Raw genomic sequence first — 225676 nt, forward strand, 5'->3', positions numbered from 1 at the left:
CCGATCATGTCGCACAGCTTGCCATATGCGATCCGGCCGACGATTGCGGCAAGGAGCATGGCGAGCATGACGCCGCCGGCGTCGGTCGCGGGAATGCAGAGGCCTTGAATCAGGGGCATCAAATGCATGAGGGGGACCGCCATACAGGCGCAGCAAAAGAAGACCGCCACGCTGAGAATGGGAACCGCGACGGTCGATCGGATCTGAGGTGTCTGCGCTGCGCCGCCGGCGGAAGCTGGCGCCGGCGCGTCGCGCATGAAGGCGGCCAACGGCAGAAGCGTCACGAGTATGGCCGTTCCCAACGCCATCATCGCGCCCCGCCAGCCGAAGCGCTCGATTAGATAGGCCGAGAGGAAGGGCACGCCGCCCTGGCCAACGGCTTGACCCGCGGCGGCGACCCCGATTGCGAGGCCGGCTGACGTCGGGAACCAGTTTCCAACTGTCGCAAAGATCGGGGCGAAGAGCGCGCCGCCGCTCAGCGCTCCGGCAAGAAAGAAGATCACGTAGAGCTGCCAAGGCGCATGCGCATAGGCGGTCAAAAGCAGGCAGGCGCCCATGACGGTCACTGCGATCAGACAAATCGGCCTGATGCCGAGACGATCGGAGACGAATCCCATGATCACGCTTCCGGCCGCTATGCCGAGAAGTCCGAAGCTGTTGATCGCGGCTATTTCCGAGCGGCCCCAACCTTCGGCAGCCTCCATTGCGACGAAGAAAGCCGTCAGGCCATTGACCAAGGTCCCCATGATGAGCGCGAGCATGAGGGCCGCTGATCCCGTCGTGTACCAGGCGCGATATTGCAACATCTGACGAGCTTTCTGCCTCGATGCGTCCGATTGCGCGCGATCATGACGCGCGCGCGAAGGAAAGCTTTGAGAAACCCTTGATTTGTGGCTGAGGCGGCCCTGAGAATTGCGTTTGCCGGGCCAGGGGCGGAGGCAACCGCCCGCCCCCGCCGTGCGTTCGCGAAAGCGTGTGCCGGCCTGGAGCAGGATCAGGCAAAGCCGGGCCGATTCAGGCAAGACGGCCGGCCGCTGCAGCGCATAGAACGCACCCCGACCCGTACAAATACGGCTGACTGATCTGAGATCAGGGAGAGCCACGCCATGATCGGGAGCACCGCATTGATGCGCGATCCATCGCACAAGGGCTTGCCACCCGCACCCAGCGCACAGCCCGACGATCGCATGACGGCCGAGCGGCCCGCCGCGGACGCGGAGATGGCGCGGGTGCTCAAGACAAAACCGCTTCGCATGGCCTCGGATTCCGACAGCGGCGCCATCGCCTATTGGAGGCACGAGGCACTGCACGACGTGGTCGAGCCCATGGCCGATCACGTCGTCATGGCATATCCCGCAGGCTCCCAGGCGCTGGAGCGGCGGACCGGAAAGACGGCCGCGATATCGACGGCGCGTCCCGGCGTCGTGACGATCATTCCGGCCGGCTCGACGTCGCGATGGGACATTCACCGGCCCATCCATGTCGTTCAGCTCTATCTGCCGCAAAGGACGCTGCTGCGCATCGCCAACGAGGCCAACACGGCAAGCCCCGTGCAGTTGCTGGAGCGAACCGGGCATCCCGACGCCATCACGTCGCGCCTGCTGCTGAGCGCGGCCGACTCGCTCGACGGCAGCGCCACGCTGGACACGCTGTTCCGGCAGCAATTGACGGATCTTCTCGCCACGCGCCTGCTGGCCGCGCATGTCGGCGTCGCGGCCGCATCGCAGCCGACGATCGGCGGGCTGTCACCATCGATTCTGCGCCGCGCGATCGAACGTCTGCGTTCGGACAGCGATGCGGACGTTTCGCTCTCGGCGCTGGCGTCCGATGCCGGTCTGTCGCGCTTTCATTTCTGCCGGTCTTTCAAGGAGAGCACCGGGCTCTCGCCGCATGCCTGGCTGCGCCAGCACCGACTCGAGCAGGCCATGAACATGCTGCGCGACGCCGACGAATCGGTGGTCTCGATCGCAGCAGCGCTCGGCTATTCCACGCAGACCGCCTTCGCGGCGGCGTTCAAGAAACTGACGGGCGAGACGCCGAGCGATTGGCGCAAGCGCGTGCGTTAGCCGCAATCCCGCGACAACCACGGCAATCGCTCTGGGGCAACGGTCAATCCGGTTCGCTACACATCACAACGTCAGATCATGCGACGGAGGCGAACGATGAACTGGAAACTGCTTGCAATTGCGCCGCGGCGGAAAGCCATCTCGACGGCGCTTATCTATGGGCTCTCACTCACGGTGCGCTTCACCTCGCCGACGGCCGAGGAGGCCGGGCATCAGGTCGCGCAAAGCGCCAACCCGGTGACGTCGATCCTGATCGATCGGAGCTGGCCCATCAAACCAACGCTGCCGGTCGCCCTGCGCGGCTGGCCGCTGGGCCCGCGAAGCTGCCGCGCAGGATGTGACGGCCCTGCGCTGATGTCCTCGCTGCCGAACTGCATCGCGCCGTAACGGCGCTCTCCGTCCCACCTCTTCGCGTCATCATCGATCGCACCAGGCTCCGCGCCGCATCGCGCGGCGGCGATGGCGCACGCATTCCAAACCAACCCACCCAGGAGACAATGACATGAGACTGCTCATCATCGGCGCCGGCTTTGCCGGCATGTATGCCGCCCTTTCCGCCGCGCGCCTGCGCGACATCCAGGGCGCCGCGCCCGAACAGCTGGAGATCGCGCTGGTCGCACCGGAGCCGACGCTGGTGGTCCGTCCGCGGCTCTACGAGCCGAAGCCGGAAACCCTGACGGCGCCGCTGCTCGACGTGCTCAAAGCGATCGACGTCGACTACATCAGGGGCAGCGCCGAGACCGTCAACACCGAAGCGCGAACGGTGCAGATCGCGACGGCAAATGGCACGAAGAAGACCCTCTCCTACGACCGTCTCGTGGTCGCCACCGGCAGCCGCCTGTTTCGTCCCAACATTCCCGGCCTCGCCGAGCACGGCTTCAGCGTCGATTCGCTTCAGGATGCCATCGCACTCGACAAGCACCTGCATGGGCTCGCCGACCGGCCGGCCGCCAACGGGCGCGATACGGTCGTCGTCGCCGGCGGCGGTTTTACCGGCATCGAGGCGGCAACGGAATTGCCTGCGCGCCTGCGGGACATCCTCGGCAAGGATGCCCGGACGCGCGTGATCATCGTCGACCGCAACAGCGCGATCGCGCCCGACATGGGCGAAGGGCCCCGCCCCCTGATCGAGGACGCACTGCGCAAGCTAGGCGTCGAGACCAGGCTCGGGGTCGGTGTCGCCTCGCTCGACAAGGCCGGCGTGACGTTGTCGACCGGCGAGCACATCGAAACCGAAACGGTGGTCTGGGCGGCTGGCATTCGCGCGGCACCCTTGACGGCGCAGATCCCGGCCGAGCGCGACAATTTCGGCCGCCTGCTGGTGGACCGCGATCTCAGGGTATCGGGCATCGCTGGCGTGTTCGCCACCGGCGATGCCGCGCGGGCCGCATGCGACGACGAAGGCAATTACGCGCTGATGTCGTGCCAGCACGCCACGCGCATGGGCGCCTTTGCCGGCAACAATGCCGCCGCCGAACTCTTGGGCGTGCCGACCAGGCCGTATCACCAGAAGGCCTACGTCACCTGCCTCGACCTTGGTGAGGCCGGCGCGCTGTTCACGCGCGGCTGGGAGCGCACGGTCGAGATGGTCGGCGACGTCGCCAAGAAGACCAAGCAGGAGATCAACACGGTCTGGATCTACCCGCCCCGCCCCGAGCGCGCCGCCGCACTCGCGTCGGCCGATCCGGAACGTGTGACCAGCCTCTAGACGCACAACGCCAGAGCTAACCAAGCACCTTCAACACCGAAACAGGAGACCAACATGAACAAGCACAACATCTCAATCCCCGTTGCAACGAAACCCGAAGAGCTCGTCCCGTCGCGCTACGCGCTGAAGATCGGCGAGATCGACGTGCTGGTGGTCAGCGACGGCGTGCTGCCGCTCCCAACCCAGATGCTCGGACACAATGCAGACCCGGCCGCGCGGGCGAACTGGCTGCACGACATGTTCCTGCCGCAGGACGCTTTCGACTGGGCACTGAACGCGGTGATGGTCCGCAGCGGCGACAAGACCATCCTCATCGACGCCGGACTGGGCGACGATCCGGACCTTCATCTGCCGCGCGCCGGACAGTTGATCAAGCGACTGGAGGCCGCCGGCATCGACCTGTCGGCCGTGACCGATCTGGTGCTGACGCACATGCATATGGACCATATCGGCGGACTGCTCGTGGACGGTGTCAAGGAGCGGCTGCGCAAGGATTTGCGGATCCACGTCGCGGCTGCCGAGGTCAAATTCTGGGAGGCGCCCGACTTCTCCCGCGTCTCCATGCCGCCCGGCTTCCCGGACGCGCTTCGGGCCGCCGCGAAGCATTTCGTGAAGGAGTACGGCAGTCAGCTCAAGCTGTTCGATGAGCAGCACGAGATTGCGCCCGGCGTCGTGGTCCGCCGCACCGGCGGCCATACCCCCGGGCACAGCGTGGTTCGCATCGCCTCCGGCGGCGAAGCGCTGACATTCGCGGGCGACGCCGTGTTTGCCGTCGGGTTCGACGAACCCGAGTGGCACAATGGCTTCGAGCACGATCCCGAGGAAGCGGCGCGCGTTCGTATCCATCTGTTGCAACAGCTTGCCGAGAGCGGCGAGATGCTGGTGGCGACGCACCTGCCGTTCCCGTCGATCGGCCGGGTCGCGGTCCACGGCGACGCGTTCCGCTGGGTGCCGGCGTTCTGGGATTACTGACCGCTTGTTGAGCTGAAATCGGACCGGGGCGCGGACACGAGCGAGTTCGCGCCCTGGTTTCTACGCGTCAAGCCGCCAAGGTCTGGTCGACACGTCCGAGAGCCCGGCGGAGAGCCGCAAAGCAGTCCGGGTCGATCTGGGTCCCGATCATCTCCGCCATGATCGCAAGAGCTTTCGTGACCGGCATCGCCGCGCGATATGGCCGGTCCGCGGTCAGCGCGTCGAAGATATCCGCGGTCGTGATGATGCGGGTGTCGAGGCAGATCTGGTCTCCCGCGAGTCCCCTGGGATAACCCTTGCCATCCAGCCGCTCATGATGCGCGCCGGCAATCGGGGCAAGCTCGCTGAACGCGCCGATGCGCGATAGGATCGCTTCCGAATGCGCGGAATGCATGCGCATGATGTCCCATTCGGCCTCGTCCAGCTTGCCCGGCTTGTCGAGGATTGCGTTGCTGACACCGAGCTTGCCGATATCGTGCAGCAGCGCGGCACGTTTGAGCCAGCGCCGCCGCCCGGCGCTGAACTCCATCTGCTCCGCGATCATGTCAGTGAAAAGCGTGACGCGCTCGCTGTGGCCGCTGGTGTAGGGGCTCTTGGAATCGACCACCTGGGCAAAGGCGGCCGCGATGTCATCCAGATAGTCGTCGTCGATCGGCACGCTCGACTGCTGCGGCAATTGAGGGAGAGCCGCCAACCCGTCTCCAGCACCGAGCATGTCCCAGAATGCAGGTTGCGCCCCCAGGCGCTCGAGAGCGGCCACCAGCTCCGGATCGAACCAGGTGCCCGACCGATTCCGGGCTTCACGCAACGCGGCCTCGGGGCCGTTCGCGATGTAGAACACATCGACCACCTGGGCCAGGAGCGCAACGCGCGAATAGATCGGGATCGCCGTGCCGCGAAGGCCGAGGGGCTTGCCGCCGCCGTCCCAGTGTTCATCGAGATTCTTGATGCCCTCCGCGACCGGCTCGGAGAAGCGCATCTTGCGGGCGATGTCGGCGCCACGATGGCATCGCGTCTCGATCAATTCGCGGGCGATCTCGCCGCCGTTCTGGAAGATGTTGACGATGGCGCGAAACCGTTCGGCGAGGCCGGCCTTCAGTCCGGTATGGCTCAGCACGAAGCGCAGCGCCTGCGGGAGGCTGCCGTCGATCAGCTTGAAGTCCTGCTTGAAGGAGAGATCATCGGTCAGATACAGCTCGCAGATGCGCGCAGCGTTGCTGCTGCAACCGAGATCCTTCAGCAGGAGCGCGTAATAGAGTTCGACGATCTCGTCCTCGCCAAGGCCTATTTCCCTGGCGATCATGACCCCGATCCGGCTGCATCGCACGCAATGTCCGGCCGGCTGCCCCTCCGAGAGATCGAGCGCATGGCTGAGTGCAGCCAGCAGTTCAGACAGCGTGATCCGGGCGAGCTGCTCGGGGGCCTGCGGGGTGAGGTCCATTGACGGGGGCTCTGGGGGTCGCTTCGCCCGGTGAACGGGGCGGGTCACATCACCAGTGGATCAACTGACCACGAGGGGATTAACAGGAGGTTGTCGGGGCGACGGGAGTTCGGGTCTCACCCCTCAACGGAACAACCACCCTTCAGAAGTCCGAAGGGTGGTTGCACCGGGGCCAGACTTATGACGTACGGCCGCGATCAGATCCGATCGTTGATCAGGACGCCTGACAGCGACGGGTCGTTCGCATTCGCCGTGTCGTTCGATCTCGCGGCGCTGTAGGTCGAATCCGCGAGCGAGTTCTTCAGCTGCTGTAGAAATTGCTGGAGCAGATCCGCCGCAGAACTGCTGCTGGACGCGCGATCCGTCGACGACGCGCCTGCGGTCGTGGTTTCGTTTGATCCCGTCGCACCGGAGGTCGAATCCGTGAGCGAGCTGGTCAGCGACTGAAGGAACTGCTGAAGGAGATCCAGCAGCGAACTGGCGCTCGATGAGTCCGTGCCATCGGCGGAAGACGACGCGTCGGACGGCGGCGGTCCACCGGGCGGCGGGCCACCCGGAGGCGGTCCGCCCGCGCCTTGCGGTCCGCCTGCTCCAGCCGGTCCATGGGAGAGCGCCGCCTTGAAGATCCCTTGCAGCTCGGTAGCCTGATCGTCCGTCAAATTGCCGGCCGAAACCTGCTGCTGGATGAGACCGTTGATCTTCGATGCGAAAGACTCGGACGACGATGTCCCGCCGCCGGATTGATCGCTCGTGCTGCCCGATTGCAGGGCGGCGTCGATGCTGCCGAGCGCCGACGACAGCGCCGATTGATCGGACGAACTGATCGCGCCGGAGCTGACGTCCGCCTGCAGTTCGTCCTGAAGTCGTTGCAGCGGGGATGCGCGGTGGTGATGGGAGGAGAGCGACGAAATCGAGGTCATGGTGGTTTTCCGTGCTGTTGGTGGACTCGCGCCTGAGTTCGCCTGGCGGTTGGATTTGCCCGGTTGCACGGTGGTAGGAACGGGAGCTGGCGCGGAGCCTTTGGCGTGGCGCAGCTCCGGTTGCGCGATGTTTCCAATTTATCTTCAGAAACATTCAGACATGAAAATCCGACGCACCGACGCGGCGGAGACTACGCCGACCGCTTCACCGCGGCTGGACCAGCCGGCTTGATGTCGAGCCGCCCCAGCATCGCCTTCGCCTGCTCGGCGCAGTGCTCGATCAGCCAGCGCTCGAACGCGACGGGGGGAAGCGCCGGCGCGTAGAGGAAGCCCTGCACAACGTCGCAGCCGAGCTCCGCCAGCATCTTGCGCTGCCCTTCAGTCTCGACGCCTTCGGCGACGACGGTCATGCCGAGGCCCTGCCCGACATGCACCACCGCGGACGCGATCGCGAGCGCGCCCGCGTCACGCTCGATGTCGCGCATGAAGCTGCGGTCGATCTTGAGCTCGCGGATCGGCAGATGCGCGAGCCGGCTGAGGCTGGAATAGCCGGTGCCGAAATCATCCACCGACAAGCCGATGCCGAGCGCGCGGATCGCATGCATCGTCTCCAGCGCGGTGGCGCCGTCCTGCATGAAGGTGCCTTCGGTGATTTCCAGCATGAGGGCGTCCGGCGGCAGCTCGTGTTCGGCGAGGATGTCCTTCAGCCGCGCGGCCAGCGTGACGTTGCGGAAATTGATCGGCGACAGGTTCACCGACACCGAGGGAATGTTGAGCCCGGCGCGGCGCCAGCTCGCCATCTGGCGGCAGGCCTCGCGCACCGACCACACGCCGATCTGCTCGATCAGGCCGCATTCCTCGGCGAGTGGAATGAACTTTGCCGGCGAGACGTCGCCGAGCGCGGCATCGTGCCAGCGCGCCAGCGCCTCGACGCCGTGGATTGCGCCGTCGCAGCTGCGGATCTGCGGCTGGTAGCTCAGGGTCAGCGCGCCCTCGGCGATGGCACGACGCAGCGCCGCGATCAGCGTCAACCGCTGCTCGGCGAGGCCGTTCATCTCAGCGCTGAAGATGCGGTGCGTGGAGCGGCCGGCCTGTTTGGCCATGTACATCGCCGCGTCGGCCTGCTGCATCAACGTGTCGATGTCGGTGGCATGATCCGGATAGAGGCTGACGCCGACGCTCGCGGACATCTGCATCTGCCTGGACCCGAGGCGAAGCGGCGCCGACAGGGCCTCGATGATCCCTGCGGCGGCGCGCTCGGCGCTCTCGGCGTTGCGCTGCGGCAGCAGGATGACGAATTCGTCGCCGCCCAGCCGGCCCAGCATGTCCTCGGGACCGATATGCTCGCGCAGGCGCTGCGCGAGCTGGATCAGCAGTTCGTCACCGGCGGCGTGACCGAGCGTGTCGTTGACGTCCTTGAAATGATCGACATCGAGGAACGCCAGCGCGACATGGCTGCCGGTCGGGCAGGCATCGATCGCGGTGGTGATGAGATGGCGAAGCTGCGCGCGGTTCGGCAGGCCGGTGAGGATGTCGTGATAGGCGAGCCGGGCGATCTCGGCGCGCGCCTCCTTGCGCTCGATCGCGAAGGCGCCGAGGTTGACGCAGGCGTCGACGATGCGCCGGTGCCATTTGCTCGGCCCGCGCGGCTCGCGGAAATAGAAGGCGAAGGTGGCGATGACCCGGCCGTCCTTGGCCTTGATCGGCGTCGACCAGCAGGCGTGCAGGCCCACTTCGAGCGGCATCGTCTTGTAAGGCTGCCAGCGCGGATCGGTGTCGAGACCTTCGGCCAGCACCGGCTCGCCGTAGAAGGCGGCGGTGCCGCAGGAGCCGACATTGGGGCCGATCGCAATGCCGTCCAGCGCGCGGGAATAGGCTTCGGGCAGGCTGGGGCCGCCGAGTGGATGCACCAGTCCGGCAGAATCGACGTGCAGCAGCGAGCAGACCACGTCGGGCGCGATCTCCTCGACGCGGCGGCACAGCCGGTCGGCGATGTCGGAGATAGGAACCTCGTCGGCGAGCGCGCCCATAATGAGCTGCTGGAGCGAGCGCAGCTGCTTGGTCTCGGTGATGTCCTCGAGCAGCGCGAAGATGTGCCTGACGCGGCCCTTCTTGTCACGGAAGGCATCGATCCGGGCACCGACCCAGATTTCCTCGCCGTCCTTGTCGTAGGCAAGCACCTCGGTCTCGCCGCGGCGGCCGCCATGCATCAGGCGTTTGACGAACTTGGCGACGGCGGTGCGATTGGTATGGCAGCCGGCGATGAGCTCACCTGCGCGGCGCCCCTCCGCCTCGTCGCCGGTATAGCCGAACAGCGCCGTGAAGGCCGAATTGACGTAGACGATGTTCTGCTCGGTGTCGGTGATGATCACCGCCCGGTTGGTCTGGTCGGAAACGGCGTGGAGGAGTCCGATCCTGGCGCGGCGTTCGGCATCGGCCGTGACGTCGCGCGCAAACACGATGTGATGGGTCGCGCCGTCGATGGTCGCAGCGGACGCCGAGACCTGCGCCCGGATCCGGCTGCCGTCACACCGCACGAGGCTGATCTCGTCACGGAAGTTCGCGGGCTGATCGGCCTGAAGGAATTTGAGTGTGAGAATGTCGGCGTCCCGACCGAGCACATCAGTGCGCGCCAGCTTCCATATCCGCTCGGCCGCGGCGTTGAAATGCGTGATGCGGCGCGAATCGTCGACGACGACGATCCCATCGTCGGCGCATTCGAGCGCGGCACGCAGCACGTCCGGCATTTCGGTCACTGGAGCGTCGGAGGCAGACATCGTTGGACCCGGCGGCATCGGGAATAAGAAGCAATCGATCCGACGCTAACGCTCCGATGGTGTCCAAGACGTTTTTGCAACTGGGTTGCGTCCGGCCAAGACGGGACATGCTTAACATCTCGCGAAAGATGCAGCGGCAATCCGATGCGCGCGGAACTTATTCGGCGGAACTTATTCGGCGCTGGTTGCCGGCTTGAGCGTGTGCAGCCGGCCGGCCACCGCCCGCACCTTGCGTGGCGCGGCCTGCCAGACCGAGAGCGCCGACAATCCGCTCACGACAATCGCGATGGCGAAGGCGAGCGTGTAGTCGCCGGTGCGATCATGAAGGACGCCGGTGAGCCAGGGTCCGGCCGCGCCGCCGGCCAGCGCTGCCAGCATGATCGTTCCGAAAATGCTGCCCTGGTGCTTGCCCTGGAAAATCTCGAAGACCACGGCGCCCATGATCGAGGTGAGGCCGTAGCCGAGCGCGCCTTGCGTGAACACCATGAGAAAGACGAGCCAGAACGACGGCTGGAATTTCAGCGCGATCAAAGCTGCGAAGCAGATCGCAAAGCCTGCACAACTGATGGCCCACACCCATTCCCGCCCGATCCGGTCGGAGACATGGCCGAGCAGGATCTGACCGGGAATGCCGAGCAGGCTGACGATGCCGAGTGCCCACACCGCGACGTTCGCACTGAAACCGATATCGAGCAGGAATTTGGTCTGGTGCACCTGCACGGCGTACCAGATGTACAGGCCGCTGAAATAGCCGAGCGCGATCCACCAGAAACGCGCGGTCGCGACCGCCCGCTTCAACGTCCAATCGGTGTCGACCCAGACGGGATCGACGATGTTGGAGACGGGTTGCGCCGCGCCCGGGGCGTGCGCGGCGTCGCCATCCGCCTGGAGGCCGATATCCTCGGGACGCTTGTGCAGCAACAGATTGATCGGCGCCAGCACGACGAGGATGAGCAGGCCCATCGCGGTGCAGGCGGTGCGCCAGCCGGTCTGCTCGATCATGTGCTGCACCCACGGCAGCAGCGTCACCGAGCCGATGCCGACGCCGGCAAAGGCAATCCCGATGGCGAAGCCGCGTTTGCGGATGAACCAGTTCGGCAGGAACAGCGACTGGCCGGAATAGCCGAGACACACCGAGCCGGCGCCGACCATGACGCCGATGGTCACGTAGAGATGCCAGGGTTCGCTCGTCAGCGGCGCCAGCAGCAGCCCGCCTGCCATCAGCAGCACGCCGAGCTCCATCACCGCGCGTGGACCGGCGCGGTCCATCAGGCGGCCGATCAGCGGGCTCGCTACAGCGGAGGCCACGAATCCGAAGGAGAAGGCGCCCGCAGTGACGCCGCGCTCCCAGCCGAACTCCGAGATGATCGGCGGATAGAATAGCGAGAAGGCCGTGCGCGCGTTGACGCCGATGGCCATGGTGACGAAGGTCACGGCGACCACGACCCAGCCGTAGAAGAACGGAAGCCGCATGGTTTGCTTATTTCACCCCTAGATGGTGCTACCGACCATCCGGGGCCGTCGGGGTCAAGCGATTTTCGCGATTGCGCACTTTGGCGCGTAACAATCGGAAATGAAAAAACATCCGATTTCGTTGCCCCGCGGAGGGATTCTGGATTGCTTCGCTGCGCTCGCAATGACGGAGTAAGCGGCCGCTCAGGCCGCGTCGCGCTGCGATGGCTGCGCGGCTTCGTCGAATGCGATCTGGTCGACCGGCTGAGGGCGGCCGAACAGATAGCCTTGCGCGAAGTTGACGCCGAGCGCCGTCAGCCGCTCGAACTCTTCGCGCGTCTCGACGCCTTCCGCGGTGACCGACATGTCGAGGCCACGTGCCAGCGTCACGATCGAGGCGATAATCGCGGAGCTGCGCGGCTGCTGCGTGAGGTTGCGGATGAAGGATTTGTCGATCTTGATCTTGTCGAACGGAAACACGGTGAGATAGCTCAGCGACGAATAGCCGGTGCCGAAATCGTCGAGCGCAAGCTCGATGCCGATGTGCTTCAGCCGTTCCATGAAAGCCAGATTCTCGACGCCGCGTTCCAGCAGCACGGACTCCGTGATCTCGATCTCCAGCCGCTCGGGCGCCAGGCCCGAATCCGCCAGTGCCGCGCAGATGGTCTCGAACAGCTCGGCTTCCTTGAACTGGATCGGGGACAAGTTCACGGCGACGGTGAGGTCGGAGGGCCAGTTGGCTGCGTCCGCACAGGCGCGCCGCAGCACGAATTCGCCGAGCGGCACGATCAGCCCGGTCTCCTCGGCGAGCGCAATGAACTGGTCCGGCGGGATCAGGCCGCGGGCCGGATGCCGCCAGCGCACCAGCGCCTCGAATCCGCGGCGACCAACGCCGGCAACGTCCACGAAAGGCTGGTAGTGCACCTCGAGCTGGCACTGCGCGATGGCGTCGCGCAAATCCCCTTCCAGGTTACTGCGCGCCTCGAGTTCGGCCGACATCGCCTCGTCATAGACGGTGAAGCAGTTGCGGCCGGCCGATTTCGAACGATAGAGCGCAAGGTCCGCCTTCTTCAGCAATTGCTCCTGGTCGGCGCCATGGTCCGGCGCGATCGCGATGCCGATGCTGGTGCCGATCTCGACGCGATGGCCGGGCAGCAGGAACGGTTCGGCCACCAGTTTTGCGATCCGCGCCGCGAGTTCGGTCGCAGAGCTGCGCTGATCGTCGCAGGCTTCCTGGATGATGGCGAACTCGTCACCGCCAAGCCGCGCCAGCACGTCGGTTTCCCGCAACGCGGATCTCAAGCGCAACGCCACCTGACGCAGCAGCGCATCGCCGGCACCGTGGCCGAGCGAATCGTTGACGTTCTTGAAGCGGTCGAGGTCGAGCATCAGGATCGAGAACGGCAGGCCGCGCACGCTCAACTGGCTGTTCATCAGGTCGAGCCGGGTGAGGAAGAAGGCGCGGTTCGGCAAGCCGGTCAGGATGTCGGTCTGTGCGAGCTCCAGCACGCGCCGGTTCGCCAGCGACAGCCGCCGCGAATTGCGGCTTGCGAGCATGAGATAGGTCGCAAGCGACAGCGTCAGCAGCATGCCGACGACGATGACCGTAGCCGCGCGGTCGTAAGTCATCTCCAGCGCACCGCCGGCCGTCGGTATCGCGCGCACCTGCCAGACGGTATCCCCGATCTTGAGGCTGCCCGACCAGTGCAGCGCCCGCGCGACGTCCCGCATCGACTGCGGCGAGGTGGCGGCCGACGAAAAATCCGGCAGCGTCTGCTCGAGGCTGACGATCTGCCCCGTGAAGGGCGGGTAGACGTTCACGCTGACCGCGGGGCTTGCGCCCGTGGTCACGCGGATCGACTGGAGCAGCAGCGGCAGGTCGAAGACGCCGACGACGAAGCCCGCCAGATTGCGCCGCCGGTCCGCGGTCGTGTCGCGCGAAGTTCCCTTGGCATAGACGGGAATGGCGACGAGCACGTCGGGCTGCCGGCCGCCCTCCTTCGGCTCGTAGAGGCGCGTGCGAATGGCAGCGACCCGGTCGTTGTCGCGGGCCCGCTCGAGCACCGCGCGGCGCTCCGGAACGGTCGCGTAATCCATGCCGTAGACCGGCGAGGTCTTCGGCTGGGTCGAGTAGAACACCGGGAAATATTCATCGCCTTGCGGCGCGATCGCGAAGGCATCGCCCTGGAGCGACTTGATGCGATAGCCGGACACGCCGTCCGCGATCGCGGCGGCCTCGTATTCGGCGCGCTCCTTGCGGTTGACCCGCGGCAGCCAGCCGATCCGCAGCATGCCGGGATGGCGCTCGAACAGCCGGGCGCTGAAGGTCTCGAACTCGCTGCGGGTGATTTCCTCGTTGGTTGATTCGAACAGAGTGCGCAGCGCGACGAGCCTGGAGATGTACTCGCTCATGCCGTTCTGCATGACGATGACTTCGGTTTCGGCCGCGTTCTCGAACTCGATCTTGTTGACGCGGTCTTCCCACCGCGCCACCGCGGCGGCACCCGCGAGCGAGAACAGAAGACCGACGCCGGCCGCGACGAGCGCAGGGCGATAGAGTCCGAGCAGCGGCGCGGCACGCCACCATCCGGTCTTTCGTCCCCGATCCTGATCGTTCTGATCGTGACCGCCCATCTTGATCCCGCAAGTCCCCTTGTCGCGACAGCCCACTTCTGGTTGAGCCACCGTGACTGCTATCGGACAAGGATCGCGGTTAAGAACCGCACAATTTCGGACCCTGCGCGTTCCACATTGCGTGGCTTAGTTAACGATTGACGCGCAAACATGCTTCATTGTGCAGGCAATCTGCCACTTTTCCCCGGAGTCTTACGGAGCGGCGTTACATTAGGGATTAGCGAGCTGTTCAGGGCGGCCCGACTATCGTTTCCGACAGCTGTTCCCTTATTCGGCAAGCATCCTCATGACACGATTGCGATCAGCGGCCTGCGTCGCTCTGGCCGTCGCCCTTCTCGCCGCGGCCAATCTTGCGGCGAAAGCCGACGAGGTCGGCGTCAGCGACGATACGATCCTGTTCGGCCAGGCCGCCGCGCTCGAAGGCCCCTCCTCCGCACTCGGACAAAAGATGCGGCAAGGCATCGTCGCGGCATTCTCCGAGATCAACGCCAAGGGCGGCGTCTACGGCCGCAAGCTCCAGCTCGTCAGCCGCGACGACGGCTACGACCCCGATCGTTCGGTGGCGCAGACGCTGCGGCTGATCGAGGACGACAAGGTGTTCGCACTGATCGGCGCGGTGGGCACGCCGACCGCGATGGCGACGATCCCGATCACCAGCGCGCGGAACGTTCCGTTCATCGGCCCGTTCAGCGGCGCCGAATTCTTGCGCGACCTCGAGCTTCCCAACGTCGTCAACATCCGCGCCAGCTACGGCGCGGAGGCCGAGGCATGGGTCAAGCACCTCACCGAGGATCGCCACTTCACCCGCATCGGCATCTTCTACCAGGACGATTCCTTCGGCCGCGACGGGCTTGCCGGCGTCAAGCGCGCGCTCGCCAAGCGCGGCCTCGAGCTCGCCGCCGAAGGCACCTTCGAGCGCAACACCCGCGCGGTCGGCGCGGCCTGGCGCACGATCAGGCGCGCCGAGCCCGAAGCGATCGTCATGGTCGGCACCTACGGTCCCTGCGCCGAGTTCATCAAGCTCGCGCATCGCAGCGGCGTCTATCCGACCTTCGTCAACATCTCCTTCGTCGGCGCCAACGCGCTTGCCCGCGAGCTCGGCCCCGACGGCGAAGGCGTCATCGTCTCGCAGGTCGTGCCGTTTCCCTGGGATCGTTCGCAGAAGCTCGTCGCCGACTATCAGGCGGCGCAGAAGGCGTTCGACCCGACGCTGGCACCGGACTTCGTGTCGCTCGAAGGTTACCTTTCCGGCCGCCTCGCAGCCTCGGCGCTGGAAAAGGCCGGGCCGAAACCGACGCGCGCGAGCCTCCTGCGCGCCATCAACGATGTCGGCCGCTTCGACATCAGCGGCAATGTCGTCACCGTCGGCGTTCGCGCGATCGACGCGCCGCCGAAGGTGTTTTTGACGGTGATCCAGAAAGACGGGACGTTCAGGGCAGTCGACCGGCTTTAGGGCCGCCGTGTCCAGCTCTCGGCGTTGACGGCGCCTTGCGGCACCTCGCCTTTGACGATGGCCTCGACCTGCCGCACCGTCTCCAGCGACTGATACTCGATCGCCTGCGGCGTCAGGCCGCCGACATGCGGCGTGGCGACGACGTTGGGAAGCTTTGCCAGCTCGGGGCTCGGCATCTGGTCGGGCGCGCGGCCGACATCCATGGCGGCCCCGGCGATGCGGCCTTCCAGCAGCGCCTTGGCCAGCGCCGCTTCATCGACGAGATTGCCGCGCGAGAGATTGATGAAAACGGCATGCTTCTGCATGCGCGCCAGCGTCGCCTCCCCGATCAGATTCTCGGTCTGCTCGTTGGCAATCGCGAGACAGACGACATAGTCCGACGCAGCGAGCAGCTCGTCGAGACCGACATGCCGGATCGCGCTGTCGCTGACATCAGCGAAGGGATCGGCGACCAGTACCTCCATCCGCATCACCTTGGCGATCTCGGCGAGGTAACGCCCGATGCTGCCATAGCCGATGATGCCGATCTTGCTGCCGGCAAGCTGGCGGCCCATCCGCGCTTCTACCTTGCGGCCCGCCTGGTAGTCCGCGGTCGCCCGCGAGACGCCGCGGGAGAGATCGACCATGTAGCCGATCGCGAGCTCCGCCACCGCCTGCACGAAGCCCGGACCGGCGCGGGTCACGAGCACGCCGGCTTTCGAGGCTGCGTCGACATCGACGTTGCGGATGTCGACGGCGCAGCGGACGAAGGCGCGCAGGCGCGGCAGCTGCGCAAAAATCTCCCCGCGCCCTTCCGTCATGCGATCGGCAACGATGATGTCGGCGTCTTGCGCGGCGCGCACGAGGCTAGCCGCGTCCAGTGTATCATCGCGCTCATGCAGGATCACTTCGGCGGTCGCGCGCAGGCCGTTGAGGCTGCGCTCGCCATAGTAGTTGCGGCGCATCTCCGGCGTATGGGCGAGCAGGACTTTCACGACGCATCTCCTTCAGTAGCCGAATGCCCGCGGCAGCGCCGTCGAGAGCCATGGCACGAAGGCGATCACGAGCAGGCAGAGGAACAACAGGCCGAGATAGCCCATGATCGGCTTCACGGTCTGCTCGATCGGCACATTGCCGATCAGACAGGCGCCATAGAGCCCGAGCCCGAGCGGCGGGGCGAACAGGCCTATCCCCATGGCGATGACGAGCACGACGCCGAAATGCAGGGGATCGATTCCGAGTTGCACAGCCACCGGCAGCAGCAGCGGCCCGAAGATGATCAGCGCGGCCGCGCCTTCCAGCACCGAGCCCATCACGATCAGCACGGCGATCGCAAGCAGGATGAACATCCAGGTGCCCGACGTCTTGGACAATCCGAGCATGAAATCGGCGACCGCATGCGGCACCTGCTGCAAGGTCAGCGTGAACGCCAGCGATTGGGCCGCGGCGACGATGAACAGCACGAGCCCCGCGCGCGTCGCTCCCTGCACAAAACTGTGCGCGGCCGATTTGAAGGTGAGCTCGCGGAACACCACGCTGCCGACGATGAGCGCATAGGCGACGGCGAAGGCCGAGATTTCGGTCGCCGTCGCAAAGCCGCTCTTGAAGCCGAAGAAGATCATGAAGATCAGGCCGAACGAGGCGATCGCGCCGCTCCATAAACCTGACACCGGCATCTGCGGCGCAACGTCCTCGTCATCCGCCGGCCGCTTGCCGAAGATGATCGACACCGCGATCAGGGCCAGCGCCATCAGCGCCGCCGGCAGCAGGCCCGCGACGAACAGTCCGCCGATCGACAGGTTCGCGACAAAACCCAAAATGATCAGGTTGATGCAGGGCGGAATGGTTTCCGCCATCACCGCGGATGCGGCGAGCAACGCCACCGCGCCGCCCGGATTCTGCTTCGAGCGGCGCGCCGCCGGAATCAGCACGGAGCCGACCGCGGCGACATCGGCCATCTTGGAGCCCGAGATGCCGGAGAACAGCACCATCGAGGCGACCATCACGACATTGAGGCCGCCGCGCATGCGGCCGACCCCGCGCTGCAACAGCTCGATCAGACGCACCGACATGCCGTTGGCTTCCATGAGGTAGCCGACGAGGATGAAGAAGGGGATCGCGAGCAGCACGAAATTGTCAATGCCGCGCGCCATCTGCTGGGCGAAGATGACGCCGGGCAGCGCGCCCTCGACCCAAATGAAGATCAGCGCGGCGAGCGCCAGCGCGAAACCGATCGGCAAGCCGCCGAACAGGGTGGCGAAGAAGCCGATCAGCATCAGCGTGCCCGCGGACGGCACCGTGGACGGCGCCAGATAATCCCAGGCGAGATAGAGGACGCTGACGATGACGACCGCGACGAGGCCCCGGACGATGTCAGGGAACGGTCGCGCGCAGAGCTGGTCGATCGCGAACACCGCCATGAACAGTGCGCCGACGCCCATCGGGTAGAAGGTCAGCTCCAGCGGCAGGCCGGAGCCGGTGGTCTGGCCCGCCGTGATCGACCCCAGCTTGATCGCGTTGTAGGCGACATAGCCGGAGATCAGCACCACGAGCAGCGCACTGGCCGCATCGATCAGCGCACGCAACCGCACCGGAGCCATATCGCGGAAGAAGGACACGCCGACATTCTCGCCGCGCGCCAGCGCACTCGCCGCACCGAAGAAGGCCGAGCCGACCATCAGACCGCGCGCGACGTCGTCGGACCACTCGACCGGTGCATTGAAGAAGAAGCGCAGCAGCACGGACGCGCAGACGACAACGAGATCGGCAGCCAGAAGAATGGCCGCGATCCCGTCGCTGACGCGAAGCAGCAGGGTGATGCTCCCGTGGCGCTCGCCCGAGAGAGACACGGCGCCGGTCATCGCAATCTCAGGCCTGCGTGGCGCGGATGATGTCGATGACGGCCTTGGAGTCCGGCCGCGCCTTGATGAAGTTCTCGTGCTGCGGCGCGACGCGCTTCTTGAACGCTTCGCGGTCGCATTCCGCCACGGTCACGCCCTTCTCGGTCAGGGCCGCCAACGCCTCCTTCTCGACCGCGAGGCCATGGGCGCGGGTGTCGACGGCGGCCTTCTTCGCGGCGTCGAGAAAGCCCTCGCGCAGCTTCGGGTCCATGCGGTTGTAGGTCATGTCGCTGAAGTAGATCGCGAGCGGCGAGAAATTGTGCTGCGTCAGCGCGTAGAATTTCGCGGTCTCGAAGAACTTGCTGGCCAGGATCGTCGGCGGATCGTGCTCGAGGCCGTCGAGCACGCCGGCCTGCAACGCCGTATAGATCTCGCCGAACGCCAGCGGCGTCGCGGCGGCGCCCATCAGCCGCAGGCATTCGGTGATGACGGGATTGGGCAGCGTGCGGATCTTGAGGCCGGCGAGATCCTCCGGCGTCTTCACCGGCTTCTTCGCCAGCACGCTCCGCGAGCCGAAATTATAGGCCCAGGCGATGATGCGGATGTTGCCGCCCTTGAGCAGCGCGTCCTCGATCGGCTTGGCGGCGCCGGACTCGAACGCCTTGGTCTGCTGCGGGAAGCTCGAGAACAGGAAGCCGAGGTCGAAGGTGCCGACCAGCGGCACCAGATTGGCCGAGATCGACGAGCCCGACACCATGAGATCGATGACGCCGAGCTTCACCGAATTGATGACGTCGATTTCCTGGCCGAGCTGGTTGTCGGGGAAGAAGGCGACCTCGACCTGCTCGCCGAGCCCGTTACCCTTCAGATTCTTGACGAGGTTGTCGTAATAGACGCGGCCGTTGGCGAATTTGGGATCGTTCGGCAGCGAGGAGGAGCATTTTAGCTTCAGCGTCGCGGCTTGCGCGCGGCCGATGATGGCGGGAGAGAGCACGAGACCGGCGGTGACCGCCGTCGATGACTTGATGAACGTGCGGCGGTTGACGGGCACGATGGTCATGATGCGGTCTCTCCCCAAAAGTATTATTTTTAAGACCCCGATCGTTGTCGCGGCCCGTTGCTTTGGACTGTATGGCCAAAGCTACAGAGCAGGCAAGGGACGCGCCCGGTCAGCTCCCGGCGACGCGCACCGACTGTTCGGCTGCACGGGTGCATAGCGAGACGGCCATGTTTTTCCGGGATTCTCGATGCGCAGCGGCCTGCAGCCTCGATGTGCGAACAGGCGCGCTTGCACGCAGCAGTCTGCATCGATCCAATTGGCGCATGGATCAATGCGCGATTCACATGGATGGCATCCAAACGATGCTCCGCCATCTCCGGCAGATCTCCTGCCCCAATTTGCCGCACATTCTCCGTGAGATAGCGCACAGACAGAACCGTGGCGGCCACCTAGAAAAGGTGACATCCTCGCGCGCATTGCCGATGGAGGAGACACCATGCCCCATCCCGTCCTTCGCAATTTATTCCTTGCCTCCAGTCTTCTTGTGCTCACGCAAACGATGACGCCGACGGAGGCCGCCGCCGAAGCGCGGCTCGCCCTCGTGATCGGGCAATCGGCCTACCGCACGGTGCCGGAACTGCCCAACGCCGCCAACGACGCCAAAGGCATGACGGAACTGCTCGGCAATGCCGGCTTCACCGTCACCACGGCGGCCAATCTCGGACAGAACGACATGCGCACGGCGATCTCGGATTTCGCCGGCAAGGTCAGCGCCAGCGGCGCCGACACCGTCGCGCTGGTGTTCTACGCCGGCCACGGCCTTCAGATCGACGGCGAGAATTACCTCGTGCCGGTCGATCTCGACCCCAAGCGGGAGGCGGACATCCCGCTGCAGGGCGTGCGGCTGAACGATCTGCTCAACACGCTCGGCGCGCTGCCGACGAAGGCGCGCATCTTCATGCTCGACGCCTGCCGCAACAATCCGTTCCCCGCGCTCAGCGGCGCCGGCCACGGGCTCGCGATCGTCGACACCAAGGCCGGCGCCCCCGGCTCGTTCATCTCCTATTCGACCTCGCCCGGCGCGGAAGCCGAGGACGGCTCCGGCATCGACAGCCCCTACACCACGGCTGCGTTGACCGTCGCCAAGCAGCCGAACCTGCCCATCGAGGAAGTGTTCAAGCGTATCCGCGTCGCGGTGGCGCAATCGACCGACGGGCGCCAGATCCCGTGGGAAAGCTCCTCGCTCACGACCGACTTCAGGTTCTTCGGCGAGAGTAGCGGCCAGACGCCTTCCCTTCCCGGTGCAGGCGCGATGGCGCTGGCCAGCGGCACGCGCAGCGTCGCCGACTGGCGCAAGGATTTGCAGGGCAAGCCGGCCATGGTTGCCTATGAGCTCGTGATCACCGACGACACCATCGAAGCCTATCAGGCCTATATCGAGCTCTACATCCAGGACACCCGAACGCCTCGCCTGCGCACGGTGCTGGAACGGCGACGGCAGATGCTGGCGTGGGAGCGCGCGACCGCGATCAACACCCGCGCCTCGTTCGAGGCTTATCTCAACAACTGGGACAACAGCGACCTCGCGGCAACCGCCCGCAAGATGCTGCTCCGCGTGCAGAACCGCAACTATGCCGTGCCGGTTGCGGCCGCAGCGACGCCTGCTCCGGTTGCCGTCGCGATGGCCCCGACCTGCCCGTGTTCGACGCCCACGCCGCCGGCCTCGCCGGTCAATCCGGCCGTCGCGCCCATCATCAAGAAGCGCGTCGACGACACCCCGCCGAAGCGCAAGGTGGTCGAGGCACCGCCGAAGCCGCGCCGTCCGCCGCCTGAAGAGGTGGTTGTGTACGAGCGCGCGCCGCCGCCTCCGCCCGTCGGTGTCGGCATCGGTATCGGAATCGGCATGGGTCGCGGTGGTTACGGCGGTGGCGGTTACGGCGGTGGTGGTTACGGCGGTGGTGGTTACGGCGGTGGTGGTTACGGAGGACCGACACGCGACGACTACAATCGCGGTAGGTATTGAGGCTGCGGCTCGCTCAGCTCTCGTGCCCCGGACGCTGCGCAGCACGAAGTGATGCGCTGCAGAGCCGGGGCCCATGCGGCAGCGCATGGTGCGGCTTTCTGGGTCCCGGCTCTGCGCCGCAACGCTGGCGCGCTGCAGCGCGTCCGGGACACGAGCAGATGTCGGTCTGTCGCCCTTGAAACCGGAAATGCTGTAGTCTGATCGCACCAGCCTTTCCGGGGAATTCTCATCGATGCCGCACGACGCTCACGCCAAGGGCTCCAAAGAGCGCGCATGGCCACTGTTCCGCTCGCTCGCGTCCTGGTCCCTGCCCGCCGACCTTATGGCCGGGCTGACGCTGGCGGCGATCGCGATCCCTGAACAGATGGCCACCGCGCGGCTCGGCGGTTTTGCGCCGCAGATCGGCTTCTTCGCCTTCATGGCGGGCTCGCTCGGCTTCGCGCTGCTCGGCGGCAACCGCTTTTTGTCCTGCGGCGCCGATTCCACGATCACCCCAATTTTCGCCGGCGGGCTTGCCGCGCTCGCCGCGACCGGCTCGCCTGACTATCAGGGGCTTGCGATCGCGCTCGCGCTGATGGTCGGCGTCATGATGATGGCCGGCGGCGCCTTCCGCCTCGGCGGCATCGCCAACCTGTTGTCGGTGCCGGTCATGGTCGGCTTTCTCGCCGGCATCTCGGTCCATATCATCGTGTCGCAACTGCCCGGCGTGCTCGGGCTTCCATCACCGAGCGGGCCGACGCTCGATCGCGTCGGCGTGCTCGCCGCCGAGATCGGCCGCAGCAATCCGTTCACGCTGTGCATCGGCTTTGGCGTGCTGGCCGTGGTCTTCATTTCGGAGAGGATCAGCGCAAAAATCCCGGGCGCGCTGATCGGGCTGGTCGCGGCAACGCTCGCCACGATCGCGCTCGGCCTCGAAAGCAGGGGCGTCAACGTCGTCGGCAGCGTGCCGGGCACGCTGCCGCGGCCGACCTTCCCCGATCTGGCGCCCGAACTATGGGTGCGCCTCGTGCCGCTCGCCTTCGTCATCACGGTCGTGGTGATGGTGCAGACCGCGGCGACGACGCGGTCGTTCCCGTCCGATCCGGACAAGCCCGCCGATGTCGACCGCGATTTCCTCGGCGCGGGCGCCGGCAGCGTCTTGTCCGGCCTGTTCGGCGCGTTTCCGGTCAATGCCAGCCCGCCGCGGACCGGCATCGTCGCCGAGACCGGTGGACAGTCGCAGCTCGCGGGCCTTGCCGCAGCTGCGATCGTGCTGGCGTTGCTCGCTTTCGGTACCGGTCTGTTGCAGCACGTCCCTGATGCGGCGCTCGGCGGCATCCTGCTGTTCGTCGCGATGCGGATCATCCGCGTCAAGCAGATCGCCACGATCTACCGGCAGTCCCCAAGCGAATTCCTGCTGATCGTCGCCACCGCCGCGCTGATCATCGTACTGCCGATCCAGCAAGGCGCGTTCCTCGGCATCGTGCTGTCGCTGCTGCACGGCATCTGGAGCACGACGCGCGCAAAACTCGTCGAGTTCGAGCGCGTGCCGGGCACCACGATCTGGTGGCCGGCACATCCGCACATCGAAGGCGAACGCATCAATGGCGTCGCCGTGATCGGGCTGCAGGCGCCGCTGTCCTTTCTCAACGCGCCCGGCTTTCGCAGCGACGTGACAAAGGTGCTCGGCACGGCGACGCCGCAATTGCTGGTGCTGGAGGCGAGCGGCATGGTCGAGATCGACTTCACCGCCGCGCAGATCCTGCTCGATGTCTTCAAGGCGTGCGGCGAACAGGGCGTCACGGTGGCGCTGGCACGGCTGGAATCGGTGCGCGCGCAGGACGCATTCGAGCGGTTCAGATTGTTCGATGCCCTTCCCCGCGAGAACGTCTTTCACAGCGTGGACGAGGCCGTGCGAAAACTGGCGAAGGACGATCACAAATTCACTCCGTCATCCTGAGGCGCTTCGCTTGAGACGCGAATGCGTCGCAAGCGGAGCCTCGAAGGATGATACGGCCACGATGCAGCCGGGCCGTCGTCCTTCGAGGCTCCCCATGCGGCGCTTTGCGCCCCATGGCTCGCGCCTCAGGATGACGGTGATAGATAAACATGTCGTCGCAATACGACAGCAACGAACGCTCACTGCACCAGCGTCGGATGATCCCGCTGGATCGTCTCGCGGATCCAGCTTGCATGGATCGCGCGAAACAGGATCTGCGCGGTCTTGAGGTCGCTCGCTTTCATGCAGAGATCGACGATGCGATGGACCGCGTCGTCGCGCATCAATCCATCGGAGATATTCATCGCGATTTCCATCGCGACCTTGGCAGCGCGCTCGTAGCGCTCGCTCTCGCGCTTGTCGTTGCGCGCCGAACCGGCAGCACTCGCGGCTGCGGCGTCACAGATCGCGCGAATGCGTTCGGCGGCCTCGATGTCGCCGAGCGGTCCTGCGATCGTCTCGTCCCAGATGTCTTGTCGCGACTTTGGCGCGAACCAGCGCATTGCCCGCTCCGTCTGATGGAGCGAGCATAAACGGCGGTGACCTCGCGCGCTACGCCTCCGGCACGATCTTGCCGGGGTTGAAGATATTTTGCGGATCGAGCGCGTGCTTCAGCGCCCGCATCGCGTCGATCGCCTCGGGGCCGAGTTCCGCCTTCAGGTATTTCTGCTTGCCCTGGCCGATGCCGTGCTCGCCGGTGCAGGTGCCGTCCATCGCCTGCGCGCGCTCGACCAGGCGGTGCATGAATTCCTCGCCGCGCGCCATCTCGGCCGCGTCGCTGGTGTCACACACCAGCGAGCAGTGGAAATTGCCGTCGCCGACATGGCCGACGATCGGCGACAACAGGTTGAGGCGCTTGAGATCTTCCTCGGTCTCGCTGACGCAATCGGCCAGCCGCGAGATCGGCACGCAAACGTCGGTGGCAACCACGCCGATGCTGTCGCCGGGGCGCAGCGCCTTCACCGACCAATAGGCGTCGTGCCGCGCCTGCCACAGTTTTGTGCGATCTTCCGGCTTGGTGGTCCAGGAGAAATCGCCGCCGCCGCACTCCCCGGCGATTTCGCCGAAGGCCTTGGACTGCGCGTCGACCTCGATCTCGCTGCCGTGGAATTCCATCAGCAGCAGCGGCGTCTCCGGCAGCGTCAGCTTCGAATAGGCATTGCAGGCCTTCACCTGCGCGGCGTTGAGCAGCTCGATGCGCGCCACGGGAATGCCGGTCTGGATCGCCAGGATCACGGCCTGACACGCCCCGTGCACGGTCTCGAACGACACTGCGCCGGCCGCGATCGTCTCGGGGATGCCGCGCAGGCGGATGGTCAGCTCCGAGATGATGCCGAGCGTGCCTTCGGCGCCGACGAACAGATGCGTCAGGTCGTAGCCCGCGGAGGATTTCTTGGCGCGCGTGCCCGTCGTGATGATCTCGCCGTCGCCGCGCACGACCTTCAGCGCCAGCACGCTGTCGCGCATGGTGCCGTAGCGCACCGCATTGGTGCCGGAGGCGCGGGTCGAGGCCATGCCGCCGAGCGAAGCGTCCGCGCCAGGATCGATCGGGAAGAACAGGCCCTGGTCGCGCAGATGCTCGTTCAGCGCCTTGCGGGTGACGCCGGGCTGGATCACGCAGTCGAGGTCCTCGGCATGGACCGCGAGCACCTTGTTCATGTCGCGCAGATCGATCGAGATGCCGCCGGCGGGCGCATTGACCTGGCCCTCGAGCGAGGTGCCGGTGCCGAAGGGAATGACGGGCACGCCGTTTTTCGCGCAAATCCGCACCACATCCTGGATGTCGGCGGTCTCCTGCGCCATCACCACGCCATCGGGCGGCTGGTTGACGATCCATGTGGTGGTATGGCCGTGCTGCTCGCGGACGGCCTGCGAGGTGATGAGGCGGTTGCCGAACCGTGCGGCAAGCTGCTCCAGCGCGCTTGCGAGGGCTTTCGGCTCCGGCCGCGGCGGCTTATTGGTGATGGTGGTGCCCACGGATAGTCCTCCCGACGAGAAGAAACCGTGGCAAAGGACATCTCACCGGTCAAGTCAAGCGACCCGATGCATAGCCAGGGAATGAAAATGCCGGAGACCGTTGCAGCATCGCCCACAGCCGAGCCATTCCGCTCCTCGATCATGCAGATCGAGCCGCAATGGATCGACTATAACGGCCATCTCAACATGGCCTATTACAACGTGATGTTCGACCGGGCGATCGACCAGATGTGGCTGACGCTGGGGATTGGACCGGGATACATGAAGGAGCGCAACGGCTCCACCTTCACCGCCGAATGCCATGTGCGCTATTTGCGCGAGATCCATCTCGGCGATCCCGTGCAGGTTTCGGTCTGGCTGCTGGAAGCCGACGACAAGCGGCTGCACACATTCCAGGAGCTGCGGCATGCGACCGAGGGCTGGCTGTCGGCGACCTCGGAGAATATGTCGCTTCACATCGACATGGGCTCACGCAAAGTCGCGGCATTCCCGCCCGATATCCGCGAGCGCATTGCGACCGTCGTCAAGTCTCACAGTGCCGTCGCGCGGCCCGAGGGCATCGGCCGGAACGTGGCGATGCCCTCGAAGCGGTAGCAACTCCTCATCCTGAGGAGCCCGCGAAGCGGGCGTCTCGAAGGATGCAAGGCCACAGTCGGGCCTTCATGGTTCGAGACGCGCGTTCCGCGCTCCTCACCATGAGGATCTGCTAGACCCTGCGGCCGCGGGCCAGGCCGACGACGGCCGAGACCAGGAACAGCACGATCGCGATGAAGAAGATGATCTTGGCGATTTCGATCGATGCGCCGGCGATGCCGCCAAAGCCCAGAATACCGGCGATCAGTGCGATAACCAAAAACGTCACAACCCAGCTCAACATGGCCCGAACCTCTGTTTCGATGACTGTCTGCGATCGGCGCGCCTGACGCGCCTCACTTGTCTAAACAAGCTTCATCAGGGAACTATGGTTCCGGCCCGCAGACGCTGGAAATTCGCCCGGCGACGAGGAACAAATTGCCCCGCCGCGCACGTGGAAAACCCCGTTCCGGCGCCCCATATAGGCATCGATCCCTGTTAAGAAGGCTCCCTTCCACCACCCCGCGGTGCCAACGTGGGGCCAAATGATTCGCATGACCGAACCGAGCAAGATTACTGGCGTACCCGACCACCAGCCCGCAGCCGGCGGCATCGCCGCGCGTGCGCGCGCCTCTGTGGGCCCGAATTTTCTGTCCGGGCTCAATCCGGAGCAGCGCGAGGCCGTGGAGACGCTGGACGGCCCGGTCCTGGTGCTGGCCGGCGCCGGCACCGGCAAGACGCGGGTGCTGACCACGCGGATCGCCCACATCCTGAGCCAGGGCCGCGCCCGCCCCGCCGAGATCCTGTCGGTGACCTTCACCAACAAGGCCGCGCGCGAGATGAAGCACCGGCTCGGCCAGATGCTCGGCCACGCCGTCGAAGGCATGCCGTGGCTCGGCACCTTCCACTCCATCGGCGGCCGCATCCTGCGCACCCATGCCGAACTGGCGCAGCTCAAGTCGAATTTCACCGTGCTCGACACCGACGACCAGGTGCGGCTGCTGAAGCAGCTCCTGCAAGCCGACAACATCGACGACAAGCGCTGGCCGGCACGCATGCTGGCGGGCCTGATCGACGGCTGGAAGAATCGCGGCCTGACGCCGTCGCAGGTGCCGTCGGGCGAAGCCGCGGTCTTCGCCAACGGCAAGGGCGGCAAGCTCTATGCGAGCTACCAGGAGCGGCTGAAGATCCTGAACGCGGCGGACTTCGGCGACCTGCTGCTCGAAGACATCCGCATCTTCCGCGAGCACCCGGACATCCTGCGGCAGTATCAGCAGCGCTTCAAATTCATCCTGGTCGACGAGTATCAGGACACCAACGTCGCGCAATATCTGTGGCTGCGGCTGCTGTCGCAGATGCCGTCGAAGCCAACTGTGCCCGCCGTCATTCCGGAGCGCGTCGAAGAGGCGAACGACGACGTGCAATTGCACGCCGGAGAATCCGGCAGTGAGCCCGCCATGACGGAGCGCGCAGCATTGGCGGCCGCTCCTGCAGGTCCCACCAAAAACATCTGCTGCGTCGGCGACGACGACCAGTCGATCTATGGCTGGCGCGGTGCCGAGGTCGACAACATCCTGCGCTTCGACCACGATTTCCCGGGCGCAAAAGTGATCCGCCTCGAGCGCAATTACCGCTCGACTGGCCACATCCTCGCCGCCGCCTCGCACCTGATCGCACACAACGAAGGCCGGCTCGGCAAGACGCTGCGCACCGAGGACCATGACGGCGAAAAGGTCACGGTGACGGGCTCGTGGGATTCCGAAGAGGAAGCCCGCGGCATCGGCGAGGAGATCGAGCAGATCCAGCGCAAGGGCGACAAGCTCAACGAGGTCGCCATTCTCGTGCGCGCGTCCTACCAGATGCGCGAGTTCGAGGACCGGTTCGTCACGCTCGGCCTGCCCTATCGCGTCATCGGCGGCCCGCGTTTCTACGAGCGCGCCGAAATCCGCGACGCGCTGGCTTACTTGCGCGTCATCAATTCGCCGGCCGACGACCTTGCCTTCGAGCGCATCGTCAACACGCCCAAGCGCGGGCTCGGCGACGCCACCGTGCAGATGCTGCACGACCACGCCCGCAAGCGCCGCATTCCGCTGTTCGAGGCGGCGCGCGCCGTGGTCGAGACCGACGAGCTGAAGCCAAAGGCGCGCGGCAGCTTGCGGGAGGTCGTCGCCCAGTTCGACCGCTGGCGCGCCCAGCGCGAGGTCACCGCGCATACCGATCTCGCCCAGATCGTGCTCGACGAGAGCGGCTACACCGAGATGTGGCAGAAGGACCGTTCGGCGGACGCCGCGGGCCGGCTGGAGAATTTGAAAGAACTCGTGCGCTCGATGGAGGAGTTCGAGAACCTGCAAGGGTTTCTGGAGCACATCTCGCTGGTGATGGACCGCGACAGTGGCGCCGACGAGGATGCGGTGTCGCTGATGACGCTGCATTCGGCCAAGGGGCTCGAATTCGACAACGTGTTCCTGCCCGGCTGGGAGGAAGGCCTGTTCCCGAGCCAGCGCACGCTGGACGAACAGGGCCGTGCCGGCCTGGAAGAAGAGCGCCGGCTCGGCCATGTCGGCATCACCCGCGCCCGCCGCCGCGCCATGATCTATTTCGCGACCAACCGGCGCATCCATGGCACCTGGACGACCACCATCCCGTCGCGCTTCCTCGACGAATTGCCGGCGGCCAATGTCGAGATCACGGAATCCAAAGGCGGCTCGGCCTGGGGCGGCACCGGCGGCTACGGCGCCTCGCGCTTCGACGACATGGAGGCTTTCGGCTCGACCTATTCGACGCCGGGCTGGCAGCGCGCGCAGGCCAACCGCAACCGGGGCGGCGGTCACAATGGCGGTGGAAGCGGCGGCTTCGAGGAACAGGCTTCGACGTTTTCGTCCTCCTCCTCGTCATCCGGCCCCGATTTCGGCAGCTTCTCCTCGCGCCGCCGCGGCCCGATGACGATCGAGGGTGAGCTGGTCGCGAAATCCACCGGCACGACCTCGGAATTCTCGCTCGAAGACCGCGTCTTCCACCAGAAATTCGGCTACGGCCACGTCACCAAGATCGACGGCAACAAGCTCACCATCCATTTCGACAAGGCCGGCGAGAAGAAGGTCGTGGACAGCTTTGTGCAGCGGGCGTGAGGCGTGGCCTTGCACACAAGGCCGCCCGCTCAGCCCTTCAAGATGTTCGCTCCCTGGTCGTAGATCAGCTGGTCGACGTGCCCGGCACCAGGCGCAATTTCGAGCCGCCAGCCCAGTTCAACGCCAAGGCTTTTGGCCAACGCCGCACAGTGCTCGAAATGCCAGAGCCCCCGCGCCAGGCGATGAGGGCCTTGCGCCATCGCCTCGTCCCAGCGGGGCAAATGGGGGTCGTCCGGATCGTTGTCGGCATCGCCCAGCAAGATAACGAGAGAGCGCCCCAGGTACCTCCGCAAATGACTTGGCGCGAGGCCAATCCCTCCCATGCCATCCGGATACTCCTTGGCGAGATCCGGCAGCATGTAGCAGCCGCAATTGGCGGCAACAGCCATATCGACGGAAGCGGCCTCGTTGAGCGCGAGATAACGCAGGACGAATTGGGCGCCTGCGGAGTTGCCGAACAGGCCGAAGGTCTCGCGGCTGGACCCGATCGCTTGCCGAACATGCTGAAAGAGCCGGTCGATCACCGCGAAATTCCAGCGATCGCGCGGCAAGACCGTGTTGTCCGGTGGTGGCAGCCGCACGCCGCCGAAATTGTAGGCGTGGACGCCCGGGAACTGATCCGGATCAAACTCCGGGACCAACACGATTTGCCCGTTGCGCTCGGCTTGAGGCGCGAGGAGATCGCGAAACTCGGCTGCGGCGCGATCAACGCCGTGCATGGCCACAATGATGCGGGTGTCCGGGCTGCTCGATCGAGGGCAATAGGAAAAGACCCGCATCGTTCGTGGCGCGGGGACGGCGCCATCATCACGAAACAGGAATGAGCCAGCGCCTTCGGCCAACGTCAATTTGCTCAATTGCTTACCTCCGCGGATGAGGTACTCATAGTCGAACAAAACCCAGCGGCACAACTTTCGAGGTCACCAGTCCCGCCATGGCTCAGTACGTTGCCATCATCGAGGACGCAGACCCGGACGCCGTCAGCCTGTGGTTTCCGGACCTGCCCGGCTGCATTTCCGGTGGCGACGACGTCGACGAGGCCCTGGAGAGTGCGCCCGAGGCGCTCGCCTTCTATGCGCAGGAGCTGATCGCGGAGGGCCGGCAACTTCCCCCGCCCCGGCCGTTGGACGAGCTCAAGGCCGACCCGGAATTTGCCGACGATTTGGGGAAACACACGGTTGTCCTGATCGAATGGCCGCCCCTCGACGACGACGCCGAGTGAGGACTGTTCGCCGCATTGGCCGGACGTTCGACAGTTCTCGCCCGAACAGCCCTTGACCATCGCGAACTTCCCCGTATCAGATGCACCCATGGTCCGGGGCTCCATCACACTGATCTTGCTGGTATTGGGGATGCCGTCGCTTGCGGCGGCCGAGACCATGAGCTTTGGCGATTCGATCGGGCTTCTGGCCAAGAGCTGCGGTGCGGAAATCGTTGCCAATTGCCGCGGCGTCAACCCGGATTCGACCCGCCTGAAGGAGTGCCTGTCGCGCAACCGCGACGTGCTCTCCCAGCAGTGCCAGAGCGACTATCTCGGCGCCTTCGACGCCATCCAGAAGCGGGTCGCCGCGCGTGTCACGGTGGCGAATGTCTGCCAGCGCGAGATCGTCAAGGTCTGCGGCGGCTCGACCAAGGAGACCAGCAAGTCGATCCCCTGCCTGATCTCGACACCCAAGGGCATCAGCAACAACTGCCTGAAGGCCGTCGACGACGCGGGGTATCGGTGATGCGCGCGAACAAAATCGCCATCGCGCTTGGCCTGACCCTTCTTGCTGGTGCTGCGAGCGCGCAGACGGCGCCGCCGACCCGCGACGACATCGTCGGCAAGCTCAACCATTTCGAAGAGCCCGCCGAGCTCGACCTTCCCGCGCTGAAGGCGCAGGTGATGGAGCGCGCCAAGACCAGGATCAAGAACGATCCGGGCCCAGTGAACCGGCCGCCGATCGTGCCTGATCTGGCCAAGCTGCCGACCTTCAACGCGCAGATCCAGTTCGACGCCGACACGCCGATCATCCAGCCGGGCTCCTATCAGACCGTCGGCCGCATCGCGGACGCGCTGGTCCATGCCTCGCTGCTGCCCTACACTTTCCTGATCGTCGGCCATGTCGAATCCAACGCGAAGACGCGCGAGGCCAATGCGATCCTGAGCCAGCGCCGCGCCGATGCGATCCGCGACGTGCTGGTGAACACGTTCAAGATCTCGACCAAGCGGCTGCACCCGATCGGCCTCGGCGAGGAGCAGTTTCTCGACCGCGCCAAGCCGACCTCGGCCGTCAACGGCCAGCTGCAGATCCAGACCTATGCCAAGCTGCCGGAAGAGGCGCCTGCGCATCCGGCCACGGCGGCTGCGCCTGCGGCGAAAAAGCCCGCCAAGAAACGCTGAGCGAACACGCTTCTGCGTTTAGCGGAACCCTTTGAAGTTCTGACCGTTTTGTGACGTGTCTCACAGCGCGGCAGCCCGGTTTCGCGCGACAATAGCGCCGGTTTGTGCACTGCCCTATCCGGTGCTATAGCCTGTTCTCGCCCTTCCCCGACCCCATGATGCACGAGACCGAGATGGCCAGTTATTTTCAACGCCAACTGGCCGACTACGTCGAATATCATCGCGATCCCTGGAACTGCGCGATGCACGTGGTCGGCATCCTCCTGCTCTTCACCGGCGCTACGCTGCCGCTGACCCTGGTGCATGTTCCCATTTTCGGGATCCAGGTGAGCCTGGCGGTGATTTTGGCGCTGCCGGTGCTGGTCTACTGGCTGATGCTGGATGCCGGGATCGGGCTTGGCATCCTGGCTGCGATGCTCGTGCTGCTTTTGGTCGCGACCGCGATCGGCAATCAGGTCTCGATCGTCATGATGTGGTCTATTTTTGCCGTGTTGATCGGACTCGGCGTCGCATCGCAGATCATCGGCCACAGGGTTTTCGAGGAACGGCAGCCGTCGATGGTCGACCACCCCGCGCATTTCCTGCTTGGACCGATGTTTGTCATGGCAAAATTATTCATTGCATTGGGCTTCCGTCGCGACCTTGCCGCGATTCTGGCGCCTGTTCCGACCAATTCCCTTTCAACCCGATAGCTCTCGACGCGAAACAGCAAACCTTCTGCATGGCTCTCGTACTGGTTACCGGTGGCAGCGGCTTCATCGGACATCATCTCGTAGAATCGCTCCGCGCCCGTGGGCAGCGGGTGCGCGTGCTCGATGTTCGTCCGCCGGCCGCGGCGAACACCGACGTTGAACATGTGCACGGTTCGGTGCTCGACGCCGCTGCGGTCGATGCCGCCGTCGCGGGCGTCGATCAGGTCTATCACCTCGCCGGCCTGCCCGGCATGTGGGTCGCCAACAAGCAGGACTTTCACGAGGTCAATTGCCGCGGCACCGAGGTGGTGCTTGCGGCTGCAATGAAGCGCGGTGTCTCGCGCTTCCTGCACTGCTCGACGGAATCGATCCTGTTCCCCTATTCGAATCTCAACGGCGAGGCCGCCGAAGAGGCGCTGCAGCCGGCCGACGCGATGCCCGGCGCCTACACGCGTTCGAAGTCGCTCGCCGAGCACCATGCCGCGAAGGCTGCGGCCAGCGGCTTCCCGCTCGTGATCGGCACGCCGACCATGCCGATCGGGGCCGCCGACCACAATCTGACGCCGCCGACCGCGATGCTCTGGTACTTCCTCCAGAAGAAGGTGCAGCCGCATCTCAACTTCCTGGTCAATCTCGTCGACGTCCGCGACGTCGCGATGGGCCTCGTGCTGACGATGGAACGCGGTCGCCTCGGCCAGCGCTACATTCTCGGCGGCGACTGCGTTCCGCTCGGCAACATCCTTCGGATGATGTCGGCGATGAGCGGGCGCCGGCAATTTCCGGTGGTCGTGCCCGGCAAGATCGCCGAGCTCTCCGCGATCATGCTCGAATCCATTTCCGATCGCATCACGCGCCGGCCGCCCAACGGCACTGCCGAGGGCGTGCGCATTGCGCTTGCCGCGAGCGACCTTTCGATCGGCAAAGCCCGTAACGAGCTCGGCTATGCGCCGCGCCCGATCGAACCGGTCTTGCGCGAAACCATCACCCATCTTCTCGCCCGCAACGGCCAGCAGCCCTCCGGCGCCATCGAGCGTCACGCGCTCTCCTCGCGCGCGGGCTAAGCCGCCGCCTCAACGCAAAGAACCTTCATGTCCTTCGATTTCAGCAAGCTTCTCTCTGTCGCCTGGGGTGGTTGGACCACGGCGTGGCCGACCGAACTCCTGGCCCTGATCTGGCTCGCCTTTCTCGCCAGTTGGGTCGGCGCCTCGTTCTGGCAGGGGCAGACCAAGAAGCAGGTCATGACGCTGGAGTCGCAGCGCTATCGCCTGCCGATCCTGGTCGGCGGCATCCTGTACACGCCCTGGGTTGCACAGATCCTGGGCTGGAAGCCGCTCTGGGTGCTCGGCAACACCGGCATCGCCATCGCCGCGGTCCTCTCGGTCGCCGGCATCGCCTTCGCCTGGTGGGGCCGGCTGCATCTCGGAAAATTCTGGTCCAACACCATCACCCACAAGGAAGACCACCGCGTTATCGACACCGGCCCCTACGGCATCGTGCGCCACCCGATCTACACCGGTTTGATCTTCGGCATGCTCGTCACGGGCATCGCAATCGGCCTCGTCACGACGATCCTCGGCGCCATCCTGATCTCGGTCGGCATGTGGCAGAAGGGCCGGATGGAAGAGGTGTTCCTGTCCAAGGAGCTCGGCGAGGACGCCTACGGCGCCTATTGCCGCCGCGTGCCGATGATCATTCCGTTCCTGTCGCCGCGGTGATGTTCAAGCACCTGCACTGACCGCCGACACAACGCTCATATCAAACCCGTCATCCTGAGGTGCGAGGTTGGCGATGCGACTGCATCGCCGGCCGGGCCTCGAAGGATGCACGGCCGAGATGTGTCCGGGCCGTCTATCCTTCGAGGCTCGCAAGAGCTCGCACCTCAGGATGACGGGGATAGACCTGCATCCTCCCCGCCATGCAAATTCGGCGTGCCGCCATTGCGCGGGCCATAAACGGCCCGATCCGAGCCTGCACAGGTTGACCTTTTTAGCGCTACCCAGTTGGATGCGCGCGCAACTGGGCATGACGACATCCATCGTGGATCTGGAGAGATCGACGATCAGGCATGGATCAGGTCCCATGGCCCGCGCGGGGCTTTGGGCGATCTGGCGTTGGACTGTGCCTCAGGGTTCAACAGGGGCTTTTCATGAATTTTTCCAGCATCTTTGCGCAGTTCGTCGCACTCGTCGGTGGCGTCGCGCTGCAATGGCGAAAGCTGTCGGGCACCACGCCTGCGCCGGCCTGGGGCCAGGCGCCGGCGATTCCCGAGGCGAAGCCGCAAGGCGCGCTGCCGACGTTGAAGATGCCGACCGCGCGCGGCTGGAGCGAAGGCCAGAAGCCGACGCCCGCACCCGGGCTCAAGGTCAACGCATTCGCAACCAACCTCGACCATCCGCGCTGGATCGATGTGCTGCCGAACGGCGACGTGCTGATCGCGGAATCGACGCAGATCGCCGGCGCCCCCCGCAGCGTGTTTCACTACGCGATGCAGGCAACCATGCGACGTGCCGCGGCGCTCGGCGTCTCCGCCAACCGCATCACGCTGCTGCGCGACAGGGACGGCGACGGCGTGGCCGAAGTGCGCGGCGCCTTCATGGAAAACCTCAGCCAGCCGTTCGGCATGGCCCTGGTCGGCGACACCTTCTATGTCGGCAACACCGACGGCGTGATGGCCTTCCCTTACGTCGCCAATGCCGACAGCATCACCGCGCCGGGCAAGCGGCTCACCACCTTCAAGCCGAACGGCCACTGGACCCGCAGCCTGCTCGCCAGCCCCGATGGCAACAAGCTCTATGCCGGCGTCGGCTCGCTCAGCAACATCGCCGAGATGGGCATGGAGGTCGAGGAAGGCCGCGCCGCGGTCTACGAGCTCGATCTCGCCGCCGGCACGCATCGCATTTTCGGCGCCGGCCTGCGCAATCCCGTGGGTCTAGCCTGGGAGCCGACCACGAATGTGCTCTGGACCGTCGTCAACGAGCGCGACGGGCTCGGCGACGAGACGCCGCCGGACTATCTGACCTCGGTGCGCGATGGCGGCTTCTATGGCTGGCCCTATTGCTACTGGGGCAAGACGGTGGACGACCGCGTGCCGCAGGATGCAGCGCTGGTCGCCAGGGCGCTTCAGCCGGACTATGCGCTCGGTGGTCACACCGCCTCGCTCGGCCTGTGCTGGATGCCCGCAGGGACCTTGCCCGGATTCCCCGACGGCATGGTGATCGGCCAGCACGGCTCGTGGAATCGCAGCACGCTGTCCGGATACAAGCTTGTGTTCATCCCGTTCGAGAACGGCAAGCCGTCCGGCCCCGGTCGCGACATCCTGTCGGGCTTCCTGTCCCCGGACGAGAAAGAATCCTACGGCCGCCCGGTCGGCGTCGTGATCGGCCCCGACAAGAAGTCGCTGCTGATGGCCGACGACGTCGGCAACGTGATCTGGCGCGTGACGGGCGCGTAAGTGGCGCCGCGGCGCGTATGCGTTCCGTCATCCTGAGGCGCGAGTGATGGGGCGCTCAGCGCCCCATCGCGAGCCTCGAAGGATGAACGGCCGAGATGCAGCCGGGCCGTCGTCCTTCGAGGCTCGCCGAAGAGGCGAGCACCTCAGGATGACGGTGATAGAGCGCAGCGCCGTCTGGGGTAACTAGTTCGCCCTGTTACGTCCCCACACACAACGTGGCGCGCTGCTTGCGAAGCAGCGCGATCACGGAGAGCGCGGTAATCATCCCGGTCTTGGGATTTTCGGACGGGATGTTCTCGATGCCCATCGAGAACCGCGCCGAATCCGCCTCCACCTCGATGCGATGAACGTTGCGCGTCACGGTGGGATCGGCCCAGACCTGCATCTGGGTGCGATCCGGTCCGATGCCCGCGAGCGACAGCGCAACAGCGACATTGACGTTTGCCGGAAAGCCCTTCGCCGCTTCGCGCGCAGATCCTTCGAACAGCTTGAGCGGCTCGCGCAGATTGTCGATGTCGATGTTGTTCTCGACGATGAACGGCGCGCCCCTCAGTCCGTCGATCGGCTTGCGCGTCACCATCTTCACCGAATGGATGGTGCCCACGGCGGCAGCGTTGACCGCATCGAGGCCGATCAGCGCGCCCGTCGGCACGATGATGCGGCCGCCATTGGCGCGGGCGAGATCGATCAGATCGAAATTGTCGAGCAGACCGCCGACGCTGACGACGATTGCGGCCTTGCCGCGCTTCACGGCGGGTTCGACGATCGCGCGCAACTGGCTGCTCGGCGCGCATTCGACCACGATGTCGGCGGCGTCGCCGAGCTGGTCGATTGGCAGGATTTGCGGCGGACGGCGAAGGCCGCTGATGAAGGCCTGGTGCTTGGCGGGATCACGCACGGCGACGGCCGAGAGCGTCAGCCCCTCGATGCCCTGATCGAGCGCGGTCGCGATCTTGGTACCGATCGAGCCCAGGCCCGCGATGGCAACCTTCAACTCGCCCGAAGCTTTCTGTCCCGTCATCGCATCCCACCTTCTCGCCAAGCCCATGTCATAACCTCTCACGCCTCCCGCGCATAGCTGCGCAGGCGTGCCTCCAGCACGGCCAGCATGGCATCACGGGCGGGATCGCGCGAGCCACGCAGCCAAACGGCGGCCAGCGGCAGCCGCCCGACCGGGCCGCTCTGCTTCGGCCGCAGCGGCACGAAGCGCACCCCCGTCACCGCCATCCGCGTGGTCCAGCGCGGCACGATCGCGACCCCGAGCTTCGTTGCCACCAGATGGACGATGGTCTGCTTCTCGTCGGCGACCTGCACGATGCGCGGCGTCAACCCGGCCTGCTCGAACAGTTTTATCGTGAGGTCATGGCTGTGCGGCCGCGAGCGGCGGTCCGGCACCAGCATGGCCTCGTCGGCAATCTGCGCCAGCGTGACCGACTTGCGCTGCGCCAGCGCATGCCGCTGCGGGAACGCCACGATGGCGGTCTCCTGGAGCAGGTCGCGGAATTCGAGCCGCTTGTCCGGCTGAACCGGCGGGCGAACGAAGGCGAGATCGAGCGCACCGGTGAGGATCTTCGGCAGCAGCCGCACGGTCTTGTCCTCGAGCAGCTGCACCGCGATGTCGGGATGCTGATCGCGGAAATCCCGCAGCAGCGGCGGCAGCAATCCCGCCGCCGCGCTGTCGATGGCGCCAATTCGCAATCGTCGCGCAGCGCCCACGCGCGAGCGGTTGCGCAAATTGCTTTCGACCGCTTCGACCTTGGCGAGGATGGCGCGGGCATCGCGCAGCAGCGTCGTGCCATCGTCCGTGAGCGACACCGCGCGCGTCGTCCGCGCGAACAGCCGCGTTCCCAGATCCTCTTCCAGCAGCCTGATCTGCCGGCCGAGCGCGGACGGCAGCATCTGGAGCTGCTGCGCCGCATGGCCGAAATGCAACTGCTCGGCCGCCGCCACGAAGCATCGGAGCTGATGCAATTCCATTCGCCGTCCTCTCGTCTTCCGCCCCGGGCCATCGCATTGCATGAGGTCGTCATGGCCGGGCTTGTCCCGGCCATCCACGCCTTTCTCCGCGGAACGAAGAACGTGGATGCCCGGGACAAGCCCGGGCATGACGCTGTGGAAGCTTCAGCGCGCCTAACGCCCGCCGGCAGCCTTCCGGCGAGGATTATATCATTTTTTTGTATAAACCAGCGCGAATTGAGTCTGCCTCCCTCCCCCGCCTAGGCTTGCCGCCACACAACAAACCGGAACCTGAGGGAGGCGAGGATGGCGAGCGAGATTCAGACGCGCGTGCTGCGCAAGATCAGCTGGCGCATCGTTCCCTTCATCATGCTGCTGTACTTCGTGGCCTTCATCGACCGCGTCAATATCGGCTTCGCCTCGCTGACGATGAACAAGGACATCGGCCTGTCGCCGACCGTCTACGGCTTCGGCGCCGGCATCTTCTTCTGGGGCTACTTCCTGTTCGAGGTGCCTTCCAACATCATCCTGCACAAGGTCGGCGCGCGGATCTGGATCGCGCGGGTGATGATCACCTGGGGTATCGTGTCCGCCGCGATGGCCTTCGTCCAGGGGCCGACCAGCTTCTACATCCTGCGCTTCCTGCTCGGTGTCGCGGAGGCCGGCTTCTTTCCCGGCATCATCCTCTATCTCTCCTACTGGTTCCCGGCGCGCCAGCGTGCCGCGGTCACCGCGCTGTTCATGGCGGCAGCCCCACTCTCGACCGTGCTGGGCTCGCCGATATCGGGCGCGCTGCTGGAGATGGACGGCCATCTCGGCTTCAAGGGCTGGCAATGGCTGTTCGTGCTGGAGGCGGTGCCGGCCGTGCTGCTCGGCTTCGTCGTGCTCGGCTTCTTGACCGATCGCCCCGAGAAGGCGAAATGGCTCGCGGATGACGAGCGCCGCTGGTTGATCGAGACCATGAACATGGAGACCACCAGCAAGGCCGCGACCGCGAGCCACAGCATCTGGCGCGGGCTTGCCGATCCGCGCGTGCTGGCGCTGTCGCTGATCTATTTCGGCACCTCGGCCGGTCTCTACACCCTCGGCGTCTGGGCGCCGCAGATCATCAAGCAGTTCGGATTGTCCTCGCTCCAGGTCGGCTTCCTCAATGCTCTGCCGGCAACGGCTGCCGTCGTCGCCATGATTCTTTGGGCGCGGCATTCGGACCGCACCGGCGAGCGCACCTGGCACGTCGTGTGGGCCTGCCTGATCGCCGCCGCGGGCCTCGCCTATGCCGGCCTTGCCACCGGCGTCGTCGCCGTGCTGGTCGCGCTTGCTCTCGTGAACATCGGCATCTCCTCCGCAAAGCCGCCGCTGTGGAGCATGCCGACGCTGTTCCTGTCCGGTCCGGCCGCCGCAGCCGGCATCGCCACCATCAACTCGATCGGCAATCTCGGCGGCTTCGTCGGCCCCGCCATGATCGGCCGGATCAAGGACCAGACCGGCAGCTTTGTCGGCGGCCTCTATTTCGTCAGCGGCCTGCTCGTTCTCTCGGCGGTCCTGACCCTGCTATTGTCGCGCGCACAGACCGCGCCCGTCGAACCCGTCCCGCAATCCCGCTAATCTCTCTCACGGAGCACTTCCATGCGCACCCATTCGATCGCAGCCATTCCCGCCGACGGCATCGGCCCCGAGGTCATCTCCGCCGGTGTCCGCGTGCTGGAGGCGCTGGCAAAACGCAGCGGCGACCTCGCCTTCACCATCAAGACGTTCGACTGGGGTTCGGACTATTACAAGAAGCACGGCGTGATGATGCCGGCGGACGGCCTCGCCGAGCTCAAGAATTTCGACGCGATCTATTTCGGCGCGGTCGGCGCGCCTGATGTGCCTGACCACATCACGCTGTGGGGCCTGCGCCTGCCGATCTGCCAGGGTTTTGACCAATACGCCAATGTTCGGCCGACCAAGATTTTGCCGGGCGTCGCCTCGCCGCTGCGCAATGTCGGGATCGGCGATCTCGACTGGGTGATCGTGCGCGAGAACTCGGAAGGCGAATATGCCGGCATGGGCGGCCGCGCGCACAGGGGCCTGCCGGAAGAGGTCGGCACCGAAGTCGCCGTGTTCACCCGCGTCGGCGTCACCCGCATCATGCGCTATGCGTTCCAGCTCGCGCAGTCGCGTCCGCGCAAATTCCTGACCGTCGTGACCAAGTCGAACGCGCAGCGCCACGGCATGGTGATGTGGGACGAGATCGCGGCCGAGGTCGCGGCTGAATTCCCCGACGTCACCTGGGACAAGATGCTGGTCGACGCCATGACGGTGCGCATGACGCTGCATCCGAAGAGCCTCGACACCATCGTGGCGACCAACCTCCACGCCGACATCCTCTCGGATCTCGCGGGCGCGCTCGCGGGCAGCCTCGGCGTGGCGCCGACCGGCAACATCGATCCGCAGCGTCGTTTCCCCTCGATGTTCGAGCCGATCCACGGCTCGGCCTTCGACATCACCGGCAAGGGCATCGCCAACCCGGTCGCGACGTTCTGGACCGGCGCGCAGATGCTCGAGCATCTCGGCGAGAAGGATGCGGCGGTGCGACTGATGGCAGCGGTCGAGAAAGTGTGTGCGGCCGGCGTGCTGACGCCCGACGTCGGCGGCAAGGCGACGACGAAAGAGGTGACCGACGCCGTGATCGATGCGATCCACGGATCGAACGTTTAGGCGCTGAATGGTTTCTGCACCGCGAACGCGAGCCGTCGGCGATCGTTCGCGGTTTACCAGGAGGCGGGGTTCAAAAAAATTTCGTCCCCCTCTTGAAACCAAAATCGGTTTTTTTTATTTTTCGGTTGCCACCGAGAGGTGGCGTTCCCGGCGCCTGATGGGTCGGGAAAGACTGAGACGGGCACCGGTCGTGACCGGTGCCGCTCGTATCCATTTTGCTCTTTGGAGGATCTGGCTATGCGCACTTACGACTTCTCTCCCCTCTGGCGTTCGACCATCGGCTTCGATCGCCTCTTCGACCTCGTTGAAACGGCACAGCGTGCCGGCGAGGATAATTATCCCCCCTACAACATCGAGCGCGTCAGCGACGATCGCTACCAGATTACGCTGGCGATTGCGGGCTTTTCGCCTGACGAGATCTCGGTGACGGCCGAGCAGAACGCCCTGACCGTCGAAGGCCACAAGGCCGACAAAGCCGAACGCGAATATCTCTACCGGGGCATTTCCGCGCGTCCGTTCAAGCGGCAGTTCAACCTCGCCGACTATGTCCAGGTGAAGAGCGCCGCATTCGAGAACGGTCTGCTGAAGATCGAGCTGGTCCGGGAAATTCCCGATGCCATGAAGCCGCGGCGAATCCCCATCAATGGCGCATCTGCCGGTACCGTGCATCAGCTCGAAAGCAAGGCCGCCTGAATTTCGTTGATCGGAGGCCTGGTACTCCCGCCCGAGCTCCGGGCGGGAGCTACCCTCGCCCTCCGTTGCGTGCCGTACTGCAAACCAGAGGTTTAGCGAAAGGAGAAGGAGAACCTCTCATGATCGATCATGCCGACAACATCATCGACCTGAACGCGATATTGCATCCCGGCTCCGTCTACGATCATCCGCGCGACGTCCTGGCGGATCCGGATCTGTCGATCGGAGAGCAGCGGGCGATCCTGGCGTCCTGGGCCTCGGACGCAGCCAGCGTCGCCTCAAACCCGGCTTTGAGAGAACTCCCTGGTTCGGACAAGGCGGTCACGATCGACGAGATTCTCGAAGCCCTCGCGTCGCTCGATCGCCATCCGAAGGGGCCTCCGGGTGGCAAGCCAGTCCGCACGAGATCCGTCTCGCGAACCGGCCTTGCAGCCTAAGCAATCACTCCACGGGGATCACGACCATGATGGATGACGAAGTCGCCCTATTGCGCGCGCACTGCAATAACATCAGCCGCTACCGGCGTTTGCTCAAGACCGAGCTGACCGATTTCGAACGGCGGTTCATCGAGCGACGGCTGTTGGAAGAGCGCGCCGTGATCGAAAAACTCTCGGCCTCCACCTTTCCGCTCGCCTTCCCAACTCCGAACACGGTGACCGACAACGCAACCGCGCTCCAGATGGCGAGCGCCCAGGGCTGACCGAGATGTCAGATAGTTTCCCGACATTCGAAGTGTTTCTGAAAAGGTGCGGCCGAAGGACCTGGCAGTGGCGTGTTTGCACGACGGAAGGACGCCTCGTCATGCAGGGGTCGGAAAATCGCCGACCCGCGGCCAAATACGCCGCTGAAAGGGCATTGTTTCTGATGCTTCTCGCTGCGCCCTATCAACCGGCGGGCCAAGCTTCTGCGATGGCTCGCCCGACGCCGGTGACATCTGCATCAAGATGGCTGCCGCGGCACTCGTAAGGCGAGGCCAGGGAAGCCGTCTTATCGCCGCCCCTGCGGCGCCGCCATCGCGGCCGCGGCGTCCGGCGGCGTCAAATGGCGCGGGACGATGATGGATTGTCCCGGCGTCAGCGTCGCGTTCTCCGCCAGCGAATTACTTTGCGCGAGCGTCCACAGCGGCACGCGATTGGCTGCGGCAATGCTCTCCATGGTGTCCCCACGGCGCACCGGCACCCGCACGCCCGAGTCCCACAATTCCACCAGCGTATCCGCCGGCACGAGATAGCGCAGCGGCAGGGCGTCGGCCTGGGTCTGGGGCGGGATGCGCGGCAGTTGCGTCACCATCTCGACGATCTGGCGATGGATGTCGTCGGACTTCTCGATGTTGATGTGCGAGACGCGGCTGTTTTCCTTCAAATCGTAGCTCGCGTAATGGCCGCGAAAGCCAGGCACGGCCACGACGTCGCCGCCGCCGAGCACGCTGTCGGACAGGAAGATGTTGATGAAGCGTTCGACGTTGAGCGGTACGTCGCCGGTCGCATGCGCGGGATCGATGGCGATGACGAGGCTGATCGGAATGTTCTCCTTGGCCGCCATCTCGGAGATGACGACGGAGCACAGCCCGCCCATGGAATGGCCGATCAGCACGATCGGCGCCGGGCTTTCCTTGTAGCTGGAAATGGCACGATCGCCGATCCATCGGCAGATGGTGAATTCGTAGACGTTGGCCGAAAAGCCGGCCTTGGTCAGCTTCTCTTCGAGCCGGTCCATGCCGGTCGAAAAGATCGGCCCCATGGCGCCGCGGAACAGGTAGATCTTGGGCGGCGGCAGCGCGACGGGCGCGGGAGGCGGCGGCGCGGTGGCCGTCACTGGCGCACGCTTCGACTTGGGTGGTGAGGCCACGGCCGTGCCGGTGCTCAAGGCGAGCAGCGCAACCGCTGCCAGCACCACAATTCGCCTTGGATCAAGCATCAGTCCAGCAGTCCCACCACGGGAGGCCAATGCCTCCCCCGGGCGCTTAGTGACCATCGATTGGGTGGTTTTTGGGGCACGGAACCGGGGCCGTTGACGGCCATCGCTCGAAGCCCCTCGTTCCGCCCTGCATTCCCGCGTCAATTGAAAGGAATCCATGGCTGGGCTTCGCAAGCCTCGACAATCACCGAACTCTGGACGCCCTTGTAGGCGTCGTCGTCGAAAAAGACCGAATAGGCGGGGCGTCTGTCGGACGGACCACCGCGTTGCCTCAGGCAGACGAAATACGATCCCGGTCCGTGGTCGGTATGGCGGACGGCACTTGTCTCGAGTCCTCCAGTCAGCTTGGCCTCGGTGGCTGCTTTCCTGACGCCCTCCTGCACCGCCTTGGCGGCTGGTGCGCGCGAAGCATGATAGGCGGGCGGCAGATTGGCGCTCGAAGCGCATCCTGCCAGCAGCAGCGTCAGGACGGCCGACAAGGCCGCCATAGAGCGGCGCCTCATCCCTGGGTCAGGATCAGATAGAAGCAGCCCGCGACCGTGGGCAGGACTGCAACCAGGGCCGCCATCCAGAAGCCGGGCTCGAGGATCGAGTCATCCGTCTCGCCGTCCATGCGACGATCGGCCATCGTCCGGCTCCACGCTTCGTCGGCCGTGAACAGAGGAACGCTCCTGGCGCTCGCATCGTCGCGCGCTGCGCTTTCGCGCAAAACACGTTGGGAAGAGCGTGTCGTTCCGGAAGTCAGCATGTCACCTACTCTGATCGGCTACTGATGTGTGTCGGGCTGGATGCGCGGGGGACGCAGCTATCACTGCGTCAGCGCCTGCTCTGAACTCGGCCCTGGCGGCGGGGCCGGGACCGGATTGTTGGCCGGACTCTCCCTGGCACCGGAATCCGTCCATGCCGGCGGCAGGCCGAGGCCCTGCCCTGCAAAGCCGGTCAGGCCCGGAAAACGTCCGAACGCCTCGCACGCGACGTATTTGGGCGCGCCGCCGAGCCGCACGGGAATGCTGTCCATCGGCGGCAGCGCCGGGACTCCGCCGAAGGGCGACTCCCCTGTCACGACCAGCTTGGCGAAGTCCGCGCCGAAATCGGCGGCAAGGTCATAGGCATCGCCTTCGTTGGCGACCCGCGCGGAGTTCGAGATGGAATTGGCGCTGCGCGCCCAAACCATGGCCGCCTTCTGAAATCCTGCAAAATCGCGCGCTTCCGCCTCGACCGACAGGCTGCCGAGTCCGACCGGAAGCCGCGGCACCGGCACGGGCACGGCAGGCAGCGCGACGGTCTTGGCAATCGACAGGGCCTTCGACGCGCCGGAGGCGGTCGCGCTGGTCGGCGTCGCGTGCGTCACCGTCGCCTGCACCGTGAGGTCGGCGTCGTCGTCGGAGGAGACGATGCGAAAACGCTCGCTCAAACGCAGGCACAATTCGCGACTGACGGCGTTCGCAACCAGGCGGCGCTCCTTTTCGGTCAATTCGACGCCCGTGCGCGCCGGAAAGACGGTCGATGCGATCCGGATGGTCTTGGCCGCCAGCAAATCCTTCTTGTTCACCCGGATCTGCGACCGCGTCACCAGCCCGTTCGCGTCCGACATCCGGTCGTAGCTCCTGAGTGAGCCGGCGCGTTCGAGCGGCGCGACCGCGCATCCCCCGAGAGCTAGCGCGGCGCTCATCAGGACCGTCCGTGGAAAGCGCATGGCCCCATTCCCGCATCGGCGGATTATTAGATAGATCACTCTAATAATCATTCTCGCGCACTGTAACATCGGTCAACATAAATAGATGGAACTGTCTAATTTTGATTTTCTCGTGGCGAATCCTCGTGCTAAACGGGGCGAATGTGAATGGAGATGTCCGGTTTGAGGAAAGTCGACCCCGTCAAGCACGAGCAGAAGCGCTCCGAGATCCTCGGCGCGGCGATCCGCTGCTTCATCTGGGACGGCTTCCGCGGCGCCAGCACGACGGACATCTGTACTGAGGCCGGCATCAGCCCGGGGCACCTCTATCACTACTTCCCGAGCAAGATGGCGATCATCGAGGCGATGATCGATTTGGGTCTCGCCCGTACGGCCGAGCGCTTCGAAAAGATTCTCGCCGCGCCCGACGTGATCGAGGCGCTGCTCACCGACATCGAGGAAACCAGCCTGCGGTTTCGACCCGCCCAGATCCTCAATCTGGATGGCCTCGCGGAGGCCGCCCGCAATCCGGAATTCGCCAAGATCATCGAACGCCACACCAAAGCGGTCCGCCGCATGTGGGCCGACTTCCTGCGCCAGGCGCAAAGCAAGGGGCGGGTTGATCCGGGACTGGACCCGGACGCGACGGCGGACATCCTGATCGCGATCATCGATGGATCACGCGCGATGCCGATCCGCAATCCGAAGCTGGATGTCAAGCAAAGCACCGCGCATCTGAAGACGATGCTCGTCCGCTTCCTGAGCCCGCACGAAGCACAGAGCACGGCGGGCAAGCCGCGCCCTCAAAGCACCAGCCGTCCGCTCAAGCTGGTCAGGAAGCGATAGCGCGGCCCCCGGCCCGGTTTACTGCCTGCTCTTGAGCCTGCTGCGATGCGCGGCCTGCTTGGCGCGATTGCCGCAGACCGCCATGATGCACCATCGCCGCGCGCGCCTACGGGTGTGGTCGGCGAACAGCATCGTGCAGTGATGGCCCTCGCACGCCTTCACGTCGGTGAAGTCTTCCTCGCAGACGAATTTCGCCATCGCTTCGCCAACCGGCAGAAGCAGCGCTTCGGGCGATCGCCAGCGCCGCGTCCTGTGCAATGACAGCGCGCGGCCATCGCCGTGTCCGGCTTCGATCCGGCTGAAGGTCTCGTCGCGCTCCAGCAAATCGTTCAACGGACCGAGTTCTTTGAGAGCCGCCGCCGTGAGCGGTTGCCCCGCGTGCTTGCGCACGAAGCCCCTGAACCATTCGCGCAGGTCGCGCGCCTGATCCGCGACCTTGTCGAGTTCGCCCGGCTTCGCGCGTGCCCTCACCGCGTGCAGCTCATCTGGCGGCACCAGCTTCGCCTGCGCCAGCCAGTCGATCAGGCCATCACCATCGTCGAGCCAATCGACGGGCGTCTCGACCGGTGTCGCCACCGAATTGAGGAAATCAAGGCCGAGCGAGTCGGCGATGAACATGGCGGGCGTTCTGTCCATGAGCGGGTCCCTGGCCGGTCCTTGAGATGCTCAAACTAAGTAACCTGTAAAAAGATTATTGACAAGTTACGCACCTCATTAATAACCTAATTAAAGGCATTAAACAGGTTACATTGGAGACAGCGATGACCCAGACCTCCTACCGCACCGCCGACACCGACGGATTCAAGGTGTTCTATCGCGAGGCCGGCCGCGTCGGCGCGCCGAAGCTTCTGCTGCTGCACGGCTTCCCCAGCGCGGGACACATGTTCCGCGACCTGATCCCGCTGCTGGCCGACAGGTTTCATATCGTGGCGCCCGACCTTCCTGGCTTCGGCCAGTCCGACATGCCCTCGCCCGAAAACTTCAGCTATAGCTTCGATAACATCGCACGTGTGATTGAGCGCTTCACCGAACTGATCGGCTTCGATCGCTTCGCGGTCTACGTTTTCGACTATGGCGCGCCGACCGGCTTCCGGCTGGCACTCAGCCATCCCGAACGGATCACGGCGATCATCTCGCAGAACGGCAACGCCTATGAGGACGGCCTGAGCGACGGCTGGACGCCGATCAAGGCCTATTGGCAGGACCCGTCGTCGGCCAATCGCGAGGTGCTGCGCGGCTTCCTCACGCCGGAGGCGACGCGCTGGCAGTACACGCATGGCGTCCCCGATCCGACCCTGGTGTCACCGGACGGCCAGAACCTCGACAATTTCTATCTCGCGCGCCCGGGTTCGGATGACGTGCAGCTCGATCTGATGGGCGACTACAAGAGCAACGTCGCGCTCTATCCGTCATTCCAGAAATATTTCCGCACGCACAAGCCGCCGTTCCTCGCGGTCTGGGGCAAGAACGATCCGTTCTTCATTCCGCCCGGCGCCGAGGCGTTCAAGCGCGACAATCCCAATGCGGTGGTGCAGTTCTTCGACACCGGACATTTCGCGCTGGAGACGCACGCGCGGGAGATTGCGGACAGCATCCGCACGTTCCTGACGTGAAGGAAGCTGCCCTCTGTCGCGTCATGCCGCGAGCTTCTGTTGCTCGCGGAACGCGCTGATCGCCATATGCACGAGGTGCAGCTTGCCCTTCACCGCAGGCGATATGTCGAACGGATAGGCGTCACTCATGCCGAGCGAGCGGTTGAGTTCGTTGATGCCGCGAGCGAGCGGCATCCACAATGCGAGAAGCGCTTCGAAGTCGCTCTCCAGATACGGATCCGTCAGGGTCTGCCGGGCTCGCTCGTTCAGCGCCAGGGGCAGACCTGCCAGCGAGTCGAGCGTCGAGACGATATGCAGGAAATGCGCGAACGTTTCCGCCCAATCCTCCCAAGGATGGGATGTAGCGTACTCGCTGATGAATCCCATCCGGTCATATGAACGATCGCTGCGGCCATAATAGGTGTTGATCGCCGTCTGATAGTCCTGCGTATCGTCGCCGAAGATCAGCTTGAACGGCCCCTGGAATGTCGTGCCGTCGACCAGCAAGTCCCAATAGAAATGACCGATCTCGTGGCGGAAATGGCCGAGCAGCGTGCGGTACGGCTCGCGAAACGCCACGCGACGGGCTTCGCGCTCGACATCGTCGGCCTCCGCGAGATTGAGCGTGATCAGGCCCGAGAGATGGCCGGTCAGGATCGGGCTGACTTCGTCCGAGAGCATATCGAATGCGACCGGTGCGCCGCCACGCGATTCAAGTGGTAGTCCCAGCCGACGGAGATCGTAAAGCAGACGGCGCTTGGCCTCCTCCATGCGCCGCCAGAGCATGACGTGTCTGGTATTGCCGAGATCCGGAGTTGTGCGCGTGAGGTCGCACGAGCTGCAATACCAGTCCTCGCCCTCGACACACCAGTTGCAGCCGATGATCTCGCGGTTACGGCAAGCTTGATGGGATTCGAGTTTCGTCAGGTCGATTCGCGACGCATTGAATACGAGCTGAGTGCCGCAATTCGCGCACGCGACGTGCTCGAACGAGACGGGTTGGCCGCAAGACCGACACTGAAATATCTTCAATTGCTCTGGCCCCAAACAGACGGCACGCCGGTCAACCGGCTCATCACTTCGAGGAGTTCTTGCGACCCTCGCTCTTGCCGGCGAGCAGCGCCCGTTGCGTCTTGAGCGCGTGCTGCCGCAACAAGCCGGCCCGCGTTGCGCTCAACTGATCCGATCGTGGCCGCGACTTTGTCTCAGGCGCGTTTTCGGCAACCGGCCGAGCTGTCCACGCCCGCTCGGGCTGAACTGACATCGGTCCGGCATTTCGCTTCTGAGCCATGATGCAACAACGCCAGATTGAACACCGGGTTCCTTCCGGTTCGCGCAGGGAACCTTCGCCGAATTGTCCCGTTGGAACCTCATCAATTGAGGAGGACCAAGATGAAAAAGCTCGCTCTCACCTGTGCTCTTGTGGTTGCCGCCGTCACGGCCGCGCATGCCGCGACCACCACCGTGAAGTCGGCGCCGTCCGAAAGCTGGACGGTGAGCAACTACTACAAGCAGGCCGTTTACGACCCCAAGGAAAGCAAGATCGGCGACATCGACGATGTGCTCGTCGACAAGTCCGGAAAGATCACCGGGCTCGTCCTCGGTGTCGGTGGCTTTCTCGGCGTCGGTGAAAAGGATGTCATCGTGCCCTTCAGCGCGGTGAAGACCGCCAAGAAGAACGACAAATGGTGGCTGACCATCGACGAGACGAAGGACACGCTCAAGGACGCGCCGGGCTTCAAATACGACAAGGCGAGCACGACCTGGGTGCCCGAGAAGAAGTAAGTCTGTCACCATCGACGCTGCGACAGGGCGCGCTGCTTCCGCGGCGCGCCCTTTTCGTGTGCAGCGACCAAATCGCGTTTTGCGCGATAGACAAAGCGGGTGCCGTCGCCGAGCACGCCTAAGGGGCCCGACCCTAAAGCGGCAGGATCCGGTTCAGCAATTCGAGCAGCGTGCGCTGCTCGGCCTTGCTGAGCGGCGCCAGCATTTTTTCGTTGTAGGGCTCCGTGAGCCTTGCCCCCTCGGCAATGAGCTTTGCTCCCTTGGGCGTCAACATCAGCTCGACGGCCCTGCGATCCGCCTTCGAGCGGTTGCGCTTGATGAAGCCGGACGATTCGAGCTCGTTCAGGATCTTGATCAGATTCGGCAGGCGCAGCCGGAGCAGGCTGGCGAGGCTGCTCGGCGGCACGCCCGGATTGTCGCGAATGACGGCGAAGATCGCATAGGTCGCCGGTGTCAGGCCCAGCGCCGCGAACTCCTCGTAGAAGCCTTCGAAGAACTTCAACTGCGCGAGCCGCAGCATGAAGCCGGGCGTCCCTTGCAACGCGCGTAGATCCATCGATCCTTCCAACGGCTGCGCGGGCTGCGCTCCGGGACGTGCTGTTTTCGGGTTCATGATTGTTGATCCGCGGCGGCTCGAAATCGGCTGAATTGACACTTTCAAAAATAGCTATAAAATATAACTATTATTGAGCGGCACCAAGACCGCCTGTGGGAGGGACATAATGAACAGCAAATTCCTGCACAAATTGTGCATTTTGGCTTCGATGCTGGTTGCCGCGCCGGGCTTTGCCCAGGATGTCGTGAAGATCGGCGTCCTGAACGACCAGTCGGGTCCGTTCGCGAGCTATCAAGGTGTCGGCTCGGTCGTCGCCGCAAGAATGGCCGTCGAGGATTATGGCGGCAAGGCCGCCGGCAGGCCCGTCGAGGTCGTCGCGGCCGACCATCAGAACAAGACCGACATCGGGATCGGCATCGCCAGGCGCTGGTACGAGAACGACGGCGTCGATGCGATCTTCGATATTCCCAACTCGTCGATCGCGCTCGCGGTCGCCGGCATGAGCGCCGAGAAGAACAAGGTCTTCGTCGGATCGGGTGCAGGAACCGTGCTGCTGACCGGTGAAAAATGCACGCCCAACACCGTGCACTGGACCTACGACACCTATGCCTACGGGCGCGGCCTCGGCAAGGCGATCGTGCAGCAGGGCGGCAAGAAGTGGTTCTTCATCACCGCCGACTATGCCTTCGGACATGATCTGGAGAAGCAGGCCGCGGAGGCCGTAAAAGCTTCCGGCGGCGAGGTGCTCGGCAGCGTGCGGCATCCGCTGGGAACGGCGGACTACGCTTCCTTCCTGCTCCAGGCCCAGGCTTCGGGCGCGAACGTGGTCGGCTTCGCCAATGCCGGTGACGACACCATCACGTCGATGAAGCAGGCCGCCGAATTCGGGTTGACCAAGGACCACAAGCTCGTCGGACTGATCCTGGGCATGAACGGCCTTCCCTCGCTCGGGCTGAAGTTCGCGCAAGGTGCGCAGATCATGAACCCGTTCTACTGGGATCTGAACGACGGCACGCGCGCTTTCGCCAAGCGCTTTGCCGAGCGCATTCCGTCGAAGGCCTATCCGAACGACATGCAGGCCGGCGTCTATGCCGCGGTCATTCACTATCTCAAGGCGGTCGACAAGGCCGGTGGTGCCAAGGACGGCAAGGCCGTTGTCGCGGCGATGAAGGAGATGCCCACCGATGATCCGCTGTTCGGCAAGGGCTACATCCGCAAGGACGGGCGCAAGATCCATCCGCTCTACCTGCTTCAGGTCAAGGCGCCGGAGGAATCGAAATCGGCCTGGGATCTGCTGAAGGTCGCGGGCACGGTCAAGGGCGAGGATGCGTTTCGGCCGGAGAGCGAAGGCCAATGCCCGCTGACCAAGCCATAGCGGCCGGGATCTGATCATGAGCGGCATTGCATCCAGTGCGGTCGACCCGTTTGCGCCCGACTTCCTGATCGACCCCTATCCTGCCTACGATGCGCTGCGCGCGCTCGGGCCTGCGTTCGAGCTGGAGCGTTACGGCGTGTGGGCCATGGCCGGCTATGCCGAGGTCGAGCCGGCCCTGAAGGACTGGAAGACGTTCATCAGTGGCGAGGGCGTCGGACTCAACGGGATGAACCCGGCGCTGCCAAAACCGCTGACGCTCCAGATCGATCCGCCCGACCACGACAAGGGCCGCCGCGTCCTCGGCCGCACGCTGTCTCCGGGCATCGCAAGGAAGCTGCGTGAAACGTTTCAGCTTGAGGCGGAGCAGAAGGTCTCGGAGCTGATCGACAAGGGCACGTTCGATGCCGTGGCCGAACTTTCGGAAGCCTATCCGATGAAGGTGTTTCCGGATGCGATCGGCATCCGCCCGGACGGCCGCGAGAAGCTGCTGGCCTGGAGCACCTTCGTGTTCGACAGCTTTGGCCCGGAGAACGAGATGCTGGCCGCCTCACGCAAGGCAGGCCTCGCCGCCCAGAGCTGGATCATGGAATGTTGCGCGCGCGATGCGTTGCAGCCCGACGGACTCGGCATGATGATCTACCAGGCGGCCGACGAGGGCGAAATCACCGAGCACGAAGCAACGCATCTGGTGCGCCCGTTCCTCACCGCCGGGATCGACACCACGGTCAACGGCATCGGCAACACCCTGCTCGCGCTCGCCACGCACCCGGACGAGTACAGCAAGCTCCACGAGAGGCCGGAGCTGGCGCGCAACGCGTTCGAGGAAGGCCTGCGCTACGATTCACCGGTGCAGACGTTCTTTCGCACCACCTCGCGCGACGTCGCGATCGGCGGCGGCGTGATCCCCGCACACCGCAAGGTGCTGCTGTTCATGGCCTCGGCCAACCGCGACCCGGCGCGCTGGGGCAATGCGGACCGCTTCGAGGTGGAACGGGCTGCGACCGGGCATGTCGGCTTCGGCGCCGGCATTCACGCCTGCGTCGGCCAGATGATCGCGCGTCTGGAAGGCGAATTGATCTTCGCCGAGCTTGCAAGGCGCGTGAAGACCATCGAGCTCACGGCAGAGCCGAAACGCAGGCTCAACAACTCCCTGCGGGGGCTGGAGAGCATGCCGGTCCGCGTGACGGCCGCTTAGGCTGCATCACGCGGTGCCGGTGCGACCAGCCGCGGTCAGTTCCTGGCCGGAGCCGATGCCGCCGCCGAGCGCGCCTGCCTGGGTGCGCCGGGTTCGGCGACCGGCACAGCCGGTGCGCGCGAGCGCATGATCGCGGCGTCGATCTCGGCGATGACGCGGCGCTGAATCGCCTCGTTCTTGTCGATCGAGATGTGGCCGACGCCGGTGCCGCGCACGTCGACATTGTCGAGCTTGCCGCGGAAGCCGTCGGCGCGCTTCACCGGTTCGCCGGGGCCGTCGCCGATATAGATGTTGATGTAGCGCTCGGCGCCGGTGGTGAGCTTGGTCTTGAACACGGAGTCGAGACCGATCGCGAGCTTCACGGGCACGCCCTGCTGGTTGAGCTTGGCGATCATGTCCGGCAGCGCGGTCGCGCCGGAGGAATGGCCGACCAGCACGATGGTCTTGAGCCGGCCGGCCTTGTAGTTCGCGGCGGCTTCATTGGCGAGCGAGGACCAGGAGACGAAGTTCGCAACGGTCACCGGGATGCCCTGCGCCTGGAGGCGGGCACCGATCGTGTCGAGGCCGAGCGAAAAGATGTTGAGCACCCCGCGGAGCAGGTAGACATGCGTGGTCGCGACCTGGGCCTGACTTGGGGCCGCCCGGGCCGTGGTCGGGCTGATGGCAACAGCTGACAGCAGGAGCAGGCAGAGCGCCCACACGCGGAGGGCGGGCAATTGGCTGGCGCCGGCGGTGTGACGGCCGTTCGGTCTCATCGATCTTTTTCCCTGGGGACAATACGCTTTGCGAGCCGGAATCGTAGCCACGGCATGCTCGCAGACGCAACAAAGAGGCGCGTGAACGGCAAATCTTAGCCACGGCGCGTGACCATCGCGCAACACCTGCCCGAAACCTGCCACCGAAGCGCCTGTTTTGAGACCAATTTTCTTCGGCCAATTGCGACCGGGCAAAGCCATTCCTATCTCAGGCTCCGCTGACCTCCCCTCCGGGATGGTTCCAGCCTCCCCTCCCCAGTCTTCGCCCCCTCAGCCCTGCGGCCATCATGTCCTCCATCATTTCCGTCGCCAATTTGTCGAAGACCTATGGGTCCGGCTTCAAGGCGCTCAAGAACGTCAATCTCGACATCAAGCGCGGCGAGATCTTTGCGCTGCTCGGCCCCAATGGCGCCGGCAAGACCACGCTGATCTCGATCATCTGCGGCATCGCCAATCCCAGCGAAGGCAAGGTCCTCGTCGGCGGCGAGAACATCCAGACCTCCTACCGCAAGGCGCGCTCGCTGATCGGCCTGGTGCCGCAGGAATTGCACACCGACGCCTTCGAGAGCGTGTGGGCGACCGTGAGCTTCTCGCGCGGCCTGTTCGGCAAGCCGAAGAATTCTGCGCATATCGAGAAGGTGCTGAAAGACCTCTCGCTGTGGGACAAGAAGGACAGCAAGATCATCACGCTCTCCGGCGGCATGAAGCGTCGCGTGATGATCGCCAAGGCGCTGTCGCACGAGCCGCAGATCCTGTTCCTGGATGAGCCGACCGCCGGCGTCGACGTCGAACTGCGCAAGGGCATGTGGGAAGTCGTGCGCACGCTCCAGCAATCCGGCGTCACCATCATCCTGACCACGCATTACATCGAGGAAGCCGAGGAGATGGCCGACCGCATCGGCGTCATCAACAAGGGCGAGATCGTGCTGGTCGAGGACAAGGCGACCTTGATGTCGAAGCTCGGCAAGAAGCGGCTGACACTGCATCTGCAAGGCAAGGTCACGACGCTGCCGGAGAGTCTCAGCCATTACGAGCTCGACCTCTGCGACAACGGCGCGACGCTGGTCTACGACTACGACACCAAGGGCGAGCGCACCGGCATCACCAGCCTGCTCAGCGACCTCCGCACGGCCGGCATCCGCTTCAACGATCTCGACACGACCCAATCGTCGCTCGAGGACATCTTCGTCGACCTCGTGAGGACGTCATGAACCACCGCGCCATCCGCGCCATCTATCTGTTCGAAATGGCACGCACCTGGCGCACGCTGCTGCAAAGCATCGTCTCGCCGGTCGTTTCGACCTCACTCTATTTCGTGGTGTTCGGTGCTGCGATCGGCTCGCGCATCAGCCAGGTCGAGGGCGTCAGCTACGGCACCTTCATCGTGCCGGGCCTGATCATGCTCTCGGTGCTGACGCAGAGCATCGCGAACGCCTCGTTCGGCATCTACTTCCCGAAATTCACCGGCACGATCTACGAGATCCTGTCGGCGCCGATTTCCTATTACGAGATCGTGCTCGGCTATGTCGGCGCCGCCGCGACCAAGTCGATCATTCTGGGCCTGATCATCCTCGCCACCGCGGGGCTCTTCGTTCCATTGCATATCCATCATCCGGTCTGGATGCTGGCCTTCCTGGTGCTGACGGCGGTCACGTTCAGCCTGTTCGGCTTCATCATCGGCATCTGGGCCGACGGCTTCGAGAAGCTGCAGATGATCCCGATGCTGGTGGTGACGCCGCTGACCTTCCTCGGCGGGAGCTTCTATTCCATCGACATGCTGCCGCCCACCTGGCGCACGGTGGCGCTGCTCAATCCGGTCGTCTACCTGATCTCGGGCTTTCGCTGGAGCTTCTACGAGATCGCCGACGTCAGCGTGGCCGTCAGCATCGGCATGACGCTGGCGTTTCTGGTGATCTGCCTTGTCGTGATCTGGTGGATTTTCCGCACCGGCTACCGGCTGAAGAACTAGCCTCAACTGTCATTCCGGGGCTCGCGCTACGCGCGCCCCGGAATGACGGCGGCGACGTCACCGATAGCAATGGAAGTGGTGGTAGCCGTCATAGTAGCCGCGGCAACGACGGTGACCTCGGTGCGGAATCCCGAATACGCCCTCCACCGCGCCGACGGCACCACCGACACCTGCGCCGACGACACCTCCGACCGCGCCGCCCACGGGACCGGCGATCCGGTTACCTTCATAGGAGCCTTCCTGCGCGCCTCTCACGATGCCCTGGGCATGGCCAAGCTGCGGCAGGCAAGACAGGGCGAGAAGGAGGGCAGCGCCGGCGAGAAGCATGCGGGATGATAGACCGGCCGGCAATTGCGCGGCGGCGATACGAGCTTTGTTCATCTTCGATCCTAGGGGATGCGGCGGCGATACGTGCCAGCCAAGGAAGGCAATCCCCCAACGCGGTGGCGGCCAAATGGTTGCGCCTTTGTGACGAATTGTCGGCGTTGTGAACGCATCTCCCGCTCGCGAAAATGTCAGCGCCGCCGCTGCCCGCGCGGCACAAAGCGGCCTTGCTTACGCCCGGCGTCACGTTAACGATGGGCGTGCAGGCCGCTGGAACGGAAGCCGGGTTGCAGGCATATTGCACGCCGGGGGACGGAGAGCCGCGGCGCCTTGCATGAACAGGCCGGAGGCCAGACGTCAGATGCGTTCATTTTTTATCGCTTTCACCTCCCTGATGCTTTTGAGCGCGGGCACCGCGCAAGCCAAGGTCGAGATCACCGTCGACAAGGACAATCAGCAGATGACCGTCGCCGTCGACGGTGTCGCGCGCTATCACTGGCCGGTGTCGACCGGCATCCCCTCGCGCGAGACGCCGAACGGCGCGTTCCGCACCTTCCGCATGGAAGAGGATCACTACTCCAAGGAATTCGACGACGCGCCGATGCCGCACGCGATCTTCTTCACGAAGGTTGGCCACGCCATTCACGGCACGGACTCGGTCGGCCGGCTCGGCTCGCCGGCGTCGCATGGTTGCGTGCGGCTGTCCCGCGCGAACGCCACGACGCTCTATGCACTGGTGCAGCAGCAGGGCGTGCTCAACACCACGGTGACGCTGACCGGCTCGGCGCAGGTCGCGCTCGCCCGCAATCCACGCGGCCGCAACCCAAGTGCCGTGGCCCGCGCCCCGCAGCAGCCGGCTGAAGAGCAGTACGCCACCACTGGCGATCCTGTGAATCTGACGCCGCCGCAGCAGCCCGCCCGCCGCTACATGCCGCAGGACGACAACTACATCTATCCCGCCGACGGCAGCGACACCGGCGCGCGCTATCCGGCGCCGCGCCCGGCCGGCCGGCCGCTCTATGACGCGCAGGTCTATCAGCAGCAGCCGCAGCAACAGCAGTATTACAATCAGGGCTATGGCCAGCAGGGCTATTACTATCAGCCGCAGCCCCGGCAGGTTTATCAGCCGCGCGGCTATTACTATCAGAACTGACCGTCAGCGGGCGCCATCCGCTCTTGCCGATCATCACGCCACGCCCACTCGGCGTGGCGTTGCGAATCGCAGCGGGCCGGCGGCGGCTGATGCGGCGCTCGGCCCGGCTCTGCAACTGCAATGTCCGTCGCGTGGTCGGCGATTACGGCTGCCGGGCGCGCACAGATGCGGCAAACCGTGCACGATTTGAGCACCAAGACGACGCAGGAAGGCAACAGTCCCCAACCTTCAACGCTGCGGCGTTGCGGCCAAATTGACAACCTTGAGGTCGCCCGTATTGTCTTTCCCATTGTTTCTGGGAAATGACATGACAAGCGAGCAGATTTCGGATTTCTGCGTAACCGCCCTGGCCAATATCCTGCGCATCTCCAGGGATCGGGTCGATACCTCCACAAAATTCAACCGCCTCGGCCTCGATTCGGCGATGCTGGTCTATCTCATGATGGAACTGGAGGAGAAGCTCGACCTCGAATTGTCGACCGACGACTTTTACGACCATCCGACCGTCGAGGCCTTGTCCCGATTTCTCGCCGACAAGCGCGCGATCCGCAACGCCGCCTGAGAGCGGCTAGAACCGGCGCCATCCGATGGATCCCCTTCGCTCGCTCGTGGCACATCTCGCCCGGCGCGCGCAGGAGCAGGCCGGTGACCGCGCCTATGTCTTCGTCTCCGATCGCGGGACGGAAGAAGCAGCCCTCACCTTTCGCCAATTGCATGATTCAGCACGCGCGCTTGCCGCGCGTCTGACCGTGGCCGCGCAGCCCGGCGACCGCGCCATCCTGGTATTTCCGCCCGGTCTCGAATTTCTGGTGGCGTTCTTCGGCTGCCTGATGGCCGGCATCATCGCCGTGCCGATGATGATGCCGCGGCGAAACGGCGCGCGCGATGCCAGCACCGCGATCCTCGCCAATTGCACGCCGGCGCTGGCGCTGACCAATTCGGCCCTCGCGCTGCGCGGCGATCTGCAAGCGCGCTTCGCACAGGACAATATTTGCTGGATCGAGGTCGATCTCACCGCCGAGGCCGTGGCGGCTGTCGAATTACCCGAGCCGGCAGCCCATGACATTGCCTTTCTGCAATACACCTCCGGCTCGACCTCCGAACCGAAAGGCGTGATGGTGAGCCATGCCAATCTGCTCGCCAATCTCGAGATGATCCGGACCGCGCTCGGCAACACTGGGCGATCGACCTACGTCAATTGGGTGCCGCTCTATCACGACATGGGCCTGATCCTGAACGCGCTCCAGGCGCTGTATGTCGGGGCGACCTGCGTGCTGATGGCCCCGAACGCGTTCATGCAGCGGCCGCTTGGCTGGCTGCGCGCGATCTCGCACTATCGCGCGGAAGTCGCGTGCGGGCCGAATTTCGGCTTCGACCTCTGCGTCAGCCGCTATCGCACCGACCAGATGGATGGGATCGACCTGTCCTCGCTCAGGATCGCGCTCAACGGCGCCGAGCCGGTGCATGCGGAGACCATCGACCGGTTCGTCGCGACATTCGCGCCGCATGGTTTCGATCCGCGCGCAATGTATCCGGCGTACGGCATGGCGGAAGCGACGCTCCTCATTTCAGGCGGAAGACGCGGCGACGGCCACGTCAGGCGCGATGTCAGCCGTGCCGCACTTCAAACGCATGCGGCAGAGGCGCCTTCGGACGCAGACGATACGCAGATCCTGGTCGGCTGCGGCCGTGCGCTCGACGGCGAGCGCATCGCGATCGTCGAACCGGAGCGCCGCACACGGCTGCCCCCCGACCGCATCGGCGAAATCTGGGTCAGCGGCGCCAACGTCGCCCGGGCCTATTGGCGCAACGACGATGAGAGCCGCGACGGGCTCAACGCCGACATCGCGGGGGAGGACGGGCCGTGGCTGCGCACCGGCGATCTCGGCTTCCTCGATACATCAGGCGAATTGTTCGTCACCGGGCGGATCAAGGACCTCATCATCGTCCGCGGCATCAATCATTATCCGCAGGACATCGAACGCACGGTGCAGTCGCTGGACGGCGGCTTGCGCGAAAATGGCGGCGCGGCCTTCTCGGTGCCGGACGAGAACGGCGAAGAGACGCTGGTCGTCGTGCAGGAGGTCGAGCGCACCGCGCGCCACATCATCGACAGTGACGAGATCAAGGCCCGGATCCGCGAAGCCGTCGCCGACAGCCACGAACTTTCCGCGCGCCACATTGCGCTGATCCGGCCCGGCACCCTGCCGAAGACCACCAGCGGCAAGATCCAGCGCAAGCTGGCGCGCAGGCTCTGGCTTGAGGGCAGCTTCGAGGAGATCGGCTAAGCCGGCTCAGAAATCGATCTTCGCGCTCGATCCATCGCGCAGGCTTGCGGCGATCCCCTGCTCGATCTTGCGCGCAAGGGTCGGACGGTAATGGATGAAATCGGCAAAGTTGGCGCGGTCGCGGGTGAGTTCGTTGTCGACGCGATAGCTGATGAAATTGCTGCGCGGTCGGCCCGCGACCACCTTCTTCAGCGCGACGTCGCAGAGGTTGCGGTCTAGGGCCGTCTCCGTGCCCGGCTTCGGCACGGTGGCTGCGAAGGTCGGCGGCACGACAATCACGACGGGCACATCGGGCGGCAACGTCCTGACGATATCCTCGAGCGCTGCGATCTCGGGAAACGTCCCCCGCATCTCGGCCGGCAGCGCCGGTGCAGGATCCCTCGGCCAGCCGATGTCCTTGAATTGGCCCGGCGGCCAGATGTCCTCATAGCTGACAAAACCGTCCGGGTTCATGCGCTGCCGCCGGCCAAGCCCGATACTGATACGCTGGAAGGCCTGCTCGATCGCCTGCCAGGAGATCAGCCGCACCGCATAGGTGACAACGCTTCGGTCATAGAGCCAGTCGGGAAACGGGACGCCGCCCTCATCTTTCAGTCGCGCATGCTCGCACCAGCCGGGATCGGCCACGATCACCAGCGCGCCGACCGCTCTGTGATTGCGCAGGAAGAAGTCGAGCACCGCCAGCTGTTGGCGCGGGGTCGCGCCCGTCATGTAGAGCTGTACGAAACGTGCGCCCGTTGCGCGCGAGAGTTCGGCCGGCTCGATCATCTGCGCCGTCGAATTGCCGAGGATGGCAGCGTTGAAGTCCGGATTCCTGGCGCGGCTCGCGGCCGTGATTTGCGTCAGGCGATTGTCGACGCCGTCGATACCGAGCAGGCCGAGCTTGCCACTGTCATAGGGATCGACCACCACCATCAGCGCGAGCACCAGCAGCGCTGCGCCGATCAGCGTGCCCGCGCATGCCAGCAGGCTGCGGCCCCAGCCGGGGTCTGTGTCAGAACTTGAAGTAGACGAACTCATGGAGATCCCGACCACCCATGTGGAGCAGCAATGCGAATAACCCAAGACCGAGCAGACCAGCGAGCCACGGATTCGGCCGCCGCGTCAGCATCGCGACAATGTCCTGACTCGCCGGCAGCAGGAAGGCGAACAGCGGCGCCGCGATCAACGGCCACAGATGCTTTCCGCGCTCGAGCGGTAGTGGCGAGACGAGTCCGGAAAAGACATGCCAGGCCGCCTCCACCGATCCCGCGCGAAAAATCACGCCGGTCGCGAGCACGAACAGCACCGTGAGCGCCCAGCCGAGCCATGACGGGAAGGCCGGACCATAGCGGCGCCACAGCGCGCAGGCCACCAGCGCAAGCCCGTGCAACACGCCCCACAAGACAAAAGTCCAGCTCGCACCATGCCACAGGCCGCACAGCGCCATCGTGATCATCATCGCGCCGAAGAACTGGAGCGGCAGGAAGCGCCGCGGCAGCAGACGCATGTTGACCAGCGGATAGAACACATAGTCGCGCAGGAACAGCATCAGGGTGACGTGCCAGCGCTGCCAGAAATCCTGGATATTGGTCGAGCGCAGCGGTGCATTGAAATTATAGGGCAACTGCACGCCGAACAGCAGGCCGAGGCCGATCGCGATGTCCGAATAGCCTGAGAAATCGAACAGGATCTGGAACGAGAAGCAGAAGGCAAGCCAGGCATCGCCTGTCGGAAGCGGTCCGGTTGCGGCCTGCGCATAGATGGGATCGAGCAGATGCGCGATGCTGTCTGCGATCACGACCTTCTCGAACAGGCCGAGCGCGATGAAGCAGGTCGCGATGCAGAACTGACGCTGCCAGCCCGGCACGTAAACCTGCTTGCCAAACTGGTGCATCACCTCCGACCAGCGCGCCAGCGGCCCCGCTATCGCCTGCGGGAAGAAGGCGATGTAGAGCGCGTAGCGATCGAGCGCATAGAGCGGCGCCCGACCGCGCTTCAGATCGACCAGGTACATGATGTGGTGGAAGGTGAAGAAGGAGATGCCGAGCGGCAGGCCGATGTCGAGCGCCGGAAGCGTCGTCCCGAGCATGAGGCCAAGATTGGCGAGCAGGAAGTTGGCGTATTTGAACAGCGCCAGCACGGCGATATCGAGCACGATCACCAGCGTCAGCAGCGTCCGCCATTTCACCCGCCCATAGAGCACGGAGGCCGCCCAGTTGATTGCGATCGAGGCGACCAGGAGCAGGATGAAGGACGGGCTGCCCCAGGCATAGAAGGCCAGCGACAGCGCGACCTGCACGCCAATGCGCAGTTGCGGATGCGGATCGGCCAGGCGGTAGATCAGCAGTGCCGCCGGCAGGAAGACCAGAAGGAATGGATAGTCGTTGAAGAGCATCGGATCAAAGCCGCGCCATCACCGGCCCGCGCGCCGGACGACGACGCTCAACCCGTTTCGAGATCGGGCGTCGCATCGCCCGACTGCCGCAGCATGCGCCGCGCGATCTTCTCCTCGCTCGGCACCTTGACGTCCCAGGCGAGCCCGAGCGCTTCCAGCGCGCGGATGAAGATGAAGCCGGGATCGAACTCGAACCAGCGCAGACCGAAGGCCGCCGAATACGGAAAGGCGTGGTGATTGTTGTGCCAGCCCTCGCCCCAGCCGAGCCACGCCATCACGCCGAGATTGCGGCTGTTGTCGTCGCGGGTCACGAAGGGCTGCGCGCCGAAGGTGTGCATGACGGAGTTGATGGCGGAAAAGGTCTGCTCGACCACGAACATGCGCACGACGCCGCCCCAGAGAAAGCCGCTCAGCGCCCCCCACAGGCTCATGGTGACGAGGCCGCCGATCGCAGCCGGCAGCAGCAGGCCGAGCGCGACCCAGCTGTAATAGTAGCTGTTGACGGCGACCAGCCGGCGGTCCGCCATCAGATCCGGCACGTAATGCGCGACGTTGGGATAGTCGTGCTCGATCATCCAGGTCAAATGTGCGTGCAGAAAGCCGCGCAGGCGGCCAAGTTGGCCCTCGCCGTGCAGCCGCGGCGAATGCAGGTCGCCATCGTGATCGGACAGTTCGTGGTGGCGCCGGTGCATCGCCGCCCAGGACAGCATCGACCCGCGTCCCGCCATCGATCCCATGATGATCAGGATCGCGCTCATCGTCATGGACGTCGCGAAGGCGCGGTGGGTGAACAGGCGGTGATAACCGACTGTGAGGCCGAGGCCGGTGATCAGCCAGAAGCCGAAGAACAGGCAAAACTCCATCGCGCCGATCGGGCGAACAAACAACAGGCCCAGCGCAACCAGCGCGCCGACGAAGGGCAGAATGTCGAAAACGATGAAATGCCGCCGCTGCATCTTGTGAAAATGCCGGCTGCGAATGATGCGGTGATCGCGTTTCTGTTGCACGGTCGGGGATTCCAGGGCGGCTCATATGAGTACATACAGGCCGGGCGAGCGCAACCCAAGTCACCGCCCAAGGTTTCAACAGGCGCGAAAGCCTATAGAATAGGCCCACTGCAAATCGCATCGAAGCGCTGTCCTTTCACTCGCGGGCCGAACTGTGATGACGTCACGTACGACAATTTTGGCCGTGGTCTCACTCTTGATCGCGGGAGAAGCCATGGGGGCCAATTTGGCTTTCGACCTCGAGGCGCATCGCGGCGGGCGGGCGCTGTTGCCGGAAAACACCCTGCCGGCCTTTGCCAATGCGCTCTCGATGGGCGTGGACACGCTGGAGCTCGACGTCGGCGTCACCGCGGATGGCGAGGTCATTGTATCGCATGAGCGCGGGCTCAACCCTGATCTGGCAAGGGATGCGACCGGCGCCTACATCGCGCCGCCCGGGACGCCTTTCGTGAAATTGCGGTTTGCGGACGTCAGGACCTACGACGTCGGCCAGATCAAGCCGGAGAGTTCCTACGCGAAGCAATTCCCCGACCAGCGCGCCATACCGGGGACGCGCATTCCGGCGCTGGGCGAGTTGTTCGCGCTGGTGCGCAAGTCCGGCAACGCGCGCGTGCGCTTCAACATCGAGACCAAGATCGATCCGGGCCGTCCAGACGAGACGCTGGATCCGGAAGGTTTTGTCGCCAGGCTGCTGGGGCTGATCGTGGCCGAGGGATTCTCCGACCGCGTCATGATCCAGTCGTTCGACTGGCGGACCCTGCTGCTCGTCCAGCAACAGGCGCCAAAAATCCCGACGGTCTATTTGACGCTCCAGCGCGGCTCGAGCCCGACGGTGGCACTCGACAAGGCCACCAACTGGACGGCCGGCTTCAGCCCGTCCGATCACGGCGGCTCGCTGCCGCGGACGATCAAGGCCGCCGGCGGCGCGATCTGGTCGCCCTATTTCGGCGATGTGACTGCGGCGCTGGTCACTGAAGCCCATACGCTCGGACTGCGCGTCGTGGTGTGGACGGTCAACAAGCGCGACGACATGGCGCGGATGATCGAGCTCGGCGTCGACGGGATCATCTCGGACAGGCCGGATTTGTTGCGGGAGGTTGCCGGAGAGAAGGGAATTGCGTTACCGGCGGGGACGCCGGTCGAGCCGTAACGCCACTCTCGTGCCCCGGACGCTGCGCAGCACGAAGTGATGCGCTGCAGAGCCGGGGCCCATAGCTTCTGGGTCCCGGCTCTGCGGAGCAGCGTTGCACGCTGCACCGCGTCCGGGACACGAGACCCGTGGTGACGCGCAGCCCTACTCCCCGTCCCTCAAGCGCCGGTACAGCGCGCCCAGGATGTTGGAATAGTCGTCGGTCCAGACCCGGACCCTGTCGTCGGCCTCGGTCTGCTCCCATGACTTTGACGCGGCGAGATTGCCGACGTCGGCATCCTCGCGCGCGGAGATCACGACGTCGGTCGAGAAGATATAGTCACCGTCGCGCCCGGAATCCTGGTTGAAGACCCAGCTCTTGAGATCGTTGGCATCGGCGATGCCGACCACGACACTCTCGAGATCGAGGTGCCGGTTGGAGACGTGCATCACCACCGCGCCGTGCGGAGCCAGCTTGTCCTTGTAGATCTTCATCGCCTCCTCCGTGGCGAGATGGATCGGGATCGCGTCCGACGAATAGGCGTCGACGATGATCAGGTCGTAGGCGCCGTCGGGCTCTTTTGCGAAGGTGAGCCGTGCATCGCCGATCACGGGCTTGAGGCCGGGCATGCAGCTCGAAATATAGCGGAAGTTCTTCGGGTCGCTCGCCGCGTCGACCATGGACTGGTCGATCTCGAAGAATTTCCAGTCCTCGCCGGGCTCGGCGGCGCACGTGAGCGTGCCCGATCCGACGCCGATCGCGGCGACCTTCAGCGGCGCGCCCTTGCGCTCGCGGATCGCGGTGACGGCCTGACCGATGCCACCGTCCTTGTGATAGTAAGTGATCGGCTCGGGCCGGCCGGTCACCGGCGTGCCGTCATTGTTGAGGAAGCGTTCGGCACCATGGATCGTGGTGCCGTGCATCAGCACGTGGAAATAGCCGCCCGGCGTCACCACGATCTTGTGCACGCCGAAGAAGCTGCGCACCGTCGTGACGCGGCCCTCGTCCGCCGGATAGATCCGCGTCAACGCCAGAGCGAGCACGACGGTGGCGAAGATCTTCCAGCGGCCGGCATTGAACGCAAGCGCCAGAAGTGCCGCGACCAAGCCGACGCCGGTGGCGAGCCAGACGCGGTGATCCTCGAACCAGGTCGCAAGATTGCCGGTCGAATAGGACGGCGCGACCAGCGCGATCACGAGCACGATGAGCAGGAGCCAGTAGCTGTTGATGAATCGCGCGAGGCGCTCGTTCTGCGACGGCCGGCACAGCGCGGTCAGCGCGATCAGGATCGGATATTCGGCGATCCAAGAGAAAGTGAAGGGAGCAACGAGCCCGGCGAAGAGGCCGCCGACCATGCCGCCGAACGACAACGCGACATAGAAGCCGGTCAGATATCTTGCGGCCGGCCGGGTCCGCGCCAGTTCGCCATGACAGGCCATGGCGATGACAAAGAAACACAATTGATGGCCGCCCAGCGTCAGCAGCAGATTCTGTTCGCCGCCGAAGGCGAGCAGGAAGACGACGCCCGCGATCGCGACCGGCTGGAGCATCAGCATCCATTTGTGCGGCAGCAGCGGCCGCGACTGGAACACCACCACCCAGGTCAGCAGATACAGCGACAGCGGCAGCACCCAGAGCAGCGGCGCCGCCGCGACATCGGTCGAGATGTGCGCGGTGACGGCGATGAGCAGGCCGGAGGGCACCGCGGCCAGGAAGATCCAGCGCAGCCGCGTCACAATACCGGGCGCGGGCGCATTGACGTCCTCGGTTTGCGCGTCCGCCATGGCAAGCTTCGGCGAACGCAGCAGAAGAACGCCGCAGGCGGCGATCAGAACGATCAGGAGACCATAGCCGCCGGTCCAGAGCCGGTTCTGCGTGTGCAGCGTGAACATCGGCTCCAGCAGGAACGGATAGGACAGCAGCGCGAGGAAACTGCCGATGTTGGAGGAGGCGTAGAGGAAATAGGGATCGTGCCCGGCGGGATGGCCAGTGCGGACGAACCAGGCCTGGAGCAGCGGATTGTTGGCGGCGAGCGCGAAAAACGGCAGGCCGATCGAGACCACGAACAGGCCGAGCAGCCAGAACGCATAGCCCGACGCCGGCGGCTCGCCATAGGCGGTGGCGATGCCAAGCGGCAGCGTGACGAAGGCCACGACAAGCAGCACCAGGTGCACCGCCACCGGAATGATGCGGTTCCTGGCCTGCATCAGCAGATGCGCATAGGCATAGCCCGCCAGCAGCAGCGACTGGAAGAACACCATCGCCACCGACCACACCGCCGGCGAGCCGCCGAGCCGCGGCAGCACCATCTTCGTGAACAGCGGCTGCACCGAGAACAGCAGCAGCGCGCTGACGAAGATCGCGGCGGTATAGACCGTCAGCAGCAGCCGGTTGCGTGACGAGGACGGCTGCTCCGTGGCGCCGGGTTGCACGATCGAATCCATGGAAGCTCCGGCTCAAACCCCCGGCGGGCGCCGGACGCGCGCAATGGAGCACACGGCGCCTGAACGGGCAACAAAGGGGCTCGTGATGTTGCGGCGGGAAATGCCTGATATACAGAAGTCATTCCGGGTCCGGTCGCTCGGACCCATCCTGCAATGACCGTGGAACAGCTTGAATCCTTCATGAGCGAAACTGACGTTGTCATCATCGGCGCTGGCCATAACGGCCTCACCTGCGCGGCCTATCTCGCGATGGCGGGGCTGCGCGTGCGCGTGGTCGAGCGCCGCAAGGTGGTCGGCGGGGCCGCGGTGACGGAGGAGTTTCATCCGGGCTTCCGCAATTCGGTCGCGGCCTACACCGTGAGCCTGCTCAATCCGCAGGTGGTCCGCGATCTCGGCCTCCCCGAGCAGGGCCTGCGCATCGTCGAGCGGCGCGCGCAGAATTTTCTGCCCGCGCCTGACGGCAATTATCTCCTCACCGGCGAGGGACGGACCAAAGCGTCAGTCGCGCGGCTCAGCACGCATGACGCGGAGGCGCTCGACGGTTTTTCGCGCGAGCTGGAAGACATCGCCGACGTGCTCAGGCAATTCGTGCTGCGCGCGCCGCCAAATCTGCTGGCCGGCATCGGCACGGCCGCCATCCGCGAGGCCGTGAACGCGCTCCAGAGCGCCAACATCCTGCGCGGTCTCACGCTGGAGCAGAGCCGCAGCCTGCTCGATCTCTTCACCCGCTCGGCCGGCGAGATGCTGGACGAGCGCTTCGAGCACGATCTGGTCAAGGCGCTGTTCGGCTTCGATGCCATCGTCGGCAATTACGCCAGTCCCTACGCCGCAGGCTCGGCCTATGTGATGCTGCATCACGCCTTCGGCGAGGTGAACGGCAAGAAGGGCGTGTGGGGCCACGCCATCGGCGGCATGGGCGCGATCACGCAGGCGATGGCGCGCGCAGCACGCGACAAGGGCGTCGTGATCGACACCGATGCGGGCGTGCGCGAGGTGATCATCGAGCGTGACCGCGCCGTCGGCGTCGTGCTGGAGAGCGGCGAGACGATCCGTGCGAAATATGTTGCGGCCAATGTGAACCCAAAGCTGCTCTATACGCGGCTGATCGCGGCCGACGCCCTGCCCCAGGATTTTCTCGCGCGCATGCGCAATTGGAAGAACGGCTCCGGCACCTTCCGCATGAACGTGGCGCTGGACCGCCTGCCCTCCTTCACGGCGCTGCCCGGGGACGGCGATCATCTCTCCTCGGGCATCATTTTGGCCCCGAGCCTCGGCTACATGGACCGCGCCTGGCTCGACGCGCGCGCGCAGGGCTGGAGCCGCGAGCCCGTGGTGGAAATGCTGATCCCCTCCACGCTCGACGACACGCTGGCACCCGCAGGCAAACACGTCGCGAGCCTGTTCTGCCAGCATGTCGCGCCGGAGCTTCCGGACGGAAAATCGTGGGACGACCATCGCGACGTGGTCGCCGATCTCATGATCGCGACGGTGGACAAATACGCGCCGGGCTTTGCGGGAAGCGTGCTCGGCCGTCAGATCATGTCCCCGCTCGATCTCGAACGGGAGTTCGGTCTGCTCGGCGGCGACATTTTCCACGGCGCGCTGACGCTGAACCAGCTGTTCTCGTCGCGGCCGATGCTAGGCCATGCCGACTACCGCGGGCCCCTGAAGGGCCTCTATCATTGCGGCTCGGGCGCCCACCCCGGCGGCGGCGTCACCGGCGCCCCCGGCCACAACGCCGCGCAGGCGATCCTGAGGGACCACCGCTCGCTGTTCGGAAGCCGTGGATAGGTCTGTGGATGGGCGGTGGATAAGTCTGTGCGAAGAGGGTGGAAACCTACCGCAACTCGCACGGCCAAGCCGGGTACGAGGCGGTGGAAAAACTGAGGATGAGTGGCGGGATAAGGCCGTGGACAATGCCCGGAAAACAAGCGGACAGCCTGTGGGCATTCGGTAGACACTGAATTTTGAGGCTGAGATTATGGAGATCGGCGAGCGGATTCGAATCGACGGTATGACCGGTCGTGTCGTCGCTCTCATCTCCGAGGGCAAATTTTCCGCGGATTATCCGGCCGAGCGATGGGCCTATCTCAAGGTCGGCACGCTCATCGACACCGATGAGGCGGGCCTGATCCATTATCCGGACCTCGACGGCGTCGAATTCGAGAGAATTTCAAACTGAGCCCCCCAAACGACTTCGCCCGCCAGGGGGCAATTCCCCCGTGCGGGCGAGCGTCTGGAAACAGCCTCTAAGAAAAATCAGCCCCGCTGGGAAATCGAAGGCAGAAATTACTTCAAGGAGCTGCTAATCGAACCGAACTTCTCGTTCAGGCTGGTGCCCAGGCTGTTCACCACGGTGATGATCGCCAGCGCGATGCCGGCTGCGATCAGGCCGTACTCGATCGCGGTCGCGCCAGATTCGTCCGACCAGAACTTCAAAACCATGCTCTTCACGTTTCGCCTCCGTTTCAATTCCAAGGTGCGTTGGCTGGATCCAACATCCGCAAATGTACGGAGCACAACCTGAGGTCCGGTTAACTCGGGAACCGCAAGTTATACGGAAAATCAGGAACAAAAGTTCCCAAAATTGAACTCAACGGAACCCTGAATGCAGCCTTCTCCGACCCATCGCGCCAGCTTTTCGATCGGCAACGAGGCCTCGGCCAAGCGCGTCGTTGACGTCCTCACCGAGGTCTTTTTCGAGGGCGATGCGGCGGTTGCCGCGTTCGAGCGGCCGGACGGACAATGGGACGTCACGCTGCATTTCGCCGATGCGCCAGACCAGGCATTGCTGCGCGAACTCGTTGCAACTTCAGCAGGAAACGAGATCGCCGACACGCTGTTGTTTGACACGATCGAGGCCAAGGACTGGGTCAAGGCGAGCCTGGAAGATCTCATCCCGGTGCCGGCCGGACGCTTCGTCGTGCACGGCAGCCACGACCGCGACCGCGTCGCGCCGAACAAGCTCAAGATCGAGATCGAGGCGGCGCTCGCCTTCGGCACCGGACACCATGGCACGACGCGCGGCTGTTTACTGCTGCTTGACCATGTCCTGAAGAGCTCCCGGCCGAGGAACTTGCTGGACCTCGGCACCGGCACCGGCGTGCTGGGGATCGCGGCGGCGAAAGCGCTGCATCGCGCGGTGCTCGCCTCCGACATCGACCCGCCTTCGGTGCGGGTGGCCGCCGAGAATGCAAGGCTGAACGAAGTTGGCAACCAGGTGCGGGTGATCCGCGCCACCGGCTTCGCCGCGCCCGACTTTGCCAAAAGCGGCCCGTTCGACCTGGTGCTGGCCAACATCCTTGCCAACCCGTTAAGGCAATTGGCCGGGCCGATGGCGCGGCACCTTGCGCCCGGCGCCCGCATCATCCTCTCGGGCCTGTTGACCCACCAGGCGCCCGCCGTGATTGCCGCCTATCGCGCGCGCGGTCTCGTGCCGGTCAAGCACCTCAGGATCGAGGGGTGGAGCAGTTTGTTGCTGAGGAAGCTCTCGTAGGGCGGATTAGCGAAGCGTAACCCGCCAACGCATGTCGCGACAAAAGGTGGGTCACGCCTACGGCTAACCCACCCTACGGCATCATCGTCGCCGCTACTCCGCCGGCGTCTCGTCCGGGCGCGTCGCACGCTCACCCTGCAAGGCACGTCTCGCGCGCCGCTCGGCGAAGCGGTCAATCATCTGGCTGATGAGGCCGCGCGGCTTCTTGGGTGCCGTTGCAGCCGGCGCGCGGCCGGCCGGCGGCGAAATCTTCTCAAACGTGAACGCAGGCATCGTGTGTCCTCTCGCCATTGAGATGAACCACTTGCTCGAATTTCCCTGTTATCCGGACGAAGCGCAACTGCTGCATCCTGTACTCCACTCAATTCGAATGGAACATTTTCAAGCACACTCCATGCCAGTTGCGACTTCAAATGCGTCTACATTGCGGACCGATGCCTATGACCTTAGACTGAGCCCATCATGTTCGAAGCGCACTTCCAGACATTCGAGGAGCCCGAGGCCGGCGTCGCATTGACGGCGCGCCTTTCCGCGCTCCGTGAAGACCTCGCCCGCCGCAAGCTGACCGGCTTTGTCGTTCCGCGCGCCGACCAGCAGCAGAATGAGTATGTCCCGCCATCGGAAGAGCGGCTGGCCTGGCTGACCGGCTTTACCGGCTCGGCGGGATTGGCGGTGGTGCTGACGCACGAGGCCGCAGTGTTTGTCGACGGCCGCTACACGATCCAGGCGGCCAAGCAGGTCGATGCAAAGGCCTGGGCGGTGGAATCGCTGATCGATCCGCCGCCGGAGAGCTGGGTATCTGCGCACCTGAAAGCCGGCGACCGCCTCGGATTTGATCCGTGGCTGCACACTTCTTCAGCAGCCGAGCGCCTCGCCGCCGCCTGCACCAAGGCCGGCGCCGAGCTGGTGGCCGTCGACAGCAATCCGGTCGATGCGATCTGGCAGGATCGGCCGCAGCCGCCGATCGCACCGGTCGCGGTGCATAGCTTGCAAAATGCCGGCGTCACCGAGGCCGACAAGCTCATGCAGATCAAGAGCGAGATCGACAAGCTCGGCGTCGACGCGCTGTTGCTGTCCGACAGCCATGCCGTGGCCTGGACCTTCAACATCCGCGGCGCCGACGTCGCGCATACGCCGCTGCCGCTGTCCTATGCGCTGGTGCCGAAGGATGGCCGGCCCACCGTCTTCATCGACCACCGCAAGCTCTCCAACCTCACCCGCGACCATCTCGAACAGTCCGCCGACGTGCGCGAGCCCGATGCGATGGCGCCGACGCTGATGGCGCTGGCCAAAAGTGGCGCTGCGATCGCACTCGACAATGCCACCGCGGCCGACGCGCTGAGCCGGTTGATTACGGGTGCCGGCGGCAAGCCGGTGCGCGGCAGCGATCCGATTGCGCTGCTGAAAGCGGTCAAGAATGCGACCGAGATCAAGGGCACCAGGACGGCGCATGTGCGCGATGCCGTGGCGCTGGCGCGCTTTCTCGCCTTCATCGACCGCGAGGCCCCCAGCGGCAAGCTCACCGAGATCGACGCGGTCGAGGCGCTGGAAACGTTCCGTCGCGACACCGGTGCGCTGAAGGACGTGTCGTTCCCGACCATCTCGGGCACCGGCCCGAACGGCGCCATCGTGCATTACCGCGTCACCCGCAAGAGCAACCGGCGCATCGTGCCCGGCGATCTCCTGCTGATCGATTCCGGTGCGCAGTATGAAGACGGCACCACCGACGTCACCCGCACCATGGCCGTGGGCGAGCCGACGGCCGAGATGCGCGACCGCTTCACCCGCGTCCTGCGCGGCCATATCGCGATCGCGCGCGCGGTTTTCCCCGACGGCGCGACCGGTGCACAACTCGACACGCTGGCACGGCAATATCTCTGGGCCGCCGGCGTCGATTTCGAGCACGGCACCGGCCACGGCGTCGGCAGTTATCTCAGCGTCCACGAAGGGCCAGCGCGTATTTCAAAACTCGGCACCACGCCGCTGAAGCGCGGCATGATCCTCTCCAACGAGCCCGGCTATTACAAGACCGACGGTTTCGGCATCCGCATCGAGAACCTCGAGCTGGTGATCGCCGCCGACATCGCGGGGGCGGAGAAGCCGATGAACGCGTTCGAGACGCTGACGCTGGCGCCGATCGACCGGCGGCTGATCGATGTCGCGATGCTGAACCGCGACGAGCTCGACTGGCTCAATGCGTATCATGCACGCGTGCGGGCCGAGGTTCGGCCGGCACTGGATGAGGCGACCAAGGCCTGGCTCGATCAGGCCACGGCGGAGCTGAGGGCGTAGCGCGCATAACGCTACGCGATTTGCGCAAGGCTGCTTCTCGCACAACAGCTGTCATGCCCCGCGAAGGCGGGGCATCCAGTATTCCAGAGACGGCAAACGTATACGGAGACGCTGCGGCGTACTGGATTCCCCGCTTTCGCGGGGAATGACACCGGAGATGTGGCTCGAGCGCACAACATCTCGGCACACAAGCGCCCCGTAGAATAACGGCCTCCGCGTGCCCTCATCATAACCGTCCCGAAATCCGTATAGCCGCATTCCGAAACGCCGATATCCGTCTTGCGCGAGCACGCTACAGTCGGATTCGACTTCGAGAGACGGACGAATATGCACGGGATGATCAGCAAGCCGCCGGGAGCGGTGACCGACCTCGCGACCTCGCGCGTGGTGTTGCTGCTGCTCGTCGTCATGACCGGGATTGCGCCGATCTCGCTCTACATGCTGGTTCCGGCGCTGCCGGTGCTGGCGACGAATTTCGGCAGCGACATCTCGATCGCGCAGATGACGGTGTCGCTCTACATGGTCGGTATCGCGCTGTCGCAGCTGATCATGGGGCCGTTGTCGGACAGGTTCGGGCGGCGCCCCGTGCTGCTCGGCGGGCTGACGCTGATGGTCGCGGCCAGCATCGCCTGCATCTTCGCGCAAACCCTGCCGCAACTGATCGCCGCGCGCTTCTTCCAGGCGCTGGGCGGCGCCGCCGGCATGGTGATCAGCCGCGCCATCATCCGCGACATCTACGATCGGGATCGCGTCGCCTCGATGATCAGCCTCGTGGTCGCCGCACTGATGATCGGGCAGATGGTGTCGCCGCTCACCGGCGGCCTGATCGAGACCGCGTTCGGCTGGCGCGCGATCTTCTACGCCATCACCATCGGTGCGATCGTCGTCGCCGTCGGCATCGCGGTCGCGCTGCCGGAGACGCGCCGCACCCGCGCCGCCGGCAGCGGCTTCCGCCGCGATGTCGGCGTTCTCATCCGCAATCGCGCCTTCGTCGGTTACGTGATGTGCCAGGTGCTGGCCTCGCAGATCATCTTCACCTTCGCCGGCGGCGGTCCCTACATCGTGGTGACGCAGATGGGCCGGACCAGCGCCGAATACGGCGCCTGGTTCGCGACAACAGGCTTTGCGTATCTGGTCGGCAACCTGCTCTGCGTGCGCTTTGCGCCCAGGCATTCGCTGGAGAAGATGATCTGGGTCGGGCTCGGCCTGCAACTCTGCGGCAGCCTGCTGAACCTGACGTGGAGCTTCGCCGGCTGGAACGAGGCGCCCGTCTGGCTGTTCGGCACGCAGATGATCGTGATGGCCGGCAATGCCTTCGTGATGGCGAACTCCGCCGCCGGCGCCATCAGCATCCGCCCGGAAGCCGCCGGCACCGCGTCGGGCGCGATGGGCTTCCTCCAGCAAGGCATCGGCGCGCTGATGTCGCAATTCGGCGCCTATCTCGGCGGCCACTCCGCCACCACACTGCCGCTGACGTCCGCGGTTCTCGTGATCTCGTTGCTCTGCGCGGCCACAATGATCTTCGTCGTGCCGCGACGGGAGGTGGTGGTGAGCGAGGCGCTAATCGGGCAGGCGGAAGAGGAAGAGACGGGGATGATGTGAGGGGCGGCACGGCCGTCGCAACCCCCTCGGTGTCATCCCCCGCGAAGGCGGGGGATCCAGTACGCCGCGGCCTCTCGGTTCAATCACGACTGTCTCTGGAATACTGGATCGCCCGCCTGCGCGGGCGATGACAGCGGAGTGAGAGGGCGAGCGCGCTTCCCTCACTCCCCGATCAGCGTCAGCCACTCGTCCTCGGTCAGCACCTTGACGCCGTGCTTGGTGGCATCCTTGAGTTTCGAGCCCGCGCCGGGGCCGGCCACCACGAGATCGGTCTTCTTCGACACCGAGCCGGATACTTTTGCGCCTAAGCGTTCGGCGGTCACCTTAGCCTGATCGCGCGTCATCTTCTCCAGAGAGCCCGTGAACACCACAGTCTTGCCTGATACCGCCGAATTGCTCTTAGGCTTTTCAGCATCTAAGACAGAGACCTGTTGAGTCAATCTCTCAACAACGCGACGATTGTGACTCTCGCTGAAATAATCCGCGATGCTTTTGATGACTGTTTCGCCAATCTGGTCGAGTGCGTCCATCTCAGCGATCGCCTCCTCGTCGCGTTTGGCGACTTTGAAGCAGGCCTCATGAAATGCGGCCCAAGAGCTATAACCGCGCGCCAAAGCCAACGCCGTGGTCTCCCCAACTTGACGAATACCTAACGCGTTGATGAAACGCTCTAGGCCGATTTCTCGCCGCGCTTCGATCGCAGCAAATAGATTACGTACCGAAGTCTCGCCGTAGCCTTCGACTTTTTCTAGCCTGAGCTTGGTGTTGCGCTGATGCAACGTGAATATGTCAGCGGGCTCTTTAACCCATCCCTCCTCAAAGAAGTGTTCGAGTTGCTTTTCGCCCAGACCGTCAATGTCGAATGCCTTACGCGAGACAAACAACTTCAAATGTTCAATTCGTTGGTACGGACAGGCGAACTCCCCGCTACAACGAAGGCGGGACCCCTCTTCACCCGTGGCGGTCTCCTCGCGTATTACGTCGGTATGCAGGGGACACGGACACTTCTTCGGGAAATGATACTCCTTTGCTCCCTTTGGTCGCTTATCGATCAAAACATCGACTACCTGCGGAATGACGTCACCCGCTCTCTGAATTACGACGGTATCGCCGATTCTTATATCGCGTCCTTCACGTAGCGGTTCACCATCACCACCGATGCCGCGAATATAATCCTCGTTATGCAGCGTAACGTTCTGTACGATCACGCCACCAACGCCTACAGGCTCGAGCTTGCCGACCGGGGTAAATGATCCGGTACGGCCGACCTGGATTTCGATGTCGCGCAACACCGTGATCGCTTGCTCGGCCGGAAATTTGTGCGCAATCGCCCAACGCGGCATTCCCGAGGCGAAACCGAGCTGCTCTTGCCAAGCGATGCGGTTAATCTTGTAGACAACACCATCAATGTCGTAATCAAGTTTGGCACGCTGTTCCTCAATCTGATGGTAGAACGCGAGCAACTCGTCGACCGAATGGCATCTCTTAGTCAGCGGGTTTGTCTCAAAGCCAATATCTTCGAACCAATGCAACATCCCAGTCTGTGTGGTTATCGGGGGCGAGTCACTTAGTTCACCCCAACTATAGGCGAAGAAGCCGAGGGGGCGTGAAGCTGTGATTCTCGGATCTTTTTGTCGTACAGAGCCTGCTGCCGAATTACGGGGATTGGCGAAGATGGTGTCTCCTGCTGCCTCCTGCCGCTCATTGAGAGCGAGGAATGCCCGCTTAGTCATGTAGACCTCGCCGCGGACCTCGCAGATGTCGGGGACATTGCGGCCCTTCAACTTCTGCGGCACGTCTTCGAGCGTACGGATATTGGCTGTGACATCTTCCCCGACCGCACCGTCGCCACGCGTCGCCGCAGTGACTAATTCGCCTCCCTCATAGCGCAGCGACATCGAGAGGCCATCGATCTTTGGTTCCGCACAGAAATCCAAAGTGGGCTCATTTGGTCGCAAAAAACGGACAACACGATCTTCAAAATCACGAACATCATCGTCTTTGTAAGCCTTGTCCAACGACAGCATCGGAAGTGAATGCCGAATCTTTCGGAACCGCCGCGATGGGGCTGCGCCAACTTTTTGCGATGGCGATTCCGCATCAACGAATTCTGGAAATCGCTCTTCAAGCGCGTTGAAGCGCTCGCGCAAGGCATCGTATTCAGCATCGGTGACGGTCGGCGCGTCGTCTTGATAATAGCGCTCGTTGTGCCCCTCTATCTCGAGCGAGAGCCGCATGTGCTCGACCTTGGCCTGCGCCTTGGTGAGATCGGCTACGTCACGGAGCGGTTTGGATCTTGGTGCTCTTGCCATGGTGTCTAAATACGACGGAGCGACCGGGAGGGTAAAGGTGGATAGAGGCGCGTTCCCGGGATGCTGCGCTGTGCTTTTTCATCGGTACACTACTGAACCGGGACCCGTATCGCGAGCTTTCTGGGTCCCGGCTCGCGCTGTGCGCGTCCGGGACACAAGCCTAACTCGCTGCCTTGAGCAGCCGGTCCGCGGCCGCCCTTGCCTCGGCGGTGATCTCGGCCCCCGCCAGCATGCGGGCGATTTCCTCGCGGCGGTGGTCGGCGGCGAGCGTGTTGACGCGGGTGGCGACGCGCTTGCCCTTGTCCAGCGCATCCTTGGAAATCAGCAGATGCTGATCGGCACGGGCGGCGACCTGCGGGGCGTGGGTAACGGCCATCACCTGGACCTTGCCGGCAAGACGCGCCAGGCGACCACCGATGGCGTCCGCGACCGCACCGCCCACCCCTGTGTCGATCTCGTCGAACACCAGCGTCGGCGCCGAGCCGCGATCGGATAGCACGACCTTGAGCGCCAGCAGGAAACGCGAGAGCTCGCCGCCGGAGGCGACCTTCATCATCGGCCCCGGCTTGGTGCCCGGATTGGTCTGCACCCAGAATTCAACGCGGTCGAACCCTTGCGGCCCCGGCGCGGCCTCATCAGTCGAGACCTGGGTCATGAATTTTGCGCGTTCGAGCTTGAGCGGCGCGAGCTCGGCATTGACGGCCTTGTTGAGCTTCTCGGCCGACTTCTGCCGCACCAGCGACAGCTTCTTCGCCGCAGTGGCATAGCGCGCATCGGCCTCGATGGCGGCCTGCTCCAGCTTTTTCAGGCGCGACGCACCAGCATCGATCAACACGACGTCGGCGGCATATTGGGCAGCGAGTGCCGCGAGCTGATCGACCGGGGTCGAATATTTGCGCGAGGCGGCGCGGAGCGCGAACAACCGCTCCTCGATGCGTTCGAGTTCGGCCGGGTCGAAATCGGTTGCGGCGAGAGCTGCCTGGAGATGCTGGTCGGCCTCCTCTAGCGCGTTGATCGCGATGTCGATCGCCTTCACAGCGGGCTCGACCAGCGCCGGCGAATTGACGCCGCGCCGCTCCAGCCGGCGCACCGCGGCCGCGAGTGTCGCAACTGGCGAATGGTGACCGCCGACCGCTTCCTGCGCCTCGCGCAGGTCGGAGGCGATCTTCTCGCCCTGCATCATGGTGGTGCGGCGGTTGGCCAGCGAGGTCTCCTCACCATCCTTCGGCGCAAGCTGCTTCAGCTCGTCGGAAGCGTGGCGAAGATAATCGGCCTCGCGCGCGGCGCGCTCCATGCCGGCGCGATGTTCTTCCAGCGCGGTGTTGGCGGTGCGGCGGGCTTCCCAGAGCGCCTCGACCGCAGCGACATCCTTCTCGATGCCGGCAAAGGCGTCGAGCAGCCGGCGGTGGGTGGCAGCATCGACCAGCGCGCGCTCGTCATGCTGGCCGTGGATCTCGACCAGGGCGGCGCCGACCGCCTTCAGCGTCTGCACGCTGATCGACTGGTCGTTGATGAAGGCGCGGGTGCGGCCGTCGGCGAGCTGAACGCGGCGGAGAATCATCTCGCCGGTATCGTCCAGCCCGTTCTCGGCCAGGATCTTCGCCGCAGGGTGATTTTTGGGGATATCGAACACGGCAGTGACCTGCCCCTGCTCCGCACCATGGCGCACGAGGCCGGCGTCGCCGCGGCCGCCGAGCGCCAGTGCAAAGGCATCGAGCAGAATGGATTTGCCCGCACCGGTCTCGCCGGTCAAAACCGCGAGTCCGGTGGCGAATTCGATATCGAGCCGTTCGATCAGGACGATGTCACGGATCGACAGACGCGCCAGCATGGAACCAGATTTCCTAGCCGAGACCCATTTTCTTGAAAGTCCGGCTGATCCAGGACCCCTGATTCTCGCTCGGTTCGAGACCGCCCGATTTTACAAGATTATAGGCGTCTTTGTACCAGCGGCTGTCAGGAAAATTGTGCCCGAGCACGGCCGCTGCGGTCTGCGCCTCGCCGACGATGCCGATCGCCATATAGGCCTCGGTCAGCCGGAACAGCGCTTCCTCGACATGGCGGGTGGTCTGGTACTGGGTGACGACGGCCTTGTAGCGGTTGATCGCGGCCGTGTAGTCGCGCTTCTGCATGTAATAGCGGCCGACATTCATTTCCTTGCCGGCGAGCTGGTCGCGCGCACCCTCGATCTTGGCCTTGGCCGAGGTCGCATATTCCGAGTTCGGATATTTGCGGTTCACCTCTTCCAGCGCGGCGATCGCCTTCTCGGTGCGGGCCTGGTCGCGGCTGATGTCCGGGATCTGGTCGTAATGCGACGCGGCGATCAAATACTGCGCATAGGCCGCGTCCGGGCTACCGGGGTGCAGCGTGACGTAGCGCGTGGCGGCGCCGATGCAGCCGTCGAAGTCACCGCCCTGATAGGACGCGTAAGCCGACATCAGCAGCGATTTGCGGGCCCAGTCGGAATAAGGATGCTGGCGGTCGACCTCTTCGAACTTCTTGTTCGCCGCCTTCATGTCCTTCTTCTCGTTCATGAGGTACAGGCCCTCATTGTAGATCTTGTCGGCGGGCTCCTCGGCGAAGGTGTCGTCCTTGGCGGTGAACTTGTCCCAGAGCGCGCCGGTGCCGCAGCCGGCCAGCGGCAGCGCGAGCACGATGAAGGCGGCGGCGTGAAGCAGCCCACGGACTCGCGACGAGACCTGTCGGGACAAGACCTCTCGGGACAAGACCTGGAGATATCCGCGCGTCATCTGTGCCGACATGAGTTTAAGCCCTGACGCCCTGTGATGCGGTGCCCGCCAGCCCATGAACTCCGTCATGGGCGCGAAATGTGACCGTGATGCCCGCCATGCGACACGCCGGTGTAACCGAAAAACGATCTTGAACCAACCGGATAGGCAGGCATTCCGCCCGGATTAAGGCGAACGCGCCGCAATCCTAGCCGATCATCGTTACCAGGAGTTTCCCGGAGTAAACGCCGCCAGACGGCAAGTCCGTCAATCGCAGGTCAGGACACGTCCGGACCGTAGGCCGCGGCAACACGGCCGCCGACGCTGCTGCGACCGACTTCGCCCACGGGACGCGTGGTGCGGCGGGCCACCTCGCCCTCGACCACCCGCCAGGCGGTACGGTCGGCGAGCAATGCGGTCAGGACGGCGTGGTTGAGCTTGTGGCCGCCACGCACCGAGCGGTAGGCGCCGAGCAGAGGCAGGCCGGCCAGCGCGAGGTCGCCGATCACGTCCAGAACCTTGTGGCGGGCGCATTCGTCGGCGTAGCGCAGGCCCTCGGTGTTGAGCAGCCGCTCTTCGTCGAACACGATGGTGTTGTCGAAGGAGGCGCCGAGCGCGTAACCCGCGCTCCAGAGCCGGGCGACGTCGCACATCAGGCCGAAGGTCCGGGCGCGGCCGACTTCACGGCGGAAGCGTTCCGGGCTCAGGTCGAAGCCGTAGCTCTGCTGGCCGATGACGGGATTGGTGAAGTCGATCTCGACCTCGGCACGGAACCCGTTGGCGTAGGGCCGGATCTCGCCGAAGGAGTCGCCGATCTTGACCGAGATCGGCTTCAAAACCTGAATGAAGCGGCGCTGCGCCGGCTGGCTGACGATACCGGCCTGGTCAATCGCTGCGATGAAGGCGGCGGCGCTGCCGTCCATGATCGGCACTTCCGGACCGTCGATCTCGATGGTGGCGTTATCGACGCCCATGCCCCGCAGCGCAGCAAGCACGTGCTCGGCGGTGGATACCAGCGGGCCGTTGCGATCGCCGAGAACAGTGGCGAAATCGGTCGCGATCACCTGGTCGGCGGTCGCTTGAACTTCGCGGTCACTTCCCTCAAGTCCGGTGCGGACAAAAATAAAACCTGCGTCGACAGGCGCAGGTCCAAGCGTGAGAGTGACGGGAAGACCGGAATGAACGCCCACGCCTGCCACGGTGGCTTGCGCACGAAGCGTTGTTTGCCGGCTAAATTTCATCAGGAACCCGCCCCACTACGACCACTGCGACTTATACGAGACCTGCTTGGCCGGCCAGTGCCGACGCCAGCGAATCTCCGTATCCCCAAGTCACGGCAAACCATAGTCACTGCCTCAAACAGCGCCAACTCACGCTTTTTTACCGATTGTTACCCCAAACCCGCCGTATTCGCGCCAAGGCTTAACCAAATTGCGCCGAGTTTTCGGGCCGCTTCCGGCAGTTTTACTGAACCACCGAATAAGTAATTAATGATTTAAAATCAGTTGCTTGCCGGCGCAATCCGGGCATGCACGGGAGAAAAGGAAAGGCCCCGGCAAGCTTGATGCCGGGGCCTTTTTGCGTCTGCCTTATTGTAACAATCCTCAGGTCGCCTGACGCCGCAGGAAGGCCGGGATATCAAGATGGTCGTCACCCTGTGGCGCCGGCGCAACAGGCGCCGGGCGGCCATGCATGTCCAGTCCCTGAGGCGCGGGACGGCGGGCATACTCCGATACCGGATCGCTGGCCGCGATCTGCTGCGCCACGCTCTTCTGCGGACGGCGGTCGGGCAGCGGCGGCATCGCGGGACCTGCCGTGCGGGCGGCGACCGGCGGCTCGCTCTCTTCGTCACGGCGGCCAAGGCCGACATTGGCGAGACGCTGGAGCAGCGACAGGCGGGTCTTCTGCGGGGTCTCGTCTTCAACCTCGCCACGGGCCTGACGAAGCTCGGCCTGAGCCGGCATCGGCAGTTCGTCGATCCGCGGCATCCGCGGCGTGCGGACCGGGCCACGCTCGGCCTGCGGCGGGATGAAGGTGTCCGGCGTCATCGGCTCCTGCATGGCGACCGGGGCCATGTCGGGCTCCGGAAACAGGGTCGGCTTCTGCGCGATCGGGCGCACCGTGACGTCGCCGTAGGTCTGCGGCGCGTGCGCCTGCGGAACTTCCGAGACGGCAGCTGCGATGGCGGCGAGCGCGGCGCGCTCGACATTGGCCCGCGGCGGGGCGACGGGCGCGGGCGCGGCAGCCGGAATCTGCGCTTCCAGCTTCTGGGCGCGTTCGGCCATGCGCTGGTTATCGGCGCGCAGACGCGCGGTCAGGTCGGCGAGACGGCTCTCGGCAGCAACGGCCGGAGCAGCGGGAGCCTGCTGCACCTGCTGAATCTGCTGCGGCGCGGCGTTCGCAACCGGAGCGCTGGTGCCCTGGCTGTTGCGGGCGATCGCGGCCTGCTCGATGCCGGTGGCAACGACCGAGACGCGGATCAGGCCGTCGAGCGCTTCGTCGAAGGTGGCGCCGACGATGATGTTGGCGTCCTGGTCGACTTCCTCGCGGATGCGGGTCGCGGCTTCGTCGACCTCGAACAGCGTGAGGTCCTTGCCGCCGGTGATGGAGATCAGAAGGCCCTTGGCACCCTTCATCGAGGAATCGTCGATCAGCGGGTTGGCGATCGCGGCTTCAGCGGCGGTCAGCGCGCGCTTGTCGCCGGAGGCTTCGCCGGTGCCCATCATCGCCTTGCCCATCTCGCGCATGACGGCGCGGACGTCGGCGAAGTCGAGGTTGATCAGGCCTTCCTTGACCATCAGATCGGTGATGCAGGCGACGCCCGAATAGAGCACCTGGTCGGCCATCGCGAAGGCGTCGGCGAAGGTGGTCTTCTCGTTGGCGACCCGGAACAGGTTCTGGTTCGGGATGATCAGGAGCGTGTCGACGACCTTGTGCAGCTCGTTGATGCCGGCTTCAGCGGTGCGCATGCGGCGGCCGCCCTCGAAGTGGAACGGCTTGGTCACGACGCCGACGGTGAGGATGCCCATCTCGCGTGCGATCTTGGCGATCACGGGAGCAGCACCGGTGCCGGTGCCGCCGCCCATGCCGGCGGTGACGAACACCATGTTGGCGCCCGAGAGATGGTCGCGAAGCTCGTCCATGACCTCTTCCGCAGCCGCCGCGCCGACGACCGGCTGCGAACCTGCGCCGAGACCTTGCGTCGCGGCCGTGCCCATCTGCACGATGCGCTGCGCCTTCGACATCGTCAGCGCCTGCGCGTCGGTGTTGGCGACCACGAAATCGACGCCCTGGAGGCCCGCCGTGATCATGTTGTTGACGGCGTTGCCACCGGCGCCGCCGACGCCGAACACGGTGATGCGGGGCTTCAACTCGTGAATATCAGGAACGTTGATGCTGATGGTCATGTTTGCCTCTCGATCACGTGCGCGTGGGTTCGCCCCGGCCGACGGCCGCGGGTGTTGGTGAAATTCGAAGATTGCGGAACCGGTTCATCAGAAGCCCTCGCGTAGCCATCGTCCGACCTTTCCAAAATAGCCGCCCGTCCCTGTTCTGACCTGCTGCCGCGTATGCCGCGGTTCGACATGTTCGTGGTGAACATATTGCGGATAGACGAGGAGTCCGGCCGGCACCGCGAACGCGGCGTTCTTCGCCTCGTTGGGCAGCCGGCCGAAGCCGAGCGGACGTCCGACCCGCACGGGCCGGCCGAGAATCTGGGTGCCGAGCTCGACGAGCCCGGTGAGCTGCGAGGCGCCGCCCGAGAGCACGACGCGGCCGTTCGGCTCCGAGGCGAAGGGCGAATCCTTCAGCTTGTCCCGAATCATTTCGAAGACTTCCTCGGCACGGTGCTTGACGATGTTGGCGATGGTGGCGCGGGAGACGATCTGCGGCAGATCCTGCTCGTCACCGGCTGTCGGTACAGACATCAGCTCACGCGAGTCCGATCCGCCGGTGATGACGGTCCCGTATAACGTCTTGATTCGCTCGGCATCGGCAATGGTCGCGGAGAGTCCGCGCGCGAGATCCATCGTGATGTGTTGCCCGCCGACCGCAAAACCGGCCGCATGCACGAAGCGGCCGCCGGCATAGACCGCGATCGTCGTGGTGCCCGCGCCCATCTCGACGACGGCCGCGCCGAGATCGGCCTCGTCGTCGGTCAGCACCGACAGGCCGGCCACATAGGGGCTGGCCGCCATGGCTTCGACATTGATGTGGCAGCGCTCGACCGCGAGCATCAGGTTCCGCGCCACGGTGGCGTCGCAGGTGACGACGTTCATGTCGACGCCGAACTGGTGCGCGACCATGCCGCGGGGATCGCGAATGCCCTTGACGCCGTCGAGCGTGTAGCCGACCGGCAGCGCATGCAGCACGGTGCGGCCTTCGCCGGTGGCGTGGCGCATGCCGGTGGAGGTGACGCGGCTGACATCGGCCGGCGTCACGGCGCCGCCGCGGATGTCGGCGGCAGCTTCGACGAGCTGGCCGGAGAGCCGGCCGCCGGAGACCGACAGCAGCACGGACTCGACCCGCACCTTGGCCATTTTCTCCGCAAGACCGACGGCCTGACGCACGGCCTGCTCGCATTCGCCGAGATCGACGACCGCGCCGGCCTTCATGCCGCGCGACTGGATCTGGCTGTAACCGATCAGCTCCACCGCGTGGCTGCGGCCGCGCAGCGCGTCGCTCGGCGGCGACGGCCGCAGCCGTGCGATCATGCAGGCGATCTTGCTGGTGCCGATGTCGAGACAGGCGACGAGACCGCCGCGCTTGTGCGGCATCTGGCGCGTCTTCGGCGTCTGGGTGCGATCGAGACCGGTCATGCGGCGTCCCCGGCCTTCTTTTTCTTCTTGTCCTTGAACAGGTCCTCGCGCGCCTTGGCGGCGTCATCGGACAGCTGCACTATCAGACGATCCGGCAGGCGCATGTCGACGGCGACGATGTCGCGTGAGAACAGCCTGTCCTCCCTGTCGAGCTTCGACAGCATTGCCAGCGCATTGCCGACGTCCTGCTCGGGCAGACGGATGTCGAGGCCGTCCTTGAGCCTCAGGTTCCAGCGCCGCTCGCCGACATAGATCGCGGCCTTGGTCACCGAATTGATCTGCGGATAGCGCGCCAGCAGCGCCAGGAAATCGCGGGCCTGCGTTTCGGCGCCCTTGCCGACCACGAGCGGCAGCGACAGGAAGCGGCGCGAGACGTAAGGCTCGAGCACGGCGCCGTCGTCGGCGATGACGGAGAGCCGGCCGGCCTCCTGCCACAGCGCGAACGCCTTGCGCTCGGTGAGCTCGATCATGAGCTGGCCCGGATAGAGCTTCAGCACGGTCGCATCGGCGATCCAGGCATTGGCCTTGAGCTTGTCGCGCACGGCGTCGGCATCGAGGAACAGCAGCGAGGAACGGCCGCTGACGCCGCCGATCGCGAGGATCTCGTCCTGGCTGAGCTGCTTGCGGCCGTTGATCACGACCGAGGTGATGCGGAAGCCGGCGGAATTGGCCAGCGCGTTGCGGGTGTCGCTGACCGCGGCGATGAAATCCTGGAGATGGCCGCCCTTGACGATACCGAAGCCGCAGCTCCCGAGCAGCAGCAGCACGGTCATGGTGATCCCGACCCGGCGCGGCGCATAGCGCTCGACCAGCGCGACCACGCGCGGCGGCGGCTCGCGCTCGACGACGAGATTGGCTTTGGCCTTGATCTTGTTCTGGGCGGCAACGCGCGTCTCGGCGCGCCTGTCCTGGACCCACTCGCGCAGAAGCACGACCGCTCCGATAGCGGCCGCCTTCAGGTCAGCTTGGGGCCTCAGCGATCTGAAAAACGACCGGGTGAGGCTTCCTGCACGATCCATTGCACGAGCTCGTCAACAGTTTGCCCGCGACACCGCGCGGGTCCTGGCGAATCTGACGTCTCGGTCTTGCCGGGCCGGGTGCTGGTCTTCAGCAGATGAAGCCTCTCCCCATCAGAGCGTTCGCTGCAGGTTTCCCCCGAAACAGCTCACGCGCCGGCAGCCAAAACGCCATATGCGCCGCCAGCGTTAACCTTCGGCTGTCCTGGTAAACAAAAGGTAAAGTTCGTTAACGCGGAATGCGTTTTGCCGAGGCATGTGAGGCATTTATGCCGCGATCTCCGGCATTTTACCGGATTTGGGGCCCAAAGCGGGCTGTTTCGCCGGTTCGGCCGTTAACCAGTCCTAACTATTTCCGCACGGCCCGCCCAGCCAGCTCGACCAGGCCGCGCAGGAAGTCGACGAAGGCGATGCCTTCGGCTTTCAGCGCCTTGGGGTAGAGCGAGGACTTGGTCAGCCCGGGCAGCGTGTTGGTTTCGAGATAGACGAGGCCCCTGGCCGAGACGATGAAGTCCGACCGGGAATAGCCGGTGCAGGACATCGCACGATGCGCCAGCATCGCCTGCTCCTTGAGCGCGGCGGTGATCTCGGGCGCAAAACGCCCGGGGCAGATCTCCTGGGTCGACTTCAGGAGATATTTTGCGGCGTAGTCGAAACTGCCCTCGCCCGGAATGATCTCGATCGGCGGCAGCGAGATGATTGACCCGTCGGTGCGCTCCAGCACGCCGCAGGTGGCCTCGACGCCGGCAATGTAAGGCTCGATCACGTACTCCTCGTGCTTCGCGGCATTGCGGACGGCGACAAGGTCCTGTTTGGCGTTGACGAAGATCAGGCCGTAGCTCGAGCCGTCGCGCGCCGGCTTGGCGATCAGCCGTCCGTATTCGGCGAAGGCGTCGGCGATGTTCTCAAGCGCCACGTTGGCCGGCGGCGTCACACCGCCGAGCGCCGCGAAATGCTTGGCCGCGATCTTGTCGAAGGCGAGATGCGAGGAAGCCGAACCCGAGCCGGTGAACGGCACGCCGCGCGCCTCGCACATCACCTGCAATTCGCCGTTCTCCGCGCGCCCGCCATGCAGGCCGAGCACCAGCACGCGGTCTTCGGCCTTGGCCTGGTCGAGCGCCTGCGCCAGCGGAATGCCTGACGTGCCCGGCTTTAACTCGTCCTCGAACGGGCGGGCGTGCTCGAGCAGTTGTTTCGACTGCACGACATGCACCTTGTCCTCGACGTCCCACCACCAGAGATCGGCCTCGGGCAACGCCTGGTGCAGCGCCTGGGCCGAGGCGACTGAAACCAGACGTTCCCTGTTGGTGCCGCCGAAGAGGATGGTGATGCGCATGTTCATCGTTCTCTCTAGTTCGTCATTCCGGGGCGCGACGAAGTCGCGAGCTACGATGCGCAATTGCGCATCTGAGAATCCATAACCACAGCTTGGGGTTATGGATTCCGGGCCTGCGCCTAACGGCGCATCCCGGAATGACGGTGGTCATGAAACCCCAATCCGCTTGATTTCCCAGTGCAGCTCGATGCCCGAATTCGCCTTGACGAGCTCGCGCACGGTCTCGCCCAGCGTCTCGATGTCGTGCGCGGTGGCATCGCCGTTGTTGATCAGGAAATTGCAGTGCATCTCCGAGACCTGTGCGCCGCCGACGCGCAGGCCACGGCAGCCGGCGGCGTCCACCAGCTTCCAGGCGGAATGGCCCGGCGGATTCTTGAAGGTCGAGCCGCCGGTCTTTTCGCGGATCGGCTGCGCGGTCTCGCGGTGGGTCTGCACCTCCGCCATGCGCGCGCGGATCATTTCAGTGTCCCTGATCTCGCCGCGGAAGCGCGCGGAGGTGAAGATGATGGAGGGATCGACACCGCTGTTGCGATAGACGAACTTCATGTCGGCATTCGAGAAGACGTGCTTCGCACCGTCGCGCCCGACGCCCCGCGCCTCGATCAGCACATCCTTGGTCTCGCCGCCATTGGCGCCCGCATTCATGCGCAGCGCGCCGCCGATGGTGCCGGGAATGCCGAAATAGAATTCGAGCCCGCCGATATTGGCGGAGGCGGCAACTTCCGCCACGCGCTTGTCGAGCGCGGCAGCACCCGCGGTCACGACATCGCCGCTCGCACTTGCCTCGCCGAAGGCGCGCGGCGCGAGACGGATCACCACGCCCGCGATGCCGCCGTCGCGCACGATCAGGTTGGAGCCGACGCCGACGACGTAGACGGGAATGTCGGACGCGAGATGCGTCAGGAAATAAGCAAGATCATCCTCGTCGGCCGGTGTGAACAGCACCTGCGCCGGACCACCGACGCGAAACCAGGTCAGCTCGGCCAGCGACTGGTTCGCCAGCAGCCGGCCGCGGAGTTGCGGCATCGCTGCTTTGAGATCGGGAGTGATGTCGGGAAAGCTCACCGCCCTACCCCAGCGCCTTCAACTGGTCCGGCAGCGCATACGCCCATTGCGTGATGTTGCCGGCGCCAAGGCAGACGACGAGATCGCCGGACTTCGCAAGTCCCTTCACAATGCCAGCGAGCTCCGATGCCGCCGGCAGCGGCACCACCTCGCGGTGGCCATGCGCGCGCAGGCCTGCGACGAAATGATCGCGGTCGATGCCGTCGATCGGCGCTTCGCCGGCGGCATAGACGTCGGCGACAACCACCGCATCCGCATCGTTGAAGCAGGTACAGAATTCCTCGAACAGCGATTGCAGACGGGTGTAGCGATGCGGCTGCACCACGGCGATCACCTTGCCGTCGTAGGAATCGCGCGCGGCCTTCAGCACCGCCGCGATCTCGACGGGATGATGACCGTAATCGTCGATCACGGTGACGCCGTTCCATTCGCCCGTCTTGGTGAAGCGGCGCTTGACGCCGCCGAAGCCGGCGATCGCCTTTTGAATGTCGCCGTCGGACACGCCGAGCTCGCGCGCAACCGCAATCGCCGCCGTCGCGTTGGAGGCGTTGTGACGGCCCGGCATCGGCAGCGTCAAATCGGCAATCTCGTGCACGGCGCCGGTCTTGCGATCGCGGAACGCGACCTTGAACCTGGAGCCGCCGCCCGTCGGCGTCAGATCGACGAACCGCACATCGGCCTGCGGATTCTCGCCGTAGGTGATGATGCGGCGGTCCTCGATCTTGCCGACGAGGGTCTGCACCACGGGATGATCGATGCACATCACGGCAAAGCCGTAGAACGGCAGGTTCTCGACGAAATGCCGGAACGCGTCCTGCACGGCCTCGAAGGTCTTGAAGTGGTCGAGATGCTCGGGGTCGACATTGGTGACGATCGCGACATCCGTCGGCAGCTTCAGGAAGGTGCCGTCGCTCTCGTCGGCTTCCACCACCATCCACTCGCCGGCGCCGAGACGCGCGTTGGAGCCGTAGGCATTGATGATGCCGCCGTTGATCACGGTGGGGTCGAGCCCGCCGGCGTCGAGCAGCGTCGCGACCATCGTGGTCGTGGTGGTCTTGCCGTGGGTGCCGGCGATGGCGACGCAGCTCTTCAGCCGCATCAGCTCGGCCAGCATCTCGGCGCGGCGCACCACGGGAATGCGCCGCTCGCGCGCCGCCATCAGTTCCGGATTGTCGCGCTTGATCGCGGTGGAGACCACGACGACCTCGGCGCCGTCGACATTCCCGGCCTTGTGGCCGACCGAAACCTTCGCGCCGTTCTTGCGCAGACGGTCGAGATTGTAATTATCGGAGGCGTCAGAGCCCTGCACGGCATAGCCGAGATTGAGCAGCACCTCGGCGATGCCGCTCATGCCGATCCCGCCGATCCCGACGAAGTGGATGGGTCCGATCTCGCGCGGCAGTCTCATGCTTTATCCCGTCGTTCCGTCGTCATGCCCGGGCTCGTCCCGGGCATCCACGAATCCTTACCACTTCTTGCAAGACGTGGATGCATAGGCACTCGGTATACCGAGTGCCGTCTCTTTTCAAAGGACCAAGTCGGATAAATCCGACTTGGTCGGACAAGCCCGGCCATGACGGCAAAAGTAGGAAATTTGGCCGGTTTCGCGTCAGATTCCTGCGACTTTGGCCACAAGATCGGCCAAGCGCTCGGCAGCGTCCAGCCGTCCTGCCCCCTTCGCGGCCGCGGCCATCGCCGCGAGGCGCGCAGGCTCGGCGGCGAAAGCGGAAATCTCGGCCGCCAGACGATCGGAAGTGAACTCGGTCTGCGGAATGCGGATGGCCCCGTCCACCTTGGCCAGCACGCCGGCATTGGCAAACTGGTCCTGGTCGATCGATCCCGGCAGCGGCACCAGGATCGAGGGGCGTCCGATCGCCGCGAGCTCGGCCACGGTGCCGGCACCGGAGCGCGACACCACGAGGTGATTGGAGGCAAGCCGTGCAGGCAAATCCGTGAAGAACGGCGCCAGCTCGGCATCGACCTTGAGCTTGTCGTAGACGGCGCGGACGCGGACCATGTCCTCGTCGCGGACCTGCTGGGTCAGGACCAGCCGGCTCCACAGCGCAGGCTCCAGCCGCTCGATCGCGCCGGGCACGATGTCGGCCATGATGCGTGCGCCCTGGCTGCCGCCGACGACGAGCAGGCGCAGCGGGCCATTCACCTCGGGCGCGGCGTAAGACGCGGCAGCCGCAGCGAGGACCGCCGGACGCATCGGCGTGCCGACCGTGGTGGTCTTTCCCGATAGCGCCGGATCGCGGTCGAGCACGCCGGGCAGCGACGTCGCGATAGCGCGGACGCGCCCCGACAGAAACCGGTTGGCGCGGCCGAGCACGGCATTGGCCTCGTGGATGATGCCGGGCACGCCGGCGAACTTTGCTGCGACCAGCGGCGGCAATGTCGGGTAGCCGCCGAAGCCGACGACCGCGACGGGCTTCAACCGCTTGATCAGGCGATATGCCGAGAACGTCCCCGCGGCGAGCGTGAGGCCGGCATAGGCGAGCTGCAACGGATTGCGGCCCCGCGCCGTCTCGCTCGAGACGACGTCGATCATGTCCTTGCTGAAGAGGCCGCTATAGCGCAGCGCGCGCTCGTCCGTGACGAGACGGACGCGAAAGCCGCGCCGGATCAGCTCGACGCCAAGCGCCTCGGCCGGAAACAGATGCCCGCCGGTGCCGCCCGCGGCGAGAAGAATCAGGGGGGAATTGTCCATGGTGGGGCAGTTTTACAGTGTCTCTCCCGTCATTGCGAGCGCAGCGAAGCAATCCAGACTGCCTCCGCGGAGACAGCCTGGATTGCTTCGTCGCTTCGCTCCTCGCAATGACGGCTTACGCGTAACTCCGCATCGCGTCGGCGCGGCCGGTTGCCTCGACCTCCGTGCGCGGGCGCAGGCGCGTCAACGCCAGCATCATGCCCACGCCGTAAGCGAGCGACACGATCGAAGAACCGCCGTAGGAAATGAACGGCAGCGTCATGCCCTTGGCTGGGATGAGCTGGAGGTTGACCGACATGTTGATCGCGGCCTGCACGCCGAACAGGATCGCAAGACCCGAGGCTGCGAAGCGCGAGAACATATCCTCTGTGGCATAGGCACGCGACAGCGTGCGGATGACGACGAAGGCGAACAGCGTCAGCATGGCCAGGCACAGGATGATGCCGAACTCTTCGGCGGCCACCGCGAACACGAAGTCGGTGTGGCTGTCCGGCAGGCTGCGCTTGGCGATGCCCTCGCCCGGTCCGAGCCCGAACCAGCCGCCGTTGTAGAAGGCTTCCATGGCGGTATCGACCTGGAAGGTGTCGCCGGAAGCCGGGTTCATGAAGCGCTTGATGCGTCCTGCGACGTGAGGAACAAAGAGGTAGGCGCTGAAAAGGCCGGCCGCGCCGATCCCGGCAAGGCCAAACACCCAGATCATGCGCATGCCCGCGATGAAGAACAGCGAGCCCCACACCATCAGGATCAGCATGGTCTGGCCGAAATCCGGCTCCATCACCAGCAGCGAGACCAGCATCAGGAGCAGCACCAGCGCCATCGAGGTCGCCGGCATCTCCGGCCGCTTGGTCGATTCCGCGAACAGCCAGGCGGCGATGACGACGAAGGACGGCTTGGCGATTTCGGATGCCTGGATGTTGACGCCGAGCAGCGTGATCCAGCGCCGCGAGCCCTTCACCTCAGGCCCGATCGCAAGCGTCAGCACGATCAGAATGATGCTGGCCGCGAAGATGATCAGCGCCGAGCGGCGGATCGCGCGCGGCGACAGAAAGGACACCCCGAGCAGCACCAGGCAGGACGGGAGGAGGAACATTACGTGGCGGCTGAAGAAATGGAACGGGTCGAGCCCGATGCGGGTCGCGACCGGCGGGCTCGCCGCCAGCGACAGGATCACCCCGGTCAGCATCAGCGCCAGGATGGCGCCCATCAGCGGCTTGTCGACGGTCCACCACCACTCGGAAAAGGGGGTGCGTTCTTCACGGGAGAGCATGGGCGGCCGCTTTCGGACAGAGGTCGGTCCATTGGTCGCCGAGGTTGGTTACCGGGGGGTTAAGGAGTTCGATAACTTTGGCGATAGCCCACAGCGCGACCAAAAATGGTGGTCATGCCCCGCGAAGGCGGGGCATCCAGTACGCTGCGGCCCTCGGCTCAAGCTCCGTCTCTGGAATACTGGGTCACTCGCCTGCGCGGGTGACGACAGCGGAGAATGAGGAGCAAGCGAGCGTCACACCACCGGTTTCACGCCCGGCAGCGCTTGCACCAGATCTCGAAACTTTGTGCCGCGGATCTCGAAGTTGCGGTACTGGTCGAACGACGCGCAGGCCGGCGACAGCAGCACGACCGCATCAGTGAGGCCGGATGCTTCCGCATCGCGCGCGGCGTGCTCGACGGCCACGTCGAGCGTCTGGCTGATCTCGTGCGCGACTGTGCCGAGTGTGCCCGAAAACTCCTGCGCGGCCTCGCCGATCAGATAGGCTTTGCGAATGCGCGGGAAGTAACCGGTCAGGCCCGTGATGCCGCCCGCCTTGGGCTTGCCACCGGCGATCCAGAAGATGTCGGCAAAAGACGACAGCGCATGCGCGGTGGCGTCGGCGTTGGTGCCCTTGGAGTCGTTGACGAACAGCACGTTGCCGCGGCGGCCGACCTGCTCCATGCGGTGCGCGAGGCCCGGAAAGCTGCGCAACCCGTTCTGCAACACATCGAGGCTGATGCCCATCGCGAGCGCGGCGGCGGCGGCGCAGGCCGCGTTCTGCGCGTTGTGCTGGCCGCGCAGCGAGCCGATGCCGCCGAGCTTTGCAATCTCGCTGCGCGCGCCGCCCGCGGTCCGCACGATGGTGCCGTGCTCGACATGGATGCCGCTCGCCAGCGGATTCCTGACGGAGACGCGCTCGACCTTCTTGCCGGCACGGTCGAGCCGGTCGGCGATGTCGCGGCAAAAACCGTCATCGACGCCGACGATCGCGGTACCGCCCGTCTGCACACCGGCGACGAGGCGCTCTTTCACCGCGGCGTAGTGCGCGATGGTGCCGTGGCGATCGATATGGTCCTCGCTGACATTGAGCAGAATGCCGACCGAGGGATCGAGCGAGGGCGTGAGATCGATCTGGTAGGACGACATCTCGATGACGTGGACGCGGCCCATGCGTGGCGGTTCCAGCGACAGGATCGCGGTGCCGATATTGCCGCCCATCTGGGTGTCGTAACCGGCGACCTTCGTCAGATGCGCGATCAGCGCCGTCGTGGTCGACTTGCCGTTGGTGCCGGTGATGGCGACGAACGGTGCGTCCGGCGCATGGCGGCGGCGCTCGCGGCAGAACAGCTCGATGTCGCCGATCACCTCGACACCGGCCTCGCGCGCCTTCAGCACGCTCCAGTGCGGCACCGGATGGGTCAGTGGCACGCCCGGCGCAAGCACGAGCGCGGCGAAATTCGCCCAGGAGACGTTGCGCAAATCGGCGGTGATGAAGCCGGCCTGCACCGCCTTGGCGACGTTCTCGGCGTTGTCGTCGGCGGCGATCACCTCGGCGCCGCCGGCCTTCAGCGCGTGGCAGGAGGCGAGCCCCGAGCCGCCGAGGCCGAACACCGCGACCGTCTTGCCGGCAAAGGACGTGACCGGGATCATCAGCGCAGCTTCAGCGTCGACAGGCCGGCCAGCGCCAGCATCACCGAGATGATCCAGAAGCGGATCACGATCTGCGGCTCGGTCCAGCCGAGCTGCTCGAAATGGTGGTGGATCGGCGCCATCCGGAAGATGCGCTTGCCCGTCAGCTTGAACGACACCACCTGCACGATGACGGAGACCGCCTCCAGCACGAACAGGCCGCCGATCACCGCCAGCACGATCTCGTGCTTCACCGCCACCGCGATCGCGCCGAGCATGCCGCCGAGCGCGAGCGAACCGGTGTCCCCCATGAAGATCGAAGCCGGCGGCGCATTGAACCAGAGAAAACCGAGGCCGGCGCCGAGCAGCGCACCACAGAGCACGGCCAATTCGCCGGTGCCCGCGACATATTTGATCTGGAGGTAGTCAGCGAAGACCGCGTTGCCGGCGAGATAGGCGATCATCGCAAAGCTCGCGGTCGCGATCATCACGGGCACGATGGCGAGGCCGTCGAGACCGTCGGTGAGGTTCACTGCATTGCCGGCGCCGACGATGACGAAGGCGCCGAAGACGACGAAGAACCAGCCGAAATGCAGCACGGTATCCTTGAGGAAGGGGATCGAGAGCGCGGTCGACGCGGGATCGCGGTTCAGCCGCACCAGCGCGTAGCAGGCGACCAGCGCGATGGCGGCTTCGATCAGCAAGCGCAGCTTGCTGCCGAATCCGGTCGTCGTCTGCTTGGTCACCTTGAGGTAATCGTCATAGAAGCCGACGAAGCCGAAGCCGAGCGTCACCGCCAGCACGATCCAGACATAGGGGTTGAGCGGATTGGCCCACAGCACCGTTCCGACCGTGAGGCCGGACAGGATCATCAGTCCGCCCATGGTGGGCGTACCTCTCTTGGCAAGGTGCGATTGCGGACCGTCGGCCCGGATCGGCTGGCCCTTGCCCTGGCGGATGCGCAGATGATCGATGATCCAGGGGCCGAACAAGAATACAAACAGCGCGCCGGTGACGACGGCGCCACCGGTGCGGAAAGTGATGTAGCGGAAGACGTTCAGGAAGGTGCGGACGGCACCGAAGCCAAATGTGTTGGAGAGTTCGATCAGCCAGTAAAACATTCAGACGGTCCTATGGCGCCTTTGCACACGGCCCTTGGTTGGCCTTATCACCGTGCGTTACGCGCATTCGCTGGTCTTCATCGTGGGGTCGGGCGACCTCTAAAGAAAACACTTCGCGCCGCAAAAGGTGGGATTCGGGAACAGCGCCTTCCAAGCAGTTTACGCCTTTGCCTGCAAGGCGGCCACTAGGCCGGGCACAAACTTGTTGACCCAGAACATCTTCTTGCTGCCCTTGACAACCACGACATCGCCTGACTTCAGCAGATTTGCCACCTCGTCCGGCTTGAGAGTCGCGGGATCGTCGTGCCAGCCCAGGCCCTTGCCCGATGGCAGGGCCTCAAAGAGATGATGCATCAGGGGGCCGACGCAATAGACGCCGTCGATGCCTTCCAGGTACTTGGTGAGGCCGGTGTGATAGCTGGGCGCGTCATCGCCCAGTTCCAGCATGTCGCCGAGCACCGCGATGCGGCGGCCGCCCGTCACGTTGCGGGCCTGGAGACTTTGCAGCGCAGCGGCGACGCTGGCCGGATTGCCGTTGAAACTGTCGTCGATCACGGTGACGCCGCCGACAGCCTGCTCGACGCCACGGCCGGTCATGATGCCGACCCGGTCGAGTTTGATCGCGAGCGTTGCGGCATCGAGGTTCGCGGCGCGGATCGAGGCGAGCGCGGCCAGCGCATTCTGCACGCGGTGCGGCGCGCCCGGCGTCAGGCTGAAGGCGATCTCCTTCTTGGCGATCGCGGCCACGACCTGCCAGCCCTCGCCATGCGGCGCGTGCGCGACCTCATGCACCTCGGCCTTCTCGCCGAAGCGCACCACCTTGCCCTTCCATTCGGACGCCTTGAGCCCGGCCGGCAGCACCAGCACGCCGTCCTCGGGCAGGCCGAGCGCGATCGACACTTTCTCGCGGCGGATGGCTTCGAGCGAGCCGAGCTTTTCCAGATGCACCGGCTGGACGTTGACGACGAGCGCAACGGTCGGCCGCGTCAGCTCGCTGAGCCGCGCGATCTCGCCCGTCTGGTTCATGCCCATCTCGACGACCCAGAGGCTGGCGTTGGGCTTCGCATTGCACAGCGTCAGCGGCACGCCCCAGAAATTGTTGAAGCTCGACGGGCTCGCATAGGCGCCGGGATAGGCGGCGAGGAATTCCTTGGTGCTGGTCTTGCCCGCGCTGCCGGTGAGCCCGATCACCGGACCATGGAAGCGCGCACGCGCGGCGCGTGCGAGACCCCAGAGGCCGTCGATCAGCGTGTCCTTGACGACGATCTGGGGAATGCGGATGCCCGCGATCTCGTGCGGCACGATCATCGCGACCGCGCCTGAAGCCTCCGCCTTGTCCGCGAACTCCCAGCCGTCGCGCGCACTGGCGAAAGCCGAGATGAAACCGCCGGTGGGGGTGCCGCTGAGCGCGACGAACAGGCTGCCCGGCTTCACCAGCCGACTGTCCTGCGTCACGAAATCGATCGGCGTGTCCGGAAACGATCCGGCAGCGCCCAGCGCGCGCGCGACCTCAGACACCGTCCATATCGGCGCGCTCATGCTGTCCTCGACGTCAATGCGGCGGCAACCGCCTCGTGATCACTGAAGGGCAGCACCTGGCCACCGACGATCTGCCCGGTCTCATGGCCCTTGCCGGCGATGAGCAGCGCATCGCCATCCTGCAATTCCTCGATCGCGGCGCGGATCGCAGCCGCACGGTCGCCGATTTCGCGAGCGCCCTTGGCAGTGGCGAGGATTTCGGCGCGGATGGCTTCCGGCTTCTCGCTGCGCGGATTGTCGTCGGTGACGATGATGCCGTCGGCATTCTCCGCGGCGATCTCGCCCATGATCGGACGCTTGCCGGCATCGCGGTCGCCGCCGGCACCGAACACGACGACCAGCTTGCGCCTGGCGTAGGGACGCAGCGCTTGCAACGCCTTCGCCAGCGCGTCGGGCTTGTGGGCGTAGTCGACGAAGATCGGCGCGCCGTTGCGCTCGCCGACGCACTCGAGCCGGCCCTTGGCGCCTTCGAGATGCTCGAGGCTCGCAAGAACATTGGCCGCATCGCTGCCGGTGCCGATGGCAAGGCCGGCCGACACCAGCGCGTTCTCGATCTGGAATTCGCCGACCAGGGGCAGCCGGACGGAATAGTGCTTGCCGCGATGTTCGAGCGCGAGCAGTTGCGAAAAACCTTCGACCTTGGCGTCGGCAAGACGAATGCCCTCGCCTGCCCCGTCGCCGTTGCGGCCGACCGCCATCACGCGCAGGCCGCGCGCCTTCGCAGCCTCGATCGCTTCTGCCGAGCAATCATGATCCGCGGAGATCACCGCCGGACCGCCGGGCGCGACCAATTCGCGGAACAGTCGGAGTTTCGCCGCGAGATAATGCGCGACGGTCGGATGGTAATCCATGTGGTCGCGCGAGAGGTTGGTGAAGCCACCGGCCGAGACCCGCACACCGTCGAGGCGATACTGGTCGAGCCCGTGCGACGATGCTTCGAAGGCGAGATGGGTGATGCCCTCGCGCGCGATCTCGTCGAGCTGCCGGTGCAGAGCGATCGGATCCGGCGTCGTCAGCGAGCCATAGACGGTGCGCTTGGGCGAAACCAGTCCGATGGTGCCGATGCTGGCGGAGGCATGGCCCAGCCGTTCCCAGATCTGGCGTGTGAACGCCGCGACCGAAGTCTTGCCGCTAGTGCCGGTCACCGCGACAATCATCGCGGGCTGCGCGGGGAACAATTTCGCGGCCGCCAGCGCCACGGCCCGGCGCGGATTTGCGACCGTGACGAACGGCACCTTGGGACCGTCAGGCGCATGATCGCCGACGACCGCCACCGCGCCTGCGGCAATCGCGGCATCGATGAAGCGCGCGCCGTCGGTCTTGCTGCCCGCGAGCGCGAAGAACAGATCGCCCGGCTTGACCACACGGCTGTCGAGCGCAACGCCGGTCACCTCGAGCGCCGCAACGGCGGGCTCGAGTGCGGCATCATTGCCCAGAATGTCCTGACCTATGAGGTCGCGCAGCTGCATGGTCTTCCAGTCGACACGCCGCGCCGGAGAGCCGAATCGTCAGGAAAAGCCGAATCAGCACCGGCGACGGCCACCCCAGTTGATTACTGGGTTGTCCTGGATGCTGCAAGAATAAGGCGCTCCGCAGGCGGCAGGTCGAACCGCGGTTCGACACCCAGGAGCGGCGCGATCCGCTCGATCACCTTGCCGCCGGTCGGCACCGTGTTCCAGCCCGAGGTGATGAAACCCTTCGTTTCGGGTATCGCCTGCGGCTCGTCCAGCATGATCAGGATCTGATATTTCGGATCGTCGCAGGGCATGATGGCGGTGAACGAGTTGAGCACGCGCTTCTTGGCATAGCGGCCGTTAATGACCTTCTCGGACGTGCCGGTCTTGCCGCCGACATAGTAGCCCTTGACGTCGGCGGTCTTGGCGGTGCCGATCTCGGCATTGAGCCGCATCAGGAACCGCATCTTGTCGCTGGTCTCAGGCTTGATGACGCGCTTGGCCATCGCCGCCGCTTCGGCTTCGCTGCGCTTCATGAAGGTCGGCGGAATCAGATAGCCGCCGTTCACCAGCGCGTTGATCCCCATCACCGCCTGGAGTGGCGCCACCGACATGCCCTGGCCGAACGCGATGGTCACCGTGTTCAGCTCGCCCCAACGGCGCGGGATCAGCGGAGCCGCGCTCTCCGGCAGCTCGGTGCGCAGCCGCGTCAGCTGGCCCATCTTGCCGAGGAACGCCTTGTGCGCCTCGACGCCCTGGCCGAGCGCGATCCGCGCCGCGCCGATGTTGGACGAGAACGTGAAGACTTCCTTGGTGTTGATGAAGCGTCCGAGCGGATGGCTGTCGTGAATGGTGAACTTGCCGTAGTGCAGGTTTCCGCGCGCGTCCCACGACGTGTTCAGATTGATCTTTCCGGAATCGAGCGCCATCGCCAGCGTGAACGCCTTGAAGGTCGAGCCCATCTCATAGACGCCGGTGGTCAGGCGATTGATGCGGTCGGGGTCGTGCGCTTCCTTCGGATTGTTGGGGTCGAAATCCGGAAGCGAGACCATCGCCACGATCTCGCCGGTCTTGACGTTCGAGACGATGCCGGAGGCGGCTTTGGTGTGGTACTTCTCCTTGGCCTTCAGCAACTCGTCGCGTAGCGCGTGCTCGACGCGCAAATCGACCGACAGCTCGATCGGCTTCTGCAGCCGGTCGGTGGCAAAGCCGGCGCGGTGGAGATCGGCGAGGCCCTGATTGTCGAGCCACTTCTCCATGCCGGCGATGCCCTGGTTGTCGATGTTGACGAGACCGATGAGGTGGGCGACCTCGTTGCCGGTCGGATAGACACGCTTGTTCTCGCGCAGGAAGCCGATGCCGGGAATCCCGAGCTTGTGGATGTCCTGCTGCTGCTTCGCGGTGACCTCGCGCTTGAGCCAGACGAAGCCCTTGCGCGTCTTCAGGCGCTCGCGCACCTCGGCCTCGTCGAGGTCGGGCACGGTCGCGGTGAGCAGCTCGATCGCCTCGTCCTTGTCGATGATGCGGCGCGGCTCGCCGAACAGGCTCGCGGCCTTGACGTCGGTTGCGAGGATCGCACCGTTGCGGTCGACGATGTCAGGGCGCGCGGTCGCGACCACTTCCTGCGACGCCGCACGTCGCGCGCTATGGGCATCGGCACCGATCGCGAACATCACGAGCCGACCGCCGATCAGGAGATAGACCGAGGTAAAGGCAAGCATCGCGAGGCCGACGCGCGCGCGCGCCTTCGCGGCGCGGTCGACATTGCGCCCGTAGAGCAGGCTGCGGATCAGGCGCTGCCGCCAGGGCTCTACAGGTTTGGCCGGGGTCACAGCACTCATTGCTTGTCCTCGGGCTCAGGCACGGAACCCGTCACGGTATCGGGATCGCTCGCGGCTTCGATGGTGTTGAGCATGGCACCGATCGGGTCAGGCTCGCCGGGCCTGAACATCCGCGGCGGACGCTCCGGCAGGTTCTTCAGCGAGTCGTATTGCGTGCCGTTGACCGGCTTGAGCGGCAGATGCCGCTCGGACAGGCCTTGCAGGCGCAGCGGCGCATCGAGCTTGGCCCATTCGGAGCGCAGCGAGGCGATCGCATCGCGCTGCTCGCGGATCTCCGCATGCAGCCGCAGCACCTTCTCGGTGCGCGCCGTCGAGTCCATCTTGATCCGGTAGACATAGGCCGCCGCAAAAATCAGCGCGCCGATGACGAGAAGGTGGATGAAGCGCATGTGCTAGCCGCCCCTCATCACGTCGGAGAGCTTCGGCCAGGACGAGTCGTCATCGTCCTCATGCGCGGGTGCTGAGGTACGTTCGGCAGCACGAAGCTTTGCGGACCGCGCGCGCGGATTGTGCGCGACTTCTTCGTCACTGGCGATGACAGGGCGCCGCGTCAGCAGTTGGAAGCTCGGCGCGGTTTGCGCGACTTCAGGCAAATGCCGCGAGCCGCCGCCGGTCTTGCTGCGCAGGCTGAGGAAATTCTTGACGATGCGGTCTTCCAGCGAATGGAACGAGACCACCACGAGGCGGCCGCCGGGCTTGAGCACGCGCTCCGCCGCAGCGAGCGCGGCCTGAAGCTCCTCCAGCTCCTCGTTGACGAAGATGCGCAGGGCCTGGAACGTCCGCGTCGCCGGATGAATGTCGCCGGGCTTCGAGCGAACCACCCGGCCGACGAGATCGGCGAGCGCGCGCGTGGTCGTAAACGGCGTCTCCACCCGGTCGGCGACGATGGCGCGGGCGACGCGGCGTGAATGCCGCTCCTCGCCGAGCAGATAGATGATGTCGGCGAGGTCGCCTTCTGAGGCACGCGCGACGATGTCGGCCGCGGTCGGCCCCGCCTGCCCCATCCGCATGTCGAGCGGACCGTCGAGACGGAAGGAGAAGCCGCGACCGGCCTGGTCGAGCTGCATCGAGGACACCCCGACATCCATCACGACGCCATCGACGGCCTCGACGCCCTGCGCTGAGCAAACCTCGGCGAGATTGGAGAAGCGGTCCTCGACCAGCGTCAGCCGGCCCGCGGCGCGTTCGACCAGCTCGGCACCGCCCGCAATCGCGGTGCGGTCGCGGTCAATGGCGATGAGCCGGGTTCCCGGCACGTCGAGGATCGAACGACTGTAGCCGCCGGCGCCGAAAGTGGCGTCGACATAGATCCCGCCCGCGCGCGGCGCGAGATGATCGACGGCCTCACGGCCGAGAACGGGGATGTGCGGAACAGCCGAGCTCATGCACCAAGCCTGCCGAGCCTGCTGACGCCAAGCCTGCCGAACGTCCATGCGCGATCGGGGACGAACAAGCCCATAACGCCTCGAATAATTCCGCGTCGCGGCGGTTCCACGACCCAACCCTCGTCCAGAATGGTACCCGAGCCCGGACGTCCCGGGCCGCAAACCCAGTATTCCCCTTGGAATGTGTCGGGCAGCCATGGGATTTCGAGCCAAAATACGCTTTGGCCGCCTCCGGACGCGGGTCGGCTCTTCATCCCTCAGTAACGGCGCTTAGCGTTAAGAAAGCGTTGATCGGCTGGTTAGAAGTCGAAAAGGTGAGGCGGCGGTGATGCTCCATCCACACACACCCACCAAAATGCGTCCGTTAACCGAGACGCGCGATTGCGTCCAAGGGAGGGTAAAGGAATAGTAAAGAGAAGGGCTTGCTCCCTCTCCAGCCCCGACTTGAGCTGTCTATGTCGTCCGGTTCGTCCACACCGTCTGGATCTGATTCGAAGCGTCAACGCGTTCTCCCGGTTCCCAAGGCCGCGGCGAACATGCGGACGTTCGAGCCGGATTCCTCGACCGTCTCCGACATCATCCCTTCGCCGAACCATGGCGAGCGCAACAGGGGACGGCAGGTGGACATGATCGTGCTGCACTACACCGGCATGCCCGACGTCGAGGGCGCGCTGGCGCGGCTGTGCACGGCGGGCACCGAAGTGTCGGCGCATTACATCGTGCTGGAAGACGGCCGCATCATTCAATCCGTGCCCGAGGCCCGGCGCGCCTGGCACGCCGGCGTCTCGTCCTGGGCCGGCGAGGACGACATCAATTCCTGCTCGATCGGCATCGAGATCATCAATCGCGGCCATGACTGGGGCTATCCGGAATATCCGCTGCGCCAGATCGCCGCCGTGATTGCGCTCTGCCGCGGCATCATGCTCCGCCGCAAGGTGCCCGCGCACCGCGTGCTCGGCCATTCCGACGTCGCTCCCGCGCGCAAGAAAGACCCCGGCGAAAAATTTCCGTGGCATTCGCTGGCCAATTCCGGCGTCGGTCACTGGGTGACGCCCGCGCCGGTCGTGCGCGGCGAGAGCCTGATGCTCGGCACCATCAGCGACGAGGTGCTGAGCCTGCAGCAGGCGCTCGCCCGCTATGGCTACGGCGTACCGCTGACCGGCAAATACGATGCCGCAACGATGGAAGTCGTCACCGCGTTCCAGCGCCATTTCCGCCCGGCGCGGCTGGATGGCGTTGCGGATCATTCCACGCTGTCGACATTGCAGGCGCTGCTGGGGAGTCTCCCTCAAGAGGCAACGACTGTCGCGACGAAGTGACGGCGTAGTTGCTCTCGTGTCCCGGACGCGCGAAGCGCGAGCCGGGACCCAGTCGGCGACATGGCCCGTGCGGTTAGATGGGCCCCGGCTCTGCAGCGCACCGCCGAAGAGGCGCTGCGCTGCGTCCGGGGCACGAGAGCCCTACTCCATCTCTCTCATCCTTCGCGCATACAGCCGCCGCAACGGCTCCAGCTGAGTCGCAGCCGTAGCCGCGACATACGCCTCCATCGCTTCTTCCTTCCGCCCGAGCCTTCGCAGCAGATCCGCGCGCACCGCAGGCAGCAGCTCGTAGCCGCGCAAGCCACCACGCGCGGCGGTGGCGTCGACGAGATCGAGCGCCCGCGCAGGCCCGTCGACCATCGACACCGCGGCTGCATGGTTGAGCTCGATCACCGGCGACGGGTTGATGCGCAGCAGCACCTCGTAGAGTCCCGCGATCTGCGGCCAGTCGGTTTGTTCGTAGCTCGGCGCACGCGCATGCAGCGCGGCGATTGCGGCCTGCACGGCATAGGGTTGCGGCAGGCCGGGCACACGCAGCGCATCGTCGACCAGACGCAGACCTTGATCGATCTGCACGCGATCCCAGAGCGCGCGGTCCTGCTCTTCCAGCAGCACGATGTCGCCGGCCTGTGTCTCGCGACCGGTGCGGCGCGCATCGTGCAGCAGCATCAACGCCAGCAGCCCCTTGATCCCGGCGCGGTCGGGTATCAACCGATCGAGCAGGCGGCCGAGCCTGATGGCTTCGGTCGCCAGATCGGGCCGCATCAGATCCGCACCCGACGTCGCCACATAGCCTTCGGTGAAGACGAGATAGATCACCGCGAGCACGCCGTCGAGCCGCGGTGCCAGCGCGTCGCGCTCGGGCACTTCATAGGGGATGCCGGCGAGCCTGATCTTCTGCTTGGCGCGGACGAGGCGCTGCGCCATGGCCTCCTCGCCGACGAGGAAGGCGCGCGCGACCTGTGCGGTCGACAGCCCGCAGACGGTGCGCAGCGTCAGGGCAACCTGGACCTCAGGCGCAAACGCAGGATGGCAGCAGGTGAAGATCAGCCGCAGCATGTCGTCATCGAGCGTTGCCGGCGGCTCGTCGTCGGCCAGCGCATTCAGCTCGATCTCATGCACGAGCGCCTGCTGCTTGCCGCGGAACGCAATCCGGCGACGGACCCGGTCGATCGCCTTGTGCCTGGCGACGTTGATCAGCCAGGCGCGCGGATTGTCCGGCATCTCGCACGCCGGCCAGCGCTCCAGCGCGACCGCAAAGGCATCCTGGAGCGCCTCCTCGGCGAGATCGAAATCGCCGACGAGGCGGATCAGCGTGGCCAGCGCCCGCCCCGCCTCATCGCGAAAAATCTTGTCGATCTCGCCCGGAATCATGCGGCGATGCGCGGTCGCGCCATCACTTGTCGTAGACCCAGATCGGCCGCACCTCGATCGAGCCGATGCGCGCGCTCGGAATTCGCGCGGCGATCTCGATCGCCGCGTTGAGGTCCTTGGCTTCGACCAGGTAATAGCCGCCGAGCTGCTCGCGCGTCTCCGCAAACGGTCCGTCGGTCGTCAGCAGCTTGCCCTCGCGCACGCGCACCGTCGTCGCGGTCGTGGTCGGCTGCAAGCGGTCGCCGGCCTTGAAGTTGCCGCTCTGGACGATGCCTTGCGTGAACGTCTGGTATTCGGCCAGCATCTTCTGGGCCGTGGCCGGGTCGTTCTTCGCGTACTCGACCTCGTTCTGATAGATCATCAGCAGATACTGCATTGCTCAACTCCTGTTGTTCGGCTGTGTCGCCGACATCCAGTCGAACGGGCCACGCTCCAAACGACATCTTCAGGATAAATTATTTCAGCCGAAGCGTGCGCGGCGATATCGGCTTGACGGAACCGTCACAAATGCTCCATGCGTAAACGGTCAGTCGGCCGGACGGCCGCTCCGGCAGGTGCCGAAAGGCCGCCGGGGAGGAAAGTCCGGGCTCCCTTGACATACGGTGCCGGATAACGTCCGGCGGGGGCGACCCCAGGGAAAGTGCCACAGAGAACGAACCGCTCCCTCCTCGGAGGAAGTAAGGGTGAAAAGGTGCGGTAAGAGCGCACCGCGGCTCCGGCAACGGGACCGGCATGGTAAACCCCACCGGGAGCAAAACCGAATAGGGACGGCATAGCGGGCTGTTCGCGCAAGCGATAACGCCGCGGGGCGATGTCAGGCCCGCCGTCCGGGTAGGTTGCTCGAGGCCATGTGCAAACATGGTCCCAGAGGAATGGCCGTCACGTATCGCCCGCGCAAGCGGACGGTGCCTTACAGAACCCGGCTTACAGGCCGGCTGATATTCTAAAGCGCTTTCGAGCGAAGTGGTGTTCCGGTTCGCGTGAAGAAAGCGCGTCTTACTAGGAAGCGACGAGGGGTTCGATGCTGACGTATCGGGCCCCTCACCATTTTCTGGCACGCTGTCATTCCGGGGCGTGCGAAGCACGAGCCCGGAATCCATCGCGCGGCAGTGTCGGTGGATGAATGGATTCCGGGCTCTCGCTTCGCGAGCCCCGGAATGACGGCGGAGAATTAGGCCACGATCTCCTGCAGCGTCTGCATCAACGCTTCCGGCGCCGTCACATTCGGCGCGTGGCTCGCGTCGAGCTCGACATAGCGCCAACCGTGCTCGCTCTTCGTGCGCTGAGCAAACTGCCCGAACACGTCGCCCGGCGGAATACGCTTGCAATAGATGTAGCTGCGCGGCAGCGCGGGCTCGCCATGTTCGAGCCTCAGCTTTGTCTCGAAGCATTTGATCGGCATCGGAACGCGGCGCGCGTTGAGCCAGTCGAGATCGGCTTGCGGGGTGTCCGGCGGCGGCGGATTCGGCGGGATGCGATAGCCGTCACCGGCGGCAACAGCCTTGCGCATCGGCTCACGGCCGCCCTCGTTGAGATCGAACAGCGACTGGCCGTCGCGCGGCACGAACGCGTCGAGATAGATCAGTTGCGTCACGCGCTCGCGGGCACGATCGGCGACGCCGGTCGCGACCATGCCGCCATAGCTGTGGCCGAGCAGCACGATGTTGCTGAGATCCTCGAACATGATCACGTTGAGGATGTCCTGGATATGCGTGTCGAGATCGACCGCGGGGCTGGCGAGATGCGCACGCTCGCCGAGCCCGGTGTAGGTCGGCGCCACCAGGCGATGGCCGGCCTGCGCCATCAGCGGATGCATCTTCTTCCAGGCCCATCCGCCCGACCAGGCGCCATGACAGAGCAGGAAAGTCTTCGCGCGTGCGGCCATCGGCGTTTCCATCGTTCTTGTTTATACGACGGAGTGTAGCGGGCAGTCGCGCGATGTAAACGCCGCAGCGCGTCAGGCTGCGTGCGGCGTGTTCGCCTTCACGAGCACGAGCGCACCGGCGTCGCGCCGCAGCTTGCCCGCCTCGAAGCCGTGCATGCCGAGCTGCCATTGCAGCCCGACGATGGCGCCCTTGGTCGGTTGCAGCAGTGCGAGCGAGGCGATCAGCGTCACCGGCAACCACACCGCCAGTTGCAGCCAGACCGCCGGCGCATAGGCGGTCTCGACCGCGAGGATCGCGGGGACCACGAGATGACCCACCACGACCATCACCAGATAGGCCGGAAAATCATCGGCACGCTGATGAAACAGCTCCTCGCCGCAATGGTCGCAACTATCGGCGACCTTCAGGAAACGGCCGAACATGTGTCCCTCGCCGCAGTTCGGACACTTGCCCAGGAAACCGCGCCACATTGCCTTCGTGAGAGAGACCGAACCGGTCGCCATGACAGCACCTCTTCCTTTTCACTGATCCATACAATAATATCTTGTATCCATACATTCAAAGGATATGGGCCTAAATTGCATGGATTGGACTCCTACAATCTCGGAGCTGTCGGGGCCGCGCTACCAGCGCATCGTCGATGCCATGGAAGCCGATATCGCCGCCGGCCGGCTGGTGCGGGGGCAGCAACTGCCGACGCAGCGCGCGCTGGCCAAAGCCCTCGGCGTCGACCTCACCACGGTGACGCGCGCCTATACCGAGGCGCGGCGCCGCGGCATCATGGAAGCCCGGGTCGGACAGGGCTCGTTCGTGTCGGAAACCAGCGCGCGACGCGCGGTCGACCTGCCGCATCCCGTGGCGATCGACCTCTCGATGAACGTGCCGCCGCATCCGTTGGAAGCGCAGCTCGACGAGCGGATCATGTCCGGAATGGACGCCCTCCGCGCGCAATCGGGCCTGACCGCGTTCCTGAATTACCAGCCGCCCGGCGGCAGCGCGCATGAGCGCGAGGTCGCGGCTCGCTGGATGCGCGCACGCGTGCCGCATGCGCATGCCGACAGGCTGGTGATCTTTCCCGGCGCGCAGACGATCCTGTTCAACCTGCTCGCGCACCTTGTGCGACCAGGTGACGTCGTGCTGACGGAAGCCCTCACCTTCCCCGGCATCAAGGCGGCCGCCGCACAGCTCGGCGTCAAGCTCGTCAGCGTCGCCATGGATGACGGCGGCATCCTGCCAGACGCACTGGCGAAAGCCTGCCGCACGCACAAGCCGAGGGCCGTCTATCTCATTCCGACGCTGCACAATCCGACCACGGCGACGCTGTCGCCCGAGCGCCGTAGCGCGATTGCAAAGATCATCAGCGATGCCGATACGATTCTGATCGAGGACGACGCCTACGGTCTGCTCGACCGCGCGGCATCGCCGATCGCGAACCTCATTCCGGAGCGGACTTACCTTGCGACCACGCTGTCAAAATGCATCGCGCCGGCCCTGCGCGTCGCCTATCTCGTGACGCCCGATCATGCCGCGCAGCAGATGATGCGGACTTACCTGCAGGCGACCGTGCAGATGCCGGCGCCGCTGATGGTCGCGCTGGTGACGCATTGGATCGAGACCGGAATCGCCGACCGCATCATCACAGCGATCCGCAACGAGGCGATCGGCCGCCAGCAGCTTGCGCAGCGCGCCTTGAGAGGATTTCAGTTCTTGGCCAAGCCCGCAGCTCATCATTTATGGCTGCGACTGCCAGAGAGCCGGCCTGATGTCGCGGCGCATCTCCTGCGAAACGGACTCGCGGTCGTCGCCGGCGATGCCTTCACCGTGGACGGAACACCGCCGCATGCCGCGCGCGTCTCACTCGGCGCAGCACGCAACAGGGCCGAATTGACCGAAGCGCTGCGCATCCTGGTCGGCGCGCTGCACAGGCCCGCCGACGTCAGACAGATCGTCTAGTCTATTGATGATGACGGCGATGACGCGAGCGCACGACTGGCGCAACGGCTGACGGATAGGCCGCATAGGCCTCGCTCGGCGCCACGGTCTCGCCACGGGCGGCTCTGCCTGCCGGCGTGAGCTGGCCACCGTTCAGCACATCGCGATCGGGATGCGCGGCCTGATAGGCTGCGGGCTCGGAAAACTGCGCCTGCGCCATTGTCGGCATCAGGGCCGCCGCCGACAGCAGCGCTGCCGCAACGGCAATCTTCGTGCGGGTCATGGTCATTCTCCATCTATTTCGCGGACAGGCCAATCGAAGCGCATGATGGCGTCGGGCGGGCCCCCGGTTTGAAGTACGACCATCATGTAGGCCTGTCTTTCCTGAACGCTTGCCGTTGAGGATCACGCTTGCGTGCGGTTTCGAAATTGACCTCCACGACCGCGACTGTGCTATGCGGGCAGTGGCGATCAACAGTTCGGGATCGCCCATTGCGACAAGGACAATCGGTTGGAAACGTCCACTTACGCGCTGCTGCTGTTTGGTGCCCTGGCCGGCGGTTTCGTCTCGGGCCTGGCCGGATTCGGCACGGCGCTGATGGCGCTCGGCATCTGGCTCTACGTGCTGCCACCCTCGCTCGCGGTGCCGCTGGTGCTGATCTGCTCGGTGATCGCGCAGACCTCGACGCTGCCGTCGATGTGGAAGAGTTTTGACCTCTCGCTGGTGTGGCCGTTCCTGATCGGAGGACTGATCGGCGTGCCGCTCGGCACCATGCTGATCGCCTCGGCCGATCCAAAAGTGTTCAAGCTGAGCGTCGGCGTGCTGATCCTGCTCTTTTCGGCCGCGCTGTACCTGAACAAGCGACCGCTCGCCGTCAAATTCGGTGGCCGGATCGCCGACGGCGCGATCGGCTTTGCCGGCGGCATTCTCGGCGGCCTCGCCGGATTGTCCGGACCGCTGCCGATCCTGTGGGCCAACATTCGCGGCTGGAGCAAGCACGAGCGGCGCGGCATCTTCCAGCTGTTCAATTTCACCGTCCTCGCAGCCGCGCTGGTGTTGCAGACCGCCTCAGGCCTCGTCGAATTCAAGGTGGTCTGGCTCGCGCTCGTCGCCTTTCCCGGCACGCTGATCGGCGCATGGGCCGGCGCCCGCGTCTATCACGCGCTGAACGACAAGCACTTTGGCGACATCGTGCTCGGCCTGTTGTTCCTGTCGGGGCTCACCCTCGTCTGGAACAGTATCGGCACGAACTAGCGTTGTTCTTTCTTCTCGGCGAGCGCCATGCCGCCGGCGACGCCGACGCCGAGCACGTAGATCCAGCCTGAGGTGAAATCGAACAGATGTGTGTTGAGCAGCGAAGAGAGCATGTTCTGCACAACGACCAGCATGCCGATCCAGCAGGCCAGCCCCGCGCCGCGGAACATCAGGAGATGCGCAAACCACAGCGCGTAGAGCACCAGCACGCCGACGACACCCCATTGCACGGCATTGCTGAGCGTCTGGTTATGCGGATTGCTGACGACCTCGCCGCGCAGCGGATCGATGTCCGCATTGACGGCAACGCTTGCGAAAAGGCCGCGGATCGAGCCGGTGCCATGACCGATCAGCGGCGCATCGGCGATGAAGCGCAGGGATTTCCGCCAGTATTCCAGCCGTGAGCCCATGCCGCTGACCGACGTGCTGTGGCTTTCCATGCTCCGTTCATAGTCGCTCTGAAATTTGGCGACGGTCGCGCGCAGATGCGGCGAGACGGCCCAGAGCGACACCGCGACCAGCGCCATAGTCCCGACGGCGAGCAAAGCCGCACGCCAGCGCAGATGCAACAGCGCGAACACCACGACCAGGACCGGCAGCGTCACCAGCGCGGTGCGCGAGACCACCACGAACATCATGTTGGCGAGGAATCCGATCGACAACAGCGCGAACAGCGCGGCGAGGCGGACGCGCCCCTGGCGGACCAGCGCCACGGTCGGATAGACCAGCGCGAGCGCGCAAAGCGCGAACTCCTGGCTCTGGTCGATATAGTTGCGCACCGCGATCCCGCTCTCGACCTGATAGGGCCCGCGCGAGAAATAGAGTTTCAGCGACAGCCTGGGGTCGATCGAGACGGCGAACGAGTACAACATCAGCAGCGCGCAGGAGACCAGGAAGGCCGCGAACACCCATTTGCCGTAGGGCCAACGCTCGAACTGGTAGATCAGCAGCGGAATCACCAGCAATTTTGTCGGCGGCCCGAGTGCGTGGAGCCGCTCGGCCCAGGGCGCCTCCGACCACAGCGTGCCGACGAGCGCGAGAGCGAACAGCGCGATCGGCAGCAGGCAGACCGGGCGCAGCAGCGAACGCGGGAACGCCTTGAGATCGACGAAGGCGAAGGCGATCAGCCAGGGCACCAGCGCAAAGGTCACGCCGGTCGTGCTCCACGGCAGCAGCAACGCGACCAGCGCGACGAAACGGGCCGGCGTACGGTAGCGCGCCGCCCAGATCGCGGAGAGCCGGGACGCTCGTCCCTGCTCGTTCAACACCTCGGTCATCCCATCCCTTGCAGATTCGCGTTCCACCCACGGCGCGGCAAACTAGCCGGAGCCGTGGGTGGGCGACAAGCGCGCGTCCGTTCAACCTGTCGCTACGCCGGCTCGCGCAGGGAAGGTGCAACCGGCTCGGGGCCTGCCGCCTTCGCAACCTTCGCCTGTCGCGGCAGCGCGAGACGCTTTCTGAACTCGCGGTGCAACAACCACACGCTCAATGCAGCCTGCAGCGTCGTTGCCACGATCGACAGATACCAGACATATTCCATCTGGAATCCCGGCAGCGTCGACAGCCACAGCGCCGGCAACGAGTAGGTCAGAACGCGCGTTGCCGAACTCCACAACACGGGCTTGGTGTTGCCGAGTCCCTGGAACATGCTGGAGCAGGTGAAGATCAATCCCTGCGCCACCATGTTGAACGAAATGATCCGCAGGAACAGAAACGCGACCGTCATGGTCTCCTGATCGTTCGAGAAACCGGCCAGCAGCAGACCCGGCGCGAACTGCGCCAGGATCAGGAAGCACATCATGACGGCGGTGACGATCAGCGCCGCCTTGACGTAGGTCTCCCGCACGCGGGCACCATTGCCGGCCCCGAAATTCTGGCCGGCGATCGGTCCTGCGGCGAGGGCAATCGCGAGCCCCGGCATCTGGATCAGGCCCAGAACCCGCTGCCCGATCCCGAAACCCGCCTGCGCCGCCGCCCCGAAATCACTGAGCACGTAATAGACCACGGCCATGAAGATGAACATCATCGCGAATTCGCCACCCGCGGGCAGCCCGACATTGAGAATCCGCCTCCATTGCCGAAATTGCGGCCGCCATTGCGCGGGACGGAAGGCGACATAACGCTCCAGCTTGAGGAAATACGCGAGCAGCATCAGCGCGCCGATGAAGACGGCGATCGAGCTTGCAAGACCGGCTCCCGCAACGCCGAGCGCATGTCCGGTGCCCCAGCCCAGGATCAGCACCGGCGCCAGCGCGATGTTGATAACCACGGCAAGCGCCTGCACCAGCATGCTCGGCCGCACGATGCCCGTCGCCCGCAAGGCGGACGCCATCACCTGCGTGGCGAATTGCAGCGCCAGCGCCGGCATGAACCAGAGCAGATAGATCGTGCCGGCTTCGACCGTGGCCTGGTCGGCCGCAACCGCGCGCATATAGGGACGTGACAATGCAAAGCCCGCGACCAGGGTCAGCAGTCCGAACAGCACCGACAGGACGACGGACTGGTTGAAGATGAGATTGGCGTCCTCACGATCCTTGCGGCCCACGGCATGGGCCACGAGCGCAACCGTGCCGACGCCGAGCACCTGCATCAGCGCGTTGACGAGAAAACCCGCATTGCCGGCCGCGGCGACGCCGGCAACGGCGGCATCGCCCAAGCCGGAGACGAAGTAGAGGTCGACGAGTTGGCAGATCATGATCGTGATCATGCCCACCACGATCGGCGGCGCCATGCTCAGAATGTGGCTCACGATGGAGCCGCGCGTCAGGTCTTTCATCTCATTCCATCCTCGAGGCGTGACGGCGGGACGTATCGCCCCGCTGCCGCGCGCCTCACTCCGCTGCTGCGACGTGCCCGAGCTCCACTACCTGGCGCTCGAACAGACCGCGATAAATTCCACCCGGCTTGCCTGCGAGCACGGCATGCGTGCCCTGCTCGACGATGTCGCCGCGATCGAACACCAGGATCCGGTCGAGGCTCCTCACCGTCGACAGCCGGTGCGCGATCACGATCGAGGTCCGGCCCTTCATCAGCCGCTCCATCGCCTGCTGGATCAGCGCTTCCGATTCCGAATCGAGGCTGGAGGTCGCCTCGTCCAGGATCAGCACCGGCGCGTCGGCCAGGAAGGCGCGCGCCAGCGCCACGCGCTGCCGCTCGCCGCCCGAGAGCTTCACGCCGCGCTCGCCGACCAGCGTGCCGTAGCCCTTTGGCAGGCGCAGGATGAAGTCGTGCGCATTCGCCAGCCGCGCCGCCTGCTCGATCGCCTCGAGGCCGGCACCGGGCCGGCCATAGGCGATGTTCTCGGCGAGCGTGCGGTGAAACAGGATCGGGTCCTGCTGCACGATCGCGATCTGGCTGCGCAGCGATTGCTGCGTCGCCAGCGCGATGTCCTGCCCGTCGATCAGCACGCGACCGTCCGTGACGTCATAGAGACGCTGCACCAGCTTGACGAAGGTGGTCTTGCCGGAGCCGGAGCGGCCGACCAGGCCAACGCGTTCGCCTGCGCGAATCGTGACCGACAGCCCGTCGTACAGCGGCGCAGGATGGCCGCCATAGTGGAACGTGACATCGTCGAACACGATCTCGCCGCCCTCGATCGCGATCGGCCGCGCGCCGGCCGCATCGGCAATGCCGATCGGCTCGTCATGGATCGCCACCAGCTCCTCCATGTCGTTGACCGAGCGCTGGAGGTTGTTGATGTGCATGCCGACGTCGCGCAGATAAGCGTGGATGACGTAATAGCTCGTCAGCACGTAAGTGACCTCACCGGGTGAAGCGTGCCCGTACATCCACAACAGCACCGCGCCACCGATCACCGAACCGCGCAGGCACAGCAACAGCGAGAACTGCGCCATGGCGGTGTAGTTGTAGCGGAACCAGGTCCGCCGCACGCGCACGCGCCAGCGGTTGATGACACGGGCCAGCCGCGCATCCTCGGACGCTTCGGCGCCGAAGGATTTCACCACGGCGTTGCTGGTCAGCGCATCCGCCAGCGTGCCGCCGACCCTGGTGTCCCAGGCGTTGGAAACCCGCGCGGCCGGCGCGATGTAGCGGGTCGAGAACAGCACCGTCATCGTGACATAGGCAGCCGCGCCGAGCGCGATCACCGCGCCGAGCGAGGCCCAGTGGACGCCGAGCAGGATCATCGACCCGATCAGCACCACCAGCGACGGCAGCAGCGCCAGCAGGATGGTATCGTTGAGCAGGTCGAGCGCCCACATGCCGCGCGTAACCTTGCGCACGGTGGAGCCGGCAAAGGAATTGGCGTGCCAATCGGTCGAGAGGCGCTGCACGCGCATGAACGCGTCTTGCGCGACCTCCGCCATGGTCTTCAGCGTGAACGGCACGATCGCCTGCAGCCCGGCGAGCCGCAGCACCATCGAGGCCGCACCGAGCGCCACGATGGCGCCGAATGCGACCAGCGCCGCGTGGCGCGCATCGGGATCGGACGGCCCACGCGTCAGCGCATCGATCAGATGTCCGGAGAAAACCGGCATGAACAGGTCGGCAGCGGTCGCCGCCAACAGGCTGCCGACGACGACAAGCGTCCGTCCCGGCTGCTTCAGCCAGTGCCGGAACACAAAGGGCAGCACCACGCGTATCGCCGCGGGCCTTTTTGACAGAGTTGTCATGGCATCATCCGGCCGCTTTAGCGCGGGCCGGCTCCATCGATGGACGCAGGCCGGCCACAAGGACCGAGACGGCGTCACTTAAGACTGATTTTGACTTGGGAAGCGGAGCGATCGGGACGATGTGCCCAATCGAAGCTGGCGAAAATGGACCCTAGAGGGTCGAGCAGGTGCCGAGCTTGAACATCGAAGCCGGGCGCGCGATCTGCGAATGTGACGAAGTCATACAAATCCTCCCGGTTCGAGTGATGAGGTGCGCTTTATAGATGTGCCGTTTGCGGTTTGCAACGGGGCTCCCGCGAGATCACGCGCGAGTGTTGCAATTTGGTGCGGGCCTGCCACCTCGCACTCCGCTGTCATCCCCCGCGAAGGCGGGGGATCCAGTACCCCGCGGCTTCTCGGTTCTAGCCGCGCGGTCTCGGCGTACTGGATCGCCCGGTCAAGCCGGGCGATGACACCGAGTGCGGAGCTTGCCGAATTTGCACAACGTCAATGCGCGTCGCCACCGCCGGCGAGCGCGGCCGGCTTTTTCAACAGCGTCACCAGCAGGCTGAGGCCGAGATAAAACACCGTCAGCACGAAGAAGGCATCGCCGAAGCTCATCACCACGGCCTGGCGGTGCACGATCTGGCTGAGCTGCTTCATCGCCATCAGCGTGGAGTCGCCGAGCCCCTGGAATTTTTGCATGAGCATGGTCAGGGTTTCGGTCGCGGTCGCATTGCCCCAGGTCACGCGCTCTTGGAGACGGGTGATGTGCAGATCGGTGCGGTCGTTGAGCACGGTGTTGATGACGGCGAGGCCCACGGCGCCGCCGAGATTGCGCATCAGGTTGAACAGGCCCGAGGCGTTCTTCACCCGGTCCGGCTCCAGCGTGCCGAGCGCGATGTTGTTGGTCGGCACCATCGCGAACATCATGCCGACGCCGCGCAGGATCTGCGGCACGAGCAGCTCGTAAAAATCGTAGTCGCGCGTGATCCAGGTCATCTGGTAGGAGCCGAGTGCGAACACGATCAGGCCGAACGCGATCATGTAGCGCATGTCAACCTTCACCATCAGCCGGCCGACCAGCGGCGCGACCAGGAACATGGTGATGCCGGAAACGAACATGGTCTCGCCGATCATCAACGCGCTGTAGCCGCGTACTTCGGCGAGATAGCGCGGATAGATGTAGGTCAGGCCGTAGAGGCCGATGCCGACGCAGAACTGCAGCACGCAGCCGACCGCGAAGTTGCGATTGGAAAAGGTGCGCAAATTGACGATCGGCTCGTCCGCGGTGAAGACGCGCCAGAAGAAGGCGATCGCCGACACCACGCAGATCCAGGCGCAGATCGCCACGGACGTGTCCTGCATCCATTCGTGCTGCGGACCTTCCTCCAGCACATATTCCAGCGTGCCGAGAAAGCCGGCCATGAACAACAGGCCCCACCAGTCGAAACGGTCGAGCAATTCGAAATGCGGCTCGTCGAAATCGACCAGCGCCAGCACGCCCAGGGTGATGCCGATGCCGGGCACGACGTTGATGAAGAACAGCCAGTTCCACGACATCAGATCGGTGATGTAGCCACCGACCGTCGGCCCGATCGTGGGGGCAAGGGTCGCAACAAGTCCGATGATCGGACCGACGATGTGGAATTTCGAGCGCGGAAAGACGGTGTAGGCCGAGGCGAACACCGTCGGAATCATGCCGGCGCCGAGGAAGCCCTGCAGCGCGCGCCAGAGGATCATCTCCTCGATGGTCGAAGCGAAGCCGCACAGCAGGCTCGACACGGTGAAGCCCGCCGCCGAGATCGCGAACAACAGCCGCGTGCCGAAGGCGCGCGACAGGAAACCCGACAGCGGGATCGCGATGACCTCGGCGATCAGATAGGCAGTCTGGACCCAGGCGACCTCGCTGGAGCTTGCAGAGAGGCCGGCCTGGATTTCACTGAGAGATGCCGAGACGATCTGGATGTCCAGGATCGACATGAACATCCCGAACACCATGATGATGAAGGCGAACAGCCGCTTCGGCGCAATGCGCTCCGAAGCGGGGTTCGCCATCATGGCGGGGGAAGCGGTGGTGGCGTTGGCCATGGGTCAGCTTAGGTTGGAGCAGGCTGTGGGTTGGGTACACCTCTCCCGCTTGCGGGAGAGGTCGGGTCGCATCGAAGATGCGATCCGGGTGAGGGCTTTCTCCTCTTGGGGAGTCTCCCTGGAGGAGACACCTTCTCCCCAGCCCTCTCCCGCAAGCGGGAGAGGGAGCGCACCTGCATTCGCAGCAGCGGTGCGGCTCATGTCAGCAGATCCTACTGCGGGTGGGTTGCGGTGGGATCGTCGAGATCGATCTCGCTGTCGGCGCCGGCCGCGCCCTTGTTGGTGTCGACCGTCGCGGTGACCGACATGCCCGCACGGAGCAGATTCTGTTTCGCCACCGATTTCGGCACGCGGATGCGGACCGGCACGCGCTGCACGATCTTGGTGAAGTTGCCGGTGGCATTGTCGGGCGGCAACAGCGTGAACACCGAGCCGGAGCCGGCCGCGATGCTGTCGACGACGCCGGAGAACTTGCGCATGCCGTAGGCATCGACCTTGATCGTCACCGGCTGGCCGGGACGGATGCGCTTGAGCTGGGTTTCCTTGAAATTGGCGTCGATATAGACGTTGTCGAGCGGCACGACATTTCCGAGACGCTGACCGACCGCGACGAAGTCGCCGGCGCTGACGAGGCGGTTCGAGAACGTGCCGTCGACCGGCGCGCGCACGGCGGTGAAGCTGAGATCGCGCTCCGCCTTGGCGAGCGTGGTCTTGAGCTCGGCGAGCTGCGCCTTCGCCTCGGTCTGCTGCGCCTTGGTGACATCGACATTGCTGATTGCGACGTCGTAGGCGGCCTGCGCGGCCTTGACCGCGGCGGCGCCCTGGTCGCGTCCGGCTTCCGAGGTTTCGAAGGTGGCGCGCGAGGCAAAGCCCTTGCTGTTCAGCGCCTGCTGACGCTCATAGTCGAGATCGGCGCGCTTGAGACCGGCTTCGGCGGAGACGAGCTGCGCCTTGGCTTGCGCGACCTGGCTGTCGAGCGCGGCGATCTGGCGGCCGATGCGATCGATGGTGGCCTGCTGGGTCGCGATCCTGGTCGTGGCGGCGTCGACTGCGATCTTGTAGTCGCCGTCGTCGATGCGCAGGATGATGTCACCGGCTTTCACCGTGGTGTTGTCGCCGGCGAGGATCGAGGAGATGTGGCCGGCAACGCGCGCGCCCAGCATGGTGTTGTTGGCGCGAACATAGGCGTCGTCGGTGGCGATGTAGAAGCGGCCGACCAGCGTGTAATAGCCGGCATAGCTCGCGGCCGCGATCGCCAGCACGAGGCCGACGCCCATCAGCACGAATTTGCGCTTGCCGGATTTCGGCGCACCGGCGGCGGGCGCGTCCGGCGCAGGTGTTGCCGGCTGGTCGGTCACGGGCTTCTCCGGCGCCTCGGCGGTGCGGCGCTTGGCTTCCTCGGCCACATGAGAGCGCAACTGCTCGGCAAGAGCGGCAGATTTCTCTGTCGTCACTTCACTGCCCGCCTGCGCCGGCGTCGTCTCCACCGCTTCCTGGCGAAGGACGCGCGCAGTCTGGTCTCTCGATACGGCCATAACGGCCTCCCCAAAATAAAGCACGACCAGGGACGGCCGTCCGGCGGCCGGTTCCCTTCGCTCATCCCAAATATCATTGACCGAACGGTTCGGTCAATATAGATAATATTCCCGGGCGGACCCTACTGGCCCGAATCCTTTATTTGCGTTTCATAGGTCCGGACCCGCCCAGAAACCTTCCGAGACGCTGAACCAATGGTTGTAGCTGCCAGCGAACGTCTGCACGTCCTCCAGGAGGAGGACAGTTCCAAGCGCCGACAGATCCTGGACGGTGCCCGCAAGGTGTTCATGGATCTCGGTTTTGACGGCGCCAGCATGGGCGAGATCGCGCGCGCGGCGCAGGTCTCCAAGGGCACGCTCTACGTCTATTTTGCCGATAAGAGCGCACTGTTCGAAGCCATCCTCGAAGAGGAAGCGCTGTTTCACGGCCAGGTCGTGTTCAATTTCGATCCCGCGCGCGATGCCGAGATCACGTTGAAGGATTTCGGCCAGGCCTACATCCATCTGCTCTGCCGTCCCGGCGGCGGATCGGCGATCCGCACCGTGATGGCGATCGCCGAGCGCATGCCCGATGTCGGCCGCCGCTATTATCTGCGCGTGCTGGACAAGACCATCAACCGGCTCTCCGAATACCTCAAAATCCATGCGGCTTCCGGCGATCTCAAGATCGACGATTGCGACCTTGCGGCGTCGCAATTCATGGAACTGTGCAAGGCCTCACTCTTCCTGCCCTTCGTCTTCCAGGCCGCGCCCCCGCCGTCGGAAGAGCGCATGACCGAAGTCGTCGACAGCGCGACGCGGATGTTTCTGGCGGCCTATCAGGCGAAGTAACGGGGCAGAACTCCCGCCGTCGTTGCGAGCGGCTTGTCGTCGCGCTGCTCCTCGCAACGACGGTTGAGTTGCGCCTGTCAAAGTCCCGGCATTATATTTGGGCTCATGTCCCGTGATCTTCGCCCGCCCGTCGATATCCTCCAGTACGAGATCGTTCAGGAACAGGCCTCAGCGCTTGGACGGCTCGGCCGCGCCCTCGAACAGACGCTGACGCGCTTGCGCGAGTTCGACGCCGCACACGCGCGGCCCGACGTGCCTGTGTCGATGCAGCCGGCGAGGCGCAAGCTGGTGATGGAAGCCGGCCAGGCACTCTGGATGTTCGTGGTGCAACGTGAGTCGACCGGCCTGCGCGACAGCCGCCACATCATGCGCACCTACAATGTTCCGGGCGAGGTGCAGCTGTGCATGGGGCTGGCGCCGGCACCGTCGAAGCCAGCCGCGAAGTGACTTTCCGCAGCAGCTTGCGCAAGGGCGTGTACTCATGATCGGGAACGTCGTTTGACGTCCGCTATGCCCCTGATGGCAGCGAGAAAGTGGAAGAACGAGTCTTCCGCTGGCCATAAGAAGGTTCATCAATCTCCGCGTGCGATAGCATTTGCTGGCCCGCCCAAATGCTTGTCCCATCGGAACCTCATCTTTTGCGCAAGTTCATAATCGTAATTGCTGGCCTCCTGATACTCGCCGCTGGGATGACTATGGCGCTGCCTAAGGTGCTATCGGTCCTGCGAAAGCCGATGTCGCAGACCTACGTCAAGGACAACGGCTACTTCTACCGGCTGAAGGCAAACTTCGAGATAAAGGAAGCCGGAGAACAGCTTACATTCGACTACGTCGTGGCTTGCAATCTCAGGATAACGCGATCCCGATCTGCAGGATCGTCGGAAGACTCCAGCATCCATCCGAGGGCGATGGTCATGGCAACACGCGATGGCCACGCTGTAATGATCCGGACCTTGCACCTTTGCAGCGGCTCAACGACCGAAAACGGAATGGTTCCGCCGGATGTACTGCCGCTGGCGGTCTGGTTCGATGATGTCGGCGATCTATCTGCGGGAGTGGGTTATCTCTCGGAGGATGCGTATGACAATCCGCTTAGCCGGCTAAAATTTCTCGGGGCGCGGATCGAAAAGGCGACCCGGGAAGACTGGGAAACGTGGCGCGAGAAATCAGCGACGCAGTATGTGCAGAGGGGAGTCTTGCCCGGCCCCTGGGGCTATGACTTTCCCAATCAAGCGCCGCCAGAACTCGGCCAATACATTTCGAGCTGCTGGACTTACGTTCGGCTCAAACTGCCCAAAGAACTGCGCGTCAAGCTTCGCGAATTGTGGCCGCAAGACAGACCACGGTACTGGACGATGCCAAAGGAAACGGAGCGGTCAACGCTAGGCGAGATTGTTTGGACATACAGCCGTAAGCGCTCGTCAAGCGGCGATGTCCACAGCGGACAGCCACTGCGCAGCGGACAGATCGTGCAGATCCCCCCGCACGTTCCTAGTTCTTGGCCATCTGAGATGTATCCACTAATGTGGCGCGGCCTCACATCAGTCTTTCCAATGCGGAAATCCGCACTCGGCAACAATAGCGATTTCATTCTTAATCTCGAATATCGGGATGGAGCTACGAACGGTTTCGGCGCCTGCCAAGATGCGCGTGCCGATCTGGAATACAGGATCCCGGCATCATCAGCCGCACCGGTCTTTGAAGTCGACGGCATGGTCGTCAAGCAACTCGATCGGAAAATACCTGTACTATCTATTCCCCAATATGTTGCGGAGCGCGACGAAGCTGTGTTTTTCTGGAGTTGGCAGAATTTCTAGAACGTTCAATTAGACTTTGTCCGCATCGGGTCATAAGCAGTCGATGCCGACCAAGCCGGCCGACTTCCGCTTAGCCCTCGGAAGCTGACGTTCATGAGTGCACGCCCTAATCCGTTACCTGCTTCCTCAGCGCCGCGAGATCGTTGACGACCATCTTGGTCGGGCCGGTCGAGATGATGCCGTCGTCCTGGAGCCGAGCGAGGATCAGGCTGATCGACTGCCGTGTCGCGCCGATCATGCGCGCGAGATTGGCCTGCGTGATGCGACCGAGTGAGATCGGGCCGCGCTCGTCCTGCGCCGCGTTCTCGCACAGCTTCACCATCAGCAGCACCAGCCGTTCGGCCGCCTTCTGTCCCGCCAGCGTTTGCGCCAGCATCGAATAGGTCTCGCCCTTGAAGCCGAGGCACTCGATCAGCGCGACCGCGAACGACGGCGACTGCGCGATCAATTTGCGGATCGCATCCTGGTCGAGATGCAGCGCCTCGACGCGGCCGAGTGCGCGCGCCGACCAGCTGTGGCGGTGATCGCCGAGAATGTAGGGCGCGCCGACGAAGTCGCCGGCCTCCCAGGTCGCCAGCATCAGCTCGCGCCCCTGCGTGCCAGCATGGGTGCTTTCGACGATCCCGCTCAGGATGATGTGGACGCCGTTGGCGGGCTCGCCCTCGCGCAGCAGATATTCGCGGTTCTGGTAGGTGGCCAACCGGCCGGTCCGCATCACCAGGTCGAGATCAGCCTTGTCCAGCGCCTTCAGCACATAACGTCCGGCTCCGGCCCTTTGCAGCTCGGCGCGCGGCTCGCTTGAAGCCTCATCTGGATCGGCCACCTCATGCGCATGACTGCGCCCCACTGTCGGTCTCCCTTCGAGTGACGGCTCGAAGGCTAGGAGGTCTCGGATCGGATTGCAACGCGGCGCAAAAGCTCAAGCCAGATTTGCCGCCCCCGTGAATGCGCAGGCCAGGTCAGTGAGCAGACGCTCCCGCCCGGCCGGCGCCAGAAACGTGATGCCATAGGGCACGCCCGCCCCGGTCACCGCATTCGGGACCGCGATCGCGGCAAGCCCGAGCGGATTGGCGTAGTTGGTGTAGTAGCCGTTGTTGAAATTGGCTGTCAGCGGATCCCGCGCGACGTCGTCGATGCGCAGCACGGTTCCGACCGTGGGCACGACCAGCGCGTCGTGGCTTTGCCAGAAATCGCGCAGCGATCGCTGGACCTCCTTGACTTTATAGAGCGCGCGATAGGCATCGGCGGCCGTAAACTTCCGGCTGCCGACGACGAGATCGCGCACGATCTTGACGCCGACATCGGGATTGGCGTCGAGGAACGCGCCGACCGAGACGTCGCGCTCGGCGAGGAACGGCCCGAAGAACATGAGATCGTTGATCGAGGTGAACGGCGAGTAATCGATCGATGAGACCGACATGTCGAGCTGGCGCAACTTGCGAAGCGCACCGCCGAACAGCTCCTCCGTCTCTGCGTTGCCGAAGAATTTGAGCTGATCGATGCGCGGGGTTGCGATCTTCAGCGGTCGCGCCGGAGCAGCCTGCTCCGCCCAGCCGGCGAAATCGACCGGTGAGAAGCTATCGTCCGGATCACGCCGCGCCAGCACGCGGTAGACATCGTAGCCGTCGCGCGGCTCCCGCGTGTAGAGCGAGATCGTGTCAAAGCTCCGGCAGGCATAGACCATGCTGCGCTGGCTGAAGGCGCCCGGCGCCGGCTTGAAGCCGGTGACACCGCAATAGGACGCCGGCACCCTGCCCGATCCCCCGGTATCGGAGCCGAAGGCAAAGGACGACGTGCCGGTCGCAACCGACACCGCCGCGCCCGAGCTGGAGCCGCCGGGAATGTAATCGGGATTGTGCGGATTGCGCGCGATGCCATAGGGCGACCGAACGCCGACAAGACCGGTCGCGAACTGGTCCATATTGGTCTTGCCGACATAGATCGCGCCGGCGGCGATGGCGTCGGTCACGACCGGGCTCGTCTCCTTCGCGACATAGGCGAATTCCGGGCAGGCCGAGGTGGTCTGCTCGCCCGCAACATCGATGCAGTCCTTGACGGAGAAGATCAGCCCATAGAGCGGCAGCCTCTCGATCTCGCCAGCGCGTGCATCGAGCGCATGCGCAGCCGCCATGACGTGCTCGGGCTTCGCCGTCGAGATCCAGACGCCGCTTTGATCGGCATCCGTCAGCCGCGACAGCACATGCGCGGCGACGTCGGACGGCTTGAGCGTGCCGCTGCGATAGGCGGCGCGAAGATGGCGGGGTGAGATATCCATGTCGATCATATGCCTGCAGGAACGGGGGATGCCGGCGGGGCGAGCCCGCCGGCATTGGCCTCAGCGGCCGATCACTTTCTCGATATAGGCCGGCTGAATGAACGCCTCGAAATCGGCGCGCGGCAGCAGCTTTGGCAAACGCTCCTGCTTCACCAGGAAGTCCGCGGTCGAGATCAGCGTATCGACGAACTTGCCCTTCTTCGCGGACGTGCCGAGATATTCTTCCGTGAGCTGCTTGTTGCAGGGGACCATTCCGGTGCCCTTCATCATGCGCGTCGCGTCCACGAGCGGCAGCGACAGCTCTTCCGCGATGATCTCGGCGGTCTTGTCCGGGTTCTTCAGCCAGAAATCGATGCCCTCGCATTCGGCCTTGATGAACTTCTCGACGTAGGACGGATGTTTTTCCGCGAACGCGTTCATGACGACGCCGATGTCCCAGGTGGGGTAGCCGCGCCTGGTCATCTCGCCCGAGGTGATCAGGATCTTGCCGCCGTTCTTCACGGCCTTGTCGAGGTTGGGCTCCCAGAACCATGCGGCATCGATGTCGCCGCGAAGCCAGGCCGCGGCGATGTCGGACGGCGCGAGGTCGATGATCTTCATCGAGGCGGGATCGACGCCCTCGTCCTTCAGCGCCTGCAGCAGCAGATAATGCGTGGTCGAGCCGAACGGTGCTGCGACCGTCTTGCCCTTGAGGTCTTTGAGCGACGTGATGTTCTTGTCGGTGCGGACTACCAGCGACTCGACATAGTCGAGCAGGTTGATCACCAAAATGCCCTTGATCGGCAGCGCGCGGGTCGCGCCGATCGCGGTCGGCGGGTTGCCGAGGCCGCCGAAATCGACGTCGTTGCCGGCGATCGCCCGCAGCATGTCGCCACCGCCGCCGACCTTGACGTATTTGATGTCGACGCCCGGCATCTCCTTGGCGAGCAGGCCGAGATGTTTTGTCACGAGCTGTGCGTTCACCAGGTTCAAATAGCCGACCGTCACCTTCGCCGGCTTGTCCTCGGCATGCGCCGTGGCCGTAAGCGCGAACACGGCGGCGGCAAACGTTGTAGCAAGTCTCTTCAACATAGCGATCTCCCCTCGATCAGGATCAGGTACGGGCCCACGGCATCAACAATCTGGCGATGCCGCGCATCATGAAGTCGAGCACGACGCCGGTGAGACCCAGCACGATCAGGCCCATGATCACGACGTCGGACAGCAGGAATTTTGCGGCGTCCCAGATCATCCAGCCGATGCCGGCGGATGCCGCGACGATCTCGGCAGCGACGAGAACGGTGTAGATGAAGCCGAGCGAGATCCGCATGCCGGCGAGGATCAACGGTCCCGCCGCCGGCAGATAGACCTGAAAGAGCAAATGGCGCCGCGTCGCGCCGAGCGATTGCGCGGCGCGGATGTAGATGGGGTCGACGCTGGTCACGGCCTGGATCGTCGAGATGACGATGCCCGGCAGGCCCGCGAGAAACAGCAGCGACAGCTTCGAGCTCTCGCCGATGCCGAGCCACATCACCAGCAGCGTATAGAGGCCGAGCGGCGGCAGTGGCCGGTAGAACTCGATCAACGGATTGAGCAGCGCGCGTGCATTGCGCGAGACGCCCATGAGGACGCCGAGCGGAATGCCGACCAGACACGCCAGCGCGAAGGCCGTGAGGATCCGATAGAGGCTGGCACCGAGATGCTGCAACAGCGTCGCGCCCTGATAGCCCTTCGTCATCGTCTTGATGAACGCGGCCCAGACGGCCTGCGGCTTCGGCAGGAACAGCTCGTTGGCCCAGCCCATCTCCGTCACGATCGCCCATGTCGCCAGCAGCATCGCGACGGTGAGCGTCGAGAGCAGCAACGATCGCGAAACTTTCGGGAGCCGCAGATTTCCCCGTCCCGTGCGATCGGCCGAAACCGGTATGGCCATGGGGCTCGCCTCGACGCTCACGTACGCACGCCCAGGAGCTGCATGATGGTCAGCGCGTAGATCCGCGTCGCCATCACCGATTTGGTGATGGAGATGTTCTCGTTGTCGACGGCCCAGCCGTCTTCGCCCGGGCCGAAGGTCACCGCGTTGATGCCGGCCTCGCGGAAGCGAATGGTGTCGTTGAAGGCGTTCTTGCGATTGACGCCGGGCTCGCGGCCCATCAGGCGCTTGTACACAGCGCGCAGTGAGCGGCAGGGCTCTTCCTCGACCGGCACCGGCTCGGTCGCGTTGACGAACAGCGAGCCGGGCACCTGCCGCACGCTGGCCTTGACATCGTTGGCGCCGGCAAACGTCTGTTGCCCGAGCTGCTCGATGTCGGAGATGACGCTCGCGAGCGTCATGCCCGGCACGATGCCGACCACCGCAAGCGTGATGGTGCAGGCATCCGGCGAGAACTGCATCTCGCCCGGAAGCCCGCCGCGGATGCGCACCACCGAGCAGCACGGCGGCGTGTGGCCCATGAACTTGCTGGGCACATGCGTGAACGCCATCTCTTTCAGCTTCGGCAGCAGCTTTGCCGCTTCCATGATGGCGTTGACGCTGATGTCGGGCCGCCAGATGTGCGACTTGATGCCCTCGACCGTGACCTCGATCAGGCAATGGCCGGAATTGGCCACCGACAGGTTCATGCCCCAATCCTTGGCGGCATCGCCCCAGGCGGTCGGCTCGGCGGTGATCTCGTAGTCGGCGGTGAGGCCGACCTTGTTGAGCATGTAGATGGAGCCCTCGGTGCCGTTGCGCTCCTCGTCGACGGTGTAGCAGCACATCAGGGTGCCATCGAATGTCACGCCCTCCTCGATCAGCGCCTGCACCGCGAGCAGCGATGCCGCGAGATTGCCGCGCGTGTCGGAGGTGCCACGCGCATAAAGCAGGTCGCCGTGACGCGTCGCCTTGAACGGATCGAAATCCGTCATGTGCCACTTATGGGGCTCGACCGCCGGATAGGTGTCGAGGTGATCATTGAGGATCAGCGAGGGCGCGCCCTCCCGCCCCTTCAGCACGCCGAGCACGTTCGGCCGGTGCGGTTGCGCGCTGTGTTTCGTCACGTTCATGCCGAGGGCTTCGAGCTTGCCCGCGACCAGCATGGAGATCGCCTCTTCCTCGGCCGGCGGCAGATCGGGATCGAGCGGGTTGCCGGAGCGGGGCTGGCCGGTACGGATCAGCTCCGATGCCAGGTCGAGCCAGCGCTCCTCGGTGATGCGCGACAGCACGCGCTGCTCGAGATCGGAATATGGCGGGGTGACAGACATCTGCATGACGGTTTCCGTTGGCTCACAGCGCCGGCCGCGCCGCTTCGTTTCAGCACCGACATTGCAGTGTCTGTGCCAACCTGCGGCAGACGTCGTCAGGCTGCGATTAGCCGTTGTATTTCAACGATTTGACGCGCCAGCGCCGTAGCGCAAATTTTTGCGCGGCAAATGCGTTCTGCCGAAGCAGGCGGCCATTCTCATGGATACGAAACAGGTCATCAGTGCTCCGGCGTCCGCGGGCTGACGATCGCTGCCCACCTCAGGGCGGGACTATCCGGTCGCGGCCGACCGGGTTGAAGCAATTACTTGCGTCATCGTCCGCGGCACCCGGCCGCGCAGGTGCGGTCAGACGAGACGTTTCTGCGCAAGGATTAGGACTCGAAATCTTCCATGCGCCGCCAGGGGCGCAGGACGCGACGACCTTCCTTCGCGAAAGCGAAGCAACAACCGCCTCCGGCCGGCTGATCGTGGGCGCGACCGATCGAATGCCCGGCAAAATGGCAAAACAACAACGTGCCGACGGCGCCGTGGCCGACGAAGAGGACGTCGCCGGGACGATTGCGCGCCAGCACCGCCTCGGCCTCGTGCACGATACGCGCCTGTGCGTCGATCGCGCGTTCCCAGCCGCGGACGCTGAGGTGCGGTTCTGCGAAAAACTGATCGGCGACCTGTTCGAACTCGGCCGGCTTCAGGAAGCCGGTCGCCGAGCGGTCGTTCTCATGCATCGCCTCGCGGATCTCGATCATGATACCGAGCTTTGCGGCGATGATCTCCGCGGTCTCGATCGCCTTGCGCTCGCCGCTGGAGATGATCTGCGTGGTGCCTGCGAGCCAGCTCGCATTCGCAAGCGCTTCGGTGCGCGCGCGCCCGACCGGGCTGAGGCCCCATTGCGGCACCGGCACATCAGGATCGATCTGCACCTGCGGGTGGGTGAGATAGCGGACGATATCGGCGGACATGTTATTCGTCCGCGTACTCGTCTTCTTCGCGCTTCTGCGCGGCGCTCTTGCGCGTTCCGAGCGAACCCGTGACGGAGGGCTCGCGCGCATTCGCATACGGCCTGCGCCCCTGCGCACGCGAGGCGACCTCGTCGCCGGAGACGGCGGCGGGCTGGCAGATCAGCCGGCGGCTGGCGCGGCGCATCAGGTCCACGTGGATGTGATCGTAATGATAGACGTTGGAGCCCGGCGCCAGCACCGTGGTGAAATGCGCGCACGCGCCCGACTGCACGTCGCGCAGGAAGCCCTGCTCCTCCGGCATGCCGCGCCAGCCGTCCTTCACGGTGACGCGGCGGCCGTCGGCGAGCACGAAAGCCGAGATGTCGAGCGCGTTGCCGAAGGCGTGCTCGGAGATATGGGCATGCGAGTTGCCGTTCATGCCGCGGCAGGAATAGGCGGATATCTGCTTGATCTCGGCGACGCGCGCGCCGAACCAGCGCATTGCCGAGGGCTGCACGGTGTCGGCAAGCCAGCGGTCGAGCTCCGACACGATCGGACAGGCCAACGTCGCAGTCGGTTTCACCACGACCGGGCCGACGGCGGTGACGGGATTGCCTTGTGCAGGGCCGAGGCGCGGCGACTGCGCAGGCGCCTGCGAATACGGCGCCGGCCGCGCCGGATAGCTCGGCGAATTCATGTAGCGCGCCGCGCCCGCGGCATCGGTGCCCTCGGGCGGCAGATCGATCTCGTCCTCCTGCCGCGCCACGCCCGGCGCGTTCAGCGACATCGGGCCCGGCGAGTTGCCATAGCCGGACGGCTGGCGCACCGCGCTCTCGGGATAGTTCGAGCGTTGCGGATAGTTCTGGCTCTGCGGATAATTCGAGCGCGATTGCGTCGGCCAGCGCGGCTGGTTGCCGATGGTCCCCGGCGGGCGCGGGTCTTCGTCGGCAAAGCCGTAGCTGCTTGAGGCCTCGCCGAGGGCGGCGACCTTCAGCGGGAACTCGGCGCCACATTGGCCCGGGCCCGAGATCGGATCGATCCGGACGAGATCCGGCCCCTCCTTCACCGCGCCTGATTTCAGGCATGCGGCTTCGGCCTCGGCCCGCCACGGTTCACGTTCGGCCTGGAAAAAGCCGCGTCCGCAACCCGCAAGCGAAACAAGGACGATGGAGCCGACGAGATACAAACGAACTCCGCGCGTCATGCACGCACGTTCGGTGAATTTACTTAAAGACTCTTCAACGTGTTGATTTCAGTGTTCTTTAACCATACCGGCCCGCGCCCATGCGGTACGCCCCCGGCACGAGCGGCAGCAAGGCTGACTTTTTCGCGACGACACTTTCTGTTAACCATGACGTTCGCGCGCAGCGCTAGCCGCGCATGGAGCGACGTCATGACCTTCGCCGGGAAACTGAGCGTTGTCACCGCGTACCTCGCCATGGCCTTTGTCGGCGCCATCGTGCTCGGCATGATCTAGAGGCGTCATCGACCGACATGATCGTGCGCTTTACGACCGCGCGCTCCACTGCCGCGAGGTCGTGATCACCTTTTCCTGCCGCTCCTCCACGCGCGTCCAGTCGTTGCCGGAGCACCAGAAGCGGCCGATCGCGCAGGCTTCGACACGGAGCTTGCCGTTCCCTGTCAGCGTCATCGTCGCATAATAAGCGTTGTTGCTCGAGCGGCTGTAGATGCTGCCGGTCCAGGCGTCGTGTGTTTTCGGCTTCATGTTGACGAGCACGCTCTCGCCCCGGGTCGATGCCTCGGTCAGCGCGAAGCCGCACAGTGCCGGACCGCAACGTTCGATCCGAACCGTGCCCCTGGCGCCGGCGCTCTCCCATTCGCCGAGCGGCGAATAGGCCGGCTCGTCGTCGCTGCGCTGCGCGATCGGTGAGGTTTGCTTGATCTCGGATTTCGGCGCGACGGCCGGCTGCTCGAAGCGTTGCAGATCTACCCGGGGCGGATTGGGACTCAGTGCCTCGACGCGTGGCGGCTCCAATCTTGGTGCCGGCGGCGGCGCGACGGTCTGCGAATTCGTCGCGGCCAGGACGGGCGGCGCGGGTGGCGGCGCGGCAATTGTCGCGCGTGGCGGCTGGATTGAAGCAGCCGGCGAGACCGGCTGCGGCGCCTGCACGATCGGCGCAGGCGGCGGGGCCGGTGTGGCAACATCCTCCCTCGTCCGCAGGGTGCGGCTGGAAACCGAGACACAGGACGTGGACCGGCAATTGCGGGAGGCTTCGACATGGAACCGGTGGCCACCGACCGAGAAGGAGTAGGAACCGGCCTGCGCCGCGGGCGCCATCGCCATCAACGCGATCAACGTGCCAAGCGAAGTCACAAGCCGGGTCATCGGCGCCTCCCTCTGTGTCGCGACGAGGCTACGCGGGACGGATCGCAACGAATGTGCGCTGCGTCACCTTGAGGCGGAAGCCTGTTGTGACACCCGTCACAGAAGGCCGGGCTCGCCCGGCGTAGGGTCGAACCACGCTTCATCCACCGGCGACACCAGTCCATATCGGGACCACGCCATTTTCGGAGGTTGTCATGAACAAGCTCACCATCGCCGCCACCGCACTTTTCCTGGCTTCGACGGCTGCCGCCCATGCCGGCAATACCATCTCGTTCCAGATCGAAGGCCAGCACATCCGCATCGAGACGCCGCGCAATTGCGCCTCGCTCAATTGCGTGACCATCGTCGCGCCGGGCCTGTCGGACAAGCCGATCAAGCTGAACAACATCAACCTCAAGGGCCTCGGCGGCTCCAAGGACGATGACGTCGACAATACGCCGGCTCCGGCCACGACCGCGCAGCCGGCTCCGGTGCAGCAGCAGCCCGTGCAGCAGGCGCCGGTGCAAGCAACCGCGCCTGCGGTCGCCGCCCCCGCAGCTCCGGCCACGACAATTGCCGCCGCTCCGGCCGCCAGCTACGACAACACGCAGCCCGCGCCCGTTGCGGCTCCTGCTCCCGTTGCTGCGCCCGCGCCAGTCGCGGTTGCTCCGGCGCCGGTTGCCGCAGCGCCCGTGGCGGTTGCCAACTCGCCGATCGGCGTCTGGGCGACCGAAGAGAACAAGGGCAACGTCCGCGTCGAACAGTGCGGTGCCAATCTCTGCGGCTACGCCGCGAAGACCAATGAGCGCATCCTGATCAACATGAAGCCCGACGGCGCGAAGTGGAGCGGCCGCATCCACGATCCCGACTCCGGCAAGAACTACGACTCGACGATCGCGATGAAGGGCCCGAATGCGATGCGCGTGCAGGGCTGCGCGTTCGGCGGCATGTTCTGCGGCGGCCAGACCTGGAAGCGCGTGAGCTGACACCGCAGGCGTCATCTCTTCTCAACACATTCAAACTCTCCGTCATGCCCGGGCTTGTCCCGGGCATCCACGTTCTTAGGGCCATGCGTCAAGGCGTGGATGGCCGGGACATAGGCGAGCGGAAGCGACGCCGTTCTTCGAACGGCTATGCCCGGCCATGACGCTGCGAGATACAGTGCCCCGAGCAAGCTTCTATCCCCTCACCCTGAGGAGCCTGCGCAGCAGGCGTCTCGAAGGGCGAGGCCCGGATTGAGAGCCGAGCCTGCATGGTTCGAGACGCGCGCAAGGGCGCGCTCCTCACCATGAGGGGAGAGAGTGCCGTTTGAACGTTCGCCCCGCCCCCGCGACATGTGTTCATCCGCCGTTCAGCTGCCGCCGGCTGAAATCCGCAGCTCTCGCCTCGCGTTCTCACCGGGACCTCCTCGTGACTTCATTGGTAGCCTGGCGCCGCTGCGTCGTCGCGCTCGCCCTGCTGGCCTTGCCGCTGGCCGGCGCGCGCGTGGCTTGTGCATCCGATACGATCGAACTCGCGCAGGCGCAGCCACAGGCACAGCCGACGCCAGCCCCCTCCCCGACACCCGCAGCCACGCCGACGCCCGCCGCAGACGCGCAAGCCCCCGCCGTCGAGCCGATCGGCAACGTCGCGACCGTAACGGGGATCGCGACCGTGATCCGCGACAAGAACTCCTATCCGCTGCGCGTCCGCGACGACATCTATCTCAACGACGTCGTCCAGACCTCGTCGAACTCCACGCTCGGCATCACCTTCAACGACGCCACCACGTTCAACCTCTCCGCCAGTTCGAAGATCACCATCGACAATTATGTCTATGAGGACGGCGGCAAGCAGAACGCAGGCATCTTCGACATCGGCAAGGGCACCGTCGCCTTCGTTGCGGCAGCAGTCGCCAAGACCGGCGACATGAAGATCACGACGCCGACAGCGACGCTCGGCATCCGCGGCACGACGGGGGTCGTCGACGTGCCGGAAGGCGCCGCCGCGAACAGCACCAACAACGTCAACATCAAGCTCTATCCGGATGCCGACGGCCGGGTCGGGCACATCGACGTCGACGACCGCAGCAGCGGCACGCGGCTCGGTGCGCCGACGCAAGCCTCCAGTGGCTTTGCGATCCGCCCCGGCGCGGCCACGGCCGGCGTGATGCGCTTTGCGGCGGTGCCGATCACGATTGCCCCGCAGCAGATCGCGCGCGACCGCGGCTTCGTCAGCCAGGTGCATCTGGCGCAGACGACCGGCCGGCAGATCATCACCGAGCAGCGCGATTTCCGCCGCGCCAATCCGACCGCAAGCCCGCGCATCCCGCGGCCGTTCCAGCCGCAGCAGCAGCAATTGCGACCGAACAATGCGCCGGGCCAGCAGCCGCAGCGGCCGAACGGCCAGCCCGGTCAGGACAACCGTCGGGGCCAGCAGCAGCCGGGTGCACCGGGTCGCCAGGGCGCGCAGCCGCCGCAGCGGCAGGGACAGGAACAACAAGGCGGCGCGGTGCAGCCGGGCAACCCGCGCGCGGGTCAGGGTCAGCAACAGCCCGGCCAGCAGCAAGGCGCTGGACGTCCCGGTGCACCGCGCGCCGGACAAGGCACGTCCCCCAACGGCGCGCCGCAAACCCGGCCACAGCGCGGCGGACAGATTCAGCCCGGAGCAGCCGTGCCGTCGCAGCCGGGCGGGACGCCGACACAGCCGGGCCCGCAATCGCCGCGCACCGGCATGCAGCCGGGTCAGCCGCCCGCGGCTCAACAGCCAGGCGCGCAGCGCCCCGGTGGCTTCCAGCAGCGCCTCCCCGCCGCGCAACGCCCCGCAGCCCCGCGCAAACCGGCCCCCGCTCCGAAGGAGAAGAAGGAGCGGCGGTAAAGGTGACGCTCCTCACCATGGGGATCGACGTTAAAAGAGCCGCTCTCTCCTCCGTCATTGCGAGCGCAGCGAAGCAATCCAGAGTCCCTCCGCGGAAAGATTCTGGATTGTTTCGCTGCGCTCGCAATGACGACCTGGAGAGAGCTGCCGCCTGCACAACCGCGCTCACGCGCGGAGGCTTCGTCGCCGGAAAGCAATGACGACTTGGAGAGACCTCACGCCTATCCGCGCAGCCAGGCCTTCACCTTCTGCAACAGGCCATGCCGCAGTTCGTCGACCGAGGCCGCTTCAGCGGGAGTCAGCGTCTGCAAGGCTGCATCGATATCGTCGGCCACCAGCGGTGGCGTCGGCTCGGTCGTGGGCGACGAGGCCAGCCCCGCCGCCGCAAGCGCGATCGGCCCGACCTGCGTCAGGAACGCGCGCTCATACTCACGCGACAGGCGCGCAAGCGCCTCCTCCAGCGTCAGCCAGTCCACCGCCTTGATGTCGTTCATCAGCTTGCGGACCCGACCGCCACTGGCCTCCATCCGCCAGAAATGCACGACCTTGAATCCCCCGCCCGACTGATAGACCAGCGTGCCCAGGAATTCGTGGATGGCGACGTCGTGGCCGGTCTCTTCCAGCACCTCGCGGTGCGCGGCTTCCCGCGGCGTCTCGCCGTCGTCGAGCTTGCCCTTGGGCAGGACCCATTCGTTGCGCTTGCGCTGGCGCACGACCGCGATCAGCGGCGTCGCACCACGCCGCAGCACAATCCCACCCGCCGCCATGACCGGCGTCCGCGCCATCATCAAATCCGTGTCGTCGCTTTGTCCCCGCGGACGATATAGGCCGCCGACACGGCAGATTGAAGGCTATTTTCTCCTCAACAGCGCTTGCCCCGCCCGAATGCGCGTGCCTTCGGCAATGCCGTCGCAGAACGTGAAATCGCCGGGCGCCAGGATGATGATGGTCGAGCCGTGCTCGAACCAGCCGAGCTCCTCGCCCTTGGTGACGTTGACGTCGCAGGGGAAATTGACCGGGCCGCGCGTCTGCGCGTTCAGTACCATGTCGAGGAAGTGCAAGCGGATGCTCGCGACCAGGATCGCGGCCACCGGCACCAGCGTCACGGCCTCGCCCGTCGACAGATGCGTGCGGATCACCGCGCGCTCGTTCTTGCAGAACAGACGCTCGACCCGCTTCAGCGCGATCGGATTGACGTTCCAGACGTCGCCATGGATCAGCGTCACGCGCTCGATATGCGCGTCGAACGGCGCATGGAAGCGGTGATACATGCTCGAGGTCAGCCGCAGCGTGACGAAGGAGCCGTTGCGATGCTGATCGACCAGCGCGGAATCGCCGAGCAGGTCGAGTAGCGAGTAAGGCGCGCCCTTGACCTGGAACAGCTCGGTGTCGGCGATCCTTCCGTGGGCGCCGACGATGCCGTCCGACGGACTGGCGACGATCGAGGGGTCCTGATCGAACGGCCGCAGGCCCGGCTTCAGCTCCCGGGTGAAGCAGTCGTGCAGACTCCTAAAGTGGGTCTTGCGCGCCTCCGACAAATCGAGGTCGGAGAACAGCTTCCACAGCGCGATGGAGCCGTCCCGCACCAGCGGGTTCTCGATCTTGGAGAACCAGCCCATGAAGCGGGTCAGCGCCGCGCGGGGGATGCGGTTGGTCAACAGGAAGTTGAGGTCTTCCTGCTGGGTGAAAGAGGCGATGAGGGCTTTGACTGTCATGAATCTGTCAGCTCACAGTATTAGCGCTTGTTGTCATGGAAACGACACTCCCGATTCTCTCGATGTCCGTGGCCGCCGCAGCGTCTGCTGCCGCCGTCTTCCCGAAGCTGAAAGCGCGGATCGAACTCTCCCGCGCCAAGCATCGCTCGCTTGCCGGACATTCCAAGATGTCGCGGCGGATAGCAAAGCTGCTCCCGTTCTACGAATTCGAGGGCGACACCTATTTCGGCTGTGACGGCGCGCCTGATTACGTGGTGACGCAGCGCAAGGAGGCCTTCTTCCGCCTCGCAAGCCTCTTCGCCGATCGCTACCCCAAGGGCCGCGCGATGACGAAGGAAGCGGCGGAGACGATCTCCGACCTGCACTTCACCGAGACCTACCGCGTGCCCTTCCAGTTCTCGCGTCTCGTTCGCGAACATCTGGGCACCTCGACCTTCATGGAATCGTCCAGCGGCGTCACCGTCACGGATGTCGACGGCAACACGTCCTACGACCTCACGGGGTCCTACGGCGTCAACATCTTCGGCAACGATTTCTACAAGGAGTGCATCGAGGGCTCCGAGAAGCGGGCGCATGCGCTCGGTCCCGTGCTCGGCCCCTACCACCCCGTCATCCTCGAGAACGTGCAGCGGCTCTGCCAGATCTCGGGCCTCGACGAAGTCTCGTTCCACATGTCCGGCACCGAAGCCGTGATGCAGGCCGTGCGCCTCGCGCGCTACCACACCAGGCGCACGCACCTGGTTCGTTTCGCCGGCGCCTATCACGGCTGGTGGGGCGACGTTCAGCCCGGCGTCGGCAACCCGATCGCCGCGCACGAAACCTACACCCTCTCCGAAATGTCCGAGAAGACGCTGCACGTGCTGCGCACGCGCAAGGACATCGCCTGCGTGCTGGTCAATCCGCTGCAAGGCCTGCATCCGAACGGCAACGCGCCCGGCGATTCCTCGCTGGTCGACTCCTCCCGCGGCGGCAATTTCGACCGCGCGGCCTACACCGAGTGGCTGAAGAAGCTGCGCGAGGTCTGCACCGAGCGCGGCATCGTATTGATTTTCGACGAGGTCTTCGTCGGCTTCCGTCTCGCCGCCGGCGGCGCTCAGGAATATTTCGGCGTCAAGGCCGACATGGTGACCTATGGCAAGAGCCTCGCCGGTGGCCTGCCGGTCGGCGTGGTCTGCGGCAAACGCGAATTGATGCGCCGCTTCCGCGACGACCGCCCCGCCGACATCTGCTTCGCCCGTGGCACCTTCAACTCGCATCCCTACGTCATGACGGCAATGGACGAGTTCCTGAGCCGCCTCGCCAGCCCGAACTTCCGCGCCATCTATGACGGGCTGGATGCGACCTGGAACGGCCGTGCGCAAAAGCTCAACCAGATGATGACGGACGCCGACCTGCCGGTGCGGTTCGCCAACTTCTCGTCGATCTGGACGGTGAAATACGCCACCCCGTCCCGCTACAACTGGATGCTGCAATATTATCTGCGTGCCGAGGGCCTGTCGCTGAGCTGGGTCGGCACGGGACGGCTGATCTTCAGCCTGAACTACACCGACGCTGATTTCACCGAGGTCGCCGAGCGCTTCGTCCGCGCCGCCGAAAAGATGAAAGCCGACGGCTTCTGGTGGCACGACGGCGTGCTCACCAACAAGAACATCAAGCGGCAGATCCTGAAAGAGATGTTGGCCAAGCGCCTGGGGCGCTGAGGTCCGTTCTCTCCACGCAGCCATTGTCATTCCGGGGAGAGGTCCCTCCTCCCCCTCTCCCCGCCTGCGGGGCCGCGACGAGCTACGCTCGCGCTGAGAGGGTTGGGGTGAGGGGGACTCTCCACGCGCGCGGTGGACATTGGCGCACGACAATCTGGCAGCACCTCCGCGGAGAGCCCCCCTCACCCGGCTTTGCGCTACGCGCAAATCCGACCTCTCCCCGCAAGCGGGGCGAGGTGAAGAGAGCGCGCGGCTGGCTTGAGTCACTTGAAAGGTATCCCCCAAGACGTGGATGCCCGGCACGAGGCCGGGCATGACGCAACCGTCAGACATCGGAATGCTGTGTGAGATCAGCGCGCTCAGGCGTGCTGCTCTTCGAGCGTGGGCTCGGAGATGAGACCCAGCGTGTGCTCGGGGTTGAGGTGCAGGCCGGGGTCCATCAACTCGCCGCGCATCAAGGCGAGCGGCGCGCTGCGATAGAGCATCAGGTCGTGGAAGGGGTCGGTCAGGATCTTGGTCATCCAGACGAGGCCGGTTTCGACGTCGCGGATGAAGAACAGATGCACGGTGCGGAACAGCAATCCACCGCCGCCGATCACGAGCCAGATCTTGGCAACCTGACGCATGAAGTCGGTCGCGCTCGCCCATGGCGTGAACAGGCCGAACAGCGTCGGATCGACGACCAGCACGAGCGGCGACAGTGCCCAGATCGCCATCAACACGACCTTGCGCTGAAGGTTGTAGCCGACCTTGATCTCTTCCTTGTGCTCGTGCGTCGCCTGGTTGATGTGGTCGTAGGTGTGCGGCTCGAAGAAGAAGTGACCGGCCTGACGCGAGGTCATCGAGACCAGCCAGCCGACCAGCGCGGAAAGCATGGGATCGATGAACAGCCAGACATAGGCGAAGAGGAAGCTCGCCGCACTGAGGAAGTGCAGGCTCTGATTGATGCGGCTGTGGTGATAGTAGCGATGGTCGTCCCAGCGCTGGATCCGCAGCTGCTCGAGATAATTCTTGATCATGCTCTCCCCCAAAATGCTTTCGGGTTCTGGATTTAACGGGATTCGATGTAGGCCGTATGACATCATCATTTTGTCATGTGACGATGTGCAGCGGCGCGATGACGCACGGTTACTCTATCCCCTCATCCTGAGGAGCGTGGAACGCGCGTCTCGAAGGATGAAGGCCGAGCTGCAGCAGCGCGAGCCTTCATGGTTCGAGACGGCGCTACGCGCCTCCTCATCATGAGGAGCAGCAGTTACGCCGCCTTGCTCAGGCCGCCTTGGCGACGTCGACCTTGCGGAAGCGCACCAGCGAGAAATGGCCGAGCGGCGGAATCAGGCGGCGCTCGGCGAGCTCGATGCCCTTGGCACCGGAGAGCCACTTGGCATAGCGCGACCAGGCGAACTCGGCGGTGCGGAAGCCGAGCGGACGCACCACCGGCTGGAGCTTCTGCTCGATGAAGCGGCGCATGCCGGTGTCGGCGCTGACGCGGGTGAGGATGATCAGCTCGCCGCCCGGACGCAGCACGCGGGCGAATTCGTCGAGCGCCACTTCCGGATTCGGCACCGCGGTGACGACATACTGCGCCATCACCACGTCGAAGGAATTGTCGGGGAATTCGAGCTTCTCGGCATCCATCACCGCGAGACCCTCGACGTTCTTCAGATTGCCCTCGGCGACGCGCTGGCGCGCCTTGTCGAGCATCGCGTCCGAAATATCGGTGCCGAAGATGCGCAGATGCGGCGCGTAGAGCGGCAGCGAGATGCCGGTGCCGACGCCGACCTCGAGCACGCGGCCACCGATCTTGTTGGTGGCTGCGATCGCGGCCTGACGGCCCTTGGCAAACACACCGCCGAACACGAGATCGTAAACGGGCGCCCAGCGGTCATAGGCTTGCTCGACCGAGCCACGGGTGAGGTCGAGCTGCTGGGTGCCGTCAAGGTTCATGATCTTAGCCATCGATGAGGTTCTCGCTGTGGGTCAAAGGTTCGATCAACCGCGGACCGGCCGCCGCGCCATGACGGGCGAGGCGCGCAAGGCACGGCTGGGCTGAAGTGAAGTGAGGTTTCCGACGAACTGGCGCGCGCTGTTTTCCCAGGAACGCTCCAGCGCGAAGTTGCGGCAGGTCTCGCGCGACATGGTGAGCGCGCGCAGGCACGCGGCGCGGAGATCATGATCGATCGCACCGATCGGATGATCGGCGATGACGTCCTTCGGACCCGTCACCGGAAACGCCGCGACCGGCGTGCCGCAGGCGAGCGCCTCGAGCTGCACCACGCCAAAGGTGTCGGTCAGGCTCGGGAAGACGAACACGTCGGCCGCGGCGAGATGCGCGGTGAGATCAGCGCCCTTCTTCTCGCCGAGGAAGACGACGTCGGGATATTTCTTTTCGAGCGCCGCCTTCTGCGGGCCGTCGCCGACGACGACCTTGGTGCCGGGCAGGTCGAGCGAGAGGAACGCTTCGAGGTTCTTCTCAACTGCAACGCGCCCCATCGTCATGAAGATCGGGCCCGGCAGATCGAGCTTGGCCGGACTGTCGGGGTGGAACAGCTCGGTGTTGACGCCGCGTCCCCAGAAGCCGAGCCGCTTGAAGCCGCGTTCGGCCAGTTCCTGCCGCAGCGAGGGCGTCGCCACCATGGTCATCGCGGCGGCGTCGTGGAAGTGGCGCAGCACGGCATACCCGACGCCCACAGGGATACCGGTCCGCACCGAGACGTATTCCGGAAAGCGCGTCGTGTAGGAGGTGGTGAAGGCCAGCCGGTTGCGGCGGCAATAGGCGCGCGCAGCCCAGCCGATCGGGCCCTCGGTCGCGATGTGCAGCGCTTCGGGCGCGCACTTCTCGATCCGCCGCGCGATCTCATTCCCCGAAGGCAGCGCGATGCGCAGGCCCGGATAGGTCGGCAGCGGCCAGGACGGAAAGCCGTCCGGCGTCAGGAAGTCGATCTCGACGTCGAGCGCCTTGGCCGCGTTCGCCAGCGAGGTCAGCGTGCGCACCACACCGTTGACCTGCGGATGCCAGGCGTCAGTCGCGATTAATACCCGCATCGGAAAATCCCGAGAGTTTGATGATTCTCGGCTTAGGACCATCAACCACGGATATTTCAGGCGTGTGACGTCATAGAAGTGTCGGCCCGCTGTTTTGATCGTTAACGGATCGCCGCGGCCACGAAACTGTCATGAAACAATCCTTTCCGCGACGAAACCGTTTTCGGTTTTCCACGCAAACGTCCCGAAACTTCTTTCCCTTAGTGATCTGGGCAACAGAGCACCGAAACGGTGCCGCGGTGGTGTTTGAAACACCGAGCAAACAGGGGCGATCAATGTTTAATCTGGATACTTTCAAGACGTTTTCGCGTGCCGTTGCCTTTGGCGCAGTCGCGGTTTCCGCAATCGCTTTCGCGGGCACGGCGAAGGCCGCGCCGGTGCAGCTCTTCCCGTTCTTCCAGCCGCTGCCGCCGATCACCGCGCCGCAGCCGATGCAGCCCTATCAGCCCTACCAGGCGCCGACCTATCAGACCGAGCCGTCCGAGGACCAGGACGCGGTCGAGACGCCGGCCCGCTTCCGCCGCCAGACTGTCTCCTACGCGACGCGGGAAGCCCCGGGCACGATCATCATCGATACGCCCAACACCTATCTCTATCTCGTGCTCGGCAACGGCCAGGCGATGCGTTACGGCATCGGCGTCGGCCGCGACGGCTTCACCTGGTCCGGCACGCAGTCGGTGACCCGCAAGGCCGAGTGGCCGGCCTGGACGCCTCCGCCGGAGATGATCGCCCGCCAGCCTTATCTGCCGCGTCACATGGCCGGTGGCCCCGGTAACCCGCTCGGCGCCCGCGCCATGTATCTCGGGGGCACCATCTACCGCATCCACGGCACCAACGCCCCCGACACCATCGGCAAGCGCGTCTCCTCCGGCTGCATCCGCCTCACCAACGACGACGTCAGCGACCTCTATTCCCGCGTCAACGTCGGCACCAAGGTGATCGTGCTGCCGCAGACCGAGCGCCGCGCGGACCTCGGCAGCGCAACGCGCTAACGCGACAGGACATTGTGACGCAAACGGCCCCGGAACCCACCGGGGCCGCTTTCGTTTGCCCTCGACATTGCGCGCGCGTGCTTGCTGCAGCGCGATCCCCGATGGAGGCGCAGATGCAAAACTCGCTTGGAACACGGCTGCGCGCGATCGCGGGCGCGGGAGCATTGACGCTGCTCCTCTCCGCGCCCTCCTCGCTCGCGCAACAGCCGGCGAGCGGCGACGCAGCCCAGCAGGCCTTCAACAATTCCTGCCGCACCTGCCACTCGGTGAAGGAAGGCGACAACCGTCTCGGCCCCAACCTCAACCAGATCGTCGGCCGCAAGGCCGGCGCGCTGCCGAACTACAATTATTCCCCGTCGATGAAAGAAGCCGGCTTCGTCTGGGACCCGGACAAGCTCACCCGCTTCATGGTCAAGCCGGACGAAATCGTCTCCGGCAACAAGATGCAGCCGTATGGCGGCGTCTCGGCGGATGAGGCCGGCAGGATCGTTGCTTATTTGCAGGCGGCAGGCGGGCAGTAGCGCTGCGGAAGGCGAGTCGACCTCGATCGAAAGCGGTCGATTGCATCGCCCACGCCACCATGGTCTCCTCCACGACCATGACAGTCGCTGTGCACACCACCGCCCCAACGATCAAACTGCTCACCCCCGCGGACGCTGCTCTCTATCGCCCGGTCCGGCTTGAAGCCCTCGCGGCGCATCCCGAAGCGTTTACCAGCACGTTCGAGCGCGAGCAGGAAAAGCCCGTCGCCTGGTTCGAGGAGCGCCTCGCGGCATCGGACGTGTTCGGCGCGTTCATCGCGGGCGAGATCGTCGGGACCGCCGGCTTCCGCCGGGAGGACGGCGCGAAGACCGCACACAAGGGCGTCCTCTGGGGCATGTATGTGCGGCCACAGGCGCGGAAATGCGGCACGGGGCGACTGCTCGTCGACGCGGTCGTGGCGCACGCGGCAAAGCGCGTCGAGCAGCTACATCTTGTCGTCGTCAGGGACAATCTGGCCGCCTTGCGGCTCTACACGGCCGCCGGCTTCGTCGAATACGGCCGCGGGGTGAAGGCACTGAAACACGGCGGCCGATACCATGACGAGACCTTGATGGTCCTGTTCTTCGACGGACGCGATGCGACACCGCCCCGGTGATGCCGGCCCGTCTCAGCGATCACTCCCGCGCCGCCACGCCCCGATCAGCTTCAGCCAAGCCGCGGAATGAAACGCGCTCATCAGGAAATACATCGGCACCATCCCGCCGAGCAGAGAGCCCTGCCCGGCGGCGCACAGCATGTCCGCCGGGCCGCCGCCGATCATGGCCGTCAGCACGGCCATGATCGCGAAGGTCGGCGTCGCCGCCAAGGCCAGCCATCTGGCGAGGTGGCGCGCGGCCGGCCCGCCATCGCGGTTCGCGCCAGCCGTTGCGCTGCCGGGACTAGTCACGTCCTTCCGCCGCCTCCTCGCGAAACGCCTTCTCGCCGGCGTCCGAGATCTCGACCCACTTCTGGTCGGGCGCGGCACCTTCGGCGTAGCTGTCGTGCCAATTCCACCATTTGTAGGTCGGCGTCTGCGGATAGCCCTTTGGCGAGTCCTCCCAGACCTCCTGCCGGCCGAGCGGCGTGATGTCGAGGTAGTTCCAGGTCCCTCCCATCTGCTCGTCGCCGCGGCTCTTGACGAAGTAGGTGCGGAAGATGCGATCGCCGTCGTCGCGGTAGAACACGTTGGTGCCGTGCCATTCGTCGACGCCGAAATCCTTGTCGAAACTGTCGATGACCGTGATCCACGGGATGGTCCAGCCCATCCGCTTCTTCAGCCTGGCGATGTCGGCCTGCGGCGCGCGCGAAGCGAACATCAGCGTGGTGTCGCGGGCGTTCAGATGCGAGACATGGGCGACCTGGTCGGCCACCATCGAGCAGCCGCGGCAGGCATGATCGGGCCAGCCGAACACGCCGGGTTCGAAGAAGGCGCGGTAGACGATCAGCTGACGCCGGCCCTGGAACAAATCAGTCAGACTGACCTTGCCGCCGGGCCCCTCGAACGCATAGGTTTTGGTGACCTCCATCCACGGCATGCGCCGGCGCTCGGCGGCCAGCGCGTCGCGGGCTCGGGTTTGTGCCTTTTCCTTCAAGAGCAGTTGCTGACGGGCGGCCTCCCAATCCTGCGCCGATACCACCGGCGGTGTCTGCATGGCGGCGTTGGTTCCTGCTTTTTCAACTGATGTCATGATGGCTCTCCAAACCTCTTTCCTGACGTCCTGCCAACGATTTCTGGCACCAGGCGGTTGCGCGGCGGGAGTAACAAGTGTGGCGGGATTTGAATGGAGTCGCTGATCACGGCCGCAGCGCGCGCATTGGAGGCCGGCGATCCGCTCGGCGCCTTGAACCGCGTTGCACTGCGCAATGACGCGCCGTCGCTGGCGTTGCGCGGCATCGCCATGGCGCAGCTCGGCGATCTCGCGAAGGCGAAGACGCTGCTGCGCAGCGCCGCCCGCGCGTTCGGCCCGCGCGAGGCCATGGCGCGCGCCAGATGCGTCGTGGCGGAAGCCGAAATCGCGCTGGTCTCGCGCGATCTTAGCTGGCCGGTGAAAACGCTCGCGGCCGCGCGGGCGACGCTCGAGAAGCATGGCGATCACGCCAATGCCGCGCATGCCGGTCACATCGAGGCGCGCCGTCTTCTTCTCGTCGGGCGCCTCGACGAGGCCGAGCGAACGCTGGCCGAGCTGGGCCCCTCGCCGCTTCCGCCCGCATCGCAAGTCATGCGTGAGCTTGTGGTCGCGGGCATCGCCATCAGGCGGCTCAGAACGAAGGATGCGCGCATAGCGCTCGACCGCGCGGCCACGGCGGCTCGCCATGCAAAAATCCCTGCTCTCACGGCCGAGGTCGACAGCGCGAACCTCATCCTCGACACGCCGGCCGCGCGCCTGATCGCGCGCGGCCGCGAGCACCCGCTGCTGCTCGGCGAGGTCGAACGACTGGCAAGCTCGACGGCGCTCGTCGTGGACAGTTTTCATCATGTCGTGCGCAGGCAAGGCGTTGTCGCCTCGCTCGGGACGCGGCCGGTGCTGTTCGCGCTCGCTCGCCTGCTGGCGCAGGCATGGCCTGCGGATGTTTCGCGAGAGGCTCTGATATCAGGCGCGTTCGGAGCGAAGCACGCCGATGAATCGCATCGCGCACGGTTGCGCGTCGAGATCGGGCGGCTCCGCACGAAGCTCAAACCTCTGGCCGATATCAGCGCGACGAAGCAGGGCTTTGTGCTGGCACCGCGGAAGGCGCGCGACGTCCTCGTGCTGGCGCGGCCCGTCGAGGAAAAGCACGCTTCCGTGCTCGCCTTCCTTTCGGACGGCGGGCCGTGGTCGAGCTCGGCGCTCGCTCTGGCGCTGGGCACGAGCCCGCGCACGGTGCAGCGGGCCCTCGAAGAGCTGGCGCGGTCGAACAAGGTGCAGTCGTTCGGACACGGCCGCGCGCGGCGCTGGATGACCCCGCCTGTCCCGGGATTCCCGACAGGCTTGTTACTCCCCGGACCGCTGCTGAAGACGTAAGGTTGCGGGCACATCACAGGGACCAGGCACATGAAACGTTCAGCCGCCGAGATCGTCAGGGAATACGGGCCTTACGCGGGCGTCGAGGCCGTGCACGGCGTCACCTATGACGGCACCCATGTCTGGTTCGCATCCGGTGACAAATTGAATGCGGTCGACCCGGACAGCGGCAAGATCGCACGCTCCATCGATGTCGCCGCGCATGCCGGAACCGCGTTCGACGGAAAGCACCTGTTCCAGATCGCCGAGGATCGCATTCAGAAGATCGACGCCGCCACCGGCAGGGTGCTCGGCACGATCCCGGCCCCTGGCGGCGGTGGCGATTCCGGCCTGGCCTGGGCCGAGGGCTCGCTCTGGGTCGGCGAATATCGCGAGCGCAAGATCCACCAGGTCGATCCCGAGACGGGCAAGGTCCTCCGCACCATCGAAAGCAAGCGCTTCGTGACCGGCGTCACCTGGGTGGACGGCGAGCTCTGGCACGGCACTTGGGAAAACGAAGAGAGCGACGTGCGGCGGATCGACCCTGAGACCGGCAAGGTGCTCGAACAGCTCGACCTGCCCGCCGGGACGGGCGTCTCTGGACTGGAGTCCGACGGCGGCGACCGCTTCTTCTGCGGGGGCGGTGCTAACGGCAATGTGAGAGCGGTCCGCCGCCCCCGACGCGGCTAGGTGCGCGATGACCGCCTGAATGCCGCCGCTCTTTCGCAGCCGTTAACCTGTTCGCCCCAATTCCACCCCACCGGTGCGCTCTAGCGCCCTCCTCGCCCGCCCTGTAAAATCCCCATCGGGCGGCCTGGGGGAGTGATGCGTCTGACGTTGAATTTCAAAACTGTGCTGATCGCCGTGGTGGTGCTCGCCGCGTCGTTTTTCGTCAGCCTGAAAGCGATGGACTTTCTGTCGCCGCGCGCGACCAATTCCGCGCCGCCGGTCGCGCAATTGCCGCCGCTGCCACCGGTCTCGAAGAACTCGATCGTGGTGGCGCCGGTCGCGATCGCGATCTCGGCGATCCGCGAGCAGGCCGAGAAGGCCGCGCCGCGCAATTTCGCCGGCAAGGCCGACAACCCCGTCTCGCAGATCCTGGAGAACGCCGACATCGGCTGGTCCGCCGTGCGCGGCGCGATGGCAGCGAGCGGCGACAAGGACGTGCTGACGATCTCGACGCCGCTCAACGGCAAGCTGAACGTGACGGGCTCATTGTCGGCCAAGGCCACCGGCGCGCTCGGCGATGCGCTCGGCAGCGTGCTCGGCGGCGACGCCGCGAAGCGGATCGGCGCGGTCAACATCAAGAATCTGAACGCCAGCGCCGAGATCAAGGGCAACGTCATCGTCACCTCGCGCCCGAAGCTCGCGGCCAACTGGCATCTCGAACCCAATCTCGCCGCCCAGGTCAATCTCGGCGACACCAACGTCAACGTCGCCGGCGCCAAGGTCAACGTGCCGGCGCAGGTGAAGCCGCTGATCGACAAGAATGTCGGCGAGCAGATCAACGTCGTCTCCGAGCGCATCCGCAACGATCCGTCGCTGCGGGAGAATGCCAAGCTGCAATGGGCCAAGGCCTGCCGCTCGATCCCGCTGCAAGGCTCGGGCTCGTCGGCCGCGCTGCCGCCGCTCTGGCTCGAGATGAAGCCGATCCGCGCCATCGCGGCGCAGCCACGCGTCGACGCGCAGAACGTGACGCTCCTGCTCGGCCTCGAGCTCGAGACGCGCGTCACCTCGACGCCGTCCAAGCCGGACTGCCCGTTCCCCGACAAGATCTCGATCGTGCCGCCGACCGGCACCGGCGTGAACATCGGCGTTCCCATCGACGTGCCGTTCACCGAGATCAACAAGCTGATTGCCGCGCAGATGGTCGGCAAGACCTATCCCGAGGACGGCTCCGGTCCGGTCGACGTCACCGTGAAAAGCGTCAACGTGATCCCGTCCGGCGATCGCCTCCTGATCTCGCTGCTGGTGCGGGCCAAGGAGAAGAAGAGCTGGCTCGGTCTCGGCGCGGAGGCGACCGTGCACATCTGGGGCCGGCCGATGCTCGACCAGGCGCAGCAGACGCTGCGGCTCGCCGACATCCAGCTCGCGGTGGAATCCGAGGCCGCGTTCGGCTTGCTGGGCGCGGCGGCACGCAGCGTGGTGCCGCAGATGCAGCAGGCTTTGGTGCAGAAGGCGACGATCGACCTGAAGCCGATCGCCGCCAATGCGCGCGAGAAGATCGCCGCCGCGATCGCCGACTACCAGAAGAGCGAGGACGGTCTCAAGGTCGATGCCAAGATCGACAGCCTGACGCTGGCTGACATCGCCTTCGACTCCAAGACGCTGCGCGTGGTCACGGAAGCCGGCGGCACGTTGAACGTATCCGTGACGAAGCTGTCGGGAATGTAGGGTCTCCTCCCTCCCTCGGCCTGCGGCAGAGCAATGCACGACCTGAGCGCGCGCCTCGTCCTTCGAGACGACCGCTTCGCGGCCTCCTCAGGATGAGGCTCAGCTGCATCGGTGCTCGCTCGTAAAAGCGACGGCCGCACGTTCGGTCCTCATCCTGAGGGCCCGCCACCGGCGGGCGTCTCGAAGGATGGCCACAGGGGAAGCGCTTCCTGTGCGGTGACCCTGCCGCACGCGGGGATAGCCGAAGCAACACCGCCGCGCCCTGCTTATTTCTCCACCCACTCACGCATCTTTGGCTTAGCTGCCGCGACCGATTGTCGCTAAAACCTCCCTGCAAACAACGCCCAAACAACAACACACAGGGAGAAACAACATGCAAAAACTCATCGCCGCGGTCGCGGCCGGCCTTGCCCTCGCCGCCACGTCAGGAGCGGCGCAGGCGCAGATCTCGGACGACATCGTCAAGATCGGCGTGCTCACGGACATGTCGAGCCTCTATGCGGACGCGACCGGCAAGGGCTCGCTCGCCGCCGTCGAGATGGCGGTCGCCGATTACGGCGCCAAGGTTGCGGGCAAGCCCGTCGCAGTCGTCGCTGCCGATCACCAGAACAAGCCTGACGTCGGCGTCAACATCGCCCGCAACTGGTACGACAACGACAAGGTCGACGCGATCTTCGACGTGCCGACCTCCTCGGTGGCGCTGCCGATCTCGGCGCTGACGCGCGAGAAGAACAAGATCAACATCAATTCCGGCGGCGGCTCTTCCGACATCACCGGCATCGCCTGTTCGCCCAATACCGTGCACTGGACCTACGACACCTACGCGCTCTCCAACGTCGCCGGCAAGGCGATGGTGAAGCGCGGCGAAGACACATGGTTCTTCGTCACCGCCGACTACGCCTTCGGCATGGCGCTGCAGCGCGACGCCGCCAACGTGGTCAAGGAGAGCGGCGGCAAGGTGGTCGGCGAGGTCCGCCATCCCCTCAACTCCTCGGACTTCTCGTCCTTCCTGCTCCAGGCCCAGGCGTCCAAGGCCAAGGTGGTCGCCCTTGCCAATGCCGGCGGCGATACCACCAACGCGCTGAAGCAGGCGGCCGAATTCGGACTGGTGCAAGGCGGCCAGAAGATGATCGCGCTGCTGCAGGAGATCACCGACACGCATTCGCTCGGCATCAAGGCCACGCAGGGCCTGATCGTCACCGACGCGTTCTACTGGGACATGAACGAGGAGACGCGCGCCTTTTCGAAACGCTTCAACGAGAAGGTCGGCCATATGCCGACCATGATCCAGGCCGGGCTCTATTCGGCGACCATGCATTATCTCAAGGCGATCGAAGCCATCAAGACCGACGAGGCACCGAAGGTGATGGAGCAGATGCGCAAGACGCCGGTCAACGACTTCTTCGCCAGAAACGGCAAGATCCGCATCGACGGCCGGATGGTCCACGACATGTATCTGTTCGAAGTGAAGAAGCCCGAGGAATCCAAGGGCGAATGGGACCTCTACAAGCTGATCGCCACCGTACCCGGCGACGAAGCCTTCCGTCCGCTCGACAAGGGCGGCTGCCCGCTGGTGAAGTAAGGCAGAACCCATCCGCCGTCATTGCGAGCGAAGCGAAGCAATCCAGAAATGCATCCTTGGAAACAGTCGGGATTGCTTCGTCGCTTCGCTCCTCGCAATGACGCGATAACACGACAGCGCGCCCGGGGAAAACCGGGCGCGCTTCGTTTAGGTGGCTAGAAGCCCATTACTCCGCGTACTTGAACTCGGGCATGTTCTTCAGCTCGTCCTTGCTCGCGTTGAACACGGCGTGGTCCGGATACCATTTCGACGTGGACGACGTGGTCGAAGCGGCCGGTGCCGTCGTCGTCGCGGTTCGCTCGGTGCCGGTCGCAGCGCCGGTGGTCGTCGTCGTTGCCGGCCGGGTCGTCGTGGTCGAGGCGACGGCCTCGTTGACGAACTTCAGCTTCTCATAGGGCACGGCGACCAGATGCTCGCCCATGCCGAGGAAACCGCCGACGCCGATCACGGCGATCTTGACGGTACCGGTCTTGTCCATCAGCAGGTCGCTGATCGAGCCGATGTTCTCGTTGGCATCGTTATAGACCTTGATGCCGTCCATCTTGGAGGTCCGCCACTGGCCCGACGCTGTCGTGGTCGTCGTGGTGGCGATGGCTGCGGGTGCGGCCTTGTCGGTGGTGACGGTCGGCGACTGCGCGAACGCAACGGTCGCAAGAAGTGCGGTGCCGGCAAGACCGGCGGCGATCGATTTCATCAACATTGTTGTCCTCTCCTTCAGCAGAAAACTTGTGCGGAGAGAACAGCGCTGAGCACACGCAGTTCCTAAGCTGCGGCAATTTCGTTGCGTAATGATGGTGCTGCGTTGCGATGACGGTTCCTGCGTCACTCAGGAACATCGGAAATACGGAACGTTCGAAATGCACAGTTCCCCGCCGACGATCATGCGCCCTGGGTGAAGCATGATCGCGGCGAGGAACGCGCCGACCCGCGTCGCTCAGGTCAGCTCTTGAAGTCGATCAGAAGCGCGGAGAAATCCGAGCTGCTCGATGAGCTGCCGCTGGCGCCGTAGGATGACGACGACGATTGCGACTGCTGGAGCGCCTCGAGAAATTGCTTGAGGATTTCGGCCGTCGTCGAACTGCTCGACGTGCTGCTGGTCGAGTCTGTCGACGACGAATCGGAGGTGCTGTCATCCGGCGGCGGTCCGGGCGGCGGACCGCCTGCGCCACCGGGTCCACCAGCCCCGCCGGGACCGTTGGCGAAGGCGGACTGGAACACGTTCTTCAACTCGTCGGCCTGGTCGGACGTCAGCGTCCCGTTCGACACCTCGTTGGAGATGAGGTCGTCGATCTTCGACTGCATCTCGTCCTTGGACGGCTTGGTGCCGCTCGACTGATCGCTGGACCGGCTCGACTGCAAGGCCGTGTCGATGTCGGTCAGCGCCGTCGACAGCGCGGACTGGTCCGACGACGAGATCGTGCCGGCCGAAACTTCCGATTGCAATTCCTGCTGCAACTTTTGCAACGGCGACTGGTAGGTACCGGCGGAGGCCGCCGAAATCGAGGTCATGATGGCTCCGGGGTTTTTGCGGGGTTTCTTGTGTGACTTCGCTACGGTATGGTTAACGGTCTTAACGAGACCTTGCCGTTTCGCGACCCGGTCGTTGCAGGGCGTTACGGATCACCGACCAGAAACAAACTGAAACAAAAATCTTCGCCATTTGGCCCGAATCTTGGACAAACAAAGCGCATGGCCATTCCCAATCCCAACATCCTGGTCGTCGAAGACGACCGCGAAACCCGGACGTTGATTGCGAAGTACCTGCGCAACAACGCCTGCAACGTCACCGCCGTGAGCGATGGCCGCGAAATGTCGCGCGCCATGGCCGATCACCGTGTCGACCTCATCATCCTCGACGTCATGCTGCCCGGCGAGGACGGTTTGAGCCTCTGCCGCAAGGTGCGCGCCGAGGCTCAGACGCCGATCATCATGCTGACCGCGCGCGGCGAGGACGTCGACCGCATTGTCGGCCTTGAAATGGGCGCTGACGACTATCTGCCGAAGCCGTTCAACCCGCGCGAGCTGCTCGCACGCATCAACGCGGTGCTGCGCCGCCAGGCCGCAGCTCAAGCGGCGAGCTCGATCGAGGGTGCGAGCACGCTCGCCTTCGAAGGCTGGCGCATCGATCTGCGCCTGCGCGAGCTGCGCAATCCGGAAGGCGCGCGTGTCGCGGTTACCAGTGCCGAGTTCGATCTGCTCAGGACGTTCTGCGAGCGGCCCGGCCGCGTGCTGTCGCGCGACAGCCTGCTCGACCTCACGCAAGGCCGTAACACCGGCTCGTTCGAGCGCTCCATCGACGTGCTGGTCAGCCGCATCCGCCGCAAGATCGAGCCCAACCCGGCCGATCCGACCATCATCAAGACGGTGCGCTCCGGCGGCTATCTGTTCACGCCCAGAACTGAAGCGGCTGGGATCGAGGCAGTGAGGAACGAAGCGGTCGCGGCGCCCCTGAGCAATTAGCGGGGCGGCCGTCATGACGCCGTTCCGTTTCTTCCACCTCAAGAGCATTGGCGGGCAGATCGCCGCGCTGGTTGTGGCGTCGATCGTCGCGCTGCATCTGATCCTCACCGTCAGCTTCCTGATCAGCCGGCCGGACCGTGCCGAGCCGCCGTCCGACAGCGCGCATCAGCTCGCGGACGCGGCCCTCCTGCTCAACAGTGCCGACGCGAGCGAGCGGCCGCGCATCCTCGCCGATATCACGCGGGCATTTCCGAAGGCCGGCATCGAGCTGCTCGCGCCGGGGACCGCCTCCGCCGCGGACAGCGAGGCCCCGCATCTGCGCAACGTGCGCCGGCACCTCGGCCATCAGTACAAGGTCCTTGCGCTGACACCGGATTTTGGCACGCACCGGATCGCGGTCGAGCTCCCGGACGGCACCATGATCGCGGGCCGTGTCGATCAGAACTCGCGCGAACCGCGGTTCTGGGGCGGCCCCTGGATGATCACGCTGCTGTTCGCGCTGATCAGCGTCACCATGCTCGGCCTGTGGGCGGCCTACGCGCTGGCCGCGCCGCTGTCGTCCTTCGCCAGGGCCGCGGAGAATTTCAGCCTCGACGTTGCCGGCGAGCCGCTGCCCGAACGCGGCCCGGAAGAGATCCGCTCGGTTGCGCGCGCGCTCAACCGCATGCACGAGCGGATCGCGCGGCTGATGTCGGACCGCACCAAGATGCTGGCGGCGATCAGCCACGATCTACGCACGCCGATCACGCGGCTGCGGCTGCGCGCCGAGTTCATCGAGGACGAAGGCAACCGCAAGCGCATGCTGATCGATCTCGACCAGATGCGCTCGATGCTGGAATCGGTGCTGTCGCTCCTGCGCAACGACCGCAAGATCGAGGCGGTGACGCTGGTCGATATCGCCAGCACGCTCCAGCTCATCGCCGACCAGTTCGGCGACATGGGCCATGTCGTGCATTATGACGGCCCGACGTCCGCAACCGCCGCCGCGCGTCCCGACGATCTGCATCGCGGCGTCACCAATCTCGTCGAGAACGCGGTGCGCTTCGGCGCCGAGGTGACCATCCGCCTCGATGTATCCGGCACCAGGCTCGTCATCGATGTCGAGGATGACGGCCCGGGTATTTCGGATGCGCGCAAGCAGGAGATGCTGGAGCCGTTCGTGCGCGGCGACGACGCGCGCACCATGGACGATTCCACCGGCTTCGGGCTCGGCCTCTCGATCGCGCACGCGATCGCACTCGCCCATGGCGGCGAGCTGTCGCTGCACGACCGTCAGCCGCACGGTCTGATCGTGCGGATGCAATTGCCGATGTGGCAACAGCCGCGGCTGGCTGCGTAGGGCATGATCCGGACCCGAAGGGCCGCGTTAGCGCAAAGTGTGCAGCGGTTTTCCGAAAAGATCATGCCCTCTTAAGACAGCGCCTCAGGCCGCGAGCCGCGGATACGCCACGGGCTCGTCGAAGATCGCCACCGCCTCGAAGCGATAATTGCAGGCGTGGCAGGTCCAGAGATAGGAGATGCGTCCCTCACCGGGCTCGGTCCAGTCGGGCTGCGCGATCAGCGTGCCGCATTGTGCGCACGGATTTTGTCTGGGGATGTCGCCGATATGGGCTTCGACCATGGTTATTTTTGTCATGGCACCTCTCCCGATTCGCTGGCCGCTACATACTCGCTTTCGCAGGCTTGCGCGAATAGACAGGCTTGCTGTCGCGAGTTGTCGGCCTGAGGGAACTCCTGCGCCAGCATTGAGTCGTAATGGCGGCTCGGCACCGCGAAAACGTTAACGGCGGCGTTTGGTCACATCATCGCCGCGTTCGGGAGGCCTAACGGCAACCGGGCGCAGATCACTCAGGGACTTCTAGGGTATCTGATGAAAATTTTACGCGTTGCCGCGCTGCTCGCGGCCGGACTGTTGTCGTCGCAGGCCGCATTCGCGGGCGAGGCCGAATATGCTGAGATGGTCGCGATGCATGCGCGCGCCAACGGCGTGCCGGAGGCGCTGGTGCATCGCGTGATCATGCGCGAGAGCCGCTATCAACCCGGCCTCATTGGCCATGGCGGCACCATCGGCCTGATGCAGATCAAGCTCGCGACCGCCCGCGGGGTTGGCTACACCGGCGATGCCGCCGGCCTGCGCGATCCCAACACCAATCTCACTTATGCGGTGAAGTACCTGGCCGGCGCCTATCACGCCGCCAATGGCGACCACACCCGCGCCGTGCGCTATTTCGCAGGCGGCTATTACTACGTCGCCAAGCGGCAGCGTCAGGACCAGCAGGCGATGATGCAGCAAGCCAATGAGACCAGCTCCCAGCTCTGGCTGGAGCCGAACGGCAACCCGCAGCCGATGTTCGGCCCACCGCCGCACAGGAAGCTCGCCCAGCGCGTCCGCAATGCGCGGGCGCAGGCGCCGAAGTAGCCTTCCGTGTCCCGGACGCGCTGCAGCGTGCAACGCTGCTGCGCAGAGCCGGGACCCAGCATTCCGCATAATGGGCCCCGGCTCAGCAGCGCACCACTGCGTGATGCGCTGCGTCCGGGGCACAGTTCCAGCCAAACGCGTTGACCACCCCGTCCCACTGTCCTACATTAGAGACGTTCCGAGGGGTGCTCCGAGGAGGAGCTGAGATACCGCTAAATGGGCAAGCCTGCACTTCAGCAAGCCTGCCCAGGACCGCGGTGACCCTTTGAACCTGATCCGGGTCATGCCGGCGAAGGGACAGGGATGTTGCAGACGACCAAGCGACCGGATTCTTCGGTATCCATCATCGGCGCAGGCATTGCCGGAGCCTGGCAGGCGCTGTTGTTCGCGCAGGCCGGCCATGCCGTGACCCTCCACGAGCGCGGTGACGCCGCCATGACCGACGCCACCAGCCATTGGGCCGGCGGCATGCTCGCGCCCTGGTGCGAGGCGGAGGTCGCCGAACCCATCATCTCCCGGCTCGGCCAGCGCTCCCTCGACATCTGGCGGCGCGAGCTGCCCGACACCCCCTTCAACGGCTCGCTCGTCGTCGCCCATCCGCGCGAGCGCAACGATTTCGAGCGCTTTGCCCGGATGACCGAAGGCCACCGCAGACTCGATGCGGCCGGTCTCGCCGCGCTCGAACCGTCGCTGGAGGGCCGTTTCCGCGATGCGCTGTTCTTCCCGACCGAGGGCCATGTCGAGCCGCGCCGCGTGCTGCCGAAACTGCACGAGCGCATCAAGGCTGCCGGCGGCACCATCAAGTTCGACAGCGACGTTTCCGCTGCCGAACTCGCAAGCCTGAATCCTGCAGGCATCGTCATCGACTGCCGCGGCCTGTCCGCGCGCGACGAGCAGACTGAACTGCGCGGCGTCAAGGGCGAGATGATCCTGATCGAAACCGGCGAGGTGCAGCTGTCGCGCCCGGTGCGGCTGATCCATCCGCGCTGGCCGCTCTATGTCATTCCTCGCGAGGACAATCTGTTCATGCTGGGCGCGACCTCGATCGAGGCCGAGGACACCGGCGTCAGCGTCCGCTCCGCGCTGGAGCTGCTGGGTGCGGCCTATGCCGTGCACCCGGCGTTCGGCGAAGCCCGTATCGTCGAATTCGGCTCGGGCCTGCGCCCGGCCTTTCCCGACAACCTGCCGCGCATCGGCATTCGCGGCGGCCAGATCAGCGTCAACGGGCTCTACCGCCACGGCTTCCTGATCGCGCCGGCGCTCGCCGAGCTGACGCTCTCTTATGTCGCGCGCGGTCAGATCGACAATGAGGTGATGCAATGCGCGTGATCGTGAACGGCGAGCAGCGCGAGGTGAACTCGGCAAGCGTCGATGCGCTGCTGGGCGAGCTCGACTACGAGGGCACCCATTTCGCCATCGCGCTGAACTACGACGTGGTGCCGAAGAGCCGCTGGGCCGAGACCAGCTTAAAGGCCGGCGACGAAATCGAGATCATCACGCCGCGGCAGGGAGGGTGAGGTGATGACGCTCTCGCCGAACATTCCGCTGTCATCGCCCGGCTTGACCGGGCGATCCAGTACGCCGCAGCTTCACGGTTCTAGCCGCTCTGCCGCGGCGTACTGGATCCCCGCTTTCGCGGGGATGACACCGTCAAATGAGGAGACACCTTCGCCATGGTGACCTTCTACGGCAAGACCTTCGCCTCGCGCCTGCTGATCGGCAGCGCGCTCTATCCCTCGCCTGCGATCATGCAGGCGGCGATCCGCGCCTCAGGCTCGAACATCGTCACGGTGTCGCTGCGCCGCGAAGCCGCCGGCGGCAAGTCGGGCGATGCGTTCTGGAAGCTGATCCGCGAGCTCGACGTGACCGTGCTGCCGAACACCGCCGGCTGCCGCAGCGTGCGCGAAGCCGTGACCACCGCCAAGCTCGCGCGCGAGCTGTTCGGCACATCCTGGATCAAGCTGGAAGTCATCGCCGACAACGACACGCTCCAGCCCGACGTGGTCGGACTGGTCGAAGCCGCAGGCATCCTGATCAAGGACGGCTTCGAGGTGTTTCCCTATTGCACCGAGGATCTTTCGGTTGCGAACCGCCTGGTCGATGCCGGCTGCAAGGTGGTGATGCCGTGGGCCGCCCCGATCGGCAGCGCCAGGGGCATCACCAACCGCGACGCGCTCAAGCTGATGCGCGAGCGGCTGCCCGACATCACGCTGGTGGTCGACGCCGGCATCGGCGCGCCCTCGCATGCGGCCGAAGCGCTCGAGCTCGGCTACGACGCCGTGCTGCTCAACACGGCCATCGCCAAGGCCGCCGATCCCGTCGCGATGGCCAACGCCTTCCGCCTCGGCTGTGACGCCGGCCGTACCGCTTACGAAGCCGGGCTGATGAACGCCCGCGACTTCGCCTCCCCTTCAACCCCTGTCGTTGGGACCCCGTTCTGGCATGCCGTATCCTGATCGTTTCTATCCCGTCGTCGACAGCCTCAAATGGGTCGAACGCCTGACAAAGCTCGGCGTCGGCACGATCCAGCTGCGCACAAAGGACCTCGACGATTCGCAGGCGCTGCAAATCGTCACCGACGCGCTCGCCATCACCAACGGCACGCAGGCGAGGCTTGTCGTGAACGACTATTGGCGCGCGGCGATCGTCGCCGGCGCCACGCATCTGCATCTCGGCCAGGAGGATCTCGCCGACGCGGACCTCAAGGCCATCCGCGAGGCTGGCCTCTCGCTCGGCGTCTCCACCCATGACGAGGCGGAGCTCGAAACCGCGCTCGCCGCCAAGCCGGATTACATCGCGCTCGGCCCGATTTTCTTCACCACGCTGAAGTCGATGCGCTTCGAGCCGCAGGGCATTCCCAAGATCACGACATGGAAGAAGCGCATCGGCTCCATCCCGCTGGTCGCGATCGGCGGCATCAAGTTCGAACACGCCGCGGAGATCTTTGCCGCCGGCGCGGATTCGATCGCCGTGGTGTCCGACGTCACCCAGAACGCCGACCCCGATGCGCGGGTGCGGCAATGGCTCGGCCTGACGGTGGAGGCTGCGTGATGTGCCCTACTCTCTCTACGTACTCCGCTGTCATCGCCCGGCTCGACCGGGCGATCCAGTACGCCGCGGCTTCTCCGTACCTCACTACGGTCTCTCGAATACTGGATCCCCGCTTTCGCGGGGATGACAGCTGTAATCGCTCGTGCAGCGAAACTAACGAATTAAGGAGGATCCCATGAACATCCGCTCCAATCCCGACAAGACCGTTCCCGCCGTCACCACCGGCCCTCTCCCGTCCTCGCGGAAAATCTTCGCGACCCCGGACGCCGCGCCCGACATCCGCGTGCCCCTGCGCGAGATCATCCTCTCCGAGGGCGCCGGCGAGCCGAACCTGCCGGTGTACGACACCTCGGGCCCCTACACGGACTCCTCCGTCACCATCGACGTCAATGCCGGTCTCGCCCGCGACCGCAAGACGTGGGTGCTGGAGCGCGGCGGCGTCGAGGAATATCAGGGCCGCCAGATCAAGCCGGAGGACAATGGCAGCGTCTCCACCGACAAGGCCGCGCGTGCGTTCAGCGCTTATCACCAGCCGCTGCGCGGCCTCGACGGCCACAAGATCACGCAGCTCGAATTCGCCCGCGCCGGCATCATCACCAAGGAGATGATCTACGTCGCCGCCCGCGAAAACCTCGGCCGCAAGCAGCAGCTCGATCGCGCCGAGGCGGCGCTTGCCGACGGCGAGAGCTTCGGCGCTTCGGTGCCCGCCTTCATCACGCCGGAGTTCGTCCGCAGCGAGATCGCGCGCGGCCGCGCCATCATCCCCTGCAACATCAACCACAGTGAACTCGAGCCGATGATCATCGGCCGCAACTTCCTCACCAAGATCAACGCCAATATCGGCAACTCGGCGGTGACCTCGTCGGTCGAGGAAGAGGTCGAGAAGATGGTGTGGGCGATCCGCTGGGGCGCCGACACCGTGATGGACCTCTCGACGGGCCGCAACATCCACACCACCCGCGAATGGATCCTGCGCAACGCGCCGGTGCCGATCGGCACCGTTCCGATCTATCAGGCGCTGGAGAAGTGCAACGGCGACCCGGTGCAGCTGACCTGGGAGCTCTACAAGGACACGCTGATCGAGCAGTGCGAGCAGGGCGTCGACTACTTTACGATCCACGCCGGCGTGCGCCTGCAATACATCCACCTCACCGCGAGCCGCGTCACCGGCATCGTCTCGCGCGGCGGCTCGATCATGGCGAAGTGGTGCCTGGCGCATCACAAGGAGAGTTTCCTCTACACCCATTTCGACGAGATCTGCGACCTCATGCGCAAGTATGATGTCTCGTTCTCGCTCGGCGACGGCCTGCGTCCGGGTTCAATCGCGGATGCCAACGACCGCGCGCAGTTCGCGGAGCTGGAGACGCTCGGCGAATTGACGAAGATCGCGTGGGACAAGGGCTGCCAGGTCATGATCGAAGGCCCCGGCCACGTGCCGATGCACAAGATCAAGATCAACATGGACAAGCAGCTCAAGGAGTGCGGCGAAGCGCCGTTCTACACGCTCGGGCCCCTGACCACCGACATCGCGCCGGGCTATGATCACATCACCTCAGGCATCGGTGCCGCCATGATCGGCTGGTTCGGCTGCGCCATGCTCTGCTACGTCACGCCGAAGGAGCATCTCGGCCTGCCCGACCGCAACGACGTCAAGGTCGGCGTCATCACCTACAAGATCGCGGCCCACGCCTCCGATCTCGCCAAGGGCCACCCGGCCGCCCAGCTCCGCGACGACGCGCTGTCACGCGCCCGTTTCGACTTCCGCTGGAGCGACCAGTTCAACCTCGGCCTCGACCCCGACACCGCCAAGAACTTCCACGACGAAACCCTGCCGAAGGAAGCCCACAAGGTCGCGCATTTCTGCTCGATGTGCGGCCCAAAATTCTGCTCGATGAAGATCACGCAGGACGTGCGGGATTATGCGGCGACGCTGAATGATCCGAACTCGATCGGAATGTCGATCAGCGGCACCGCCGAAGACGGCATGAAGCAGATGAGCGCGAAGTTCAAGGAGATGGGGAACAGCGTGTATCTGGATGCGGAGAAGGTGAAGGAGAGTAATCGGGTGTTGTGAGGGGCCTCCTCGCCACTCGGGCTCGACCCGGCATCCGTGAACGGCAAAAGACCGGGCGAGCGCCCGGTCTTTTTCAATATGCGCCACACGGACATGTATGCGTGATTGTGATCCGATCCCTAGGGGAACAGGAATGAAAACCGATCTGTTGTTGCAGAGTCTCCTGGATTTGATGCTGCAAATGAGTGATGCGGATATGTCCGTGCTCATTGCTGCAGTTGAGAACCGGACCTCAGCCATGTCGACAATCGTTGGCAGCTCCAACCACATCCTATGGGCCGAACTTGCAAAGCTTGGATTGTTGAAGGACGAGGGGTCGCCTGCCATTGCGCAATTGGATCAGTTGAAAGTTTTCTCAGTCGTGCAGGAGGGCATACCCCGTCTTGAGGAGCTACTCTCAAAATTCCGGCAGCGGAAAGTACATCAGTGTGTGAACGAGATATTTGAGACCCTGTGTGTTCCTGCCGGCAAGCAGATCGTGGAGCGAGTGTACCAGATTGGCGGGAACAACGCAGAGGTTCAAATCCTGATGGGTCTCACGTTGGCGTCAGTTTTGGGTAAGTGCGTCTCACCGGAGCATTACGACAAAGCGGTGCAGCAGGTTGCAGATTTGGCCAAGAAACGTTTAGCTGGTAGCGTTTAGCACTAACTTTCTGAGAGGCGATCGTGGCCCGACGAAGCGAAGCGGCATCCGGAGTCTTCGCTACTTGCATCGCTTCGGCCATGCAGTCGTGGATGATTGCACGTGCTTGAACCCGCCCGTCATCACCTCCCCGACCAGCTCCGCCCCAACCTCCGCCTCGTCTTCGTCGGCACCGCCGCCAGCACGCGCTCGGCCGAACTCGGGCACTACTACGCCCATCCCGGCAACCGCTTCTGGCGCGCGATCCATGAGGCCGGGATCACGCCGCGGCGGTATCAGCCAGGTGAGTTCGCCGCGCTGATCGAACTCGGGATCGGCTTCACCGATCTCTCCAAGTCGGGCGTGGGGATGGATCACCAAATCGCGGCTGAGACGATCGACGTGCCGGGGTTCAGGGCGAAGATCGAGACGTATCGGCCGCGGACGATTGCGTTCACGAGCAAGAAGGCGGCGAGCTTGTTTTATGGCAGGCCGTCAGCTGCGATTGCGTTGGGGAGACAGCCGCGCGAAGAAAGCTGGCCGGAGATTTTTGTGCTGCCCTCGCCGTCGGGTGCAGCGTCCGGGAGTTGGACGATCGAGCCGTGGCGCGAGCTGGCTAGGTGGATCGCTTCGTAGGGTGGATTAGCCCGCGGCTGCGCGAAGCGCGGTCCGCCCGGCGTAATCCACCAACTTCGTTCGGCGTGCGCGGGAGCGTGGTGGGTTACGGCTTCGCCTAACCCACCCTACAAGAGCGCCCACACCCACCGACCTCATCTTGAGGGACCGCGCAGCGGTCGTCTCGAAGGATGGCCGCGGATACAATCGGGCCTGCATGGTTCGAGACGGCGCTTCGCGCCTCCTCACCATGAGGGTCCAGCTTCCCAGGGTGGGCAAAGGTGCGTCAGCGCCGTGCCCACGACTTGTCCGTGAGTCCCGGCATTGCGTGGGCACGGCGCGCGAGGGGCGCGCCTTTGCCCACCCTACGGCACCGTCGCCCCCTCACCCCGCATACGCCTTGTCCAGATCCGCAATCACGATCTTCCGCATCCCCATCATCGCCTGCATGACGCGGTTCGCCTTGGTGCGGTCGGGGTCGCCGAGATAGCGCCCGAGCGCGGACGGGATCACCTGCCAGGACAGGCCGAACTTGTCCTTGAGCCAGCCGCAGCGGGACTCTTCGCCGCCGTCCGCAATCAACCGGCTCCAGAAATAGTCGACCTCCGCCTGCGTCTCGACGCTGATGAAGAACGACACCGCCTCGTTGAAGCGGTATTGCGGGCCGCCGTTGAGCGCGTTGAAGCGCTGGCCTTCGAGTTCGAACACCGCCATGAAGTCGCTGACGGTCTCGACCTTGGCATTGGGAAACACCGATTTGTAGAAGGCGACGGCGTCCTGGACGTTGTTGTCGAACCAGAGAAACGGCGTGATGGAGGTCATAAGCGGGGATCCTTTCGGCTCGGGCGGGACGCGCGGGTGCTCTAAGGACGCGGCAGGGATGGGCATTCCGACAATGGGAGCGGGATTTTTTGGCCAGCCGTAAGATACCTTGTCGAAAACCACCCCGGCTATTCGTCCTCTGGACCCAGCGACCATCACCCCGGAGCCCCCGATGCCCACCATCACCGCCTTCGAATCCTCGCCCGACCGCGGCCGCGGACAGGCGCGCGACATGCGGGTGCGCTGGGCGCTGGAGGAGGTCGGCCAGCCCTACGATGTGCGCCTCGTCTCGTTCGCCGCGATGAAAGAGCCGGCGCACCTTGCGCTGCATCCGTTCGGGCAGATCCCGACCTATGAGGATGGCGACCTCACCTTGTTCGAGACCGGCGCGATCGTGCTGCATCTCGCCGAATGCCACGACGGGTTGCTGCCGAAAGACGCGAACGCGAGGCGCCGCGCGATCGCATGGATGTTTGCGGCGCTCAACACGCTGGAGCCGCCGATCGTCGAGCTCGGGATGGCGATGCTGTTCGAGCGCGACAAGAGCTGGTACGCCGAGCGGCTGCCGGTCCTGCAGGAGCGCGTCCGTGTCAGGCTCGGCGAATTGTCCCGGCGCCTGGGTCAAGCCGAATGGCTCGATGGCGCATTCAGCGCCGGCGATCTCATGATGGTGACGGTGCTGCGAAGGCTCAACCCATCGGGGCTGCTCGAGGAGTTTCCCGATATCGCGGCCTATGTCGCCCGCGGCGAGGCGCGGCCGGCGTTCAGGCGGGCTTTCGAGGCGCAACTGGCGGTGTTCACAGCATCGGGATCGTAGGGTGGATTAGCGCAGCGTAATCCACCGCTTCTGTCACCGCGGAAGCAGAAGTGGTGGGTTACGCCCAGCGGACTGCGCTTCGCGCAGCCGCGAGGCTGACCCACCCTACGCACCTCCCTCGCCGCCCTCACTGAAACCGGTACGTCACCCCGAACGTCGCCAGATGCGTGCGCATCGCGACATCATACGTGTTCGCCGACGGATCGCGATCGGCCCGGCCACTCGAGCGCGAGACAGTGAAGCCGGTCTTGCCGTAATCGGCATAGCGGTATTCCGCGCGCGCCAGCCAGTTACCCCATAGCGCGGTTTCGAGGCCGCCACCGAGCGTCCAGCCGGTCTTCGTGGTCGACTGGCTGATGATCGCAGGCGACAGGGCGAAGAAGGTGCAGGTGGCGCTGACGCAGGTCGAGGTCAGCTCGAAGTTCTGCCAGGCGACGCCGCCGGTGGCATAGAGCATGGTCTGCGGATTGACGAGATAACCTGCACGCGCACGCAAGGACGCGTCCCAGCGGCTGCGGACCGACAGGCTCTCGCCCTGTGCCTGGGAGTCCGCGAGGAAGATGCTGGTGAAACCTTCGCGCGTGGTGGTGCGATCGGCAAAACCAAAATCGCCCTCGACGCCCGCGGTCCATCGCGCGGCGACCTGCCAGAGATAGCCGGCGTAGGGGCTGGCGCGGAACGCGGTGTTGTCCATCGGACGGTTGTTGGCGCGGCCGATGAGATCGTCCGTGACGCCCGCGCGCGATTCCGACGTGGTGGTGAGATCGGTGCGCGTGGCGCGCGCACCGAGGCCGAGGCCGACATAGGCGCCCGTCCAGGACGGCAGCATCGCGGCCTGCGCTTGCAACGGATGCAAGCGGCCGCCGATGACAGGCTCGCCAAACTTGTAAGCGAGGCCGACGCTTGCGGTGTGGGTGCGCAGCTTGGCATCGAAATTGTCGACCGTGAGCGCCGGGCCCGCGGTCGCCGTGCGCGTGAAATTGAACGGCGCGGAGCCAAAATCAGCATAGCGATAATCGGCGCGCAGCAGCCAGTTGCCCCATAGCGCGGTCTCGACGCCGCCACCGAGCGTCCAGCCGGTCTTGGTCGCGGAATTCGAGATCAAATTAGGTGACCTCCCGTTGCCGGCACAGCTGGGGCTGACGCAGACCAGGGTGACGTCATAGTGCTGGAGAGCGAGGCCGGAGGTCACGTAAAGCAATGTCGTCGGCGTCAGCAGATAACCGGCGCGGCCGCGCAGGCTCGCATCCCAGCCGGCTTTGACCGACAGGCTGTCGACCCCGAAGGTGGACGAGCCGGCCCAGGGCGAAGCGCGAAACCCGGGCAAAGCCGTGCTCTGGTCACCGAAGCCGACATCGCCTTCGATACCGACCACCCAATGTGGCGCGACCTGCCAATTGTAGCCGGCATAGGGATTGACGCGAAAACCGCTGCCGTCGAACGGCTGGGTCACCACGCTGCGGCTGATGTCACGGGGAACGCCGTCCTGCAGCACCGATGTGGTGGTGAGGTCAGCCCGCGTCGATCGGAAGCCGAGGCCGAGGCCGGCATAGAATCCCGTCCACGACGACGCCACGACCGGCGGCACCTTGGTGAAGGCTGCGAGGTCCGCCGCCAGCGCCGGTGCCGCGAGCGCAAACCAGGCCAGCAGTACGCCGCCGCAAAGCAATCCCGGCATTTTGGAGCGGATCAATGAGCGTCGCATCTCGGGCCTTGCTGCTGGAAACGTCAGGACCGAATCCATACGTCGAGTGGGGGATGTCGAGCGTCCTTCGATCGAACGAGTCCGCGCGGAATGCGCCGACTGTTGCAAGCCCGCCACTGCGGCGATACGACTTGAGATGGAAGAGCCGGATCAACCGGCCCGCATCATCCAGGGAAGCCACCACCATGAGCGACGACCTCTCAGGTGTCTGGGACGGCAGCTACATCCAGCCGGGTGTCGGAATGATCACGTTCACGGCGACGCTGGTCGAGACCCATGGCGCGCTCGGCGGAAGCGTCACCGAGCCATGCATGATGCCGGGCTGCCCGCTGAGCACGCACAATTCCTCGCTCGCGGGCCATCGCTCCGGCAGCGCAGTCTCGTTCGTCAAGCGTTACGAGCCGCCCGGCTATGGCTATGACAGCGTGACCTACGAGGGCACAGTGAATGCCGAGGCAACCGAGATCGACGGACGCTGGCACCTGCCGGGCCATTCGGGAGCGTTCCTGATGATCCGCGCGAGCAAGCCTGCGCAGGCCGTGACGACGGAGAAGCGCGCCAGGGAGCCGACACGCTAGCAGGGAGTTTCGCTGATGCTGACCCTCTACTCCTATCCGGAATTGTTCGGCGTCGCCGACAACAACGGCTACGGCCTCAAGGTCTATGCCTTCCTGAAGCTTGCGGGCGTGCCGTTCGTGCATGAGCACGTTTTCGATGCCTCCACCGCGCCCCGCGGGCAGCTGCCTTACGTCGTTGACGACGGCGAGGCTAGCAGGTTGACACGTTGCATCAGGAGGGACTGCGACACCCCCATTGCTTGCGGGTGCTAGGCGGCGGTGCGCCGAAATGACCGGCAGCTAAAGGACCCAAATTTGCTCTAGGAACGGTTGTACTTTCCCTCGCACGCAAGTTAATCTGACTACGGGATTGGGGGAATCTCATGTCACCATTGCTGATCATCTTTATCCCGTTCGTTCGGCTCGTCGGCCATTCGCTCGCGGCCTCACTCGGCTTTTCGGGAATTGCCATGATCGCAGTTCTTCCGATCATGCTCGTCAGGCAAATTGCGAGTTATACGACGCTCGCAGCCGACAAGCTCAAGATCTTCGAGACGGTTGAGACGGCCATCCTCTATCTCGACAGTGCCTTGCTTGTCTTCGTTATCGTGATCTACTCCATCTACTTCATGGTGGAGCAGTGGCGAGCACTGCGAAAGTTGCTCAAGCAGGAGGGTGGCTAACCATGGACGCCCCGGCACTCAAACCGACGGCCAATGATCTGCAGCAACTGGGCGAAGCGTTCAAAGGTGCTTTCAAGGAAACACTCGCCTTGTATGCCCTCAAGGAGCGCGGCCAGATCGCGACTGCCGGGATCGCGGCCGTCACCCTGATCTTCACAACCCAGATCTGGATGGGCAATCGGATTTCGGTTCCAGACGATGACATTGCCATAGAAGCACCAATTCCGACGAGACAAGCAGCCAGCGCAGTCGAGCGGCGCGAGCGGCCCACCTCTCGAACTCTGCCAAATCCAATCGAGGACCTGGATCGATATATCGCCGCCAATCCGGACAGCGCGCGCGCCCGGTTCGCGCGAGGCAGTTACTATAGTGCGACGAACGAGAACGAGAAAGCGATCAGCGACTATACGGCTGTGCTTCACCTTGACCCGAGCGACCTTGGCGCGACGCTCGCGCGGGCGGACGCCTACCAGAAACTGGGCGCCAAAGAACAGGCGCTCAACGATTTTCAGCGCGCCAGGCAAATTGCATCCCTTGCGCCGCAGGAAAGCCGCGACATGCTGGATTTTGAAATCAAGTCGCAAGACCAAGCGATCACGGCCGCGCTGATCGCGCGAGGGGACGCTCATCGCAAGATAGGAGAAATCCCGCACGCGCTCGCCGATTATCACGCGGCATTGGAAATTTCACCGGATAACGTGGAAGCGCTGGTTGGGCGCGCTCTGGCTTATCAGCAGGACGGCGACTTGCAGCGCGCACTCCCGGACTATGACTTGGCAATCAAGATCGAACCGACCAATCCGCTTCCCTATCTGGAGCGCGGGCAGATGTTCAAGAAAAAGGGCGACCTCACGCTGGCGACGAACGACTTTCGCAAGGCCGTCGAACTCAATCCGGGCGACGCAAAGGCCTATCTCTTGCTCGGAGACCTCTACCAGGGCGAAGGCAGGTTGGATGAAGCAATTGCCAGTTATGGCAGGGCCGCCGAGGCTTCCTTCGGCAAGGATCAGGCCGTAGCGCTGGTCTACCGGGGCAACGCTTATCAAGCCAAGGGCAACGACGCCGCAGCCTTTGCGGATTACGGCGCGGCAGCCAATGTTGCGCAAGAAGGCTATTTACCCTCACGAGCGGCATCGGCCGCCGCTGCCTCCGCCGCGAGGTAGTCGCAGAAGCATGACCGGATACCCCCGCTAATGCTGACCCTCTACTCCTATCCGGAATTGTTCGGCGTCGCCGACAACAACGGCTACGGCCTCAAGGTCTATGCCTTCCTGAAGCTTGCGGGCGTGCCGTTCGTGCATGAGCACGTCTTCGACGCCTCCGCCGCGCCGCGCGGGCAGCTGCCTTACGTCGTCGACGACGGCGAGACCATCGGCGACAGCGAGACGATTATCGCGCACGCCACCGCGAAGTATCGCCTCACCATCGACGCCGCACTATTGCCTGCACAGCGGTGGACCAATCATTTGGTCACACGCATGCTCGACGATCTCTACTGGGTGATGTCGTATTCGCGCTGGAAGGACGAGCGCTTCTATCCCGCCTTCCGCGACGGTTTCATCGCGCAGCATCCACAGATCGACGCTGATGGCTTCGAGAAGGCGAAGGCGTATAATTCGCAGCGCTATCATTTCCAGGGCATCGGCCGCTACACGCCCGAGCAAGCCTACGCGCGGGGCCTCGCCGATCTGCAGGTGCTGGCGGAGATCGTGCCCGCCGCTGGCTTCGTGCACGGCGCGACGCCGGGCAGCATTGATGCCGGCATCTACGGCTTCATCGCGAATATCTATTACTTCCCGATCCCGACGCCACTGAAGGCCTTCGTCGATGCGCACAAAAATCTCGTCGCGCATTGCGAGCGGGTGCATGCGCTGGTGAGTGCGTAGTCCGCAGGTCTCGTAGGGTGGGCAAAGGCGCGCAAGCGCCGTGCCCACCATCTCTCGCGGTCGCGGTGGAAGAAACCCAGGGTGAGGCCTGTCTTTGCGGAGAGAGCTGGTGGGCACGCTTCGCTTTGCCCACCCTACGGTACCGTCCCCTACCGCATCGTGATCGCGAGCCCGCTGAGATCCGCATTCGCCATCAGGCCGACCTGCGTGCCGGAGAGCTCCAGCACGGCGCCCTTCTGGTTGGTGAGCACGATGGCGCGAGCGCCGCGGCCGACGGCAATGCCGGCACCGGCGGCGCCGTAGACGCCGGCGATATCGGAGGGCCGGTTGATGTTGGAGACGCGGCCGCGCAGCACGGTCTTGGAACCGCCGAACACGAGGCCGTAATCGAGCCCGCCGGTGGAGAGCGAGTAGGCGCGGCCGCGGAAGTTCAGCACGCCCGAGCCGCCGGAACCGCCGATGATCCAGCCCGCCTTGTAGATCGTCAGCACCACGGTGCCGCCGTCGGCCAGCGCCGAGGTCGAGATGCCGGCCAGCGCGGCCATGCCGACCAGCGCGGCGCGAAAGGTGGAAGCGAGCTTCATGGGGCGTCTCCGGAGGCTATTTTCTGGGAGGGAAAGCGAATCAGACGCGACGAATCTACCCGATCGATCGCGGCGGCAACATGATGGGGATCTCTGTGAGGCGCGAGGTGCAACAGCCTACTCAACTGTCATCGCCCGGCTCGACCGGGCGATCCAGTATTCCAGAGGCGGTCGATTGAATCGAGAAGCCGCGGCGTACTGGATGCCCCGGTCAAGTGTTTAGTCCGGAGACATGGCTGACACCTGTTCGGACACATCACTGACAGGTTGGGCGCTGGTCAAGTCGATTGATGCGACCTGCCAGCTTGCGAAGAAGATTCCGTAGTGGCCGTCACGATCCAGCGGCCGAATGGCAAGGCGTTCGCGAGCGAAGGCCTGGGGAACTTTCCAGAAGCGTCCTTTGAAGGAGACGTAGGGTCTCGTCGATGAGACCCTGCGCACGATCTCGCCGCTGTCGTATTCGATTTTTGGAATGCGAGCCGGCATGACCCGGACGCTCGGCCGGAAGCGATCGGCGGGAACGTGCATGTCGAGGCCCTGGTGGGGGCGCTCCAGATTGTAGACAGGGCGCCAGGCGTCGAGGGCGCGCTGGACTTCCGGAAGACTGCGGAAGCGACGCATTGCAAAGACCTCGGCCTTCAGGGTGCGGTGGAAGCGTTCGTTCTTGCCTCGAGCCTGCGGGTGGCACGGCCTGGCGTGGATCACCCTGATACCAAGCTTGAGCAGCCACACCTTCAGTCCGGTCCAACGAACGCCGGACGTGTCGCCCCAGGGGGAGCCGTTGTCGGTGTAGAAGGCCTCGGGCAGGCCATAGCAGCGGAACGTCGCCGTCAGGTGATCCTGCACGGTCAGACGCTGCTCGTCGGCGCAGGCCTTCAGGCACAGAACATAGCGCGAGTGATCGTCGACGATCGTTAGCGGATGGCACCTCGTCCCGTTGGCGAGTGGCAGGTGCCCCTTGAAGTCCATCTGCCACAGCAGGTTGGGAGCTTCCTTCTCGAAGCGGTGCCCCGGATTTGGCGGTGCATTCTCGCTTGGTTTGACCCGGCCGTTCCGGCACAGGATCTGGTGCACCGTTGACGGCACAGGCACCGTCTGCCCGCTCCGCTTCAGGCAATGGGCGATCTTCCGCGCGCCCCAGGCCGGGTGCTTGTCGCGGACAGCCAGGACCTCGGCCTCAACCGCCGCATCGCTCCGCTGGGGCATCGCGCGCGGGCGCCGGGATCGGTCCGTCAGCTCCCGATCGCCAGCCTGCCAGCGCGACAGCCACTTGTAGCCGACATCAGGGCTGATGTTGAACCGCCGGCAGAGCTCTCGCCGGTTAGCGCCTTCTTGCAAAGCCAGCCGCACAAACTCATGGCGCTGATCCATTGCTGACACCTCATTCCAAGGCATGGACGGCCTCCCGAATCGGACCAATCCAGCCAATGTTGATGTGTCAGCTATGTCTCCGAACACCCGTCAGTGATCTGTCCGGGCTAAACATCAAGCCGGGGCATGACGGGGGAGTTTGTGGCCGCACACGGCGGAGTCTGGAGCACCGGCGCCATTTTCCACCTTGCCATTCTGCTCCTGTTTTGCCCGACGGCGCAACCGCATATTTCGCTCTTCCCGAATCTTGAAAACACCAATGATTTCCGAGCGGTTTCTACTGTGCATGGGGTTGTTTTCGCACTTTTGTCCTGACCGCTCTCCCGATCCCGATTGCAACGTCCCCGCATGTCGCTACCCTCACACGTTAACCCATCCGAGGTGTTCCCATGCCGATCCAGCATTTCGCGCCCCCGCCGCACGTCAAGTCGCCGCCGCTGTCCTTTGCGACGCGCGTCGGCGACCTCCTGTTCGTCTCCGGCATTCCCGGCTTCGACGCCAATGGCGCGCTGCCTGACGGCTTCGACGCGCAGTTCGCCAATGTCGTCGTCAACATCCGCCGCGTGCTGGACGAGGCCGGCGCGACCTTTCGCGATCTCGCCAAGGTCAACGTGCTGCTCACCCGCGCCTCCGACGTCGCCGCGATGAACGCGCTCTATGCCGGCGCCTTCGGCCCGCCGCCCTACCCTGCACGGACAACTTGCGTGGTGCACGCCCTGCCCGATCCGAAGATGCTGATCGAGATCGAGGCGGTGGCGTCGCTGGCCAAGGCATAGTCCGCAAGGAGGACCCGATCTGACATATCCGTGATCGGCAGTCGCCCGGCTTGCCAGCCGCACCATTTTGCCGCACGAGTTTCCGGTCACGTTCCCATCAGGAGATATTTCATGCGTCGCGTTCTCGCCCTTTGTGCCTTTGCCGGCATCGCAAGTTCCGTTTTCGCCGCGCCGGCATCGGCGGCGGTCGGCTATTACGTGATCCGCTGGGACAACACCGGCATCTGCCAGGTCTGGAACGAGGACCTCAAGTACAAGCCGTTCCAGTGGGGCGTGTCGACCTACAAGGTCGTCAGCAAGCCGCTCCCGACCTTCACCGCGGCCTCCGACCTCCAGATCAAGCTGCGCGCCGAGCGCAAGTGCACGCTCTAGGCGTCACGCGACAGATTGCATTTCGAGGGCGGGCCGCGCGAGCGGTCCGCCCTTTTCCTTTGCAGGCATTGTCGGTTTCAGCCGCAAACCCGCGCGCACGCTTTGAACCTGACCAGCATGCGCAACTACTCACATTCTGTCCGGGCCGTGGCCCTTCGACTACAATGGCCCTCCGACGACACCCAGCGTTAGCGCCACAGCAGCAGGTCAAGATTCGATCGGCGGACGACAAGGGTCGGGCAAGGATGCCATGCTAGCATCCTTGCCCGATTGCTTTTGACTTTGGAGCCAATCGATGCGCACGCCGACGACAGCAGCAATTCTTGCCGTTTCGCTTTTGCTCGCGGGCACCGCGCAAGCGCAGGCTCCGCAATCCTTCCGCGTGATCTCGCCGATCTTCGGCCAGCTCGTCTCGTTCGCGATGCCGTCGAATTTCGCAGCCGTGTTCGAGAACACCAAGGGCGGCCACTACATCCGCGAAGCGGTGTTGAAGGGCGAGACGCCCGAACGCTGGACGCAGATGATCACCGTGACAGGCGAGAAGGGCATGACGCTCACGCCCGGCGCCTCACCCGAGAAATTCGCGGGCACCATCGCCGGTGGCTTCAGATCGGCCTGTCCCGACAGCTTTGCCGCGCGGCCGTTCGGCGCCATGACATTCGGCCGCTTCGAAGGCTTCGCCGCCGTGATCGGCTGCGGCCGCGTCGACAGCGGCCCGACCCGGCACAGCGAGACCGCGCTGCTGATCACGCTGAAAGGCACCACCGACTACTACACCATCCAGTGGGCCGAGCGCGGCCCCGAGATGGACGAGCCGCCGGTCAATGACGACCGATGGCAGAAGCGTCTGCTCGAGCTGGGCCCGATCGACCTCTGCCCGATCGTCGCCGGCGAAGCCGCGCCCTATCCGAGCTGCGTGAACAAGAGCTGATACAGTTTTTCTCAGGCTTCGTAGGGTGGGCAAAGCGCAAGCGTGCCCACCATTCCATCCATCATGAAACAGATCGTGGGCACGGCGCGTTGCGCCTTTGCCCACCCTACGAGATCTCGATCGCTCACGCGTCCTTGTGCGCGCCGGGATGAATCAGGATATCGCGCGCGGCGGCGAGGTCGATGAAGGCTTCCGCGCTGCCGCCCCGGTCGGGATGCATGCCCTTGGCGGCGCGCCGATAGGCCTGGTTGATGTCCTCGCAGGTAAGCTGCACCGCGAGCGGCAGGCCGAGCATCCTGCGGGCGCGATCTTCGCTGGACAGCTTCTTCGGCGCAGCGTGACGGCGGCCGAAGCGCGGCGCCGTGAGATCGTGGACGACCTCGAGGATCACGCCGACGCGGCGCTGGGCCGCCAGCGTGACGCTGTGATCGTCATTGTCCACGGCCTGACGCAGCACCGGAAGCGCCTGCTCGGCCGCCTGGCGCAGCGTCGTATCAGTGCTCATCCGCACGATCTCGGCCACGAGCCGGCCTGCCTCGGCCCAATCGGCCGATTGCGCCGACCGCAGGCGTTCGAGAGCGAGTTTCCAGGATTCAAGCCGTTCCATCATGCGCGCAACGTTTAGCAATGAAGATCAGTATGCCAAGGCCGCCGTTTCCGACCCCTTAATTTCGGGTTAGCCTTTCATGAAACTTAGAAACGAAATCGGGAGGAAATTGTCATGGCATTGCTCGCAAACCACATCGCCGTCGTCACGGGTGCCGGCTCCGGCATCGGCCGGGCGATCGCGGCCGGCTACGCCCGCGAAGGCGCGCGAGTTGTCCTGCTCGACGTCAATGCGGACACGGTCGCGGAAGCCGCCGCGGATATCCGCAAGTCCGGCGGCAAGGCCGAGAGCTCTGCGCTCGACGTGACAAAGCGTGAGGATTGCTTCGCGCTGGCAAAGCAAGTGGCCGACATGGTCGGCGAGGTCTCGATCCTCGTCAACAATGCCGGCATCACCCGCCGCAACGCCTTCACCGCGGAGACCGAGGTGGTTGCGAAGGACTGGAACGACATCATCTCGCTCAATCTCAACGGCGTCTTCAACGTGACGCAAGCATTCCTCAGCCCCCTGCGTGCGAGCAAAGGCCGCATCGTCAATATCGGTTCGATCCAGTCCTTCGTGCATCTGCGCACGCCGAGCTCGGCGGCGTACACGACGTCGAAACACGGCGTGCTCGGCTTCACCAAGGCGCTCGCGGTCGAGCTCGGCAAGGAAGGCGTTCGCGTCAACGCGATCGGGCCGGGCTTCATCGAGACCAACATCAACGCCAATGTGCGCGCGACCAATCCCGCGCTGGTGCAGGCCTTCGTCGATCACACGCCCCTTGCACGCACCGGCAAGCCCGAGGACATCGTCGGCCCGGCGGTCTTCCTCGCGTCGGACCTGTCGGCCTACGTCACGGGAACGATCGTGATGGTGGACGGCGGATATCGGACGGTGTGAAGGTGATACGTCCGCATCACTATGCATCTCGTGCCAATCGCGGCGGCTTCGGGGTATTCCTGAGGTCATCTGGTGCGGCCGTTCCGAATTAACCTTTCGTTAACCAAACCCGCCCACCGTAGATCTACGGCTTGGGGGTCGTTTGTTCTCGATCGTTTCCAAAGATGGAAGCGGGCGTTGATCGGGAGGTGTGTTGATGACCACTGTTCATGTCGCTGCGTCCGAGCCGGGCGCGCAATTCCTTTCCCCGGACCAGATCGTTCCGCTGCTGATCGGCGCAACCGTCGGCGAAGTCGAGCGCGAGCTCGTGCTCCAGACGCTCGCGCGCTGCGACGGCAACCGCACGCGGGCCTCGCGCGTGCTTGGCCTCTCGGTGCGCACGCTGCGCAACAAGATCAGGATCTATGCAGCCTCCGGCATCGAGGTGCCCGCGTATCACGACTAGCGCATGATGTGCTGCCGATTGATGTTGATCAAGCCCCGCGCGATGCGCCGGCGGAATTGCTGCTGTCGTCAAACGCCGCTAAGTAACTTGCTTCCGGTCAAGGGAGTGGTGGCGTGGCAGACGATCAGGGACGGCAGGGTGCGCGCGGACGGCAGGGCGAGCCGGGACGACCGGGACCGCAGGGGCATCCAGGCAAGCGCGGCCCGGACGGCGCGCGTGGCAAGCCGGGACCGCAGGGCAAGCCGGGTGCAGCCGGAAAGCCAGGAGCGCAAGGGAAGGCCGGTCTGCCAGGAAAGCCCGGTGAAGCCGGCGCGCGGGGAGCCGTAGGGCCGCAAGGCCCGGCTGGTTCGCAAGGCCCGCGTGGCGAGGCCGGACCGCCCGGCCAGTTGCCCTCCATCGAGCAGGTGCTGCCGTGGCTCGAACAACTCTTCGACGCCTGGGACGAACGCCGCCGCCAGCGCGAGCGTGAAGCTGCCGAGCGCGAGGCACTGGAGGCCGCCGTTCAAGAAGCCGATGAGCCGATCGTCGATAACGAGAGCGATGACGGCGAAGGCGACGATCACAAGAAAAAGAAGAAAAAGAAGAAGCACGGCCACAAGGATTAGTCGCGTCTAGTCTGTCCGATCCTCGCGTCGTGGCAGCATGCCCATGCGCTCGAACTGCCAGCGCATGGCGCGATACCAGAGATAGCCGACCAGCGTTCCGCACAGCGTCAGGACGATGAGGTTGGCGCTGCTGTAGGAGCCGCTCCACCACATCATCCATGCGGTCCACAGCACCGTGAAGGTGACGGCACCTGCTTTGAGAGGAATAAGGGGGCGGCTCATGGTCGTGCTCCGGGCTGTCAAAACCCCGGCAGACATCATCGCAAGTCGAGGCCGCCCTCACCGTGAGCCAGATCACGGAACGGACGTTCGAGACCGCTAACCGAACCGCAGCCGCGAACGTTCCTTGGCCTTCTCCGCTTCGGCCTCCCGGTCGCGCGCCGGCGCGTGGGTGTGCAACGAGGTCAGCAGCCTTCGCGCGGCCTCCGAGACTTCGGCCACCGCGCGTTCGAAGGCCTCCTCATTGGCCTGCGACGGCTTGTTGAAGCCTGACAGCTTGCGCACGAACTGGATCGCGCTCGCCTGGATCTCGTCCTCGGTCGCCGGCGGCTCGAAGTTGAACAGGGTCTTGATGTTGCGGCACACGCAGTCTCTCCCGTTTTCTTGAAGACGATCGGCGGCGGCAAAATCCTACATCCTTCCCCATCCTTCTGCTAAGGTTCCCGCAACGGCGGCCGCCAACCATGAGCCGCATGGGGGGAGAAACATGAGAGCTTTTCGCGCAGCGTTGTCGACCGTCCTGCTGCTCGTTTCAACGTCCGCGATGGCCGCCGACTATCCAGCGCCGAAACAGGGTGACTGGACTGCCAGGGATTTCAAATTTCACACCGGCGAGACCATGCCGGAACTGAAGCTGCATTACACCACCGTCGGCGAACCCTCAGGCCAGCCGGTGCTGGTCCTGCACGGCACCGGCGGCTCGGGCACGAGCATGCTGTCACCCGCCTTCGCAGGCGAGATGTTCGGCGCAGGCCAGCCGCTCGATGCGTCCAAATATTACATCATCCTCCCCGATGCGATCGGCCACGGCAAATCGTCAAAACCGTCCGACGGCATGAAGACGGGCTTTCCGAAATACAATTACGACGACATGGTCGAGGCGCAATACCGTCTGGTGACGGAGGGGCTCGGCGTCAAGCATCTGCGGCTCGTGATCGGCAATTCGATGGGCGGCATGCAGACCTGGCTGTGGGGCGAAAAATATCCGAAAGCGATGGACGCCCTGGTGCCGATGGCCTCGCAGCCGACCGAGATGGCGTCGCGCAACTGGATGATGCGGCGGATCATGCTCGACACCATCCGCAACGACCCCGACTACAATGGCGGCAACTACACCAGTCAGCCGCGCATGATGAAATACGCCATCACTGCCTACGGCATCGCCAGCATCGGCGGCACGCTTTTCTATCAGCAACAGGCGCCGACCGCGGCCAAGGCCGACAAGATCGTCGACGACCGGCTTGCGACGCCGATCACGGCGGATGCCAACGACTTCCTGTATCAGTGGAGCTCCTCGCAGGACTACAATGCCGGCGAGAAGCTGGAGCAGATCGAGGCGACGCTGCTGCTGATCAACTCCGCCGACGACGAGCGCAACCCGCCGGAGACCGGCATCACGGACGCTGCGATGAAGCGCGTCAAGAACGGCAAGCTGTATCTGATCCCCGCGAGCACAGAGACGCGCGGCCACGGCACCACCGGCAACGCGAAGCTCTACGTCGAGCAAGTCAGGGAGTTGCTGCAAACGGTGCCGCTGCCGACGATTGAATCGGCACGCCGCTGATTGTGCGCTGCAAATATATGGCGCCTCTCGCGCCGCATATTATTTGAGCATGCAATGTGCCAAGCGCTCGGGCTTAATCATCGCAACGAGAATCGAGACGCGATGAGGAGGATCGCATGCACAGGCTCGCACTGTGCGTCTGGCTGGCCGCGACAATGGCCCTGACGAGCGCCGCGTTCGCGTTCGACAACGGCCAATACGACCACGTCCCGCCCGACATTCGCGCCTGGTTCAAGAGCGTGATCGCGCCGAACGGCGTGCCCTGCTGCGACATTTCCGACGGGCATCGCACTGAATACGACGTCCGTGGCGGCACCTATTGGGTGCCGATCGAAGGCCAATGGATGGAGGTGCCCGATCGCGCCATCATCCGCGATCGCGGCAATCCGGTCGGCGAGGCCGTGGTGTGGTACGTCCACCACCGCGGCGCGATCATCATCAGTTGCTTCGTGCCGGCGGACGCGGTCTGAGCTCGCCCGCGCGATGGCGCCGTAGCGCCCCGCATGCTAGTTCGGCTGATGGCTCCTGCAAACGATCGAACACGCGCCGTGATGCGCTTTGTGCTGGCGGCGTTTTACATCGCAGCCGGTATTGCGCATCTCTGGGTTCCCGAAAAGCTGCTCGCGATCACGCCGTCCTGGGTGCCCTTTGCGACGCAAATCATCCTCATCACCGGCATCTGCGAGATTGCAGGCGCGATTGCACTGGTGACGAAGCCGCTGCGCTGGTGGGCCGGCATTGCGTTCGCGCTCTATGCGCTGTGCGTGTGGCCGGCGAACATCAAGCATGCGCTTGAGGGTATCGACCTTCCGCCTCTTCCCGATAGCTGGCTCTATCACGGACCGCGGCTGGCGCTTCAGCCGGTGCTGATCTGGTGGGCGCTGTATTGCGCCGGCGTGATCGACTGGCCGAGGCGAGGCGACAAGGGGGATAGCGGTCCGGCCGGAGAATGATATCCTCAGGCCCTCAATCAGGGAGACCTTCGTGACCGACCTTTGCCCCGAAGACCTCGCCACCATCTATGCGAAGCCCAGCCCGCGCGTGATCGCGAAAGCGCGCCCTGCAATCGACGTGCATGCGAGGAAGTTCATCGAGATGTCGCCGTTCTGCGTGCTCGCGACGTCGGGCACCGACGGCAGCGTCGATGCCTCCCCACGCGGCGGCGGCATCGGCTTCGTCCATGTCGCCGGCTCCAACCAGTTGCTGATGCCGGACCGCTCCGGCAACAACCGCATCGACAGTTTTCGCAATGTCGTCGAAGGCTCCGGCTTCGTGCATCTGTTGTTTTTCGTCCCGGGGATCGACGAGACGCTACGCGTCGGCGGACGCGGCACGCTGTCGGCCGATCCGGATCTGCTCGCGTCCATGGTGGAATTCGGCAAGCCGCCGCGCGCGGTGCTGAACGTCGCCGTCAGCGAAGTCTATTTTCACTGCGGCAAGGCGCTGATGCGCTCAAAACTGTGGGCGCCGGAGAAAGTGCAGCGCTCGGTGATGCCGAGCATCGGCCAGGTCATTCACGACCAGACGGGCCTCGGCGAACCGGAGAGCCAGGAGATCGTGGAAGAGCGTTACAAGACGCAGTTGTAGGCGGGCGATCAGGCAAGCTGTCGTCCCGGACAAGCGAAGCGCAGATCCGGGACCCATACCCACAGGAAGTGGTTTGGCGAAGACTCGGAGTTACCAGCTTGCGCCGCAATTACGCCCTGTGGTTATGGGTCCCCGCATTCGCGGGGACGACATGGGAGTATGCGGCTAACGCCGGAGCTTAGTGCCCCTCGCCCTCAAGTCCGCCGACGTGCTTCTGGGTGTAGAGCTCGAGGCCGATGCGGCCGATCAAGTCGAGCTGGGTTTCGAGGAAGTCGATGTGGTGTTCCTCGTCGCTCATCAGCTTCTCGAACAGGTCACGGGTGACGTAGTCCTTGGCGCTGTTGCAATAGCCGGCCGCCTCCTGATAGAGCGCCCGCGCGCTCATCTCGGCGGCGAGATCGCACTCGATGATCTCCTTGACGTTCTGGCCGATGCGCAAGGGATCGAGCACCTGCATGTTCGGGAAGCCGTCGAAGAACAGGATCCGCTCGGTGAGCTTGTCGGCATGCTCCATCTCCTCGATGGATTCCTTGCGCCAGACCTTGGCCATGTCCCGCAGGCCCCAATTGTCGAGGAAGCGGTAGTGCAGCCAGTATTGGTTGATTGCAGTCAGCTCGTGGCGCAGCGCCTTGTTGAGATAGTCGATAACCTTTGCGTCGCCCTGCATGATGCACTCCAAATCTTGCGTCCAAATCGGCCCTAACCGACTTTAGAACGCTTCTAAGTCAGTTTAAGGACGAGGGCAACCGGCTACGGAGGCGCAGCCGGGGAAAAACTCAGTCGGGATTGCAGAAGTTTTCAGCAGGCCGCGAGGGCAAACTGGACGGGCTCGGCCGTCTCGTCATTGGCGGCCACGGTGTGGCTGTGCGGGCAGCCGGAGCAGCAGGACTTGGCACAGGGGCCAAGCGCTTCGTCGATGATGGTCTTGATGGTGCGGGCGCACCGGCCGCATTCGGCGCTGCAGCCGAGGCATCCATAAACCTGCTTGGCATGACGCACAGCGTCGTCGGACTCGGCGACGGCGGCGCGGATGTCGTCATCGCTCAGCACGTTACAAGAACAAACGATCATGGAAGCGGCAGGCCCTTCGGTGATGCGCCATCATCGATATTTAACGGGCCGTCCGGATGCAAAGGGAAAAAGCGGTATTTGAAGCTATTCCAAACTGGCCGAAATACAGCCTAGAACGGCTCTAAAATAGGGAGTTGCGCTGGATCAAGATTGCGGCGGACCTAGTCGCCGCCACCGCCTCCGCCCCCATCGCCGCCACCTCCGCAATCGCCGCCGCTGCTGCCGCTATCGCTGCTGGAGCAGCTCCCCGAGCTGTCGCTGGAAAACCAGCTACCGAGCGAGAAGCCGCCGCTGGGTCCGGAATAACTGTCGCCGCCGCCGCTGCTGCTTCCGTCACTTCCGCCCGCCGTGCGCGAGCGCCGACCGCGGTTCTGGAGATGGGTGAACCAGCCATAGCCGACCGCGGAGACAACCCCGGCAGCGATCAAGGCATTGATCATCGCGTTACCCATTTGGCGCCTCCTTGGCGGACCTGCGATCCCATACCAATTGGTCGCACCCGGCAAAGGTGCCGTTCATTGATCGTTCAAACAGAGTATGGAACCTAGGCCCCAAAGAGTTCCGCGTATGAAGAGGTCCAACCCATGAAGAAGTCGCTCCTGGCGGTTGCTGCCGTCGCCACCCTGGCCCTGACGGCCGGCACTCCGGCCCATGCGCAGCGCGGTGTCGCCGCCGGCGTAGCCGCCGGAATCATCGGTGGCGCCATTGTCGGCGGCGCGCTGGCCTCTCCGTATTATTACGGACCCGGACCGGCCTACGGATATGGCCCGGGCTATGGTCCCGGTTACTACCCGCCCCGCTACTACGCACCGGGTCCGGGCTATGCCGCCGACGGCTACTATGGTGACGGCTGTGTCTGGCAGAAGCAGCGCTTCTGGGACGGCTATGCCTGGCGCGTTCGTCGCGTCCGCGTCTGTGGCTGAGGCGACTCGAACCGGTTCATCGCGACTGATTCATTTGCGCCGGTTTACTACGGATGCGCCGTTCATCTCCGGGCCTGAAAAAGACCGCTTTTTCTCGTCACAGCTCCGTGCGCGTTTACCGCGGATTGACCATTTGCGCGCTTCCTAGCTGCAAGGCCAATTCCATCAAAGACTGCGTGAACCTTTGAAACCCGGGCGCCTCTAACAAGAGGACCTATCTCTCAGGAGAGCCAAGAGCATGAAGAAGATTCTAGTTGCCGCCCTCACGGTTGCGACGATCGCCGGTTCGCTGGTGACCGCCACTCCGTCCGCCCAGGCGCATGACGGCGTCGGCGTCGGCATCGCAGCCGGCCTGATCGGCGGTGCCATCGTCGGCGGCGCTATCGCCTCGAGCCGTCCGGCCTATGGTGGTCCGGTTTACGTCGCCGAGCCCGGCCCGCCGCCCCCGCCCTGCTACTGGCAGCGCCAGCGTTATTGGGATGGCTATGGCTGGATCGTCCGTCCGGTTCGCGTTTGCTACTGATCTGATCGCTTGGCGCTCATGAGCGCCGTGATCGAAGCCCGGCCGATATCATCGGCCGGGCTTTTTTCTTTGGCGAAGGGATGAGCTCGCTACCGCGCCACCTGGATCGAGCGCAACACCTCTTCGCTCGGCCAGCAATCGACCTTGAGGCCTGCCGACTTCTGATAGGCGCCGAGCGCGGCGCGCGTCTGCATACCGGCCTTGCCATCGATCTTGTCCTTGTAGAGCCCGACCCGCGTGAGACCGCGCTGCATCGCCTCGACATCTCTCGTGCGCATTTGCTTCGAGGCCGCCCACGGCGTCGCGAACGGTTGCGGGTTCGTCATGCGATCGCCGAGATGGCCGACGAACAGCACGTAGAGGTCGGAGAAATTGTATTCCTTGATGACGAAGTAGTTCTTCGTCGTCAGGAATGACGGACCGTAAATGCCTTCGGGCTGAAGCAGCGAGGCCGGCTGCGCCTGCTCGGCGGCGCTGAGCCTCTCGCCGCGCACCGGCACGAAACCTTCGCGCAGCCACTGGCCAATCGGCTTCGTCACCTCCGGCACGCCGGTGGTGCAATCGACCTTCGCCGGTGCCCGCACCTCGTAGGCCCAGCGCACGCCGCTCTGCCAGCCCTTGTTGACGAGCTGCTGCGCGGCAGACGCCAGCGCATCCGGCACCGAATGCCAGATGTCGGTGCGGCCATCACCGTCGAAATCGACACCGTGCTTGTAATATTCGGACGGCAGGAACTGCGTGAGCCCGGTGGCACCAGCCCAGGACGAGCGCATGTCCTTGCGCGTCACCACGCCGTCGCCGAGGATCTTCAGCGAGAGGATGAATTCGTTGCGATAGGTGTCCTTGCGGCGGCCGACATAGGCCTGCGTCGCCAGCACACGCACGAGATCGTAAGGCAGCGTGTAGCGGCCGTAATCGGTCTCACGCCCCCAGATCGCGAGCATGACCGTTGAAGGCACGCCGGACTTCTTCTCGATCTCGGTCAGTGCAGGACGATATTTTTGCAGCAGACGCTGCCCCTCGCCCGCAAGCCGCGCGATCGAGGTTTCCCTGACGTAGTCGGCCGGCACCTGCACGAACTCGGCCTGCGAGGGCGCGCCGGTCGCGGGGCGTCCGGGCAGGATCAGATCGGGCAGCTTGTAGTCAGGCTCGAGCCCACGCGTCTGCTCGTCGAACGTCTTGCGCGAGACGCCTGCCTCTTGCGCCTCCGGCCAGAGCGACGCGATGAATTGCGTGAAGGCGGCGTCGGCGGCGCGGGCGGACGACCATCCGCAGGTGACCACGATCACCGCAGCGATGAGCGCCCGCCGCATCATGCCGGAATCACCGCGTCAGCTTCTTGTACTTCACGCGGTGCGGGATGATGCTGTCCTGGCCGAGCCGGCGCATCTTGTCCTTCTCGTAGTCCTGGAAGTTGCCTTCGAACCATTCGACATGGCTCTCGCCCTCGAAGGCCAGAATGTGGGTCGCGATGCGGTCGAGGAACCAGCGATCATGGCTGATGATGACGGCGCAGCCGGCGAAATCTTCGAGCGCCTCTTCGAGCGCGCGTAGCGTGTCGACGTCGAGGTCGTTGGTCGGTTCGTCGAGCAGCAGAACGTTGGCGCCGGACTTCAGCATCTTGGCCAGATGCACGCGGTTGCGTTCACCGCCGGAGAGCGCGCCGACCTTCTTCTGCTGGTCGGCGCCCTTGAAGTTGAACGACGAGCAATAGCCGCGCGAGTTGACTTCCTTCTTGCCGAGCAGGATCAGCTCGTTGCCGCCGGAGATTTCCTCCCACACGTTCTTGTTGCCGTCGAGCGCATCGCGTGACTGGTCGACATAGCCGAGATGCACGGTCTCGCCGACCGTGATCGTGCCCTTGTCGGGCGTTTCCTGCTTGGTGATCATCTTGAACAGCGTGGTCTTGCCGGCGCCGTTGGCACCGATCACGCCGACGATGCCGCCGGGCGGCAGCTTGAAGGTGAGATCGTCGATCAGCAGGCGATCGCCATAGCCTTTGCTGAGCGTCTCGAAGTCCACCACGTTGTCGCCGAGCCGCTCGGCGACGGGAATGGTGATCTGTGCGGTCTGGGTCTGCTTGTCGCTCGCCTGCTTGAGCAGTTCCTCGTAGCGCTGGTAACGCGCCTTGGACTTGGCCTGGCGTGCTTTCGGCGAGGACGCGACCCATTCCTGCTCGCGGGCGATCGTCTTCTGATGCGCGGCGTCCTCGCGGCCTTCCTGCTCGAGCCGCTTCTGCTTCTGCACCAGCCAGGACGAGTAATTGCCCTCGTAGGGAATGCCCTTGCCGCGATCGAGCTCGAGGATCCAGCTCGTGACGTTGTCGAGGAAGTATCGGTCGTGGGTAACGATCAGGATCGCACCGGGATAGCTGCGCAGATGACCTTCGAGCCATGACACCGACTCGGCATCGAGATGGTTGGTCGGTTCGTCCAGCAGCAACAGGTCGGGCTGGTCGAGCAGCAGCTTGCACAGCGCGACGCGGCGGCGCTCACCGCCCGACAGCTTCGTGACGTCGGCATCGTCAGGCGGACAGCGTAGCGCGTCCATGGCCTGGTCGACCTTGCTGTCGAGATCCCAGAGGCCCTGGGCCTCGATCTCGTCCTGCAGCTTGGTCATCTCGTCAGCGGTTTCCTCGGAATAGTTCATCGCCAATTCGTTGTAGCGATCGAGGATGGCCTTCTGCTTGGCGACACCCAGCATGACGTTCTCGCGCACGCTGAGCGCGGAATCGAGATGCGGTTCCTGTTCGAGATAGCCGACGCGGGCACCCTGGGCGACCCAGGCCTCGCCGTTATACTCCTTGTCGAGGCCGGCCATGATCTTGAGCAGCGTCGACTTGCCCGAGCCGTTGACGCCGAGCACGCCGATCTTGGCGTCCGGGTAGAAGCTCAAATGGACGTTATCGAGCACCTTCCGGGTCGGATAGCTCTTGGTCAGGCCCTGCATGAAATAGACGAACTGGCGCGCCATGGGTCCCGAATACCTTCGATTTGAGGAGATTTGCTTGCCGCCGATGTAGCGATCCCGCCCCCAAAGGGCAATGTTTTCCCTCCGTTCACCACGGATGAATACTGGACGGACACCATCCGGACCCGGATCCGGACAATTGAAACCATCTTTTAATCAATCAGGCCAAAGCTCGGTCATGCGCGGACATAAGCGCCCCCTGCTCAGAATGAACGGGGAGAACAGCGAGGCCGACCATGGCTCTGATCGAGACCCATTCCATCGCCGTTCCGGTCGACGCCGGGAACGCGTCCGGGCTCGTGTCCGAGCTCAAGGGCTTCTGGAAGCGCTTCTTCGCCACCGCCTTCAGCCCCTACCGGCCCGAGCTGCACTACATGCGCGGCCCGGGCCCCGCCTGGCGCGCCAAGCACGGCATGAATGCGCCGTTCCGGCTCAAGCCCCGGGATCTCTGAACGCTCCTCTCCTGTCGAATTTTTGAAGACCCAGGCTGCTTGCGCACGCCTGCGATTGCGCGCAACCATGGCCCGGTTCCGACGATGGCGCCCCCGCCCGCGCCGTCACCTCTCGCCGTCAACTCTGGCCCTGGATGAACGCTGATGACGCGGCTGCGCTGTGCAATTCTCGACGACTATTTCAACCTCGCCCAAGACGTCGCCGACTGGCCGAAACTGTCGGACCGCGTCGACGTCACCGTGTTCAGCCATCCCTTCGCCTCGGAACAGGCCGCGGCGAGCGCGCTGGCCGATTTCGAGATCGTCTGCGCGATGCGCGAGCGCACCCCGTTCCCCAAGAGCCTGTTCGAGAGCTTGCCGAAGCTGAAGCTGTTGCTGACATCAGGCATGCGCAACGCCGCGATCGACATGGACGCGGCGAAGGCGCGCGGCGTCACCATCGGCGGCACGCAATATTCGCGCGATCCGACTGCACCGCTCACCATGGGCCTGATCCTGGAACTGACCCGCGGCATCGGCCGCGAGAATGCGCGGATGCATGCCGGTGAGCCCTGGCAGACCTTTGCCGGCGTCGAGATCGAGGGAATGACGCTCGGCGTCATCGGGCTCGGCAAGCTCGGCAGCAAGATGGCCAGCATCGCCAAGACCTTCGGCATGAACGTGATTGCGTGGAGCCCGAACCTGACGCCGGAGAAGTGCGCGGCCGCCGGCGTCGGCTACGCCAGCAAGGAGGAGCTGTTCGCCAAGGCCGACATCGTCACCATCCATGTGGTGCTGAGCGATCGCTCGCGCGGGCTGGTCAGCCGCGAGGACCTCGCGCGGATGAAGCCGACGGCCTTCCTCGTCAACACCGCGCGCGGGCCCATTGTCGATGAGGCGGCGCTGCTTGAGGCCTTGCAGCAGCGGAAGATCGCGGGCGCCGGCATCGACGTGTTCTCGGTCGAGCCGCTGCCGGTCGACCATCCCTTCCGCAAGCTCGACAATCTCGTGCTGACGCCGCATCTCGGCTACGCGACCGAGGACGGCTTGCGTATCCATTACGGCCAGATGGTCGAAGCGATCGATGCCTTCACCAAAGGCGCCGAGCTGCCACGCAAGCTGGCCTGAAACGACGAAGGGCGTGCCCGACGGCACGCCCTTCGCAGATCTCAATGGTCTCGCAAGCTTAGCGTACGGTGACCGGTGCGGGCAGCGGCGGCACCACCGTCGGCTGCGTACCCGGAACGGGGCCAGCCTGGGCAGACATCGGAGCCGGCGCGGCTGCGCCCGGCGGCGGCGCGTTTGAGGCGGTCGCCGTTCCCGGCGGCGGGCCACCCGGCATCACCACCACGCGGGTGCCAACCTTGACGCGATCGAACAGGTCGGAGACGTCCTCGTTCAGCATGCCGATACAGCCTGACGACACGAACTTGCCGATGGTCGAAGGCTGGTTGGTGCCGTGGATGCGGTACACGGTCGAGCCGAGATACATCGCGCGGGCGCCGAGCGGATTGCCGGGGCCGCCGGCCATGAAGCGCGGCAGATAAGGCTGGCGCTCGATCATCTCCGTCGGCGGATGCCAATCCGGCCACTCAGCCTTGCGGGTGATCTTCTGCACGCCGGTCCAGGTGAAACCGTCACGGCCGACGCGGACGCCGTAGCGGACGGCGCGGCCGTTGCCGAGCACGTAATAGAGGTAGGTGTTGGGCGTATCGACGATGAGCGTTCCGGCCGGCTCCTTGGTCGCCAGAGAGACTTCCTGGCGGCGCAGGTTCTGCGGCAATTGCGCGGGAGCGGCGTCGGGCTGCTCCTCGGGCGGCAGCGAAGCGATCGCCATCGGCCGGCCATCGTTACCGACAGGCGGCTGGCCGGACTGGACCGTTCCGGTCGCGGCGGGACCACCAACGGCCTCCGGCGGACGCAGGCCGTCATTGGCCGGAGCCTGTCCCTGGCCGGGACGATTGGCATAGATCACCGGCGGCGGACCGGCGGGGCGGCCGTAACGGGGATCGTCGGGCGACATCACCGGGCCCTGGGGCGGCGCAGCAGAATAAACGGGAGCGCCAGCCGGACGGCCATAACGGGGATCATCCGGCGACATCACCGGACCCTGCGGCGGGGCGGCGGAGTAGACCGGGGGCCGGCCATAACGGGGATCGTCGACCGGGCCGGGCGGCGGCAGCGAGGCCTGCGGCAACGCGTCGTCGTCATCTTCCAGCGAGTCGAAATTCGGCGCGCGGTCGCCGGGGCGATATTCGGCCGGGGCGCCATAGCTCGGCGCCTGCTGGACCGGATAGCTCTGGGCCTGTGCAAGCGAGGTTCCCGCCGCAGCGACTGTTGCGGCAGCGCATATCGTCAGAAAATGTTTGATCATCATCGCTCTTGTATAGTCCCCGGGCCCGTCCGGACCGTTAACGGCCAGATGACCGAAGATAGCGGCACATTCAAGACATGACAGGCCGAATTGTGCCTGATTGAGCGATTTGTGATGCGCCTGCACACAGTTGCCCCGTTGCATCACGGGGCGGAAATCGCCTCACGCCGTAGATCGCCGGAGTCTCCGGCCCTGTTTTTTACGGAACGGCTCGGAAGCGTTGCGATATGTTCGAATCAGCCTGATTCGCCGCCGCTTTGAGCTCCGATCCCCGCGTGGCGAACGCGGCAAGCAGTACCGTCACCGCGTTCAGATGGCTCTTGGGTTCCGGCCACCACCGCCGGGACGGAAATTCGCGACCTTCGATGCTTCCCGGCTTTCGCTTCCTGTTTGCCGCGATCCTGCTGTCTGCCTCCATCCTGGTGTTCGGCCTCGGGGCCGCCTCGCTGCTGCGGGCGACCCATCAGCAGTATGCCAACAATCCGTCCTGGCGGAATGGCCCGCAGGAGCAGGTATTCGCGCAAGAATCCAAGCGAGCCACCGAGCCGGCCCAGCCGGTGCTCGCGGTTTTGCGGGCCGAGCCGGAGCCGGCCATCGAACCGTCGCTGCGCGACCAGGTGCCGACCATCGGACTGCCAGCGACCGGGCCCGAGCAGGTGGCGGCGCTGACGACCGGGAGCGACGCCCAGTCTGAGCCTCCGGTCGCTGTCGTCGTGCCGCCTGCGGAGACGGCTCCGCTTGCCGCCGATGCGCCGGTCAAGAGCGAGGCTGCGTCTCTCGCGCCCGCGGACACACTCACGCCCGCCGACGCGACGGCTTCTACTGTGACGAAGACGCCTCCGCCGGCAGCGACCGCCGTCGACGTGCCGCGAACCGCAACGTCGGCGCCGGCATCACGCGTCGACATTGCAGCGGCCAGGATGGCTGCGTTGAACGAACTCACGCCGGCGAAGCCCAAAGCCGACAGCGCGACGCCTGATAGCAAGCCCCGCGCGCGCAAGCCGAAAAAGCGTCACCGCGTCGTCCGACGCCCGCCGCCTCAGCAGCTCAACCAGGCGCTCGATCCGTTCGGCCAGCCGCAGCAAACGCTCGCCACAGCGACCACGCGGGCGCGCTGATCTCACGCCGCCCCGGTCGCGATCGGCGGGCCTTTTTCCTGACCCCATTCCGACCACGAGCCGTCATAGAGCGCGGTATCGGTGACCCCAAGGCGATAGAGCGCGAGCGTCAGCACGCCGGCCGAAACGCCGGAGCCGCAGCTCGTCACGATCGGCGCATCGAGCTTGACGCCGGCGCCGGTGAAGGCGGCGCGGAGATCCTCGAGCGGCTTCATCGTGCCGGTCGCGGCATCGAACAGCTGATTGTAAGGCACGTTCCGCGCGCCGGGAATGTGACCGGAGCGGATGCCCGCGCGCGGCTCGGGCGCGCGGCCCTCGAAGCGGTCGGCGGCCCGTGCGTCGATCACCTGCTCGGCGCGGCTTTCGACGTTGGCGACTAGCTGCTGCATGCTGCGCACGCGCTTTGAATCATAGCTCGCCTTGAACGTCGCGGGCTTTGGCTTCACCTCGCCGTTCTCGACGGGGCGTCCTTCAGCACGCCATTTCTTCAGGCCGCCATTGAGGATGCGCACATTGGCGTGGCCGAAGGCCAGGAACATCCACCACGCGCGAGGCGCCGCAACCCAGCCGCCGGCATCGTAGAGCACGACGGTGTCGGCATTGGAGATGCCGAGTTGACCTGCGTCACGGCCGAACTGCTCCGCGCTCGGATACATGTGCGGCAGCGGGTTGGAATGATCCGACACCGCATCGACGTCGAAGAACGCGGCGCCCGGCAGATGCGCGGCGAGATAATCGTCCTTCGGCAGCGGCAGCACGCCCGGCAGCTTGAAGCTGGCGTCGAGCACTTTCACGTCGGCATCGTTGATGTGGGCGGCGAGCCATTCGGTGGAGACGAGGGGGTCGGTGGTCATTGGCTTTCCTTGCAGTCATTCCAGCAGCGCACGGCGCGAGTGAGGTCGAAGCAGCGCGCGTTTAACTTCGCTGTCATCGCCCGGCTTGGCCGGACGATCCAGTACTCCGAGACGGTTGTGATTCAACCGATAGGCTGCGGCGTACTGGATTCCCCGCCTTCGCGGGGAATGACGGATGAGAGAGCGAGGCTCACCCCTTCTTCTTCGGCTCCCACTGCTCCGTCGCGCCCCCTGCATCGCGCCAGGCGGCGTAGCCGCCGGCGATGTGGGCGACGGGCTTCAGGCCCATGTCCTTGGCGGTCTTGGCGGCGAGCGCGGAGCGCAGGCCGCCGGCGCAGTGGAACACGAACTTCTTGTCTTCCTGGAAGATCGGCTTTGCGTAGGGGCTCTGCGGATCGATCCAGAATTCGAGCATGCCGCGGGTGCAGGCGAACGCGCCGGGGATGCGGCCGTCGCGCTCGATCTCACGGGGGTCGCGGATGTCGACGATGACGACGTCGCCGTTCTTCGATATCTCGATGGCGTCCTTGGCGTTGAGCGTCTCGATTTCGGCATTGGCCTCGTCGATCAGCGCCTTGATGCCGCGAGTGATGTTTTGGGGCATAGGGTTCTCCCTCTTCTCGTTATTCCGAGGCGCGCGCAGCTAGTGCGTCAATTCCTTCATCGCACCTTCCAGCCCCTCGATCGTGATCGGGTACATGCGGTTGGCGAAGATGCGTTTGATGATGGTGGTCGATTCCGAATAATCCCAGTGCTTCTGCTGCACGGGATTGAGCCACACCGAATGCGGATAGGTGCGGATGATGCGATCGAGCCAGACCGAGCCGGGCTCCTCGTTGACGTGCTCGACCGAACCGCCGGGCACCATGATCTCGTAAGGCGACATCGAGGCGTCGCCGACGAACACGATTTTGTAGTCGTGCGGGTATTTGTGCAGCACGTCCCATGTCGGGGTACGGTCGGTGAAGCGGCGCTTGTTCTGCTTCCACACGCCTTCATAGAGGCAGTTGTGGAAGTAGAAATATTCCATGTGCTTGAACTCGCTCTTCGCCGCCGAGAACAGTTCCTCGACCTGCTCGATATGCGCGTCCATCGAGCCGCCGATGTCGAAGAACACCAGGAGCTTCACCGCATTGCGCCGCTCGGGGCGCATGTGCACGTCGAGATAGCCGTGGTTGGCGGTCTCGCGAATGGTGGTGTCGAGATCGAGTTCGTCAGGCGCGCCGGTGCGCGCGAATTTGCGCAGGCGGCGCAGCGCCACCTTGATGTTGCGGATGCCGAGCTCGACATTGCCGTCGAGATCCCGAAACTCGCGCTTGTCCCACACCTTCACGGCGCGGTTGTTGCGGTTCTTCTCCTGGCCGATGCGGACGCCCTCGGGATTGTAGCCGTGCGCGCCGAACGGCGAGGTTCCTGCCGTACCGATCCATTTCGAGCCGCCCTGGTGCCGGCCCTTCTGCTCCTCGAGGCGCTTCTTCAGCGTCTCCATGAGCTTGTCCCAGCCCATGGCCTCGATCTGCTTCTTCTCTTCCTCGGAGAGGTATTTTTCGGCGAGCTTCTTCAGCCACTCCTCGGGGATCTCCGCCTTCTCCATGGCGTCGAGCAGGCTTTCCAGCCCCTTGAACACGGTGCCGAAGACGCGGTCGAACTTGTCGAGATTGCGCTCGTCCTTCACCAGTGCGGTGCGCGACAGATAGTAGAAATTCTCGACCGAGTAGTCCGCCAGATCGGCGTCGAGCGCCTCCACCAGCGTGAGGTATTCGCGCAGCGTCACGGGGACCTGCGCATCGCGCAGAGACGTAAAGAATTGCAGGAACATGGGTGACAGATTGCCCGTCGGGTGGCGTACGTCAAGGGGCGGAGACCGTCGCCGGGCGCTGGACCGGGAAGCTTTTTGCTCTAGAATTGGGGGCCTCACGGGGTTGTTTGGGGACGTTTGCAATGGGAATTCTCGCAGCGCTCATCATTGGCGCAATCGCCGGCTGGCTCGCCGGCAAGATTGTCCATGGGGCGGGATTTGGCCTGATCGGTAACATGGTCGTCGGCATCATCGGCGCGCTGGTCGCGAGCTGGGTGCTGCCGCAGCTGCATATTGCGCTCGCCACCGGCACGGTCGGCGCCATCGTGGACGCCACGATCGGCGCGGTGATTGTGCTGGTCATCCTTTCGCTGATAAAACGGGTCTGAAAGCCTGACCGAACCAGGAACGGCCGCCATGAGCGGCCGTTCCGTTTGTTGGACCAGAGCAATGCTCTGGGACGACGACCAACAAGGACGCGCAATGAAATTTACCGGCACCAAGGACTATGTTGCGACCGACGATCTCAAGGTCGCCGTCAATGCCTCGATCGTGCTGGAGCGCCCGCTCCTCATCAAGGGCGAGCCCGGCACCGGCAAGACGGTGCTGGCCGAGGAAGTGGCGAAGGCGCTGAAAGCGCCGCTTTTGACCTGGCACATCAAGTCCACCACCAAGGCGCAGCAGGGCCTCTACGAATACGACGCGGTGTCGCGCCTGCGTGACAGCCAGCTCGGCGACAGCAGGGTCTCCGACATCAAGAACTACATCAAGCGCGGCAAGCTGTGGGAGGCCTTCACCGCCGAGCAGCGCCCGGTGCTCCTGATCGACGAGATCGACAAGGCCGACATCGAGTTTCCGAACGATCTGCTGCTCGAGCTCGACCGCATGGAATTCCATGTCTACGAGACTGGCGAGACGATCAAGGCGAAGCAGCGCCCGATCATCATGATCACCTCCAACAACGAGAAGGAGCTTCCGGACGCGTTCCTGCGCCGCTGCTTCTTCCACTACATCAAGTTCCCCGACGCCGACACGATGAGCCGCATCGTCGACGTCCACTTCCCTGACATCAAGAAGCGCCTGGTCGAGGAAGCGCTGCGGATCTTCTTCGAGGTGCGCGAGGTGCCCGGCCTGAAGAAGAAGCCGTCGACCTCGGAGCTGCTGGACTGGCTCAAGCTGCTGCTCAACGAGGACATGAGCGTCGAGCAGCTGCGCGAACGCGACCCGCGAAAGCTGATCCCGCCGCTGCACGGCGCGCTGCTCAAGAACGAGCAGGACGTGCACCTGTTCGAGCGGCTGGCGTTCTTGAGCCGACGGGAAGTGTGATCCGCCAGCGAACAGAGCGAAGCTGAGGACAGCTGGATCACGCCTCCCGGCGTCATCTCGGATTCGGATGACCGTCGAGGCGGAGCTGATAAACAAAGTAGGTCGGGGTACAGAACCCGATCTTTCGGCTTCTCAAATTGTTCAACGCCTGCACACTGACGTTGAATCTCGCGCTCGTAACGAAATCCGGCATCTGCTGGCAAATGTAGTCTTCCCGGCAGAACCGCGACGGCGAGCATGTGTTCAGCAGCCCGCGACCGACGCCAGCGGCAAAGATGGCGCTGTCGAAATATCCCTTGGCCATCTGCTCAAAGCCCTTGCCTCCGACGATCGCACAAACTTCACCGGGCACGCTGTCGGGCCGGATCGCCGCCAGCGCGGCCTCTTCGGGCTTGCAGGGACGCGTGACCCGGCCCAGGGGCACGCCGATCTTCGTTGGACGGCAATTGTAACCGAAGCCGTTCAACTTTCCTTCCGGCAATTTATAGACGAGCTCTTCCTTGCCGACACGATCATTGAATGCGCGCAGGTTGAAGCCGAGCTGATTGCCTGCGGCAGTCTTTGCCATCGAGTCCTCGATGACATTCGAGCGGCAGCTCAAACCCGCGGCGACATTCTGGGCCGCGGGCACGCACTGGCCGAGATAGGAGGAGGTCGCAGCGTTGGTCACCAATGCCTGACAACTGAGGTTGCGCGTGGCGTTACAGCTCCATTTCGCAGCATTCGCCAGATCCGCGTTCAAAGGGCACGGCATGTTGTCGCCAGCGGCAACATAGGCCGGGTGTCCGCTTCCCCACGCCGCCGCGGGCGCCGAAGGATGCGGACGAAAACTGTTTGGCGCCTGACCGAGAGAAACCCGCTCGACATAGTCCTTGCGGCGAACAAGTTCCGCATAGACATGGGGCGAGAACGGCAATTGCAACTGATTGCCGTCAAGCGCAGTTCTGATCGCATCCGCGTCGCTGCCGAAATCGAACCGGTCTACGCCGAGAAAATGGAATCCCGCGGTCGAGGATGATTGATGGCAACCCATGCAGGATGACGTGTTCAGGCGTTCGAGCAGCGCCGTGCCCGATTGCACGAATTTTGGGGACCTGCCAGGGGCTGCCGCTGCCGCAGCGATCCGCGCGGCCTCCTCGCGACCGACGACGAGATCGAACGGACGATTGGCCATGCGCGCGCTGCCCGCAGTCGAAAAGCTCAGCGCAATGTCGGCCTCCAGGCCCTCCGGTAGCCTGAACGCGCCGTTGTCGATCTCGGCGATGTGGCCCGCAAGATAATCCTGCAACTGCTTCTGCTTGGCGGGGTCCTTCAGGATTGCCTGAACATCAGGCGTATTTTCCAGCGGCGTCGGCTGAAACCTGCCATCCTTCAGCGCGAAGATCCGCATCCCGTAGATCGCCTGCCCGGCGAATTTGCGGTTCTCCATGTTTTCGAGGTCTGATGGAAAGCGCACCAGCTGCGCATTGATCTCCATCTGCTTGAAGGTCAGTCGCGAAAAATCCAATGGCCCTTGCAGCAGGCGTTGAGCAACCACGGCCGGATCGTCAGCATCGATCCCGGCGACGCGCCACAGCGAGGCGACGTCCCGGCAATTGCTGCCGTCATCCACATAACTGAACACCATGTTTACGGTGAAAGGCATGCGCGACGCGTAGGTCCTGCCGTTCATCTTCACGTCGTACCCGAGTCGATAGATGAAGCGCAGTTCACCGCAATGGGTGGGATCGAAATCGCGACGGTCCATCCGATTGACGACGCCCGACAGGAGGAACAGTCCGTCGCTGGAACCGAGCCATTTCTCGTTAAATACGCGCGCGACATTGCCATTCAGCCGCAGCGTCTTGCCGGCGTCGGTTTTGGCCGACTTCGGGTCGTAGGTCTTCAAGATCTCCTTTTCCCAATCGACACCAAGTCCCGCTGTGACGCGCGTGATGTCGGCGGACGCCACGGCGGCGAATTGCGCGTAGGTCTCGCGGAATTGGGACAGATCGCGCGCCCGCGTCGGGCCTGCGGCGACGGCCGGTTGCGGCAGCTTTTCCGCGGCGTGAATTCTCCTGAACAGGGTCAGCAGTGAAAGCGCCGATGAATTGTCGTGATCGAGCACCGCGAGCACAGGCCCCTGGCTGATCATGGTGGTCACCTCCGCCGAAGCCTGAGGCGACTGGGCAAAGCCGAGAGAGACCGAAAAGATCAAAAGACAGACGACGGGGATGAAGCGCATTCGCTGTTTCTACTACGCCAGGGCGCACCTTACAATTTACAGGTGAATGTTCTGGAAGCCACTTTTTGAGGAAATGGGCCGGCAGGACTCTGGATTGCTTCGCTGCGCTCGCAATGACGGAGCAAGGGCCATTGGCGTCGTCCTCCGATTCACATTTCGAATTGCAGACACGGCGACGCATTCTCGCGGCGCATTTCGCCCGAGCTTTACCCTCTTCTTCACACCCTCAAGAAAGAGGGCGCAGGGAAGGCCGGGTGCCGGCTGGCACCCACGGTCTGCTGCGCGAAGTAAGCGCAGAGAAACCGCACAGCAGCATACAGGTGTCGCCAATCACTCGGCCTTCCCTGCGCGATGGTCGGACGGCTTATGCCGTGCTCTCCCGGGAGCCGAACTTTCCTTCTGGCCTCCCTCACCCCGCGAATTGACGATGCCGTCCGCCCGGTTGGGCTCGCGCACATCTCCGCAAAGGCTTGACCGTAGCAACGACGGCCAGGACCACACGGTTTTGCCGTACGCAGCTCATCCGGCTTCGCCAAAAGGCTTCGCCGGACTTTGGCGTCGCTCGTCCGCGCGTGGCCACGGGCTCACAGGGACACCCCGCCCTGCCCGCGCCCCTCGCGCACGACGCTGCCGCGTCCACCGCAACCCGGCCCGCGTTTCGAACGACTCGCGAACCGCCCCTCTTCGTGGGCCGGGCCGCCTTGGGTTATGCCGCAATTCCGAATTTCGGTAAAGTGGAATATTTTTGCGGGAGGGACTTGACGGAGTGGGGTGTTTTGCCCGACGGGACACATCACGCGTCCATTAATGCGCCATCCCACATTCACCCGGAGATCAGTGGCGCCGCCCCAAAGGGGAGTAATGCTCTATGATTTCAAGGAGGTCAGCAGCCGAAATGACGACGTAGTCAAGAATCATCACCGCCTCCAAGTCGGACAACATTTTGTCGGTCATGATATTGAGAGGAATAGAATGCAAGAGCTTGCTCGTGAACGAGTATAGAAAACGGTATTGCGCGTCCATTTTGACATCACCCGCCCGCTCCGACCAATTCCATTTACCCGTCGCAAGTCTAACGTGTCGGGCATCCAGCAGAGTCGTGAGAACTCCACTCAAGCGCTGCTGATGACCTTCTAACTCCAGAAGCTTGGCTTGGTGAATGGGGATCGCCTTCGCTCGAATGAGCGACGCTTGATAACCATAACCGTTTTGCGTTGCTTGACTGGCGTAGAGGCAAAACTCACGTCGAATCAATTTATCGAGCGCATCTGACTGTTCTTCCTGAGCTTCAAAAGCCTTACGTATCTCGTCATTGGACAACGCGCCGCTTTTGGGCCCGAGCTTCTCCAGAATGTCTGAGTCGAGGCTATCGAAGTGCTCAAAGAGGATTGCTTCATCCTCGGTCTTACGAATAAGCGCCTGACCGCTTTCCATCTGATTGCGGAGAAACTGGGCATAGAAAACGATGCCGTACTGTTCGTCCGTATTCATGAGCTTCAACCAGACGAGATTCTCGAAAATATTCCGAGCCACCGCTAGCAACTCGATGCTTTCGTAAGAGCCGTCGCGACGAAGGAAGATGTCCAGCTTTTCCAACGTGCCGGCATGGGCGGAGAGAATCCACCATAGAGCCGAATGGTTCCGCTCTTCTGAAGTTGTGAGCAAGCTAGCAAGACTGGCTCGTTTACTTTCGACAGAGGATCTCAAGGCGGGAATCCTGTCATGAATCTCGGAGCGGAACTCTTTAATAAGCGAGTCTGCTGTTTGCTTCATCGTCGCGATCTCAATTTTGGCACGCACATATGTTCGTCAGATCACAGATTGGTGCGCCACGGGCTTCAAACCACTCCGGCGAGACGCCCGGTAAACAATGAACGCCCACCACATTCCCAGCGCGGCAAACATGATTGATTGTATCGTTGCCTGTTCATCGGCTTGGAGTTTCTGCCAAACGAGGAACCCATCGCGGAGGGATAGGTTGAACGTACGCTTTTCGAATGGCTTGCACACGGAGTCTGTCGCCGCCGTGGGCTTTGGCTGACGTTGCCCCGTGACGCGCTGCGTTGAACGGGAAATAGTGTAAGTATAGGACACACACAGGGGGTCCCCTGATGCATAGACAATCGATTGCTGATCCCAAGACGTAATCGAAAATCGATCAGTGCTCACGGAAAGCATATCAAATGCGATTTCTGCTTGTGCAGAGACGCACTCCTTCTGATCGCGATAGCATTGAATTTCGGTTGTCTGGCGAGGGAAGGCTTGCTTGGTGTCATCCTCAAATACCCACGTGCCGTTAGCACGAACATAGCCCCGGTCCCAAAAATCAACGAAAGCAGTTCCGCCCGATTGGATTCGCGGATATGTGCGAGAGTCTAGAATTGCCATCGCAGCAATGAAAATTCCTAGGCTGCCTACAGCGCCGAGGAACAGCCAAAGCAACACAATTCCAAGCCTTCTCATCGTCGGCGCGCCCCACGTCCAGCGATCTTGGTCGGTCCAAGTCTACTGGGAAAATTGCCAAGGAGCAAAACTGGCGGTTGTGCCCTTCTCTAGCAGGCGGCAAACCTTGGTAACTACGACGAAACAAGATTGTGTCTGACGGCCCATTTCCACCAAACGGATTTTGACTCGCGGAGAGCCCCCTCACCCGGATCACATCTTCGATGCGATCCGGCCTCTCCCCGCAAGCGGTGAGAGGCGAAGATCGTGCCTCACGCCACCACGGCGTCCGGGATACGCGCGGCTTCCATCGGGGCCTTGCCGCGGATCAGGTCCGACGCGCGGTCGGCAATCATCATGGTGGATGCGTTGAGGTTCGCCGAGATCATGCGAGGCATGACTGACGCGTCGATCACGCGGAGGCCCTCCAGCCCGTGCACGCGGAGCTGGTCGTCGACCACCGCCCAGCTTGAATCCGCAGGGCCCATGCGGCAGGTGCAGCCGGGGTGGAAGGTGGTGGTGCCGCGTTCGGTGGCGGCAGCCAAAAACTCGTCGTCGGTGTTGATGTTCGGGCCGGGGAAATCCTCGTAAGCGTAATAGGGCGACAGCGGCGCGGACTTCAGCAGGCGCCGCGCGAGCTTCATGCCGCCGACGATGACGCGGCGGTCGAGCTCGGCGTCGAGATAGTTGGTCTGGATAATCGGCGGCGCAAACGGATCAGATGAGCGGATGCGGACATAGCCGCGGCTCTCGGGGCGCTGCTGCCAGGATGCGACGGTCATGCCGGGCTCGTCCTCGAGCTGGCCCTGAACGCCTTCCTTGTAGCTTGCCGGCGTGAAGGTGAGCTGCAAATCGGACGAGTCGGCGCTCTCGCCGGAGTGCCAGAAGCAATAGACCATGGTCGGCGACAGCGAGAGCAGGCCTTTGCGCGCGGTCGCCCATTTCAGCGCTTCGATCCACAGCGAGACGCCGCGGCGGAGCTCGTTGATGGTCTTGATGTCTTTCACGCGCGCCACCGTGCGCGGCGCGTAATGGTCCTGAAGGCCTTCGCCGACCGGCAGCGCGTGACGCACCTGGATGCCGTGGGCCTGCAACAGATCGGGCGAGCCGATTCCGGAGAGCTGGAGCAGCTGCGGTGAATTATAGGTGCCGCCGGAGAGGATGACTTCCTTGTTGGCGCGGACTTCCACCGGCGTGCCGCCGCTGCCGCCCTTCATGTAGCGCACGCCGACGGCGCGCTTGCCTTCGAAGATGATCTCGGTCGCGTGCGCGTGCGTGTGCACATGCACGTTGGGCCGCTTCATCGCCGGCTTGAGGAACGCGGTCGAGCCGGAGACCCGCAGGCCCTTGTCGATGGTGCGCTGGCAGTAGGAGACGCCTTCCTGCTTGGCGCCGTTGTAATCGGGGTTGCGGGGAATGCCGAGGCTCACTGCGCCTTCCATGAAGGCTTCGCACAGCGGATCGCGCCAGTTCATCGTCGTGACGGTGAGGTTGCCGTCGCGGCCACGATAGGTGTCCTCGCCCTCGCCGACCCGCTTCTCCAGCCGCCGGAAGTACGGCAGCACGTCGGCATAGCCCCAGCCGCGATTGCCCATCTGCGCCCAGGTGTCGAAATCCATGCGCTGGCCGCGGTTGTAGATATGACCGTTGATCGAGGACGAGCCGCCGAGCGTCTTGCCGCGCGGCGCGTAGATGCTGCGGCCGCCGGTCCAGGGCCCGACCTCCTGCTGGTAAGCCCAGTTGATGCTCTTCATGTGGAAGGTCTTGATGAAGCCCGCCGGCAGATGGATGTAGGGATGCCAGTCGGAAGGACCCGCCTCCAGCACGCAGACGCTGGTGTTGGGATCTTCGCTCAGCCGGCTGGTGAGCACGCAACCGGCGGAGCCCGCGCCGATGATCACATAGTCAAATCTATCCATGATGCCCCGGCCGCCTCTAGCGCGGCTTGTCGTTGAGTTGATATTCCAGATGGGCCTTCACCGTCGGCCATTCGGCGGCGGTGATGCTGTAAACCACGGTGTCGCGCAGCGTACCGTTCGGCGCGACCTGATGGCTGCGCAGAATGCCGTCCTGCTTGGCGCCGAGACGCTCGATGGCATTGCGGCTTTGATGGTTGAAGAAGTGCGTGCGGAATTCGACCGCGATGCAGTTCAGCGTCTCGAAGGCGTGGGTGAGCAGCAACAACTTGCACTGGGTGTTGAGGGGTCCGCGCTGCGCGCTCTTGCCGTACCAGGTCGAGCCGATCTCGACGCGGCGGTTGGCGGCATCGATATTCATGTAGGTGGTCTGGCCCACGATCTTGCCGCCGGCATCGAACACGGTGAACGGCAGCATCGAGCCCGCGACCTGAAGGCTCAGGCGGCGATCGATCTCCCTGGCGACGTTCTCCGGCGTCGGGATGGCGGTGTACCAGATCGTGGAGAGATTGCCGTCCTTCACGGCCTCCACCAGCCCCTCGCGGTGCTCTTTCGACAGCGGCTCGAGACGGGCGTGCTGTCCACGCAGGGTAATGGGATCAGGCCAGGGCATTGAGGTCTCTCCTTACGTCGCGTCATTGCGAGGAGCTCGTGACAAAATTGCAAAGCAATTTTGCACTGAAGCGACGAAGCAATCCAGACTGTCTCCGCGGACGCATTCCTGGATTGCTTCGCTTCGCTCGCAATGACGGTCACTAGCACCGTTTACTTGTTTAGGAAATTCAACGGCAAACCGCCGCGCGGCCAGTCCATGGCGATCAGTTCGCCCTTGCCCGACAGCGTGATATAGGCGGTCTTCAGTTCGGGGCCGCCGAAGGCGATGTTGGTGGTGACGCGGTCGCCGGTCGGAACCTGCTCGACCAGGGTGCCATCGGGCGCGATCACCGAGATGCAGCCGGAGACGAGGGTGGCGACGCAGACATTGCCGTTCGCTTCCACCGCCAGCGAGTCGAACATCTGGTACCCGCCGAGGCCGCAGATCGGCTTGCCGCGCTCGCCACGATAGATCACGTCGCGTGGCTTCAGCGTGCCGGGCGCGGACAGCTCATAGGCCCAGAGCCGGCCGGTCGGCGTCTCCGCGATGTAGACGGTGTTTTCGTCCGGCGACAGGCCGATGCCGTTGGCCGGCAATATGCCGTGCACGATTTCGACGATCTCCTTCATGCCGGGCTTGAGATAATACATGCCGCCGACGTCCATCTCGCGCGCACGGCGCTTGCCGAGATCGGAGAACCAGAGGCCGCCCTGCTTGTCGAACACCAGATCGTTCGGGCCGCGCAGATCGTGCTCGCCGGACTTCGTTACGACTGTCTCGATCTTGCCTGACTGGAGATCGATGCGCTGGATCGATCCGCCCAGATAATCGTCGGGCTGCGGCCCCGGCATGATCATATTGCGGGTCGGGATCCAGCTGAAACCACCATTGTTGCAGATGTAGATCTTGCCGTCGGGACCAAGCGCTGCGCCGTTCGGGCCGCCCGGCACCTTGGCGACGATCTCCTTCCGCCCGTCGGGATAAACACGCGTCAGGCGCTGGCCACGGATCTCCACCAGCACCACCGAGCCGTCCGGCATCACGACCGGCCCTTCGGGAAATTCGAGGTCGGTGGCGAGAACACGGACGTTGGACATGTGAGACCCTCCCGGCTGCTTGTTATGGCTTGCTCGGGATGTCCGTCACGGGCCCCACACGCAAGATTTGCCTGCGGTTATGACAAAGTCACCGGGGCTTGCCAAGCAATCGGGCGGGTATGCCAGCGTTGCGCGCAAACTGCCGCACCGGCTTGTCCGTATTGTGCTCTCGTGCCCCGGGCGCTGCGCAGCACGTCGTGATGCGCTGCAGAACCGGGGCCCATCTCACGACGTCACGCGCGACCCTTGGGTCCCAGCTCAGCGGAGCAGCGTTACACGCTGCACCGCGTCAGGGACGCGGCAGCATTTTACTTCGCGTCTTTCGGCGGCGGCGCGTCCTGCTTCTTCTTCACATCCTCCGCGATCTTCGCCTGCGCCGTCTGGAGATCGCCGAGCGTCTTCTGCAAGCCGGCAACCGTCGTCTTCAGTGCGTCGATCTGGCGAGCCGCGGCATCCAGCTTCTGCTGATGATCGAGGTTCAGCTTCGTGATCGTCTTCTGGAGGAAGTCGACATTGCTCTGGAGACAGCTGGTGCGCCGCTCCATGGTCTTCTCGACGGTGCAGATCTCGATGCCGGGCACGTCCTGCGCGCGCAGTGGCGCAATCGCCAGCGGTGTGAGCAGCAACATCATGAAACAAGTGCCGGCGCTTCGAAGCAGCATGCAGGTTCCTCGTCAAATCGATCACGCCAATGTGCGCTTTTTGCGCGCAGCCCGTCGAGGCTACCACACTCGTACCGCATTCTCGCGTTGAGCTTGGGCTTGGGCTTGTTCCCTCGGACGGGGAGCGATGATCTGCACGCGGGGGAAGTGGGCGCTCCTTCCGCGGCTTTGTTTAGGGGAGATTTCTGGAATGGCAACGCGCGACAGACGACTGGCGGAATTCGATGGCTCGGGAGAACCGCCACCTGGCTTGCCGGTCGAGGTGCTCTGCGAGGACCACAGTGGAACGTATCAGCTGCCGTTTGCCTGCCGCTATGTCGAGGGACGGTGGCAGAACGATGCGGCCGGTGTTGCGGTGGAAGCGACCGTGATCGGCTGGCGCGTCCCGCGCGCGAAGCATTCAGGCTTCGCCTGACCGGCGTAGCCTGTCTCAAAATGCAACGGGGCCGCGCTTCGGCTTAACCTTCGGAACGCGGCCCGAACGAATCACGTCCGAATCAGCCGTAAGGCCCTGTACGCGGCTGTTCACGGCTAGATGTCGCAACGAGCCCGCGCGCGCATACAATATCTGCTCAGCATGAAGGCGGGCTCGAACCCAGCCAGGGCGCTAAAAGTTAACAGCTTCAACGAGATGGCCCTTGGTTGCGGCGGCTCCAGCCCCGCCCCCAAAACAGGCAGCGCGGCGCCAGGCCTGCCTAATATTCGACCTCGAGCTCCTCGATCTCGGCCGGCTCGTCCTTGGCCGCGGCAATCCATTCCCTCATCTCGGGCATGGCCATGATGGTCTCGGCATAGGCCTTCAGGAGCGGCTCGAGCTTGACGTCATAGGTCACGAAGCGCGTCACCACGGGGGCGTACATCGCATCCGCCATGGTGCGCCTGGCACCGAACAGGAACGGCCCGCCCGACTTCTCCAGGCAGTCCCGCCAGATCGCCCAGACGCGGTCGATGTCGGCCTGGGCGCGCGACCAGATCTTGAAGCCGGGAAAATGTCCCTTCAGGTTGACCGGCAGCGAGGCGCGCAGCGTCGTGAAGCCGGAATGGATTTCGCCGCAGATCGAGCGGCAATGCGCGCGCTGGACGCGATCATCAGGCAACAGGCCTGCATCCGGCATCGCGTCGTTGAGGTATTCGGCGATGGCCAGCGTATCCCAGACGGTGGCGCCGTCGTGGCGCAGGCACGGCACCAGGATCGAGGACGACAGCAAGAGGATTTCGGCGCGCGCCGAGGCGTCATCCGGCGCGGTCACGATCTCCTCGAAATCGAGCCCGGAAAACTTCGTCAGCAGCCAGCCACGTAGCGACCAGGACGAGTAGTTCTTGCTGCTGATGGTCAGTGTCGCCTTCGCCATATGGCCCTTCCCTCACGCCTGATACAGGCACCCCGCCCGGCCCGCAGCGTGCCAACTACCTGTGCTTCCCGGGAAATGAGCAGCAAGCGACGTGCCAATTTTGAGGGCGTCCCGGGGCCGCTTGGCGTCGATATTGCATAGCAACAGGGGACAGGTGGGCGCTTTAGTATGATGTCGATGTATTATCAGGCCTTTCAGAACCAAATGGACCTCACCGCGCCATGGCGGGCGGGAGCGTCGTCCGCGCTGAGATTCCTCAATCTCGTGCCGCAAGGCATGTCGGATCAGGTGGTCGGCCGGCTCTCGGCTGCGCTGGAGCTGATCTCCCGCTCCACCCTCACCTACCACCGCCCCGCCTATGGCATCGACAGCGTCATGGTGGGCAACCGCGAGGTCGGCATCACCGAGGAGATCGCCTACGCGACGCCGTTCGGCTCGCTGTTGCACTTCAAGAAGGATGGCGCGCCGGAGCAGCCGCGCATGCTGCTGGTGGCGCCGATGTCCGGCCACTTCGCCACGCTGCTGCGCGGTACGGTGAAGACACTGCTCCAGGACCACGACGTCTACATCACCGACTGGCACAATCCGCGCGACATCCCGCGCAGCGAGGGACGCTTCGGGCTCGACGACTACACCGATCACCTCATCGATTTCCTCGGACAGCTCGGCCCGCGCCCGCACATGGTGGCGATCTGCCAACCCTCGGTCTCGGCACTCGCGGCCGCCGCGGTCATGTGCGAAGGCAACCACCCCTCGCGTCCGGCGACGCTGACACTGATGGCGGGCCCGATCGACACGCGGATCCAGCCGACCCGGGTCAACGAGTTCGCCAAGAGCAGGCCGATCGACTGGTTCGAAAGCAATCTGATCAACTACGTGCCGGTGCAGTGCCGCGGCGCCTTGCGCAAAGTCTATCCCGGCTTCGTGCAGCTCACGGCGTTCGTCTCGATGAATCTCGAACGCCACATCAAGCAGCACATGGATCTCGCCAACCACATCGCCAAAGGCGAGAAGGAGAAGGCGGCCAGCATCAAGACCTTCTACGACGAATATTTCGCGGTGATGGATTTGCCGGCCGAGTTCTACATCGAGACCGTGCGCGACGTGTTCCAGGAGCATCTCCTGCCGCAAGGCAGACTGATGCATCGCGGCCGCCCGGTGAATACCAAGGCCGTCAGCCGCATGGGGCTGATGACGGTCGAGGGCGAGAAGGACGACATCTGCTCGATCGGCCAGACGCTGGCGGCGCAGGACCTCTGCACGGGCGTGCGCGCCTATCGCCGCGTCCACCACATGCAGGCCGGCGTCGGCCATTACGGCGTGTTCTCGGGCAAGCGCTGGAACAACGAGATCTATCCGCTCCTGCGGGATTTCGTGCACGTCAATTCCTGAGGCGCGCAAACTTCCCTTCAGCAGGATCAGACAAAGCATCACGGCTTTGGAAAAGACGCCAGGACCGCGAGACACCTAAAACGTGGACATGCCGCTCGAGCCGGAGGCTTTGCCATGTCCGAATTCCCCGCCCCCGCTGCCACGCCGGCCGCGATCGTCGACGCGCTGAAGGCGGTCGCCGGCAATCCGCCCAAGGTGCGCGCGAGCTTCGCCAAGGGCCGATGCGTACGCGGGACCTATACCCCGTCCGACCACGCGGCCGAGATCACGCGATCGCCGAGCTTCACGAAGCCGTCGCGGGTGCTGGCGCGCTTCTCCGTCGGCGGCGGCAATCCGGGGGTCGCCGACACCAACAATCTCGTGCTGCGTGGCTTCAGCTTCAGGCTTGGCGATGACGATCATCGTTCGGACATTTTGCTGGAAAGCGCGCCGGTGCATTTCGCAAGGACGCTCGATCAGATGCTCGCTTTCCTCAATGCGCGCATTCCCGGAGCGGATGGCAAGCCCGACATGGAGAAGGTCAAAGCGTTCTCGGAGGCTAACCCCGAGACGCTGAATCAGGCGAAGTACATCGCCGCACGCCGGCTCTCTGCGAGCTTTGCCGCCACGACCTATTGGGGCGTGCACGCCTTTCCCGCGACGAATGCAAAGGGCGAGGCCCGCTTCATCAAGTTCAGGGCTGCACCTGTCGGCGGCGACGTCACGCTGAGCGACGACGAAGCCAAGATGAAGTCCGCCGACTTCCTGCATGACGATCTCGCGCGGCGGATCACGGCGGGCGACGTCCGCTTCAACGTGATGGCCCTGCTCGACCGTCCCGGCGATCCCACTATGGACGCGACACTGCGATGGCCGGACGAGGACAATCGCGAGGAGGTTCGGCTGGGGACGATCGTCATCACCAGCCTCGAAGCCAATGAGGCCTGCGACGGGTCGATCTTCAACCCGGCCAATCTCGCCGACGGCATCGGCCATCCCCCGGACGACATTTTTGCGGCGCGCCGCGCGGCCTACATGATCTCGCTGGCGAAGCGCCGTTGATCAAGTCTCGTCCAGGCCGCCATGCGTTTCGCGGCGCCACGCCCCCGGACTGACGCCGACCATCGACGAGAACACCCGCGTAAAGTGGCTCTGATTGGCAAACCCCGCCGAGATGGCAATCTCGGACAGCGGCAGGTCGCGGACCGTCATCAACTGCTTGGCCGCCTTCACGCGCTGGCGGAGCAACCATTGGTGCGGCGGCAGGCCGGTGGATATCCGGAACGCGCGTGAGAAGTGGCTGACCGAGAGGTCGAGTTCAGCCGCGATCCGCTGCAACGCGACCTTGCCCGAAAGATCGGAATCGAGCCGGTCACATGCGCGCTTGACCTGCCATGGCGCGAGGCCGCCGCGGTTCGGCTCTGCCACGGGCTTCAACCCGCCATAGGTCTGGGCCACGTGGGCCGTGAGCGCGAGCATCATGTGATCGACGAAAAGCTGGTTGGTCTCGTCTGGCCGGTGCAGTCCCTCCTGCAACGTGGCGCCGATATGACGGATCACCGCGTCGTCATGACCGACACCAGGCTCATAGCTGAGTTCGCTCAAACGCGGCGCGCCAGGCTGCCTCGCGATATCGGCGAAGGCTGTGCGCGGCAAATAGAAGAACAGCGAATGGAACGGCTTGTCGATCACATAGCGCGGATCGCGCTTGAGGTCGTAGAGATAGGTCGCGCCCGCCCGAATATCCTCCCTGGCGACGTGGCGGCCCTCCTCCCAACATTCGCAAGCGGGATAGTCGCGGAGCTTCAGGCTGACGAGGTACGCGTCTTCCGCCGGCAGCGAGCCGGAAAATTCGGGAGCCGGATTGTCATTGCGGACTTCGGTGACCGCGAGCTCGGCGCTGCGCAGCGAGCGCGTGATCAGAACCGGCGCGTCCTTCACGTGAAGGCCCCGCCCGAGTCTCTGCCCGTAGACGCCAGCTTGTGTCATTTCAATATTCCATTCGCGAAAAGGCGCGTCTTCGCCAGCCTTTCCGAGCCGATCCATTATCGGGAATCGACGGCCAACGGTCCAGTTAAACCGCCTCAACAGTTAGATGTTGTGGCAGGCTGTCGCACTCAAGCGCTTTGAGGTGAACTCATTGTGAATTCAGCACGATTCCGCGGGGTCGATATGACGAATGACGACATCGTTAACCTGTAAGGCACCTCATCGCGCAATGTCATCGTGCGTTCTCGAAAGCATGCGCGCCGTCAAGCCGACCACTCCTCGCCCCAGATTTGGACGACGTGGCCGGGCGACACTTCGCGATATTGCCGGACCGGCGGCTGATAATCCGGCGCGCGCACCGGGCTTCTGATCTCGTCGTTCGAGGTCTCGCCCCTGGTGCCGCGGCGCGACGGGTCGGGCACCGGCACGGCGGCCATCAGCTTCTTGGTATAGGGATGCTGCGGGTTGCCGAACACGGAAGCGCGCGGGCCGATCTCGACGATCTCGCCGAGATACATCACCGCAACACGATGGCTCATGCGCTCGACCACCGCGATGTCGTGCGAGATGAAGAGATAGGCGAGACCCATGCTGGCTTGAAGGTCGAGCATCAGGTTCACGACCTGCGCCTTGACGGAGACATCGAGCGCAGAGACCGCCTCGTCCGCGACGATCAGCTTCGGGCCGAGCGCGAGCGCGCGCGCGATGCAGATGCGCTGGCGTTGGCCGCCGGAGAACTCATGCGGGAAGCGCACGGCCATGTCTGCCGTCAGGCCGACACGCACGAGCAGGTCCGCAACCTTCTCACGCGCCTGCGATGCCGTGGCGAGCCCATTGGCGAGCAAGGGCGCTGCGATCGCCGTTCCCACCGACATCCGCGGATTGAGGCTGGCGAACGGATCCTGGAACACGATCTGCATATGCTTGCGGACATCACGCAAGGCGCGGCCGTCCATCGCCAGCACGTCCTTGCCGTCGATCAGAACCGTCCCCGTATCAGGCTCCGTCAGCTTGAGGATGGAGCGACCCGTCGTCGACTTGCCGCAACCGGACTCGCCGACGAGAGCCAGCGTCTCGCCGGCGCGCAAGGTGAAGGAGACGTTCTCGACCGCGTGGACACGGCCCGAGACTTTTCCGAACAGTCCCGAGCGGATCGGAAAGCGTGTGGTGAGCTTGGCGACTTCGAGCAGCGGCCGCTCGGCGGTCGAGACCGTATCGGGTGTCTCCACCGGCACGTCCGAGGTGCCCGTGACCTTGTCGACGATCGGAAACCGCATCGGCCGCACGCGTCCGTCCATCGAGCCGAGGCGCGGCACGGCGGCAAGCAATGCGCGCGTATAGGGATGCGAGGGTGCAGCGAAGATGCGCGAGGTCGCGTCGGTTTCCACCGCCTGGCCGCCATACATCACCACGGTGCGGTCGGCGATCTCGGCGACCACGCCCATGTCGTGGGTGATGAAGAGGATCGACATCCCCTCCTCGTTCTGGAGCTCCTTCAACAGCTCCAAGATCTGGGCCTGGATGGTGACGTCGAGCGCGGTGGTCGGCTCGTCCGCGATCAGGAGTTTTGGCTTGCAGGCGAGCGCCATCGCGATCATCACGCGCTGGCGCATGCCGCCGGAGAAACGATGCGGATGCTCGTGGAAGCGCGCTTTCGCTGCGGGAATGCGGACGCGATCGAGCAGGCGGATGGTCTCCGCCTCTGCCGCCGCGCGCGACAGGCCGCGATGCTGAATCAATGCTTCCGCGATCTGGAAGCCGATGGTGAGCACCGGATTGAGGCTCGTCATCGGCTCCTGGAAGATCATGGCGACATCGTTGCCGCGAATGTCCTTCATGCTGGATTCGGGTAGCGCCAGCAGCTCGCGGCCGGCGAGCGTGACGCGGCCCTCGATGCGGCCATTCTCCTTCGGGACAAGCCGCATGATCGAGAGCGCGGTGACGCTCTTGCCCGAGCCGGACTCGCCGACGATCGCCACAGTCTCGCGCGGCGCGATGTCGAACGACACGTTGCGAACGACGGGGATCCACTCTCGCTCGCGCATGAAGGAGGTGGTGAGGCCCGCGACCGACAGCACGGGCGCCTGTGCTTCGGCGATCACCTTGTTTGTTTCGCTCGCGCCCGTGCTCATGCGATTACCCTAATATCCGCGCGTGCGATCGACGCGCCCCGGCAGCTCCTCGCCGCGACGATGGCGCGCAATGACATCGAGCACGAAATCGACGGCCGTATCCGGCGACGTCATGCTGGCATTATGCGGCGTCAGCAGGATGCGCGGATGGCTCCAGAACGGATGGCCCGCCGGCAGCGGCTCGGGATCGGCGACATCGAGGACAGCGCCGGACAACGTGCCGCTGTCGAGCGCCGCGAGAAAATCGGCTTCGACGAGATGCGGTCCGCGCCCGACATTCACAAGTCCCGCACCGCGCGGCAGGCGCGCGAACAGATCGGCGTTGAGGATGCCGCGGGTTTCGTCGGTCAGCGGCAGCAGGCAGACAAGAATGTCGGCCTGCGCAAGGAATTCCGGCAAACTGTCCGCGCCCGAATAGCAGGTGACGCCTTCGATCTCGCGCGGCGAGCGATTCCAGCCGAGCAGCGGAAAGCCGAATGCCGTGAGGCGTTCGAGCACGGCTTGACCGAGCTGGCCGAGCCCCATCACGCCGACACGACGGCGCTTGGCCGGCGTGATCCGGATCTCGCGCCAGACCTGCTCCTTCTGCTGATTGATGAAGTGCAGGAGATCACGATGCAGGCCAAGCACCGCCATGGTGACGTATTCCACCATGGTCTCGGCAATGCCGGGCTCCAGCATGCGGACCAGCGGAATGTGCGCAGGAACCTTTGTCGTGTCGAACTGGTCGACACCCGCGCCGACCGAGAAGACCAGTTCGAGATTGGGAAACGTCGTCGCGATGTCGTCCGGCGGCACCCATGCCACCAGATAGCGCACCGCGGCGGGATCGCCGATGTCGGGCCAGAGCCGGAACGGCACATCGGGGGCGCGCTCCGCGAAGAAGGTCGCCCACTCGGCACCGCGAACCATGTTGGCCTTGTAGAGAGCCGTCATGCGGCCCTCAGAACGGGCTGACCGGCGCGAGCCGCCGGCCGTCGATCATGCGCTTGTGGCTGTAGGCCGCGGGATCGACCAGCGGCGTCGCACCGGTCACGATGTCGGCGGCGAGCTTGCCGGCCGCGGGACCGATGCCAAAGCCGTGGCCGGAAAAGCCGGTCGCGAGGAAGAAGCCCGGCAAGGCATCGACCGGCGAGATCACGGGGATCGTGTCGGGCGTGCAATCGATCGTGCCGCCCCAGGCTTCCGCGATCTCGATGTCCTTCAATTCGGGATTCGACTTGATCAGCGAGGCCAGCGCCGCATTGACCAGCGACATGTCAGGCTCGGGATCGCGCACGCGCTCGGTCTCGAACGGCGACGGCTTGTCAAAGCTCCAGCTGGTGCCGCGCATCAGCTGATCGAAGAACGATTTGCCGAACGACATCTTCAGGCCGTTGCGGCGATGCAGATAGGTCGGCCAGAAGGTCCGCGCATAGCGGAACAGGTCGGGCGACAGTTCCACCGTGCCGCGGCCGCGCAGCGCGAGTGTAAAGCCGCCGTCGAGGCGGCGGCGAATGCAGTAGAAGTCGGTGCCGAGCGCGCCCGAGGTGATCTCCGGCCCCGGCGTGGTCCGGCATGCGGTGGCGTTGACGAGACCGATCGGCAGCTCGATGCCATGACGGCGGCAGAACAGCGACGACCACGCGCCGCCCGACAGCAGCACGGATTGGGTGCGAATGGTGCCCTTCTCGGTGACGACGGCACTGACCCGGCCGCCTGAAGTCTCCAGTCCGCGCGCAGCGCAGCCCTGATGGATGGTGACGCCATGCTTGCGCGCGGCGGTGGCCAGTGCGGGCACGGCCATCGACGGCTCGGCGCGCCCATCGCTCGGCGTGTGCAGACCGCCGACCCATTTCTCGGAATTGCCGGGCAGGCGCTCGGCGACCTCGGCCGGCGTCAAGACGGTTGAGTGGACCTGCATCTCGCGCGCCGTTGCGGCCCATCGCTCCCAGCTGGCCAGCTCGTCCTTGCTTTTGGTCAGGAACAGCACGCCGGTGCGGCGGAAACCGGCATCGACACCGGCGTCGTTCTGCATGTCCTCCCACAGAAGCAGCGCCTCGCGCGCCAGCGGGATTTCCTCGCGCGCGCGGCCCTGCTGCCGGCACCAGCCCCAATTGCGGCTCGACTGCTCGCCGCCGACATGGCCCTTCTCGACGAGCGCGACGGAGAGGCCCTTCTTTGCGAGATGATACGCCGCCGACACGCCGATGACACCACCGCCGATGACGACGACGTCCGCCTGCGCCGGCAGGCGTTCGTCGCTGTTTATACGGGTAAGCGGCGGGGACATGATGCACTCCTGGAGGTCAGTTCGATCGAGACCTTGTTGGTCATGAATTTGAAGATCATGGGATGTTCATTCGCGGATCGAGCGCGTCACGCAGGCCGTCACCGAGGAAGTTGAAGCTCGTCACCGCGAGCGTGATGGCGAGGCCCGGCGCGATCGCGAGCCAGGGCGCGCTGGTGAGATAGATCTGCGCGTTGTTGAGCATGTTGCCCCAGCTCGCGGCGGGCGGCTGGATGCCGTAGCCGAGATAGCTGACATAGGATTCGAGCAGGATCGCTTTCGCAACGTTCAGCGTCGCCGCCACCACGATCGGCGCGATCGCATTGGGCACGAGCTCACGGAACATGATCCGCAGGTTGGACGAACCGAAGGCGAGGGCTGCGACCGCAAACTCACGTTCACGCAGCGAACGGACCTGGGCTTCGACGACACGCGCGACGGCCATCCAGGCAGTCGCCGCGATCAGGATGGTGGTGGTGACGAGGCCGGGCTCGGTGAGCGCGGCGAGCGCCAGCAGCAGGAAGATGGTCGGAAAGCAAAGCACGGCGTCGACGAGCCGCATCAAAACCGCGCCACCCACGCCGCCATAGAAGCCGGCGAAGGCGCCGACGGCGATGCCGACCGCCATCGCAATCACCATCGCGACGATGCCGATCGACAACGACACCCGCCCGCCCATCATCAATCGCGCCAGCACGTCGCGGCCGAGTTCGTCGGTGCCGAGGATGTGTGCGCCCGAGAGTGGCGGCGCGAACCGCTTCATGATGTCGATATAGGTGTCGTCGAACGGCAGCAGATAGGGACCGAGTGCCGAACCGAGCACGAGAACGAGAATGATTACCGCGCCCGCGAGCGCGAGCCGGTGCCGGCGGAAACGCCGCCAGGCTGCCTGACCCGGCGCGAGCTGAACGGTGGAGAGGGTCGCAGCCGTCATCCCTAACCCACCCGGATACGCGGATCGACGACGGCATAGAGGATGTCGGCGAGCAGCGAGCCGATCAGCACCATGGTCGCCGAGAACATCAGGATGCCCATCACCACGGGATAGTCGCGGTAGCCGATGGAATCGAGAAACAGCCGGCCCATGCCGGGCCAGGTGAACACGGTCTCGGCCACCAGCGCACCGCCGAGCAGCGTCGGAAACTGCAGGCCGGCCACCGTGATCATCGGCAGCAGCGCGTTGCGCAGCGCGTGCACGGTGAGAATGCGCCATTCGGGCAAGCCCTTGGCGCGTGCAGTGCGGATGTAGTCCTGGTTGATGACCTCGAGCATGGAGGAGCGCATGAAGCGGCCCCACATCGCAGTCTCGACCAGCGCCAGCACCAGCGCCGGCGCGATCAGATGATGCAGCAGGTCGAGGAAGGAGCCGTCGCCGATGGTATGGCGGTTGCCGGCCGGCAGCCAGCCGAGCTTGACGGAGAACACATAGATGGTGACGAGCCCGAACCAGAAGGTCGGGATCGACAGCGCGACCATGGCCCCGACGGTGGCGAGCGTATCGAACAGCGAATAGCGGCGCAGTGCCCCTAACACACCGATCCAGCAGCCGAGCAGCACCGCGATGATCGTCGCCGTCGCCATCAGCTCCAGCGTTGCGCCGAGATGCGAGGAGATCACCGACAGCACCGCCTCGCCGTCACGATAGGACTTGCCCCAGTCGCCCTTCAGCATGCGGCCGAACCAGTCGAGATACTGGACCGGCAGCGGGCGATCGAGACCAAGCTGCTGGGTGACGCGGTCGAGATCCTCCTGCGTCATCTGCGCGGAGGCCGCGAATTGCGACAGCGGACCGCCCGGCGCCAGATGCAGGATGGCGAAGCCGATCGCGGAGACGATCACCAGCAGCATGATCGCCTGCGCCAGGCGGTTGACGACGTAACGGGCCATCTCAGGCGATCCAGCGCGCTGGACGCATCAGGCCCAGTACCATTCTCGGATGTTCCAGCAATTGATGGAGGTGTTGATGTTGGGTCGGAAGCCCTGCAGCCCTTCCTTCACGCCCTCGGCGATGAAGCCCTGGAACAGCGGCAGGATCGCGAGGTCGTTGCGGATCAGCTTTTGCAGATCGCCGTAGGTCGTCTTGCGCTGCGCCAGGTCGAATTGCTTGGCACCTTCGGCAAGCAGACGATCGGCCTCCGCGCTCTTGTACTGATAGGTGTTGAAGCCACGGCCGCCCTTGGCAGGGATAGCGCCGGAGCCGAAGCGCGGCGTCACGTCGGGGTCGCTGCCGAGCATGAAGTTCACGGACACCAGCACCGAATTGAACTTCGACTGCTGCCAGAAATCGCCCCAGATCACGGCGGCCGGCATGTTGTTGACGCGCATTGCGGCGCCGATCGCCCGCCAGTCCTGGATCAGGAGCTGCTGGGTCTGCTCGCGCACGGCATTGCCTGACGTGGTCGAGTTGGTGAATTCGAGCTTGACGCCGCCCTTCTCGCGGACGCCGCTGGAGCCGCGAACCCATCCGGCCGCATCGAGCAGCGAATTGGCTCTGGCAGGATCGTATTTGTGCTGCGGCAGACCCTGCTGAAAAGACCACGCCTGCTGCGGCACGAAGCTTTCGGTCTGCGTCGGCAAACCGTAGTTCAGCGCATCGATGATCGCCTGCTTGTTGATGGCAAGATAGAGTGCCTCGCGTACCGTGCGATCGGCGAAGGGGCCGAATTCCAGGTTGGGCGCGACATGCTCCACCGACGACGTCGCCGAGACGAATATCTTGCGGCCCTTCAGCGTCTTCGCTTCCTGCACGAAGTTCGGCAGGATGCCTTGCAGGCCGGTGTAGTCGACCTGCCCCGTGCGGAACTGGGTGTAGAGCACGGTCAGGTCAGGAATGTACTTGAAGACCACACGTTCGACGTAGGGGCCCTTGCCGTGATAGCCGGTGTGGGCGTTGAGCTGGATGTGGTCGCCGGGCACGCGCTCGCCCCAGCGGAACGGGCCAGTGCCGACAGGCGCGTTGTGGAACGGCGAGGCGTTTGGATCCGTCAGCTTCTCCAGGATGTGCTTTGGCACGATGAAGGTGAGCGACAGGATCGACATGTAAGGCGAATAGGGAGCCTCCATCCGCCAATGGATCTCGTCGGGCGCGACGACCTTGATGTCCTTGACGAGGTTGTGGCCGACGCGGTTGCGGACGCGGAAATCGGGATTGTTGATCAGCTCGAGCGAGAACTTCACGTCCTCGGCCGTGAACGGCGTGCCGTCATGCCACTTGACGTCGCTGCGCAGCTTGATCTTCCAGGTCAGGCCGTCGGCCGACAGGCCGCCGTTCTCGACCGTCGGGACTTCGCGCGCCAGATCAGGGACGAACTTGCCGTCGGGCTCGATGAACCAGAGCGGCGAGAACACCTGCCACCAGATGCCCTGATCGACCTCGATGCCCGGCATCAGCGGATGAAAGACGGTCGGCTCCTGCGACAGCGCCGCGATCACCTGCCCGCGCGGCTTGTCCGGCGGATTGCCGGGACGCTCGGTCTGCGCGAAGGCGTTGCCTGAAAGCGTCCATCCCGCTGCGGCGCCCGCGCCGAGCTGGAAGAACTGACGGCGATTCGGAATGCCGAGCTGATGCAGTCCGCCAATGCCGAACTTACCGGTGTCATCTGCCATGACCAGTCTCCGTTCCCGCACGCGGCACCTCTCCCGCGCCCCGAGACCCCGGCAAAGGGACAGGAGTGGGCTTTAGTGCTTCTAAATTTTTCAGTCAAAAGTTCATCATGACTAAATACAGCTGTCAATCACATTGCTAGGATGCGCGACCTTTTCACTCCGACTGAAGCTTCAGACCGACGCAGTCCGAGGCGGTGGCAATGCATGGGAGAGCGACATGGATGGTCGCGGCGATACCAACGGTCCGAAGGATGCCCCCGTGGTCGAGGCCGACGATGCGGTCGACCAGCGCCTCGGCGAAACCGTGCGGCTGCTGCGCCAGCGTGCGGGCCTCTCGATCCAGGACGTCGCCACCAGGACCGGCCTCTCCAACGGCATGATCAGCCAGCTCGAGCGCGCGCGTGCCATGCCGTCGATCCGAACGCTGCGCCTGCTCAGCATCGCGCTCGACGTCCCCATCTCCTACTTTTTCGACACCACCGATTCCGCCGACGTGCAGCGTTACATCGTGCGCAAGAACAGCCGGCGGCTGCTGCGGCTCACCGCCAGCGGCGTCGTCAAGGAGGCGCTCACCCCGGAAGGCAAGGGCCAGCTCGAACTCTACGAGCTCACGCTCAATCCCGGCGCGTCCTCAGGCACCGACTTCTTGCAGCACACTGGCGAGAAGGCCGGTTACGTCCTGTCCGGCAGCCTCCGCCTGTGGCTCGACAACCAGGCTCATGTGCTGGAAGCTGGCGACAGTTTCCGCTTCCCCAGCATCGTGCCGCACATGTTCGACAACCCGACCCAGCAGGCCGCGCGTGTGATCTGGGTCACGACGTTGCGCCAGACTGATTCGCCGGCAGGTTGAAGACCTTGGGAACGCCTGCGGCCCGTCGGAAATTGCCCCTCGACGCAGCCACGCGGAATCTGTAGCTCACGTGGAGCCGGACTCATTGACAGGGCAGACACGGGGGTCTGCGACTGACGTCGTTGGTGTGAGACCATGAAACTCAGGGGGCTTCTGACACTCGCGATGGCCGCGCAAGTCGTCGTGACCGCTGCGGCTCTCTTCGCCTCCTATGCCGTGACCGGTCCCGGGTTCGGCATTGCCCAGATCGTCGCCTTGCTCGCCGGCGCGGCCGTTGCGGTGCTGCTCGCGCGATATTGCGTGCGCACGATTGAAGCGGCGCAGGACAAGCATATTGCGGCGCAACTGGCCGAGCAGGCGCAGGCCAGTGCGCAAATGGCCCAAGCCGTCATCAAGACCGCGCTCGATGCCTTCGTGCAAACCGATGCGAACGGCATCATCCTGGAATGGAGTGTTCAGGCCGAGGCGCTGACCGGATGGACGCGCAAGGAGGCGCTCGGCACCGATGTCGTCAATCTCCTCATCGCCGAGCCGCTCCGCGACGGTTTTCGGCAACGCATGATGCGCCTGTTGCCGGAATTGTCGAACACGCCGATCGGCATCCGCTTCGAGGCAACGCTGCTGCACCGGGAAGGCGACGAGATCCTGATCGAGGCGTCGAGCACCGCACTTCAGATCGGCGGGCGCACCGTCATCAACAATTTCGTCAAGGACGTCACCCAGAAGCGCTTCGCCGAGGAGCAGTTGATCCAGGCCCAGAAGATGGAGGCGGTCGGCCAGCTGACCGGCGGCATCGCGCACGAATTCAACAACATGCTGACGGTGATCACGGGCACGATCGAGATCCTGGCCGACGCCGTGAAGGACAATCCGCCGCTTGCGACCATCACCAAGCTGATCAGCGAAGCGGCCGATCGCGGCGCCGCGCTGACGTCGAGCCTGCTGTCCTTTGCGCGCAAGCAGGCGCTCCACCCGGCCGATATCGACGTCAACGAGCTGCTCGAGGAGCTCGCAAAGCTGCTGCTGGCGACCTTCGACAAGAAGATCGAGATCGTGACGAGGCTCGACGGCAACGCCTGGCTCGCCTTCGCCGACCGCGGGCAGTTGAGCTCGGCGCTGCTCAACCTTGCAATCAACGCCCGCGACGCGATGCTGGATGGCGGCAGGCTGACGCTGACGACGCGCAACGTCGTGTTCGGCGTGCGCGAGGCCATGGCGGTGGGCGCCGGCTATGCCGGCGACTATGTCGAGATCGAGATCGCGGACAGCGGCACAGGCATTCCCCAGGCCATTCTCGAACGCATCTTCGACCCGTTCTTTTCGACCAAGGACGTCGGCAAGGGCACGGGCCTCGGGCTCAGCATGGTATTCGGCTTCGTCAAGCAGTCCGGCGGCGGCATCAAGGTCTCCTCCGTCGAAGGCCGCGGCACGATTTTCACGATCTATTTGCCGAAGGCCGAGACCAGCACGCTGCGTCCGACCGGCTATGACGAGCGCAAGGTCGTCGGCGGCACGGAAACCATTCTTTGCGTCGAGGACGATCGCGACGTCCGCCAATACGTGACGGTTCAGCTCGAAAGCCTCGGCTACAAGGTCGTCCAGGCCGTCAACGCAGCCGAAGCACTCGCGATTGCGGCCGATGGCACGCCGTTCGACCTGCTCTTCACCGATATCGTGATGGCCGGTGCCTTGAACGGACGGGAGCTGGCCGACGAGATGGTCGCCGCGCGGCCCTCGCTGCGGGTGCTGTTCACGTCGGGCTATGCCCACGACGCCCCGCATGGGCCGGGAGGCGCCACGATGGGCGCGCCGCTCCTGACAAAGCCCTATCGCAAGGCTGAGCTCGCGCGCATGCTGCGCCGTTCCCTCGACACCGCCGTCGACGCCGCAGGCGATCCGATCCCGACGCCCTATTCGGTACAAGCCGATGTCGAAGGCTTCCTGCGCAAGCGGGAGTCCGATCGCGACGGGCGTTAACGTCTGTCTGATGGATGGACTCCGCCGGGCACCTGCGCAAAACTCGTCGCAACCAAATCCCATTGGAGGCGAGCCATGACGTCACTTGAAAAAGGCATCACCGCGAACGGCACGGGCTATGGCGACAAAACCTGGAACATCCTGGGCCAGGTCTATTTCCCCAAGGCCGTCACCGACTCCACCTTCGCGTTCGAAACCAACAGCGATCCCGGCCAGTTCGTGCCGGTGCATATCCATCCGACCCAGGACGAATTCATCCTGGTGCAAGAAGGCACGCTTGACCTCAAGCTCGACGGCAAATGGCTGAAGGCGCATGCCGGCGACCTCGTACGCCTGCCGCGCGGCATCCCGCACGGCTATTTCAACAAATCCGACAAGCCGGCCCGCGCGCTGTTTTGGGTCTCGCCGATGCAGAAGCTGGAGGCACTGTTCAACCAGCTCCACAATCTGACCGACCCCGCCGAGGTCGTGCGCATCTCGGCTCTGCACGAGGTCGACTTCCTGCCGCCGGAGGCCAACGACTAGGCTACGATCCCCCGAACGGCGAATCGTTTGGGGAACCGGCCATGCCTGCACGACGTCACGCCATCGCAGCCATCACGGCACTTGAACTGATCCTCGCGACGTTCGCCGCAAGCGAGGCGCAAACGCTCACCGCGAAGCAGTCGGAGGCCGCTGCGACCTACGAACGCGCGCTCGGCGACTTCAAGGCTGTTCTCGCCGAACGGCGCAGGCAGATCGATACCAAGCAGCCGCTCCCGAACCTGCCGGGCCAGGCGCTGTATCTCGCGCGCGTCGCCGTGATCAGCAGCTACAAGGATCTCACCGACGCCGTGCCCTCGAAGATCGGCCGCCCCAACAAGTTCGAGATACCGCCGGCCTATTTCGATGCCGACATCGAGCCGCTGATCGACGAATATTCAAAACTGTTCGACGTCATGGAGGCACCGCCGGCCAATGCGCAGAACTCGCCGACGCCGTTCAGGGACGTCGTCGATCTCGCAGCCGCGATCGCGCGCGCCAAGGGACTGGCATCGGACCATGCGGAAGCCGCAGGCCGCATCAGCCTCGGGCTGTTCTATGCCGAGACCAACGGCAAGCAGAATGTCCGCAATGGCCGCTCGAACACTTATATGGGCAGCTTTCAGACCGGCCCGTCCGAAGATCGCAACGGCCGCAGGAAATGGGAAGCGATCAAGGGCGAGATCGCGGCGGCCAGTCCCGAGCTGAGCGCGCGTGACGACAAGGAAGAGGCGCGCGCCCGCGGTACCGATTATCGCTTCAACCACTGGACCAATGTGCGCGACGGCCTGATGAACGCGCATGCGGATGTCTTCCGGGATATCCCGGGCATCGTGAAGACGCTGCCCGATCCGATCGACCAGATGAAGCTGTTCGAGCTGATCCAGATCGTTCCCACCCCGACACGGTCCGCGCTGAAATCGGGCGATCTCCTGAACTATCGGGTCTCCAGCCCCACGATCATGAAGCACCTGCGCAACAACAGCATTTTTGCATTTGGACAGGCCGACCGGGCGAAAACATCGGCCAGCTACCGCGAGATCCTTGCCGCGATGTGGCTGTTCAACCGGAAGTTCGAGCGCGCGATGGTGAAATACGCCGAGATCAAGCCGCGCTGAGACATCGGTCGGATCGGAGCACGTGGCACCGGCTCGCCCGCCTCGCTCCGCCGTCATTGCAAGGAGCTCTTGCGACGAAGCAATCCAGAGTATTTCCGCAGAACGATTCTGGATTGCTTCGCTCCGCTCGCAATGACGAGGGAGCGAGGAACCGCGCTAATTCCCCGCCTTGTAACCGTCCGTCAGCGTCTTCAGAAACGCGATGATGTCGGCTTCGTCCTGTTCGGTCATCGCCGGCTTGTCGCCGGGATGACGATCGAACGGCGGATCGGTGACGTCGACATTGGCATGATATTTTTGCGGCAGGTCGTCGTACTTCCGCGCCGTGCCATCGGCGGCGCGTGGAAACACTTTCTCGGGATTGGTGTCGCGGAAATTGTAGAAGTCCAGCACCTGCTCGAGCGTGCTGAAGGCACCGTTGTGGAAGAAGGCGTGGCGCGTTGCCGTGTTGCGCAACGTCGGTGTCAGGAACATGCCGCAATATTGCGTCTGCTCCGGGATGTCGGTGCGCTGCGGGCCGCAGACGCCGAGATCGAAATGATCGGGATCGCCGTTGCCGGCGAGCGTGGCGTTGCGGGGCGCGCCGAGGGCCTCGTATTGATGATCGGTAAAGAGCGGCGGCAGGTTGTCGCGCGTCGGCGCCGAGGTGTGGCAGCCCGCGCAATTGGCCTTGTCGGGATTGTTGAAGACTTGCAGGCCGCGCAGTTCGCGCTCGGACAGCCGCGCCTTGCCTTCGAGCCAGTAATCGTACTTGCTGGTGTAGGGATGGAAGCTCGGCTCCTCGACCTGATAGCGCGCCACGGCGAACATCGCCTCCGCGATCAGGAGGCCTTGATTTCTGAGCACGCCGGCACCGAACAGCTCGACGAAGCGGTTGACGTAAGGCGCGCGGCGCAGCTTGTCCGCAACGATCCCGGCGCTGCCGCCGTCCATCTCGTTGGGGTCCAGCAACGGAAACAGCGCCTGGTCCTGCAACGTGTCGGCGCGACCGTCCCAGAACAGGCCGCCCTGCGGCACGATGTTCGCCGACGCGCCGCTGCCGCCCGCGGTCTTCGTCGTGCGCGCGGCTTGCTGGCCGATGGCGGCCATCTGCGCGAGGTCGATGACGTTGTCGTCGTCGCCCTTGTCGGGGCCGATGCTGAAATTGGGATGACGATCGAGATAGGTCAGCGACGGCACCGCGCGCGCGCCTTGCCGCGCGAGTTTGGCGCCGCCGAGCATGACCGGTCCGTCATTGGGCGGACCGTAAGCATGATCCGGGCTGTGACAGGACGCGCAGGACAGCGCGCCCGACGACGACAACGAGGCGTCGAAAAAGATCTCCTTGCCGAGCAGCGCCATCGATGACAATGGCGCGACCGGCGGACGCATGAGACGAACCGGGTTCGGGTTCACGCCCGCCTGTCTCGTCTCCGCACGTCCTGGCGTGCCGGCAACAAGGACGGCGCCGGCCAGACAAAGCAGGCCGGCGCCGAGAAGCCACATGGTGCGGCCGTTCATATGAGCCAGCGCCCTAATGGTGGTGGTGCTCGTCCGGCGGGCTTGTCATCACCGTGCCGGAGGTCGGATCGAGGAACAGCGCATCCACCCGCAGATCGTGGCGATGATCCTGATCGAAGTCGAACAGGTCCGTGATCGAACCGGAGCCGGCGTCGAACGAGCCGCCGCCGAGGCGCTGGCCGCGCAGCCAGTTGTCCTCGATGAACCGCACCACGGAGGCCTGCGAGATGTAGGTGCTGCTGACGTGGTTGGTCCGGGCATAGGGCGAGACCACGATGAAGGGAATGCGCGTGCCGGGACCGCAGCGGCCGTTCACCGGCTTGCCGACGAGGCCCTTCGGCGCAGGCTGCTTCTGCGGCCCGAGGCCGCACAGGCCCGCACCGTTGATCTGATCGGCGGTCGGATCGTACGAGGCGTTCTTCGGCGCGACGTACTGGTGATCGTACCAGCCGTCGGAGTCATCATAGGTGATGATGACCGCAGTCTCGCGCCATTCCGGCTGCCTCTGCAGGAAGTTGATCAGCTCGACATTGCCGGCCTGCTCATCGAGCGGATCGGAATTGCCGGCGTGACCGTCCTGGAAGGCCGGCATCTTGATGTAGGAAACAGCCGGGAAATTGCCGGCCTTCACCGCAGCGTAGAAGTCTTCGAGATCGTAGCCGTGATTGGCCGGATCGACCTTGCCGTTGAAATCATAGGTATGACCGATCGCACGCACCGAGCCCGGTCGCGCGTGGGTCGGGTTGGCCGTCGACTTGTAGTACTGGAACCAGGCGTGGTGCGGGATGTAGTCCACGATGGTGCCGTTGACGTTGCTGGAGAACGTGCTGCGGGCGCAGCCGGTGGTGCCGTTGGCGTTCTTGAGCGTCAGGTCGAAGCCGCCCATGAAGCTGCCCCAGCTGATGTGCTCGGCGTTGAGCAGGTCGCCGATGTTCTTGCCGTCCATCAGGATCGTGCTGGTGGTGCTCGAGCAGGGATCGTTGCCCGGGTCGGTGTCACCGATCAGCGTCAGGCCGCCCTGGCCGTCGGCGATCGACGATGACGTGCCGACGATGTTCTGCACGCCGTTGGTCTGGCCGGAGATCACTTCGAGCATGCCCGGCGTCGACGGACCGAACGTGTCGGTCCAGGCATTATCGCTCATGGCGAAGTGCTGGGCGTAGTTCCAGAAGGCCGTGGTGGTGTTGCCGTCGAAATAACCCATCACCTGACCGTTGGTGCCGAACGCGCCGGCGCCGCCGGCGGTACCGCGGCCGGTGAACTTCGGGAACAGGTCTTCCTTGCCGTTGTCCACGGCCTGCTGCTCGGGCGTATAGGAATGGTTCTGCGAGCGCGTGTTGGCCTGGGTACGGTCGAGACGGAACGGGTCGGTCGCACCGGTGCCGTTGGCCGGGCTGTTGTTCGGATTGTTCACCAGCAGATGGGCGTTGGCGAGGTTGTTGACCTTCGGCGTCCGCGGCTTCGGCACGAAGGGGATCGAGCCGGACGGATTGGCCGCGTTGGGGTAGGTCGCAAAGTAATGATCGAACGAGCGATTCTCGTTGAAGATCACGACGAGATGCTTGATCGGCGTCTCGGTGTGGATGTCGTGCGGATGACGGTGATGATCGCGGTCATGATCGTCGTCATGAGCTTGATCATGCCCGTGATCGCGGTCGCGGCCGAAATCGTCCGCGAGGACGGGAAGCGTGCATGCGAGTGCGCTCGCGGCGGCGAAAATCGCCACCGTCGTCAAAAATCTGGATTTCATCTCTGTGTGCCCCGAAGGATTGACACGCGACCTTAGCGATCACCGGTGACAGAGCTGTGTCAGTTTGACGCACGAGATATTTTGCGCTGTGATCGAGACAAGATTTTTCACACCGCTGTCAAAAGCGCCGCCTGCCCCTATTCGGTCCGGATGGGCGTGTCCTTCAGGCCGTTGTTGTCATAGGCCTTGCGCAAGGTGCCGTTCGTCGTCGCTTCGGTCATGAACTTCGTGACGAAGGCCAACGCATGCGGATGAGCGAGCGGAACGGCAACCGCGGTCACCGTCTTCTTGAACGTCTCGTCCAGCACCTTCGAGCCCGGGATCTTCAGCGCCATCTTGTTAAGCTGGTCGCGAGACAGCGCGAAGGCGTCGATCTCGCCGCTCTTGAGCAGGCCGAAGATCTCGTCATAGGTCTGATAACCCGTGACTTTCGCATTCTTCAGATGAGCGATGGCGCCGCGCATCGTCGTCGTGGCGTTGACGGCCGCGACCTTGATGCCGGGCTGGTCGAGCGTGGCGAAGTTGGTAACGTTCGAACCTGCCTTGACGATGTAGGTGGCGTCCGCGACCTCGTAGATCGGGCCGAACATCATCCTGGTCTCGCGCTCGGGATCCTTCGGGAGCCATGTGACGTCCCAGGTGCCTTTGCCGGCCGCGTCGGTGATCTGCCCGGAGTTCTGATGCACGACATATTCGACGGGGACGCCGAGCTGGGCGGCCATCTCCTTGCCGAGGTCGACGGGAACGCCGGCATACCCGGCTTCGGTCTTGGTCGACCAGAACGCGCCGCCGGCCGGGCTGATCGCGATCGCGACCCGCAGCTTGCCGGTCGGCGCGATCTCGTCCTTCAGGCCATCGGCTAGCGCGGGCATGGCAACAGCTGCTGCGAGAACGAGGCCGGCGAGAGCCGAGTGGAGGGACGCGGACATGTCATGTTCTCCTCACCTTTTCTTGTTCAGGACCGCGTCGTCTCCGTCACGCGGCCTTTGACACAATTCTGGTCGATCATGCGCACGATGAAAAGCGGTTTGTCATGACAAACCCGCCAAAGCGCACAGTGCTGCCTGCGGTGCAAGGGACTGCCATGGCTATGGTGTTCCACGCCCGGGCATTTGTTGCTAGCCTGCCGCACCGACAGACAGCAATCGGGGGCCTCCGAATGACCTGCGCGAATCTCACTCGTCCCGCACATCGCTATGGAGAGTGGAGACAGATCGGGCGGGCCCTGGCCGCCGCGACAGCACTGGTTGCGCTGGCCGGCTGCGAGGACAAAAACACCTTCGTGGCCCCGCCGCCGCCCAAGGTGGACGTCGCGACGCCGGTGCAGCGTCCCGTCACCCGCTATGTCGAGGCCACCGGCAACACCGCGCCGATCAAGAACGTCGACCTCGTCGCGCGCGTGCAGGGCTTTCTGCAATCGATCGACTATCAGGACGGCACCTTCGTCAAGCAGGGCACCCAGCTGTTCACGATCGAGCCCGAGACCTACAAGCTGAAGCTCGATCAGGCGCGGGCAGCCGAGGCCGGATCGCAAGCCTCGCTCCGGCAGGCGGAAGCCGACTACAAGCGGCAGGTCGAGCTGGTGCAGCGCCAGGCCGTCTCGCAGGCGACCCTGGACACCTCGACCTCGACCCGCGACAACGCGCAGGCCAATCTCCAGCAGGCGCAGGCCAACACCAGGCTCGCCGAGGTCAACTACGGCTACACCAAGGTCACCGCGCCGTTCGACGGCATCGTCAGCGCGCACATGGCCTCGATCGGCGAGCTCGTCGGCGTGTCCTCCCCGACCCAGCTCGCGACCATCGTCGCGCTGGACCCGATCTGGGTGAACTTCACGGTCAACGAGCGGGATGTGCTTCGCATCCGGGCCGAAGCGGCCCGCCGCGGGTTGACCGTCGCCGACCTCAAGCAGCTGCCGATTCAGGTCGGCCTCCAGACCGAGACCGGCTATCCGCACGAGGGCCATCTCGACTACGTCTCGCCGACCCTCAATTCATCGACGGGCACGCTCGCGGTGCGCGGCGTCGTGCCCAACGACAAGCGGGTGTTGCTCCCCGGCTATTTCGTCCGTGTCCGCGTGCCCTTCGACCAGGAGAAGAACGCCCTGCTCGTTCCTGATGTCGCGCTCGGCAGCGATCAGAGCGGCCGCTATCTTCTGGTCGTCAACGGCGACAACGTCGTCGAGCAGCGCAAGGTGCAGATCGGCCCCGTCGACAACGGCCTGCGCGTGATCGAAGGCGGCCTGAAGCCCGACGATCGCGTCGTGATCGCCGGACTGCTGCGCGTGATCCCGGGCCAGAAGATCGACCCGCAGGTGACCAAGATCGAACAGCCCCAGGCGTCGGCCAAGTGAGGGGGCGCCAGCCATGATCTCAAAATTCTTCATCGAGCGGCCGGTCCTCTCGAACGTCATCGCGCTGCTGATGATCCTGATCGGCGGCGTCGCGCTGTTCAATCTCGCCATCGCGCAATATCCCGACGTGGTGCCGCCGACCGTGCAGGTCACCACGCGCTATCCCGGCGCCAGCGCCAAGACCGTGATCGACACGGTTGCCTTGCCGATCGAACAACAAGTCAACGGCGTCGAGGACATGCTCTACATGCAGTCCTACAGCGGCTCCGACGGCACCTATACGCTGACGGTCACGTTCAAGATCGGCACCGACCTCAACTTCGCGCAGGTGCTGGTGCAGAACCGCGTCTCCAGCGCGCTGTCGCAACTGCCGAGCGCGGTGCAGAACCAGGGCGTCACCGTGCAGAAGCGGTCGACCTCGATCCTGCTGTTCGTGACGCTGACATCGCCGGACAAGACCTTCGACAGCCTTTACCTGAGCAACTACGCGACCATCAATCTTCGCGACGAGCTCTCGCGCCTGCCCGGCGTCGGCAACGTCACGGTGTTCGGCGCCGGCCAATATTCGATGCGGGTGTGGCTCGATCCGAACAAGCTGCAGGTGCGCGGGCTCGTGCCGCAGGATGTCATCCAGGCGATCCAGCAGCAGAGCCAGCAGGTCTCCGCCGGCCAGGTCGGCGCACCGCCGACGCCGCCGGGACAGGCGTTCCAGTACACGCTCAACGTCAACGGCCGGCTCGACGACACCACCCAGTTCGAGAACATCATCGTCAAATCAGGCACAAGCGGCGACGTCACGCGCGTGCGCGATGTCGGCTGGGTCGAATTGGGCGCGCAGACCTACAGCCAGATATTCTCGCTGAACAAGCAGCCGGCCACCGGCATCGGCGTATTCCAGTCGCCCGGCGCCAACGCGCTCCAGGTCGAGCAGGCCGTCGAGAAGAAGATGGCCGAGCTCGCCAAGGCCTTCCCGCAGGGCATGAAGTACGACACGCCGTTCGACACCACCAAATTCGTGCAGGCCTCGGTGCACGAGGTCTACATGACCCTGATCGAGGCCGGCCTGCTGGTGCTGGTCGTGATCCTGGTGTTCCTGCAGGACTGGCGCGCGATGCTGGTGCCGGCGACCACCGTGCCCGTGACGATCATCGGCGCGTTCGCGGCCATGGCGGCGCTTGGCTTCACCATCAACATGTCGACGCTGTTCGCGATCGTGCTGGCGATCGGCATCGTGGTCGATGACGCCATCGTCGTGGTCGAAGGCGCGGCGCACAATATCGAGCAGGGCATGAACGGCCACGATGCCGCGATCAAGGCGATGGACCAGCTGTTCGCACCGATCGTCGGCATCACGCTGGTGCTGATCTCGGTGTTCCTGCCGGCCTCGTTCCTCGCCGGCCTTACGGGCCGAATCTATTCGCAATTCGCGCTGGTGATCGCGGCGACCGCGCTGCTGTCCGCCATCAACGCGGCCACGCTGAAGCCGACGCAATGCGCGCTGTGGCTGCGCCCGACGGTGCCGCCGAAGCAACGCAATTTCTTCTACCGCGGCTTCAACGCGGTCTATAATAAGGTCGAGCGCGGCTACACCCGGCTGATCACCTTTCTGTGCCGGCACGCGACGGTCTCGGTCGCGTTCGCCCTGGTGGTGATCGGGATCAGCGGCTACGGCCTGTCGCGCGTGCCGACCGGCTTCCTGCCGATCGAGGATCAGGGCTATCTGATCGCCGCCGTGCAGCTCCCCGACGGCGCCTCGCTGGAGCGGACCCAGAAGGTGCTCGACAAGGCCGCCGACATCATCAAGGACACACCCGGCGTTCAGCAGGTCATCACCATCGCCGGCATCTCCGCACTCGACAACAGCGCCAGCCTTGCCAATGCCGGCGTCGCCTACATCATCTTGAAAGACTGGGATTCGCGCGGCAAGGGCGAAGACCTGCGCTCGCTGGTCTACGGCCTGAACGACAAGGTCGCGACCATCATGGAGGCGCGCACGCTGGTGCTGCCGCCGCCACCGATCCAGGGAATCGGCAATGCCGCCGGCTTCTCGATGCAGGTCGAGCTGCGCGACGGCAACAGCGATTTCGCCAAGCTCCAGGCGATCACCAGCGCGATGGTCTCCAACGGCCAGAGCCAGAGCGCTTTGCAGCGCGTGCAGTCCTCGTTCCGCTCCTCGGTGCCGCAATTCAACGTCGAGATCGACCGCATCAAGACCCAGACGCTTCACGTCACCACCGATCAGGTGTTCGCGGCACTCTCGACCTATCTCGGCTCGTCCTACGTCAACCAGTTCAACAAGTTCGGCCGCGTGTTCCAGGTCTACACCCAGGCCGATCCCGCCTTCCGCGTCACCGAGCGCGACATTGCCAACATGATGGTGCGCAACTCGAACGGCGACATGATCCCGATCGGCACCGTCGCCACCATCACGCCGGCCACCGGCCCGTCGCTGATCAGCCTCTACAATCTCTATCCGTCATCGACCGTGATCGGCCTGCCCGCGCAGGGCTATTCCTCCGGCCAGTCGCTGACGCTGATGGAAGATATCGCGGCAAAGACGCTGCCGCCGGGCACCGGCTTCGAATGGACCGCGATGTCGTATCAGGAGAAGGCCGTCTCGAATCAGATCTACTGGGTGTTCGGCCTCGCCATGCTGCTGGTCTATCTCGTGCTCGCCGGCCAGTACGAGAGCTGGTACGCGCCGATCTCGGTGATCCTTGCGGTGCCGCTGTCGCTGCTCGGGCCGATGCTCATCCTCAACGGGCTCAAGATCGACAACAACCTCTATTGCCAGATCGGCCTGATCCTGCTGATCGCGCTGTCGGCCAAGAACGCCATCCTGATCGTCGAGGTCGGGCTCGAACTGCACAACCGCGACGGCAAGCCGGTGCTGGAAAGTGCGATCGAGGCGGCGCGCGCCCGCTTCCGCCCGATCCTGATGACGTCGTTCGCCTTCATCCTCGGCGTCGTGCCGCTGGTGCTTGCGACCGGCGCCGGCGCCAGCGCCCGCAAGTCGATCGGCATCACCGTGTTCTCGGGCATGCTGGCCTCGACCTGCCTCGCGGTGCTGTTCGTGCCGGCTTTCTTCGTGGTGGTGCAGCGCTTCGAGAACTGGCGTGCGAGCAAGAAGGCGCCGAAGGCAGAGAGGGTGGCTGAGGTGAAGCCTTAGGTTCCGACAAAGTGCGAAAACAACCCCATGCACAGTAGGGATGGGGGTGAAAAGGCTCGATTAAATTTCGGCCTTACCGAATCGACTTGCGCCGTCGGGCAAAACAGGGGCATGATGGCATCATCGGCAGGTATCGGGCAAAGTGCCCAGCCACCGCCCTACCCCCGTCATTGCGAGCGCAGCGAAGCAATCCAGAGTCTCTCCGCGGAGATAGTCTGGATTGCTTCGTCGCTGCGCTCCTCGCAATGACGGTGGAGAGAGCCTACGCCCCCTGCGGCGACCTGATCTCGCGCGGCAGGATGATCGCGGCGGCAATCGCCAGCAGGCAGAGCGCAGCAAACGCGTGCAGCATGGTGACGAAGCCGCCTTGCTCGTAGAGCCAGGCGACCAGGCCCACGGATGCGCCCGCGGCAGTGAAGCCGATGAAATAGCGCACCGCATAGGCGCGCGAGCGCCATTCCTCGCTGGTGTATTTGCCGACCATGGCGTCGTTCACCGTAACCTGGCCGAACGCGCCCATGACGATGCCGATCGACACCAGGATCAGCGGCAGATTGTTCAGGCTTGCGGCCAGATAGAGGAACGGCGCCAGCATGAAGGACAGCGGCAGCGCCACCGTCTTCAGCGAATAGCGATCGAGCAGCCGGCCGATCGTGTACTGCGTCATCGCGCCGAACACGTAGACGCAGGCCGCGATGACGCCGAGCAGCGCCGGGCTTTTCGTCAGGTCTGCAAGCCGCTCCGCGAACAGCTTTGGCAGCGCGACGGTGACGGCGTTGAACGTGGTCGAGATCGCGATCACGACGATCAGCAGCGACAGGATCACCCGCCACATGTCCTTCTTCGCCACCCGCGCCTGGGCTGCCGCCTGCTTCGAGCCCTTGCGGTCCTCGTGCACGACCATCATCGCAAACGCGATGCCGATCAGGATGGTGACGATACCAGGGACGATGAAGGCATAGCGCCAGCCGAGATACTGGCCGATCACGCCTGTCACCAGCGCGGAGGAAGCCACGCCGAGATTGCCCCAGACGCCGTTGATGCCCATCTCGCGGCCGAGCCTGTCGGCATAGGACACGATCATCGCGGTGCCGACGGGATGGTAGATCGAGGCAAAGATGCCGATCGCGAACAGCGCCGCGCCGAGCTGCGCCGGGGTCTGGACGAAGCCGACCGAGATCATGGCAAGGCCGATGCCGACGAAGAAGATCAGCATCATGTGGCGGCGGCTCCAGCGGTCGCCGAGCCAGCCGGTGATCAGCGAGCCGGCCCCGAAGGCAACGAAGCCCGGCGTCGCGTAAGGCAGAAGTTCCGAATAGGTCATGCCGAGCGCGGGGCCCATGATGATCACGGCGGCGGCGAAAATCAGCATCGCATAATGGTCGATGAAATGGCCCGCGTTGACGAAACTGATCACCCGGCTGGGACTGTTCATGGGAATCCTCACTTGCTCCGAAATGAGTTATATGTCGGACCTATGACGGGATGCTGCCAATGACTGTCTTGGAAACGCCAATCCTCCGGGAGGTCCGGAGCAACCATTTCTCGCCCGCGGGCGTGCATCTGGTCGCGCGCGACTATCCCAAGGGGATGCGGATCGATCCGCATTTGCACCGCGAGGCGCAGCTGATCTATGCGGCGAAGGGCACCATGCAGGTGACGACGCCGGAAGGGCGCTGGCTGGTGCCGCCGGACCGCGCCGTCTGGGTGCCGGCCGGGCTCGAGCATGCCCTCGACCTGCTCGCCGACATCGAGATGCGCACGCTGTATTTCGACCTCGCCTGGCTGAAGCGCGAGAAACGCTATGCGGGCCTGACCCGGGAATTCGTGGTGCGGGTGTCGCCGCTGCTCAACCAGGCGATCCTCGCGCTGTTCGACGCGCGCAACACCGAGGAGCGCACCGAACTGCTGGTGCGGCTGGTGATGCTGGAACTGCACCAGGCCGAGGATTCCGCGACCTTCGTACCGCTGCCGCACGAGCCGCGCTGCCGGCGCGCCGCGATGATCGTGCTCGACGATCCCACCGGCCTGCACGATATCGACAGCTTGGCGCGCGAGGTCGGAACCTCCGCGCGCACGCTGTCGCGGCTGTTCTCGACGCAGACGCAGCTGAGCTTCAAGAGCTGGTGCCAGCGCGCGCGGATCGCGGCGGCGATCCGGCGGCTGTCGACGGATGCGAATGTGTCGGTGAAGCAGCTCGCGACGCAGCTCGGTTACGCCAGCGTGCCGGCGTTCTCGGCCGCGTTCCGGCAGGTGACAGGGCGGACGCCGACGGAGTTTGCCACACACTCCGTGTCATCGCCCGGCTTGACCGGGCGATCCAGTACTCCGAGACGGCGCGGCTAGAATCGAGAAGCCGCGGCGTACTGGATTCCCCGCCCCCGTGCGCAATTGCGCACTAGGCGGGGCATGACACTGGTTGTGGAGCGCGACGGCTCACCCGGCATAACCCCCTTCCCGAAACGCACGGCCCCACTCAACTTGCCAAATTCCTCTGCTTGATTGTGATCGGCTTCCGCCTAAATCCCGTGTAAGCTTCCCGCAGCGCACAAACCTGATCCGAAAGCCCAGATGGCCAATGCCTTCTTCTCCGACCTGCTCGCCACCATCTCCGAGCGCGGCCGTACGCTGCTATTGCGCGGGGATTCCGCCGATACCAAGCGGGACGCCGGCGGACTGATCGAGCTTTGCGGCGCGCTGCTGTCGGGCCGGGGCGAAGCGTCCGGCACCGCGCTGGCGCGCGAGGTGCTCGACATCTACGGGGAGCTGGATGCGGCGGGACGCCGCGCTTTCTTCGAAGGACTGGTGCGCGATTTCGGTCCCGATCGGGAACGTCTGGCCACAGCGATCGAGAAATGGCGCGCCAAGCCGAGCGACGAGGACGCGAGCTCGCTGCATTTCGCCTCGGAACCACGGCGGCAGGAGCTGATCCGCCGTCTCAACCGCGCGCCCGGCGGCACCGGCGATCTCGTCAGCATGCGGGCCGACCTGCTCGGCATGATGAAGGGGCACACCGATTTCGCCGCGCTCGATCGCGACGTCTCGCATCTTCTCTCGTCATGGTTCAACAGGGGGTTTCTCGTGCTGCGCCGGATTGACTGGTCGACCCCGGCCAACATCCTCGAAAAAATCATCCGCTACGAAGCCGTGCACGAGATCAGCGATTGGGACGATCTGCGCCGCCGCATCGATCCGGTCGACCGCCGCTGCTACGCCTTCTTCCATCCGGCGATGGTGGACGAGCCGCTGATCTTCGTCGAGGTCGCGCTGACCGAGACCATCCCCGGCGCGATTGCGCCGCTGCTCGCCGTCGATCGCCAGTACCTGCCGATCGAGAAGGCGCGCACCGCCGTGTTCTATTCGATCTCCAACACCCAGCGCGGCTTAGGAGGCATCTCCTTCGGCAGCTTCCTGATCAAGCAAGTGGTGGAGGAGCTGCGCCGCGAGACGCCGAAGCTGGATACATTCGTGACGCTGTCGCCGGTGCCCGGCTTCATGCAGTGGATCAAGCAGGACAAGGATTTGCCGCTGACGGACGAGGACCGCGAGACGCTGAAGCGTCTCGACGATCCCAAATGGTATGAGAACCCCGAGACGACGACGCTGCTGCGCGCCGTGATCGAGCCACTCGCGGCGCACTATTTCCTCAAGGCCCGCACGCCGAAGGGCAAGCTCATCGATTCCGTCGCCCGCTTCCATCTCGGCAATGGTGCGCGGCTGGAGCGCATCAACTGGCTCGGCGACCTCTCGCCGAAGGGCGTCCGCGAATCCGCCGGCGTGATGGTCAATTACCTCTACCGCCTCGACGACATCGAGAAGAACCACGAAGCGTATGCGAATGACGGCGAGGTCGTGGCGTCCAGCGCGGTGAAGAAACTGCTGAAGGGCGAGGGGCGGCGGCTGCTGGACATGCGGCTGTCGTAGGCGACATACTCGGTGTCATCGTCCGCGAAGGCGGACGATCCAGTATCCCAGAGGCCGGCGTTGAAGTGCTCGCTATCGCGACATCCGCCGCGGCGTACTGGATGCCCCGGTCAAGCCGGGGCATGACAGCGGAGAGCGTTGGGAGGTCGAGGGCCTGAGCGCGCAGCCACACACTCAGTCGTCGTCCCGGACAAGCGTAGCGCAGATCCGGGACCCATAACCACAGAATTGAGTTTGGCGAAGACCCGGAGTTACCAGCGCGCGCCGTAACTCCTCCCTGGGGTTATGGGTCCCCGCGTTCGCGAGGACGACACCGTTGTCGGCGCGGTCATCTTGCCTCAACACCCCAGCGCCTCCCTACTCCGCCAGCGCTTTCATTTCCTTGTAGAGATCGGACTTGCCCTCAAAACCGATGCCGGGGAGGTCAGGCATGGTGATGTGGCCGTTCTCGACACGGACGCCATCGGGAAAGCCGCCATAGGGCTGGAAGAGATCCGGATAGCTTTCGTTGCCGCCTAAGCCCAAGCCTGCTGCGATGTTGAGCGACATCTGGTGGCCGCCGTGCGGGATGCAGCGGCTCGGCGACCAGCCGTGGGTCTTCAAGACCTCCAGCGTGCGCTGGTATTCGCACAGGCCGTAGGACAGCGCGCAATCGAATTGCAGCCAGTCGCGATCGGGGCGCATGCCGCCGTAGCGGATGAGGTTGCGGGCGTCCTGGTGGCTGAAGAGATTCTCGCCGGTCGCCATCGGGCCGGGATAGAATTCGGCGAGCGCTGCCTGCAATGCGTAGTCGAGGGGATCGCCGACCTCCTCGTACCAGAACAAGGGATAATCGCGCAGCATCTTGGCGTAGGCGATGCCGGTTTCGAGATTGAAACGGCCGTTGGCGTCGACGGCGAGCTGCGCGTCCTTGCCGATCTCCTTCAGCACCGCCTCGATGCGGGTGCGATCGTCCTCGATATCAGCGCCGCCGATCTTCATCTTGACGACGTTGTAGCCGCGGTCGAGATAGCCGCGCATCTCGCCGCGCAGCATCGAGAGATCCTTGCCGGGATAGTAGTAGCCGCCGGCGGCATAGACGAACACGCGCGGATCGGCTTTGACGCCGTGACGCTCAGCCAGCAGGCGAAACAGCGGCTTGCCCGCGATCTTCGCCACCGCGTCCCACACCGCCATGTCGATGGTGCCGACCGCGACCGAGCGCTCGCCATGGCCGCCGGGCTTCTCGTTGGTCATCATCGCGGCCCAGACCTTGTCGGGGTCGAGATTGTCGCCAGCGGCGTTCAGCAGCGACTTCGGATCGGCCTCCGTGATGCGCGAGGCGAAGCGCTCGCGGATCAGGCCGCCCTGCCCATAGCGGCCGTTGGAGTTGAAGCCGTAGCCGACGACGCGCTTGCCGTCGCGCACGACGTCAGTGACGACGGCGACGAGGCTCGTCGTCATCTTGGTGAAGTCGATATAGGCGTTGCGGATCGGCGATGAGATCGGTTTTGTAATTTCGCGGACGTCGACGATGCGGACGGACATGGGGTGGCCTCGGTGGTTGTCGTCGTCATTGCGAGGAGCGAAGCGACGAAGCAATCCAGACTGTCACCGCAGAAAGATTCTGGATTGCTTCGCTTCGCTCGCAATGACGAGGTGAGAGAGTGCGCTCCCCACAATGACGGGGAGAGGTCAAGGGCTCCTCGCAATGACGAGGAGAGAGTGCGTGCGTCAGTCTGCTTTCTTGTCCCTGAAATACGGCTCGACCGGGCCGTGCACCTTGATGGTCAGCGGGTTGCCGCGGCGGTCCTTGGCATTGCCGGCGGTGACGCGGACCCAGCCTTCGCTGATGCAGTACT

Annotated in this window: 211 protein-coding genes, 1 other RNA gene, 1 pseudogene and 1 riboswitch (2 of these 214 cut by a window edge); of the genes and pseudogenes, 99 read left to right on the plus strand and 114 right to left on the minus strand. The window is 64.6% G+C overall.

Annotated features, from left to right (window positions below; genetic code table 11):
- On the minus strand, positions 1–761 hold the 5' portion of the coding sequence (locus tag AB7532_RS27545) for an MFS transporter (RefSeq protein ID WP_441237826.1). Its footprint begins 391 nt before the window's first position; 761 of the gene's 1152 nt are visible here — the first part of the coding sequence; its start codon is at positions 759–761; the stop codon falls past the left edge of the window.
- A gap of 345 nt (positions 762–1106) precedes the next feature.
- Between AB7532_RS27545 and AB7532_RS27550 the strand changes: the two genes are divergently transcribed.
- From AB7532_RS27550 to AB7532_RS27565, 4 genes are all read left to right on the plus strand, one after another.
- A complete protein-coding gene (locus AB7532_RS27550) occupies positions 1107–2066 on the plus strand; it encodes a helix-turn-helix domain-containing protein (RefSeq protein WP_441237827.1) in 960 nt (319 codons plus the stop codon).
- A 96-nt stretch (positions 2067–2162) separates the two neighbouring features.
- Positions 2163–2453 carry a hypothetical protein gene (locus tag AB7532_RS27555; RefSeq protein ID WP_441237828.1) on the plus strand — a complete coding sequence of 97 codons (291 nt, stop codon included), beginning with the start codon at positions 2163–2165 and terminating at the stop codon, positions 2451–2453.
- Between the two features lie 115 nt (positions 2454–2568).
- Positions 2569–3774, plus strand: a complete 1206-nt coding sequence (locus AB7532_RS27560; protein WP_441237829.1) for an NAD(P)/FAD-dependent oxidoreductase — start codon at positions 2569–2571, stop codon at positions 3772–3774.
- Positions 3775–3828: 54 nt separating this feature from the next.
- Entirely contained in the window at positions 3829–4746 is a 918-nt protein-coding gene (locus AB7532_RS27565) for an MBL fold metallo-hydrolase (protein WP_441237830.1), read from the plus strand.
- A 67-nt stretch (positions 4747–4813) separates the two neighbouring features.
- On the opposite strand, the gene AB7532_RS27570 is transcribed toward AB7532_RS27565, so the two are convergent.
- The 5 genes from AB7532_RS27570 to AB7532_RS27590 form a co-directional block, all read right to left on the minus strand.
- Positions 4814–6187, minus strand: coding sequence for an HD-GYP domain-containing protein (locus AB7532_RS27570; RefSeq protein WP_441237831.1), 1374 nt, complete (start codon positions 6185–6187; stop codon positions 4814–4816).
- A gap of 197 nt (positions 6188–6384) precedes the next feature.
- Complete coding sequence (locus AB7532_RS27575; RefSeq protein ID WP_441237832.1) at positions 6385–7176, minus strand: hypothetical protein; 792 nt, start codon at positions 7174–7176, stop codon at positions 6385–6387.
- A gap of 122 nt (positions 7177–7298) precedes the next feature.
- The gene (locus AB7532_RS27580) at positions 7299–9884 is read right to left on the minus strand and encodes an EAL domain-containing protein (protein ID WP_441237833.1); all 2586 of its coding nucleotides are present in this window, start codon (positions 9882–9884) and stop codon (positions 7299–7301) included.
- A 171-nt stretch (positions 9885–10055) separates the two neighbouring features.
- On the minus strand, positions 10056–11357 hold the full coding sequence (locus tag AB7532_RS27585; RefSeq protein WP_441237834.1) for an MFS transporter: 1302 nt from the start codon (positions 11355–11357) through the stop codon (positions 10056–10058).
- 183 nt (positions 11358–11540) lie between these two features.
- On the minus strand, positions 11541–13970 hold the full coding sequence (locus AB7532_RS27590) for a bifunctional diguanylate cyclase/phosphodiesterase (protein ID WP_441237835.1): 2430 nt from the start codon (positions 13968–13970) through the stop codon (positions 11541–11543).
- A gap of 286 nt (positions 13971–14256) precedes the next feature.
- Between AB7532_RS27590 and AB7532_RS27595 the strand changes: the two genes are divergently transcribed.
- Positions 14257–15423, plus strand: coding sequence for an ABC transporter substrate-binding protein (locus AB7532_RS27595; RefSeq protein WP_441237836.1), 1167 nt, complete (start codon positions 14257–14259; stop codon positions 15421–15423).
- Here AB7532_RS27595 and AB7532_RS27600 read toward each other — a convergent pair.
- The 3 genes from AB7532_RS27600 to AB7532_RS27610 are packed head-to-tail and all read right to left on the minus strand — an operon-like array spanning position 15420 to position 19302.
- Entirely contained in the window at positions 15420–16397 is a 978-nt protein-coding gene (locus tag AB7532_RS27600; RefSeq protein WP_441237837.1) for a hydroxyacid dehydrogenase, read from the minus strand. The genes AB7532_RS27595 and AB7532_RS27600 overlap by 4 nt on opposite strands.
- A gap of 12 nt (positions 16398–16409) precedes the next feature.
- Positions 16410–18263, minus strand: coding sequence for a TRAP transporter large permease (locus tag AB7532_RS27605; protein ID WP_441237838.1), 1854 nt, complete (start codon positions 18261–18263; stop codon positions 16410–16412).
- A 7-nt stretch (positions 18264–18270) separates the two neighbouring features.
- On the minus strand, positions 18271–19302 hold the full coding sequence (locus tag AB7532_RS27610) for a TRAP transporter substrate-binding protein (protein WP_441237839.1): 1032 nt from the start codon (positions 19300–19302) through the stop codon (positions 18271–18273).
- Between the two features lie 436 nt (positions 19303–19738).
- Here AB7532_RS27610 and AB7532_RS27615 point away from each other — a divergent pair, with 436 nt between their 5' ends.
- Both AB7532_RS27615 and AB7532_RS27620 read left to right on the plus strand, forming a co-directional pair.
- Entirely contained in the window at positions 19739–21265 is a 1527-nt protein-coding gene (locus tag AB7532_RS27615) for a caspase family protein (RefSeq protein ID WP_441237840.1), read from the plus strand.
- Between the two features lie 232 nt (positions 21266–21497).
- Positions 21498–23204 carry a SulP family inorganic anion transporter gene (locus AB7532_RS27620; protein WP_441237841.1) on the plus strand — a complete coding sequence of 569 codons (1707 nt, stop codon included), beginning with the start codon at positions 21498–21500 and terminating at the stop codon, positions 23202–23204.
- A 179-nt stretch (positions 23205–23383) separates the two neighbouring features.
- On the opposite strand, the gene AB7532_RS27625 is transcribed toward AB7532_RS27620, so the two are convergent.
- Together AB7532_RS27625 and AB7532_RS27630 are read right to left on the minus strand one after the other, a co-directional pair.
- A complete protein-coding gene (locus tag AB7532_RS27625; protein WP_441237842.1) occupies positions 23384–23746 on the minus strand; it encodes a hypothetical protein in 363 nt (120 codons plus the stop codon).
- Positions 23747–23795: 49 nt separating this feature from the next.
- Positions 23796–25220 (minus strand): FAD-binding oxidoreductase, encoded by a 1425-nt coding sequence (locus AB7532_RS27630; RefSeq protein WP_441237843.1) that lies wholly within the window; start codon positions 25218–25220, stop codon positions 23796–23798.
- A gap of 87 nt (positions 25221–25307) precedes the next feature.
- Here AB7532_RS27630 and AB7532_RS27635 point away from each other — a divergent pair, with 87 nt between their 5' ends.
- Positions 25308–25814 (plus strand): thioesterase family protein, encoded by a 507-nt coding sequence (locus AB7532_RS27635; RefSeq protein ID WP_441237844.1) that lies wholly within the window; start codon positions 25308–25310, stop codon positions 25812–25814.
- A 112-nt stretch (positions 25815–25926) separates the two neighbouring features.
- Here the strand turns inward: AB7532_RS27635 and AB7532_RS27640 are convergent, their stop codons facing one another.
- Positions 25927–26097 (minus strand): DUF1328 domain-containing protein, encoded by a 171-nt coding sequence (locus tag AB7532_RS27640; protein ID WP_441237845.1) that lies wholly within the window; start codon positions 26095–26097, stop codon positions 25927–25929.
- A gap of 241 nt (positions 26098–26338) precedes the next feature.
- Here AB7532_RS27640 and AB7532_RS27645 point away from each other — a divergent pair, with 241 nt between their 5' ends.
- Positions 26339–28921 carry an ATP-dependent helicase gene (locus AB7532_RS27645; RefSeq protein ID WP_441237846.1) on the plus strand — a complete coding sequence of 861 codons (2583 nt, stop codon included), beginning with the start codon at positions 26339–26341 and terminating at the stop codon, positions 28919–28921.
- A 29-nt stretch (positions 28922–28950) separates the two neighbouring features.
- On the opposite strand, the gene AB7532_RS27650 is transcribed toward AB7532_RS27645, so the two are convergent.
- On the minus strand, positions 28951–29778 hold the full coding sequence (locus tag AB7532_RS27650) for a hypothetical protein (RefSeq protein WP_441237847.1): 828 nt from the start codon (positions 29776–29778) through the stop codon (positions 28951–28953).
- Positions 29779–29855: 77 nt separating this feature from the next.
- Here AB7532_RS27650 and AB7532_RS27655 point away from each other — a divergent pair, with 77 nt between their 5' ends.
- From AB7532_RS27655 to AB7532_RS27685, 7 genes are all read left to right on the plus strand, one after another.
- The gene (locus tag AB7532_RS27655) at positions 29856–30143 is read left to right on the plus strand and encodes a type II toxin-antitoxin system HicB family antitoxin (protein ID WP_441237848.1); all 288 of its coding nucleotides are present in this window, start codon (positions 29856–29858) and stop codon (positions 30141–30143) included.
- Between the two features lie 88 nt (positions 30144–30231).
- A complete protein-coding gene (locus AB7532_RS27660; RefSeq protein ID WP_441237849.1) occupies positions 30232–30648 on the plus strand; it encodes a hypothetical protein in 417 nt (138 codons plus the stop codon).
- Complete coding sequence (locus AB7532_RS27665) at positions 30648–31304, plus strand: OmpA family protein (RefSeq protein ID WP_441237850.1); 657 nt, start codon at positions 30648–30650, stop codon at positions 31302–31304. Before AB7532_RS27660 ends, AB7532_RS27665 begins: the two co-directional genes overlap by 1 nt.
- A gap of 155 nt (positions 31305–31459) precedes the next feature.
- Positions 31460–31996, plus strand: coding sequence for an Mpo1 family 2-hydroxy fatty acid dioxygenase (locus AB7532_RS27670; protein WP_441237851.1), 537 nt, complete (start codon positions 31460–31462; stop codon positions 31994–31996).
- Between the two features lie 29 nt (positions 31997–32025).
- Positions 32026–33057 carry an NAD-dependent epimerase/dehydratase family protein gene (locus tag AB7532_RS27675; protein WP_441237852.1) on the plus strand — a complete coding sequence of 344 codons (1032 nt, stop codon included), beginning with the start codon at positions 32026–32028 and terminating at the stop codon, positions 33055–33057.
- A gap of 27 nt (positions 33058–33084) precedes the next feature.
- Positions 33085–33711 carry a methyltransferase family protein gene (locus AB7532_RS27680; protein WP_441237853.1) on the plus strand — a complete coding sequence of 209 codons (627 nt, stop codon included), beginning with the start codon at positions 33085–33087 and terminating at the stop codon, positions 33709–33711.
- A 431-nt stretch (positions 33712–34142) separates the two neighbouring features.
- Positions 34143–35447, plus strand: a complete 1305-nt coding sequence (locus AB7532_RS27685; RefSeq protein ID WP_441237854.1) for a PQQ-dependent sugar dehydrogenase — start codon at positions 34143–34145, stop codon at positions 35445–35447.
- Between the two features lie 196 nt (positions 35448–35643).
- Here AB7532_RS27685 and AB7532_RS27690 read toward each other — a convergent pair whose 3' ends face one another.
- Positions 35644–36468, minus strand: coding sequence for an aspartate dehydrogenase (locus AB7532_RS27690; RefSeq protein WP_441237855.1), 825 nt, complete (start codon positions 36466–36468; stop codon positions 35644–35646).
- 38 nt (positions 36469–36506) lie between these two features.
- A complete protein-coding gene (locus AB7532_RS27695) occupies positions 36507–37424 on the minus strand; it encodes a LysR substrate-binding domain-containing protein (protein ID WP_441237856.1) in 918 nt (305 codons plus the stop codon).
- 285 nt (positions 37425–37709) lie between these two features.
- Here AB7532_RS27695 and AB7532_RS27700 point away from each other — a divergent pair, with 285 nt between their 5' ends.
- The 5 genes from AB7532_RS27700 (at position 37710) to AB7532_RS27720 (ending at position 41496) form a co-directional block, all read left to right on the plus strand.
- A complete protein-coding gene (locus AB7532_RS27700) occupies positions 37710–39008 on the plus strand; it encodes an MFS transporter (RefSeq protein ID WP_441237857.1) in 1299 nt (432 codons plus the stop codon).
- Positions 39009–39029: 21 nt separating this feature from the next.
- The gene (locus tag AB7532_RS27705) at positions 39030–40103 is read left to right on the plus strand and encodes a tartrate dehydrogenase (protein WP_441237858.1); all 1074 of its coding nucleotides are present in this window, start codon (positions 39030–39032) and stop codon (positions 40101–40103) included.
- A 237-nt stretch (positions 40104–40340) separates the two neighbouring features.
- The gene (gene hspD, locus AB7532_RS27710) at positions 40341–40796 is read left to right on the plus strand and encodes a small heat shock protein HspD (RefSeq protein WP_441237859.1); all 456 of its coding nucleotides are present in this window, start codon (positions 40341–40343) and stop codon (positions 40794–40796) included.
- Positions 40797–40915: 119 nt separating this feature from the next.
- The gene (locus AB7532_RS27715; RefSeq protein ID WP_441237860.1) at positions 40916–41233 is read left to right on the plus strand and encodes a hypothetical protein; all 318 of its coding nucleotides are present in this window, start codon (positions 40916–40918) and stop codon (positions 41231–41233) included.
- 26 nt (positions 41234–41259) lie between these two features.
- Positions 41260–41496, plus strand: a complete 237-nt coding sequence (locus tag AB7532_RS27720) for a hypothetical protein (protein ID WP_441237861.1) — start codon at positions 41260–41262, stop codon at positions 41494–41496.
- A gap of 287 nt (positions 41497–41783) precedes the next feature.
- On the opposite strand, the gene AB7532_RS27725 is transcribed toward AB7532_RS27720, so the two are convergent.
- The 4 genes from AB7532_RS27725 to AB7532_RS27740 all read right to left on the minus strand — a co-directional run bounded on the left by AB7532_RS27725 (position 41784) and on the right by AB7532_RS27740 (position 44385).
- Entirely contained in the window at positions 41784–42713 is a 930-nt protein-coding gene (locus tag AB7532_RS27725) for a LysM peptidoglycan-binding domain-containing protein (RefSeq protein ID WP_441237862.1), read from the minus strand.
- Positions 42714–42853: 140 nt separating this feature from the next.
- Positions 42854–43201 carry a hypothetical protein gene (locus AB7532_RS27730; protein WP_441237863.1) on the minus strand — a complete coding sequence of 116 codons (348 nt, stop codon included), beginning with the start codon at positions 43199–43201 and terminating at the stop codon, positions 42854–42856.
- Positions 43202–43212: 11 nt separating this feature from the next.
- Positions 43213–43341: a hypothetical protein gene (locus AB7532_RS27735; RefSeq protein ID WP_441237864.1), complete on the minus strand. Its 129-nt coding sequence runs from the start codon at positions 43339–43341 to the stop codon at positions 43213–43215.
- A 180-nt stretch (positions 43342–43521) separates the two neighbouring features.
- Entirely contained in the window at positions 43522–44385 is an 864-nt protein-coding gene (locus AB7532_RS27740; protein WP_441239365.1) for a DUF3313 domain-containing protein, read from the minus strand.
- 171 nt (positions 44386–44556) lie between these two features.
- Between AB7532_RS27740 and AB7532_RS27745 the strand changes: the two genes are divergently transcribed.
- The gene (locus AB7532_RS27745; protein WP_441237865.1) at positions 44557–45234 is read left to right on the plus strand and encodes a TetR/AcrR family transcriptional regulator; all 678 of its coding nucleotides are present in this window, start codon (positions 44557–44559) and stop codon (positions 45232–45234) included.
- 18 nt (positions 45235–45252) lie between these two features.
- Here AB7532_RS27745 and AB7532_RS27750 read toward each other — a convergent pair whose 3' ends face one another.
- The gene (locus AB7532_RS27750) at positions 45253–45870 is read right to left on the minus strand and encodes a CGNR zinc finger domain-containing protein (RefSeq protein WP_441237866.1); all 618 of its coding nucleotides are present in this window, start codon (positions 45868–45870) and stop codon (positions 45253–45255) included.
- 125 nt (positions 45871–45995) lie between these two features.
- Between AB7532_RS27750 and AB7532_RS27755 the strand changes: the two genes are divergently transcribed.
- The gene (locus AB7532_RS27755) at positions 45996–46847 is read left to right on the plus strand and encodes an alpha/beta fold hydrolase (protein WP_441237867.1); all 852 of its coding nucleotides are present in this window, start codon (positions 45996–45998) and stop codon (positions 46845–46847) included.
- A 21-nt stretch (positions 46848–46868) separates the two neighbouring features.
- On the opposite strand, the gene AB7532_RS27760 is transcribed toward AB7532_RS27755, so the two are convergent.
- A complete protein-coding gene (locus AB7532_RS27760) occupies positions 46869–47873 on the minus strand; it encodes a zinc-binding metallopeptidase family protein (RefSeq protein ID WP_441237868.1) in 1005 nt (334 codons plus the stop codon).
- A 345-nt stretch (positions 47874–48218) separates the two neighbouring features.
- Here AB7532_RS27760 and AB7532_RS27765 point away from each other — a divergent pair, with 345 nt between their 5' ends.
- The gene (locus AB7532_RS27765; protein WP_441237869.1) at positions 48219–48611 is read left to right on the plus strand and encodes a PRC-barrel domain-containing protein; all 393 of its coding nucleotides are present in this window, start codon (positions 48219–48221) and stop codon (positions 48609–48611) included.
- Between the two features lie 133 nt (positions 48612–48744).
- Here AB7532_RS27765 and AB7532_RS27770 read toward each other — a convergent pair whose 3' ends face one another.
- A complete protein-coding gene (locus AB7532_RS27770; protein ID WP_441237870.1) occupies positions 48745–49167 on the minus strand; it encodes a MarR family winged helix-turn-helix transcriptional regulator in 423 nt (140 codons plus the stop codon).
- A 166-nt stretch (positions 49168–49333) separates the two neighbouring features.
- On the opposite strand from AB7532_RS27770, the gene AB7532_RS27775 reads away from it, so the two are divergent.
- Both AB7532_RS27775 and AB7532_RS27780 read left to right on the plus strand, forming a co-directional pair.
- Entirely contained in the window at positions 49334–50542 is a 1209-nt protein-coding gene (locus tag AB7532_RS27775; protein WP_441237871.1) for an ABC transporter substrate-binding protein, read from the plus strand.
- A gap of 16 nt (positions 50543–50558) precedes the next feature.
- Positions 50559–51737: a cytochrome P450 gene (locus tag AB7532_RS27780; protein WP_441237872.1), complete on the plus strand. Its 1179-nt coding sequence runs from the start codon at positions 50559–50561 to the stop codon at positions 51735–51737.
- A 35-nt stretch (positions 51738–51772) separates the two neighbouring features.
- Here the strand turns inward: AB7532_RS27780 and AB7532_RS27785 are convergent, their stop codons facing one another.
- Positions 51773–52492, minus strand: a complete 720-nt coding sequence (locus AB7532_RS27785) for a hypothetical protein (RefSeq protein ID WP_441237873.1) — start codon at positions 52490–52492, stop codon at positions 51773–51775.
- A gap of 287 nt (positions 52493–52779) precedes the next feature.
- Here AB7532_RS27785 and AB7532_RS27790 point away from each other — a divergent pair, with 287 nt between their 5' ends.
- Positions 52780–53703: an ABC transporter ATP-binding protein gene (locus AB7532_RS27790; protein ID WP_441237874.1), complete on the plus strand. Its 924-nt coding sequence runs from the start codon at positions 52780–52782 to the stop codon at positions 53701–53703.
- Positions 53700–54461, plus strand: a complete 762-nt coding sequence (locus AB7532_RS27795; RefSeq protein ID WP_441237875.1) for an ABC transporter permease — start codon at positions 53700–53702, stop codon at positions 54459–54461. Before AB7532_RS27790 ends, AB7532_RS27795 begins: the two co-directional genes overlap by 4 nt.
- A 57-nt stretch (positions 54462–54518) precedes the next feature.
- Here the strand turns inward: AB7532_RS27795 and AB7532_RS27800 are convergent, their stop codons facing one another.
- Positions 54519–54842: a hypothetical protein gene (locus tag AB7532_RS27800; RefSeq protein WP_441237876.1), complete on the minus strand. Its 324-nt coding sequence runs from the start codon at positions 54840–54842 to the stop codon at positions 54519–54521.
- A 277-nt stretch (positions 54843–55119) separates the two neighbouring features.
- On the opposite strand from AB7532_RS27800, the gene AB7532_RS27805 reads away from it, so the two are divergent.
- The 3 genes from AB7532_RS27805 to AB7532_RS27815 all read left to right on the plus strand — a co-directional run bounded on the left by AB7532_RS27805 (position 55120) and on the right by AB7532_RS27815 (position 58226).
- Entirely contained in the window at positions 55120–55938 is an 819-nt protein-coding gene (locus AB7532_RS27805) for a L,D-transpeptidase (protein WP_441237877.1), read from the plus strand.
- Between the two features lie 307 nt (positions 55939–56245).
- Positions 56246–56500: an acyl carrier protein gene (locus AB7532_RS27810; protein WP_441237878.1), complete on the plus strand. Its 255-nt coding sequence runs from the start codon at positions 56246–56248 to the stop codon at positions 56498–56500.
- 25 nt (positions 56501–56525) lie between these two features.
- Complete coding sequence (locus AB7532_RS27815; RefSeq protein WP_441237879.1) at positions 56526–58226, plus strand: fatty acyl-AMP ligase; 1701 nt, start codon at positions 56526–56528, stop codon at positions 58224–58226.
- Between the two features lie 6 nt (positions 58227–58232).
- Here the strand turns inward: AB7532_RS27815 and AB7532_RS27820 are convergent, their stop codons facing one another.
- The 3 genes from AB7532_RS27820 to AB7532_RS27830 are packed head-to-tail and all read right to left on the minus strand — an operon-like array spanning position 58233 to position 61610.
- Positions 58233–59246 carry a hypothetical protein gene (locus AB7532_RS27820; RefSeq protein WP_441237880.1) on the minus strand — a complete coding sequence of 338 codons (1014 nt, stop codon included), beginning with the start codon at positions 59244–59246 and terminating at the stop codon, positions 58233–58235.
- On the minus strand, positions 59221–60603 hold the full coding sequence (locus tag AB7532_RS27825; protein ID WP_441237881.1) for an MBOAT family O-acyltransferase: 1383 nt from the start codon (positions 60601–60603) through the stop codon (positions 59221–59223). The genes AB7532_RS27820 and AB7532_RS27825 overlap by 26 nt, the downstream gene beginning before the upstream one ends.
- 47 nt (positions 60604–60650) lie before the next feature.
- Positions 60651–61610, minus strand: coding sequence for an acyl-CoA desaturase (locus AB7532_RS27830; protein ID WP_441237882.1), 960 nt, complete (start codon positions 61608–61610; stop codon positions 60651–60653).
- Positions 61611–61824: 214 nt separating this feature from the next.
- On the opposite strand from AB7532_RS27830, the gene AB7532_RS27835 reads away from it, so the two are divergent.
- A complete protein-coding gene (locus AB7532_RS27835; protein WP_441237883.1) occupies positions 61825–62760 on the plus strand; it encodes a glycerophosphodiester phosphodiesterase in 936 nt (311 codons plus the stop codon).
- Positions 62761–62904: 144 nt separating this feature from the next.
- Here the strand turns inward: AB7532_RS27835 and AB7532_RS27840 are convergent, their stop codons facing one another.
- A complete protein-coding gene (locus tag AB7532_RS27840; RefSeq protein WP_441237884.1) occupies positions 62905–65184 on the minus strand; it encodes a spermidine synthase in 2280 nt (759 codons plus the stop codon).
- Positions 65185–65337: 153 nt separating this feature from the next.
- On the opposite strand from AB7532_RS27840, the gene AB7532_RS27845 reads away from it, so the two are divergent.
- Together AB7532_RS27845 and AB7532_RS27850 are read left to right on the plus strand one after the other, a co-directional pair.
- A complete protein-coding gene (locus AB7532_RS27845; protein WP_441237885.1) occupies positions 65338–66975 on the plus strand; it encodes a phytoene desaturase family protein in 1638 nt (545 codons plus the stop codon).
- Positions 66976–67165: 190 nt separating this feature from the next.
- Complete coding sequence (locus AB7532_RS27850; RefSeq protein WP_441237886.1) at positions 67166–67366, plus strand: hypothetical protein; 201 nt, start codon at positions 67166–67168, stop codon at positions 67364–67366.
- A gap of 107 nt (positions 67367–67473) precedes the next feature.
- Here AB7532_RS27850 and AB7532_RS27855 read toward each other — a convergent pair whose 3' ends face one another.
- Positions 67474–67629: a Flp family type IVb pilin gene (locus AB7532_RS27855; protein ID WP_441239366.1), complete on the minus strand. Its 156-nt coding sequence runs from the start codon at positions 67627–67629 to the stop codon at positions 67474–67476.
- Between the two features lie 163 nt (positions 67630–67792).
- On the opposite strand from AB7532_RS27855, the gene AB7532_RS27860 reads away from it, so the two are divergent.
- Entirely contained in the window at positions 67793–68680 is an 888-nt protein-coding gene (locus AB7532_RS27860) for a 50S ribosomal protein L11 methyltransferase (RefSeq protein WP_441237887.1), read from the plus strand.
- Between the two features lie 93 nt (positions 68681–68773).
- Here AB7532_RS27860 and AB7532_RS27865 read toward each other — a convergent pair whose 3' ends face one another.
- Positions 68774–68953 (minus strand): hypothetical protein, encoded by a 180-nt coding sequence (locus AB7532_RS27865; protein ID WP_441237888.1) that lies wholly within the window; start codon positions 68951–68953, stop codon positions 68774–68776.
- A gap of 189 nt (positions 68954–69142) precedes the next feature.
- Between AB7532_RS27865 and AB7532_RS27870 the strand changes: the two genes are divergently transcribed.
- On the plus strand, positions 69143–70972 hold the full coding sequence (locus AB7532_RS27870) for an aminopeptidase P family protein (protein WP_441237889.1): 1830 nt from the start codon (positions 69143–69145) through the stop codon (positions 70970–70972).
- Between the two features lie 327 nt (positions 70973–71299).
- Positions 71300–72574, plus strand: coding sequence for a multidrug effflux MFS transporter (locus AB7532_RS27875; protein ID WP_441237890.1), 1275 nt, complete (start codon positions 71300–71302; stop codon positions 72572–72574).
- 161 nt (positions 72575–72735) lie between these two features.
- On the opposite strand, the gene ligA is transcribed toward AB7532_RS27875, so the two are convergent.
- The 19 genes from ligA to rsmH all read right to left on the minus strand — a co-directional run bounded on the left by ligA (position 72736) and on the right by rsmH (position 98777).
- Positions 72736–74886 (minus strand): NAD-dependent DNA ligase LigA, encoded by a 2151-nt coding sequence (gene ligA / locus AB7532_RS27880; RefSeq protein WP_441237891.1) that lies wholly within the window; start codon positions 74884–74886, stop codon positions 72736–72738.
- A 160-nt stretch (positions 74887–75046) separates the two neighbouring features.
- Complete coding sequence (gene recN, locus AB7532_RS27885; protein WP_441237892.1) at positions 75047–76717, minus strand: DNA repair protein RecN; 1671 nt, start codon at positions 76715–76717, stop codon at positions 75047–75049.
- Positions 76718–76730: 13 nt separating this feature from the next.
- Positions 76731–77648 (minus strand): outer membrane protein assembly factor BamD, encoded by a 918-nt coding sequence (locus tag AB7532_RS27890; protein WP_441237893.1) that lies wholly within the window; start codon positions 77646–77648, stop codon positions 76731–76733.
- Positions 77649–77893: 245 nt separating this feature from the next.
- On the minus strand, positions 77894–78856 hold the full coding sequence (gene lpxC, locus AB7532_RS27895; RefSeq protein WP_441237894.1) for a UDP-3-O-acyl-N-acetylglucosamine deacetylase: 963 nt from the start codon (positions 78854–78856) through the stop codon (positions 77894–77896).
- 363 nt (positions 78857–79219) lie between these two features.
- Entirely contained in the window at positions 79220–81022 is a 1803-nt protein-coding gene (gene ftsZ / locus AB7532_RS27900; RefSeq protein WP_441237895.1) for a cell division protein FtsZ, read from the minus strand.
- A gap of 87 nt (positions 81023–81109) precedes the next feature.
- Positions 81110–82432, minus strand: coding sequence for a cell division protein FtsA (gene ftsA, locus AB7532_RS27905; RefSeq protein WP_441237896.1), 1323 nt, complete (start codon positions 82430–82432; stop codon positions 81110–81112).
- The gene (locus tag AB7532_RS27910) at positions 82429–83451 is read right to left on the minus strand and encodes a cell division protein FtsQ/DivIB (protein WP_441237897.1); all 1023 of its coding nucleotides are present in this window, start codon (positions 83449–83451) and stop codon (positions 82429–82431) included. Before AB7532_RS27910 ends, ftsA begins: the two co-directional genes overlap by 4 nt.
- 346 nt (positions 83452–83797) lie before the next feature.
- A complete protein-coding gene (locus AB7532_RS27915) occupies positions 83798–84784 on the minus strand; it encodes a D-alanine--D-alanine ligase family protein (protein ID WP_441239367.1) in 987 nt (328 codons plus the stop codon).
- Between the two features lie 147 nt (positions 84785–84931).
- Positions 84932–85849 (minus strand): UDP-N-acetylmuramate dehydrogenase, encoded by a 918-nt coding sequence (gene murB, locus AB7532_RS27920; RefSeq protein ID WP_441237898.1) that lies wholly within the window; start codon positions 85847–85849, stop codon positions 84932–84934.
- Positions 85850–85853: 4 nt separating this feature from the next.
- On the minus strand, positions 85854–87257 hold the full coding sequence (gene murC, locus AB7532_RS27925; protein WP_441237899.1) for a UDP-N-acetylmuramate--L-alanine ligase: 1404 nt from the start codon (positions 87255–87257) through the stop codon (positions 85854–85856).
- A 201-nt stretch (positions 87258–87458) separates the two neighbouring features.
- Complete coding sequence (gene murG / locus AB7532_RS27930) at positions 87459–88559, minus strand: undecaprenyldiphospho-muramoylpentapeptide beta-N-acetylglucosaminyltransferase (protein ID WP_441237900.1); 1101 nt, start codon at positions 88557–88559, stop codon at positions 87459–87461.
- 115 nt (positions 88560–88674) lie between these two features.
- Positions 88675–89826: a putative lipid II flippase FtsW gene (gene ftsW, locus AB7532_RS27935; protein WP_441237901.1), complete on the minus strand. Its 1152-nt coding sequence runs from the start codon at positions 89824–89826 to the stop codon at positions 88675–88677.
- A gap of 234 nt (positions 89827–90060) precedes the next feature.
- On the minus strand, positions 90061–91458 hold the full coding sequence (gene murD, locus AB7532_RS27940) for a UDP-N-acetylmuramoyl-L-alanine--D-glutamate ligase (RefSeq protein WP_441237902.1): 1398 nt from the start codon (positions 91456–91458) through the stop codon (positions 90061–90063).
- A complete protein-coding gene (gene mraY, locus AB7532_RS27945) occupies positions 91458–92558 on the minus strand; it encodes a phospho-N-acetylmuramoyl-pentapeptide-transferase (protein WP_441237903.1) in 1101 nt (366 codons plus the stop codon). Before mraY ends, murD begins: the two co-directional genes overlap by 1 nt.
- Before the next feature lie 159 nt (positions 92559–92717).
- Positions 92718–94097 (minus strand): UDP-N-acetylmuramoyl-tripeptide--D-alanyl-D-alanine ligase, encoded by a 1380-nt coding sequence (locus tag AB7532_RS27950; RefSeq protein WP_441237904.1) that lies wholly within the window; start codon positions 94095–94097, stop codon positions 92718–92720.
- The gene (locus AB7532_RS27955; RefSeq protein WP_441237905.1) at positions 94094–95566 is read right to left on the minus strand and encodes a UDP-N-acetylmuramoyl-L-alanyl-D-glutamate--2,6-diaminopimelate ligase; all 1473 of its coding nucleotides are present in this window, start codon (positions 95564–95566) and stop codon (positions 94094–94096) included. The genes AB7532_RS27950 and AB7532_RS27955 overlap by 4 nt, the downstream gene beginning before the upstream one ends.
- Positions 95567–95649: 83 nt before the next feature.
- Positions 95650–97392, minus strand: a complete 1743-nt coding sequence (locus AB7532_RS27960) for a peptidoglycan D,D-transpeptidase FtsI family protein (RefSeq protein WP_441237906.1) — start codon at positions 97390–97392, stop codon at positions 95650–95652.
- Positions 97389–97781 (minus strand): cell division protein FtsL, encoded by a 393-nt coding sequence (ftsL, locus tag AB7532_RS27965; RefSeq protein ID WP_441237907.1) that lies wholly within the window; start codon positions 97779–97781, stop codon positions 97389–97391. Before ftsL ends, AB7532_RS27960 begins: the two co-directional genes overlap by 4 nt.
- A gap of 3 nt (positions 97782–97784) precedes the next feature.
- Positions 97785–98777, minus strand: a complete 993-nt coding sequence (rsmH, locus tag AB7532_RS27970) for a 16S rRNA (cytosine(1402)-N(4))-methyltransferase RsmH (protein ID WP_441237908.1) — start codon at positions 98775–98777, stop codon at positions 97785–97787.
- A 536-nt stretch (positions 98778–99313) separates the two neighbouring features.
- Between rsmH and AB7532_RS27975 the strand changes: the two genes are divergently transcribed.
- Positions 99314–100096 carry an N-acetylmuramoyl-L-alanine amidase gene (locus AB7532_RS27975; protein ID WP_441237909.1) on the plus strand — a complete coding sequence of 261 codons (783 nt, stop codon included), beginning with the start codon at positions 99314–99316 and terminating at the stop codon, positions 100094–100096.
- Between the two features lie 141 nt (positions 100097–100237).
- Here the strand turns inward: AB7532_RS27975 and AB7532_RS27980 are convergent, their stop codons facing one another.
- Both AB7532_RS27980 and AB7532_RS27985 read right to left on the minus strand, forming a co-directional pair.
- The gene (locus tag AB7532_RS27980) at positions 100238–101470 is read right to left on the minus strand and encodes an RNA polymerase sigma factor (protein WP_441237910.1); all 1233 of its coding nucleotides are present in this window, start codon (positions 101468–101470) and stop codon (positions 100238–100240) included.
- Between the two features lie 22 nt (positions 101471–101492).
- Positions 101493–101846, minus strand: a complete 354-nt coding sequence (locus AB7532_RS27985) for a YciI family protein (protein ID WP_441237911.1) — start codon at positions 101844–101846, stop codon at positions 101493–101495.
- A gap of 150 nt (positions 101847–101996) precedes the next feature.
- On the opposite strand from AB7532_RS27985, the gene rnpB reads away from it, so the two are divergent.
- Positions 101997–102413: RNase P RNA component class A (gene rnpB, locus AB7532_RS27990), an RNA gene on the plus strand.
- A gap of 228 nt (positions 102414–102641) precedes the next feature.
- On the opposite strand, the gene AB7532_RS27995 is transcribed toward rnpB, so the two are convergent.
- Both AB7532_RS27995 and AB7532_RS28000 read right to left on the minus strand, forming a co-directional pair.
- Positions 102642–103355: an alpha/beta fold hydrolase gene (locus AB7532_RS27995; RefSeq protein ID WP_441237912.1), complete on the minus strand. Its 714-nt coding sequence runs from the start codon at positions 103353–103355 to the stop codon at positions 102642–102644.
- 72 nt (positions 103356–103427) lie between these two features.
- Complete coding sequence (locus tag AB7532_RS28000) at positions 103428–103859, minus strand: DUF983 domain-containing protein (protein WP_441237913.1); 432 nt, start codon at positions 103857–103859, stop codon at positions 103428–103430.
- Positions 103860–103938: 79 nt separating this feature from the next.
- Here AB7532_RS28000 and AB7532_RS28005 point away from each other — a divergent pair, with 79 nt between their 5' ends.
- The gene (locus AB7532_RS28005) at positions 103939–105309 is read left to right on the plus strand and encodes a PLP-dependent aminotransferase family protein (protein WP_441237914.1); all 1371 of its coding nucleotides are present in this window, start codon (positions 103939–103941) and stop codon (positions 105307–105309) included.
- 1 nt (position 105310) lies between these two features.
- Here AB7532_RS28005 and AB7532_RS28010 read toward each other — a convergent pair whose 3' ends face one another.
- Positions 105311–105571 (minus strand): hypothetical protein, encoded by a 261-nt coding sequence (locus AB7532_RS28010; RefSeq protein ID WP_441237915.1) that lies wholly within the window; start codon positions 105569–105571, stop codon positions 105311–105313.
- 228 nt (positions 105572–105799) lie between these two features.
- On the opposite strand from AB7532_RS28010, the gene AB7532_RS28015 reads away from it, so the two are divergent.
- Complete coding sequence (locus AB7532_RS28015; RefSeq protein WP_441237916.1) at positions 105800–106543, plus strand: sulfite exporter TauE/SafE family protein; 744 nt, start codon at positions 105800–105802, stop codon at positions 106541–106543.
- Here AB7532_RS28015 and AB7532_RS28020 read toward each other — a convergent pair.
- From AB7532_RS28020 to AB7532_RS28040, 5 genes are all read right to left on the minus strand, one after another.
- The gene (locus AB7532_RS28020; protein WP_441237917.1) at positions 106540–107820 is read right to left on the minus strand and encodes an O-antigen ligase family protein; all 1281 of its coding nucleotides are present in this window, start codon (positions 107818–107820) and stop codon (positions 106540–106542) included. The two genes, AB7532_RS28015 and AB7532_RS28020, sit on opposite strands and share 4 nt — an antisense overlap.
- 92 nt (positions 107821–107912) lie before the next feature.
- Positions 107913–109319 carry an MATE family efflux transporter gene (locus AB7532_RS28025; RefSeq protein ID WP_441237918.1) on the minus strand — a complete coding sequence of 469 codons (1407 nt, stop codon included), beginning with the start codon at positions 109317–109319 and terminating at the stop codon, positions 107913–107915.
- Between the two features lie 55 nt (positions 109320–109374).
- Positions 109375–111174: an ABC transporter ATP-binding protein gene (locus AB7532_RS28030; protein ID WP_441237919.1), complete on the minus strand. Its 1800-nt coding sequence runs from the start codon at positions 111172–111174 to the stop codon at positions 109375–109377.
- Positions 111175–111660: 486 nt separating this feature from the next.
- The gene (locus tag AB7532_RS28035) at positions 111661–113244 is read right to left on the minus strand and encodes a DHA2 family efflux MFS transporter permease subunit (protein ID WP_441237920.1); all 1584 of its coding nucleotides are present in this window, start codon (positions 113242–113244) and stop codon (positions 111661–111663) included.
- A 212-nt stretch (positions 113245–113456) separates the two neighbouring features.
- The gene (locus tag AB7532_RS28040) at positions 113457–114779 is read right to left on the minus strand and encodes an HlyD family efflux transporter periplasmic adaptor subunit (protein ID WP_441237921.1); all 1323 of its coding nucleotides are present in this window, start codon (positions 114777–114779) and stop codon (positions 113457–113459) included.
- Positions 114780–114974: 195 nt separating this feature from the next.
- Between AB7532_RS28040 and AB7532_RS28045 the strand changes: the two genes are divergently transcribed.
- The 3 genes from AB7532_RS28045 (at position 114975) to AB7532_RS28055 (ending at position 117427) form a co-directional block, all read left to right on the plus strand.
- Positions 114975–115610 (plus strand): TetR/AcrR family transcriptional regulator, encoded by a 636-nt coding sequence (locus AB7532_RS28045; protein ID WP_441237922.1) that lies wholly within the window; start codon positions 114975–114977, stop codon positions 115608–115610.
- Positions 115611–115715: 105 nt separating this feature from the next.
- Positions 115716–116057: a DUF6665 family protein gene (locus AB7532_RS28050; RefSeq protein WP_441237923.1), complete on the plus strand. Its 342-nt coding sequence runs from the start codon at positions 115716–115718 to the stop codon at positions 116055–116057.
- A 287-nt stretch (positions 116058–116344) separates the two neighbouring features.
- Positions 116345–117427, plus strand: a complete 1083-nt coding sequence (locus AB7532_RS28055; RefSeq protein WP_441237924.1) for a hypothetical protein — start codon at positions 116345–116347, stop codon at positions 117425–117427.
- A 106-nt stretch (positions 117428–117533) separates the two neighbouring features.
- Here AB7532_RS28055 and AB7532_RS28060 read toward each other — a convergent pair whose 3' ends face one another.
- The 7 genes from AB7532_RS28060 to AB7532_RS28090 all read right to left on the minus strand — a co-directional run bounded on the left by AB7532_RS28060 (position 117534) and on the right by AB7532_RS28090 (position 125066).
- Entirely contained in the window at positions 117534–118274 is a 741-nt protein-coding gene (locus AB7532_RS28060) for a Crp/Fnr family transcriptional regulator (RefSeq protein ID WP_441237925.1), read from the minus strand.
- A 72-nt stretch (positions 118275–118346) separates the two neighbouring features.
- On the minus strand, positions 118347–119702 hold the full coding sequence (locus AB7532_RS28065) for an amidase family protein (RefSeq protein WP_441237926.1): 1356 nt from the start codon (positions 119700–119702) through the stop codon (positions 118347–118349).
- Between the two features lie 60 nt (positions 119703–119762).
- Positions 119763–120773, minus strand: coding sequence for a taurine ABC transporter substrate-binding protein (locus AB7532_RS28070; RefSeq protein WP_441237927.1), 1011 nt, complete (start codon positions 120771–120773; stop codon positions 119763–119765).
- Between the two features lie 22 nt (positions 120774–120795).
- Positions 120796–121614, minus strand: coding sequence for an ABC transporter permease (locus tag AB7532_RS28075; protein WP_441237928.1), 819 nt, complete (start codon positions 121612–121614; stop codon positions 120796–120798).
- Positions 121615–121631: 17 nt separating this feature from the next.
- Entirely contained in the window at positions 121632–122930 is a 1299-nt protein-coding gene (locus tag AB7532_RS28080; protein ID WP_441237929.1) for a M20 family metallopeptidase, read from the minus strand.
- Between the two features lie 365 nt (positions 122931–123295).
- On the minus strand, positions 123296–123883 hold the full coding sequence (locus AB7532_RS28085) for a histidine phosphatase family protein (RefSeq protein ID WP_441237930.1): 588 nt from the start codon (positions 123881–123883) through the stop codon (positions 123296–123298).
- A gap of 1 nt (position 123884) precedes the next feature.
- Positions 123885–125066: an extensin family protein gene (locus tag AB7532_RS28090; RefSeq protein ID WP_441237931.1), complete on the minus strand. Its 1182-nt coding sequence runs from the start codon at positions 125064–125066 to the stop codon at positions 123885–123887.
- 147 nt (positions 125067–125213) lie between these two features.
- Here AB7532_RS28090 and AB7532_RS28095 point away from each other — a divergent pair, with 147 nt between their 5' ends.
- Entirely contained in the window at positions 125214–125339 is a 126-nt protein-coding gene (locus AB7532_RS28095; RefSeq protein ID WP_441237932.1) for a hypothetical protein, read from the plus strand.
- A gap of 30 nt (positions 125340–125369) precedes the next feature.
- Here the strand turns inward: AB7532_RS28095 and AB7532_RS28100 are convergent, their stop codons facing one another.
- On the minus strand, positions 125370–126209 hold the full coding sequence (locus tag AB7532_RS28100; RefSeq protein ID WP_441237933.1) for a DUF2147 domain-containing protein: 840 nt from the start codon (positions 126207–126209) through the stop codon (positions 125370–125372).
- Between the two features lie 194 nt (positions 126210–126403).
- Between AB7532_RS28100 and AB7532_RS28105 the strand changes: the two genes are divergently transcribed.
- The gene (locus tag AB7532_RS28105; RefSeq protein WP_441237934.1) at positions 126404–127174 is read left to right on the plus strand and encodes a DUF2147 domain-containing protein; all 771 of its coding nucleotides are present in this window, start codon (positions 126404–126406) and stop codon (positions 127172–127174) included.
- 433 nt (positions 127175–127607) lie between these two features.
- Positions 127608–129044, plus strand: a complete 1437-nt coding sequence (locus AB7532_RS28110; RefSeq protein ID WP_441239368.1) for a FecR domain-containing protein — start codon at positions 127608–127610, stop codon at positions 129042–129044.
- Positions 129045–129265: 221 nt separating this feature from the next.
- Here AB7532_RS28110 and AB7532_RS28115 read toward each other — a convergent pair whose 3' ends face one another.
- The gene (locus AB7532_RS28115; protein WP_441239369.1) at positions 129266–129829 is read right to left on the minus strand and encodes an NUDIX hydrolase; all 564 of its coding nucleotides are present in this window, start codon (positions 129827–129829) and stop codon (positions 129266–129268) included.
- Between the two features lie 66 nt (positions 129830–129895).
- Positions 129896–130759 (minus strand): archaetidylserine decarboxylase, encoded by an 864-nt coding sequence (gene asd, locus AB7532_RS28120; protein ID WP_441237935.1) that lies wholly within the window; start codon positions 130757–130759, stop codon positions 129896–129898.
- A 35-nt stretch (positions 130760–130794) separates the two neighbouring features.
- On the opposite strand from asd, the gene AB7532_RS28125 reads away from it, so the two are divergent.
- Entirely contained in the window at positions 130795–132459 is a 1665-nt protein-coding gene (locus AB7532_RS28125) for an aminotransferase class III-fold pyridoxal phosphate-dependent enzyme (RefSeq protein ID WP_441237936.1), read from the plus strand.
- 359 nt (positions 132460–132818) lie between these two features.
- Here AB7532_RS28125 and AB7532_RS28130 read toward each other — a convergent pair whose 3' ends face one another.
- The 3 genes from AB7532_RS28130 to AB7532_RS28140 all read right to left on the minus strand — a co-directional run bounded on the left by AB7532_RS28130 (position 132819) and on the right by AB7532_RS28140 (position 135504).
- Positions 132819–133478, minus strand: coding sequence for a hypothetical protein (locus AB7532_RS28130; protein ID WP_441237937.1), 660 nt, complete (start codon positions 133476–133478; stop codon positions 132819–132821).
- A 250-nt stretch (positions 133479–133728) separates the two neighbouring features.
- Positions 133729–134418: a methyltransferase domain-containing protein gene (locus tag AB7532_RS28135; RefSeq protein WP_441237938.1), complete on the minus strand. Its 690-nt coding sequence runs from the start codon at positions 134416–134418 to the stop codon at positions 133729–133731.
- Positions 134419–134451: 33 nt separating this feature from the next.
- On the minus strand, positions 134452–135504 hold the full coding sequence (locus AB7532_RS28140; protein ID WP_441237939.1) for a glycosyltransferase family 4 protein: 1053 nt from the start codon (positions 135502–135504) through the stop codon (positions 134452–134454).
- A gap of 275 nt (positions 135505–135779) precedes the next feature.
- On the opposite strand from AB7532_RS28140, the gene AB7532_RS28145 reads away from it, so the two are divergent.
- From AB7532_RS28145 to AB7532_RS28155, 3 genes are all read left to right on the plus strand, one after another.
- Positions 135780–136496 (plus strand): L,D-transpeptidase, encoded by a 717-nt coding sequence (locus tag AB7532_RS28145; RefSeq protein ID WP_441237940.1) that lies wholly within the window; start codon positions 135780–135782, stop codon positions 136494–136496.
- Positions 136497–136597: 101 nt separating this feature from the next.
- On the plus strand, positions 136598–137017 hold the full coding sequence (locus tag AB7532_RS28150; RefSeq protein ID WP_441237941.1) for a c-type cytochrome: 420 nt from the start codon (positions 136598–136600) through the stop codon (positions 137015–137017).
- 89 nt (positions 137018–137106) lie between these two features.
- Positions 137107–137634 (plus strand): N-acetyltransferase family protein, encoded by a 528-nt coding sequence (locus tag AB7532_RS28155; protein ID WP_441237942.1) that lies wholly within the window; start codon positions 137107–137109, stop codon positions 137632–137634.
- A gap of 12 nt (positions 137635–137646) precedes the next feature.
- Here AB7532_RS28155 and AB7532_RS28160 read toward each other — a convergent pair whose 3' ends face one another.
- Both AB7532_RS28160 and AB7532_RS28165 read right to left on the minus strand, forming a co-directional pair.
- Positions 137647–137925: a hypothetical protein gene (locus AB7532_RS28160; RefSeq protein WP_441237943.1), complete on the minus strand. Its 279-nt coding sequence runs from the start codon at positions 137923–137925 to the stop codon at positions 137647–137649.
- Positions 137918–138706 (minus strand): DUF899 domain-containing protein, encoded by a 789-nt coding sequence (locus AB7532_RS28165; RefSeq protein WP_441237944.1) that lies wholly within the window; start codon positions 138704–138706, stop codon positions 137918–137920. Before AB7532_RS28165 ends, AB7532_RS28160 begins: the two co-directional genes overlap by 8 nt.
- Positions 138707–138799: 93 nt before the next feature.
- Here AB7532_RS28165 and AB7532_RS28170 point away from each other — a divergent pair, with 93 nt between their 5' ends.
- The 4 genes from AB7532_RS28170 to AB7532_RS28185 all read left to right on the plus strand — a co-directional run bounded on the left by AB7532_RS28170 (position 138800) and on the right by AB7532_RS28185 (position 143975).
- On the plus strand, positions 138800–140020 hold the full coding sequence (locus tag AB7532_RS28170) for a helix-turn-helix domain-containing protein (RefSeq protein ID WP_441237945.1): 1221 nt from the start codon (positions 138800–138802) through the stop codon (positions 140018–140020).
- A 30-nt stretch (positions 140021–140050) separates the two neighbouring features.
- Positions 140051–140689 (plus strand): Vgb family protein, encoded by a 639-nt coding sequence (locus tag AB7532_RS28175; protein ID WP_441237946.1) that lies wholly within the window; start codon positions 140051–140053, stop codon positions 140687–140689.
- Between the two features lie 135 nt (positions 140690–140824).
- Entirely contained in the window at positions 140825–142393 is a 1569-nt protein-coding gene (locus AB7532_RS28180) for a DUF4403 family protein (protein ID WP_441237947.1), read from the plus strand.
- 373 nt (positions 142394–142766) lie between these two features.
- On the plus strand, positions 142767–143975 hold the full coding sequence (locus AB7532_RS28185) for an ABC transporter substrate-binding protein (protein WP_441237948.1): 1209 nt from the start codon (positions 142767–142769) through the stop codon (positions 143973–143975).
- A 166-nt stretch (positions 143976–144141) separates the two neighbouring features.
- Here the strand turns inward: AB7532_RS28185 and AB7532_RS28190 are convergent, their stop codons facing one another.
- The gene (locus tag AB7532_RS28190; RefSeq protein ID WP_441237949.1) at positions 144142–144675 is read right to left on the minus strand and encodes a PRC-barrel domain-containing protein; all 534 of its coding nucleotides are present in this window, start codon (positions 144673–144675) and stop codon (positions 144142–144144) included.
- A gap of 239 nt (positions 144676–144914) precedes the next feature.
- Positions 144915–145484, minus strand: coding sequence for a hypothetical protein (locus AB7532_RS28195; RefSeq protein WP_441237950.1), 570 nt, complete (start codon positions 145482–145484; stop codon positions 144915–144917).
- Positions 145485–145664: 180 nt separating this feature from the next.
- Between AB7532_RS28195 and AB7532_RS28200 the strand changes: the two genes are divergently transcribed.
- Both AB7532_RS28200 and AB7532_RS28205 read left to right on the plus strand, forming a co-directional pair.
- Positions 145665–146435 (plus strand): response regulator, encoded by a 771-nt coding sequence (locus tag AB7532_RS28200; protein WP_441237951.1) that lies wholly within the window; start codon positions 145665–145667, stop codon positions 146433–146435.
- Between the two features lie 13 nt (positions 146436–146448).
- Entirely contained in the window at positions 146449–147774 is a 1326-nt protein-coding gene (locus tag AB7532_RS28205) for an ATP-binding protein (protein WP_441237952.1), read from the plus strand.
- 84 nt (positions 147775–147858) lie between these two features.
- Here AB7532_RS28205 and AB7532_RS28210 read toward each other — a convergent pair whose 3' ends face one another.
- Positions 147859–148071 carry a hypothetical protein gene (locus AB7532_RS28210; RefSeq protein WP_441237953.1) on the minus strand — a complete coding sequence of 71 codons (213 nt, stop codon included), beginning with the start codon at positions 148069–148071 and terminating at the stop codon, positions 147859–147861.
- A 234-nt stretch (positions 148072–148305) separates the two neighbouring features.
- Here AB7532_RS28210 and AB7532_RS28215 point away from each other — a divergent pair, with 234 nt between their 5' ends.
- The 8 genes from AB7532_RS28215 (at position 148306) to AB7532_RS28250 (ending at position 155237) form a co-directional block, all read left to right on the plus strand.
- Positions 148306–148854, plus strand: a complete 549-nt coding sequence (locus tag AB7532_RS28215) for a transglycosylase SLT domain-containing protein (RefSeq protein ID WP_441237954.1) — start codon at positions 148306–148308, stop codon at positions 148852–148854.
- Positions 148855–149025: 171 nt separating this feature from the next.
- Positions 149026–149170: riboswitch (TPP riboswitch) on the plus strand.
- On the plus strand, positions 149158–150183 hold the full coding sequence (locus tag AB7532_RS28220) for an FAD-dependent oxidoreductase (protein ID WP_441237955.1): 1026 nt from the start codon (positions 149158–149160) through the stop codon (positions 150181–150183). (Overlaps the previous riboswitch by 13 nt.)
- A complete protein-coding gene (gene thiS, locus AB7532_RS28225; RefSeq protein WP_441237956.1) occupies positions 150174–150371 on the plus strand; it encodes a sulfur carrier protein ThiS in 198 nt (65 codons plus the stop codon). Before AB7532_RS28220 ends, thiS begins: the two co-directional genes overlap by 10 nt.
- A gap of 156 nt (positions 150372–150527) precedes the next feature.
- Positions 150528–151310, plus strand: coding sequence for a thiazole synthase (locus AB7532_RS28230; protein WP_441237957.1), 783 nt, complete (start codon positions 150528–150530; stop codon positions 151308–151310).
- On the plus strand, positions 151297–151905 hold the full coding sequence (locus AB7532_RS28235; protein WP_441237958.1) for a thiamine phosphate synthase: 609 nt from the start codon (positions 151297–151299) through the stop codon (positions 151903–151905). Before AB7532_RS28230 ends, AB7532_RS28235 begins: the two co-directional genes overlap by 14 nt.
- A 175-nt stretch (positions 151906–152080) precedes the next feature.
- The gene (thiC, locus tag AB7532_RS28240) at positions 152081–153979 is read left to right on the plus strand and encodes a phosphomethylpyrimidine synthase ThiC (RefSeq protein ID WP_441237959.1); all 1899 of its coding nucleotides are present in this window, start codon (positions 152081–152083) and stop codon (positions 153977–153979) included.
- Between the two features lie 133 nt (positions 153980–154112).
- Entirely contained in the window at positions 154113–154622 is a 510-nt protein-coding gene (locus AB7532_RS28245) for a hypothetical protein (protein WP_441237960.1), read from the plus strand.
- 102 nt (positions 154623–154724) lie between these two features.
- The gene (locus AB7532_RS28250) at positions 154725–155237 is read left to right on the plus strand and encodes a mismatch-specific DNA-glycosylase (RefSeq protein ID WP_441237961.1); all 513 of its coding nucleotides are present in this window, start codon (positions 154725–154727) and stop codon (positions 155235–155237) included.
- Between the two features lie 363 nt (positions 155238–155600).
- On the opposite strand, the gene AB7532_RS28255 is transcribed toward AB7532_RS28250, so the two are convergent.
- Positions 155601–156038 carry a VOC family protein gene (locus AB7532_RS28255; RefSeq protein WP_441237962.1) on the minus strand — a complete coding sequence of 146 codons (438 nt, stop codon included), beginning with the start codon at positions 156036–156038 and terminating at the stop codon, positions 155601–155603.
- 172 nt (positions 156039–156210) lie between these two features.
- Here AB7532_RS28255 and AB7532_RS28260 point away from each other — a divergent pair, with 172 nt between their 5' ends.
- Entirely contained in the window at positions 156211–156855 is a 645-nt protein-coding gene (locus AB7532_RS28260; protein WP_441237963.1) for a glutathione S-transferase family protein, read from the plus strand.
- 127 nt (positions 156856–156982) lie between these two features.
- Here AB7532_RS28260 and AB7532_RS28265 read toward each other — a convergent pair whose 3' ends face one another.
- A complete protein-coding gene (locus AB7532_RS28265) occupies positions 156983–158533 on the minus strand; it encodes an outer membrane protein (protein ID WP_441237964.1) in 1551 nt (516 codons plus the stop codon).
- A gap of 212 nt (positions 158534–158745) precedes the next feature.
- Between AB7532_RS28265 and AB7532_RS28270 the strand changes: the two genes are divergently transcribed.
- The 5 genes and pseudogenes from AB7532_RS28270 (at position 158746) to AB7532_RS28290 (ending at position 161686) form a co-directional block, all read left to right on the plus strand.
- Positions 158746–159138 carry a hypothetical protein gene (locus AB7532_RS28270; protein ID WP_441237965.1) on the plus strand — a complete coding sequence of 131 codons (393 nt, stop codon included), beginning with the start codon at positions 158746–158748 and terminating at the stop codon, positions 159136–159138.
- A 15-nt stretch (positions 159139–159153) separates the two neighbouring features.
- Positions 159154–159327: pseudogene (locus tag AB7532_RS28275) on the plus strand (glutathione S-transferase family protein); the annotation flags it as partial.
- Between the two features lie 173 nt (positions 159328–159500).
- The gene (locus AB7532_RS28280) at positions 159501–159800 is read left to right on the plus strand and encodes a hypothetical protein (RefSeq protein WP_441237966.1); all 300 of its coding nucleotides are present in this window, start codon (positions 159501–159503) and stop codon (positions 159798–159800) included.
- Positions 159801–159802: 2 nt separating this feature from the next.
- Complete coding sequence (locus tag AB7532_RS28285; protein WP_441237967.1) at positions 159803–160963, plus strand: tetratricopeptide repeat protein; 1161 nt, start codon at positions 159803–159805, stop codon at positions 160961–160963.
- 30 nt (positions 160964–160993) lie between these two features.
- Positions 160994–161686, plus strand: a complete 693-nt coding sequence (locus AB7532_RS28290; protein WP_441237968.1) for a glutathione S-transferase family protein — start codon at positions 160994–160996, stop codon at positions 161684–161686.
- Between the two features lie 149 nt (positions 161687–161835).
- Here the strand turns inward: AB7532_RS28290 and AB7532_RS28295 are convergent, their stop codons facing one another.
- Complete coding sequence (locus AB7532_RS28295; protein ID WP_441237969.1) at positions 161836–162270, minus strand: hypothetical protein; 435 nt, start codon at positions 162268–162270, stop codon at positions 161836–161838.
- Between the two features lie 219 nt (positions 162271–162489).
- Complete coding sequence (locus AB7532_RS28300) at positions 162490–163665, minus strand: IS481 family transposase (protein WP_441233930.1); 1176 nt, start codon at positions 163663–163665, stop codon at positions 162490–162492.
- A 365-nt stretch (positions 163666–164030) separates the two neighbouring features.
- On the opposite strand from AB7532_RS28300, the gene AB7532_RS28305 reads away from it, so the two are divergent.
- The 3 genes from AB7532_RS28305 to AB7532_RS28315 all read left to right on the plus strand — a co-directional run bounded on the left by AB7532_RS28305 (position 164031) and on the right by AB7532_RS28315 (position 165720).
- Positions 164031–164417 (plus strand): RidA family protein, encoded by a 387-nt coding sequence (locus tag AB7532_RS28305; protein ID WP_441237970.1) that lies wholly within the window; start codon positions 164031–164033, stop codon positions 164415–164417.
- A gap of 111 nt (positions 164418–164528) precedes the next feature.
- Positions 164529–164789: a hypothetical protein gene (locus tag AB7532_RS28310; protein ID WP_441237971.1), complete on the plus strand. Its 261-nt coding sequence runs from the start codon at positions 164529–164531 to the stop codon at positions 164787–164789.
- A 295-nt stretch (positions 164790–165084) separates the two neighbouring features.
- Positions 165085–165720 carry a hypothetical protein gene (locus AB7532_RS28315; protein WP_441237972.1) on the plus strand — a complete coding sequence of 212 codons (636 nt, stop codon included), beginning with the start codon at positions 165085–165087 and terminating at the stop codon, positions 165718–165720.
- 124 nt (positions 165721–165844) lie between these two features.
- Here AB7532_RS28315 and AB7532_RS28320 read toward each other — a convergent pair whose 3' ends face one another.
- A complete protein-coding gene (locus tag AB7532_RS28320) occupies positions 165845–166330 on the minus strand; it encodes a J domain-containing protein (RefSeq protein ID WP_441237973.1) in 486 nt (161 codons plus the stop codon).
- 111 nt (positions 166331–166441) lie between these two features.
- On the opposite strand from AB7532_RS28320, the gene AB7532_RS28325 reads away from it, so the two are divergent.
- From AB7532_RS28325 to AB7532_RS28335, 3 genes are all read left to right on the plus strand, one after another.
- Complete coding sequence (locus tag AB7532_RS28325) at positions 166442–167209, plus strand: SDR family NAD(P)-dependent oxidoreductase (RefSeq protein WP_441237974.1); 768 nt, start codon at positions 166442–166444, stop codon at positions 167207–167209.
- A gap of 196 nt (positions 167210–167405) precedes the next feature.
- Positions 167406–167654 carry a helix-turn-helix domain-containing protein gene (locus AB7532_RS28330; protein ID WP_441237975.1) on the plus strand — a complete coding sequence of 83 codons (249 nt, stop codon included), beginning with the start codon at positions 167406–167408 and terminating at the stop codon, positions 167652–167654.
- 113 nt (positions 167655–167767) lie between these two features.
- Positions 167768–168259, plus strand: a complete 492-nt coding sequence (locus AB7532_RS28335) for a collagen-like protein (protein WP_441237976.1) — start codon at positions 167768–167770, stop codon at positions 168257–168259.
- 6 nt (positions 168260–168265) lie between these two features.
- Here AB7532_RS28335 and AB7532_RS28340 read toward each other — a convergent pair whose 3' ends face one another.
- Positions 168266–168481 carry a hypothetical protein gene (locus tag AB7532_RS28340; RefSeq protein WP_441237977.1) on the minus strand — a complete coding sequence of 72 codons (216 nt, stop codon included), beginning with the start codon at positions 168479–168481 and terminating at the stop codon, positions 168266–168268.
- A gap of 96 nt (positions 168482–168577) precedes the next feature.
- A complete protein-coding gene (locus tag AB7532_RS28345) occupies positions 168578–168844 on the minus strand; it encodes a DUF2277 domain-containing protein (protein WP_441237978.1) in 267 nt (88 codons plus the stop codon).
- Between the two features lie 121 nt (positions 168845–168965).
- Here AB7532_RS28345 and AB7532_RS28350 point away from each other — a divergent pair, with 121 nt between their 5' ends.
- The 4 genes from AB7532_RS28350 (at position 168966) to AB7532_RS28365 (ending at position 171629) form a co-directional block, all read left to right on the plus strand.
- The gene (locus AB7532_RS28350) at positions 168966–170042 is read left to right on the plus strand and encodes an alpha/beta fold hydrolase (RefSeq protein WP_441237979.1); all 1077 of its coding nucleotides are present in this window, start codon (positions 168966–168968) and stop codon (positions 170040–170042) included.
- Positions 170043–170158: 116 nt separating this feature from the next.
- Positions 170159–170512: a hypothetical protein gene (locus AB7532_RS28355; protein ID WP_441237980.1), complete on the plus strand. Its 354-nt coding sequence runs from the start codon at positions 170159–170161 to the stop codon at positions 170510–170512.
- Between the two features lie 48 nt (positions 170513–170560).
- Entirely contained in the window at positions 170561–170995 is a 435-nt protein-coding gene (locus AB7532_RS28360; RefSeq protein ID WP_441237981.1) for a DoxX family protein, read from the plus strand.
- A gap of 31 nt (positions 170996–171026) precedes the next feature.
- Positions 171027–171629, plus strand: coding sequence for a pyridoxamine 5'-phosphate oxidase family protein (locus AB7532_RS28365; protein ID WP_441237982.1), 603 nt, complete (start codon positions 171027–171029; stop codon positions 171627–171629).
- A 178-nt stretch (positions 171630–171807) separates the two neighbouring features.
- On the opposite strand, the gene bfr is transcribed toward AB7532_RS28365, so the two are convergent.
- From bfr to AB7532_RS28380, 3 genes are all read right to left on the minus strand, one after another.
- Positions 171808–172296: a bacterioferritin gene (gene bfr / locus AB7532_RS28370; RefSeq protein WP_092021671.1), complete on the minus strand. Its 489-nt coding sequence runs from the start codon at positions 172294–172296 to the stop codon at positions 171808–171810.
- A gap of 131 nt (positions 172297–172427) precedes the next feature.
- Entirely contained in the window at positions 172428–172700 is a 273-nt protein-coding gene (locus tag AB7532_RS28375) for a (2Fe-2S)-binding protein (protein WP_008140302.1), read from the minus strand.
- 161 nt (positions 172701–172861) lie between these two features.
- Positions 172862–173152: a hypothetical protein gene (locus AB7532_RS28380; RefSeq protein ID WP_441237983.1), complete on the minus strand. Its 291-nt coding sequence runs from the start codon at positions 173150–173152 to the stop codon at positions 172862–172864.
- 132 nt (positions 173153–173284) lie between these two features.
- Here AB7532_RS28380 and AB7532_RS28385 point away from each other — a divergent pair, with 132 nt between their 5' ends.
- A complete protein-coding gene (locus AB7532_RS28385; RefSeq protein WP_441237984.1) occupies positions 173285–173623 on the plus strand; it encodes a hypothetical protein in 339 nt (112 codons plus the stop codon).
- Positions 173624–173861: 238 nt separating this feature from the next.
- A complete protein-coding gene (locus tag AB7532_RS28390; RefSeq protein ID WP_441237985.1) occupies positions 173862–174146 on the plus strand; it encodes a hypothetical protein in 285 nt (94 codons plus the stop codon).
- 89 nt (positions 174147–174235) lie between these two features.
- Here AB7532_RS28390 and AB7532_RS28395 read toward each other — a convergent pair whose 3' ends face one another.
- Entirely contained in the window at positions 174236–175462 is a 1227-nt protein-coding gene (locus AB7532_RS28395) for a lytic murein transglycosylase (RefSeq protein WP_441237986.1), read from the minus strand.
- Positions 175463–175469: 7 nt separating this feature from the next.
- Entirely contained in the window at positions 175470–177119 is a 1650-nt protein-coding gene (gene ettA, locus AB7532_RS28400; RefSeq protein WP_441237987.1) for an energy-dependent translational throttle protein EttA, read from the minus strand.
- Between the two features lie 233 nt (positions 177120–177352).
- Here ettA and AB7532_RS28405 point away from each other — a divergent pair, with 233 nt between their 5' ends.
- Entirely contained in the window at positions 177353–177568 is a 216-nt protein-coding gene (locus AB7532_RS28405) for a hypothetical protein (protein WP_441237988.1), read from the plus strand.
- A 144-nt stretch (positions 177569–177712) separates the two neighbouring features.
- Positions 177713–178675, plus strand: coding sequence for a D-2-hydroxyacid dehydrogenase family protein (locus tag AB7532_RS28410; RefSeq protein WP_441237989.1), 963 nt, complete (start codon positions 177713–177715; stop codon positions 178673–178675).
- 58 nt (positions 178676–178733) lie between these two features.
- On the opposite strand, the gene AB7532_RS28415 is transcribed toward AB7532_RS28410, so the two are convergent.
- A complete protein-coding gene (locus AB7532_RS28415; protein WP_441239370.1) occupies positions 178734–179921 on the minus strand; it encodes a L,D-transpeptidase family protein in 1188 nt (395 codons plus the stop codon).
- 365 nt (positions 179922–180286) lie between these two features.
- On the opposite strand from AB7532_RS28415, the gene AB7532_RS28420 reads away from it, so the two are divergent.
- Entirely contained in the window at positions 180287–181039 is a 753-nt protein-coding gene (locus AB7532_RS28420) for a hypothetical protein (protein WP_441237990.1), read from the plus strand.
- 2 nt (positions 181040–181041) lie between these two features.
- Here the strand turns inward: AB7532_RS28420 and sseA are convergent, their stop codons facing one another.
- The 3 genes from sseA to AB7532_RS28435 all read right to left on the minus strand — a co-directional run bounded on the left by sseA (position 181042) and on the right by AB7532_RS28435 (position 183712).
- On the minus strand, positions 181042–181893 hold the full coding sequence (sseA, locus tag AB7532_RS28425) for a 3-mercaptopyruvate sulfurtransferase (protein ID WP_441237991.1): 852 nt from the start codon (positions 181891–181893) through the stop codon (positions 181042–181044).
- A 190-nt stretch (positions 181894–182083) separates the two neighbouring features.
- Complete coding sequence (locus AB7532_RS28430) at positions 182084–182497, minus strand: rhodanese-like domain-containing protein (protein ID WP_441237992.1); 414 nt, start codon at positions 182495–182497, stop codon at positions 182084–182086.
- 39 nt (positions 182498–182536) lie between these two features.
- Positions 182537–183712, minus strand: a complete 1176-nt coding sequence (locus AB7532_RS28435; protein ID WP_441237993.1) for a vWA domain-containing protein — start codon at positions 183710–183712, stop codon at positions 182537–182539.
- A 122-nt stretch (positions 183713–183834) separates the two neighbouring features.
- On the opposite strand from AB7532_RS28435, the gene AB7532_RS28440 reads away from it, so the two are divergent.
- Together AB7532_RS28440 and AB7532_RS28445 are read left to right on the plus strand one after the other, a co-directional pair.
- Positions 183835–184080 (plus strand): GlsB/YeaQ/YmgE family stress response membrane protein, encoded by a 246-nt coding sequence (locus AB7532_RS28440; RefSeq protein ID WP_063981466.1) that lies wholly within the window; start codon positions 183835–183837, stop codon positions 184078–184080.
- A gap of 94 nt (positions 184081–184174) precedes the next feature.
- Positions 184175–185017, plus strand: coding sequence for an AAA family ATPase (locus AB7532_RS28445; protein ID WP_441237994.1), 843 nt, complete (start codon positions 184175–184177; stop codon positions 185015–185017).
- Positions 185018–185069: 52 nt separating this feature from the next.
- On the opposite strand, the gene AB7532_RS28450 is transcribed toward AB7532_RS28445, so the two are convergent.
- The 7 genes from AB7532_RS28450 to AB7532_RS28480 all read right to left on the minus strand — a co-directional run bounded on the left by AB7532_RS28450 (position 185070) and on the right by AB7532_RS28480 (position 193953).
- Positions 185070–187133: a hypothetical protein gene (locus AB7532_RS28450; RefSeq protein ID WP_441237995.1), complete on the minus strand. Its 2064-nt coding sequence runs from the start codon at positions 187131–187133 to the stop codon at positions 185070–185072.
- Positions 187134–188075: 942 nt separating this feature from the next.
- The gene (locus AB7532_RS28455) at positions 188076–189014 is read right to left on the minus strand and encodes a hypothetical protein (RefSeq protein ID WP_441237996.1); all 939 of its coding nucleotides are present in this window, start codon (positions 189012–189014) and stop codon (positions 188076–188078) included.
- Between the two features lie 36 nt (positions 189015–189050).
- Positions 189051–189683, minus strand: a complete 633-nt coding sequence (locus tag AB7532_RS28460; RefSeq protein WP_441237997.1) for a hypothetical protein — start codon at positions 189681–189683, stop codon at positions 189051–189053.
- Positions 189684–189955: 272 nt separating this feature from the next.
- Positions 189956–191602, minus strand: a complete 1647-nt coding sequence (locus AB7532_RS28465) for a GMC family oxidoreductase (RefSeq protein ID WP_441237998.1) — start codon at positions 191600–191602, stop codon at positions 189956–189958.
- 16 nt (positions 191603–191618) lie between these two features.
- On the minus strand, positions 191619–192212 hold the full coding sequence (locus AB7532_RS28470) for a GNAT family N-acetyltransferase (RefSeq protein WP_441237999.1): 594 nt from the start codon (positions 192210–192212) through the stop codon (positions 191619–191621).
- Between the two features lie 152 nt (positions 192213–192364).
- Complete coding sequence (locus AB7532_RS28475; protein ID WP_441238000.1) at positions 192365–193291, minus strand: SMP-30/gluconolactonase/LRE family protein; 927 nt, start codon at positions 193289–193291, stop codon at positions 192365–192367.
- A 308-nt stretch (positions 193292–193599) separates the two neighbouring features.
- The gene (locus AB7532_RS28480) at positions 193600–193953 is read right to left on the minus strand and encodes a hypothetical protein (protein WP_441238001.1); all 354 of its coding nucleotides are present in this window, start codon (positions 193951–193953) and stop codon (positions 193600–193602) included.
- A gap of 190 nt (positions 193954–194143) precedes the next feature.
- Between AB7532_RS28480 and AB7532_RS28485 the strand changes: the two genes are divergently transcribed.
- Positions 194144–194368 carry a hypothetical protein gene (locus AB7532_RS28485; RefSeq protein ID WP_441238002.1) on the plus strand — a complete coding sequence of 75 codons (225 nt, stop codon included), beginning with the start codon at positions 194144–194146 and terminating at the stop codon, positions 194366–194368.
- Between the two features lie 280 nt (positions 194369–194648).
- Here the strand turns inward: AB7532_RS28485 and AB7532_RS28490 are convergent, their stop codons facing one another.
- Complete coding sequence (locus AB7532_RS28490; protein ID WP_441238003.1) at positions 194649–195305, minus strand: glutathione S-transferase family protein; 657 nt, start codon at positions 195303–195305, stop codon at positions 194649–194651.
- Positions 195306–195473: 168 nt separating this feature from the next.
- Here AB7532_RS28490 and AB7532_RS28495 point away from each other — a divergent pair, with 168 nt between their 5' ends.
- Both AB7532_RS28495 and AB7532_RS28500 read left to right on the plus strand, forming a co-directional pair.
- Positions 195474–196697 (plus strand): polyhydroxyalkanoate depolymerase, encoded by a 1224-nt coding sequence (locus AB7532_RS28495; RefSeq protein ID WP_441238004.1) that lies wholly within the window; start codon positions 195474–195476, stop codon positions 196695–196697.
- 114 nt (positions 196698–196811) lie between these two features.
- The gene (locus AB7532_RS28500; protein WP_441238005.1) at positions 196812–197738 is read left to right on the plus strand and encodes a catalase family peroxidase; all 927 of its coding nucleotides are present in this window, start codon (positions 196812–196814) and stop codon (positions 197736–197738) included.
- Here AB7532_RS28500 and AB7532_RS28505 read toward each other — a convergent pair whose 3' ends face one another.
- The 7 genes from AB7532_RS28505 to AB7532_RS28535 form a co-directional block, all read right to left on the minus strand.
- Positions 197739–198665, minus strand: a complete 927-nt coding sequence (locus AB7532_RS28505; protein ID WP_441239371.1) for a helix-turn-helix domain-containing protein — start codon at positions 198663–198665, stop codon at positions 197739–197741.
- Between the two features lie 263 nt (positions 198666–198928).
- On the minus strand, positions 198929–200797 hold the full coding sequence (locus AB7532_RS28510; protein ID WP_441238006.1) for an ABC transporter ATP-binding protein: 1869 nt from the start codon (positions 200795–200797) through the stop codon (positions 198929–198931).
- 9 nt (positions 200798–200806) lie between these two features.
- Positions 200807–201733 (minus strand): 2-hydroxyacid dehydrogenase, encoded by a 927-nt coding sequence (locus tag AB7532_RS28515; RefSeq protein ID WP_441238007.1) that lies wholly within the window; start codon positions 201731–201733, stop codon positions 200807–200809.
- Positions 201734–201740: 7 nt separating this feature from the next.
- Positions 201741–203069, minus strand: coding sequence for an NAD(P)/FAD-dependent oxidoreductase (locus AB7532_RS28520; protein WP_441238008.1), 1329 nt, complete (start codon positions 203067–203069; stop codon positions 201741–201743).
- A gap of 55 nt (positions 203070–203124) precedes the next feature.
- Positions 203125–204000 carry an ABC transporter permease gene (locus tag AB7532_RS28525; protein ID WP_441238009.1) on the minus strand — a complete coding sequence of 292 codons (876 nt, stop codon included), beginning with the start codon at positions 203998–204000 and terminating at the stop codon, positions 203125–203127.
- Between the two features lie 2 nt (positions 204001–204002).
- Complete coding sequence (locus AB7532_RS28530) at positions 204003–204953, minus strand: ABC transporter permease (RefSeq protein WP_441238010.1); 951 nt, start codon at positions 204951–204953, stop codon at positions 204003–204005.
- A 27-nt stretch (positions 204954–204980) separates the two neighbouring features.
- Positions 204981–206672, minus strand: a complete 1692-nt coding sequence (locus AB7532_RS28535) for a peptide ABC transporter substrate-binding protein (protein WP_441238011.1) — start codon at positions 206670–206672, stop codon at positions 204981–204983.
- A 217-nt stretch (positions 206673–206889) separates the two neighbouring features.
- On the opposite strand from AB7532_RS28535, the gene AB7532_RS28540 reads away from it, so the two are divergent.
- The 4 genes from AB7532_RS28540 (at position 206890) to AB7532_RS28555 (ending at position 211139) form a co-directional block, all read left to right on the plus strand.
- Positions 206890–207522, plus strand: a complete 633-nt coding sequence (locus tag AB7532_RS28540) for a cupin domain-containing protein (RefSeq protein ID WP_441238012.1) — start codon at positions 206890–206892, stop codon at positions 207520–207522.
- A 135-nt stretch (positions 207523–207657) separates the two neighbouring features.
- Positions 207658–209499, plus strand: a complete 1842-nt coding sequence (locus AB7532_RS28545) for an ATP-binding protein (RefSeq protein ID WP_441238013.1) — start codon at positions 207658–207660, stop codon at positions 209497–209499.
- 75 nt (positions 209500–209574) lie between these two features.
- Positions 209575–210024, plus strand: a complete 450-nt coding sequence (locus AB7532_RS28550) for a cupin domain-containing protein (RefSeq protein WP_441238014.1) — start codon at positions 209575–209577, stop codon at positions 210022–210024.
- Between the two features lie 41 nt (positions 210025–210065).
- Positions 210066–211139 (plus strand): hypothetical protein, encoded by a 1074-nt coding sequence (locus AB7532_RS28555; protein ID WP_441238015.1) that lies wholly within the window; start codon positions 210066–210068, stop codon positions 211137–211139.
- A gap of 156 nt (positions 211140–211295) precedes the next feature.
- On the opposite strand, the gene AB7532_RS28560 is transcribed toward AB7532_RS28555, so the two are convergent.
- The 3 genes from AB7532_RS28560 to AB7532_RS28570 form a co-directional block, all read right to left on the minus strand.
- Positions 211296–212639: a cytochrome-c peroxidase gene (locus AB7532_RS28560; RefSeq protein ID WP_441238016.1), complete on the minus strand. Its 1344-nt coding sequence runs from the start codon at positions 212637–212639 to the stop codon at positions 211296–211298.
- Between the two features lie 13 nt (positions 212640–212652).
- Positions 212653–214389 (minus strand): phospholipase C, encoded by a 1737-nt coding sequence (locus AB7532_RS28565; protein ID WP_441238017.1) that lies wholly within the window; start codon positions 214387–214389, stop codon positions 212653–212655.
- 137 nt (positions 214390–214526) lie between these two features.
- Positions 214527–215318, minus strand: coding sequence for an ABC transporter substrate-binding protein (locus tag AB7532_RS28570; RefSeq protein WP_441238018.1), 792 nt, complete (start codon positions 215316–215318; stop codon positions 214527–214529).
- Between the two features lie 230 nt (positions 215319–215548).
- On the opposite strand from AB7532_RS28570, the gene AB7532_RS28575 reads away from it, so the two are divergent.
- Both AB7532_RS28575 and AB7532_RS28580 read left to right on the plus strand, forming a co-directional pair.
- The gene (locus tag AB7532_RS28575) at positions 215549–216742 is read left to right on the plus strand and encodes an efflux RND transporter periplasmic adaptor subunit (protein WP_441238019.1); all 1194 of its coding nucleotides are present in this window, start codon (positions 215549–215551) and stop codon (positions 216740–216742) included.
- Positions 216743–216755: 13 nt separating this feature from the next.
- Complete coding sequence (locus AB7532_RS28580; RefSeq protein WP_441238020.1) at positions 216756–219911, plus strand: efflux RND transporter permease subunit; 3156 nt, start codon at positions 216756–216758, stop codon at positions 219909–219911.
- A gap of 262 nt (positions 219912–220173) precedes the next feature.
- Here the strand turns inward: AB7532_RS28580 and AB7532_RS28585 are convergent, their stop codons facing one another.
- Complete coding sequence (locus AB7532_RS28585; RefSeq protein WP_441238021.1) at positions 220174–221346, minus strand: MFS transporter; 1173 nt, start codon at positions 221344–221346, stop codon at positions 220174–220176.
- Between the two features lie 59 nt (positions 221347–221405).
- Here AB7532_RS28585 and AB7532_RS28590 point away from each other — a divergent pair, with 59 nt between their 5' ends.
- Positions 221406–222257, plus strand: coding sequence for an AraC family transcriptional regulator (locus tag AB7532_RS28590; RefSeq protein WP_441238022.1), 852 nt, complete (start codon positions 221406–221408; stop codon positions 222255–222257).
- 225 nt (positions 222258–222482) lie between these two features.
- Entirely contained in the window at positions 222483–223835 is a 1353-nt protein-coding gene (locus AB7532_RS28595; RefSeq protein ID WP_441238023.1) for a malonyl-CoA decarboxylase, read from the plus strand.
- 357 nt (positions 223836–224192) lie between these two features.
- Here the strand turns inward: AB7532_RS28595 and tarD are convergent, their stop codons facing one another.
- Positions 224193–225362 carry a D(-)-tartrate dehydratase gene (tarD, locus tag AB7532_RS28600; RefSeq protein WP_441238024.1) on the minus strand — a complete coding sequence of 390 codons (1170 nt, stop codon included), beginning with the start codon at positions 225360–225362 and terminating at the stop codon, positions 224193–224195.
- A gap of 186 nt (positions 225363–225548) precedes the next feature.
- Positions 225549–225676, minus strand: the 3' end of a protein-coding gene (locus AB7532_RS28605; protein ID WP_441238025.1) for a DUF3297 family protein. 136 nt of this gene lie beyond the right edge of the window; only the last 128 of its 264 coding nucleotides appear in the window; its start codon lies beyond the right edge, outside the window — the gene reads right to left on this strand; it ends in the stop codon at positions 225549–225551.

The organism is Bradyrhizobium sp. 930_D9_N1_4 (genome assembly GCF_052076015.1).
In the GTDB taxonomy this organism is placed as follows: domain Bacteria; phylum Pseudomonadota; class Alphaproteobacteria; order Rhizobiales; family Xanthobacteraceae; genus Bradyrhizobium.

Excerpts from the sequence above, each read along its gene's own strand:
- AB7532_RS27550 (WP_441237827.1), top strand. The coding sequence starts at position 1,107 with ATGATCGGGAGCACCGCATTGATGCGCGATCCATCGCACAAGGGCTTG.
- AB7532_RS27555 (WP_441237828.1), top strand. The coding sequence starts at position 2,163 with ATGAACTGGAAACTGCTTGCAATTGCGCCGCGGCGGAAAGCCATCTCG.
- AB7532_RS27560 (WP_441237829.1), top strand. The coding sequence starts at position 2,569 with ATGAGACTGCTCATCATCGGCGCCGGCTTTGCCGGCATGTATGCCGCC.
- AB7532_RS27565 (WP_441237830.1), top strand. The coding sequence starts at position 3,829 with ATGAACAAGCACAACATCTCAATCCCCGTTGCAACGAAACCCGAAGAG.
- AB7532_RS27570 (WP_441237831.1), bottom strand. The coding sequence starts at position 6,187 with ATGGACCTCACCCCGCAGGCCCCCGAGCAGCTCGCCCGGATCACGCTG.
- AB7532_RS27580 (WP_441237833.1), bottom strand. The coding sequence starts at position 9,884 with ATGTCTGCCTCCGACGCTCCAGTGACCGAAATGCCGGACGTGCTGCGT.
- AB7532_RS27585 (WP_441237834.1), bottom strand. The coding sequence starts at position 11,357 with ATGCGGCTTCCGTTCTTCTACGGCTGGGTCGTGGTCGCCGTGACCTTC.
- AB7532_RS27590 (WP_441237835.1), bottom strand. The coding sequence starts at position 13,970 with ATGGGCGGTCACGATCAGAACGATCAGGATCGGGGACGAAAGACCGGA.
- AB7532_RS27595 (WP_441237836.1), top strand. The coding sequence starts at position 14,257 with ATGACACGATTGCGATCAGCGGCCTGCGTCGCTCTGGCCGTCGCCCTT.
- AB7532_RS27605 (WP_441237838.1), bottom strand. The coding sequence starts at position 18,263 with ATGACCGGCGCCGTGTCTCTCTCGGGCGAGCGCCACGGGAGCATCACC.
- AB7532_RS27610 (WP_441237839.1), bottom strand. The coding sequence starts at position 19,302 with ATGACCATCGTGCCCGTCAACCGCCGCACGTTCATCAAGTCATCGACG.
- AB7532_RS27615 (WP_441237840.1), top strand. The coding sequence starts at position 19,739 with ATGCCCCATCCCGTCCTTCGCAATTTATTCCTTGCCTCCAGTCTTCTT.
- AB7532_RS27620 (WP_441237841.1), top strand. The coding sequence starts at position 21,498 with ATGCCGCACGACGCTCACGCCAAGGGCTCCAAAGAGCGCGCATGGCCA.
- AB7532_RS27625 (WP_441237842.1), bottom strand. The coding sequence starts at position 23,746 with ATGCGCTGGTTCGCGCCAAAGTCGCGACAAGACATCTGGGACGAGACG.
- AB7532_RS27635 (WP_441237844.1), top strand. The coding sequence starts at position 25,308 with ATGCCGGAGACCGTTGCAGCATCGCCCACAGCCGAGCCATTCCGCTCC.
- AB7532_RS27640 (WP_441237845.1), bottom strand. The coding sequence starts at position 26,097 with ATGTTGAGCTGGGTTGTGACGTTTTTGGTTATCGCACTGATCGCCGGT.
- AB7532_RS27645 (WP_441237846.1), top strand. The coding sequence starts at position 26,339 with ATGATTCGCATGACCGAACCGAGCAAGATTACTGGCGTACCCGACCAC.
- AB7532_RS27655 (WP_441237848.1), top strand. The coding sequence starts at position 29,856 with ATGGCTCAGTACGTTGCCATCATCGAGGACGCAGACCCGGACGCCGTC.
- AB7532_RS27660 (WP_441237849.1), top strand. The coding sequence starts at position 30,232 with ATGGTCCGGGGCTCCATCACACTGATCTTGCTGGTATTGGGGATGCCG.
- AB7532_RS27665 (WP_441237850.1), top strand. The coding sequence starts at position 30,648 with ATGCGCGCGAACAAAATCGCCATCGCGCTTGGCCTGACCCTTCTTGCT.
- AB7532_RS27670 (WP_441237851.1), top strand. The coding sequence starts at position 31,460 with ATGATGCACGAGACCGAGATGGCCAGTTATTTTCAACGCCAACTGGCC.
- AB7532_RS27675 (WP_441237852.1), top strand. The coding sequence starts at position 32,026 with ATGGCTCTCGTACTGGTTACCGGTGGCAGCGGCTTCATCGGACATCAT.
- AB7532_RS27680 (WP_441237853.1), top strand. The coding sequence starts at position 33,085 with ATGTCCTTCGATTTCAGCAAGCTTCTCTCTGTCGCCTGGGGTGGTTGG.
- AB7532_RS27685 (WP_441237854.1), top strand. The coding sequence starts at position 34,143 with ATGAATTTTTCCAGCATCTTTGCGCAGTTCGTCGCACTCGTCGGTGGC.
- AB7532_RS27690 (WP_441237855.1), bottom strand. The coding sequence starts at position 36,468 with ATGACGGGACAGAAAGCTTCGGGCGAGTTGAAGGTTGCCATCGCGGGC.
- AB7532_RS27695 (WP_441237856.1), bottom strand. The coding sequence starts at position 37,424 with ATGGAATTGCATCAGCTCCGATGCTTCGTGGCGGCGGCCGAGCAGTTG.
- AB7532_RS27700 (WP_441237857.1), top strand. The coding sequence starts at position 37,710 with ATGGCGAGCGAGATTCAGACGCGCGTGCTGCGCAAGATCAGCTGGCGC.
- AB7532_RS27705 (WP_441237858.1), top strand. The coding sequence starts at position 39,030 with ATGCGCACCCATTCGATCGCAGCCATTCCCGCCGACGGCATCGGCCCC.
- hspD (WP_441237859.1), top strand. The coding sequence starts at position 40,341 with ATGCGCACTTACGACTTCTCTCCCCTCTGGCGTTCGACCATCGGCTTC.
- AB7532_RS27715 (WP_441237860.1), top strand. The coding sequence starts at position 40,916 with ATGATCGATCATGCCGACAACATCATCGACCTGAACGCGATATTGCAT.
- AB7532_RS27720 (WP_441237861.1), top strand. The coding sequence starts at position 41,260 with ATGATGGATGACGAAGTCGCCCTATTGCGCGCGCACTGCAATAACATC.
- AB7532_RS27725 (WP_441237862.1), bottom strand. The coding sequence starts at position 42,713 with ATGCTTGATCCAAGGCGAATTGTGGTGCTGGCAGCGGTTGCGCTGCTC.
- AB7532_RS27730 (WP_441237863.1), bottom strand. The coding sequence starts at position 43,201 with ATGGCGGCCTTGTCGGCCGTCCTGACGCTGCTGCTGGCAGGATGCGCT.
- AB7532_RS27735 (WP_441237864.1), bottom strand. The coding sequence starts at position 43,341 with ATGGCCGATCGTCGCATGGACGGCGAGACGGATGACTCGATCCTCGAG.
- AB7532_RS27740 (WP_441239365.1), bottom strand. The coding sequence starts at position 44,385 with ATGAGCGCCGCGCTAGCTCTCGGGGGATGCGCGGTCGCGCCGCTCGAA.
- AB7532_RS27745 (WP_441237865.1), top strand. The coding sequence starts at position 44,557 with ATGGAGATGTCCGGTTTGAGGAAAGTCGACCCCGTCAAGCACGAGCAG.
- AB7532_RS27750 (WP_441237866.1), bottom strand. The coding sequence starts at position 45,870 with ATGGACAGAACGCCCGCCATGTTCATCGCCGACTCGCTCGGCCTTGAT.
- AB7532_RS27755 (WP_441237867.1), top strand. The coding sequence starts at position 45,996 with ATGACCCAGACCTCCTACCGCACCGCCGACACCGACGGATTCAAGGTG.
- AB7532_RS27765 (WP_441237869.1), top strand. The coding sequence starts at position 48,219 with ATGAAAAAGCTCGCTCTCACCTGTGCTCTTGTGGTTGCCGCCGTCACG.
- AB7532_RS27770 (WP_441237870.1), bottom strand. The coding sequence starts at position 49,167 with ATGGATCTACGCGCGTTGCAAGGGACGCCCGGCTTCATGCTGCGGCTC.
- AB7532_RS27775 (WP_441237871.1), top strand. The coding sequence starts at position 49,334 with ATGAACAGCAAATTCCTGCACAAATTGTGCATTTTGGCTTCGATGCTG.
- AB7532_RS27780 (WP_441237872.1), top strand. The coding sequence starts at position 50,559 with ATGAGCGGCATTGCATCCAGTGCGGTCGACCCGTTTGCGCCCGACTTC.
- AB7532_RS27785 (WP_441237873.1), bottom strand. The coding sequence starts at position 52,492 with ATGAGACCGAACGGCCGTCACACCGCCGGCGCCAGCCAATTGCCCGCC.
- AB7532_RS27790 (WP_441237874.1), top strand. The coding sequence starts at position 52,780 with ATGTCCTCCATCATTTCCGTCGCCAATTTGTCGAAGACCTATGGGTCC.
- AB7532_RS27795 (WP_441237875.1), top strand. The coding sequence starts at position 53,700 with ATGAACCACCGCGCCATCCGCGCCATCTATCTGTTCGAAATGGCACGC.
- AB7532_RS27800 (WP_441237876.1), bottom strand. The coding sequence starts at position 54,842 with ATGAACAAAGCTCGTATCGCCGCCGCGCAATTGCCGGCCGGTCTATCA.
- AB7532_RS27805 (WP_441237877.1), top strand. The coding sequence starts at position 55,120 with ATGAACAGGCCGGAGGCCAGACGTCAGATGCGTTCATTTTTTATCGCT.
- AB7532_RS27810 (WP_441237878.1), top strand. The coding sequence starts at position 56,246 with ATGACAAGCGAGCAGATTTCGGATTTCTGCGTAACCGCCCTGGCCAAT.
- AB7532_RS27815 (WP_441237879.1), top strand. The coding sequence starts at position 56,526 with ATGGATCCCCTTCGCTCGCTCGTGGCACATCTCGCCCGGCGCGCGCAG.
- AB7532_RS27820 (WP_441237880.1), bottom strand. The coding sequence starts at position 59,246 with ATGAGTTCGTCTACTTCAAGTTCTGACACAGACCCCGGCTGGGGCCGC.
- AB7532_RS27825 (WP_441237881.1), bottom strand. The coding sequence starts at position 60,603 with ATGCTCTTCAACGACTATCCATTCCTTCTGGTCTTCCTGCCGGCGGCA.
- AB7532_RS27835 (WP_441237883.1), top strand. The coding sequence starts at position 61,825 with ATGGGGGCCAATTTGGCTTTCGACCTCGAGGCGCATCGCGGCGGGCGG.
- AB7532_RS27840 (WP_441237884.1), bottom strand. The coding sequence starts at position 65,184 with ATGGATTCGATCGTGCAACCCGGCGCCACGGAGCAGCCGTCCTCGTCA.
- AB7532_RS27845 (WP_441237885.1), top strand. The coding sequence starts at position 65,338 with ATGACCGTGGAACAGCTTGAATCCTTCATGAGCGAAACTGACGTTGTC.
- AB7532_RS27850 (WP_441237886.1), top strand. The coding sequence starts at position 67,166 with ATGGAGATCGGCGAGCGGATTCGAATCGACGGTATGACCGGTCGTGTC.
- AB7532_RS27855 (WP_441239366.1), bottom strand. The coding sequence starts at position 67,629 with ATGGTTTTGAAGTTCTGGTCGGACGAATCTGGCGCGACCGCGATCGAG.
- AB7532_RS27860 (WP_441237887.1), top strand. The coding sequence starts at position 67,793 with ATGCAGCCTTCTCCGACCCATCGCGCCAGCTTTTCGATCGGCAACGAG.
- AB7532_RS27865 (WP_441237888.1), bottom strand. The coding sequence starts at position 68,953 with ATGCCTGCGTTCACGTTTGAGAAGATTTCGCCGCCGGCCGGCCGCGCG.
- AB7532_RS27870 (WP_441237889.1), top strand. The coding sequence starts at position 69,143 with ATGTTCGAAGCGCACTTCCAGACATTCGAGGAGCCCGAGGCCGGCGTC.
- AB7532_RS27875 (WP_441237890.1), top strand. The coding sequence starts at position 71,300 with ATGCACGGGATGATCAGCAAGCCGCCGGGAGCGGTGACCGACCTCGCG.
- ligA (WP_441237891.1), bottom strand. The coding sequence starts at position 74,886 with ATGGCAAGAGCACCAAGATCCAAACCGCTCCGTGACGTAGCCGATCTC.
- recN (WP_441237892.1), bottom strand. The coding sequence starts at position 76,717 with ATGCTGGCGCGTCTGTCGATCCGTGACATCGTCCTGATCGAACGGCTC.
- AB7532_RS27890 (WP_441237893.1), bottom strand. The coding sequence starts at position 77,648 with ATGTCGGCACAGATGACGCGCGGATATCTCCAGGTCTTGTCCCGAGAG.
- lpxC (WP_441237894.1), bottom strand. The coding sequence starts at position 78,856 with ATGAAATTTAGCCGGCAAACAACGCTTCGTGCGCAAGCCACCGTGGCA.
- ftsZ (WP_441237895.1), bottom strand. The coding sequence starts at position 81,022 with ATGACCATCAGCATCAACGTTCCTGATATTCACGAGTTGAAGCCCCGC.
- ftsA (WP_441237896.1), bottom strand. The coding sequence starts at position 82,432 with ATGACCGGTCTCGATCGCACCCAGACGCCGAAGACGCGCCAGATGCCG.
- AB7532_RS27910 (WP_441237897.1), bottom strand. The coding sequence starts at position 83,451 with ATGGATCGTGCAGGAAGCCTCACCCGGTCGTTTTTCAGATCGCTGAGG.
- AB7532_RS27915 (WP_441239367.1), bottom strand. The coding sequence starts at position 84,784 with ATGCGCATCACCATCCTCTTCGGCGGCACCAACAGGGAACGTCTGGTT.
- murC (WP_441237899.1), bottom strand. The coding sequence starts at position 87,257 with ATGAGACTGCCGCGCGAGATCGGACCCATCCACTTCGTCGGGATCGGC.
- murG (WP_441237900.1), bottom strand. The coding sequence starts at position 88,559 with ATGGACAATTCCCCCCTGATTCTTCTCGCCGCGGGCGGCACCGGCGGG.
- ftsW (WP_441237901.1), bottom strand. The coding sequence starts at position 89,826 with ATGCTCTCCCGTGAAGAACGCACCCCCTTTTCCGAGTGGTGGTGGACC.
- murD (WP_441237902.1), bottom strand. The coding sequence starts at position 91,458 with ATGATCCCGGTCACGTCCTTTGCCGGCAAGACGGTCGCGGTGTTCGGC.
- mraY (WP_441237903.1), bottom strand. The coding sequence starts at position 92,558 with ATGTTTTACTGGCTGATCGAACTCTCCAACACATTTGGCTTCGGTGCC.
- AB7532_RS27950 (WP_441237904.1), bottom strand. The coding sequence starts at position 94,097 with ATGAGCGCGCCGATATGGACGGTGTCTGAGGTCGCGCGCGCGCTGGGC.
- AB7532_RS27955 (WP_441237905.1), bottom strand. The coding sequence starts at position 95,566 with ATGCAGCTGCGCGACCTCATAGGTCAGGACATTCTGGGCAATGATGCC.
- AB7532_RS27960 (WP_441237906.1), bottom strand. The coding sequence starts at position 97,392 with ATGAGTGCTGTGACCCCGGCCAAACCTGTAGAGCCCTGGCGGCAGCGC.
- ftsL (WP_441237907.1), bottom strand. The coding sequence starts at position 97,781 with ATGCGCTTCATCCACCTTCTCGTCATCGGCGCGCTGATTTTTGCGGCG.
- rsmH (WP_441237908.1), bottom strand. The coding sequence starts at position 98,777 with ATGAGCTCGGCTGTTCCGCACATCCCCGTTCTCGGCCGTGAGGCCGTC.
- AB7532_RS27975 (WP_441237909.1), top strand. The coding sequence starts at position 99,314 with ATGCGGACGTTCGAGCCGGATTCCTCGACCGTCTCCGACATCATCCCT.
- AB7532_RS27980 (WP_441237910.1), bottom strand. The coding sequence starts at position 101,470 with ATGATTCCGGGCGAGATCGACAAGATTTTTCGCGATGAGGCGGGGCGG.
- AB7532_RS27985 (WP_441237911.1), bottom strand. The coding sequence starts at position 101,846 with ATGCAGTATCTGCTGATGATCTATCAGAACGAGGTCGAGTACGCGAAG.
- AB7532_RS27995 (WP_441237912.1), bottom strand. The coding sequence starts at position 103,355 with ATGGCCGCACGCGCGAAGACTTTCCTGCTCTGTCATGGCGCCTGGTCG.
- AB7532_RS28000 (WP_441237913.1), bottom strand. The coding sequence starts at position 103,859 with ATGGCGACCGGTTCGGTCTCTCTCACGAAGGCAATGTGGCGCGGTTTC.
- AB7532_RS28005 (WP_441237914.1), top strand. The coding sequence starts at position 103,939 with ATGGATTGGACTCCTACAATCTCGGAGCTGTCGGGGCCGCGCTACCAG.
- AB7532_RS28010 (WP_441237915.1), bottom strand. The coding sequence starts at position 105,571 with ATGACCCGCACGAAGATTGCCGTTGCGGCAGCGCTGCTGTCGGCGGCG.
- AB7532_RS28020 (WP_441237917.1), bottom strand. The coding sequence starts at position 107,820 with ATGACCGAGGTGTTGAACGAGCAGGGACGAGCGTCCCGGCTCTCCGCG.
- AB7532_RS28025 (WP_441237918.1), bottom strand. The coding sequence starts at position 109,319 with ATGAAAGACCTGACGCGCGGCTCCATCGTGAGCCACATTCTGAGCATG.
- AB7532_RS28030 (WP_441237919.1), bottom strand. The coding sequence starts at position 111,174 with ATGACAACTCTGTCAAAAAGGCCCGCGGCGATACGCGTGGTGCTGCCC.
- AB7532_RS28035 (WP_441237920.1), bottom strand. The coding sequence starts at position 113,244 with ATGGCCAACGCCACCACCGCTTCCCCCGCCATGATGGCGAACCCCGCT.
- AB7532_RS28040 (WP_441237921.1), bottom strand. The coding sequence starts at position 114,779 with ATGGCCGTATCGAGAGACCAGACTGCGCGCGTCCTTCGCCAGGAAGCG.
- AB7532_RS28045 (WP_441237922.1), top strand. The coding sequence starts at position 114,975 with ATGGTTGTAGCTGCCAGCGAACGTCTGCACGTCCTCCAGGAGGAGGAC.
- AB7532_RS28050 (WP_441237923.1), top strand. The coding sequence starts at position 115,716 with ATGTCCCGTGATCTTCGCCCGCCCGTCGATATCCTCCAGTACGAGATC.
- AB7532_RS28055 (WP_441237924.1), top strand. The coding sequence starts at position 116,345 with ATGTCGCAGACCTACGTCAAGGACAACGGCTACTTCTACCGGCTGAAG.
- AB7532_RS28065 (WP_441237926.1), bottom strand. The coding sequence starts at position 119,702 with ATGGATATCTCACCCCGCCATCTTCGCGCCGCCTATCGCAGCGGCACG.
- AB7532_RS28070 (WP_441237927.1), bottom strand. The coding sequence starts at position 120,773 with ATGTTGAAGAGACTTGCTACAACGTTTGCCGCCGCCGTGTTCGCGCTT.
- AB7532_RS28075 (WP_441237928.1), bottom strand. The coding sequence starts at position 121,614 with ATGGCCATACCGGTTTCGGCCGATCGCACGGGACGGGGAAATCTGCGG.
- AB7532_RS28080 (WP_441237929.1), bottom strand. The coding sequence starts at position 122,930 with ATGCAGATGTCTGTCACCCCGCCATATTCCGATCTCGAGCAGCGCGTG.
- AB7532_RS28085 (WP_441237930.1), bottom strand. The coding sequence starts at position 123,883 with ATGTCCGCCGATATCGTCCGCTATCTCACCCACCCGCAGGTGCAGATC.
- AB7532_RS28090 (WP_441237931.1), bottom strand. The coding sequence starts at position 125,066 with ATGACGCGCGGAGTTCGTTTGTATCTCGTCGGCTCCATCGTCCTTGTT.
- AB7532_RS28095 (WP_441237932.1), top strand. The coding sequence starts at position 125,214 with ATGACGTTCGCGCGCAGCGCTAGCCGCGCATGGAGCGACGTCATGACC.
- AB7532_RS28100 (WP_441237933.1), bottom strand. The coding sequence starts at position 126,209 with ATGACCCGGCTTGTGACTTCGCTTGGCACGTTGATCGCGTTGATGGCG.
- AB7532_RS28105 (WP_441237934.1), top strand. The coding sequence starts at position 126,404 with ATGAACAAGCTCACCATCGCCGCCACCGCACTTTTCCTGGCTTCGACG.
- AB7532_RS28115 (WP_441239369.1), bottom strand. The coding sequence starts at position 129,829 with ATGGCGCGGACGCCGGTCATGGCGGCGGGTGGGATTGTGCTGCGGCGT.
- asd (WP_441237935.1), bottom strand. The coding sequence starts at position 130,759 with ATGACAGTCAAAGCCCTCATCGCCTCTTTCACCCAGCAGGAAGACCTC.
- AB7532_RS28125 (WP_441237936.1), top strand. The coding sequence starts at position 130,795 with ATGGAAACGACACTCCCGATTCTCTCGATGTCCGTGGCCGCCGCAGCG.
- AB7532_RS28130 (WP_441237937.1), bottom strand. The coding sequence starts at position 133,478 with ATGATCAAGAATTATCTCGAGCAGCTGCGGATCCAGCGCTGGGACGAC.
- AB7532_RS28135 (WP_441237938.1), bottom strand. The coding sequence starts at position 134,418 with ATGGCTAAGATCATGAACCTTGACGGCACCCAGCAGCTCGACCTCACC.
- AB7532_RS28140 (WP_441237939.1), bottom strand. The coding sequence starts at position 135,504 with ATGCGGGTATTAATCGCGACTGACGCCTGGCATCCGCAGGTCAACGGT.
- AB7532_RS28145 (WP_441237940.1), top strand. The coding sequence starts at position 135,780 with ATGTTTAATCTGGATACTTTCAAGACGTTTTCGCGTGCCGTTGCCTTT.
- AB7532_RS28150 (WP_441237941.1), top strand. The coding sequence starts at position 136,598 with ATGGAGGCGCAGATGCAAAACTCGCTTGGAACACGGCTGCGCGCGATC.
- AB7532_RS28165 (WP_441237944.1), bottom strand. The coding sequence starts at position 138,706 with ATGACATCAGTTGAAAAAGCAGGAACCAACGCCGCCATGCAGACACCG.
- AB7532_RS28170 (WP_441237945.1), top strand. The coding sequence starts at position 138,800 with ATGGAGTCGCTGATCACGGCCGCAGCGCGCGCATTGGAGGCCGGCGAT.
- AB7532_RS28175 (WP_441237946.1), top strand. The coding sequence starts at position 140,051 with ATGAAACGTTCAGCCGCCGAGATCGTCAGGGAATACGGGCCTTACGCG.
- AB7532_RS28180 (WP_441237947.1), top strand. The coding sequence starts at position 140,825 with ATGCGTCTGACGTTGAATTTCAAAACTGTGCTGATCGCCGTGGTGGTG.
- AB7532_RS28185 (WP_441237948.1), top strand. The coding sequence starts at position 142,767 with ATGCAAAAACTCATCGCCGCGGTCGCGGCCGGCCTTGCCCTCGCCGCC.
- AB7532_RS28190 (WP_441237949.1), bottom strand. The coding sequence starts at position 144,675 with ATGTTGATGAAATCGATCGCCGCCGGTCTTGCCGGCACCGCACTTCTT.
- AB7532_RS28195 (WP_441237950.1), bottom strand. The coding sequence starts at position 145,484 with ATGACCTCGATTTCGGCGGCCTCCGCCGGTACCTACCAGTCGCCGTTG.
- AB7532_RS28200 (WP_441237951.1), top strand. The coding sequence starts at position 145,665 with ATGGCCATTCCCAATCCCAACATCCTGGTCGTCGAAGACGACCGCGAA.
- AB7532_RS28205 (WP_441237952.1), top strand. The coding sequence starts at position 146,449 with ATGACGCCGTTCCGTTTCTTCCACCTCAAGAGCATTGGCGGGCAGATC.
- AB7532_RS28210 (WP_441237953.1), bottom strand. The coding sequence starts at position 148,071 with ATGACAAAAATAACCATGGTCGAAGCCCATATCGGCGACATCCCCAGA.
- AB7532_RS28215 (WP_441237954.1), top strand. The coding sequence starts at position 148,306 with ATGAAAATTTTACGCGTTGCCGCGCTGCTCGCGGCCGGACTGTTGTCG.
- AB7532_RS28220 (WP_441237955.1), top strand. The coding sequence starts at position 149,158 with ATGTTGCAGACGACCAAGCGACCGGATTCTTCGGTATCCATCATCGGC.
- thiS (WP_441237956.1), top strand. The coding sequence starts at position 150,174 with ATGCGCGTGATCGTGAACGGCGAGCAGCGCGAGGTGAACTCGGCAAGC.
- AB7532_RS28230 (WP_441237957.1), top strand. The coding sequence starts at position 150,528 with ATGGTGACCTTCTACGGCAAGACCTTCGCCTCGCGCCTGCTGATCGGC.
- AB7532_RS28235 (WP_441237958.1), top strand. The coding sequence starts at position 151,297 with ATGCCGTATCCTGATCGTTTCTATCCCGTCGTCGACAGCCTCAAATGG.
- thiC (WP_441237959.1), top strand. The coding sequence starts at position 152,081 with ATGAACATCCGCTCCAATCCCGACAAGACCGTTCCCGCCGTCACCACC.
- AB7532_RS28245 (WP_441237960.1), top strand. The coding sequence starts at position 154,113 with ATGAAAACCGATCTGTTGTTGCAGAGTCTCCTGGATTTGATGCTGCAA.
- AB7532_RS28255 (WP_441237962.1), bottom strand. The coding sequence starts at position 156,038 with ATGACCTCCATCACGCCGTTTCTCTGGTTCGACAACAACGTCCAGGAC.
- AB7532_RS28260 (WP_441237963.1), top strand. The coding sequence starts at position 156,211 with ATGCCCACCATCACCGCCTTCGAATCCTCGCCCGACCGCGGCCGCGGA.
- AB7532_RS28265 (WP_441237964.1), bottom strand. The coding sequence starts at position 158,533 with ATGCCGGGATTGCTTTGCGGCGGCGTACTGCTGGCCTGGTTTGCGCTC.
- AB7532_RS28270 (WP_441237965.1), top strand. The coding sequence starts at position 158,746 with ATGAGCGACGACCTCTCAGGTGTCTGGGACGGCAGCTACATCCAGCCG.
- AB7532_RS28280 (WP_441237966.1), top strand. The coding sequence starts at position 159,501 with ATGTCACCATTGCTGATCATCTTTATCCCGTTCGTTCGGCTCGTCGGC.
- AB7532_RS28285 (WP_441237967.1), top strand. The coding sequence starts at position 159,803 with ATGGACGCCCCGGCACTCAAACCGACGGCCAATGATCTGCAGCAACTG.
- AB7532_RS28290 (WP_441237968.1), top strand. The coding sequence starts at position 160,994 with ATGCTGACCCTCTACTCCTATCCGGAATTGTTCGGCGTCGCCGACAAC.
- AB7532_RS28295 (WP_441237969.1), bottom strand. The coding sequence starts at position 162,270 with ATGAAGCTCGCTTCCACCTTTCGCGCCGCGCTGGTCGGCATGGCCGCG.
- AB7532_RS28300 (WP_441233930.1), bottom strand. The coding sequence starts at position 163,665 with ATGCCTTGGAATGAGGTGTCAGCAATGGATCAGCGCCATGAGTTTGTG.
- AB7532_RS28305 (WP_441237970.1), top strand. The coding sequence starts at position 164,031 with ATGCCGATCCAGCATTTCGCGCCCCCGCCGCACGTCAAGTCGCCGCCG.
- AB7532_RS28310 (WP_441237971.1), top strand. The coding sequence starts at position 164,529 with ATGCGTCGCGTTCTCGCCCTTTGTGCCTTTGCCGGCATCGCAAGTTCC.
- AB7532_RS28315 (WP_441237972.1), top strand. The coding sequence starts at position 165,085 with ATGCGCACGCCGACGACAGCAGCAATTCTTGCCGTTTCGCTTTTGCTC.
- AB7532_RS28320 (WP_441237973.1), bottom strand. The coding sequence starts at position 166,330 with ATGATGGAACGGCTTGAATCCTGGAAACTCGCTCTCGAACGCCTGCGG.
- AB7532_RS28325 (WP_441237974.1), top strand. The coding sequence starts at position 166,442 with ATGGCATTGCTCGCAAACCACATCGCCGTCGTCACGGGTGCCGGCTCC.
- AB7532_RS28330 (WP_441237975.1), top strand. The coding sequence starts at position 167,406 with ATGACCACTGTTCATGTCGCTGCGTCCGAGCCGGGCGCGCAATTCCTT.
- AB7532_RS28340 (WP_441237977.1), bottom strand. The coding sequence starts at position 168,481 with ATGAGCCGCCCCCTTATTCCTCTCAAAGCAGGTGCCGTCACCTTCACG.
- AB7532_RS28350 (WP_441237979.1), top strand. The coding sequence starts at position 168,966 with ATGAGAGCTTTTCGCGCAGCGTTGTCGACCGTCCTGCTGCTCGTTTCA.
- AB7532_RS28355 (WP_441237980.1), top strand. The coding sequence starts at position 170,159 with ATGCACAGGCTCGCACTGTGCGTCTGGCTGGCCGCGACAATGGCCCTG.
- AB7532_RS28360 (WP_441237981.1), top strand. The coding sequence starts at position 170,561 with ATGGCTCCTGCAAACGATCGAACACGCGCCGTGATGCGCTTTGTGCTG.
- bfr (WP_092021671.1), bottom strand. The coding sequence starts at position 172,296 with ATGCAGGGCGACGCAAAGGTTATCGACTATCTCAACAAGGCGCTGCGC.
- AB7532_RS28375 (WP_008140302.1), bottom strand. The coding sequence starts at position 172,700 with ATGATCGTTTGTTCTTGTAACGTGCTGAGCGATGACGACATCCGCGCC.
- AB7532_RS28380 (WP_441237983.1), bottom strand. The coding sequence starts at position 173,152 with ATGGGTAACGCGATGATCAATGCCTTGATCGCTGCCGGGGTTGTCTCC.
- AB7532_RS28385 (WP_441237984.1), top strand. The coding sequence starts at position 173,285 with ATGAAGAAGTCGCTCCTGGCGGTTGCTGCCGTCGCCACCCTGGCCCTG.
- AB7532_RS28390 (WP_441237985.1), top strand. The coding sequence starts at position 173,862 with ATGAAGAAGATTCTAGTTGCCGCCCTCACGGTTGCGACGATCGCCGGT.
- AB7532_RS28395 (WP_441237986.1), bottom strand. The coding sequence starts at position 175,462 with ATGATGCGGCGGGCGCTCATCGCTGCGGTGATCGTGGTCACCTGCGGA.
- ettA (WP_441237987.1), bottom strand. The coding sequence starts at position 177,119 with ATGGCGCGCCAGTTCGTCTATTTCATGCAGGGCCTGACCAAGAGCTAT.
- AB7532_RS28405 (WP_441237988.1), top strand. The coding sequence starts at position 177,353 with ATGGCTCTGATCGAGACCCATTCCATCGCCGTTCCGGTCGACGCCGGG.
- AB7532_RS28410 (WP_441237989.1), top strand. The coding sequence starts at position 177,713 with ATGACGCGGCTGCGCTGTGCAATTCTCGACGACTATTTCAACCTCGCC.
- AB7532_RS28415 (WP_441239370.1), bottom strand. The coding sequence starts at position 179,921 with ATGATCAAACATTTTCTGACGATATGCGCTGCCGCAACAGTCGCTGCG.
- AB7532_RS28420 (WP_441237990.1), top strand. The coding sequence starts at position 180,287 with ATGCTTCCCGGCTTTCGCTTCCTGTTTGCCGCGATCCTGCTGTCTGCC.
- sseA (WP_441237991.1), bottom strand. The coding sequence starts at position 181,893 with ATGACCACCGACCCCCTCGTCTCCACCGAATGGCTCGCCGCCCACATC.
- AB7532_RS28430 (WP_441237992.1), bottom strand. The coding sequence starts at position 182,497 with ATGCCCCAAAACATCACTCGCGGCATCAAGGCGCTGATCGACGAGGCC.
- AB7532_RS28435 (WP_441237993.1), bottom strand. The coding sequence starts at position 183,712 with ATGTTCCTGCAATTCTTTACGTCTCTGCGCGATGCGCAGGTCCCCGTG.
- AB7532_RS28440 (WP_063981466.1), top strand. The coding sequence starts at position 183,835 with ATGGGAATTCTCGCAGCGCTCATCATTGGCGCAATCGCCGGCTGGCTC.
- AB7532_RS28445 (WP_441237994.1), top strand. The coding sequence starts at position 184,175 with ATGAAATTTACCGGCACCAAGGACTATGTTGCGACCGACGATCTCAAG.
- AB7532_RS28455 (WP_441237996.1), bottom strand. The coding sequence starts at position 189,014 with ATGAAGCAAACAGCAGACTCGCTTATTAAAGAGTTCCGCTCCGAGATT.
- AB7532_RS28465 (WP_441237998.1), bottom strand. The coding sequence starts at position 191,602 with ATGGATAGATTTGACTATGTGATCATCGGCGCGGGCTCCGCCGGTTGC.
- AB7532_RS28470 (WP_441237999.1), bottom strand. The coding sequence starts at position 192,212 with ATGCCCTGGCCTGATCCCATTACCCTGCGTGGACAGCACGCCCGTCTC.
- AB7532_RS28475 (WP_441238000.1), bottom strand. The coding sequence starts at position 193,291 with ATGTCCAACGTCCGTGTTCTCGCCACCGACCTCGAATTTCCCGAAGGG.
- AB7532_RS28480 (WP_441238001.1), bottom strand. The coding sequence starts at position 193,953 with ATGCTGCTTCGAAGCGCCGGCACTTGTTTCATGATGTTGCTGCTCACA.
- AB7532_RS28485 (WP_441238002.1), top strand. The coding sequence starts at position 194,144 with ATGGCAACGCGCGACAGACGACTGGCGGAATTCGATGGCTCGGGAGAA.
- AB7532_RS28490 (WP_441238003.1), bottom strand. The coding sequence starts at position 195,305 with ATGGCGAAGGCGACACTGACCATCAGCAGCAAGAACTACTCGTCCTGG.
- AB7532_RS28495 (WP_441238004.1), top strand. The coding sequence starts at position 195,474 with ATGATGTCGATGTATTATCAGGCCTTTCAGAACCAAATGGACCTCACC.
- AB7532_RS28500 (WP_441238005.1), top strand. The coding sequence starts at position 196,812 with ATGTCCGAATTCCCCGCCCCCGCTGCCACGCCGGCCGCGATCGTCGAC.
- AB7532_RS28505 (WP_441239371.1), bottom strand. The coding sequence starts at position 198,665 with ATGACACAAGCTGGCGTCTACGGGCAGAGACTCGGGCGGGGCCTTCAC.
- AB7532_RS28510 (WP_441238006.1), bottom strand. The coding sequence starts at position 200,797 with ATGAGCACGGGCGCGAGCGAAACAAACAAGGTGATCGCCGAAGCACAG.
- AB7532_RS28515 (WP_441238007.1), bottom strand. The coding sequence starts at position 201,733 with ATGACGGCTCTCTACAAGGCCAACATGGTTCGCGGTGCCGAGTGGGCG.
- AB7532_RS28520 (WP_441238008.1), bottom strand. The coding sequence starts at position 203,069 with ATGTCCCCGCCGCTTACCCGTATAAACAGCGACGAACGCCTGCCGGCG.
- AB7532_RS28525 (WP_441238009.1), bottom strand. The coding sequence starts at position 204,000 with ATGACGGCTGCGACCCTCTCCACCGTTCAGCTCGCGCCGGGTCAGGCA.
- AB7532_RS28530 (WP_441238010.1), bottom strand. The coding sequence starts at position 204,953 with ATGGCCCGTTACGTCGTCAACCGCCTGGCGCAGGCGATCATGCTGCTG.
- AB7532_RS28535 (WP_441238011.1), bottom strand. The coding sequence starts at position 206,672 with ATGGCAGATGACACCGGTAAGTTCGGCATTGGCGGACTGCATCAGCTC.
- AB7532_RS28540 (WP_441238012.1), top strand. The coding sequence starts at position 206,890 with ATGGATGGTCGCGGCGATACCAACGGTCCGAAGGATGCCCCCGTGGTC.
- AB7532_RS28545 (WP_441238013.1), top strand. The coding sequence starts at position 207,658 with ATGAAACTCAGGGGGCTTCTGACACTCGCGATGGCCGCGCAAGTCGTC.
- AB7532_RS28550 (WP_441238014.1), top strand. The coding sequence starts at position 209,575 with ATGACGTCACTTGAAAAAGGCATCACCGCGAACGGCACGGGCTATGGC.
- AB7532_RS28555 (WP_441238015.1), top strand. The coding sequence starts at position 210,066 with ATGCCTGCACGACGTCACGCCATCGCAGCCATCACGGCACTTGAACTG.
- AB7532_RS28560 (WP_441238016.1), bottom strand. The coding sequence starts at position 212,639 with ATGAACGGCCGCACCATGTGGCTTCTCGGCGCCGGCCTGCTTTGTCTG.
- AB7532_RS28565 (WP_441238017.1), bottom strand. The coding sequence starts at position 214,389 with ATGAAATCCAGATTTTTGACGACGGTGGCGATTTTCGCCGCCGCGAGC.
- AB7532_RS28570 (WP_441238018.1), bottom strand. The coding sequence starts at position 215,318 with ATGTCCGCGTCCCTCCACTCGGCTCTCGCCGGCCTCGTTCTCGCAGCA.
- AB7532_RS28575 (WP_441238019.1), top strand. The coding sequence starts at position 215,549 with ATGACCTGCGCGAATCTCACTCGTCCCGCACATCGCTATGGAGAGTGG.
- AB7532_RS28580 (WP_441238020.1), top strand. The coding sequence starts at position 216,756 with ATGATCTCAAAATTCTTCATCGAGCGGCCGGTCCTCTCGAACGTCATC.
- AB7532_RS28585 (WP_441238021.1), bottom strand. The coding sequence starts at position 221,346 with ATGAACAGTCCCAGCCGGGTGATCAGTTTCGTCAACGCGGGCCATTTC.
- AB7532_RS28590 (WP_441238022.1), top strand. The coding sequence starts at position 221,406 with ATGACTGTCTTGGAAACGCCAATCCTCCGGGAGGTCCGGAGCAACCAT.
- AB7532_RS28595 (WP_441238023.1), top strand. The coding sequence starts at position 222,483 with ATGGCCAATGCCTTCTTCTCCGACCTGCTCGCCACCATCTCCGAGCGC.
- tarD (WP_441238024.1), bottom strand. The coding sequence starts at position 225,362 with ATGTCCGTCCGCATCGTCGACGTCCGCGAAATTACAAAACCGATCTCA.